The organism is Streptacidiphilus jeojiensis (assembly GCF_042510965.1).
In the GTDB taxonomy this organism is placed as follows: Bacteria; Actinomycetota; Actinomycetes; order Streptomycetales; family Streptomycetaceae; genus Streptacidiphilus; species Streptacidiphilus jeojiensis.
The window spans coordinates 166905-334143 of the sequence record NZ_JBEUKS010000004.1 but is presented as its reverse complement, the minus strand read 5'-3'; the positions used below and the strand labels follow the sequence as shown (position 1 = coordinate 334143).

Annotated in this window: 150 protein-coding genes, 4 tRNA genes and 2 pseudogenes (1 of these 156 running past the window's edge); 85 read left to right on the top strand and 71 right to left on the bottom strand. The window is 71.0% G+C overall.

Features of this window, described 5'->3' with window-relative positions:
• Positions 1-54: 54 nt before the first annotated feature.
• Positions 55-1914, bottom strand: coding sequence for a phosphomethylpyrimidine synthase ThiC (gene thiC, locus ABUW04_RS13865; protein ID WP_380564746.1), 1860 nt, complete (start codon positions 1912-1914; stop codon positions 55-57).
• 253 nt (positions 1915-2167) lie between these two features.
• Between thiC and ABUW04_RS13860 the strand changes: the two genes are divergently transcribed.
• On the top strand, positions 2168-3556 hold the full coding sequence (locus ABUW04_RS13860) for a YibE/F family protein (protein WP_380564745.1): 1389 nt from the start codon (positions 2168-2170) through the stop codon (positions 3554-3556).
• Positions 3557-3631: 75 nt separating this feature from the next.
• Here the strand turns inward: ABUW04_RS13860 and ABUW04_RS13855 are convergent, their stop codons facing one another.
• From ABUW04_RS13855 to ABUW04_RS13845, 3 genes are all read right to left on the bottom strand, one after another.
• The gene (locus ABUW04_RS13855; RefSeq protein ID WP_037595365.1) at positions 3632-3841 is read right to left on the bottom strand and encodes a hypothetical protein; all 210 of its coding nucleotides are present in this window, start codon (positions 3839-3841) and stop codon (positions 3632-3634) included.
• 188 nt (positions 3842-4029) lie between these two features.
• A complete protein-coding gene (gene tenA / locus ABUW04_RS13850; RefSeq protein WP_380564744.1) occupies positions 4030-4734 on the bottom strand; it encodes a thiaminase II in 705 nt (234 codons plus the stop codon).
• A 3-nt stretch (positions 4735-4737) separates the two neighbouring features.
• Positions 4738-5055, bottom strand: a complete 318-nt coding sequence (locus ABUW04_RS13845; protein WP_030254792.1) for a cupin domain-containing protein — start codon at positions 5053-5055, stop codon at positions 4738-4740.
• A gap of 145 nt (positions 5056-5200) precedes the next feature.
• Here ABUW04_RS13845 and ABUW04_RS13840 point away from each other — a divergent pair, with 145 nt between their 5' ends.
• A complete protein-coding gene (locus ABUW04_RS13840; protein ID WP_030254789.1) occupies positions 5201-5578 on the top strand; it encodes a phage holin family protein in 378 nt (125 codons plus the stop codon).
• Positions 5579-5605: 27 nt separating this feature from the next.
• Here the strand turns inward: ABUW04_RS13840 and ABUW04_RS13835 are convergent, their stop codons facing one another.
• Positions 5606-6016: an SsgA family sporulation/cell division regulator gene (locus tag ABUW04_RS13835; protein WP_030254787.1), complete on the bottom strand. Its 411-nt coding sequence runs from the start codon at positions 6014-6016 to the stop codon at positions 5606-5608.
• Between the two features lie 518 nt (positions 6017-6534).
• Here ABUW04_RS13835 and ABUW04_RS13830 point away from each other — a divergent pair.
• Entirely contained in the window at positions 6535-7092 is a 558-nt protein-coding gene (locus tag ABUW04_RS13830) for an NUDIX domain-containing protein (RefSeq protein ID WP_380564743.1), read from the top strand.
• Between the two features lie 27 nt (positions 7093-7119).
• Here the strand turns inward: ABUW04_RS13830 and ABUW04_RS13825 are convergent, their stop codons facing one another.
• The 4 genes from ABUW04_RS13825 to ABUW04_RS13810 form a co-directional block, all read right to left on the bottom strand.
• The gene (locus ABUW04_RS13825; protein WP_380564742.1) at positions 7120-8550 is read right to left on the bottom strand and encodes a globin domain-containing protein; all 1431 of its coding nucleotides are present in this window, start codon (positions 8548-8550) and stop codon (positions 7120-7122) included.
• Positions 8551-8988: 438 nt separating this feature from the next.
• Positions 8989-9327 (bottom strand): thioredoxin, encoded by a 339-nt coding sequence (trxA, locus tag ABUW04_RS13820; RefSeq protein WP_030254779.1) that lies wholly within the window; start codon positions 9325-9327, stop codon positions 8989-8991.
• A gap of 1 nt (position 9328) precedes the next feature.
• Positions 9329-9748, bottom strand: a complete 420-nt coding sequence (locus ABUW04_RS13815) for a MerR family transcriptional regulator (RefSeq protein ID WP_030254776.1) — start codon at positions 9746-9748, stop codon at positions 9329-9331.
• Positions 9749-9820: 72 nt separating this feature from the next.
• Positions 9821-10702: an MBL fold metallo-hydrolase gene (locus ABUW04_RS13810; protein ID WP_380564741.1), complete on the bottom strand. Its 882-nt coding sequence runs from the start codon at positions 10700-10702 to the stop codon at positions 9821-9823.
• A gap of 173 nt (positions 10703-10875) precedes the next feature.
• On the opposite strand from ABUW04_RS13810, the gene ABUW04_RS13805 reads away from it, so the two are divergent.
• The gene (locus ABUW04_RS13805; RefSeq protein ID WP_380564740.1) at positions 10876-11961 is read left to right on the top strand and encodes an NADH:flavin oxidoreductase/NADH oxidase; all 1086 of its coding nucleotides are present in this window, start codon (positions 10876-10878) and stop codon (positions 11959-11961) included.
• A 21-nt stretch (positions 11962-11982) separates the two neighbouring features.
• Here ABUW04_RS13805 and ABUW04_RS13800 read toward each other — a convergent pair whose 3' ends face one another.
• The gene (locus tag ABUW04_RS13800) at positions 11983-13380 is read right to left on the bottom strand and encodes a serine hydrolase domain-containing protein (RefSeq protein WP_380564739.1); all 1398 of its coding nucleotides are present in this window, start codon (positions 13378-13380) and stop codon (positions 11983-11985) included.
• 114 nt (positions 13381-13494) lie between these two features.
• On the opposite strand from ABUW04_RS13800, the gene ABUW04_RS13795 reads away from it, so the two are divergent.
• The gene (locus ABUW04_RS13795) at positions 13495-13890 is read left to right on the top strand and encodes a VOC family protein (protein ID WP_380564738.1); all 396 of its coding nucleotides are present in this window, start codon (positions 13495-13497) and stop codon (positions 13888-13890) included.
• A 24-nt stretch (positions 13891-13914) separates the two neighbouring features.
• Here ABUW04_RS13795 and ABUW04_RS13790 read toward each other — a convergent pair whose 3' ends face one another.
• The gene (locus tag ABUW04_RS13790; protein WP_380564737.1) at positions 13915-14631 is read right to left on the bottom strand and encodes a helix-turn-helix domain-containing protein; all 717 of its coding nucleotides are present in this window, start codon (positions 14629-14631) and stop codon (positions 13915-13917) included.
• 209 nt (positions 14632-14840) lie between these two features.
• Here ABUW04_RS13790 and ABUW04_RS13785 point away from each other — a divergent pair, with 209 nt between their 5' ends.
• Complete coding sequence (locus ABUW04_RS13785) at positions 14841-15785, top strand: NADP-dependent oxidoreductase (RefSeq protein ID WP_380564736.1); 945 nt, start codon at positions 14841-14843, stop codon at positions 15783-15785.
• A gap of 95 nt (positions 15786-15880) precedes the next feature.
• Here ABUW04_RS13785 and ABUW04_RS13780 read toward each other — a convergent pair whose 3' ends face one another.
• On the bottom strand, positions 15881-16510 hold the full coding sequence (locus ABUW04_RS13780; RefSeq protein ID WP_380564735.1) for an ArsR/SmtB family transcription factor: 630 nt from the start codon (positions 16508-16510) through the stop codon (positions 15881-15883).
• Positions 16511-16574: 64 nt separating this feature from the next.
• Between ABUW04_RS13780 and def the strand changes: the two genes are divergently transcribed.
• Complete coding sequence (def, locus tag ABUW04_RS13775) at positions 16575-17276, top strand: peptide deformylase (RefSeq protein ID WP_380564734.1); 702 nt, start codon at positions 16575-16577, stop codon at positions 17274-17276.
• Between the two features lie 22 nt (positions 17277-17298).
• On the opposite strand, the gene ABUW04_RS13770 is transcribed toward def, so the two are convergent.
• Positions 17299-18135: a helix-turn-helix transcriptional regulator gene (locus ABUW04_RS13770; RefSeq protein WP_380564733.1), complete on the bottom strand. Its 837-nt coding sequence runs from the start codon at positions 18133-18135 to the stop codon at positions 17299-17301.
• 101 nt (positions 18136-18236) lie between these two features.
• On the opposite strand from ABUW04_RS13770, the gene ABUW04_RS13765 reads away from it, so the two are divergent.
• Complete coding sequence (locus ABUW04_RS13765) at positions 18237-18944, top strand: SDR family oxidoreductase (RefSeq protein WP_380564732.1); 708 nt, start codon at positions 18237-18239, stop codon at positions 18942-18944.
• A gap of 9 nt (positions 18945-18953) precedes the next feature.
• On the opposite strand, the gene ABUW04_RS13760 is transcribed toward ABUW04_RS13765, so the two are convergent.
• Complete coding sequence (locus ABUW04_RS13760; protein WP_380564731.1) at positions 18954-22799, bottom strand: replicative DNA helicase; 3846 nt, start codon at positions 22797-22799, stop codon at positions 18954-18956.
• A 760-nt stretch (positions 22800-23559) separates the two neighbouring features.
• On the opposite strand from ABUW04_RS13760, the gene ABUW04_RS13755 reads away from it, so the two are divergent.
• On the top strand, positions 23560-24918 hold the full coding sequence (locus tag ABUW04_RS13755; protein WP_380564730.1) for an MATE family efflux transporter: 1359 nt from the start codon (positions 23560-23562) through the stop codon (positions 24916-24918).
• 62 nt (positions 24919-24980) lie between these two features.
• On the opposite strand, the gene ABUW04_RS13750 is transcribed toward ABUW04_RS13755, so the two are convergent.
• The 5 genes from ABUW04_RS13750 to rpsF all read right to left on the bottom strand — a co-directional run bounded on the left by ABUW04_RS13750 (position 24981) and on the right by rpsF (position 28261).
• Complete coding sequence (locus ABUW04_RS13750; protein ID WP_380564729.1) at positions 24981-26147, bottom strand: GNAT family N-acetyltransferase; 1167 nt, start codon at positions 26145-26147, stop codon at positions 24981-24983.
• A gap of 237 nt (positions 26148-26384) precedes the next feature.
• Positions 26385-26831, bottom strand: a complete 447-nt coding sequence (gene rplI, locus ABUW04_RS13745) for a 50S ribosomal protein L9 (RefSeq protein WP_030254748.1) — start codon at positions 26829-26831, stop codon at positions 26385-26387.
• Between the two features lie 19 nt (positions 26832-26850).
• Entirely contained in the window at positions 26851-27087 is a 237-nt protein-coding gene (gene rpsR, locus ABUW04_RS13740; RefSeq protein WP_030254746.1) for a 30S ribosomal protein S18, read from the bottom strand.
• Positions 27088-27226: 139 nt separating this feature from the next.
• Positions 27227-27835, bottom strand: a complete 609-nt coding sequence (locus ABUW04_RS13735) for a single-stranded DNA-binding protein (protein ID WP_030254744.1) — start codon at positions 27833-27835, stop codon at positions 27227-27229.
• A gap of 135 nt (positions 27836-27970) precedes the next feature.
• Entirely contained in the window at positions 27971-28261 is a 291-nt protein-coding gene (rpsF, locus tag ABUW04_RS13730; RefSeq protein WP_030254742.1) for a 30S ribosomal protein S6, read from the bottom strand.
• Between the two features lie 369 nt (positions 28262-28630).
• Here rpsF and ABUW04_RS13725 point away from each other — a divergent pair, with 369 nt between their 5' ends.
• From ABUW04_RS13725 to ABUW04_RS13715, 3 genes are all read left to right on the top strand, one after another.
• Complete coding sequence (locus ABUW04_RS13725) at positions 28631-28993, top strand: hypothetical protein (protein WP_380522860.1); 363 nt, start codon at positions 28631-28633, stop codon at positions 28991-28993.
• A 126-nt stretch (positions 28994-29119) separates the two neighbouring features.
• Positions 29120-30238, top strand: a complete 1119-nt coding sequence (locus ABUW04_RS13720; protein ID WP_030254738.1) for a lipid II:glycine glycyltransferase FemX — start codon at positions 29120-29122, stop codon at positions 30236-30238.
• Between the two features lie 52 nt (positions 30239-30290).
• The gene (locus tag ABUW04_RS13715; RefSeq protein WP_030254735.1) at positions 30291-31325 is read left to right on the top strand and encodes an alanine racemase; all 1035 of its coding nucleotides are present in this window, start codon (positions 30291-30293) and stop codon (positions 31323-31325) included.
• A 225-nt stretch (positions 31326-31550) separates the two neighbouring features.
• Here ABUW04_RS13715 and ABUW04_RS13710 read toward each other — a convergent pair whose 3' ends face one another.
• Entirely contained in the window at positions 31551-33005 is a 1455-nt protein-coding gene (locus ABUW04_RS13710) for a glycosyltransferase family 87 protein (RefSeq protein ID WP_051725388.1), read from the bottom strand.
• 280 nt (positions 33006-33285) lie between these two features.
• Entirely contained in the window at positions 33286-35937 is a 2652-nt protein-coding gene (locus ABUW04_RS13705; RefSeq protein ID WP_380564728.1) for a transglycosylase domain-containing protein, read from the bottom strand.
• A gap of 465 nt (positions 35938-36402) precedes the next feature.
• Between ABUW04_RS13705 and ABUW04_RS13700 the strand changes: the two genes are divergently transcribed.
• From ABUW04_RS13700 to ABUW04_RS13685, 4 genes are all read left to right on the top strand, one after another.
• Positions 36403-37062 (top strand): PadR family transcriptional regulator, encoded by a 660-nt coding sequence (locus ABUW04_RS13700; protein WP_030254727.1) that lies wholly within the window; start codon positions 36403-36405, stop codon positions 37060-37062.
• Positions 37063-37157: 95 nt separating this feature from the next.
• Positions 37158-38240 (top strand): inositol-3-phosphate synthase, encoded by a 1083-nt coding sequence (locus tag ABUW04_RS13695; RefSeq protein WP_030254724.1) that lies wholly within the window; start codon positions 37158-37160, stop codon positions 38238-38240.
• A 136-nt stretch (positions 38241-38376) separates the two neighbouring features.
• Entirely contained in the window at positions 38377-39729 is a 1353-nt protein-coding gene (locus ABUW04_RS13690; RefSeq protein ID WP_232242165.1) for an MFS transporter, read from the top strand.
• 115 nt (positions 39730-39844) lie between these two features.
• A complete protein-coding gene (locus ABUW04_RS13685) occupies positions 39845-40618 on the top strand; it encodes a hypothetical protein (protein WP_380564727.1) in 774 nt (257 codons plus the stop codon).
• Positions 40619-40637: 19 nt separating this feature from the next.
• Here the strand turns inward: ABUW04_RS13685 and ABUW04_RS13680 are convergent, their stop codons facing one another.
• The 3 genes from ABUW04_RS13680 to ABUW04_RS13670 form a co-directional block, all read right to left on the bottom strand.
• The gene (locus tag ABUW04_RS13680; RefSeq protein ID WP_380564726.1) at positions 40638-41003 is read right to left on the bottom strand and encodes a hypothetical protein; all 366 of its coding nucleotides are present in this window, start codon (positions 41001-41003) and stop codon (positions 40638-40640) included.
• 83 nt (positions 41004-41086) lie between these two features.
• A complete protein-coding gene (locus ABUW04_RS13675) occupies positions 41087-41329 on the bottom strand; it encodes a hypothetical protein (RefSeq protein ID WP_380564725.1) in 243 nt (80 codons plus the stop codon).
• A gap of 152 nt (positions 41330-41481) precedes the next feature.
• On the bottom strand, positions 41482-42894 hold the full coding sequence (locus ABUW04_RS13670) for a CCA tRNA nucleotidyltransferase (protein ID WP_380565037.1): 1413 nt from the start codon (positions 42892-42894) through the stop codon (positions 41482-41484).
• A 356-nt stretch (positions 42895-43250) separates the two neighbouring features.
• Between ABUW04_RS13670 and ABUW04_RS13665 the strand changes: the two genes are divergently transcribed.
• The 8 genes from ABUW04_RS13665 (at position 43251) to ABUW04_RS13630 (ending at position 55014) form a co-directional block, all read left to right on the top strand.
• Positions 43251-45713, top strand: a complete 2463-nt coding sequence (locus ABUW04_RS13665; RefSeq protein WP_380564724.1) for a DUF6049 family protein — start codon at positions 43251-43253, stop codon at positions 45711-45713.
• Between the two features lie 92 nt (positions 45714-45805).
• Positions 45806-48283, top strand: coding sequence for a murein biosynthesis integral membrane protein MurJ (gene murJ, locus ABUW04_RS13660; RefSeq protein ID WP_380564723.1), 2478 nt, complete (start codon positions 45806-45808; stop codon positions 48281-48283).
• Between the two features lie 349 nt (positions 48284-48632).
• Positions 48633-50375 (top strand): protein kinase family protein, encoded by a 1743-nt coding sequence (locus ABUW04_RS13655; RefSeq protein WP_380565035.1) that lies wholly within the window; start codon positions 48633-48635, stop codon positions 50373-50375.
• A gap of 72 nt (positions 50376-50447) precedes the next feature.
• Positions 50448-51200 (top strand): RNA polymerase sigma factor SigM, encoded by a 753-nt coding sequence (gene sigM / locus ABUW04_RS13650; RefSeq protein WP_380564722.1) that lies wholly within the window; start codon positions 50448-50450, stop codon positions 51198-51200.
• A complete protein-coding gene (locus ABUW04_RS13645; RefSeq protein WP_380564721.1) occupies positions 51197-52165 on the top strand; it encodes an anti-sigma factor family protein in 969 nt (322 codons plus the stop codon). The genes sigM and ABUW04_RS13645 overlap by 4 nt, the downstream gene beginning before the upstream one ends.
• Before the next feature lie 101 nt (positions 52166-52266).
• Entirely contained in the window at positions 52267-53229 is a 963-nt protein-coding gene (gene trxB, locus ABUW04_RS13640; protein WP_380564720.1) for a thioredoxin-disulfide reductase, read from the top strand.
• Between the two features lie 74 nt (positions 53230-53303).
• Positions 53304-53633, top strand: coding sequence for a thioredoxin (gene trxA / locus ABUW04_RS13635; protein ID WP_030254698.1), 330 nt, complete (start codon positions 53304-53306; stop codon positions 53631-53633).
• A 205-nt stretch (positions 53634-53838) separates the two neighbouring features.
• The gene (locus ABUW04_RS13630; RefSeq protein WP_380564719.1) at positions 53839-55014 is read left to right on the top strand and encodes an N-acetylmuramoyl-L-alanine amidase; all 1176 of its coding nucleotides are present in this window, start codon (positions 53839-53841) and stop codon (positions 55012-55014) included.
• A gap of 66 nt (positions 55015-55080) precedes the next feature.
• Here the strand turns inward: ABUW04_RS13630 and ABUW04_RS13625 are convergent, their stop codons facing one another.
• The 9 genes from ABUW04_RS13625 to rpmH form a co-directional block, all read right to left on the bottom strand.
• Positions 55081-55698: a GNAT family N-acetyltransferase gene (locus ABUW04_RS13625; protein ID WP_030254693.1), complete on the bottom strand. Its 618-nt coding sequence runs from the start codon at positions 55696-55698 to the stop codon at positions 55081-55083.
• Positions 55699-56018: 320 nt separating this feature from the next.
• On the bottom strand, positions 56019-57122 hold the full coding sequence (locus ABUW04_RS13620; protein ID WP_030254691.1) for a ParB/RepB/Spo0J family partition protein: 1104 nt from the start codon (positions 57120-57122) through the stop codon (positions 56019-56021).
• On the bottom strand, positions 57119-58117 hold the full coding sequence (locus ABUW04_RS13615; protein WP_037595447.1) for a ParA family protein: 999 nt from the start codon (positions 58115-58117) through the stop codon (positions 57119-57121). Before ABUW04_RS13615 ends, ABUW04_RS13620 begins: the two co-directional genes overlap by 4 nt.
• A 467-nt stretch (positions 58118-58584) precedes the next feature.
• Positions 58585-59370 carry a 16S rRNA (guanine(527)-N(7))-methyltransferase RsmG gene (gene rsmG / locus ABUW04_RS13610; protein WP_030254687.1) on the bottom strand — a complete coding sequence of 262 codons (786 nt, stop codon included), beginning with the start codon at positions 59368-59370 and terminating at the stop codon, positions 58585-58587.
• A 103-nt stretch (positions 59371-59473) separates the two neighbouring features.
• Positions 59474-60016: a Jag family protein gene (locus tag ABUW04_RS13605; protein ID WP_380522868.1), complete on the bottom strand. Its 543-nt coding sequence runs from the start codon at positions 60014-60016 to the stop codon at positions 59474-59476.
• A 75-nt stretch (positions 60017-60091) separates the two neighbouring features.
• A complete protein-coding gene (gene yidC, locus ABUW04_RS13600) occupies positions 60092-61387 on the bottom strand; it encodes a membrane protein insertase YidC (RefSeq protein WP_380564718.1) in 1296 nt (431 codons plus the stop codon).
• Positions 61384-61743, bottom strand: a complete 360-nt coding sequence (yidD, locus tag ABUW04_RS13595; RefSeq protein ID WP_030254680.1) for a membrane protein insertion efficiency factor YidD — start codon at positions 61741-61743, stop codon at positions 61384-61386. The genes yidC and yidD overlap by 4 nt, the downstream gene beginning before the upstream one ends.
• Positions 61744-61781: 38 nt before the next feature.
• Entirely contained in the window at positions 61782-62276 is a 495-nt protein-coding gene (gene rnpA, locus ABUW04_RS13590) for a ribonuclease P protein component (RefSeq protein WP_084714303.1), read from the bottom strand.
• A gap of 16 nt (positions 62277-62292) precedes the next feature.
• The gene (gene rpmH / locus ABUW04_RS13585) at positions 62293-62430 is read right to left on the bottom strand and encodes a 50S ribosomal protein L34 (RefSeq protein ID WP_034089364.1); all 138 of its coding nucleotides are present in this window, start codon (positions 62428-62430) and stop codon (positions 62293-62295) included.
• A gap of 451 nt (positions 62431-62881) precedes the next feature.
• Here rpmH and dnaA point away from each other — a divergent pair, with 451 nt between their 5' ends.
• The 12 genes from dnaA (at position 62882) to ABUW04_RS13525 (ending at position 76775) form a co-directional block, all read left to right on the top strand.
• Complete coding sequence (dnaA, locus tag ABUW04_RS13580) at positions 62882-64795, top strand: chromosomal replication initiator protein DnaA (RefSeq protein ID WP_380564717.1); 1914 nt, start codon at positions 62882-62884, stop codon at positions 64793-64795.
• Between the two features lie 952 nt (positions 64796-65747).
• A complete protein-coding gene (gene dnaN / locus ABUW04_RS13575) occupies positions 65748-66878 on the top strand; it encodes a DNA polymerase III subunit beta (protein WP_380564716.1) in 1131 nt (376 codons plus the stop codon).
• Between the two features lie 161 nt (positions 66879-67039).
• A complete protein-coding gene (gene gnd / locus ABUW04_RS13570; protein ID WP_380522870.1) occupies positions 67040-67915 on the top strand; it encodes a phosphogluconate dehydrogenase (NAD(+)-dependent, decarboxylating) in 876 nt (291 codons plus the stop codon).
• Between the two features lie 52 nt (positions 67916-67967).
• Positions 67968-69098 carry a DNA replication/repair protein RecF gene (gene recF, locus ABUW04_RS13565; RefSeq protein WP_380564715.1) on the top strand — a complete coding sequence of 377 codons (1131 nt, stop codon included), beginning with the start codon at positions 67968-67970 and terminating at the stop codon, positions 69096-69098.
• A gap of 64 nt (positions 69099-69162) precedes the next feature.
• Positions 69163-69702 carry a DUF721 domain-containing protein gene (locus tag ABUW04_RS13560; RefSeq protein ID WP_030254669.1) on the top strand — a complete coding sequence of 180 codons (540 nt, stop codon included), beginning with the start codon at positions 69163-69165 and terminating at the stop codon, positions 69700-69702.
• Positions 69703-69971: 269 nt separating this feature from the next.
• On the top strand, positions 69972-72056 hold the full coding sequence (gene gyrB, locus ABUW04_RS13555) for a DNA topoisomerase (ATP-hydrolyzing) subunit B (protein ID WP_380564714.1): 2085 nt from the start codon (positions 69972-69974) through the stop codon (positions 72054-72056).
• Between the two features lie 68 nt (positions 72057-72124).
• Positions 72125-74785, top strand: a complete 2661-nt coding sequence (gene gyrA, locus ABUW04_RS13550; protein WP_380564713.1) for a DNA gyrase subunit A — start codon at positions 72125-72127, stop codon at positions 74783-74785.
• 240 nt (positions 74786-75025) lie between these two features.
• Entirely contained in the window at positions 75026-75718 is a 693-nt protein-coding gene (locus ABUW04_RS13545; RefSeq protein ID WP_380564712.1) for a DUF3566 domain-containing protein, read from the top strand.
• Positions 75719-75822: 104 nt separating this feature from the next.
• Positions 75823-75896, top strand: a tRNA-Ile gene (locus ABUW04_RS13540).
• A 77-nt stretch (positions 75897-75973) separates the two neighbouring features.
• Positions 75974-76306: a DUF6191 domain-containing protein gene (locus ABUW04_RS13535; protein ID WP_030254659.1), complete on the top strand. Its 333-nt coding sequence runs from the start codon at positions 75974-75976 to the stop codon at positions 76304-76306.
• 142 nt (positions 76307-76448) lie between these two features.
• On the top strand, positions 76449-76580 hold the full coding sequence (locus tag ABUW04_RS13530; RefSeq protein ID WP_221201912.1) for a DLW-39 family protein: 132 nt from the start codon (positions 76449-76451) through the stop codon (positions 76578-76580).
• A 122-nt stretch (positions 76581-76702) separates the two neighbouring features.
• Positions 76703-76775 (top strand) — tRNA-Ala (locus tag ABUW04_RS13525).
• Positions 76776-76870: 95 nt separating this feature from the next.
• On the opposite strand, the gene ABUW04_RS13520 is transcribed toward ABUW04_RS13525, so the two are convergent.
• On the bottom strand, positions 76871-77728 hold the full coding sequence (locus ABUW04_RS13520; RefSeq protein ID WP_380564711.1) for a DUF5324 family protein: 858 nt from the start codon (positions 77726-77728) through the stop codon (positions 76871-76873).
• Between the two features lie 206 nt (positions 77729-77934).
• Here ABUW04_RS13520 and ABUW04_RS13515 point away from each other — a divergent pair, with 206 nt between their 5' ends.
• A complete protein-coding gene (locus tag ABUW04_RS13515; protein ID WP_030254392.1) occupies positions 77935-78462 on the top strand; it encodes a peptidylprolyl isomerase in 528 nt (175 codons plus the stop codon).
• A 109-nt stretch (positions 78463-78571) separates the two neighbouring features.
• Entirely contained in the window at positions 78572-79432 is an 861-nt protein-coding gene (locus ABUW04_RS13510) for a rhomboid family intramembrane serine protease (protein ID WP_030254389.1), read from the top strand.
• A gap of 248 nt (positions 79433-79680) precedes the next feature.
• On the opposite strand, the gene crgA is transcribed toward ABUW04_RS13510, so the two are convergent.
• The gene (crgA, locus tag ABUW04_RS13505; RefSeq protein ID WP_030254386.1) at positions 79681-79935 is read right to left on the bottom strand and encodes a cell division protein CrgA; all 255 of its coding nucleotides are present in this window, start codon (positions 79933-79935) and stop codon (positions 79681-79683) included.
• A gap of 255 nt (positions 79936-80190) precedes the next feature.
• Between crgA and ABUW04_RS13500 the strand changes: the two genes are divergently transcribed.
• From ABUW04_RS13500 to ABUW04_RS13480, 5 genes are all read left to right on the top strand, one after another.
• Complete coding sequence (locus tag ABUW04_RS13500; RefSeq protein ID WP_084714267.1) at positions 80191-80883, top strand: DUF881 domain-containing protein; 693 nt, start codon at positions 80191-80193, stop codon at positions 80881-80883.
• 156 nt (positions 80884-81039) lie between these two features.
• Positions 81040-81351, top strand: coding sequence for a hypothetical protein (locus tag ABUW04_RS13495; protein WP_380565047.1), 312 nt, complete (start codon positions 81040-81042; stop codon positions 81349-81351).
• Positions 81351-81992 (top strand): aminodeoxychorismate/anthranilate synthase component II, encoded by a 642-nt coding sequence (locus tag ABUW04_RS13490; protein WP_380564710.1) that lies wholly within the window; start codon positions 81351-81353, stop codon positions 81990-81992. The genes ABUW04_RS13495 and ABUW04_RS13490 overlap by 1 nt, the downstream gene beginning before the upstream one ends.
• Entirely contained in the window at positions 81989-83005 is a 1017-nt protein-coding gene (locus tag ABUW04_RS13485; protein ID WP_380564709.1) for a class E sortase, read from the top strand. Before ABUW04_RS13490 ends, ABUW04_RS13485 begins: the two co-directional genes overlap by 4 nt.
• Before the next feature lie 64 nt (positions 83006-83069).
• The gene (locus ABUW04_RS13480; protein WP_380564708.1) at positions 83070-83822 is read left to right on the top strand and encodes a class E sortase; all 753 of its coding nucleotides are present in this window, start codon (positions 83070-83072) and stop codon (positions 83820-83822) included.
• 3 nt (positions 83823-83825) lie between these two features.
• Here ABUW04_RS13480 and ABUW04_RS13475 read toward each other — a convergent pair whose 3' ends face one another.
• From ABUW04_RS13475 to ABUW04_RS13445, 7 genes are all read right to left on the bottom strand, one after another.
• A complete protein-coding gene (locus tag ABUW04_RS13475; RefSeq protein ID WP_380564707.1) occupies positions 83826-84254 on the bottom strand; it encodes a PPOX class F420-dependent oxidoreductase in 429 nt (142 codons plus the stop codon).
• 127 nt (positions 84255-84381) lie between these two features.
• A complete protein-coding gene (gene pknB / locus ABUW04_RS13470) occupies positions 84382-86337 on the bottom strand; it encodes a Stk1 family PASTA domain-containing Ser/Thr kinase (protein ID WP_380564706.1) in 1956 nt (651 codons plus the stop codon).
• A 216-nt stretch (positions 86338-86553) separates the two neighbouring features.
• Positions 86554-88008, bottom strand: coding sequence for a peptidoglycan D,D-transpeptidase FtsI family protein (locus ABUW04_RS13465; protein ID WP_380564705.1), 1455 nt, complete (start codon positions 88006-88008; stop codon positions 86554-86556).
• Positions 88009-88057: 49 nt separating this feature from the next.
• Positions 88058-89485, bottom strand: coding sequence for an FtsW/RodA/SpoVE family cell cycle protein (locus ABUW04_RS13460; RefSeq protein WP_051725343.1), 1428 nt, complete (start codon positions 89483-89485; stop codon positions 88058-88060).
• 52 nt (positions 89486-89537) lie between these two features.
• Positions 89538-91094, bottom strand: a complete 1557-nt coding sequence (locus ABUW04_RS13455; protein WP_030254359.1) for a PP2C family protein-serine/threonine phosphatase — start codon at positions 91092-91094, stop codon at positions 89538-89540.
• A 167-nt stretch (positions 91095-91261) separates the two neighbouring features.
• A complete protein-coding gene (locus ABUW04_RS13450) occupies positions 91262-91795 on the bottom strand; it encodes an FHA domain-containing protein FhaB/FipA (protein ID WP_030254357.1) in 534 nt (177 codons plus the stop codon).
• Positions 91796-91805: 10 nt separating this feature from the next.
• Positions 91806-92747: an FhaA domain-containing protein gene (locus tag ABUW04_RS13445; protein WP_030254355.1), complete on the bottom strand. Its 942-nt coding sequence runs from the start codon at positions 92745-92747 to the stop codon at positions 91806-91808.
• 418 nt (positions 92748-93165) lie between these two features.
• Here ABUW04_RS13445 and ABUW04_RS13440 point away from each other — a divergent pair.
• Positions 93166-93248 (top strand) — tRNA-Leu (locus ABUW04_RS13440).
• Between the two features lie 149 nt (positions 93249-93397).
• Here the strand turns inward: ABUW04_RS13440 and ABUW04_RS13435 are convergent.
• From ABUW04_RS13435 to ABUW04_RS13410, 6 genes and pseudogenes are all read right to left on the bottom strand, one after another.
• A complete protein-coding gene (locus ABUW04_RS13435) occupies positions 93398-94057 on the bottom strand; it encodes a double zinc ribbon domain-containing protein (protein ID WP_030254353.1) in 660 nt (219 codons plus the stop codon).
• Between the two features lie 177 nt (positions 94058-94234).
• A complete protein-coding gene (locus ABUW04_RS13430) occupies positions 94235-94420 on the bottom strand; it encodes a 2-hydroxymuconate tautomerase (RefSeq protein WP_030254350.1) in 186 nt (61 codons plus the stop codon).
• Between the two features lie 87 nt (positions 94421-94507).
• Positions 94508-95959, bottom strand: a pseudogene (locus tag ABUW04_RS13425) (MFS transporter); the annotation flags it as partial.
• Positions 95960-96128: 169 nt separating this feature from the next.
• Positions 96129-98261, bottom strand: coding sequence for an MMPL family transporter (locus ABUW04_RS13420; RefSeq protein WP_380564704.1), 2133 nt, complete (start codon positions 98259-98261; stop codon positions 96129-96131).
• A gap of 126 nt (positions 98262-98387) precedes the next feature.
• Entirely contained in the window at positions 98388-98837 is a 450-nt protein-coding gene (locus ABUW04_RS13415; protein WP_380564703.1) for a MarR family winged helix-turn-helix transcriptional regulator, read from the bottom strand.
• Positions 98838-98896: 59 nt separating this feature from the next.
• Entirely contained in the window at positions 98897-101683 is a 2787-nt protein-coding gene (locus ABUW04_RS13410) for an ATP-binding SpoIIE family protein phosphatase (RefSeq protein ID WP_380564702.1), read from the bottom strand.
• 224 nt (positions 101684-101907) lie between these two features.
• Here ABUW04_RS13410 and ABUW04_RS13405 point away from each other — a divergent pair, with 224 nt between their 5' ends.
• The 3 genes from ABUW04_RS13405 to ABUW04_RS13395 all read left to right on the top strand — a co-directional run bounded on the left by ABUW04_RS13405 (position 101908) and on the right by ABUW04_RS13395 (position 103818).
• Positions 101908-102741, top strand: coding sequence for a J domain-containing protein (locus ABUW04_RS13405; RefSeq protein ID WP_030254335.1), 834 nt, complete (start codon positions 101908-101910; stop codon positions 102739-102741).
• Positions 102742-102827: 86 nt separating this feature from the next.
• A complete protein-coding gene (locus ABUW04_RS13400) occupies positions 102828-103154 on the top strand; it encodes a rhodanese-like domain-containing protein (RefSeq protein WP_030254332.1) in 327 nt (108 codons plus the stop codon).
• Between the two features lie 91 nt (positions 103155-103245).
• Complete coding sequence (locus ABUW04_RS13395; protein ID WP_380564701.1) at positions 103246-103818, top strand: GNAT family N-acetyltransferase; 573 nt, start codon at positions 103246-103248, stop codon at positions 103816-103818.
• Here ABUW04_RS13395 and ABUW04_RS13390 read toward each other — a convergent pair.
• The 3 genes from ABUW04_RS13390 to pdhA (ABUW04_RS13380) are packed head-to-tail and all read right to left on the bottom strand — an operon-like array spanning position 103801 to position 107230.
• The gene (locus tag ABUW04_RS13390; protein WP_380565033.1) at positions 103801-105030 is read right to left on the bottom strand and encodes a dihydrolipoamide acetyltransferase family protein; all 1230 of its coding nucleotides are present in this window, start codon (positions 105028-105030) and stop codon (positions 103801-103803) included. The genes ABUW04_RS13395 and ABUW04_RS13390 overlap by 18 nt on opposite strands.
• Positions 105031-105065: 35 nt before the next feature.
• A complete protein-coding gene (locus tag ABUW04_RS13385; RefSeq protein ID WP_380564700.1) occupies positions 105066-106082 on the bottom strand; it encodes an alpha-ketoacid dehydrogenase subunit beta in 1017 nt (338 codons plus the stop codon).
• Complete coding sequence (gene pdhA / locus ABUW04_RS13380) at positions 106079-107230, bottom strand: pyruvate dehydrogenase (acetyl-transferring) E1 component subunit alpha (protein ID WP_380564699.1); 1152 nt, start codon at positions 107228-107230, stop codon at positions 106079-106081. The genes ABUW04_RS13385 and pdhA (ABUW04_RS13380) overlap by 4 nt, the downstream gene beginning before the upstream one ends.
• 317 nt (positions 107231-107547) lie before the next feature.
• Here pdhA (ABUW04_RS13380) and ABUW04_RS13375 point away from each other — a divergent pair, with 317 nt between their 5' ends.
• Positions 107548-108177, top strand: coding sequence for an Lrp/AsnC family transcriptional regulator (locus ABUW04_RS13375; RefSeq protein ID WP_380565031.1), 630 nt, complete (start codon positions 107548-107550; stop codon positions 108175-108177).
• A 42-nt stretch (positions 108178-108219) separates the two neighbouring features.
• Here ABUW04_RS13375 and ABUW04_RS13370 read toward each other — a convergent pair whose 3' ends face one another.
• The gene (locus ABUW04_RS13370; protein WP_030254314.1) at positions 108220-108819 is read right to left on the bottom strand and encodes a TetR/AcrR family transcriptional regulator; all 600 of its coding nucleotides are present in this window, start codon (positions 108817-108819) and stop codon (positions 108220-108222) included.
• A 98-nt stretch (positions 108820-108917) separates the two neighbouring features.
• Between ABUW04_RS13370 and ABUW04_RS13365 the strand changes: the two genes are divergently transcribed.
• The 7 genes from ABUW04_RS13365 to ABUW04_RS13335 all read left to right on the top strand — a co-directional run bounded on the left by ABUW04_RS13365 (position 108918) and on the right by ABUW04_RS13335 (position 117295).
• Positions 108918-110396, top strand: a complete 1479-nt coding sequence (locus ABUW04_RS13365; protein ID WP_380564698.1) for an MFS transporter — start codon at positions 108918-108920, stop codon at positions 110394-110396.
• Positions 110393-110848, top strand: coding sequence for a MarR family winged helix-turn-helix transcriptional regulator (locus tag ABUW04_RS13360; protein ID WP_051725339.1), 456 nt, complete (start codon positions 110393-110395; stop codon positions 110846-110848). Before ABUW04_RS13365 ends, ABUW04_RS13360 begins: the two co-directional genes overlap by 4 nt.
• Before the next feature lie 66 nt (positions 110849-110914).
• Positions 110915-112594 carry a phenylacetic acid degradation protein PaaN gene (paaN, locus tag ABUW04_RS13355; protein ID WP_030254306.1) on the top strand — a complete coding sequence of 560 codons (1680 nt, stop codon included), beginning with the start codon at positions 110915-110917 and terminating at the stop codon, positions 112592-112594.
• Between the two features lie 448 nt (positions 112595-113042).
• Positions 113043-114290 carry a polyamine ABC transporter substrate-binding protein gene (locus ABUW04_RS13350; protein WP_051725338.1) on the top strand — a complete coding sequence of 416 codons (1248 nt, stop codon included), beginning with the start codon at positions 113043-113045 and terminating at the stop codon, positions 114288-114290.
• 58 nt (positions 114291-114348) lie between these two features.
• Positions 114349-115500: an ABC transporter ATP-binding protein gene (locus ABUW04_RS13345; RefSeq protein WP_030254300.1), complete on the top strand. Its 1152-nt coding sequence runs from the start codon at positions 114349-114351 to the stop codon at positions 115498-115500.
• Positions 115497-116432, top strand: coding sequence for an ABC transporter permease (locus ABUW04_RS13340; RefSeq protein WP_051725337.1), 936 nt, complete (start codon positions 115497-115499; stop codon positions 116430-116432). The genes ABUW04_RS13345 and ABUW04_RS13340 overlap by 4 nt, the downstream gene beginning before the upstream one ends.
• On the top strand, positions 116432-117295 hold the full coding sequence (locus ABUW04_RS13335) for an ABC transporter permease (protein WP_037595355.1): 864 nt from the start codon (positions 116432-116434) through the stop codon (positions 117293-117295). The genes ABUW04_RS13340 and ABUW04_RS13335 overlap by 1 nt, the downstream gene beginning before the upstream one ends.
• 38 nt (positions 117296-117333) lie before the next feature.
• On the opposite strand, the gene ABUW04_RS13330 is transcribed toward ABUW04_RS13335, so the two are convergent.
• Entirely contained in the window at positions 117334-118392 is a 1059-nt protein-coding gene (locus ABUW04_RS13330) for an ArsR/SmtB family transcription factor (protein ID WP_380564697.1), read from the bottom strand.
• Between the two features lie 63 nt (positions 118393-118455).
• On the opposite strand from ABUW04_RS13330, the gene ABUW04_RS13325 reads away from it, so the two are divergent.
• Both ABUW04_RS13325 and ABUW04_RS13320 read left to right on the top strand, forming a co-directional pair.
• Positions 118456-119007, top strand: a complete 552-nt coding sequence (locus ABUW04_RS13325; protein ID WP_380564696.1) for a tetratricopeptide repeat protein — start codon at positions 118456-118458, stop codon at positions 119005-119007.
• A gap of 24 nt (positions 119008-119031) precedes the next feature.
• Positions 119032-119805 (top strand): TrmH family RNA methyltransferase, encoded by a 774-nt coding sequence (locus ABUW04_RS13320; protein ID WP_380564695.1) that lies wholly within the window; start codon positions 119032-119034, stop codon positions 119803-119805.
• Here the strand turns inward: ABUW04_RS13320 and ABUW04_RS13315 are convergent, their stop codons facing one another.
• From ABUW04_RS13315 to ABUW04_RS13305, 3 genes are read right to left on the bottom strand one after another with little or no spacing between them, the layout of a single operon-like run.
• On the bottom strand, positions 119806-120669 hold the full coding sequence (locus tag ABUW04_RS13315) for a BRO-N domain-containing protein (protein WP_380564694.1): 864 nt from the start codon (positions 120667-120669) through the stop codon (positions 119806-119808).
• A gap of 48 nt (positions 120670-120717) precedes the next feature.
• Positions 120718-121938 carry an HTTM domain-containing protein gene (locus tag ABUW04_RS13310; protein ID WP_380564693.1) on the bottom strand — a complete coding sequence of 407 codons (1221 nt, stop codon included), beginning with the start codon at positions 121936-121938 and terminating at the stop codon, positions 120718-120720.
• Positions 121935-122807 carry a DUF5819 family protein gene (locus tag ABUW04_RS13305; protein WP_380564692.1) on the bottom strand — a complete coding sequence of 291 codons (873 nt, stop codon included), beginning with the start codon at positions 122805-122807 and terminating at the stop codon, positions 121935-121937. Before ABUW04_RS13305 ends, ABUW04_RS13310 begins: the two co-directional genes overlap by 4 nt.
• 227 nt (positions 122808-123034) lie before the next feature.
• Here ABUW04_RS13305 and ABUW04_RS13300 point away from each other — a divergent pair, with 227 nt between their 5' ends.
• The 4 genes and pseudogenes from ABUW04_RS13300 to ABUW04_RS13285 all read left to right on the top strand — a co-directional run bounded on the left by ABUW04_RS13300 (position 123035) and on the right by ABUW04_RS13285 (position 127828).
• Positions 123035-124213 (top strand): acyl-CoA dehydrogenase family protein, encoded by a 1179-nt coding sequence (locus ABUW04_RS13300; protein WP_380564691.1) that lies wholly within the window; start codon positions 123035-123037, stop codon positions 124211-124213.
• A 33-nt stretch (positions 124214-124246) separates the two neighbouring features.
• Positions 124247-125238: pseudogene (locus ABUW04_RS13295) on the top strand (NTP transferase domain-containing protein).
• Positions 125238-126701, top strand: a complete 1464-nt coding sequence (locus tag ABUW04_RS13290; protein ID WP_380564690.1) for a molybdopterin molybdotransferase MoeA — start codon at positions 125238-125240, stop codon at positions 126699-126701. Before ABUW04_RS13295 ends, ABUW04_RS13290 begins: the two are co-directional and overlap by 1 nt.
• Positions 126698-127828 (top strand): potassium channel family protein, encoded by a 1131-nt coding sequence (locus tag ABUW04_RS13285; protein WP_380564689.1) that lies wholly within the window; start codon positions 126698-126700, stop codon positions 127826-127828. Before ABUW04_RS13290 ends, ABUW04_RS13285 begins: the two co-directional genes overlap by 4 nt.
• A 16-nt stretch (positions 127829-127844) precedes the next feature.
• Here ABUW04_RS13285 and ABUW04_RS13280 read toward each other — a convergent pair whose 3' ends face one another.
• Complete coding sequence (locus tag ABUW04_RS13280) at positions 127845-128219, bottom strand: hypothetical protein (RefSeq protein ID WP_030254266.1); 375 nt, start codon at positions 128217-128219, stop codon at positions 127845-127847.
• A 176-nt stretch (positions 128220-128395) separates the two neighbouring features.
• Here ABUW04_RS13280 and ABUW04_RS13275 point away from each other — a divergent pair, with 176 nt between their 5' ends.
• The 6 genes from ABUW04_RS13275 to ABUW04_RS13250 all read left to right on the top strand — a co-directional run bounded on the left by ABUW04_RS13275 (position 128396) and on the right by ABUW04_RS13250 (position 137357).
• The gene (locus ABUW04_RS13275; RefSeq protein ID WP_380564688.1) at positions 128396-129361 is read left to right on the top strand and encodes an NAD(P)H-quinone oxidoreductase; all 966 of its coding nucleotides are present in this window, start codon (positions 128396-128398) and stop codon (positions 129359-129361) included.
• A 265-nt stretch (positions 129362-129626) separates the two neighbouring features.
• Positions 129627-132104: a right-handed parallel beta-helix repeat-containing protein gene (locus ABUW04_RS13270; protein ID WP_380564687.1), complete on the top strand. Its 2478-nt coding sequence runs from the start codon at positions 129627-129629 to the stop codon at positions 132102-132104.
• A 167-nt stretch (positions 132105-132271) separates the two neighbouring features.
• Positions 132272-133096: a hypothetical protein gene (locus ABUW04_RS13265; protein WP_380564686.1), complete on the top strand. Its 825-nt coding sequence runs from the start codon at positions 132272-132274 to the stop codon at positions 133094-133096.
• A gap of 102 nt (positions 133097-133198) precedes the next feature.
• Complete coding sequence (locus tag ABUW04_RS13260; RefSeq protein ID WP_030254256.1) at positions 133199-133783, top strand: bacterial proteasome activator family protein; 585 nt, start codon at positions 133199-133201, stop codon at positions 133781-133783.
• A 139-nt stretch (positions 133784-133922) separates the two neighbouring features.
• A complete protein-coding gene (locus tag ABUW04_RS13255) occupies positions 133923-135437 on the top strand; it encodes a protein kinase domain-containing protein (RefSeq protein ID WP_063757508.1) in 1515 nt (504 codons plus the stop codon).
• Positions 135438-135632: 195 nt separating this feature from the next.
• A complete protein-coding gene (locus ABUW04_RS13250; protein WP_232242150.1) occupies positions 135633-137357 on the top strand; it encodes a protein kinase domain-containing protein in 1725 nt (574 codons plus the stop codon).
• A 10-nt stretch (positions 137358-137367) separates the two neighbouring features.
• On the opposite strand, the gene ABUW04_RS13245 is transcribed toward ABUW04_RS13250, so the two are convergent.
• Complete coding sequence (locus ABUW04_RS13245) at positions 137368-138423, bottom strand: phosphotransferase enzyme family protein (RefSeq protein ID WP_084714254.1); 1056 nt, start codon at positions 138421-138423, stop codon at positions 137368-137370.
• Between the two features lie 100 nt (positions 138424-138523).
• A complete protein-coding gene (locus ABUW04_RS13240; RefSeq protein WP_030254249.1) occupies positions 138524-139177 on the bottom strand; it encodes a response regulator in 654 nt (217 codons plus the stop codon).
• A 284-nt stretch (positions 139178-139461) separates the two neighbouring features.
• Here ABUW04_RS13240 and pdhA (ABUW04_RS13235) point away from each other — a divergent pair, with 284 nt between their 5' ends.
• The 5 genes from pdhA (ABUW04_RS13235) (at position 139462) to ABUW04_RS13215 (ending at position 145772) form a co-directional block, all read left to right on the top strand.
• A complete protein-coding gene (gene pdhA / locus ABUW04_RS13235) occupies positions 139462-140625 on the top strand; it encodes a pyruvate dehydrogenase (acetyl-transferring) E1 component subunit alpha (protein WP_030254247.1) in 1164 nt (387 codons plus the stop codon).
• 35 nt (positions 140626-140660) lie between these two features.
• Positions 140661-141623, top strand: a complete 963-nt coding sequence (locus ABUW04_RS13230) for an alpha-ketoacid dehydrogenase subunit beta (RefSeq protein WP_380565029.1) — start codon at positions 140661-140663, stop codon at positions 141621-141623.
• Between the two features lie 17 nt (positions 141624-141640).
• On the top strand, positions 141641-143032 hold the full coding sequence (locus ABUW04_RS13225) for a dihydrolipoamide acetyltransferase family protein (protein WP_380564685.1): 1392 nt from the start codon (positions 141641-141643) through the stop codon (positions 143030-143032).
• Positions 143033-143139: 107 nt separating this feature from the next.
• Entirely contained in the window at positions 143140-144249 is a 1110-nt protein-coding gene (locus ABUW04_RS13220; protein ID WP_380564684.1) for a M64 family metallopeptidase, read from the top strand.
• A gap of 92 nt (positions 144250-144341) precedes the next feature.
• Positions 144342-145772: an MFS transporter gene (locus ABUW04_RS13215; protein ID WP_380564683.1), complete on the top strand. Its 1431-nt coding sequence runs from the start codon at positions 144342-144344 to the stop codon at positions 145770-145772.
• 16 nt (positions 145773-145788) lie between these two features.
• Here ABUW04_RS13215 and ABUW04_RS13210 read toward each other — a convergent pair whose 3' ends face one another.
• Positions 145789-146634: a maleylpyruvate isomerase family mycothiol-dependent enzyme gene (locus ABUW04_RS13210; RefSeq protein ID WP_030254238.1), complete on the bottom strand. Its 846-nt coding sequence runs from the start codon at positions 146632-146634 to the stop codon at positions 145789-145791.
• 233 nt (positions 146635-146867) lie between these two features.
• Between ABUW04_RS13210 and ABUW04_RS13205 the strand changes: the two genes are divergently transcribed.
• The gene (locus ABUW04_RS13205) at positions 146868-147668 is read left to right on the top strand and encodes a carbon-nitrogen family hydrolase (RefSeq protein ID WP_380564682.1); all 801 of its coding nucleotides are present in this window, start codon (positions 146868-146870) and stop codon (positions 147666-147668) included.
• 108 nt (positions 147669-147776) lie between these two features.
• Here the strand turns inward: ABUW04_RS13205 and dhaL are convergent, their stop codons facing one another.
• On the bottom strand, positions 147777-148421 hold the full coding sequence (dhaL, locus tag ABUW04_RS13200) for a dihydroxyacetone kinase subunit DhaL (RefSeq protein ID WP_380564681.1): 645 nt from the start codon (positions 148419-148421) through the stop codon (positions 147777-147779).
• Positions 148422-148425: 4 nt separating this feature from the next.
• Positions 148426-149424, bottom strand: a complete 999-nt coding sequence (dhaK, locus tag ABUW04_RS13195; protein WP_380564680.1) for a dihydroxyacetone kinase subunit DhaK — start codon at positions 149422-149424, stop codon at positions 148426-148428.
• A gap of 44 nt (positions 149425-149468) precedes the next feature.
• Here dhaK and dhaM point away from each other — a divergent pair, with 44 nt between their 5' ends.
• Positions 149469-149891 (top strand): dihydroxyacetone kinase phosphoryl donor subunit DhaM, encoded by a 423-nt coding sequence (gene dhaM / locus ABUW04_RS13190; protein WP_051725330.1) that lies wholly within the window; start codon positions 149469-149471, stop codon positions 149889-149891.
• 12 nt (positions 149892-149903) lie between these two features.
• On the opposite strand, the gene ABUW04_RS13185 is transcribed toward dhaM, so the two are convergent.
• The gene (locus ABUW04_RS13185; RefSeq protein ID WP_030254229.1) at positions 149904-150833 is read right to left on the bottom strand and encodes a LysR family transcriptional regulator; all 930 of its coding nucleotides are present in this window, start codon (positions 150831-150833) and stop codon (positions 149904-149906) included.
• Positions 150834-150927: 94 nt separating this feature from the next.
• Here ABUW04_RS13185 and ABUW04_RS13180 point away from each other — a divergent pair, with 94 nt between their 5' ends.
• Positions 150928-152016 carry an SLAC1 family transporter gene (locus ABUW04_RS13180; protein ID WP_380564679.1) on the top strand — a complete coding sequence of 363 codons (1089 nt, stop codon included), beginning with the start codon at positions 150928-150930 and terminating at the stop codon, positions 152014-152016.
• Positions 152017-152088: 72 nt separating this feature from the next.
• On the opposite strand, the gene ABUW04_RS13175 is transcribed toward ABUW04_RS13180, so the two are convergent.
• From ABUW04_RS13175 to dnaK, 4 genes are all read right to left on the bottom strand, one after another.
• Positions 152089-152619 (bottom strand): heat shock protein transcriptional repressor HspR, encoded by a 531-nt coding sequence (locus ABUW04_RS13175; RefSeq protein WP_084714337.1) that lies wholly within the window; start codon positions 152617-152619, stop codon positions 152089-152091.
• A gap of 4 nt (positions 152620-152623) precedes the next feature.
• Positions 152624-153802 (bottom strand): molecular chaperone DnaJ, encoded by a 1179-nt coding sequence (gene dnaJ, locus ABUW04_RS13170; protein ID WP_380564678.1) that lies wholly within the window; start codon positions 153800-153802, stop codon positions 152624-152626.
• A 120-nt stretch (positions 153803-153922) separates the two neighbouring features.
• On the bottom strand, positions 153923-154549 hold the full coding sequence (gene grpE / locus ABUW04_RS13165) for a nucleotide exchange factor GrpE (RefSeq protein ID WP_030254222.1): 627 nt from the start codon (positions 154547-154549) through the stop codon (positions 153923-153925).
• A complete protein-coding gene (gene dnaK, locus ABUW04_RS13160; RefSeq protein ID WP_030254221.1) occupies positions 154546-156399 on the bottom strand; it encodes a molecular chaperone DnaK in 1854 nt (617 codons plus the stop codon). The genes grpE and dnaK overlap by 4 nt, the downstream gene beginning before the upstream one ends.
• Before the next feature lie 305 nt (positions 156400-156704).
• Here dnaK and ABUW04_RS13155 point away from each other — a divergent pair, with 305 nt between their 5' ends.
• The 3 genes from ABUW04_RS13155 to ABUW04_RS13145 all read left to right on the top strand — a co-directional run bounded on the left by ABUW04_RS13155 (position 156705) and on the right by ABUW04_RS13145 (position 160947).
• Positions 156705-158945, top strand: coding sequence for a (Fe-S)-binding protein (locus ABUW04_RS13155; RefSeq protein WP_380564677.1), 2241 nt, complete (start codon positions 156705-156707; stop codon positions 158943-158945).
• Between the two features lie 192 nt (positions 158946-159137).
• Complete coding sequence (locus ABUW04_RS13150; RefSeq protein WP_380564676.1) at positions 159138-159977, top strand: Yip1 family protein; 840 nt, start codon at positions 159138-159140, stop codon at positions 159975-159977.
• Between the two features lie 109 nt (positions 159978-160086).
• Complete coding sequence (locus ABUW04_RS13145; RefSeq protein ID WP_380564675.1) at positions 160087-160947, top strand: metal-dependent hydrolase; 861 nt, start codon at positions 160087-160089, stop codon at positions 160945-160947.
• A 24-nt stretch (positions 160948-160971) separates the two neighbouring features.
• On the opposite strand, the gene dcd is transcribed toward ABUW04_RS13145, so the two are convergent.
• Positions 160972-161547: a dCTP deaminase gene (gene dcd, locus ABUW04_RS13140; protein WP_030254213.1), complete on the bottom strand. Its 576-nt coding sequence runs from the start codon at positions 161545-161547 to the stop codon at positions 160972-160974.
• Between the two features lie 80 nt (positions 161548-161627).
• Positions 161628-161846 carry a hypothetical protein gene (locus tag ABUW04_RS13135; RefSeq protein WP_037595346.1) on the bottom strand — a complete coding sequence of 73 codons (219 nt, stop codon included), beginning with the start codon at positions 161844-161846 and terminating at the stop codon, positions 161628-161630.
• 425 nt (positions 161847-162271) lie between these two features.
• Here ABUW04_RS13135 and ABUW04_RS13130 point away from each other — a divergent pair.
• Positions 162272-162345 (top strand) — tRNA-Gly (locus ABUW04_RS13130).
• A gap of 60 nt (positions 162346-162405) precedes the next feature.
• Here ABUW04_RS13130 and ABUW04_RS13125 read toward each other — a convergent pair.
• On the bottom strand, positions 162406-163194 hold the full coding sequence (locus ABUW04_RS13125) for a GntR family transcriptional regulator (RefSeq protein WP_380564674.1): 789 nt from the start codon (positions 163192-163194) through the stop codon (positions 162406-162408).
• A gap of 114 nt (positions 163195-163308) precedes the next feature.
• Here ABUW04_RS13125 and ABUW04_RS13120 point away from each other — a divergent pair, with 114 nt between their 5' ends.
• The 5 genes from ABUW04_RS13120 (at position 163309) to ABUW04_RS13100 (ending at position 165413) form a co-directional block, all read left to right on the top strand.
• A complete protein-coding gene (locus ABUW04_RS13120) occupies positions 163309-163716 on the top strand; it encodes an NUDIX hydrolase (protein ID WP_380565027.1) in 408 nt (135 codons plus the stop codon).
• A 46-nt stretch (positions 163717-163762) separates the two neighbouring features.
• A complete protein-coding gene (locus ABUW04_RS13115) occupies positions 163763-164068 on the top strand; it encodes an ATP-binding protein (protein WP_380564673.1) in 306 nt (101 codons plus the stop codon).
• A gap of 119 nt (positions 164069-164187) precedes the next feature.
• Positions 164188-164538: a hypothetical protein gene (locus ABUW04_RS13110; protein ID WP_380564672.1), complete on the top strand. Its 351-nt coding sequence runs from the start codon at positions 164188-164190 to the stop codon at positions 164536-164538.
• Positions 164535-164888, top strand: coding sequence for a hypothetical protein (locus ABUW04_RS13105; RefSeq protein WP_380564671.1), 354 nt, complete (start codon positions 164535-164537; stop codon positions 164886-164888). The genes ABUW04_RS13110 and ABUW04_RS13105 overlap by 4 nt, the downstream gene beginning before the upstream one ends.
• 102 nt (positions 164889-164990) lie before the next feature.
• Positions 164991-165413, top strand: coding sequence for a hypothetical protein (locus ABUW04_RS13100; RefSeq protein WP_380564670.1), 423 nt, complete (start codon positions 164991-164993; stop codon positions 165411-165413).
• Between the two features lie 99 nt (positions 165414-165512).
• On the opposite strand, the gene ABUW04_RS13095 is transcribed toward ABUW04_RS13100, so the two are convergent.
• Positions 165513-166037 (bottom strand): DUF1877 family protein, encoded by a 525-nt coding sequence (locus ABUW04_RS13095; protein ID WP_380564669.1) that lies wholly within the window; start codon positions 166035-166037, stop codon positions 165513-165515.
• Between the two features lie 793 nt (positions 166038-166830).
• Between ABUW04_RS13095 and ABUW04_RS13090 the strand changes: the two genes are divergently transcribed.
• Positions 166831-167239 carry the 5' portion of a GmrSD restriction endonuclease domain-containing protein gene (locus ABUW04_RS13090; RefSeq protein WP_380564668.1) on the top strand. It continues 1157 nt past the right edge of the window, so only the first 409 of its 1566 coding nucleotides appear in the window; its start codon is at positions 166831-166833; the stop codon falls past the right edge of the window.

Genomic DNA, 167239 nt, shown 5'->3' with positions numbered 1-167239 from the left:
GAGGGGAGCCGCCCGGCAGCGGTGGGTGCGGGGCGGCTCCCGTCCGTCCCGGCCTCAGTCGGCCAGCGGAAGGTAGATCCGGCCCCCCGAGGACCTGAACTCCTCAGCCTTGGCCCGCATCCCCACCTCCAGCTCCACCTCTGCCTCCACCGCACCGTCGCCACCGGCGGGCGCCGTCCCGTCGCCGAAGCTCTCCCTGATGCCGTGCGAGATCTTCATCGAGCAGAACCTCGGACCGCACATCGAGCAGAAGTGCGCCGTCTTGGCGGGTTCCGCCGGGAGGGTCTCGTCGTGGAAGGCGCGGGCCGTCTCGGGGTCCAGGGCCAGGTTGAACTGGTCCTCCCAGCGGAACTCGAAGCGGGCGTCGGAGAGGGCGTCGTCCCAGGCCTGGGCACCGGGGTGGCCCTTGGCGAGGTCGGCGGCGTGGGCGGCGATCTTGTAGGTGATCACGCCGGTCTTGACGTCGTCGCGGTCCGGCAGACCGAGGTGCTCCTTGGGGGTGACGTAGCAGAGCATCGCGGTGCCCCAGGAGGCGATCATCGCGGCGCCGATGCCCGAGGTGATGTGGTCGTAGCCGGGCGCGACGTCCGTGGTCAGCGGGCCGAGGGTGTAGAAGGGCGCCTCGTCGCAGAGGTCCTTCTGCAGGTCCATGTTCTCCCGGATCCGGTGCATCGGGACGTGCCCCGGCCCCTCGATCATCACCTGGACGTCCCGGGACCGCGCGATCCGTCCCAGCTCGCCGAGGGTCGTCAGCTCCGCGAACTGGGCCTCGTCGTTGGCGTCGGAGATCGAGCCCGGGCGCAGCCCGTCCCCCAGCGAGAAGGTCACGTCGTAGGCCCGGAGGATGTCGCAGAGCTCCTCGAAGTGCGTGTGGAGGAAGTTCTCCTGATGGTGCGCCAGGCACCAGGCCGCCATGATCGAGCCGCCCCGGGAGACGATCCCGGTCCTGCGCCCGGCCGTCAGCGGGACGTAGCGCAGCAGTACGCCGGCGTGCACGGTCATGTAGTCGACGCCCTGCTCGCACTGCTCGACGACGGTGTCCCGGTAGACCTCCCAACTCAGCTCCTCGGCCCGGCCGTCCACCTTCTCCAGTGCCTGGTAGAGCGGCACCGTGCCGATCGGCACCGGGGAGTTGCGCAGGATCCACTCCCTGGTGGTGTGGATGTTGCGCCCGGTGGAGAGGTCCATGACGGTGTCGGCGCCCCAGCGGGTGGCCCAGGACATCTTCTCCACCTCCTCCTCGATCGAGGAGGTGACGGCCGAGTTGCCGATATTGGCGTTGATCTTCACCAGGAAGCGGCTGCCGATCAGCATCGGCTCGACCTCGGGGTGGTTGACGTTGGCCGGCAGGACGGCCCGGCCGGCCGCGATCTCCGCGCGGACCAGTTCCGGGTCCATCCCCTCCCGCAGCGCCGCGAACTCCATCTCGGCGGTCACCTCGCCCCGCCGGGCGTAGCCGAGCTGGGTCACCGCCGCGCCCGCGCAGGCCCGTCGGGGCCGGCGCGGCCTGCCGGGGAACACCGCGTCCAGGTTGGCCAGACCCAGGCCGCCACGCGGCGCGGTGTGCTTGAGGCCGTCGTCCTCCGGACGCGGCTCGCGGCCGTGGTAGTCCTCGGTGTCGCCGCGCTGGCCGATCCAGCAGTCCCGCAGCGGCGGCAGCCCGCGCCGGACGTCGGGCTCGAACGCCGGGTCGGTGTACGGCCCCGAGGTGTCGTACAGCGGGACGGTACGGCCGTTGCCCAGCCGCACCTCCCGGTAGGGAACGCGCAGGTCGGGGCGCGATCCCTGGTGGTACGCCTTGGTCCAGGCGGGGGTGGGGTAGCCGGTCCCGGTGCTGGACGGGCTCTGGACGGCATGCTGCTGGGCGTCGTGCTGCTGGGCAGCATGCTGCTGTGCGTCGTGCGTGCTGGTCATCAGACCCACTTCTCCCTACGCCGGCATTACCCGGTCAGGTTCCTGCGGTCGGCGCAAGCAGCTGCCGTACGAACTCCGCGTACGGCGGTCAGCGCCCTCTCAGCCCGGTGCTCCGAGCTCCCGCGTCTGCAATCTAGACGCGCTCACCGTAGCGACCGCGACTCGCTGTGCGCCAGGGGGCCTCCGTCCTGCCGGCTCTCACCTGCTTCCGGTACGGTGCACTGCCGCAGCGCATCCGGAAGGGACTGTTCCCGTGGCCGACCACCCGCACGAGCACGAGCACAGCCCCTCCGTGAAGGGGTCCTCGGTGAACGGGCCCTCCTCCCAGGGGCACGGCCACAGTCACGACCACGGTCCGGCCACCCCCGCCTCCCGCCGGCTGCGGGCGGTCATCGCCGCCGTGCTGATCCCCTTCGCGGTGGCCGTGGTGGCCGGGATGGTGCTGATGTGGCCGGGCAGGCTGCCCGCGCACGCGTCCACCGGGCTGGGGTTCGACCAGCCCACGGTGAGCGGCAGGGTCACCGCGACCAAGGCGGCGCCCTGCGACGCGGGAGCCGCGTCCACCGCATCGGCGACGTCCGCGACCGCGGACGCCTGCTCGCTGGTCAGCGTGGCCATCACCAGCGGCAAGGACTCCGGCAGGACCGTCCAGCTGACGCTCACCCCGGACCAGACCGCCGTCTACAGCGCGGGGGAGAAGGTGGTCCTGGACTACTCCCCGACCGCCCCGGCGGCACTGCAGTACACCATCGGCGACGCCGACCGCTCGATGCCGATGGCGATCCTGGCCGGGATCTTCGCCCTGGCCGTGGTCCTGGTCGGACGGCTGCGCGGACTCGCCGCCCTGGTCGCGCTGGGGATCAGCTTCGCCGTGCTCTCGCAGTTCGTGCTGCCGGCCATCCTCAAGGGCGAGGACCCGCTGCGGGTCGCCGTCGTCGGCGGCGGCGCGATCATGCTGATGGCGCTCTACCTGTGCCACGGCCTGTCCGCGCGCACCTCCGTCGCGGTCATCGGGACGATGGTGTCGCTGGCCCTGATCGGCGTGCTGGGCGAGGTCTTCATCGGACTGACCCATCTCACCGGCAACACCTCGGACGAGACGGCCCTGGTCCACTCCCTCTTCACCGGGATCAAGCTCCCCGGGCTGCTGCTGGCCGGGGTCATCATCGGATCCCTGGGTGTGCTCAACGATGTGACGGTCACTCAGGCCTCCTCGGTCTGGGAGCTGCGCGCGGCCGACCCGACCATGGGCGCCCGGGCGCTGTACCGGTCCGGTATCCGGATCGGCCGCGACCACATCGCCTCCACGGTGAACACCCTGGTGATGGCCTACGCCGGGGCCGCACTGCCGCTGATGCTGCTGTTCACCATCGCCAACCGGGGTGTCTGGACCGTCGCCACCAGCGAGATCGTCGCCGAGGAGGTGGTCAGGACGCTGGTCGGCAGCATCGGTCTGATCGCCTCGGTGCCGCTGACCACCTTCCTCGCCGCGCTGGTGGCCAGCCACAACGGCCGCCCGGCGACGGCGGCAGCGGCGATGGCCTCGATCCCGGCCCAGGCCCGGACAACGGCCGCAGCCATGGCCACGACCGCGATTGCGACCGAGGCGGGCACGGCCGGCCGGCACCGCCACCGCCGCTAGCACCACCGCCGTCAGCGCCAGGGCCCCGTACCGGATTCCGGTGCGGGGCCCTGGTGAACAGAGGTCAGGTCGGCGTCAGCGCGACGCCCGCTTCACCAGGATGACGACCACGGCTCCCAGCGCGACCACGAACAGCACCTTGATGATCCAGCCGAAGAGGAAGCCGATCACCCCGAAGATCGCGCCCACCACCGCGGAAGCCACCCACAGCGCCACGATCAGTACGATCACCGGAACCACGATGTTGCGCATCCAGCCAGGGAGCGTCTTCCAGATCTCGTTCATGTTGTCCGTCCTCCCCCGCGGGGTCTGTCGTCCCGGGGCCTCGGGGCCACCGGCCCGACTGCTTCTTCCTGTTGACTCGATCGTAAGGCCGCAGCGGGCGCCGGTGGACGTTTCGCACCCCTGAGAGAACCCGGATAAGCCCCCTACCGCCGACCCCCGGGACAGTCGTCCGCAGGTCGGGGTCGCTTTCAGACCGGCCAGCCCTCACCGCGCCAGGCGGCGTCCCAGAACATCCACTCGTAGCGCGCGGTCGTCGCGAAGTGCCCGACGGCGCGCCGCCGTTCGAGCGGGGAGAGCTCGGCGCCGACCCGGTCGGTCAGTTCCAGCACCCGGCGGACCACGGCCTGGAACGAATCGTCGCCGTAGCTCTCGATCCAGCGGGCGTACAGCGGGTCGGGCGAGGAGGTGCGCAGCAGCGCCTCGCCCACCCTGGCGTAGATCCAGTAGCAGGGGAGCACCGCCGCCAGGCCCTCGGCGAAGGAGCCGCCGTAGACGGTGGCGAGCAGGTAGCTGGTGTAGGCGCGGGTGGTCGGCAGCACCTCGGCGTCGTCCACCGGGGCGCCGGGACCGTCCAGACCCAGGTCCTTCAAGAAGGCGGCGTGCATCTCCTGCTCGGCCGCGAGCGCGCCGACCGCGTCGTCGGCGAAGGCCCGCACGTCCGCCTCGGTCGGGGCCTTGGCGGCGCAGACCGCGAGCGCCCTGGCGTAGTCGCGCAGATAGTGCGAGTCCTGGACCACGAAGTGCCGGAAGGCCGCCCGGGGGAGGGTGCCGTCGGCGAGTCCGAGCAGGAAGGGGTGGTCCAGGACCGCCCGGTAGGTGGACTCGGCGGAGTGCCACAGCTCGTCGCTGAAGCGGTCGGATCGGTCGAAGCGGTCGGAGCGCACGGGTTCCACGGCTCAGCTCTCCGGGGGCGAGAAGACGACGAGCACCCGCAGGTCCTCGCTGATGTGGTGGAAGCGGTGCGGCATGCCCGCGGGCACATAGGCGACACTGCCCCGACCCACGGTCGTGGTCTCGTCACCGACGGTGAGGTAGGCCCTGCCGCTGACCACCACGTAGACCTCGTCCTGCTTGTGCGGCTGCTGCGGGTCCTGCCCGCCCTGGTCCAGCGCGTACAGGCCGACGGACATCGTGCGCTCATTGAGAAAGCGCAGGTAGGCGCCCTGATTGGCGGCGCGTTCGGCGTCCAGGTCGTCCATCCGGAATACCTGCATCGGATTCCCCACTCCCAGCGGTCGGTTAGCCGTATTCAACCAGTCGGGGCGGTCACGTCCGCACTGCGTACCAGGTAGGTATCAGCCCGCAACACACGACCGCCAGGGCTTCCGCCGCGGCCCGGACTCCTGCGACGATCACCCCATGTTGCGCTTCGTAGTCAAGACTCTGATCAACGCGGCGGCCATCTGGGTCGCGACGGCGGTTGTCTCCGGCATCACCCTCACCTCGGGCGACTGGCAGCACAAGACGCTCACCGTCATTCTGGTGGCGCTGCTCTTCGGCGTGGTCAATTTCGTGATCAAGCCGATCGTGAAGCTGTTCTCGCTGCCGCTGTTCTTCCTCACGCTGGGGCTGATCACATTCGTGATCAACGCCCTGATGCTCTGGCTGACCTCCTGGGCCTCCGGCAAGCTGAGCCTGGACTTCCACGTGGACGGCTTCGTGGCCGCCCTGCTCGGGTCGCTGATCATCAGCATCGTGGCCTGGGCCCTGCACATGGTCTTCCGCGACGAGGACTGACCGCCCGCCGGGACGCTCCCGCCGGGGTCAGCCCGCGCGGCGGGAGTGCCCGTGTCCGTTGAGGATGAGTTCCAGCGCCGCGTCCAGGTCGCTCACCGTCTGCTCGCCGCCCATCGGCAGCAGCCGGTCGGTGCGCCCGAGGAAGGCGATCAGCGGCAGCGCCGGCGAGTAGAGCACGGCCTCACCGGCAGGGGAGCGCAGCCGGATCCTGACGTCCTGGAAGTCGGGGTCGGGGCCCGGCACCGGCTCGACCACGATGTCGCCCTCACCGGTGCTGCGGCTGATCCCGTCCAGCAGCAGTTCGCGGGCGAAGACCCAGCGGACCGGCGGATCGCCGGGCAGGTGGAAGGTGAGCTCGACCGCATAGGGGTCGGCGGCGTCGTAGCGCAGGCGGACGTCGACGTCGAAGGCGAGCTCGCTGGTGACCTGGAGGCTCATCACCAGCCGCCCGGTGCAGTGACTCCCCGAGTCCTGGCTCCGGGCGCTCTCGTCGTCCGCTGCGTGCATCGCTCAGCACCTCTCGTTCCCGGGGTCGCACGGACCCGCGCCTGGATGTGTCGTCGTCGTGCCGGATCCGCGCCGGGGCGCGGATCTCACACGGTGAGGGAGAACCGCTCCATCACCTGCCCCATCCGCACACTCAAACGCTCCGCGACGCCGGAAAGTCTCGGCCTTTCGGCGGTCTCCATCTCCGGGTCCCCCCTGTCTCGCGGCATACCCGGACATACATATGCAATGGCAGTGCTCAACTACCGCATTGGTCCGGCTTCTTCACATCATGCACGCTTTCCTCCGCTTCTGCCTCGACCAAACGGCTGGTTCGTGCCCCCGCCGACCGGAGGGGGTCGACCCCGGGTTGTGCGGCTGTAATCGCGCGCGCCCTGTTTCACCAGCCGCCCCGCGCGGCACACTGCTGGGAACGGAACGCCGCACTGCCGCAATACCCGGAGGACTCCATGCCACGTCCGGTGGTCAAGCGAACCGCTCGCGCGATCCTGCTCGACGGTGACCTGCAGAGCCCCGAACTCGTCCTGATCAAGCGCACCAAGCCGGGTCGGCCGCCGTACTGGATCACCCCCGGCGGCTGTGTGGAACCCACCGACCCCACCGTCGTGGACGCCCTGCACCGGGAGCTCTCCGAGGAGCTCGGCGGCAAGGCCGGGAACGTGGTGCCGGCCTTCGTCGACACGGTGAGCACCGCCCTGCACGACACCGTGACCGACAGCGGCGCGGGAGCAGGCGGCCCGGGAGTCGGCGGCGTGGGTGACGGCGTCATGAACGACGAGGTCAAGGTCCAGCATTTCTTCGCCTGCCGGGTCGAGTCGATCGACCTCTCGCAGCGCCACGGCCCCGAGGTCGACGAGCCCAACGGCGAGTACGAGGTGGTCCGTCTCCCCTTCACCCGCGAGGGGGTGACCTCGGTGAACGTGGTGCCGCCGTCGCTGCGGGCGTACCTGGCGGCGAACATCGAGGGCATCACCGCACTGCTCGCGGACGACCTCGGCCCGCGGTAGCGGCGCCGGTCGCACCGGTCCGCCGGGTCATGCCGGGTCCGCCAGGTCGTGGTGGATCCGGGCGCCCTGCACCCCCTCCTCCCGCAGCACCGCGACGGTGCGCCGGATCATCGCCGGCGGCCCGCTCACGAACGCCTCGTACTCGTCCCACGGCCCGTAGCGGTCGACCACCGCCGGGAGCGATCCGGAGAAGCCCGCCCCCTCCGGCCGCCCCTCGGACACCGCGGTGCGCACCGCGAGCCAGGGGTGGCGCCGCGCCAGTGCCTCCAACTCCTCCCTGGCGTACAGCTCCTGCTCCCGCCGGGCGCCGTAGAACACCTCCACGGTGCGGGCCCGGCCGTGCTCGGCCACCGCCTCGACCATGGCGATCAGCGGGGCGATCCCGGTACCGCCGCCGATCAGCAGCAGCGGCGCGTCGCCGTCCAGGTCCACGTGCATGGTGCCGGACGCGGGCCCGAGCCTGAGCACGTCCCCCGGATTGGTCCGGTGCACCAGGGCGTTGCTCACCCACCCCGCGGGCACCGCCTTGACGTGCAGCGTCACCAGCCCGTCGGCGCGCGGGGCGGTGGCCGGCGAGTAGTGCCGCCAGACCCGCGGCCACAGCGGCACCTCCAGGGTGGTGTACTGCCCGGCCAGGTACGGGTAGCGCTGGTCGGTGCGCAGGGTGACCACCGCGACCTCGCCGGCCCGGCGGTCGACGGCGACCACCTCGGCCTGCCAGGAGGCGGGCGCGACCCGGGCGTCGGCCTCGGCCGAGGCCATCATCACCTCGGAGACGGCCCGGTAGATCCGGCGCCAGGCCAGCTCGGTCTCCGGGTCCCAGTACCGCCCGCAGTAACGTTCCAGCGCTGTCAGCAGCGCCTCGCCGACCGGCCCGTAGTGCTCGTTGAGGACTCCGTACTTGCGGTGCCCCCTGGCCAGCCGGTCCAGGTACTCGGTCAGCGCGGCCGGGTTGTCGGCCGCCTGGCCCGCCGCCAGCAGCGCCCGGAACAGCCGGTCCCGCTGCAGGTCCATGGCGGCCGGGAAGAGCGCGCGCAGTTCCGGGTGGCGCAGGAACAGCACCGCGTAGAAGTGCGCGGTGGCCCGGTCGGCGACGGACTCCAGCACCCCGAGACTGCGCCGCACCAGGGCGATGTCCGCGGCCGTCGGCCCGGCCTGGGCGGCGGCCGCCTGGGCCCGTCCGGCCAGCGGGAGCACCGCCACGGCTGCCTGGGGGACCAGCGGTGGCGGCGTCGAGGGCATCGGCGGGACCCCGGACCCGCCGGCCGGGCCGAACGTCCCCGCCGCCGAGAGGGCGGGGGCGGGCAGCACCGGCGCGGGCAGCACCGGGGAGGTGTAGGGCTGTTGCGCCGTGACACCCCAGGCCCGGGTCCAGGCGTCGCCCGGACCCACCCAGTTGAGGCCGGGCGCGTCGGTGATGATCGGGGCGTAGGTGGGGCGCGCGGGCAGGTTGTCCACCACGCCCGTGGGCGGCGCGAGCGGCGCGACCGGATCCGGCCCGGGTATCGCCTCCTCCGCGGTCGGCTCCTCCTGGCTCTCGGACGGCGGAGGGGGCGGCGGCGGGGGAGGGGCGGACAGTGGGGGCTGTGACTGTCCGGACGACGGCTTCGACTGCTTCGGCTGCCGAATACGCGGCAGGCCGTTTCGATTGAGAGCGCTTCCGATCGACACCTTTCGGTTTCTTCTCCCGTCGTATCAGCGCAGTCCGACAGCGACGATTCGTGCGGCGGCGGCGGGCAGACCTCCTGCCAACCGCAGCGTGGCATGAGCAAACAGCTCATCCCATAAATAGTGAGAAGAATGGGGCGCGCGGGACGCAAACGCGCTACCGTCCGCAGTTCCCACACGCCCCCCGAGGCGCCGCCCAGGTCCGAACCCGCGCCGGCCGACCCGCCGTCAGTCCGCGCACCACTCCTCGAGCTCCTGCAGCAGCCGCCGCTTGGGACGGGCCCCCACCAGTGACTTCACCGGCTCACCCGCCTGGAAGACGATCAGCGTCGGCATCGAGAGCACCCCGTAGGCGGCCTGCGTCACCGGGTTGGCGTCGACGTCGAGGGTGACCACCTTCAGCCGGCCCCGCTGCTCCTCCGCGACATCCGCCAGAACCGGTGCCAGCATCCGGCACGGCGGGCACCAGTCCGCGGTGAAGTCCACCAGAACCGGAAATTCGGATTCCAGGACTTCGGACGCGAACGTCTCGTCCGTCACTTTCACCACATCGGTACTCGTGGTCATCTCAGTTCCCCTCCACCCATTCACTCGGCTTCACTTCGCACAACGGTTCGCCCGGGTGCTCCGCCGACGCCTCCACCTGCGCCCGCAGCAGCTGCCCCTGCACCTGTTCCCGCACCGCCTGCAACCGCTCCAGGCACTCGTCGATCTCCGCGAGCTTGCGCCGGTACACCTCCAGCGAGGCCGGGCAGGAATCCCCGGACGGATGCCCGGCGCGCAGGCAGTCGACGAACGGCCGGGTCTCCTCCAGCTCGAATCCGAAGTCCTGCAGCAGCCGGATCTGCCGCAGCAGCCGCAGGTCCTCCTCGCCGTACGCGCGGTAGCCGTTCACCGCCCGCCGGGCCGGGAGCAGTCCGCGCGACTCGTAGTACCGCAGGGTGCGCGTCGTCGTCCCCGCGCGCTGCGCCAGCTCACCGATCCGCATGCCCTGCCCCGCCTTCCGCCGTGCCTCTGCACACGACGGTAGACCTTGACGCCGACGTCAAGGCCAGCACGGCTACTCGGCGGGATCCCCGTCGGCGGCGTCGGCCTCGGCGGTGTTGGCCTCCGCGGTGTTGGCCTCCGCGCTCAGCTCCAGCAGCACCGGCAGGGTCAGCTCGGCGTAGGTCTCGTTCATCGCCGACACCAGCGCCGCCGCGTCACGCGGGTGCTCCGCCAGGCGCTCGTCGAACGCGCGCAGATAGTCCGCGGTGAAGTCCAGCACCCGTTGCGCGTCGTCGTCCTGCCCCGGGGCCCGGTGCCCGGCCACCACCCGGGCTGTGCCCAGGCCGCGCAGCACCTCCAGATTGGCCATCCAGTCGGCCCGCTGCCCGGGAGTCGTCTCCGCGGTCCAGAGGTGCGTCCCGTTGTAGACCAGGTCGCCGGCGATCAGCGCGTCGGCGCCCGGCACATGGACCACGCTGCTCGCCGAGCAGTCGCCCTGGCCCAGCGCCAGCACGTCCACCGCGGCCCCGTCCACCCGCAGCCGGTGGCCCGGCAGCGGCCCCGGCACCACCGGGAAGGAGGTGACGTCGTCGCCGAAGACCGGCTGCCACTGCGCCACCTTGGCCAGCCCGGTGGCGATGATGCCCTCGATCACCTCGGGCACCGCGTACACCGGGGTCCCCGGGAAGAGGCGGAGCACCTCGGCGGTGCCGAAGTAGTGGTCCGGATGCGGATGGCTGATCAGCACCGCCGTCAGCCGGCCGGTCCGCCCGGCGACCCACTCGGCCAGCTCCCGCCCGGCGCTCAGGGTCAGCTGGGTGTCGACGAGCAGCGCCTCGGTCGGACCGTGGACCAGCGCGGACGTGCTGAAGAACGCCGACTCGGGGCCGGTGAAGACCTCCACCTCGATCCCGGCCGCCCCGGCGCCGGCGTCCCCGGCTTCGCTGTCCGTCATCGCGCTACTCCTCCGCTGCGGGCGATCGTCCCCCCAGCCTGCGCGCATCGGGTGGACCCCGCCGCCTCCCCCGTGCGAACGGGTGAGCATATTCATGCACTTGCAAATATTGTCTACGCTTTCTATCGTTGGACGCGGCACTGTTGAGCACCAGCAACCGAGGACGACGACCGATGAGCAAGCTGTTCGAGCCGCTGACCCTGCGCGGAGTCACTCTTCCCAACCGGGCCTGGATGGCTCCCATGTGCCAGTACTCGGCCGCCTCCGAGGGCCCGGACACCGCCACCCCCAACGACTGGCACTTCCAGCACCTCGCCTCCCGCGCGGTCGGCGGCGCCGGGCTGATCCTCACCGAGGCCACCGCGGTCAGCCCCGAGGGCCGGATCAGCTCCGCCGACCTGGGCATCTGGAACGAGCACCAGCAGCAGGCCTTCCGGCGGATCACCGCCTTCGTCGAGGCGGCCGGCGCCGTCCCCGGCATCCAGCTGGCCCACGCCGGACGCAAGGCCTCGGTCAACGCCCCCTGGGTGGACCGGGGCAGCGCCGTCCCCGCCGACCGGGGCGGCTGGCAGACCCTCGGCCCCAGCCCCCTCCCCTTCGACTCCCACCCGGCACCGGCGGAACTGACGACCGACCAGATCGCGGTCGTGGTCCGGCAGTTCGCCGAGGCGGCCGAACGCGCCCTGGCCGCCGGGTTCAAGGTCGCCGAGGTGCACGGCGCCCACGGCTACCTGGTGCACGAGTTCCTCTCGCCCTACTCCAACACCCGCACCGACGGCTACGGCGGCTCGCTGGAGAACCGGATGCGCTTCGCACTGGAGGTGGTCGACGCCGTCCGCGCCGTCTGGCCCGAGGAACTGCCGCTGTTCTTCCGCAGCTCCGCCACCGACTGGCTGGAGGACACCGGCACCCCCGGCTGGACCGGCCAGGACACCGTCCGGCTGGCCAAGGAGCTGCAGGCGCACGGCGTGGACCTGCTCGACGCCTCGACCGGCGGCAACGTCCCGGACGCCGACATCCCGGTCGCACCCGGCTACCAGGTCCCCTTCGCCACCGCCGTCCGCGAGCAGACCGGACTGCCGGTCGCCGCCGTCGGCCTGATCACCGACCCGCACCAGGCCGAGTCCGTCATCGCCTCCGGCCGGGCCGACGCCGTCCTGCTCGGCCGGCAACTGCTGCGCGATCCCTACTGGCCCCGGCACGCCGCCCGCGCCCTGGATCACGAGCTGCCGAGCACCCCGCAGTACGCCCGCGCCTGACGCCCCGGCCGACCCCGCCCCTCACAGCCCCCGCCAGCCCGCCGGGTCGACACCGCCAGGGGTCGGCCCGGCGATCGGGTAGGGCTCGCGGGTGAGCACCGTGGTGCCGAGGTCCAGATGGCTGACCGAGCCGTCCGGGCCGCGGACGATCCGCAGGCTCTCGCCGTTCCAGTAGCCCTCCGTCGCGGTCCAGCTGCCGTCGGCCTCGGCGCGCAGCGGGATGCCGCGCAGCTGGCCGGTGACCGACGTCAGCTCCAGACCCCGCTCGGCCCGCAACCGCAGCACATAGCCGGTCGGCCCCCAGTACCAGGGACCGGTGAGCGCGAGCAGTTCCGGATCGACGGAGGGCAGCGGACGCCAGGGGTCGGGGATCCGGGGTTCGTGTTCGACGGTGATCCGCAGCAGGTCCGCGGCGAGGGTGCCGACGCCGCCGATCCCGGTGGTGGTGTTGGTCAGCACCACGGCCGCCAGCCGCTGCTCGGGCACGATCCACAGCGCCGCCAGGAACCCTGGCATGGAACCGGTGTGGCCCGCGTGGGCGAGTCCGTTCGCCTGCAGCAGCTGCATGCCGAGGCCGTACCCCTCACCGGCGTGGACCGCGCCGGTCGGCTGCCGCATCTCGCCGAGGGTCGCGGCATCGAGCACCTTCCCGTCGCCCTCGGCGAGGAACCCGGCCCAGCGGCACAGGTCCCCCACCGTCGACCAGAGCTGGCCGGCCGGGGCCATCCGGCCGGTGTCCTCCAGCGGCTCCGGCAGCAGCACGTCCGCCCACGGATGCACCGCCCAGCCGCCGGCGTGCGGCGCCTCCGGCAGCACCGTGGTCCGCCCCATCCCCAGCGGCTCCAGCACCTCGCGCCGCAGCACCGCGCCCCAGGAATCGCCGCGCAGCCGCTCCACCAAGGCGCCCAGCAGCGCGTATCCGACGTTGGAGTAGTGGAACTCGCGCCCCGCGGGGTGCCGCGTCGACGGCTGCTGCACCACGTCCACCAGCCCGGGCCGCAGCGCACCCGGTGTCCGCTCCCACCACGGCCCGGCCGACTCCGTGGTCAACCCGGCGCTGTGCGACAGCAGTTGTCCGATCGTCGCCCGCCCGGCCGTGCCGAACTCCGCCTCGGACGCGGTCTCCGGCAGGTGCTCCACCAGCCGGTCGTCCAGCTCCAGCAAGCCCTCGTCACGCAGCCGCAGCACCAGCACGGCGGTGAACGACTTGGTGATCGACCCGATCCTGAACTGCACATCGGGATCGGGCTCGTGCCCCTCCACGCAGCTCCGCGCCCCGTCCCACACCCGCCGCCCCTCGCGCACCACCGCCGCGACCAACGACGGCGCCCGCCCCTCGCTCTGGGCCACCGCGATGCGGTGCAGCAGGGCACGTCGGGTGGCGGGCAGCAGGTCGGCGAAGCTCTCCGGAGAATCCATGCGGCGACGGTAACCCCGGGTTCCACGGACAGGCCAACCCATATCGCGGCGCACCGTCCAGGCCCGTCCGATTCGTTCAAGACCGCTGGGGTTCCCGGCGCCTAGCGTGGACGCATGACTCCTCGACCCGACCTCATCAGCATCGTCACCGCCGACATGGCGGCCGCGCTCGCCTTCTACCGGCGCCTGGGCCTCGACATCCCGCTCGGGGTCGAGGACGAACCGCATGTGGAGACCACCCTGCCCGGCGGGTTCCGGGTCGCCTGGGACACCGTCGCGACCGTGCGCAGCCTCGACCCCGGGTGGACCCCGCCGCAGGGCGGTCACCCCAGTGCGCTGGCCTTCCGGTGCGAGGACCCCGCCGAGGTCGACAAGGTGTACGCGGAGCTCACCGCTGCCGGCTACCGCTCGCACCGGGAACCCTGGGACGCCTTCTGGGGCCAGCGCTACGCGGTCGTCCTCGATCCGGACGGCAACCCCACCGACCTCTTCGCCCCACTGCCCTCCTGACCGACGCCGGGCCGGCTGCCGCGCTCACCCGTCCGCCGCCGGCCTCCCCAGCAGTTCCCGCAGCGGCACGCCGGCCAGCGCCCGCACCTCCCGGGCCAGGTGCGGCTGGTCGGCGTAGCCCGCGTCCGCCGCGACCAGCGCGAACGGCGCGCCGCCGCGCGCCGCCGCCAGGGCCCGGTCCAACCGCAGCACCCGGTCCAGCACCTTGGGCCCGTACCCGAAGACCTCCAGGCAGCGCCGGCGCAACTGACGCTCGCTCAGGCCCAGTTCGTCCGCAAGCAGGGCCACCCGCACCCCGCGCCGCAGGCCGTCCAGCACCCCGGAGCGGACCCGGTCCCGGTCCGGATCCGGTTCGACCCCGGACCGCCGCGCCGCAGCGACGGCCTCCAGCTCCGCTCCAGGATCCGCTGCGGCCCCCACCCGCTCGGTCAGCTCCCGGACCATCCGGTCCGGCCACAGGCCGTCCAGCGCGACCCTGAGGTCCCGCAGCTCCCAGGCCGGCACCCCGAGCACCGAAGCCGCCGTCCCCGGCGCGAAGCGCAGGCCGGTGATGCTGTCCCCGGCCCTGCTCTCCCCCACCTGCGCCACCGTGTCCGGACCCGCGACGACCAGCGCCCCGTCCATCCAGATCAGGTCCATGCAGCCGTCCGGCAGCACCCGGAACCGCTCGGCGGCCGGCCCGGTGCGGCGCGTCCACAGCACCGCGCCCGGCACCGCCACCGCCGCCCGCTCCTGGTACATGCCACCAGTATCGCGTCGGGGCGGTACCGACGCCCGGAGTCCATCGGGCCGTCCCGAACTCCGTCCCGAACTCCGTCACGAGCCCAGGATTCCCGGTCCTAGGTAAAGCGCTCCGCTCGTCGCCGCGGCGGTCCCGTGGAAGTGTCTTCCTGAGGGCGGAACCGCCGCCCGCACGCACTCTCCACCGCTCCAGGACGAAGGCGATCACGATGTCCGACCTCACCCTCCCCACCACCGCCAAGGCCGTCACCTTCTCCGCGTACGGCGAGCCCGACGAACTGCGGCTCACCGACACCGCCGTCCCTCAGCCCGGCCCCGGACAGGTCCTGCTCCGGGTCTCCGCCGCGGCCGTGAACGCCCTCGACTGGAAGCTCCGACGCGGTTTCATGCAAGGGATCTTCCCGGTCACCTTCCCGCACGTACCCGGCCTGGAGGCGGCCGGAACGGTGGTGGCCCTCGGCCCCGGCGTCGACTCCTGGCAGCTCGGCGACGAGGTGCTCGGCCTGGCACTCGCGGCCTACGCCGAGTACGCCGTCGCCGACGCCGCCACCCTGGCCGCCCGACCGGCCGACCTCCCGGTGGAGACGGCGGCAGGACTGCCGGTCGTCGCCGACACCGCCGTGCGGGGCCTGCGGCTGCTGAACCTGAAGCCGGGGGAGACCCTGCTGATCCACGGCGCCGCCGGTGCGGTCGGCACCCTGGCCGTCCAGTTCGCGGTCGAGGACGGCGTCCGGGTGATCGGCACGGCGGGGGAGCGGGACCAGCAGGCGCTGCGCGACCTCGGCGCCACCCCGGTGCTCTACGGGGACGGCGTCATCGACCGGGTCCGCGCGGCCGCGGCCGGCGAACCCGTGGTCGCGGTGCTGCACACCAGCGGCGACGGCGTCCTGGCCGACTCGGTGGCGCTGGTGGGCGGCCCGGACCGGGTGGTCACCATCGCCGCCGCCCAGGAGGCGGGCCCGCTCGGGGTCACCTTCACCAGCGGCGGCACCGCCGAAACCGCCGTCGAGGGCCTGAGCCGGGCACTCTCCCTGCACGCGGCGGGCACCCTGTCGGCCCCGGTCCGCACCACCCTCCCGCTGGCGGACGCGGCCGCCGCCCAGCGGCTCAGCGAGCAGGGCGGCGGTCGCGGCAAGATCGTGCTGCTGCCCTGACCCCGATCCGGCCCTGACCCCGGTTCACCAGTGCGTCGCCGCAGGCGGTGCAGTCGGTGCAGTCACTGCAGTCGGTGCAGTCGGTGCAGTCGGGGTCAGCGACCGTCGCCACCGGCCTCCCCGTTGCCGTCCGGTCCACCGGGCAGCAACGGGAACAGCCGGGTGATCAGGGCCACCGGCAGGGCCCGCTCCGGGCGGGACTCGGGCTGCTGTTCGCGCCGCCGGTAGCCGGCCAGCACCTCCCGCACCGCCTCAGCCACCCCGCCCAGCTCCTCCGGGGTGAGGTAGACGACGGCGCTGAACGCCTCGTCCCGGCCGCGCCACTGCTCCGGGGCCCGGTCCCGCAGGTCCAGCCAGCGCTGGTAGCTCTCGTCCTCCAGCCCGCGCGCCAGCTCGCCGAAGCCCTCGGCCGGAAGCGGCTCCGGCGGCCCCTCCGGCAGTGCCTCCGGCTCGGGCTCCGTCCGGCGCAGCCGCCAGGGCCGCGCCCGGCCCCCGCTGTGCGGCGCCTCCTCGATCAGCCCGTAGCGCGCCAGCTGCCGCAGGTGGAACGAGCACAGCCCGGAGCTGTACCCCAGCCGCGCGGCCGCCTCGGTGGAGGTCAGCGTGCCCCCCTCGGCGAGCAGGTCCAGCAGCCCGTCGCGCACCGCATGGCGCGGCAGCGCTCCGGTACCCGCCGCTGTCCCCGCCCCGGCATCGGCGTCATTCCGCATTTCTTCCTCGGTCACTTTGCAAAGCCTGCTACTTTGCAAAGCAGTCCACAAGCGTCCCCACGCCCCGAGTGAGGAATCGATGTCCGAGACGCCCCTGATCCACAGCCGGCACACGCCCCGCAGCACGGTGGACCGCCGGGTCCGGGTCCAGGGCGAGCCGGTCGACAGCTACCCCGCGCTGCCGCCCGAGGCGCAGCGCGGCTCGATGCTGCGGATCACCGAGGTCGGCGAGGAGATCCTGGGGCGGCGCTGCCGCGAGGTGACCGGCTCGGAGTTCGGCAGCCCCGAACTCTCCCGCCTGGTCGACGACATGTTCCGCACCATGCACGTCGCCGAGGGGGCAGGCCTTGCCGCCAACCAGGTCGACGTCGACCTGCGGCTGTTCGTCTTCGACTGCCTGGACGAGGACGGCGTCCGCCACGTCGGCCACATCGCCAACCCGGTCCTGGACCAGCCCGACCCGACCCACCGGCGCCTGATCGACGACGCCGAGGGCTGCCTCTCGGTGCCCGGCGCCGACATGGTCGTCCCCCGGACCGAGCGCACCACCGCCCGGGGCTTCGACAAGGACGGCAACCCGCTGGTCATCGAGGGCCGGGGCTACTTCGCCCGCTGCCTCCAGCACGAGACCGACCACCTGGAGGGCCGGCTCTACCTGGACCGGCTCTCCAAGCGCGACCGCAAGGACGCACTGCGGCAGACCGCCGAACGCCGCGAGGCGGTCTTCGCCGGCCGGACCCGCCGCGCCGCAGAACTCGACAGCCGCTTCGGCACCACCTGACGCTGCGCCGGTCGACGCTCCGTCAGCTCTGCTCCGCCAGTGCCTGGGTGCCGACCACGGCCAGCAGCGCCAGCCGTTCGGCGTCCTCGGTGCCGGGCTCGGCCGTGTAGACCATGATCCGCAGATCGCTGCCGGCCACGCTGAGCACATCGCAGTCCAGCGTCAACGGGCCCACCTCGGGGTGGTCGATGGTCTTGCGCGACGCCTCCTGGTGCCCCACCGCACCGGAGTCCCAGAGTTCGGCGAAGCGCTCGCTGCCGGCCCGCAGGTCCGCGATCAGCCGCCGCAGCCGCAGGTCCGCCGGATAGCGGAGCGCCGTCGCGCGCAGGTCGGAGACGACCGCGGTCTCCAGCGCCCGCCGGGACTCCGGCGTGTGCCGGACCCTGGTGCCCGCCCCCAGGAAGTTCCGCCACGCCCCGTTGCGCTCCCTGCCGTGCCGCTCGCCCATCAGCGCGGTGTACAGCGGGTTGGCCAGCAGCAGCGTCCAGGCCGCGTCGGAGACCGCGACCGGCGTCCCGGTCAGCCGGTCCAGCATCCGCTGGACGCTGGGCGTGATGTAGCCGGGCACCGTGCCCCGCCCCGGCGCGACCAGCCCGGCGACCCGGAACAGGTGCTCGCGCTCGTCCCCGGACACCCGCAGCGCCCGGCCCAGCGCCTCGATCACCTGCTCGGACGGGTTGGCCGCCCGGCCCTGTTCCAGCCGGGTGACGTAGTCGACCGAGATCCCGGCCAGCAGGGCCAGCTCCTCCCGGCGCAGCCCGGCCGCGCGCCGGTGGCCGCCGACCGGCAGCCCGGCCGCCTCCGGCGGGACCCGGTCGCGCCAGCGCCGCACCGTCCGCCCGAACTCCGTGGTAGCCATGCCCCCACTCTGCACCGCCGGGCGCGCGGGTGCCTGGTACTGGCAGTCCCAGGAAGCAGGGACGTCTGGCTGGGCGCCGGTCCGGACCGCATCGTGGAGGCATGACTACAACACTGATCACCGGAGCCAACAAGGGCCTCGGCTTCGAGGCCGCCCGTCAACTCGTCGCCGCGGGCCACACCGTGTACATCGGCAGCCGGGACCCGGAGCGCGGCCGCCGGGCCGCCGAGGAACTGGGCGCGCGCCTGGTCGTCATCGACATCACCGACGACGCCTCCGTCGCCGCCGCGGCGAAGACCATCGAGGCCGAGGGCGGTCTGGACGTGCTGGTGAACAACGCCGGCATCGAGGAGCGGGCGCAGGACAACGGCGTCATCGGCGCCGCGGACCTCACCGCCGAGCTGATGCGGCGGACCTTTGAGACCAATGTCTTCGGCACGGTGCGGGTCACCCACGCCTTCCTGCCGCTGCTGCAGCGTTCGCCCGCCCCCGTCATCGTCAACCTCAGCAGCGGCCTGGCCTCGCTCACCCGGGTCAGCACCGCCGGCACCCCGACCTACGCCTACCCCGGCATCGCCTACCCGGCGTCCAAGACGGCCGTCAACATGATCACCGTCCAGTACGCCAAGGCGTTCCCCGCCATGCGCATCAACGCGGTGGAGCCCGGCTTCACCAAGACCGACCTCAACGGCAACACCGGCATCCAGACCGTCGAACAGGGCGCCGAGATCATCGTCCGAATGGCCCGCCTCACCCCGGACGGCCCCACCGGCACCTACGTCGACGCCGAGGGCCCACTGCCCTGGTAGCCGGCTCGCTCAGCTCTGGGCCATGTCCACGAAGCGGGAGTAGTGGCCCTGGAAGGCCACCGTGATCGTCGCCGTGGGCCCGTTGCGGTGCTTGGCCACGATCAGGTCGGCTTCACCGGCACGCGGTGACTCCTTCTCGTAGGCGTCCTCACGGTGCAACAGGATGACCATGTCGGCGTCCTGCTCAATGCTGTTGTGCAGGACCGTGCCATTGGCGATGAAGTTGTGCGTTCCGAGCACCGTGGCGTCGAACACCGGCCGGTCGCCGATACTCTCCACTTCGACAATCGAATCCCACAACACGTCACTCGTTGCGAGCAGATCGAGTTCCGCATCCTGGAGAATCTCCGCCACCTGGTGAAGCCGACTGCGGCTCGGTGCGGCACGGTAGATCGTGGAGCCGCAGTAGGCCGTACCCAGTTGCTCCTGGAACGCACGGGTGGTGACAACCCGCTCCTTCATCGCTGCCCTGACCCGGTCCCATACCTGCACGGGGACGGTGTCGAGATTCGTGTTGGCGACAACCGCCGCCAGGCGGTGCAGTGCCTTGTTGACCTGCACCGCGCGTGCGCCGTGCACACCGATGTCGTGCAGGAACCGCCGCTGATCGGTTACTCCGCTGACATCCACGGTCCATCCTGGGCGGCCCTTGGTGTTTCCGACCCTTCTCAACCGCGACTGGATCTCGCACCGCAGCAGGAGCTGCTGAAGGTCCCGTGCCAGCCGCTCTGACGTCGTCGCGTAGTAGACCCTGACTGCTCCTGCGTTGGAGACAGTCACCGAGCCGTCCGTGGCCCACAGGTGACGCAGGAACAACCGCACCTGGTCATCTGGAAGGCCGAAAACCGCACCCGGCAGGAACTTCTCGTACGACCGCTTCCCGTACAGGCCGAACCGGTCCAACCAGGCAGCGATGGGATTGCGTCGTCCGCGGGCGAGGCTGTACGGAGCAGGCAGGTAGGTGTGCCACCAGTTCTCCTGCGCCTCACGGCGGGGGGTGACGCCGAAGTGCGCCGCTGCCAGCTCCACCGCGTCCAGGTTGGCCTCGTCGTTGCTGGTGTAGTGGATGGGCTGGCGGGGAGCCATGCATCCGTCGCCGATCAGGTGCGCCAGCATGACCACCTCGGCCTCAGGCCATGCGGTGGTGTTCTCCGGGGTTCCGATCCTCCGGGGGACCGCCACTCGGTCGCCCATCAGCAGGTCGCCGAGCGGCTTCCAGCCGTCATACGTGAGGAACGGGTGGTTCGCCGTCGCCTCCACCTCCCTGCCCGATGCGAGCCGCACCCGGAACACTTCCTTCGTCCCACTCGGGAAGGCATGCGTGAGCGTCCGGCTGACCAGCTTCATCCGCTCGTCCACCGACCACACCGGGACGTCTCGCGCCCCGGACTCCATCAGCTCGCCGATCGTCACCTCCGCACCGGTGTCGGCCCGCAGCAACCGCGTCCCCGCCGTCACGCATCCCGACTCACGGAGGTCGGAGACCATCGGCCTCTTGTCCGTCCGCTGTTCAGGACCACGGTTCAGCTGCGACAGCGCGATGACCGGGAGTTCCAGCTCCTTGGCGAGCAGCTTGAGGTTTCGCGACATCTCGGAGACCTCCTGCTGCCGGCTCTCGGGCCGTCGCGAGCCGCCGTTCTGCATCAGCTGGAGGTAGTCGATCACCACCAGCCGCAGGTCGTTGCGCTGCTTGAGGCGGCGGCACTTGGCCCGGATCTCCATCATCGACAGATTGGGGGAGTCGTCGATGTAGAGCGGAGAATCGTTCAACTCCGGCATCCGCCGCGCCAGTCGGGTCCAGTCCTCGTCGGTCATGTTCCCGGACCGCATGTGGTGCAGCGCGACCCGGGCCTCCGCCGAGAGCAGACGCATGGCGATCTCGTTGCGCCCCATTTCCAGGGAGAAGAAAACGCTCGGAATCTTGTGCTTCACCGAACAGGATCGGGCGAAGTCCAGGGCCAGCGTGGAGTTGTGAACGACGATGTCGTTGGCGACGAAGTTGTGCGTACCGTCCACAGTGAGGTCGTAGACCTCGGCTTCTCCGTCCGGGAGCACGGATTCGACCCGGTCCCACTGGACATCGGAGGTGGCGATGTCCGCCAGCATCTGGGAGTCCAGCGCCTTCGCAAGCTCCAGCAGCCGGTGGCGACTGACCTGCTGTCCGACATGCCAGTTGTGCGTCCGGGACCGCCCTGTGCGGGCGCTGATCTCGGCCCAGCTGCGGTCACCCTTCTCGGCCTTGATCAGGTCCCAGACCTCGGCGGGGATCAGGTCCAGATTGGGCTGCCCCACACGCTCGCCGCAGGCCGCCAGAACTTCTGCGACCTGACGCTCCTTCGAGAAGATGCCGACCCGCGCCGCGAACGTGCGGATCTGGTCGATGTCATGGATGAGGACCTGGAACGCAACCCGCCGCTCGCCCTGGTAGGCGACGGTACGGCGGACCACCTTGGCCACGATGCCGAGGCGGAGAAGGAGGTGGGCGACATCGTCGGCCAGCTGCTTGCTGACGGAGCAGTAGCCGATCTGCGGCTGGTTGCCCGGCCTGGACACCGAGGCCCAGCCGTCAGTGGCGTAGAGGCGGGACAGAAAGAGCGCGATCTGGTGCTCAGGGAGCCGGAAGAAGACCTCGGGAACGAACTTGGTGTGGCTGCTCGCCCCCATCAGGCCCCATTCCGACAGCCGGGCCGTCAGCGGATTCTGCCCCAGCGTCGCGGCGGAGAAGCCCAGCCGGGAGGGGTGCTCGTGCTCGTCGACACCGAGGAGGGAGCAGTCTGCGTCACGGCATCCCTTGGGCACAGCCTGATGTACCCGAAGCAGGGAGTCCTTCGCCCATCGCGCGGCATCCGCGCGGATCGCTTCGGAGTAGGCGGTCAACTGCGGTGTGGCGCTCGTCAGGGAGCCGTCTCCCAGAAGGTAGCCCGTCAGCGCCACCAGCGAACTGGGCAACTCGACCGAAGGCAGACACGGCAGGGACCGAGGCACCGCGATCCGATCCCCTGGACGCAGTTCCTCCAGGGGAACCCAACCGCGCAGTGAGCGGAAGGGATGGTTCGCCGTGGCCGCGATGGACCGGCCGAGCTGGGTCGTCAGTTTGAAGGTCGCCCGGCGACCGTTCGGGATGAAGTCGGACGGCCTGATCGGGGCCAACTTCCAGTCATCCCGAAGGGTGTGCACGGTCAGCCGCTCACCGGCCTGCCCTCGCCGTACGAAATCCTCGACCGTAATGCGCTCGCCGCTGTCAGCCTCAACAAGGATTGTCGTGGATGCGACACACTTTCCCATCGCGGGCCTCGCCGCGACGACGATCATCTGGCCCGGGTGCAGGCCGTTGGTGAGTGAGTCCAGGTCGGCGAAGCCGGTGGGGACGCCGGACATCTGGCCGCTGCGGGAGCCGATGGACTCGATCTCGTCGAGGGCGCCCTCCATGATGTCGCCGAGCGGGGCGTAGTCCTCGTTGGTGCGCTGCTCGGTGACGGCGTAGATCTCGGCCTGGGCGGCGTTGACGATCTCGTCGACGTCGCCCTCGGCGGCGTAGCCCATCTGCGCGATGCGGGTGCCCGCCTCGACCAGCCGGCGCAGCACCGCGCGCTCGTGGACGATCTCGGCGTAGTACTCGGCGTTGGCGGCCGTGGGGACCGAGTTGACCAGGGTGTGCAGGTAGGAGGGGCCGCCGACGCGGGTGATCTCGCCGCGCTTGACCAGCTCGCTGGCGACGGTGATCGGGTCGGCCGGTTCGCCGCGTGCGTAGAGGTCGAGGATGGCGCTGTGGATCAGCTCGTGCGCGGGTCGGTAGTAGTCGACCGGCTTCAGCACCTCGACGACGTCGGCGATCGCGTCCTTGGACAGCAGCATGCCGCCCAGCACCGACTGCTCGGCGGCCAGGTCCTGCGGGGGCACCCGCTCGTAGCCGGCCGAGTCGCCGCGCGAGTCGCCCTTGCCGCCGCCGGCGTTGTCGTAGGAAGAACGGTCCGCCTGGTTGCCGCCGCTGGCCCTTCCGCCACCGCCGCCACCGGGGCCGCTGCCGCCGGAGCCGCCCTTCCCCTTGAACGGCAGCCGGTCGCCCGGACCCTCGCTCGGGGGCGGCGGCCACTCCTCGTCCGGGGGCGGCACCTCGTCGTGGTCGTCGTACGGCACGTCGCTCACCGGGCACCTCCGCCGGAGGCCCCTTCGCGTCCCTGCTCCATGCCGCGCCTCCTGGTCGTTCCGCCCCGTACCCGTCCGCCCCGCCGTCACTCTCTTCTATACGGCACCCCACTGACACCGGAGCACCTGCACCCCCTGCGGCGCGTCGGCGGAACGCTCACGCTAAGGGGGGATCAGCCCATCGGCCAAGATGGTTATCCACAGGCCATGTGGATGACGGGCCCCGGACTGTGGAGAACCGACCCCAAGCTGTGCACGGCTCGGGGGACAACCTGTGGATAACCCGAAGATCTTTCCACCGTCAACTCGCTGACCTGGAATAACACCCATCACCTCCTGTGCAGGAGAAAAATTTCACACGGAGCATGAAGATCACGACCAGGGGTGCCCGAACCGCTACGCGGAGCACGCGCGTGTAATACTCAAAATACGCGTGCACACATTACCTGTGGATGACTACGGTAGGACCATGCGACCGACCTCCCCCGCCCTCCCCCAGCCGCCGGTCCGCCGGACCAGGCACGACCGGGAGATCCTGGCCCTGGCGGTGCCGGCCTTCGGCGCCCTCATCGCCGAACCGCTGTTCCTGATGGCGGACTCCGCCATCGTCGGCCACCTCGGCACCGCCCAGCTGGCCGGCCTCGGGGTGGCCGCCTCGCTGCTCTCCACCCTGGTGGGGGTCTTCGTCTTCCTCGCCTACGCCACCACGGCGGCCGTCGCCCGCCGGATCGGCTCCGGCGACCGCCCCGCCGCGGTGCGGCAGGGCATCGACGGCATCTGGCTCGCGGTCTTCCTGTCCGTCCCGGTCGTCGCCCTGGCCGTGGGCCTGGCCCCGGCGGTGATCCGGCTCTTCGGCGCCTCCGCCACCGCCACCCCCTACGCCGTCGACTACCTGCGGATCAGCGCCCTCGGCATCCCGGCCATGCTGATCGTCATGGCCGCCACCGGCGTGCTGCGCGGCCTCCAGGACACCCGTACCCCGCTGGCCGTGGCGGTGGCCGGCTTCACCGTCAACCTGCTGCTCAACCTGGGCCTGGTCTACGGCGCCGGGCTGGGCATCGCCGGCTCCGCCCTGGGCACGGTGATCGCCCAGTGGGGCATGGCCGCCACCTATCTCGCCGTCGTGGTCCGCGGCGCACGCCGGCTGGGACTGCTCAGCACCCGCGCCGACCTGCGGCCCGACCTGCCAGGCATCCGGGCCTGCGCCACCGCGGGGGCGCCGCTGCTGGTCCGCACCCTCAGCCTGCGGGCCATCCTGCTGATCGCCACCGCGGTCGCGGCCAGGCTCGGCAACACCGCGATGGCCTCCCAGCAGATCGCCATGTCGCTGTGGAACTTCCTGGCCTTCGCGCTGGACGCGATCGCCATCGCCGGACAGGCCATCATCGGCCGCTACCTGGGCGCCGACGACACCGGCGGCGCCCGTGCGGCGACCCGGCGGATGGTGGAGTGGGGGATCGGCACCGGCGTCCTGCTGGGGGCGCTGCTGCTGCTCGCGCGCCCCCTCTATCTGCCGCTGTTCACCGACGATCCCGCGGTCAAGCAGCAGTTGGGCACCGTCCTGCTGATCGCCGCGGCCACCCAGCCGCTGTGCGGTGTGGTCTTCGTGCTGGACGGCGTGCTGATGGGCGCGGGCGACGGGCCCTACCTGGCCTGGGCCATGCTGGGCACGCTGGCGGCGTACGCCCCGGTCGCGCTGACCCTCGGCAGCAGCAGCCTGGTGGCGCTCTGGGGCGCCATCGCCCTGTGCATGGCCGTCCGACTGCTGTTCCTGGCCCTGCGCGCCCGCACCGGCGCCTGGCTGGTCACCGGAGCGGTACGAGCCTGAGCGGTACGAGCCTGAGCAGTGCGGGGCCCCTGGGCCCCGGACCGGCAAGGGCCCGAGCGGCCTCAGCGCAGCCGCCGCTCGTAGAAGGCCGTCCCGTGCAGCGGCCGCCCGCCCATCCCCCGGTACGGCGCCTCCGCGGCCCGGTCCCCCTCCGGGACCCGGTAGCCGCGCAGGGTCCGGTAGCCCGCCTCCCCCAGCGCCCGGTACAGCTCCCGCGCCAACAGGGTGAGGTAGCCGCGCCCCTGCCACTGCGGCAGGGTGCCCGAGGCGACCAGCGCGGCCTGGTCCGGGTGGTCGCCCCGCCAGGCCGCCGCGCGCAGCGCCAGCCGCTGCCGCTGCGAGGGCCGGCCCCGGGTGGCCACCAGGAACGGCGACACGTCCGGGACGGCCAGCAGGAAGGCCACCGGCTCGCCGGCCCTGGTGAGGTACAGCGGCAGCCGCTCGTCCAGCACCCGGCTCAGCCCGGCGGCCCGCTCGGCGAAGTCCGCCGCGGAGACCTCGGTCCGCTGCTCGACCTGCTCCGCCGAGGCGTTGAGGATGTGCCGCAGCGCCGGCAGCACCCGTCGCAGCGAGCGCCGGCTCCCCCGGTGCACCCGCAGCTCCTCGTCCTGCATCCGCTGCTCGTCGACCACGAAGGCCTTCTCCGGGCGGAGCCGCCCGGGGTCGTCCAGCCCCTCGCAGATCCAGGTCCGCCCGGGCCAGCGCCGGGTGAAGCCCAACCGCTCGTAGGCGGTCGGGTAGTAGGGCGGGCTCCAGCCGCCCCCGCTGAAGCCGCGCTCGTCGAAGCCGGATACCAGCACCCCGGGGGACTGGTCCGGCAGCAGTTCCACCGGGCCGAGCAGCAGGTCGCAGCCGCTGACGGTGCCCGCCTGCTCGGCCAGGTCCAGCAGTTCCTTGGCCGGGTCGGCGCCGTCCACCACCAGCGCCGGATCGCTGCGCGCGTCGGCGAACTCGGTCAGCCCGAACAGCTGGACCTGCCGGCCGACCCGGGCGTCCAGCGCGCTGTTGCGGTGCAGGCAGGTGCGGCCCACCACCCGGCCGCGGCAGTCGCGGGCCAGGTAGAGGTCGACCGGACCGTAGCGGCGCTGCGGTCCGGTCCCCTCGTACCAGGCCCTGATCCGGCGTTCCGGGACGGGCACGTAGTGGGACCGCGGATGGAGGCGCAGCGGCAGTTCGCAGAACTCCCGCAGTGACGCCTGGTCGGTCACCTTGGTGACCTCGATGGCCATGACCTCTCCCTGATAAGTTACCGGTCAGTACCACTTCATCGTGCGCGCCGCCGGGGAGCCTGGAATCCGTGCGGTTACTCAGGCCGCTACTCAAAACCGGTACTCAGAACCCCGCCGTCCGCTTCTGAGTACGCACCTTCTCAGTACGCGCCGGAACGCCGGAAAGGCCGGTCCCCCGTGAGGGGGACCGGCCTTTCCGAGGGCCCGGCCGAACGGCAGGGCCCGGCACCGCTTGCGTCAGGCAGCGACCACGTTGACGTTGATCTTGGCGACCACGTCGGAGTGCAGCTTGACGGTGACCTGGTGGGCACCGGTGGTCTTGATCGGCGAGCCGATCTCGACGCGGCGCTTGTCGACCAGCGGGCCGTCGACGGCCTTGATGGCCTCGACGACGTCGCCCGGGGTCACCGAGCCGAAGAGCCGGCCCGCGTCGCCCGCACGCACGGCGAGCTTCACGGAGACGGCCTCGAGCTTGGCCTTGACCTCGTTGGCCTGCTCCAGGGTCTGGATCTCGTGGATCTTGCGGGCGCGACGGATCGCGTCCACGTCCTTCTGGCCGCCCTTGGTCCAGCGGATGGCGAAGCCACGCGGGACCAGGTAGTTGCGGGCGTATCCGTCCTTGACCTCGACGATGTCGCCGGCGGTACCGAGGCCGGAGACCTCGTTCGTGAGGATGATCTTCATTGTTCGGTCACCCTCCTATTCAGCGAGCGGTCGAGGTGTAGGGCAGCAGAGCGACCTCGCGGCTGTTCTTCACAGCCGTGGCCACGTCGCGCTGGTGCTGGGTGCAGTTGCCGGTGACCCGGCGGGCGCGGATCTTCCCACGGTCGGAGATGAACTTGCGAAGCAGGTTCGTGTCCTTGTAGTCGACGTAGGTGATCTTGTCCTTGCAGAAAACGCAAACCTTCTTCTTCGGCTTGCGTACAGGCGGCTTCGCCATCATGTACTCCAACTGGTGTTCACGATCCGGTCGTTGCCCTCGCGATTGCGAGGACGACGCCCGGGTCGCACGGGATCAAGTCTGAGCGGGCCCCGCCCCGGAGGGAGCGGCCCAGCACACTGCTGTCGTCCGATGAGGACTAGAACGGGGGCTCGTCCGAGAAGCCGCCGCCGGCCGGGGCACCCCAGCCGCCGCCGTTGCCGCCGGACTGCTGTCCGCCGCCCGCCGGGGCGCTGGACGCCCAGGGGTCGTCGGACGGAGCGGACTGGCCGCCGCCGGAGTTCTGCGAACCCCAGCCACCGCCGTTGCCGCCCTGCTGGCCGCCGAAGCCACCGCCGCCGCCGTTGCCGCCGCCGAAGCCACCGCCGCCCTGACCGCCGGTCCGCTGGGCCTTGGTGACCTTCGCGGTGGCGGAGCGCAGCGACGGGCCGACCTCGTCGACCTCGACCTCGTAGACGGTGCGCTTCTCACCCTCCTTGGTGTCGTACGTACGCTGACGCAGACGACCCTGGACGATGACGCGCATGCCGCGCTGAAGCGACTCCGCGCAGTTCTCCGCCGGCTGACGCCAGACGTTGCACGTGAGGAAGAGGCTCTCGCCGTCCTTCCACTCGTTCGTCTGACGGTCGAAGGTGCGGGGGGTTGACGCGAGGCGGAACTTCGCGACGGCCGCACCCGACGGCGTGAAACGCAGCTCGGGGTCGTCGACGAGGTTGCCGACGAGGGTGATGACGGTCTCGCCTGCCATGGTGGTTTACGACCTCTCGGTGGGAGCGGTTCCGTTCAGTGCAGTGCTCACCGCGCCGGCCGTACGGACGGCCGTGCGGTGCAGTGCCTCATTGCTCCGGGGACTGCTCCCCGGAACGGGGCACTTGGAGAAACCTCAGTGGGTGTCCGGGCGGAGCACCTTGGTGCGGAGGACCTGCTCGCTCAGGTTGAGCTGCCGGTCGAGCTCCTTGACGACCGCAGGCTCAGCCTTGAGGTCGATCACCGAGTAGATGCCCTCGGACTTCTTGTTGATCTCGTACGACAGGCGACGACGGCCCCAGGTGTCGACCTTCTCCACGTTGCCGCCGCCGGTGCGGACGACATTGAGGAAGTTCTCGATCAGGGGGGAGACAGCGCGCTCCTCGACATCGGGGTCGAGGATCACCATGACCTCGTAATGACGCATGTGGAACCCACCTCCTCTGGACTCAGCGGCCACGGTCTTTCCGTGGCAGGAGGGTTTTTGAACGCGTCGCAACAGTAGTGGTCGGCACTGACAACGAGGCGGAGAACCGCAACGACACTGGGGAGAGGGCGTCGGAGACCGACGGAATCCCACCAGGATCAGCGCACGGGTCGCGGCTGAAAGCCGCGCCACACCGGTGCAGACGGTCCAGCCTACAGGCACCCGAATGGGGTCTTGAAATCCACCCCCGAATCGCCGCAATCTGTATACATCGGGTAGGGGGCGCGCTACAGTGCGCCATCCTCATCCGTGGCCGTACGGCCGCTCCAGGCCGACGGCTCCGGCAACCTCCCCAAGGAGGCGGGTCCCATGGCACATTCGATCGGTCCCTCACAGCCGCAGCAGAGCCAACCGTCCTCTTCGCTGCCCTCGCTCGCGCCGATGTCCCCGTACGGGCCCGGCTCACGGCTGCACGCCGGCGACGGCAAGGCGCATCCGTTGGCGGACACCCTGGCCGGGGTCACCCTGATCCTGGCCGCCATCGCCATCGCCACCTGCATGTTCCGCAGCCTGCACCTGGTCGCCTCGTGGACCGGCCTGGCCGGCATCGTCACCGCGGCCTGGGGCCAGTACATCTCCGTCACCACCAAGGAGCGCTTCGTGCTGGTCTGCGCCGGGGTCGCCGCCGCGGCGGGCTTCGGCATCGGCCTGGCGCACGGCGGGCTCTACTGACCGCACCGGCACGCCGCCTTCGGCCGGAACCGGCCGAAGGCTCTCAGCAGCGTCCCTATGGGGGTGCCCCACCTGGGCAGTAGGCTTCGCGATTGACGCGAACTGAAGCCCGAGGAGCACCCCCATATGAGCCTGCGCCTGAGGACCATCAGCCGGGAGGAGCACCTGGCCTTCATCAGGAGCCTGCCTTCCGCGAGCCATATGCAGGTCCCCTCCTGGGGTGATGTGAAGGCCGAGTGGCGCTCGGAGAGCATCGGCTGGTTCGACGACCGCGGCGCGGTGGTCGGCGCCGGCCTGGTGCTGTACCGGCAGATCCCGAAGGTCAAGCGCTACCTGGCCTACCTGCCCGAGGGCCCGGTCATCGACTGGTTCGACCCGAACCTGGACCGCTGGCTCCAGCCGATGCTGGACCACCTCAAGTCGCAGGGCGCCTTCACCGTGAAGATGGGCCCGCCGGTGATAATCCGCCGCTGGCAGGCCGAGACGATCAAGAGCGCCATCGCCGGCAAGGAGGCCAAGCGGCTCCGCGACGTCGAGGCCGACTGGTACGAGCCGCGGGCCATCGACACCGCCGACCGGCTGCGCCGGATGGGCTGGCAGCAGGGCGAGGACGGCGGCGCCGGGTTCGGCGACGTCCAGCCCCGCTACGTCTACCAGGTGCCGCTGGCCAACCGCTCGCTGGACGACGTCCTCAAGGGCTTCAACCAGCTGTGGCGCCGCAACATCAAGAAGGCCGAGAAGGCCGGCGTCGAGATCGTCCAGGGCGGCTACGACGACCTGCCGGTGTTCCACCAGCTCTATCTGGAGACCGCCGAGCGCGACCAGTTCATCCCGCGCCCGCTCTCCTACTTCCAGCGCCAGTGGAAGGCGCTGACCGCCGAGGACCCCAACCGGATGCGGCTGTACCTGGCCTACCACGAGGGTGACGCGCTGGCCGGGACCACCATGATCACCGTCGGCGAGCACGTCTGGTACTCCTACGGCGCCTCCACCGTGCACAAGCGCGAGGTCCAGCCCAACAACGCGATCCAGTGGCGGATGATGCGCGACGCCTACGCGCTCGGCGCCACCGTCTACGACCTGCGTGGCATCAGCGACACCCTGGACGAGAGCGACCACCTGTTCGGGCTGATCCGGTTCAAGGTCGGCACCGGCGGCCAGGCCGCGGAGTACCTGGGCGAGTGGGACTTCCCGCTCAACAAGCTGCTGCACAAGGCGCTCGACATGTACATGAACCGTCGCTGACGGTCCGTTCCCCGCTCGAATCCCTGTCTCCCCGGAAGGTACCCTCCACCCCATGGCGCTCTCTCTGTACGTGGACACCCCCCGCTGGCGTGCCCACCAGCGCTCCGTCGTGGACGCCTTCCCCGGGCTGGTCCCGGTCGCCAAGGGCAACGGCTACGGCTTCCGCAACGTCCGGCTGGCCGAGGAGGCCGCCCGGATGGGCGCCGACGTGCTGGCGGTCGGCACCGCCTACGAGGCATCCGAGCTCAAGGACTGGTTCGGCAAGGACCTGATCGTGCTGACCCCGTACCGGATCCGCGAGGACACGGTGCCGCTGCCGCAGCGGGTGATCCGCACCGTGGGCACCATCGAGGGCGTGCGCGGGCTGGTCGGCGGTCGGGTGATCATCGAGTGCATGACCAGCATGCGGCGGCACGGGGTCACCCCCGAGGACCTGCCCAAGCTGCGCGCGGCCGTCGACGACGTCCGGGTCGAGGGCTTCGCCGTCCACCTGCCGATGGACCGGCCCGAGGGGGTCGACCCGCTGGCCGAGACCGCGCAGTGGGTGGACCGGCTGCGGGCGGCCGGGCTGCCGCTGCGGCGGATGTTCGTCAGCCACCTCCGCAAGGAGGAGGTCGCCGAACTGGCGCGCCGCTACCCGGACGTGCACTTCCGGCCCAGGATCGGCACCCAGCTGTGGCTGGGCGACCACGGCGCGATGGACAGCCGCGGCACCGTCATGGATGTGCACCCGCTGGTCAAGGGCGACCGCTTCGGCTACCGCCAGCACCGGGCGGCCGGCGACGGCCATCTGCTGGTGGTCGCCGGCGGCACCGCCCACGGGGTGGGCCTGGAGGCCCCGAAGAACCTCTCCGGCCTCACCCCGCGCGCCAAGAGCCTGGCCCGGGCCGGCCTGGCCACCCTGAACCGCACGGCCTCCCCGTTCAGCTGGAACGGCACCAAGGTCGCCTTCGCCGAGCCGCCGCACATGCAGGTCTCGCTGCTGTGGCTGCCGGGCGAGGTCCAGCCCCCGCAGGTGGGCGACGAGTTGAAGGCGACCCTGCGGCACACCACGACGCTCTTCGACCGGATCGTCGACCAGGCCTGAACGCCCCCGCCTGAACGCCCCCGCCGGGACCCCTACCGGGTGAGACCGGTGCGGACTCAGCGGGTTCATCCGATCGGGTCGCTGCCCGAATTGTTCCCGACCGATCGTACGGCCGTACGCCTCAACTGGTGCTTTCTCACGCCGGGTTGACGTAACACGAACCGCCCCTGTGGACAACTTGTTGTCCACAGGGGCGGGGTGAGTTATCCACAGGAGTGCCTGTGCTCAATCCGGCACGGTGTCCGGGTACTTGACCGCCCCGCCGTGCTTCGCCGACTTCGACGTCTTGGCGAAGATGTCAACTGCCCTGTCCAGAACGCCACCTGACGGATCGTCACTGCCGTCCCAGCGCACCGAGTCGTACTCCGGCATGAGGATGTCGCGGATGACCATGACGCACAGGTAGAGCGTCCCCAGGATGTGGACAACGATCGCCCCGTGGTACCAGTCCGTGGGCAGCCCCTTCTGGGCGGAGCTGGAGGTGTAGGCGAAGTTGTACCAAATAGCAAGGAAGTACAGGACCTCGCAGACCTGCCAGACCAGGAAGTCGCGCCAGCGCGGCCGGGCCAGCGCCGCCAGCGGCAGCAGCCAGAGCACGTACTGCGGCGAGTAGACCTTGTTGGTGAGCGTGAACGCCGCGATGATCAGGAACGCCAGCTGGGCGAAGCGCGGCCGGCGCGGGGCCGCCAGTGCCAGCCAGGCGATACCGAGGCAGCACAGCGCCAGCAGCATCGTGATCACCGTGTTGACGGTGTTGACGGACCAGTTGATGACCCCGTTCTGGCTGAGGATCAGCCAGAACGAGCCGTAGTCGATGGTCCTGGTCTGGCTGAAGACGTAGAAGGTGGCCCAGCCCTTGAAGTTGAGCAGCATGAACGGCAGGTCCACGACCAGCCAGGCGGCCGTGGCGGCGGCCAGCGTCTGGCCGAAGGCACGCATCCGCCCGGCCCGCCAGCACAGCACCAGCAGCGGGCCGAGCAGGAACACCGGGTAGAGCTTGGCGGCGGTGGCCAGGCCGATGAAGACGCCGGCCCACACCGTGCGGCGGCCGGCCCACAGGGCCATGCCGACGGCGGTGAGCGCGACCGCGAGCAGGTCCCAGTTGATCGTCGAGTCCAGCGCCAGCACCGGCGCCAGGGCGAACAGCAGCGCGTCCCAGGGGCGGCGGCGGTGGGTGCGCATCACCGCGATCACCGCGATCACCGCGCAGACCATCAGCATCCCGGCGTTCAGCAGCCAGAAGACCTGCTCGCGGTGGACGTCCCCGCCGCCCGAGGGGGTCAGCCAGGCGGCCAGCCACATGAACAGGCCGGTGAGGACCGGGTACTCCAGGTACTGCATGTCGGGACTGGGGTTGGGGATCTTGTCCAGGTAGGGGATGTTCCCGATGGAGAAGCCGCGCAGCGTGAACAGGTGCGGGATGTCGCTGTAGCAGGCGTGGTCGTACTGGGCGGTCGCCCCGTAGAACCAGCCGGTGTTGTAGCAGGGGATCTTCTGCACCATCCCGAGGGCGAAGACCACGATGGTGCAGATCGCCAGCACCCGGGCCGCCGTCCACCAGCCGACGCCCAGCAGGGCGCGCCGCCCCGGTGCCCCGCCGAACAGCTCGCTCCCGGCGGCCGCGACCGGGTCCTCGTCGGCGGGCACCACGACGGTGTCCTCGGGCGGCGGTGCGGGCATCGTCAGGGTGCCCCGCTCGGCCGCGCGCACGGGGGCGCTGTCGGGGGTGCTGTCCGGCTCGGGCGCCGCTGCCTCGTCACGCTCGCTCGACGTCATGCCGGACATCCTGCCGCACGTTCCTGTCCCCGCACCGGGCACCCGGCAGTTGGGCCCCGGCCGGGGCCCGGAACGGGCTAACTGTCCACTTTTCCGGGACAGGTCCGCCGGAAAACGCCGCCGGCCCCGGTCCGGACCACCGGGGGGGTGCCGACCGGGGCCGGGAGGAGGGCCGCAGGACCGGTCAGCCGCCGAAGATCGACGAGTTCGACGAGCTGGCTGATGCCGAGTGGCTCGCCTTGGTGCGCGTCGCACTGGCCGAGGCCGAAGCCGAGGCCGAGGTCGACCCGCCGCCGGTGCAGCCGAAGTCGAACGCACCGCAGGTGTCCGTCGCGGTCGCGCTGGCCGAGAGCGAGGCCGTCGGCGACAGCGAGACCCTCGGCGTCGGGCTCGGCGACAGCGCCGACGGCTGGCTGGCCGAGGCACTGGCGGAGGCGCTCGCGGAGGCGGACGGGGAGGGTGCCCCCGACTCGTTGGCGCCCTTGCCCAGCTTGGGAGCGGCCGGGAAGTCGACCGTCGGGGTGCCGTTCAGGGCCGCCTCCATGAAGTTCAGCCAGGCGGTGGCGGGCAGCGCCCCACCGAAGAACTTGCCGGTGCCGGAGTCGCCGGTGCCCTCCATGCTCTCCAGGGTCGGGTTCTTGGGGTTCTCACGGAACATGGTGACCGCCGTGGCCAGCTGCGGGGTGTAGCCGATGAACCAGGCCGACTTGAACTCGTCGGTGGTACCGGTCTTGCCGGCCACCGGGCGGCCCAGCGCCTTCACGCTGGTGGCGGTGCCCTTCTGGACGACCTCCTGCAGCATGCTGTTGATGGTGTTGGCGGTGTCGGCCGACATCACCGACGCCGACTTGGGCTTGGACATCACCGGCTGGTCGGCGGTGGCCGCCCCGTTCATGGTGACCTTGGTGACCGAGTAGGGGTCGTGGTAGACCCCGCCGTCGGCGAAGGTCGCGTAGACGTTGGCCATCCGGATGGCGCTCGGGGTGGAGGTGCCGATGTAGAAACCGGGGGTGTCGGGGGCGAAGATGCTGCTGGACAGCCCCAGGCTGCTGGCCATCGAGGTGACGTTGCTGTAGCCGACGTACTCGCCGAGCTGGACGAACGGGGTGTTGATCGAGTTGTCCATCGCGGTCCGCAGGGTGACGTACCCCGGCATGTCGGTGTTGTCGTTCTGCTGGTGCAGCAGGCCGTCCGGCGACTTGTCCTTGGGATCGGTGTCGGTGATCAGCGTGCCCTGCTGGTTCCTGATGGTGATGCCGTTGTCACCGTTGAACTTGCTGTCCGGGGTGATCGCCGAGTAGGTGGTCCCGGGTGTCAGCATCGCGCCCTTCTCCAGGGCGGTCGCCATCACGATCGGCTTGAAGGTCGAGCCCACCGGGACACCGGAGGAGTTGGCGTTGTTGACGAAGTGGCCCTTGTCCATGCCCGGACCGCCGTAGAGCGCCACCACCGCGCCGGTGGCCGGATCGACCGCGGCCGAACCGGTCTGCACGTCGGTGTCGTACTTGGGCCGCTTCTTCGGGTCGATGTGGTCCTTCGTCATCTTGTCGACGGCGGCGGACATCTCCTGCACCTTCTTCTTGTCGAAGGTGGTGTAGACCCGGTAGCCGCCGGAGGCGAAGTTGGCGTCGGTCAGCTTGGGAGTGGTGTGCTCCTCGACGTAGTTCTGCGCCGTCTGCACCAGGTAGCCGACCTGGCCGGTCAGCGTGGCGTTCTGGGCCCAGGCCTTCGGCGTGGGGAACTGGGCCGGGGTGTAGGTGGCCCGCTCGGCCGCGGTGATCCAGCCGTTCTTGGCCATCCGGTCCAGCACGTAGCTCCAGCGCTGCACCGCGGCGGCCTTGACCTTGGGGTCGCTGGTGACGTCCTGGTAGTAGCTGGGCTGGTTGACCGTGGCGGCGATGAAGGCGCCCTGGGAGACGTTCAGCTGCGAGGCGTGGATGCCGTAGTAGGCCTCGGCCGCGGCCTCGATGCCGTTGGCGCCCCGGCCGTAGTAGTTGCTGTTGAGGTAGCCCTCCAGCACTTCACTCTTGGTGTAGTGGCCGTTCCCGATCTTGATCGAGATCATGATCTCGCTGAACTTGCGGGAGACGGTCTGCTGGGAGTTGGACAGGATGCTGGTCTTCACCCACTGCTGGGTGATGGTCGACCCGGACTGGATCTGGCCACCGGTCACCATGTTCTTGACCGCGCGCAGGATGCTGGTGGCGTCGATGCCCGAGTTGGTCATGAAGGTCTCGTCCTCGGCCGCCATGAAGTCGTCCTGGACCTTCACCGGGACGTCCTGCAGCGAGACGTTCTGGCGGTTGACCGTGCCGGTGGTCGCCATCACCGAGCCGTCGGCCCAGTAGAAGATGTTGTTCTGCTGCTGGGTGGTGGGGTTGATCGGGGGGACCGTGGTGTTGGCGTAGGCGTAGCCCACCACGCCCACGGAGACCGCGAAGAACAGCAGGGCGCCGCTGAGCAGTTGCTTGAACGAGGGCACCCAGTGCATGACCCCGGTCTTGCCCCAGCGCGGGTAGTCGATGAAACGCTTCGGCCGGGGCCCGGTGGGGGCTGCCGCGGCCTTGCGGCCCCCCTTGCCCTGGGCTGCCTTGCGCATCTCGGCGCGGGTCAGCCTGGGCTGCTGGCCGGTCATGCCGTTGCGCGCGGTCTGGCCCTGCGGGCGAGCGGTCCGGCGCGGCGCGGTCGGAGCCGGCCCCGAGCCGTTGCCGCTCTGCGTCCGGCCCTGCGGCTGCCCCTGCGGCTGGCCGCCTCTGGCGGGCGGCGGCGGCTGCGGGCCGCGCCGCCCGGAAGGGGCACCGTCCGGATTCGACTGTTTGCGCCGATGTTCGCTCATGCTTCCAGCTGCTCCTCGAACAGGCCGCGCGGCCTGAAGGCGGTGGTCCACTTCCGATTCGTCGCGGCCCGGCCGGCCTGCGCGCGAGTCCCCCGGGGCACCGACCGGGTCGGCCGTACGGCACCGGGGGCGGCGGCGCCCCAGCTGTCACTTCGGTTCCCGGCTTCCTGCATAGCCGACAGAGTACGCAGGCGTTCAAGGCGGTTAAACGGGCAGTCCCCACGATTCGGGGCAAACTGCCCGCAGATACTTACGAAAGCCTCAGCGCTTCCCCACCCGGAACGCACCGTGGAGCGATAGCCAGGAGCCCCGGAGGACCCGCCCGAGGACCCGCCGGAACACCCGCTGTGATCACCTTCACCGAGTCGCCTCTTGCTCGAACGGCAGTTGCGGCCTATCGTCTCGATGTATCGACTCGATACATCGGGACGGCATAGCAGCAGCGACGGAGAGGTGAGGGACAGCGTGAGCAGGCGCTCCGGCATCCTTGAGTTCGCCGTCCTCGGGCTGCTGCACGACGCCCCGATGCACGGCTACGAACTGCGCAAACGCCTGAACGTGCTGCTTGGTTCCTTCCGTGCCTTCTCCTACGGCACGCTCTACCCGTGCCTGAAGGGGCTCGTCGCCCAGGGCTTCCTGGTCGAGGACAACCCCGGTACCGAGTACATCCCGGCCACCGCGCTCAACGGCAAGCGGTCGAAGATCGTCTATCGGCTCACCCCGGAGGGCAAGCAGCGCTTCGAGGAGCTGCTCGCCGACTCCGGTCCCGACGCCTGGGAGGACGAGCACTTCGGCGTCCACTTCGCCTTCTTCGGTCAGACCGACCGGGCCGTGCGGATGCGGGTCCTGGAGGGCCGCCGCAGCCGCCTGGAGGAGCGGATGGAGCGGATGCGCACCTCGCTGGCGCGCACCCGGGAGCGGCTCGACGGCTACACCCTCGAACTCCAGCGCCACGGCCTGGAGTCGGTGGAGCGCGAGGTCCGCTGGCTCAACGAGCTCATCGAGACCGAACGCGCCAACCGCAACGGCGGGACGGCCCCACAGATTTCGGACGGCAGGGAACGGCCGGCAGGCAATGCCGCACCGCCCCCCGACCGCCCGGTGCGTTCCCCAGAGGAGCGCTGACCCCGGAGCGGACCGGGTTGACGGGTGGCACTGCATGTACCGCCGAAGTACCGCACTGAAGTTTTCCAAATCGATCACAACAGGGAGCAGCCGAAATGAGTTCGGTTCGCGTAGCCATCGTAGGTGTGGGCAACTGCGCCGCCTCGCTTGTCCAGGGCGTCGAGTACTACAAGGACGCCGACCCGAACAGCCGCGTGCCGGGCCTGATGCACGTGCAGTTCGGTGACTACCACGTCCGCGACGTCGAGTTCGTCGCCGCGTTCGACGTGGACGCCAAGAAGGTCGGCCTCGACCTCGCCGACGCCATCGGCGCCAGTGAGAACAACACCATCAAGATCTGTGATGTGCCGACCACCGGTGTCCAGGTCCTGCGCGGCCCGACCAACGACGGCCTCGGCAAGTACTACCGCGAGACCATCGAGGAGTCCTCCGAGGAGCCCGTCGACGTCGTTCAGGTCCTGAAGGACCGCCAGGTCGACGTGCTGGTCTGCTACCTCCCGGTCGGTTCGGAGATCGCGGCCAAGCACTACGCCCAGTGCGCCATCGACGCCAAGGTCGCCTTCGTCAACGCCCTCCCGGTCTTCATCGCCGGCACCAAGGAGTGGGCCGACAAGTTCACCGAGGCGGGCGTCCCGATCGTCGGCGACGACATCAAGTCCCAGGTCGGTGCCACCATCACGCACCGCGTGATGGCGAAGCTCTTCGAGGACCGCGGTGTCCTGCTGGAGCGCACCATGCAGCTGAACGTCGGCGGCAACATGGACTTCAAGAACATGCTGGAGCGCGACCGGCTGGAGTCCAAGAAGATCTCCAAGACGCAGGCCGTCACCTCGCAGATCGTGGACCGCGACCTGGGCGCCAAGAACGTCCACATCGGCCCGTCCGACTACGTGGCCTGGCTGGACGACCGCAAGTGGGCGTACGTCCGCCTCGAGGGCCGTGCCTTCGGCGACGTGCCGCTGAACCTGGAGTACAAGCTCGAGGTCTGGGACTCCCCGAACTCGGCCGGTGTCATCATCGACGCCGTGCGTGCGGCGAAGATCGCCAAGGACCGCGGCATCGGCGGCCCGATCCTCTCCGCGTCCAGCTACCTGATGAAGAGCCCGCCGGTCCAGTACTTCGACGACGAGGCCCGCGACAACGTCGAGAAGTTCATCCGCGGCGAGGTCGAGCGCTGAGCGCTCGCCGCTGAGTGCCAGCACTGAACCCGGCACCACGCCCTGCGGGCGGTCCTCTCGTTTCACGTGAAACGAGAGGACCGCCCGCAGGCGTTTGGGCATGCACATCTCCGCTGCGACGTGGCACGCTGTGCAGGTGTCGATCACCCGCGGTGCGCCCGCCCCCCAGGGCCGCGCCGCGGCCCTGCTGCGACTGCCCGACTTCCGCCGACTGCTGCGCACCCGGCTGCTCTCCCAGCTCACCGACGGCGTCTTCCAGGTGTCGCTGGCGTCCTATGTCGTCTTCTCCCCGGAACGCCAGCCCACCCCGGGCGCCATCGCCTCCGCCTTCGCGGTGATGCTGCTGCCGTTCTGCGTCGTCGGCCCCTTCGCCGGGCCGCTGCTGGACCGCTGGCGGCGGCGTCAGATCCTGCTCTACGGAAACCTGGTCCGGCTGCTGCTCTGCCTGGGCACCGCCCTGCTGGTGCTGCTGCGGGTCCCCACCCCGGTCTTCTTCGCCGCCGCCCTGCTGGTCACCGGTGCCAACCGGTTCGTCCTGGCCGGCCTCTCGGCCGCACTGCCCCAGGTCGTCCCGGCCGCGCTGCTCATCGGGGCCAATGCGATCGCACCCACCCTGGGCACGGTGGCCACCACCATCGGCGGCGGATCCGGATTCCTGGTGCGGCTGGTCCTGCCCGGCGGCCCCGAGGCCAACGCCGCCCTGCTGGTACTGGCGGCACTGGGCTACGGCAGCGCCGCCCTGGCCGCCGCCACCATGGCACCGGACCTGCTCGGCCCGCAGCAGCCGGACCCGGACCGGGCCCGGGAGCCGCTGGCGACGGTGGTGGCCGCCACCGGGCGCGGACTGCTCGCCGGGCTGCGCCACCTGGTGCGCGACTGCCGCCCGGCCGCCTGGGCCCTGGCCGCCGTCACGGTCTGCCGCTTCTGCTACGGACTGCTGCTGGTCCTGCTGCTGATGCTGTGCCGCAACACCTTCGCCTCCCCCGACGACCAGGCGGCCGGCATCCGCTGGCTGGGCCTGGCCCTGGCCGCCTCCGCCGTCGGGTTCTTCGCCGCCGCGGTGCTGACGCCCTGGGCGACCCGGCGGATCGGGGTGTCCCAGTGGCTGGTCGGCTGCGCGGCGGCGGCCGCGGTGCTCACCCCGGTGCTGGGGCTGTCCTTCGCCCCGGCCCCGATCATGACCGCCGCCTTCCTGCTGGGGCTGGTCTCCCAGGGCATCAAGATCAGTACCGACACCGTGGTGCAGACCGTGGTGGAGGACGACTACCGCGGCCGGGTCTTCGCCGTGTACGACGTGCTGTTCAACGCCTCGCTGGTGGCCGCCGCCACCGCGGCCGCCCTCGTGATGCCATCGAGCGGCCGCTCAGTGGCGGTGGTGCTGGGCTCCGCCGCGCTCTACGCCGCCACCGCCGTGGGGTACGGACTGACGCTGCGCCACAAACCGCCCGTTTCGCCATGTCTGGGGACACCGGTGGCTTCTGACAGATGACCAGGGCCCCGACGGCGCTGTGGATTCGCACGCTCGTGTCCCATGGACCGCGCCGTACGGATAGCGTGCCAACGTTCCCTCCCGTACCTGTCAGCCCCCTCCTCAGAGGATCCCTATGTCCACCCCGCCTCCGCCCATGCCGGGCAACCCCTACGCCCCGCAGCCGCCACAGGCGCCCCAGCAGCCCAACCCCTACGGCGGCGGCCCCGGCGTCGTCCCCCCGCAGCAGGGCTACGCACCGCCGCCCCAGGGCTACGCACCGCCGCAGGGGTACGCGCCGCCCCAGGGTTATGCGCCGCCCCAGGGCCAGGGCTACGCGCCGCCCCAGGGCTACGCGCCACCCGCGCAAGGCTACGCCGCACCGCCCCAGCAGGGCTACCCGGCCGCGCCGCCGCAGGGCTACCCGCAACCGCAGCAGGGCTACGCGCCGCCCCAGCAGTCCCCCTACGGCGGTCCGGGCCCGGGTCAGGTCCCGCAGCAGTACGACCCCAACGCGCCGACCTGCCGCTTCTGCGGCGGCTTCCCCGCCGCCGCGGTCACCTTCCACGGCCACCGGGGCATGATCATCTACATGCAGTTCCTGAAGAGCCGGGGTCCGTTCTGCCGCACCTGCGGCACCGCGGTGATGCGGGACATGTCCGCCAGGACCCTGGTCCGCGGCTGGTGGGGCTACAGCTCCTGGCTCTTCAGCTGCATCGTGCTGATCCGCAACGCCATCGGCTTCAACAAGATCAAGGCGCTGCCGGAGGCGGCCCCCGCGCCCGGCGCCCAGCAACTGGACCCGGGGCTGCCGCTGTTGAAGCGCCCGCAGGCGCTGGGTCTGCTGGTGCCGGCCGCCCTGGTGCTGCTGATCCTGGTGGTCCTGATCGGGAGCGCCGCCGGCGGCTGACGGCCGGCCGCGGACCGGGTCACGGCTGGTCCCCGTCGCCGGGATCCGCCGGTTCCACCCCGTGCACCAGGTGGAACCGGCGCGGCAGCAGTGCCGAGCCGTCCTCGTCCACGATCATCAGCTCCAACTGCTCCAGCCGGCAGCGGACCTCACCCAGCGTCACCTCCTGCGTCCCGGCCTGCTCCAGCAGCGCGTTCAGCAGCGGCACCACGGTGCTGCCGATCACCGCCCGCAGCGCCGTCGAGGCGACCTCGACCGGGTCGGGATCAACGCCGCCCGGCTGCGGCCGCAGCGGGTTGTCGACCGGGAGGAAGCGCGCCCCGGCCTCCAGGTCCAGCAGCCGCGAGCGCACCTGCCGGGCGATGTCGCTCTCCCTGAGCAGCATCGCGGCGCAGAGCACCGTGCGCCGGTTGAACAGCGCCAGTTGCCGGGCCCTGGACTGGATTCCGCTGGCATTCTTGAACGCGGTCAGCGGGGCCCGGTCAGCACCTGATATCCGTACGCCTCCAATTCCTCGCGATGGTCCAGCACCAGCGAGTGGACGGCCCTGATCGGCACCGCGAAATAGTCGGCGACGGCCTCGGTGAGCAGGTGCAGGCCATTGGGCAGGGTGAGCCCGCTCAGCGGTTTGACCCGCTCCAGGGCTTCGATCCGTCCGGCGAGCGCGGCGCGCATGGTCCGTGATTCCAACAGGACGTCATCGCCCGTCATCGCATTCCCTCCGTTTCCGGGAGGTTCCGCGCCTCCCCGAAACGGAGTAACGAGAATGAGGCATGACAGTTACATCGCCCATGAATCCTGGATTATCGGCGACGCATTTGTTGTTGGTATCAATTCTGTTTTCCGGCGGGAAAGAAAAACCGCTACCTCTCCCGGTCCGCCCACCATGCGCGCAGCGCCGCCTCCGCCGCCTCCGGCCCCATCGGGCCGTTCTCCAGCCGCAGTTCCAGCAGGAAGTCGTAGGCAGCGCCGACGTCCCGGCCCTGCACGCCCAAGATCGCCATGATCTCGTGGCCGTTGAGGTCCGGTCGGATCGCGCCCAGCTCCTCCTTCTCCTGGAGCTCGGCGATGCGCTGCTCCAGTCCGTCGTAGGAGCGCGAGAGCGCCGCCGCCTTCTTCCTGTTGCGGGTGGTGCAGTCGGAGCGGGTCAGCTTGTGCAGCCGGGAGAGCAGCGGCCCGGCGTCCCGGACGTAGCGGCGCACCGCCGAGTCGGTCCACTCGCCGCTGCCGTAGCCGTGGAACCGCAGGTGCAGCTCCACCAGCCGGGAGACGTCGGCGATCAGCTCGTTGGAGTACTTGAGCTCGCGCAGCCGCTTCTTGGTCATCTTCGCGCCGACCAGCTCGTGGTGGTGGAAGGAGACCCCGCCGCCGTCCTCGAAGCGCCGGGTCCGCGGCTTGCCGATGTCGTGCAGCAGCGCGGCCAGACGCAGCGTCAGGTCCGGCCCCTCGTCCTCCAGCGCGATGGCCTGCTCCAGCACCGTCAGCGAGTGGTCGTAGACGTCCTTGTGGCGGTGGTGCTCGTCGCGTTCCAGCCGCAGCGCCGGCAGTTCCGGCAGCACCCGCTCGGCGAGTCCGGTGTCGACCAGCAGCAGCAGGCCCTTGCGCGGGTGCGCCGACAGCAGCAGCTTGTTGAGCTCGGCCTGGACCCGCTCCGCGGAGACGATGTCGATCCGCTCCGCCATCTCCGTCATCGCCGTGACCACCTCGGGGGCGACCTCGAAGTCCAGCTGCGCGGCGAAGCGGGCGGCTCGCAGCATCCGCAGCGGGTCGTCGGAGAACGACGCCTCGGGGGTGCCCGGGGTGCGCAGCAGCTTCGCCGCCAGGTCGTCCAGGCCGTGGTGCGGATCGATGAAGGCGAGCTCCGGCAGTGCCACCGCCATGGCGTTCACCGTGAAGTCCCGGCGGACCAGGTCCTCCTCGATGGTGTCGCCGTAGGAGACCTCGGGCTTGCGCGAGTCCCGGTCGTAGGCCTCGGAGCGGTAGGTGGTGATCTCGATCTGGAAGTCGAACAGCTCCCCGTGCTCCGGGTCGGCGGTCGGCCGGGCCTTCTTGCGGGCGCCCACGGTGCCGAAGGCGATGCCGACGTCCCAGATCGCGTCCGCCCACGGCTTCAGCAGCGCCAGGATCTGCTCCGGGCGGGCGTCGGTGGTGAAGTCCAGGTCGTTGCCGAGCCTGCCCAGCAGCGCGTCCCGCACCGATCCGCCGACCAGTGCCAGCCGGAAGCCGGCCCGCTGGAAACGGCGCCCCAGCTCCTCGGCCACCGGGTAGGCGCCCAGGACCTCGCTGACGGCGGAGAGCTGGACGGAGCTGAGCTGAACGGAGCTGAGCTCCGCGGCGGGAGCGCTCTGGGCAACACCGCCCTGAAGCTCGGCATCCGGGGGAGAATCGCTGGGATCATTGTCGTACGGCACGACAGACAAGGGTACGTGCCGTGACGCACCGGCCGCGCCTCGTTATAGCTCGTAGGACTCGTAGCAGGCGTCGGCCGTCCGGGCGCGCCCGGACGATCCTGCTGCACCCGTTGCCAGGCAACGTCGTTACGATGCCGGGGGCTGGATGGCGTCCCCGGAGCGGGCACCGGCGGCAGCGGCCGAGACACCGTAAGCGACGAGAACGGCGAGGGCGCGTGGACGTGGCGGCACGGCAGGCGGAGCGCGGCTACGGTCGGCGCAGGGGCACTGGCCACGGCGGGGCACGTCTGCGTCGGGCACGCCGGGCGGGCGCGGTGGCACTGGCCTCGGGGCTGGTGCTCGGCACCGGCACCACCCTGGCACCCGCCGCCGCCTTCGCGGTGCAGACCGGGTACACCGTCAGCGACGTCCACACCATCGGGTCCGGAGCGGTCCGTACCGCAGCCACCAGCAGCGCCCCCGAGGCGACCGGAGGCAGCGCGGCCCAGGTCACGCTCGACTCGATCAACCCCCAGGTGCCCCAGGCCAACGGCTCGGTCACGCTGACCGGCACGGTCACCAACCGGGGCAGCACCACGATCAGCTCCCTGCATGTCGGGGTGTGGGCGGACACCCAGGCGCTGCTGAACCGCTCGGCGATCGCCGCGGTGGCCGCGCTCACCGGCCCCAGCGACCAGGACCCGGCGGAGCTGGACCAGAGCGGTCTGCAGCCCAAGCTGGGCACGCTGGCGCCGGGCGCCACCAGCGCCCCGTTCACCCTGACCGTGAAGATCAGCGACCTCGGGATCAGCCCCGGAGCCGTGTACGAGCTGGCGGTGGACGCTCAGGGCAGCACCTCGGGCTCCTCGGTGCACCCGCTCGGCGTCGCCCGTACCTACCTGCCGCTCTACGACTCGACCACCGCCGCCCAGCCCACGAAGATCGCCACGCTGTGGCCGATCGTGGCGACGCCCCGGGTGCAGCCGCAGACCTACAGCGACTCCAAGGCATCGGACCAGGCGGTGCTCAGCGACGACACCCTGGCCGACGACCTGGGCGCGGACGGGCGGCTGGGCCAGCTCCAGTCCCGCGGTGCCAGCATCTCCGCCCTCAAGCCGACCTGGGTGATCGACCCGGACCTGATCACCAGCGTGCTGGACATGGAGTCGGACTACCAGGTCGCCGGCTCGGACGGCGACGCCAAGGGCGCCACCGCGTCCTGCCACTGCACCACGGCCGGTACCGGCCAGGCCGCCGCCAAGAGCTGGCTCACCGCCCTGCAGGGGGACCTGTCCGGTCTCAGCAGCCAGCAGGTGCTCTCGCTGCCCGCCGCCGACCCCGACCTGGCCTCCATCGCGCACAACGGCGGCAACTCCCAGTCGCTCAAGGACACCCTGAAGGTCGCCACCAGCGACCTCGGCCAGGTCGGTCTGAACCCGCTCCAGGTGAGCGCCTCCCACACGGTGGCCTGGCCCTACCAGGGCTACATCGACACCTCGGTGGTCTCGCTGGCCCGCAGCATCGGCAGCACCCAGATCATCGCGGACAGCAGCAGCCTGCCCGACTCCCGGAGCCTGACCTACACCCCCAACGCCGCGCGCTCGCTGGGCAACGGCACCACGGCCGTGGTCGCCGACTCCACCATCGACAGCATCTTCGCCGGCGACCTGTCCACGCAGAGCGCCCAGGCGCTCGCCGAACAGCGCTTCCTGGCCGAGACCCTGGCGATCACCCTGGAACAGCCGAACAACCAGCGCAGCATCCTGGTCATGCCGCCGCGCGACATGACGGCGAGCACCGCGCAGACCCTGGCGAACTCGCTGTCCGCGGCGGTGAGCGCCAAGTGGGCCAAGGCGGCCAGCTACGGCGAGGTCGCCTCGGCGACGCCGACCCCGCACGCGGGCAGCACCGTGCGTCCGGTCTCCGACTACCCGTCCGCCGCCAGGAAGAACGAGCTCAGCAATGACGAGCTGAACGCGGTGACGAACACTCAGGACCGGCTGACCGACCTCGGCAAGATCATGTCGAACCCGGCGCCGATCCGCACCGCCTTCAGCTCCGCGGTGCTGCGGTCGGTCTCCACCCAGTGGCGCGACCAGGCGGACAAGGGCACGGCCTACCGGCAGAACGCGACCGACTACCTGAACAACCTGTACGGCGCGGTCTCGATCCTGCCGAAGCCCAACAACTCGATCACCCTGTCCGGCAGCGGCTCGGCCACCATCCCCATCACGGTCCAGAACGACCTGCCGCAACCGGTCCTCAATCTGGAGGTCGAGCTCACCTCCTCCAGTCCGACCCGGCTGAGCCTGGACAAGACGACGCCCGGCTTCAAGCTGATGGCCGTGCGCGCCAACGGCGACACCGTGGAGACCCTCAGGTTCTCGGTGAAGGCCACCGCCAACGGACCGGTCGAGATGACCGCCCAGCTCTTCACCACGGCCGACCAGAAGGCGTACGGCAGCCCGGTCGCGTTCACCGTCAACATCAAACAGCTCCGCAACGGCGTCATCGCCGTCGTGGCGGGCGGGGTGCTGCTGGTGCTGCTGGCGGGGGTCCGGCTGTACTCCAAGCGTAAGCACGCCCAGGTCGGGGCAGACACCGACGAGGACAGCGGTGCCGGGGACGAGGAGGCCGGCGCCGACCGGGACGGCGACGGCGCGCCCGAGAAAGGCGCACGTCAGGATCAGAAAAACACAACCTGAAACACTGGCTGTGAGCCACCGGATGAGAGGGTGGACCCCGTGGACGGCCGAGTGACCCCCGGCCGCCGTGTCCAAGGATCCGGAGAGGTGGCATGAGCGCGCCGCGTGACGGCAGAACCCAGCAGGGACGCGGTGGACGCGGCCCCAACCGAGGTACGCCCCCCGCCGCCCCCGGCCAGGACCCCCGGAGCCAGGGGGCCGCCGACCCGTACCTGGACGAGACCTACGCACGCGACCCCTATGCCCAGGATCCTTACGCCCAGGACCCCTACGGGCAGGATCCTTACGCCCAGGACCCGTACGGACAGGACCCCTACCCGCAGAACCAGCAGGCCTATCCGCAGCAGCAGGCGTACCAGCAGGCCCCGCAGGGCCAGCAGCCCCAGCAGGCCGGATACGACCAGCAGCAGTACGCCCAGCCCCCGTATCCGCAGCAGCCCTACCCCGAGCAGCCCCAGCAGGGACAGGGCTACCCGGTCCAGGCCCCGCCCGGCTACCAGCAGCAGGGATACGGCGCGCCGCAGTACGAGCAGCCGTACCAGCAGGAACAGCAGCCCCACCCGCAGCAACAGCCGTACGGCGGCCCCGCCGCCCCCGACGGGGTGACCGTCCCGGGCTTCGGGCCGCCCCAGGGCTTCTCCCAGGCTTACGGCCAGTCCGTGCCGCAGCCCGCCCAGCCGCCCTCGGCCGAGGTCGGCGTCGACGAGCTGCTCACCCACGCCACCCGCAGCAAGCAGGACAGCAGCAATCAAGACGCCGACCCCTACGCCTATCTCTTCCGCGAGAGCGACCAGGCCTCCTACGCCCCCGGCTGGTACGGCGAGGCCGGCGGCGGCGACGCCGAGGCGACCGGCACCATTCCGCTGCTGCGCTTCAACCCCATGGCCCCGCCGCCGCCCAGCGCCGTCGCCGGCATGCCCGAAACCCCGCCCGACGGGAAGCAGGGCAAGAGCGGCGGCATCCTCGGCTCCAGCGCCATCATGGCGGCCGGCACCCTGGTCTCCCGCGGCACCGGCTTCGTCCGCACCATGATCATCACCTTCGCCATCGGCGTCGGTGCCATGGGCGACTCCTACAACGTCGCCAACACCCTCCCCACCCTGCTGTACATCCTGGTCGGCGGCGGCGCGCTGAACGCCGTGTTCGTCCCGCAGCTGGTCCGCAGCATGAAGAACGACGAGGACGGCGGCGAGGCCTACGCCAACCGGCTGCTCACCCTGATCGTGGTCGGACTCGGCGGGGTGGTCTTCGTCACCGTGCTGGCCGCACCGCTGCTGGTGCGGCTGGTCTCCGCGTCGATCATGAGGGATCCGCAGAGCGCCGAGGTGACGGTCGCCCTCGCCCGCTACTGCCTGCCCACCATCTTCTTCATGGGCGTCCATGTGGTGATGGGTCAGATCCTGAACGCCCGGGGCCGGTTCGGCGCGATGATGTGGACCCCGGTCCTCAACAACGTCGTGGTCATCTTCACCTTCGGCATGTACGCCTGGGTGTACGGCTCGTTCAACAAGACCGGCGTCACCCCGCACAGCATCTCGCCCGAGGGCGTACGGCTGCTGGGCATCGGCACCCTGCTCGGCCTCGTGGTCCAGTCCCTGTCGATGATCCCCTACCTGCGGGCCGCGGGCTTCAAGTTCCGGCCCCGCTTCGACTGGCGCGGCCACGGACTGGGTCACGCCGCGAAGCTGGCCAAGTGGACCTTCCTGTTCGTGCTGGCCAACCAGGCGGGCTACCTGGTGGTCACCCAGCTGGCGACCGCGGCCGGCAACGCCTCGGGCCGCAACGGTGCGGGTCTGTCCGCCTACTCCAACGCCCTGCTGATCTGGCAGCTGCCGCAGGCCGTGATCACGGTCTCGGTGATGAGCGCGGTGCTGCCCAGGATCTCCCGGGCCGCCGCCGACGGCCAGGCAGCCTCCGTCCGTGACGACCTCTCCTACGGGCTGCGCACCTCGGCGGTGGCCATCGTGCCGGCCGCCTTCCTGTTCCTCGCCCTGGGCCCGGTCATCGGTTCGGTGCTCTACGGCTTCGGCAACTCCTCCCAGGGCACCTCCGTCGGCTGGATGCTCTCCGCCTTCGCACTCGGGCTGATCCCCTACTCGGCCCAGTACGTCCTGCTGCGCGGCTTCTACGCCTACGAGGACACCAGGACGCCCTTCTACAACACCGTCTGGGTCGCCGCGAGCAACGCCCTGCTCTCCGGCTTCTGCTACCTGGTGCTGCCCTCGGACTGGGCGGTGACCGGCATGGCCTTCGCCTACGGCTTCTCCTACCTGGTCGGGCTGCTGGTCGCACTGCCCCGGCTGAAGCGCCGCATCGGCGACCTGGACGGCCCCCGGTGCAAGCGCACCTACGGACGGCTGATCGGCGCCAGCATCATCCCGGCCGCGATCGGCTTCACCGTCTCCACGCTGATCGTCGACTCGCTCGGCGGGGGCCTGCTGCCGGACATCGCCGCCCTGGTGGTCGGCGCAGGCCTGCAGATCGGACTGTTCGTCGTGATCGCCCAGCGGATGCGCATCGAGGAACTGACCGCCCTCGTCGGCATGGTGCGCTCGAAACTGGGCCGCTGACACCGACTCGCCTTCTTTTGGCGAAGAGGGCACCTCCCCGGGGCAACCTCCGAGGGGGATCGTGGGTCGTAGTCGGGTAGCGGGCATTGGCACAATTGACCGCGGCCCGGGATGATCGAGGCCACAGCACAGGGGAGGCAGGACGACGGTGGCGGATCGCAGCAAGGCTCCGGTCGAGACGATCGCGGAGAGCAGCGCGGACGCCTGTCCCGCAGAGCCCGCCGCGGAACTGACGGCCGAACTCACCGCGGAGGAGATCGCCGGCGAACTCCGCGCTGACGAGGAGTCACCCGCGCGGGAGCAGCAGGAGGCTGTCCCCGACACCCCGGTCGACGACGCCACCGTCGCGATCGCCCCGAAAGCCCCGCAGAGCCCGGAACGGCCGGCAGTCCCGGAGGACGGCGACAGCCCCACCGAGCCGGTCGAAACCACAGAATCCGCCAAACCTGCCGATGCCGTTGAACCGGTCGAGCCGGACGAACCCGCCGAGCCGGTCGAGCCCGCCGCGGCCCCGCTGCTGCCGGCCCCGGTCCGCCACAGCGGCGACCGCATCGCCGACCGCTACCGGCTGGAGGAATGCCTCACCCAGGCCGGGGTCTTCACCAGTTGGCGCGCCGTCGACGAGAAGCTGCGCCGCGCCGTGGGCATCCATCTGCTCGCCTCGGGCCACCAGCGCTCCAAGGACGCCGTCGCCGCCGCCCGGCAAGCCGCCCTGCTCGGCGACCCGCGATTCGTCCAGGTCCTCGACGCGGTCGAGGAGGGCGAACTGGTCTACATCATCCGCGAATGGCTCCCGGACGCCACCGACCTCGGCACCCTGCTCGCCGACGGCCCGCTGGAGGCCTACGAGGCCTACCAGATGGTCCGTCAGGTCACCGACGCGCTCGCAGCCGCGCACCGCAAGGGCCTGTCGCACCTCCGGCTCACCCCGTCCTGCGTGCTGCGCAGCGACAGCGGCCAGTACCGGATCAACGGTCTGGCCATGGACGCCGCACTGCACGGGCTCGCATCCGAGGACCGTGCGGCGGCCGAACTCGACGACACCAGGGCCATCGGCGCACTGCTCTTCGCCTCACTCACGCACCGCTGGCCCTACCCGGAGGACCGCCACGGTCTGCAGGGCATTCCCAAGGCCGTCGGCGTCGTCCCGCCGGAACAGGTCAAGGCCGGCGTCCACCGGGGCCTCTCCGACCTGTGCTCCCGGATCCTGTGCGAGACCCCGGTCCGTCACCTGGAGCCGCTGACCTCGCCTCAGGAGCTCGCCAGGGCGATCGGCCAGCTCCCCAGGATCAAGCAGCCCGAGCCGGAACCGCTGGTGCTGCCCGAGTACCCGACCACCACCTATCCGCGTCGGGACCAGGGCACCACCGTGCCCCTGCCGCCGAGGCGTGCCCCGGCACCGCTGCCGCCCACCCCGCCGCCGGCGCTGCCCGGACGCACCGGGAAGGCGCTGAAGTGGGGCATCTCCCTGGTCCTGCTGGCCGCCGTCGGCCTCGGCAGCTGGGGGACGGCCCAGGCCCTGATGGACAAGCCCGACTCCGGCAGCAGCCAGCTCCCGGTCACCGCCGGGGTCGGCGGGGCCACCTCCGCCTCGCCGCAGACGTCTGCCTCGGCACAGCACCTGCTGAAGATCAGCGGTGCGTCCGAGTTCTCCCCGCTCGGCCCGCCGATACAGGCCGACCAGGTGCCACTGGCCATAGACGGCAAGACCAACACGGCCTGGATCACCTCGGAGTACCAGAACTACGCGAACTTCGGGAACCTCAGCAGCCGCGCCGACGGCAGTGGCATCGTCGTGGACCTCGGCAGCGTCCAGAGCGTCTCCGGCGTCAAGCTCACCCTGCCCGTGGCGGGGCAGAACCTGGAGGTCCTGGCCGCGCCCGCGGACGCCACCAGTGCGCCCACCTCCGCCGGCGCCTTCAGCCAGCGGATCGCCAACCCGAAGGTCGTCGGCACCACCTTCGACAGCCCCCTGCTCGCCACCCCGGTCCGCACCCGCTATGTCCTCATCCACATCACCAGCCTCCCGGCCGAGACCAACAACCCCTCCGCCTACCGTGGCGGGATCTCGGAGATCCAGATCGTCGGATGACAGGACTCGGGCTGACACGATCGGTCCAGGCTGACACTCTGGTGCCCGGTGTCCGAGGGGAGAAGCACACACGTGGCCGGAACGCCGGAGCAGGACAGCGATGCCGAACTGCTGGCACGCCATGTCGAAGGTGATCGCGACGCCTTCGGCGAGCTGGTGCAGCGCCATCGCGACCGGCTCTGGGCGGTCGCGCTGCGCACGCTGGGCGACCGGGAGGAGGCCGCTGACGCCCTCCAGGACGCCCTGGTCTCCGCGTTCCGGTCGGCCCACACCTTCCAGGGGCGGTCGGCGGTCACCACCTGGCTGCACCGGATCGTGGTCAACGCCTGCCTGGACCGGGTGCGCCGCAACGCCAGCCGCCCCACCCGCCCGCTCGACGAGCAGTCCACCCTCGACGACCTGCTGAACCACGGCGAGGGCGCCGACATAGCGGCGGAGCGCAGCGAGCTCCGCCGCGAACTGGGCAGCGCCCTCGCCTCACTCCCGGCCGAGCAGCGTGCGGCCCTGGTCCTGGTCGACGTCCAGGGCTACCCGGTCGCCGAGGCCGCCGCGATCCTCGACGTCCCCGTCGGTACGGTGAAGAGCCGCTGCGCCCGGGGCCGGGCCCGTCTCCTCCCACAGATCGCCCACCTCCGTAGCGGCAATCCGCCCGATGTTTCACGTGAAACAGAGGTCTCCAAGGAGACCGGCGGCACAGTGCTTCGGTACGCCCCTGACGACGGGGGTACCGCGCCACCGCCCCGGGAAGGGAACCCGAACCAGGGACCGGGCGTCCCACTACTGGCCGACCGACGACCCGACGCAGGAGGGGAGCAGCCGACATGAGCCAGACCACACCACCCTTCGGCCTCGACTCCTCCGGTCATCCTCCGGTGGAGGCCATCTCCGACTACCTGGAGGACCTGCTCCCCGCAGAGGCCGCAGCCGAGCTGGGGGAGCACCTCGCGGGCTGCCCCGAGTGCCTGGACACCCACGCGGCCATCGAGGAGATCCGGTCGCTGCTCGGACAGGCCGAACCGGTCCAGCTCCCCGCGGACATCGCCGTCCGCATCGACGCGGCCCTCGCCGCCGAGGCCCTGCTCAGCTCAACCGAGCCGGGCACAGCGGCCGCCGAGACGGCTGCAGCGCCCGTGGCGGCCCCGGCGGCTCCCCTCGGCAACCTCGGCAAGGAGAGCCGCTCCAACGGCTCCCATGGCCCGTCCGGGCCCTCCGGCAGCCGGGGTCCCGGCCGACAGCGGCAACGCGTCCTGACCCCGACCCTGCGCCGGGCGGCGCTGGGTCTGGCGGCGCTCGCCGTCGTCGGCGGTGTCACCGCCTCACTGCTGCAGCTGCACCCCGAGAGCACCTCCAAGGGCTCCGCCTCCTCCGCCGCAGTCCCCGGGGCCGAAGGGGGCAACGCGGTAGCGGGCGCCTCGGGCCCGGTGGCCTTCTCCGACACGGCCTTGACCGAGCAGGTGCAGCAGTTGCTGCTCGACTTCGGAACTACCGAAGCCGGCAACGGATCAGAGCCCGCCAACGGATCAAATGCCAAGACACCGAATAGCTCTACCAGCCGCTACGTGCCGGCCTGCGTCGCCCAGGCAGCTCACCGCAGTGGGGAGCAGCCTCTGGTCGTCACCCAGGGCAGTTACCGGAACACTCCTGTCTTCGCCCTCGTCTACGCCGACGCTCAGGACCCCCAGCAGACCGTGGACGTCTACCTGATCGCATCGTCCTGCACCGCTACCGTCCCGCAGAGTTCTGCTCAGACCGGCCAGGTCCTGCTGCAGCGCACCGTGCCGCGCACCTGAACCCTCGGGAATGCGAGACACTGGGGAACCGTTGAGCGAGGTGGACAGCGACCCGTCCACTCGTCAGCCCAAGGCTTGCGAAGCGATTCAGGAGATGTGCAGTGAGCGACGTCCGCAACGTGATCATCATCGGCTCCGGCCCGGCCGGCTACACAGCCGCGCTCTACACGGCACGTGCCTCGCTGAAGCCCCTGGTGTTCGAGGGTGCGGTGTCCGCGGGCGGCGCACTGATGAACACCACCGAGGTGGAGAACTTCCCCGGTTTCCAGGACGGCATCATGGGCCCGGAGCTGATGGACAACATGCGCGGCCAGGCCGAGCGCTTCGGCGCCGAGCTGATCCCGGACGACATCATCGCGGTCGACCTCAGCGGTGAGATCAAGACCGTCACCGACTCCGAGGGCACGGTGCACCGGGCCAAGGCCGTCATCGTCACCACCGGGTCCCAGCACCGCAAGCTGGGCCTGCCCCGCGAGGACCAGCTGTCCGGTCGCGGCGTCTCCTGGTGCGCCACCTGTGACGGCTTCTTCTTCCGGGACCAGGACATCGTCGTGGTCGGCGGCGGGGACACCGCCATGGAGGAGGCGACCTTCCTGTCGCGCTTCGCCAAGTCGGTCACCGTGGTGCACCGTCGCAGCGAGCTGCGCGCCAGCAAGACCATGCAGGAGCGCGCCTTCGCGGACCCGAAGATCAGCTTCGCCTGGAACAGCGAGGTCGCCGAGATCCACGGCGACGCCAAGCTGAGTGGACTCACCCTGCGGGACACCGTCACCGGCGAACTGCGCGAGCTGCCCGTCACCGGACTGTTCATCGCCGTCGGCCACGACCCGCGCACCGAGCTCTTCAAGGGCCAGCTGGACCTGGACGACGAGGGCTACCTGCGGGTCCAGGCCCCTTCCACGCGCACCAACCTGGAGGGTGTCTTCGGCGCCGGTGACGTCGTCGACCACACCTACCGTCAGGCCATCACCGCGGCCGGTACCGGCTGTGCCGCCGCCCTGGACGCAGAGCGCTACCTGGCCGCCCTCGCCCACGCCGAGAGCAACGCCGCCGTCGCGGTCTGAGCCACCCCCGGGCCAGTCAGCCAAGCCAGTCAGCCAAGCCAATCAGTCATCCCCAGCACACCCAAGGAGCACCCGTGGCCGGCGCCACCATCACCGTGACCGACGAGACCTTCGAGACCGAGGTCCTCAAGAGCGACAAGCCCGTGCTCGTCGACTTCTGGGCCACCTGGTGCGGCCCGTGCCGCCAGGTCGCCCCCGCGCTCGAGGAGATCGCGGCCGAGTACGCGGACAAGATCACCATCGCCAAGCTGGACATCGACGCCAACCCCAATGTCCCCGCGACCTACGGCGTCCTCTCCATCCCGACCATGAACGTGTACCAGGGCGGCGAGGTCGTGAAGACCATCGTCGGCGCCAAGCCCAAGAGCGCCCTGGTTCGCGACCTCGCCGAGTTCCTCGCCTAGGCAGAGCTCCCGCAGATCTGGCAGCAGGTCCGCGAGCATCCGACGCCGGGACCGCCACCACCCCGTGGCAGTCCCGGCGTTCGCATGTTTCACGTGAAACAGTGCGGGTTTTGCAAGGGCCCGAAGGGACTCCCCCGGTAGGCGTGGAAGTACCCCGGACGGCGCGTACGATCATGGGAGCCGATGGGGAGGGGACCCTCACGTCATGACCCAGCAGCAACCAGCGCACACCTTCCAGTGGCGGCTCGGCGACACCGGGCCGGCAGTGGCGGAGATCCGGTTCAAGCTCGGCCTCTTGGGCCTGCTGCCGGCGGTGGACAGCACCGTGGGCGCCCAGCTCGCCTCCGCGGGCTCGCTGTTCGACCCCCTGGTCGACGCAGCCGTGCGCTACTTCCAGCAGCAGCGCGGACTCACCGCGGACGGCATCGTCGGACCTGAGACCTACCGGCACCTCAATGAGGCGCGCTGGCAGCTCGGTGACCGCGTCCTCAGCCATGTCGTCGGCAATCTGCAGGTCGGTGACGACGTCGCCCAGCTCCAGCAGCGACTGCTGGACATGGGCTTCACCCCGGGGCAGGTCGACGGCATCTTCGGCCCCACCACCGCGCAGGCTCTCAGTGAGTTCCAGCGCAATATGGGTCTCTTTGCCGACGGCACGCTGGGCCCGGCCACCTTCACCGTGCTGGCCCGGCTGGCCCGGACCGTGGTCGGCGGCGCCCCCCATGTGATGCGGGAGACCGAGATGCTGCTGCGGTCCGGCGCCTCCCTGCCGGGCAAGGTCATCGTCATCGACCCCGGCCACGGCGGCGAGGACCCCGGGGTCCTCGCGCACGGCCACAGCGAGGCCGCCATCGTCTGGGACATCGCCACCCGGCTGGAGGGCAGGCTCACCGCGCTGGGGGTCCGCACCTATCTCACCCGCAATGCCGAGCACGGCGGCGACGAGGTGCAGCGCGCCCAGTTCGCCAATGCCACCGACGCCAACCTGATGCTCTCGCTCCACCTGGACGGCCACCACAACCCTCAGGCCTCCGGCGCCTCCAGCTACTACTACGGGGACGAGAGCCGCGGCCGCTGGTCCCACACCGGCAAGCAGTTCGCCGGTCTGCTCCAACGCGAGCTGGTCGCCCGCTGCGGTGTCGGCGACAACCGCAGCCACGCCCGCACCTGGACCCTGCTGCGATCCACCCGGATGGCTGCGGTACGCCTGGAGCTCGGCTATCTGACCAACCCCGAGGACGCCATGCGCCTGCTCTCCCCGCAGATGCGCGCACAGGCCGTGGAGGCCATCGCGGTGGCCGTCCAGCGCCTGTACCTCCCCCCGGAGGAGGACGCCCCCACCGGCGTCCTGCACCTGCCGGCCGACATCCGCAGCAGCTGAGCCCCAGCGCCCGTTTCACGTGAAACAACGACGGGGGACCCGGATCGCAGTCCCCCGTCGCAGGGGTCAGAGCGGGCGCAGTGAGGGTTCCTTCTGGACCGCCCCCAGCAACCGCTCCAGCGCCACCTCCATCTCCCCCTTCCAGGAGATGGCCGAGCGCAGCTCCAGCCGCAGCCGGGGATACCGCGGATGCGGACGCACCGTCTTGAAGCCGACCGCCAGCAGATGATCCGCCGGCAGGACGCAGCCCGGGCCGCTCCACCGGGCGTCACCGAACGCCTCTATCGCCTTGAAGCCACGCCGCACCAGATCCTTGGCGACGGCCTGGACCAGCGTCCGTCCGATCCCCTGGCCCTGGTAGTCCGGCAGGATCCGAGCCGTCATCAACTGCACCGCATCGGCCGCCACCGGACTGGTCGGAAAGGCCAGCGAGCGCGGGACATAGGCCGCCGGAGCGTAGAGCACAAAGCCCACCGGAGCGTCATCCACATAGGCGATCCGGCCGCAGGAGCCCCACTCCAGCAGCACCGCCGAGATCCAGGACTCCTTCTCCAGCTCCGCCTGGCCCGCCTTGATCGCGGCCTCCCCGTTCACCGGGTCCAACTCCCAGAAGACGCAGGACCGACAGCTGAGCGGGAGTTCAGCGAGAGAGTCGAGAGTCAGCGGTACCAGCCTGCGTCCCATGCACCACACCTTCGGGCTCGGCGGCTGTCAGCCGCGCCGCATCCTGCTTCCACGATAGGTCCGCCGCGCGCCCCGCAGCACCCCGTCGGGAACGGTCCAGGATCATCCCGGAGACAAAGCCGCAGAGTGCACCGACCACCAGTTCCACCGTCAGGAACGTCGCTCGTCTGTGCTCACGCATGACCCCTCCACGGGCGCGACAGCGGTGCCGAGAGCCTTCGTCGCCATCGTAGTCACCGGTCCGGGCAACAAGAAGGGCCCTTGTTTCACGTGAAACAAGGGCCCTTCCGAACTCCGAACTCCGAACCGCGCTGCCCCGATCAGCCCTCGGACCCGGCTGCCGCCTCGCCGTCCATCCCCTGCTTCAGCAGCTGCCCCTCCCCAGGGGCGAAGGAACCGAGGATCCGGTCGAGGTCCTCCACCGAGGCGAACTCGACCACGATCTTCCCGCGCTTCTGGCCCAGCTCGACCTTCACCCGGGTGTCGAAGCGGTCGGAGAGCCGGCTCGCCAGACTGGCCAGTGCGGGGGAGACCAGCTTCCCGGCCCGAGGACCCCGCGACCGCCGCTCGGGGTGCTGCTCCTCCGACATCAGCTTGACGATCTGCTCCACCGCACGCACCGAGAGCTCCTCGGCGTTGATGCGATGCGCCAGCTTCTCCTGCTCGGCAGGATCGTCAAGAGCCAGCAGGGCCCGGGCATGCCCGGCGGACAGCACCCCCGCAGCGACCCTGCGCTGGACCTTGGGCGAGAGCTTCAGCAGCCGCAGGGTGTTGGACACCTGCGGACGGGAGCGCCCGATCCGATCGGCCAACTCCTCATGGCTGCAGGAGAAGTCACGCAGCAGCTGATCGTAGGCCGCCGCCTCTTCCAGCGGATTGAGCTGGGAGCGGTGCAGGTTCTCCAACAGGGCGTCAAGGAGGAGCTTCTCGTCCTCGGTGGCCCTGACGATCGCCGGAATGGCCTCCAGCCCGGCCTTTCGGGATGCCCGCCAACGGCGCTCACCCATGATCAGCTCATAGCGGTCCGGAGAGGTCTGCCGGACCACCACCGGCTGCAGCAGGCCCACCTCCTGGATCGAGTGGACCAGTTCGTCGAGGGCTTCCTCGTCGAAGACGTCACGCGGCTGACGCGGGTTGGGGGTGATCGCATCCAGCGGGATCTCGGCGAAGTACGCCCCGTCCACCGCCTGCAGTTCAGGCCCGGCCACCGCTGTTTCACGTGAAACGACACTCTCGGCGGTGCGCTCCAGAGTGCCGACCCCGCCACCACCCGATGCCGACTCCGTTCCGCCGTTCAGCGAGGGGACCTCGCCCGGCGACCGGGTGCCCCCGATCGCGGCCGGGGCCGGCCTGCTCTCCGGACCGGTGGCCGCCGGGATCAGTGCCCCGAGGCCACGCCCCAGACCTCTACGACGCTCACTCACCGCTGCCCCTCCATCGTGCCGTGCTCTACTGCGGCGTGCTGTCCTGTGCTGTCCTGCTCCGCCATCCGACGGGGCTGCTGCTGATAGACGCCCGGGTTCCCGGGCGACGCAGCGAAGCGCTCGTCCGCGGCCCGCTGGTCCTTCTCCGCCCCGCGCAGCGCGATCTCCTTCGCGGCCTCCAGATAGGAGAGCGCCCCCGTCGATCCGGGGTCGTAGGTGAGGACGGTCTGACCGTAGCTCGGCGCCTCGGAGACGCGCACCGAGCGGGGGATGCTGGTCCGCAGCACCTCGTCCTGGAAGTGGCTGCGGACCTCGTCCGCGACCTGTGATGCCAGTCGGGTACGGGCGTCGTACATGGTCAGCAGGATCGTCGACACATGCAGATGGGGATTGAGGTGCGCGCGCACCAGGTCCACATTCCGCAGCAGCTGTCCCAGCCCCTCCAGCGCGTAGTACTCGCACTGGATCGGGATCAGCACCTCGCGTCCGGCCACCATCGCATTGACCGTCAGCAGGCCCAGCGAGGGCGGGCAGTCGATCAGTACGTAGTCCAGGGGCTGCTCATACGCCTCGATGGCGCGCTGCAGCCGGCTCTCCCTGGCCACCAGCGAGACCAACTCGATCTCTGCTCCGGCCAGGTCGATGGTGGCCGGGCAGCAGAAGAGCCCCTCCACATCCACCACCGGCTGGACCACATCGGCGAGCGGCTTGCCCTCGACCAGGACGTCGTAGATCGAAGGGACCTCGGCATGATGGTCGATGCCCAGGGCGGTGGAGGCGTTCCCCTGGGGATCCAGGTCGATCACCAGCACCCGGGCCCCGTGCAGCGCCAGTGAGGCCGCGAGATTGACCGTCGTCGTGGTCTTGCCCACCCCGCCCTTCTGGTTGGCGACCACCATGACCCGGGTGGCCGCGGGGCGCGGTAGCGCCTCCCCGACCCGCCCCATCGCGTCGACAGCGGCCTGGGCTGCCCGTCCGATGGGTGTGTCGTCAATCAGCGGAACGGCTTCCGACTCCTGCATGGGATGCATGGGCGCCAGTGTTTCATGCGTCGCTGTTTCACGTGAAACAGCGGTCCCCATTCGTCCACTTCGGACCCGCGGCCCCGGCAGTGGCCCCTCTACGGTGTGAGTCTCGCTGGGCAAGGGATCGCCCCCCTCTCCGTCACGGCTGTCGATGAAATCATCGCGCAGGCCGGTGACACCCGGGGACGGTTGTGGTCCTTCTGGACCCGTTGATGGCCGATCTTCACCCAAACGACGACTGAACTGAGCGGCTCCACGACTGCGGCTCAGGATCCCGGGAAGCAGCGAGCGACGTTTCACGTGAAACACGATGCCCGTTATGGGGGATATATGACGGAACGACACTCCGGAGACCGGAAGGGCCCCTGTTTCACGTGAAACGTGAAACAGGGGCCCTTCCGGTCTGTCGAATGACGACCAACAACGACCAACGACGGCTAGCGACGCCGCCTGGAGCTGCCGCGGCTGGCGCCGCCGGCCGACTGCCCAGGAGCGCGGCCGCCCTTGCGGGCCGCTCGGGCCCGGCGGGTCGCCGCCCGGACGCCACCCGGACTCTCCCCCACCTTGACCCGCACCACATGCGTCGGGGTCTCCACCACACCTTCGCCGGCCACCGCCACCGACCACTCGGTGGCGCCCAGTTTCACCAGCGCGCCCTTGTGGTCCACCAGCTCCTGGGCGGCCGAGTCGCCCTTGAGTGCCAGCATCTCCCCGAAGGGGCGCAGCAGCGGCAGTCCCCATCCGGCGAGCCGGTCCAACGGAGCGACCGCCCGCGCGGTCACCACATCGACCGCCAGCTTGCCGACCATCTCCTCGGCCCGGCCCCGGAGCACCGTCACATTCTCCAGCCCCAGCTCCTTCACCACCTCCTCCAGGAAGGTGGTGCGTCGCAGCAGCGGCTCCAGCAGGGTGATCCGCACATCGGGGCGGGCCAGCGCCACCGGGATACCCGGCAGCCCGGCCCCCGAGCCCACATCGCACAGCGAGGCGTCCGGCGGCAGCAGCTCGCCCAGCACCGCGCAGTTCAGCACATGCCGCTCCCACAACCGCGGCACCTCGCGCGGACCGATGAGTCCGCGCCGCACCCCCGCGTCGGCCAGCAACTCGGCGTAGCGCACCGCCAGCCCGAAGCGGTCCCCGAACACCGCCCGTGCCGCCGCAGGGGCCTCCGGGAGCTCCTTCGAGAACTCCTCGGCCACCAACCGACCGTCCGCCTCCGACATGTGCCGAACCTTTCCCTCACCGCGGCAGTACGGCCCCGTCTGCACATCGCAGACGGGGCCGTCCATCGTTCACATCACCCTGTCCCAGTGTGGAACAGTCCGCCTACGCCGGCAGCACCACGACGCGCCGCTGCGGCTCCTCGCCCTCCGACTCGCTCCGCAGCCCGGCCGCAGCGACGGCGTCATGGACCACCTTGCGCTCGAACGGCGTCATCGCCTTGAGCTTCACCGGCTCACCGCTCTCCTTGGCCTCCTTGGCCGCCTGGGCACCCAGCTCGGCCAGCTCGGCACGCTTGCGCGCCCGGAACCCGGCGATGTCCAGCATCAGCCTGCTGCGCTCCCCGGTCTCCCGGTGCACGGCGAGCCGGGTCAGCTCCTGCAGGGCCTCCAGCACCTCACCGTCCTGGCCGACCAGACGCAGCAGGCTCCGATCCGCCCCGGGCCCCTCGCCGATGATCGACACGGAGGCGCGGTCGCCCTCCACGTCCATGTCGATGTCGCCGTCGAGGTCCGCGATGTCGAGAAGGGCCTCCAGGTAGTCCGCGGCGATCTCACCCTCCTGCTCGAGGTGGCCGAGCACGTCGGTGCCCGTCGCGGCACTCTTCGACTCGTCGCTGGGGACGGGTGCCACGGTTCCTTCCGTCACGGGTGGACTCCTTTGGATTCTGTGATGCTGACAGGGGAAATCGGTGCGGAAGTCGTCGCCAGGACGTGCCCGGGACTAGGACTTCTTCTTCGGCCGACCGGCCGGCTGCGGGTTGCGCTTGCCGGGCTGGTTGGTGCGCTTCTGGCCGCCGCTCTGTGCGGACCCGGCACCGCTGCCGGTGCCACCGCCCGCGGCGCTGCCACCGCCACCGGTCTTGGCCCGCCCGCGGGTCTGGTTCGGCGTCTGCTTGGGCGCAGCGGCCTTGCCGGCGGCCGTGCCCGCACCCTTCGGGGTGCCGTTCCGCGGCGTGCCGCCGCTCTTCGCCGTACCGCTCTTCGCCGTGTTCTCGGCCGCCTCGACCACGGCGTCCGCCGGAGCCGTCCCGGCGGAGCCCGCCGCACCGGCCGAGCCGCCGCTCTGGCGCTGGGCCTTGGTCTGCCGCTTGGGCTGCTGGCGGCGCACCGGCCCGGTGTCCTCCGGAGCGGCCTCCTCGGGGGCGCTGCCGCCCTTCACCAGCGAGGCCAGACCGGCCTTGACCGGGGTGCCGTCGGCGTTCAGCTTGCCCGCGGCCTTCAGCCGGTCCTGGCGCTGCTTGAAGGCCACCGAGCCGGGGGTCGGGTTCTGCCGGATGATCACCAGCTGCTGGCCCAGGGTCCACAGGTTGGAGGTGACCATGTAGATCAGCACACCGACCGGCATGTTGATGCCGAAGAAGATGTAGATGACCGGGAAGACGTACATCATCATCTTCTGCTGCTGCATGTACGGCGTCTTGACCGTGAGGTCGACGTTCTTCGTCATGAGCTGGCGCGTGGTCAGGAACTGCGTGAAGCACATCGTCAGGATCATGACCGCGGTGACGATCTTGACGCTGGTGAGCGTGGAGTGCACGAACGAGGCCGACAGCGGAGCGCCGAAGATGTGCGCCTTGGTGGCGCTGTTCAGCAGCGTCTGGTTGATCACACCGACGGTCTTGCCGTGGGCGACGTTGCTCAGCACGCCGTACAGCGACATGAAGAACGGCGACTGGATCAGCAGCGGAAGGCAGCTGGAGGCCGGGTTGGCGCCCGCCTCCTTGTACAGCTTCATCTGCTCTTCGGCGAGCTTCTGCCGGTCGCCCTTGTAGCGGTCCTGGATGACCTTCAGCCGGGGCTGCAGCGCCTGCATCGCCCGCATCGACTTGGTCTGCTTGATCGTCAGCGGGATCATGCAGGCGCGGACCAGGATCACCAGCGAGACGATCGCCAGACCCCAGGCCCAGCCGCCGTCAGGGTTGAAGACCTGGCTGTACAGCGAATGGAACTGGACGATGATCCACGAGACGGCTGTGTACAGCGGGCCGAGGATCGGGTCGAGAAACCCCACGGTCATGCTCCTTGGGCGTTGGTCGAGGGAGCCGGCACATCGGCCCGGCTAGAGGTGTGGGGTCCCAAGTCGTCGGTCTTAGGGGAGACGGGGAGGTCTCGGGACAGAACGTTGAGCATCCGCCGATGCCAGACAGGGTGCTTGCGCGCTGGAACATGGTCGACGCCGCCGGCACTCCACGGATTGCACCGCAGGATGCGCCAGGCGGTCAGGGCCGTGCCCTTGACGGCGCCGTGGACCCTGATCGCCTCGAACCCGTAGCGCGAGCACGAGGGGTGGTAGCGGCAGACCGGCCCCAGCAGCGGGCTGATCGTCCACTGGTAGAGCCTGATCAGGGCCAGCAGGAGGTACCGGCCGAACAGCAGCCCGGCCAGGCAGACAACCGCCACCAGCAGGTACGTCACTGCCCTGCTCCCATCGGCGAGGATGCATCAGGAGGTGCGGTACCGGTCCCACGGGGCCGCCCGCCCCGGGGGGCCGACAGTTTCCGCAGTGCGGAATCCAGATCACGTTCCAGGTCCGCGAATTCCGCCGTCCCGGCAGGGGGCAGCGCGCGTACCACTATCAGGCTACCTGCGGGCAGCCCGGTGATACGCGCGGCCATCAGGTGACGCAGGCGACGCTTCACGCGGTTGCGGACCACAGCCGGTCCCACGGCCTTGCTGACGACAAAACCCGCACGCGCCGGAGAGGGTCTCTCCCCGGCGCTGTGCGGGTCCGTTGACGACAAGTCCGTGGTGGCCACGGGATCGCCCTCGCCGTACGGCGCTCCGGTCGTGACATCCCTGCTCTCGCTGAGATGCACGACCAGGAGCGGTCGTCCGGCGCGACGGCCCCGCCGCACCGCGGTCGCGAAGTCCTGGCGCCGCCTCAACCGATGTTCGGAAGGCAGCACGACATGACCTGGTGGATCAGGCGGACAGGCGAGCGCGGCCCTTTTCGCGGCGAGCCGCGAGGATCGCACGGCCGGCACGGGTGCGCATCCGCAGGCGGAAGCCATGGGTCTTCGCACGACGACGGTTGTTCGGCTGGAAAGTGCGCTTGCTCACGGGGGGACTCCAGGATGAATCGAAGGGTGGCGGGGCGTCGGTAGCCGTCACCGTGCGTCCGCGCGATCCCCATAACCGTTATGTACGGTGATCCACGACGCCCGTAGCTGCGCGCCGTGGTGTGCGGATATTCCGCGGGCATGCGGCAGCGGCCATCGACAACTCGACCTCGTTACGGTACGCGGAAGCCGGTCCACGGGTCAAACCAGCCCGTTCCGGAGACGGCGCCGCACGTGCCCACCCGCCACCCGCCACCACCCTGATGACGAAGCCCGTCGGGCGCCCGGACATTCGGCTGCCCGCCCCCGGTCTGCGACACTGCTGTACACAGCCTGTGGACAAGAACTTGAATGCGGGCCCCACGCTGACTACCGTTGGCAAACTCCGTCTGCCCGTCCTCCCCACCCCGGCCCCCACCACCTGCCCCGGTGGAACGAGAAAGCGTGCACCAGTGGCTGATAACAGCAGCGACCTTGCGACCGTGTGGGCGCGGGTCGTCGAGCGACTGGGCAACGACCAGGACGTCAAGACGATGGACGCCCAGTGGCTGCGGAGCACCCAGCCGATGGGCCTGATGCAGGACACCGCGCTGCTGGCCACCCCCAATGACTACGCCAAGGGGGTGCTTGAGGGCAGGCTGCTGCCGGCCATCACCGAGCAGCTGAGCCGCGAGTACGGGCGCCCGATGCGGATCGCCGTGATCGTGGACGCCAACGCCGCCCCGCTGGCCCCCGCGCCGCAGGCCCCGCCGCCGCGCGAGCCCGAGCAGCAGAACCCGCAGCCGGACGAGTACTCCTCCTACCCGCAGCAGCGCGACTTCGGCGCCGACTACGGCTACGACCGCCGCGGCGACCGGCCCGCCCCTCCCTACCAGGAGCGCGGCGGCTACTACGGCGTCCCGGCCGGCGGTCCCGGCGGCGGCTACCCGGGCGCCTTCCCCGGCCGGGCACCGCACGACCCCGAGGACGAGTGGCCGCCGGCCGCCCTCCAGCCGCCGCAGCAGCGCCCTTGGGAGCAGCACCGCCCCGCTGAGGAGCCCTTCCGCCCGCTGCCCGGCCACCAGAGCGAGGCCCAGGGCGGACGGGACGGACGCGACAGCCGGGACGAGCGCGACGGGCGCGACGGACGCGACCCCCGGCACGGCTCGCCCCGCCACGCCGACCCGCACCAGCTGGACCCCCGCCAGGGCGACCACCGCCAGGGCGAGCAGGGCCGCGAGGACGGCGGCGACCACCTGCCCTCGCTGCGCCCCGAGCCGACCCCGCCGGAGCACCCCAGGAACCGTCCCGGCGGCGGCTCCAGCGGCGCCCCCGCGCTCCCGCGCAAGGACGAGCCGGCGGCACGGCTCAACCCCAAGTACCTCTTCGAGACCTTCGTCATCGGCTCCAGCAACCGCTTCGCCCACGCGGCCGCGGTCGCCGTGGCCGAGGCCCCCGCGAAGGCCTACAACCCGCTGTTCATCTACGGGGAGTCGGGCCTGGGCAAGACCCATCTGCTGCACGCCATCGGGCACTACGCCCGGAGCCTCTACCCCGGCACCCGGGTGCGCTACGTGAGCTCGGAGGAGTTCACCAACGAGTTCATCAACTCGATCCGGGACGACAAGGGCGACGGGTTCCGGCAGCGCTACCGCGACATGGACATCCTGCTGGTCGACGACATCCAGTTCCTGCAGAGCAAGGAGTCGACCCAGGAGGAGTTCTTCCACACCTTCAACACCCTGCACAACGCCAACAAGCAGATCGTGATCTCCTCGGACCGGCCGCCCAAGCAGCTGGTCACCCTGGAGGACCGGCTCCGCAACCGCTTCGAGTGGGGGCTGACCACCGACGTCCAGCCGCCCGAGCTGGAGACCCGGATCGCGATCCTCCGCAAGAAGGCGATCCAGGAGCAACTCAACGCCCCGCCGGAGGTGCTGGAGTTCATCGCCTCCCGGATCTCGCGCAACATCCGGGAGTTGGAGGGCGCGCTGATCCGGGTGACGGCCTTCGCCAGCCTCAACCGGGCGCCGGTGGACCTGCAGTTGGCCGAGATCGTGCTCAAGGACCTGGTCCCCGGCGGCGAGGAGGCCGGCCCGGAGATCACCGCGCAGGTCATCATGCAGCAGACCGCCGCCTACTTCGGCCTGAGCGTGGACGACCTCTGCGGTTCCTCCCGGAGCCGGGTCCTGGTCACCGCCCGGCAGATCGCCATGTACCTGTGCCGGGAGCTCACCGACCTGTCCCTGCCCAAGATCGGGGCACAGTTCGGCGGCCGGGACCACACCACGGTGATGCACGCCGACCGGAAGATCCGCACGATGATGGCCGAGCGGCGCTCCATCTACAACCAGGTCACCGAGCTGACCAACCGCATCAAGAGCTGACACCGCGTCGACAGACCCCCAGCACGTCGCAGAAGGGCCCCGGAGCACGCCTCCGGGGCCCTTCTGCCGTCCCCGGTGCCTTCACCGCCTCCAGCAGGGCCCGCACGGACGTGCTGCTGGTTCGAACAGGAACAGTCGGGGCGGCGCGGGTCCACAGGACGGAGGGGTTTTCCCCGTCCACACCCTGGGGAGAGCGGAGTTATCCAGAATCCCTCCACAGGCTGGGCCATCATGGAGCTGTCCGTGCAGCTCACCTGCCTGTGGACTTGTGGGAAGAGACCGTCCACAGGGTGTGGACAACTGAAGGGCCGTCAACACGGCGCCAGGGTTATCCACCCGCCGTCCCCAGGACCAGGCCGGTTGTCCCCAGTTTTCGCCGGGTTCTCCACAGCAATGTCCACAGTTCGGCAACATCAATCCACATTTCACTTCTCCGAGTGAAAGACGACACACGATGTTGTCAGTGGGGCTGGGGAGAACCGGGCACAATCCTGGGGACGCAGCTGGGGAAAACCTGGGGACAACTCAACTGCCCTGTGGGGGAAGGGTGCTACGTCCACAGCCCGGGTAGTTTTTCCACCGGTTCCCCACAGGTCCAATGTGGACAGAAAAGCGGGTCTGAGCTGGGTGGAACAGGGTTATCCACGGTTTCCACAAGGCCTACTACTACTACCCCACGTATAGAGCTCGGGGATGATCGAAAAGCAGGTGGGCGCTTGATCTGTGGATGACGGCGACCCGACACGGGTTCGAGCCGTCTTCCCCCCATCTGCCTCCGCTGTCGGTGGAGTGCGTCAGACTGTCTCCAGCAACAGGGAGCGGCCGGGGCCACTCGCACCGGACTCCGCACCCACAGGGATGGTCCCCACCCTGGGGACGGGCTCAAACCGAGAGCCACCCGCAACACATGACGAAGAAGCGATGAACAGCAGCACACAGGAGGCGGTTACCGGTGAAGTTCCGGGTCGAGCGTGACGTCCTCGCGGAGGCCGTGGCCTGGGCCGCGCGCAGCCTCCCGGCACGGCCTCCGGTGCCTGTGCTCGCCGGGCTGCTGCTGGCGGCCGACGAGGGCAAGCTGAGCCTGTCCGGCTTCGACTACGAGGTCTCGGCGCGGGTCGAGACCGAGGCCGACGTCGAGGAGCCGGGCACGGTCCTGGTGTCCGGCCGGCTGCTGGCCGACATCTCGCGCTCACTTCCCAACAGGCCTGTGGAGATCTCCACCGACGGCGTGCGGGTGATCGTGGTCTGCGGCAGCTCGCGATTCACACTCCCCACCCTGCCTGTGGACGAGTACCCCGCGCTGCCGCAGATGCCCACCGTCTCCGGCACCGTGCCCGGCGACGCCTTCGCCGCCGCGGTCGCCCAGGTGGCCACCGCGGCCGGCCGCGACGACACCCTGCCGGTGCTGACCGGTGTCCGGGTGGAGATCGAGGGCGACCGGGTCACCCTGGCCGCCACCGACCGCTACCGCTTCGCCGTCCGCGACCTGATGTGGAAGCCGGAGCAGGAGGGCCTCTCCGCGGTCGCCCTGGTGCCCGCCAAGACGCTGCTGGACACCGCCAAGTCGCTGAGCGCCGGTGACGTCGTCAGCATCGCCCTGGCGGGCAGCGGCAAGGGCGAGGGGCTGATCGGCTTCGAGGGGGCCGGCCGGCGCACCACCACCCGGCTGCTGGAGGGCGAGTTCCCCAAGTTCCGGGCGCTGTTCCCGACCGAGTTCAACTCGGTGGCCACCGTGCCCACCCCGGCGTTCGTGGAGGCGGTCAAGCGCGTCTCGCTGGTCGCCGAGCGGAACACCCCGGTGCGCCTGAGCTTCGAGCAGGGCGTGCTCACCCTGGAGGCCGGCTCCGGCGACGACGCCCAGGCCACCGAGCGGGTCGAGGCGGACCTGGAGGGCGACGACATCTCGATCGCCTTCAACCCGGCCTACCTGCTGGACGGCCTGGCGGCCATCGACGCCGCCGTGGCCCAGCTGAGCTTCACCACCTCGACCAAGCCGGCCCTGCTCAGCGGGAAGCACGCACCGGACGCCGAGGCGGACGAGGCGTACAAGTACCTCATCATGCCGGTGCGGTTGTCCGGCTGAGAGAGCTGGAGTATGCCGGTGCGGTTGTCGGGCTGAGGTCAGAGCCGGCTCACGCGTATGGGTCCCTGCGCCCGGTGCCGTCAAGGCATCGGGCGTAGGCTCACGTCTGGCGGCAAGGGCGCCGCGCGCTGTGCAGTCACCTCAAGACGAAGGACTTCCCAATGGAGCTCGGACTCATCGGTCTCGGCAAGATGGGCGGCAACATGCGCGAGCGCATCCGCCGCGCGGGCCACACCGTGGTCGGTTACGACCGCAACCCCGACCTTGCCGACGTCTCCAGCCTCAAGGACCTGGTCGCGGCCCTGCCCGCGCCGCGTGTCGTGTGGGTGATGGTCCCGGCCGGCGGCCCGACCCAGGACACCGTGGACGAACTGGGCGAGCTGCTGGAGCCCGGCGACATCGTCGTGGACGGCGGCAACTCCCGCTGGACCGACGACGAGAAGCACGGCGCCGAACTGGCCGCCAAGGGCATCGGCTTCGTCGACTGCGGCGTCTCCGGCGGCGTCTGGGGCCTGCAGAACGGCTACGCCCTGATGTACGGCGGCAAGGACGAGGACATCGCCCGGGTCCAGCCGATCTTCGACGCCCTCAAGCCCGAGGGCGAGTTCGGGGCGGTGCACGCCGGGAAGATCGGCGCCGGGCACTTCGCCAAGATGGTCCACAACGGCATCGAGTACGCCATGATGCAGGCCTACGCCGAGGGCTGGGAGCTGCTGGAGGCCGTGGACAGCGTCACCGACGTCCGCGAGGTCTTCCGGTCCTGGCAGGAGGGCACGGTCATCCGCTCCTGGCTGCTGGACCTGGCCGTCAACGCCCTGGACGCCGACGAGCACCTGGACAAGCTCAAGGGCTACGCCGCCGACTCCGGCGAGGGCCGCTGGACCGTCGAGGCCGCCATCGACAACGCCGTCCCGCTGCCCGCGATCACGGCCAGCCTGTTCGCCCGCTTCGCCTCGCGCCAGGACGACTCCCCGCAGATGAAGATGATCGCCGCACTGCGCAACCAGTTCGGCGGCCACGCGGTCGAGAACAAGTAACACCCTTCACTGCCGGCAGAGTTGACGAGAAGAAGGCTGACGAGTCCAGAGCATGCACGTCGCGCATCTGTCGTTGGCCGACTTCCGTTCCTACGCCCGGGTCGAGGTTCCCCTCGATCCGGGCGTCACCGCGTTCACCGGGCCCAACGGCCAGGGGAAGACCAATCTGGTGGAGGCGGTCGGCTATGTCGCCACCCTGGCCAGCCACCGGGTCGCCGGTGACGCCCCGCTGGTGCGGCTGGGCGCCGAACGGGCGGTGATCCGGGCCAGCGTGGTCCGCGAGCAGCGGCCGACCCTGGTCGAGCTGGAGCTGAACCCGGGCCGGGCCAACCGGGCCAGGATCAACCGCTCCGACAACGTCCGCCCCCGGGACGTCCTCGGCCTGCTGCGGACCGTGCTGTTCGCCCCCGAGGACCTGAGCCTGGTGAAGGGCGACCCGGGGGAGCGCAGGCGCTTCCTGGACGAGTTGCTGGTCGCCCGTGCGCCCCGGCTCGCGGGCGTGCGCCAGGACTACGAGCGGGTGCTGAAGCAGCGCAACGCGCTGCTGAAGAGCGCCGCGATGGCGCGCCGGGCGGGCGCCAAGGCGCAGCTGTCCACCCTGGACGTCTGGGACGAGCACCTGGCCAGGGCCGGCGCCGAGCTGCTGGCGCAGCGGCTGGACCTGGTCACCGCGCTGCAGCCGCTGGTCCGCGGCGCCTACGAGGAACTGGCGCCGGGCGGCGGTCCGACCCGGCTGGAGTACCGCAGCTCGATGGGGGAGGGCGTGCCGCTGGGCGGCGGCCGGGACCCCCTGTACGCGGCGATGCTGGGGGCACTGGGAGTGGCCCGCAAGCAGGAGCTGGAGCGCGGGGTGACCCTGGTCGGCCCGCACCGCGACGAGCTGGGGCTGCAGCTGGGCGAGCTGCCCGCGAAGGGCTACGCCAGCCACGGCGAGTCCTGGTCGTACGCGCTGGCGCTGCGGCTGGCCTCGTACGAGCTGCTCCGGGCCGACGGCGGCGAACCGGTGCTGATCCTGGACGACGTCTTCGCCGAGCTGGACACCCGGCGCCGGGAGCGGTTGGCGGAGCTGGTGGCCGGCGGTGAGCAGGTGCTGGTCACCGCGGCGGTGCCGGAGGACGTGCCGCAGGCGCTGGCCGGGAGCCGCTACTCGGTGGCGAGCGGTGAGGTCAACCGGATCCCCTGATGTCTGCTGATGTCCGTGGGGCCTCGTAGGCTTGCTTCCCCAAGCTGGGGAGAGTGAGTCCGCTGTGAGCGATTCGACCGGAGAAGGCAGTGGGGCGGGCGAGCCGCAGCTGTCCGGCGTGGATCTGGCCCGGGTGGCGCTGCGCAACGCCAAGGAGCAGGCGCGGCTGCGCGGCGACCATGTGCGGCAGAAGAAGGAGGCCCGGCGCACCGGCCTGCGCTCCGGCGCGCGTGCGGACGGCCGCGACCCGCAGCCGCTGGGCGCCGCGATCAGCCGGCTGGTGGCCGAGCGCGGCTGGGAGGCCCCGGCGGCGGTGGGCGGGGTGATGGGCCGCTGGCCGCAGATCGTCGGACGGGACCTGGCGGCGCACTGCGAGCCGGAGCACTACTCCGAGGACGACCGGGTGCTGTCGGTGCGCTGCAGCTCCACCGCCTGGGCCACCCAGATCCGGTTGCTGGCACCCCAGTTGGTGCGCAAGCTGAACGAGGAGCTGGGCCACGGCACGGTGAAGCTGATCAAAGTCCAGGGGCCCGCGGGACCCACGCGTTCCTACGGTCGGCTGAGGGCCCCGGGGAGCAAGGGTCCGGGTGACACCTGGGGGTGACCGGCGGGTGACCGGCCGGACCGGCTGAGTGCCCATGTGAGCGCATCTCGCCCCCCGGGCGTGTGGTGGAGACAATCCGCCCGGATTTCGTGCGGCACGGGGGAAGCCAGGGGCCGCCAAAGGCCCATGAGTGTCGGTCGCACCGGTACACTGGAGGAAGAATTCGCCGCTTGCGGTGACGTAGCAGTGACTGAGTCGAGTGCCGAGGCCGCTCCGGTCCCACCCACGGGGTACGGAGACGGCCCGAGCTGTGCCAGAAAGGGCGCTTCGTGGCCGATTCCGGCGACCCCAGCCAGACCCCCGAAAACCTGTCCGCCGAGGCCGCCGCTGCCGCAGCGCCCGTGACCGAAGAGGTCGCGGAGGTGTTGGAAGCCCTCGCACCCTCCTCCGGCTCGCTCTCGGAGAACAACTCGTCCTACGACGCCAGCGCGATCACCGTGCTGGAGGGTCTGGACGCGGTCCGCAAGCGCCCCGGCATGTACATCGGCTCCACCGGCGAGCGCGGCCTGCACCACCTGGTCTACGAGGTCGTGGACAACGCGGTGGACGAGGCCCTCGCCGGGCACGCCGACACCATCGGGGTGACCATCCTCTCCGACGGTGCGGTCCGGGTCACCGACAACGGCCGCGGCATCCCGGTGGGCATCGTCCCCGGCCAGGGGAAGCCCGCCGTCGAGGTGGTGCTGACCGTGCTGCACGCGGGCGGCAAGTTCGGCGGCGGCGGCTACTCCGTCTCCGGCGGTCTGCACGGCGTCGGCGTGTCCGTGGTGAACGCGCTGTCGCAGCGCCTCGCGGTGGAGATCAGGACCGACGGCTACCGCTGGACCCAGGACTACAAGCTGGGTGCCCCCACGGCCGAGCTGGAGCGCCACGAGGAGACCGACGAGACCGGCACCACGGTCACCTTCTGGGCCGACGGCGACATCTTCGAGACCACCGAGTACTCCTTCGACACCCTGTCGCGGCGCTTCCAGGAGATGGCCTTCCTCAACAAGGGCCTCACCATCTCGCTGACCGACGAGCGTCCGGACCACGTCGACGACGACGGCAAGCCGTTCTCGGTGACGTACCACTACGAGGGCGGCATCTCCGACTTCGTCACCTACCTCAACTCCCGCAAGGGAGACGTGATCCACCCCACCGTCATCGCCTTCGAGGCGGAGGACAAGGGCCGCACCATCTCGGCCGAGATCGCGATGCAGTGGAACACGGCGTACAGCGAGGGCGTGTACTCCTTCGCCAACACCATCCACACCCATGAGGGCGGTACCCACGAGGAGGGCTTCCGGGCCGCGCTGACCGGTCTGATCAACCGCTACGCGCGCGACAAGAAGCTGCTCCGGGAGAAGGACGAGAACCTCACCGGCGAGGACATCCGCGAGGGCCTGACCGCGATCATCAGCGTCAAGCTGGGCGAGCCGCAGTTCGAGGGCCAGACCAAGACCAAGCTGGGCAACACCGAGGCCAAGACCTTCGTGCAGAAGGTGGTCCACGAGCACCTCAACGACTGGCTGGACCGCAACCCGGTGGAGGCCGCGGACATCATCCGCAAGTCCATCACCGCGGCCACGGCCCGCGTCGCCGCCCGCAAGGTGCGCGACCTGACCCGTCGCAAGGGCCTGCTGGAGACCGCCTCGCTGCCCGGCAAGCTCTCGGACTGCCAGTCCAAGGACCCCTCCGAGTGCGAGATCTTCATCGTCGAGGGCGACTCGGCCGGAGGCTCCGCCAAGCAGGGCCGCGACCCGCGGGTGCAGGCGATCCTGCCGATCCGCGGCAAGATCCTCAACGTGGAGAAGGCCAGGATCGACAAGGTCCTGCAGAACGCCGAGGTGCAGGCGCTGATCTCGGCCTTCGGCACCGGCGTCCACGACGACTTCGACGTCTCCAAGCTGCGCTATCACAAGATCGTGCTGATGGCCGACGCCGACGTCGACGGCCACCACATCAACACCCTGCTGCTGACCCTGCTGTTCCGGTTCATGCGGCCGCTGATCGAGGGCGGCTACGTCTTCCTGGCCCGGCCGCCGCTGTACAAGATCAAGTGGGGCAAGGACGACGTCCAGTACGTCTACTCGGACCCCGAGCGCGACGCGGTGATCGCCGCCGGCCGCGCGGCCGGCCGCAAGCTGCCCAAGGACGACGCGATCCAGCGCTTCAAGGGCCTCGGCGAGATGAACGCCGAGGAGCTCCGGGTCACCACCATGGACCGGGACCACCGGCTGCTCGGCCAGGTCACCCTGGAGGACGCGGCCCGCGCGGACGACCTGTTCTCCATCCTGATGGGCGAGGACGTCGAGGCCCGCCGCTCCTTCATCCAGCGCAACGCCAAGGACGTCCGCTTCCTGGACGTGTGACGGCCGCTCGGCAGTACGAGCACGTCAGACGGTCCCTGGCAGCACGCACGAGAGGAAACTGACCAGCAGTGGTCGACGACGACAACCCCACCACGCCCGAGGGCCCCGAGGGCGACGCAGCCGAGGGGCAGACCGCCCCGGTCGAGGGCAACCTGCGGATCGAGCAGGTCGAGCTCGAGAGCGAGATGCAGCGCTCCTACCTCGACTACGCCATGAGCGTCATCGTGAGCCGCGCCCTGCCCGAGGTCCGGGACGGCCTCAAGCCGGTCCACCGCCGGGTGCTCTACGCGATGTACGACGGCGGCTACCGCCCGGAGAAGGGCTACTACAAGTGCGCCCGCGTCGTCGGCGACGTCATGGGCAACTACCACCCGCACGGCGACACGTCGATCTACGACACCGTGGTGCGCCTGGCGCAGCCCTGGTCGCTGCGGATGCCGCTGGTGGACGGCAACGGCAACTTCGGTTCTCCGGGCAACGACCCGGCGGCGGCCATGCGCTACACCGAGTGCAAGATGATGCCGCTGGCCATGGAGATGATGCGGGACATCGACGAGGAGACCGTCGACTTCTCCGCCAACTACGACGGCCGCTCGCAGGAGCCGGACGTCCTGCCGGCCCGCTTCCCCAACCTGCTGGTCAACGGCGCCACCGGGATCGCGGTCGGCATGGCCACCAACATCCCGCCGCACAACCTGCGCGAGGTCGCCTCCGGCGCGCTGTGGTACCTGAACAACCCCACCGCCTCCAGCGAGGAACTGCTGGAGGCGCTGATCGAGCGGATCAAGGGCCCGGACTTCCCCACCGGCGCGCTGATCGTCGGCCGCCGCGGCATCGAGGACGCCTACCGCACCGGTCGCGGCTCGATCACCATGCGCGCGGTGGTCGAGGTCGAGGAGATCCAGGGCCGCCAGTGCCTGGTGATCACCGAGCTGCCCTACCAGGTCAACCCGGACAACCTGGCGCTGAAGATCGCCGACCTGGTGAAGGACGGCCGGGTCGGCGGCATCGCCGACGTCCGCGACGAGTCCTCGTCCCGGACCGGGCAGCGCCTGGTGATCGTGCTCAAGCGCGACGCGGTCGCCAAGGTGGTGCTGAACAACCTCTACAAGCACACCGACCTGCAGACCAACTTCGGCGCCAACATGCTGGCCCTGGTCGACGGGGTGCCGCGGACGCTGGCGATCGACGCCTTCATCCGGCACTGGGTCAACCACCAGGTCGAGGTCATCGTCCGGCGCACCACCTTCCGGCTGCGCAAGGCCGAGGAGCGGGCCCACATCCTGCGCGGGCTGCTCAAGGCGCTGGACGCGATCGACGAGGTCATCGCCACCATCCGGCGCTCGCAGACGGTCGAGGAGTCCCGCCGGGGCCTGATGGCGCTGCTGTCGATCGACGAGATCCAGGCCAACGCGATCCTGGAGATGCAGCTGCGCCGGCTGGCCGCGCTGGAGCACCAGAAGATCACGGCCGAGTACGACGAGCTGATGGCCAAGATCAACGAGTACAACGCGATCCTGGCCTCCCCGGACCGGCAGCGCGCGATCATCGCCGAGGAGCTGGCGGTCATCGTGGAGAAGTACGGGGACGACCGTCGCTCCACGCTGATCCCCTACGAGGGGGACATGTCGGTCGAGGACCTCATCGCCGAAGAGGACATCGTCGTCACCATCACCCGCGGCGGGTACGTCAAGCGCACCCGCAGCGACCTCTACCGCTCGCAGAAGCGCGGCGGCAAGGGCGTGCGCGGCGCCCAGCTGAAGCAGGACGACATCGTCGACCACTTCTTCGTGACCACCACGCACAACTGGATCCTGTTCTTCACCAACAAGGGCCGGGTCTACCGGGCCAAGGGCTACGAGCTGCCGGACGCCGGCCGCGACGCCCGCGGCCAGCACGTGGCCAACCTGCTGGCGTTCCAGCCGGGCGAGCACATCGCCCAGGTGATGGCGGTGCGCACCTACGAGGCCGCCCCGTACCTGATCCTGGCCACCCGCGAGGGCCTGGTGAAGAAGACTCCGCTGAAGGACTACGACTCGCCGCGCTCCGGCGGTCTGATCGCGATCAACCTGCGCACCGACGAGGAGGGCCGCGACGACGAGCTGATCGGCGCGGTGCTGGTGTCCGCCGAGGACGACCTGCTGCTGGTCAGCAAGAAGGCCCAGGCGATCCGGTTCACCCCGACCGACGAGGCGCTGCGGCCGATGAGCCGGGCCACCTCGGGTGTGAAGGGTATGAGTTTCCGTGAGGGCGACGAACTGCTCTCGCTGAACGTCATCCGTCCCGGTACCTATGTGTTCACCGCGACCGACGGCGGTTACGCCAAACGGACCAAGGTGGACGAGTACCGTGTTCAGGGACGTGGTGGGCTGGGGATCAAGGCAGCCAAGATCGTCGAGGACCGGGGCACCCTGGTCGGAGCGCTGGTTGTGGAGGAAACGGACGAAATCCTGGCAATCACCCTGGGCGGCGGAGTGATTCGCACCCGGGTTGCCGAAGTTCGTGAAACCAGTCGTGACACCATGGGCGTCCAACTGATCAACCTGGGTAAGCGGGACGCCGTCGTCGGCATCGCCCGCAACGCCGAGGGAGCCGGTGAGGACGACCTGGACGAGAACGGCGAGGACGGCACCGAGGACACCGCGGCAGCGGAGTCGGGTGGTGCCGGCGCAGGGTCCGGGGCAGTCGACAACGGGGACGGCGAAGAGGCGGACGCTTCGTCCGACTAGTCGCCGCACCGGCTGCGAGTCGACTGACACAAGGACACGGACCAGCACCGACCGGTGCCGGCGGGGAATTGCGGGAGGACCAGGGTGAGTGGAGCCAACGGCGCGGCAGGTGGTGCCGGCGGCGCCGCCGCGGGGCGGCAGGGACCGGGTGCGCCCCCGGGCGGTGCGGCAGGCAGTCCTGCCGACCGCACTCCGGGATTTGGACAGGCCGGCCCGAACGCTGCCGGGACGACGTCGATGATGCCGACGGTCACGGGGGGCACGCCGCCGCGCGCGCCCGCCGTGGGCGGCGGCAGCGGCGGTGGCGGTGGCGGCGGCAACCCGCGCCGCCGCCAGGGCGGGGCGCAGGGCCAGCAGGCCACCGCGACCCCGGCCGCGGCTCCGGCGGCCCCGGAGCGGTCCGGCTACTCGACGCCGACGACGTACCAGAAGGGCCAGGCGACGCCCGCGGCCGGTACCCGGGTGCCGCCGGCCGTGGCGTCCCCCGCCGCCGCTGCCGCGCCCGCGGCCACCAGGCGTTCCGGAGGGCCCGCCGCCGGGCCCGCGGCGCCGCCGTCCGGCCGGACCCGCAGGGCGCGGCTGCGGGTCTCCCGCACCGACCCCTGGTCGGTGATGAAGGTCAGCTTCCTGCTGTCCATCGCGATGGGCATCGTCACGGTGGTGGGCGTCTCGCTGCTGTGGATGGTGCTGGACACCGCCGGCGTGTTCAGCTCGATCGGCGGCACCCTGAAGCAGGCCACCGGGTCCGACACCACCGGCGGGTTCGACCTCCAGTCGTACCTGTCCTTCGGCAATGTGCTCACCTTCACCGCCCTGGTCGCGGTGATCGACGTGGTGCTGATGACGGCCCTGGCGACGCTGGGCTCCTTCATCTACAACACCGCCGCCGGCATCACCGGCGGTGTCGAGCTGACCCTCGCGGAGGAGGAGTAGCCCCTCCGCGGACCGTTCGCAGCCCGCCGCTACGGGGGGCTGCGAACGGATTTGGGCAGATCGGCATAGGTGCGCTAATCTTTCAACGCAACGCAACGCAGCGCGGACCTATAGCTCAGACGGTTAGAGCGCTTCCCTGATAAGGAAGAGGCCGGAGGTTCAAGTCCTCCTAGGTCCACCGCACTCGGAGGCGGACATCGGAAACGGTGTCCGCCTCTGCTGCTTTCACCCGTCAGCTCACTGTCGGAGGATGCGATGCCCGCCCTGTTCGCGATGACGATCCCCGGTCTGGTCTGCCTGCTGGCGCTGCTCGCGCTGGTCGACCAGTTGGCGCTGCGGGCCGGGCGGGCCCGGTGGATCCCCTGGCGCGGGACGGGGCGGGAGGGGCAGATCTCCGCCACCGGCTTCGAGCAGCTGCACGCCACCTTCGCGGCCGGCAAGCAGCGCGAGCTGGACGAGCGGAAGAGCTCGCTGATGCTGCGGGACGACCAGGGCGACGGCGCCCCGCCGCGCACCCGGGTGGACCTGGACGGCGGCAGGGCGGTCGTCCGGCTGCCGGAGGACCGCCCGGCCCCCCGGAACAGCTGATACCACGTCAACCCGGTGCGGTGGGGCCCCGAGTGCAGCCCGTCCTGCCCCGCCTACCAGGTGTGTATCATCGGCCGGAAGGACGGCAGCCCCTCCCGGCTGCCGCCGTTCCAGTACCGGCACAGAAGGACGAGGTCGCGCGGTGAAGAAGCTTCTCCTGGTAGTCCTGGCTGCTCTTGGTGGGTACTTCGTGTACCGCCAGGTCCAGGCGGACCGCGCCGAGCAGGACCTGTGGACCGAGGCGACGGACGCGGTCCCGGTCGGCGCCCGCTGACGGTCCGGTCCGCTGACGGCCCGGCCGGTTCCGGGCCGGGGCTGGACCCGGAACAATCGAGGTCAGGATTGTCTCCGGGAACCGGTACCCTAGTGCGCGGCGGTTCCGACAGGTCCCGCTGAGGGGCCTTAGCTCAGTTGGTAGAGCGCCGTCTTTGCATGGCGGATGTCAGGGGTTCGACTCCCCTAGGCTCCACAGAGACCACACGAGATCACAGCAGGCAGCAGCACCGGAGCCCCCACCCGCAGCGCGGGTGGGGGCTCCGTCGTTCCCCGGCGTCGTTCCCCGGCTCAGGACTTCTTCCTGCGTCCCGGCTTGTCGGCGTCGGCCGGGTCGTCCGTCACGGCGGCGTCCACCGGATCGGCGAAACCCTCGGCGTCGGCCTCGGCGGCCGCCTTGGCCTCGACGTCGGGGGACAGCGGCATCGCGTCGGCGGCGGACGCGGTGGCACCGGTGCCGGTGCCGGCCGTGGCCGGGGTCGAGCGCAGCGGCAGCGGGCTGGCCGGGGGCTCCACCAGCCAGTCGGGGTTGCTCTGCTTCTGCCACCACTTCCAGGCCATCAGGCCGCCGCCGGCCACCGCGCCCAGGCCGACCAGGACCAGGAATCGCCGGGCCCGGCGGGTGCGCCGGCGGCTGTGCCGGGCGGCCAGCGCCTCGACCTCGGCCAGGGACACCTGGCCGCGCAGCACCGGCAGCGCCGCCGCCCCGCGGTCGTGGGCCACCTGGGCGGCCTGGGCCGCGGCCTGCGCGGCCTCGTCCCAGGCGTGCGAGACGGCCGGCAGGGCCGTCTCCCGGGCCTGGAGCGCGGCCACGGCGGCCGACCTGCGCGCCGACCCGGCGGCCCGGCGGGTGCGCCGGGCGGCCTTGCCCACCGCGTCCTCGACCGTCGGCGGGACGTGCTCCCGCGCCTGCTCCAGCAGCGGGGTCACCCGGGGCGCCACCTTGCCGTCCACGGTGCTCTGGGCGGCCTGCTGCGCCGCGGAGGCCGCCGCCCGGGCCTGCTCCACGGCGGCCTCGATGCGCGGGGCCAGCCGCTGCCATGCCTCGTCGGTGTAGTGCGCTGCCGCGTCCCGTGCGCTCACGGCATAGGGGGCGAGCTGCTCCCGGGTCTTCCCGGCAGCCTCACGCGCTGCGTCGATGCGGGTCACCAGTACCTCCTCCTCGATGGCGTCCGATTTCTCACCTGTCCACCCAGTTAAGGTTCATGCGCCCGGGAACGATCCAAGGCGCGCCGGTGCGGCCTCGGGGCGGACCGGCGGTACCGGACGTCTCCTCGCATCCTGCTCCTCTGCGCCGGTTTGTGCAGGGCATGGGAGGATTCCGGTGTCAGCGCAGGACTGCAGGAAGGCACATCGTGGCCGAGGAACTGTTCGCCACTCTCAGGACCAACCACGGGGACATCGAGGTCAAGCTCTTCCCGAACCACACCCCCAAGACGGTCGCCAACTTCGTGGAGCTCGCCGAGGGCACCCGGGAGTGGACCGACCCGCGTACCGGCGCCAAGTCGCAGTCGCCGCTCTACGACGGCACGGTCTTCCACCGGGTGATCGCCGACTTCATGATCCAGGGCGGTGACCCGCTGGGTACCGGCACCGGCGGCCCGGGCTACCAGTTCGCCGACGAGTTCCACCCCGACCTGGCCTTCGACCGCCCCTACCTGCTGGCGATGGCCAACGCGGGCCCGGGCACCAACGGCTCCCAGTTCTTCATCACGGTCGCGCCGACCACCTGGCTGAACCGCAAGCACACCATCTTCGGCGAGGTCAGCGGAGAGGCCGGCCGCAAGGTCGTGGACTCGATCGTGGGCACCAAGGTGACGCCGTTCAACGACCGCCCGGTCGAGGACGTGGTGATCGAGTCGGTGCGGATCTCCCGGCGGTAGCAGCGCTGTCCCCGGCCCGGTCGCCCGTAGGCTTGTTCTGCGGGGGGCCGGGCCGGGAGCATGTGGTGAGAAGCTGCTGCCTGCGAAGGCACCGAGAAGGCAGGATGAGATGCTCTCCGACCAGCCCGCACCCTCCGACCGGCCGCAGGCGCACACCCTGCCCGACTGCTACCGCCATCCGGGGCGGGAGACCGGGGTGTCCTGCACCCGGTGCGGGCGTCCGGTGTGCCCGGAGTGCCGGGTCGAGGCCGCGGTGGGCTTCCAGTGCCGGGAGTGCGTGCACGGCGGCAACACGGCGGTGCGGGAGGCGCGCACCGAGTTCGGCGGGCGGCTGGTCGGCGACCGGGCGCTGGTCACCAAGATCCTGATCGGGATCAACGTGGTGGTGTGGGTGCTGGGCTGGAAGGTGCTGGACGCCAACCAGCTGGACCACCTGTACATGTGGGGCAACGGGGTGGCCGACGGCCAGTGGTACCGGATGATCACCTCGGTGTTCTTCCACACCGCGATCCTGCACATCGCCATGAACATGTGGTCGCTGTGGGTGCTGGGGCCGCCGCTGGAGCAGCTGCTGGGCCGCTGGCGCTTCCTGGCGCTGTACCTGGTGTCGGGGCTGGCCGGTTCGGCGCTGCAGCTGATCGCGGCGCCGGACACGGCGGCGCTGGGGGCCTCCGGGGCGATCTTCGGGCTGCTGGGCGCGCTGCTGGTGATCCAGCGCCGGCGCGGCTTCTCGCTGGGGCCGATCGTGGCGATCGTGGTGGTGAACCTGGTGGCGACGTTCTCGATCCCGGGCATCAGCTGGGAGGCGCATGTCGGCGGCCTGGTCGGCGGTCTGCTGATCGGGTTCGGCCTGGCGCACGCCCCGGCCTCCCCGCCCCGCAGGAGGGCGCTGGTCCAGGCCGGATCGGTGCTGGTGGTCTTCGTCCTGGTGCTGGTGGCGACCCTGGTCGGGGTGGCCGCGATCAGCTGAGCCCCGACGGTCCCGCTGGTTGTCCACAGGAGGCCCGCACGGATGTGCGGGCCTCCTGTGTGCATCCGGGTCTACCCGCGTTCACCAGCCGATTCGTACGCCCGTCTGACTCTGCGCCGGTGGATTTATGCGGCGGGGGAATCAAGTTATCCACAGATAGTCATGGTTTTCCCCACTGTGGATAACCATGTGGACAACGCTGCCGGACCGGCTCGGACCGCCTGGGCGCCCGGACCTCCTGGTCCGCGCTACTTCCACTGCGTGGATACGCCGAACCCGCCCGCGATGAATGCGAAGCCGATGACGATGTTCCAGTTGCCGATGGCCGAGATCGGCCAGGCCGCACTGGACACGTAGTAGATGACGATCCACACGAGTCCGAGCAGGAACAGCCCCAGCATCAGTGGCGCGATCCAACTGCGTCCCGAACTCAGCCGCACCGCGGTGGCCGTGGCCGGCGGCGGGGTGTAGTCCGACTTCTTGCGGATCCGGGACTTCGGCACGAGGAGCACTCCTGTCGATGCGCTGCACTGCATGGCCCCTAGGGCGCCTGCTGAGCTGTGGGGTTGTGTGGGCAGGCGATGGCGCGGGGCCCGGGGGCACCGCATACCTCTCCAGCGTCCGTTAGCGTAGTGGCTTGCGGAGTCAGAAGGAGATAAGGGTACGTGGCAGATTCGCAAGAAGTTCCGCCCGTGACCGAAGCCGGGACCGAACCGTCACCCAGGAGCACCCGAATTGTCGGGCGTATCGCGACATGTATGGTCTTCGCACTCGCAGGATTTCTGTTCTATGTGAGTTCTCAGACCGCGCACGGAACGTCGCTCCGCAATGACGACACCCTGCTCCGGCTCTCCGATCTGATACAGCAGCGGAGCCAGGAGAACGCCCAGGCGGAGAAGGCCGTCGCCGGGCTGCGGGCGCAGATCGACGCGCTCGCCGCGCAGCACGCCCAGAACCCGGCGGACGCCGGGCGGCTGGCCGCGCTCGAACAGCAGGCCGGGCTCGACCCGCTGAAGGGGGCCGGGGTGACGGTCACCCTGGACGACGCGCCCAGCGGGGCCACCGCCAAGATCCCCGGGGTGCCCCAGCCCCAGCCGGACGACCTGGTGGTGCACCAGCAGGACCTGCAGGCCGTGGTCAACGCGCTGTGGCAGGGCGGCGCCACCGGGGTCCAGGTCCAGGACCAGCGGCTGATCTCCACCAGCGCGGTCCGCTGCGTCGGCAACCAGCTGATCCTGCAGGGGCGGGTCTACTCCCCTCCCTATGTGATCCGGGCCGTCGGCGACCAGCAGCGGCTGCTCGCGGCCATCGACGCCAACAGCTACATCCAGAACTACCTGCAGTACGTGGCCGCCTACGGCCTGGGCTGGAAACTCGACCGGTCCGGGGCGATGACCCTGCCCGCCTACTCGGGCACGGTGGACCTGCAGTACGCCCAGGCCGGGCAGTAGCCCGGGAGTACTCAGCGGGCACACAGGAAAAACGGACAAAACCGGTCGGTCCCGGTAGGAACGGTAAAGGCTGGCCGGGTGGCGCACCCTGTTCCGCGATCGCCCCGTACGCTGGTGCGGCAGTGACAGTCGGAGAAGGACAGCGGAGGGAGCGCGGTGTACGCCTGGATCTGGAACCGGCTGCCCGGCAACGCCCTGGTGCGCGCCTTCCTCTCGCTGGTCCTGTTCGTGGCCGTGGTGGCGGTGCTCTTCAAATGGATCTTCCCCTGGGCGGAACCGCTGCTCCCCTTCGGTGACGTCACAGTGGACAACGGCGGCACCAGCAGCGTGCAGCCGGTCGCGCCCGGGTCCACCCCGTCAGCGGGCGCATCCGCCAAGTCGTCCGCCAAGCCGTCCACCGCGCCCTCGCTCAACGGGGCCGCCCTGCCCACCTATGTGCCCCTCGTACCGACCGGAGTCGCTGCCTGATGGGTTCCCGCATCCTCGTCGTGGACAACTACGACAGCTTCGTCTTCAACCTGGTCCAGTACCTCTACCAGCTCGGCGCGGTCTGCGAGGTGGTGCGCAACGACGAGGTGACGGTGGACTCCGTCACCGCCGCGACCTACGACGGCGTGCTGCTGTCGCCGGGCCCGGGCACGCCGGAGGACGCCGGGGTGTGCGTGGAGATGGTGCACCACTGCGCCGCGGCGGGCATCCCGCTGTTCGGCGTCTGCCTGGGGCTGCAGTCCATCGCGGTCGCCCACGGCGCCGTGGTCGGGCGGGCCCCTGAACTGCTGCACGGCAAGACCTCGGCGGTCACCCACGAGGACGGCGGCGTCTTCGCCGGACTGCACTCGCCGCTCACCGCCACCCGCTACCACTCGCTGGCGGTGGAGCGCGACACCGTGCCGCCGGAGCTGGCGGTCACCGCGTGGACCGACTCCGGCATCGTGATGGGCCTGCGCCACCGGGACCTGCCCGTCGAGGGCGTGCAGTTCCACCCCGAGTCGGTACTCACCGAGGGCGGCCACCGGATGCTGGCGAACTGGCTCGCCGAGTGCGGCGACCCGGACGCCGTGGCCCGCTCGGCCGGCCTGGCTCCGGTGATCGGGCGGGCGGTCGCATGACCGCGCTGCGCCCGGAGCGCGGCGACAGTGCCGACGCCGATCCGGAGCCCTGGCAGGAGCCGAGCGTCTACTGGCCCGAGCAGGACGGCTACGACGGCTCCGAGACGCTGAAGCTGCGGGTCCCCGACGGAGTGCTGCCGCCGGAGCCGGGCGCGGCAGCGGACCTGGCCGCGGACCCGGCCGGGGCCTCCCCGGCCGGCGGGCGGGCCGAACGCCGCCGGGCCCAGCAGCGGTCCAGGCGGCGCGGCGGCTGGGCCGGGGCGGTGCTGTCGGCGCAGCCCCAGCGGCCGCCGCGGCCCAAGGTCAAGGAGAGCGTCGGCATCATCGTGGTGCGGCTGATGGGCGAGCTGTTCATCACCCTGGGCGTGGTGATGTTCCTGTTCGTCGCCTACCAGCTGTGGTGGACCAACGTCGCCGCCGACAACTACGCGCACGGCTCCGCCAAGACGCTGGAGCAGCAGTGGCAGCCGAACGGCTCGGCCGGCAGCGCGTCCAAGAGCCACCCCGCCTATCCGACCTCCATAGCCGCCGGCACCAAGTTCGCCATCATCTACATCCCCAAGCTGGATGTGATGACGCCGATCGCCGAGGGCGTGGACAAGGAGTCCATCCTCGACAACGGCCTGGTCGGGCACTACACGGGTGACCTGGAGACGGCCTTCCCGTGGGCCAAGACCGGCAACTTCGCGCTGGCCGGGCACCGCAACACGCACGGCGAGCCGTTCCGCTACATCAACAAGCTGGTCCCCGGCGACAAGATCGTCGTGGAGACCGCCTACGACTACTACACCTACACGGTGACCAGCACGCTCGGGCAGACCTCGCCGACCAACGTCAGCGTGATCCAGCCGGTGCCGCCGCAGTCCGGCTTCACCAAGCCGGGCCGCTACATCACCCTGACGACCTGTACGCCGGAGTTCACCTCCAAGTACCGGATGGCCGTCTGGGGCACGATGACCGAGGACCTGCCGAAGAGTTCCGGGAAGAAGCCCGCGGCGCTGCAGCAGGGATGACGGGACGTCGGGCGGGGCGTGCGGTCACCGACCGCAGGCCCCGCGCCCGAGGAGAACCGTTCCCATGCCGCTGTCGCCGTCCTCCCCCGGCCCCCGTCGTCCCCGCCCGCTGCTCGCCGCGGCCGGGGTGCTGGGCGAGCTGCTGATCACCCTGGGGGTGCTGCTGGGCCTCTTCGTCGTCTACTCGCTCTGGTGGACCGACGTGGTCGCCGACCGGAGCGCGGACGGCGACGCGGCCAGGGTCCGGCAGTCCTGGGCCGCTCCCCCGGCCGAGGCGGCCGGCCCGGGCGCCGCGGCGGACGCCCGTCCGCCGGCGCCGCGGGTGTACCGGGCCGGGGACGGGGTGGGCTTCCTGCACATCCCCAGGCTGGGGAAGGACTACGAGGTCCTGATCAAGATGGGCACCCGCACCGACGTCCTGAACGAGGGCGTGGCCGGGGTCTACCAGCAGCCCTACGCCGCCGCGATGCCCTGGGCGGGCTCCGGCAACTTCGCCATGGCGGCGCACCGGGACGGCCACGGCGCCAAGTTCCACGACCTGCCGGAACTGCGGCCCGGCGACAAGGTCGTCGTGGAGACCCGCTACACCTGGTACGTCTACACGGTCGACCGCACCCTCCAGCAGACCAGCAAGTACGACGTCGACGTCACCGCACCGGTCCCCGCGGAGTCCGGCTACCGCAGACCCGGCCGCTACCTCACCCTGACCACCTGCACCCCGGCCTACACCTCCCGCTACCGCATGGCCGTCTGGGCCTCGCTCACCCGCACCCAACGCGTCGACAAGGCTCGCGACCTCCCTGCGGAGCTGCGCTGACGGTCAGTCGGCGATGCCGGCGAAGGCGACGATCTTCTCGATGCGGACCCGTACCAGCAGTTCGCCCGGTACGCCGTTGCGCTCGCCGTAGGCCTCGGCCCGGTCCTCGCCCATGTAGCGGGCGGCGATCCTGGTCGCCCAGTGCCTGACCTCTGCGAGGTCCTCGCTGAGCACCGCGCGGCCCTCGGCGACGGCGAAGGAGAACGGCGGTCGGTCGTCGTCCACGCACAGCGCGACCCGGCCGTCCCGGGCCAGCGTGCGGCCCTTGACGGTGGCCTTGTTGGTGTTGAAGACCAGGTCGTCCCCGTCCAGCAGGAACCAGATCGGCGCGAGGTGCGGCCTGCCGTCGGCGCGGGTGGTGGCGAGCTTGCCGGTGCGGGTGCCCTCACTGAGGAAGGCCCGCCACTGCGGTTCGGTCATCGGGGTAGCCATGCGCCCATGATCGGACAGCCGGACGGATCACGCAGGAGGAAGGCCGAACACGCCTGAGGGGCCGTGGACGCCTGGTGCGGCGGCCACAGCCCCTCAGGGGGTTCTGCGAGGTACTCGGGGCCCGGGGCTAGTTGCCGTTGCCCCCGTTGTTGCCCCCGTTGTTTCCTCCGTTGACTCCTCCTAGGAACCCCGTGCCCGAGCTCTGGCTTGACGACGCCGAGGCACTGTCGCTGGGGCTGGAAGAGCTCGGCTGGGCCGGGTTGATCACCAGGTTCACGTTGGCGCCCTTGTCGACCTGGGCTCCCGACTGGGGCACGTCCTGGCCGTTGACCTGCTCGGAGATCACCGCACCGGCTTCGTAGTTGGTGTTGAAAGTGGGGCTCACCGTGGTCAGCGGGTTGAGCCCGGCGTTGGTCAGGGTCGTCTGCGCCGAAGTCCCCTGGCTGCCGACCAGGTACTGCACCGTCACCTGCGCCTTGCCGGTGGAGACGATCAGGTTGATCGTCGAGCCGAGCGGCTGCTGCGAGTTGGCGGCGGGGTTGGTGCCGATGACCTTGTTGTTGTCGATCGTGTCGCTGGACTGCGAGGTCTGGGTGCCCAGCTGGAAGCCGGCGGCCTCCAGCGCCGAGGTGGCGTCCTGGACCGACTTGTTGGAGACGTCCGGGACGGCCTTGGCGGCTGCGCCGGTGCTCAGGTGGACGGTGATGGTGGCGCCCGACTTCAGTTGGGTGCCGGCCACCGGGTCCTGGGTGCAGATCTTGCCCTTGTCGGCGGTGTTGGGGTCGCAGGAGATGGAGTTGCCCTGGACCACCGTGATGTTGCCGCCGGCGTTGGTCACCGACGTCTTCGCGGAGGCCAGGTCCTGGCCGACCAGCTGGGGCGCCGCCACGGTGCTGCTGCCGCTGCCCTTGAACATGGACGTGGCCACGAAGTAGGCACCGACCAGGACCAGCACCGCGGCGACCGCGAGGATGATCCACGAGGTGTTGCGGTTCCCGCCGCCGCTGCCGCCGGCCTTACGGCGGTCGCTGCGACCGCCGTAGCCGTCGTCGTAGCCCGAGCCGCTGTCGTAGCCGTCGCCGCCCACGTCGTAGCCCTGGCCGACGCCGGGCAGCAGGCTGGTCTGCCCGGCTACGCCCGCCGTCTGCGGCATGGCCGTGGTGCGGCCGTACGGGTCGGCCTGCTGGCCGTAGCCGGCCATCTGGCCGGCGCCGTAGGCGACGGTCTGGGCGGCGGCGACCGGGAGGCCGTCGAGGGCGCGCTCGATGTCCGCGCGCATCTCGTCGGCGCTCTGGTAGCGGTAGTCGCGGTCCTTGGCGAGCGCCTTCATCACGATGGCGTCGTACTCGGGCCGGATCTCCGGGTCGTAGACCGAGGGCGGCTGGGCCTCCTCGCGGACGTGCTGGTAGGCGACGGCCACCGGGGACTCGCCGACGAACGGCGGGCGCATGGTGAACAGCTCGTAGAGCAGGCAGCCGGTGGAGTACAGGTCGGAGCGCGCGTCGACCTGCTCGCCCTTGGCCTGCTCGGGGGAGAGGTACTGCGCGGTGCCGATGACCGCCGCGGTCTGCGTCATGGTCATCCCGGCGTCGCCCATGGCGCGGGCGATGCCGAAGTCCATCACCTTGACGGTGCCGTTGCGCGTCAGCATGACGTTCGCGGGCTTGATGTCGCGGTGGACGATGCCGTTGCGGTGCGAGTACTCCAGCGCCTGCAGCACGCCGGTGGTCATCTCCAGGGCGCGCTCGGGCAGCAGCCGCCGCCCGGAGTGCAGGAGCTCGCGCAGCGTGGACCCGTCGACGTACTCCATCACGATGTACGGGATGGAGATCCCGTCGATGTAGTCCTCGCCGGTGTCGTACACGGCGACGATCGAGGGGTGGTTCAGCGACGCGGCCGACTGTGCCTCGCGGCGGAAACGGGCCTGGTACGACGGATCGCGGGCCATGTCGGCCCGCAGCGTCTTCACAGCGACGGCGCGTCCGAGCCGGATGTCGTGGCCGAGGTAGACCTCTGCCATGCCGCCGCGTCCCAGGACGCCGCCCAGCTCGTACCGGCCGCCGAGGCGACGCGGTTCTTCCATGGTTCCAACCCTCTCCCTCGCCAGTGCCGAGGTTGATCTGTCGGTCCTGCTGCGGTCTGCGGTCATGGCACCGGTAGGGCACACCGCTGCTTGCGGATACGCTACCGGGCCCGGAGCCGGTTCCGACGCGGGAGGGGCAGCTTGATATGAGACCGGTATCGAGTGTCGGCGGTTCCCGGAGGGGCTGAACCGGGCCGGCGGCAGCCGGGCGACCGGTCACTTGCCGAGCGCTGCCTCCATCATCTTCTTGGCGATCGGCGCGGCCAGGCCGGAGCCGGAGATCTCGTCACGCTGGGCGTTGCTGTCCTCGACGACCACGGCGACCGCGACCTGCTTGTCGCCCATCTTGGCGTAGGAGACGAACCAGGCGTACGGGTTGTCGGAGTTGTTCTCGCCGTGCTGGGCGGTGCCGGTCTTGCCGCCGACGGTGGCGCCGGAGATCTGCGCCGGGGTGCCGGTGCCGTTCTGCACCACGTTGACCATCATGGTCTGGATCTCCTGGGCGACCTGCGGCGTGGTCGCCTGGGAGAGCACCGTCGGCTTGGTGGTGTCGATCACATCCAGGTTGGCCGAGCGCTCCTGGGCCACCAGGTAGGGCTTCATCAGGGTGCCGTTGTTGGCGATCGCGGCGGCGACCATGGCCATCTGCAGCGGGGTGGCCCGGGTGTCGAACTGGCCGATCGCGGACAGCGCGTTGGACGGCCGGTTGATCGCGGTGTCGTAGTTGCTCTTGGTGACGCCCACCGGGATGGTCAGCGAGGAGCTGTTGAAGCCGAACCTCGCCGCCTCGGCGGCCATCTTGTCGTTGCCGACCTCGTCGCCGATCTTGGCGAAGACTGTGTTGCAGGACACCTTCAGCGCGTCGTTCATGGACACGTTGAGACAGTTGTCACCGGCCTCGTTGACCAGCTTGGTGGAGGTCTGCGGCAGGGTGTAGGGGTCGGGCGAGTCGGTCTTGGCGTTGATGTCGGTGATCACGCCGTTCTCCAGCGCCGCCGCCGAGGTGACCAGCTTGAAGGTCGAGCCCGGCGGGTAGGTCTGCCGCAGCGCCCGGTTCAGCATCGGCTGCGACTTGTCCGCGTTGAGGCTGGTCCAGGCGGCCTGGTTGTCGCTGCCGGCGATGGACGACGGGTCGTAGGACGGCACGCTGACCAGGCCGAGGATCGCGCCGGTGGTCGGGTCCAGGGCGACCGCCGCGCCCTTCTTGCCGGCGCTGGTGAAGGCGTTGTACGCGGCCGTCTGCACCTTGGGGTCGATGGTGGTCACCACGTCGCCGCCCTGCTTGGGCTTGCCGGTGATCAGGTCCAGGGTGTTGCGGATGAACAGCCGCGAGTCGTTGCCGCTGAGGATCGGGTTCTCGACGTTCTCCAGCAGATTGCTGCCGTAGACCTGCGAGGAGAAGCCGGTCACCGGGGCGTAGACGGGCCCGTCGGTGTAGCCGCGCTTGTACTTGTAGGTGTTGCCGTCGACCTCGATGTCCTTGGTGACCGGCTTGCCCCCGACGATGATCTGGCCGCGGGGGTAGCTGTACGCCTCGATCAGGCCGCGCTTGTTGTTGGTGTTCTTGTCGAGCGAGCTCGCCTGGACGCCCTGGACGTAGTTCACCCTGATCATCAACGCGAGCACCAGGACCAGGCAGAACACCGAAACCCGGCGGATGGGTTTGTTCACTTGCCTGCTCCTCCTGGTACCGGTCAGTCAACTACTGTCTACACGCCCATCATGACGGTCCCAGCACCTGGGTCGGTTCTGTCGCGGTCTCCGGCGCCGGGGCCGGGCGCCGGGCCACGTCGCTGATCTTCAGCAGGATGGCGATCAGCGCCCAGTTGGTGATGACCGAGGACCCCCCCTGGGCCATGAACGGCAGAGTCATACCGGTCAGTGGGATGGTACCGGTCACGCCTCCGGCGACGATGAAGACCTGCAGTGCGAAGGCCCCGGACAGGCCGACCGCCAGCAGTTTGCCGAAGGGGTCGCGGGCGGCCAGGGCGGTCCGCAGTCCTCGTTCGAACAGCAGTGCGTAGAGCAGGAAGAGGGCCATCAGCCCGGCCAGGCCCAGCTCCTCGCCGATGGTGCCGAGGATGAAGTCGCTCTTGGCGGCGAAGCCGATCAGCCAGGAGTGGCCCTGCCCGAGTCCGGTGCCGAGGACGCCGCCGGCGCCCAGCGCGAACAGCGACTGACCGATCTGGCCCACCCCGCCGCCGTTCGGGGCCGCGGTCAGCGGGTGCAGCCAGTCGGTGATCCTGGACTGCACATGGGACTCGGTGGTGGCCACCGCCCAGAAGCCGAGACCGGCCATCAGCAGGCCGAAGAGGATCCAGCTGGTGCGCTCGGTGGCCACGTAGAGCATGATCACGAACACCCCGAAGAACAGCAGCGAGGTGCCCAGGTCGGTCTCGAAGACCAGGATCAGCAGGCTGAGCAGCCACACCGCGATGATCGGCCCCAGGTCGCGTCCGCGCGGCAGGTAGAGGCCCAGGAAGCGGCGGCTGGCCAGCGCCAGCGCGTCCCGCTTGGCCATCAGGTAGCCGGCGAAGAACACCGGCAGCACGATCTTGACGAACTCGCCGGGCTGGATCGAGAAGCTGCCCACGTGGATCCAGATCTTCGCGCCGAAGTCCGAGGCGCGGGCCGGCATGAAGGCCGGGATCGCCAGCAGCACCAGCGCGACCAGACCGGCGATGTAGGTGTAGCGCTGCAGTAAGCGGTGGTCCTTGAGCAGCACCATCACCCCGATGAACAGGGCGATGCCGAGGCCGGTCCAGATCAGCTGGTTCTGCGCGGCCGGGTAGTTGCGGGCGAGCTGGCGGGCCTTGTCCAGGCGCCAGATGAAGACCAGGCCCAGGCCGTTCAGCAGGGCGGCGATCGGCAGCATCAGCGGGTCGGCGTAGGGGGCGAAGCGGCGTACCGCGAGATGCGCCAGCAGCGCGAACAGGCCCATGCCCAGGCCGTACTCCAGCGTTCCGGCCGGGATCCTGCCGTCCATGGCCAGGCCGGTGTCGGCGTAGGCGAACAGCGGGATCAGCACCGCGAAGACCAGCAGTACCAGCTCGGTGTTGCGGCGGTTGGGGGCGCCCTGCGGCATGATCGTCGCGGTGCCGGTACCGGTACCGCGCGGGACGCGGCCCCGGGCGGCGGGGGCGGTCATGTTCCGACCGCCCGGGGCGTCGCCGCCCCGGGCCCGGAGATCCTGCGGTTGCTCAGGCGGCGACGCACTGGGCAGCCAGCTGTTGCTGCTGTTGGGTGCTCAGGGAGGAGGAGGCCGACGGGGAGGGGGTGGTGGCCGCGGCGGTCGCGGAGGCCGAGGCGGAGGGCTTGGCGGAGGCGCCGGCGCTCGGGCTCGCACTGGCGGTGCTGCCCGGCAGGGTGCCGGCCTTGACGGACTTGCAGACGTCCGCCTGGGTCTGCAGCGCTGCCAACTGGGTCTGCGCGTCCTTGAGGTTGGCGGTGGTGATGGTGTTCTTCACATGGGTCTGGTCGATCTGCGGCAGATCGGTCAGCTGGACCGTGGAGGGCTGGTAGACCTTGGACAGCTTGAGGCCGGCCAGGTTCTGGTTGACGCCCTTGTAGATCGCCACGGTACTGCCGTCGGCGCCGATGAAGTACTGGGTCTGGGTCCAGCGGTAGCCCAGGTACCCGGCGCTGCCGATCAGCGCCAGCACCACCAGCAGCACCACGGTCGGTACGGCCCAGCGCCTGCGGCCGGTGCGCTCCCGGCGGCGGCTGCGCCGGCCGCCCTCCTCGGGGAGGTAGTCCTCCTCGTCCTGGGCGTAGCCGTCGGTCTGCTCGCCGTACCCGGCGTCCTGGTAGCCGGCTTCCTGGTATCCGCCGTCCTGGTGGGCGCCGTCGGTGGAGCTGTCGTAGCCGGCCTCGGCCACGGCCACGCCGCCGGGCTGCTGCCGGCGTCCGAGCGAGGCGGCGCGGGCCGCCGGGGTGTTCGCCATGGTGTGGTGGCTGATCGTGGGCGGCCCGTCGGCGACCGCGCCCACCACCACCGGGGTGTCGGTGAAGTGGCCGGCCATGGTGTCGCCGTCGGTGACGTCCAGGACGTCCGCGACCACGCAGGTGATGTTGTCCGGGCCGCCGCCGCGCAGCGCCAGCTGGATCAGCTCGGCGACGGTCTGCTCGGGGGCGTAGTAGCTGCCGAGGGTCTCTTCCAGGGTCTGGTGGCTCACCACGCCGGAGAGGCCGTCGGAACAGATCAGATAGCGGTCCCCGGCCCGCACCTCACGGATCGACAGGTCGGACTCGACCTCGCCGGTGCCCATCAGCGCGCGCATGATCAGCGAACGCTGCGGGTGGGTGCTGGCCTCCTCCTCGGTGATCCGTCCCTCGTCGACCAGCCGCTGCACCCAGGTGTGGTCCTGGGTGATCTGCGACAGCGAGCCGTCGCGGAGCAGGTAGGCGCGGGAGTCGCCGATGTGGATCAGCCCGGCGCGCTGGCCGTCCCAGAGCAGCGCGGTGAGCGTGGTGCCCATGCCCTCCAGTGCGGGATCGCCCTCGACGAGCAGCCGCAGCCGCTCGTTGGCGCGGTCGGCCGCCTGGCTCAGTGCGGTCAGCGGGTCGGTGCCCGGCACGTCCTCGTCCAGCTCGACCATGGTGGAGAGGACCTCGGAGGAGGCCACCTCGCCGGCCGCCTGGCCGCCCATGCCGTCGGCCACGGCGAGCAGCCGCGGACCGGCGTAGCCGGAGTCCTCGTTGCCCTCCCGGATCATGCCCTTGTGCGACCCGGCGGCGAAGCGCAGCACGAGGCTCATGTGCCGTCCGCCCCCTTCCCTCGGTCCCCTGCGCGATGCCCCGGTGCAGCGTGCGTTGATGCATCGTACGGTGCCCGGCGCCGGCTGTCCGGGCGCGGGTGCGCGGAACCGCTGCCGTCGCCGTGCGGGTCGGGGACGGGGGGCTGCTGCCCATGCCTCATGCGTGACTACTTCCGCAGCTCGATGACGGTCCTGCCGATGCGGATGGCCGCGCCCGGCTGGAGCGGGGTGGGGCTGGTCAGCCGGGTCCGGTCCAGGTAGGTGCCGTTGGTGGACTGCAGGTCCTCGACGATCCACTGGCCGGTCTGGTCGGGGTAGATCCGGGCGTGCCGCGAGGACGCGTAGTCGTCGTCCAGGACGATGGTCGAGTCGTGGGCCCGGCCGAGGGTGATGGTCTGGCCCTGGAGCGCGACGGTGGTGCCGGCCAGCGACCCCTGGACCACCACGAGCTGGGTGGGGGCGCCGCGCCGCGGCCGGCCGCCGCCCTGGGTCTGCTGCCCGCGGGCCTCGCGCTGCGGCGGGGGCTGCTGACGGCCCGTCGGCGCGGCGGCGGCGCCGTTGCGGCGGCCGGCCGCCGCGGTGCGCTGCACGACCTTGGTGCCGAACAGGTCGCTGCGGATGACCTGCACCGCGACGATGACGAACAGCCACAGGACTGCGAGGAATCCCAGTCTCATGACGGTGAGGGTCAGTTCTGACATGTGCCCCGCGTCACCCTTCGGCTTGCCGGTAGACGATGGTGGTGCTGCCCATGACGATCCGTGAGCCGTCGCGCAGCGTAGCGCGCTGGGTGTGCTGTCCGTCGACCACGATGCCGTTGGTGGAGCCGAGGTCCAGGACCATCGAGGGCGAACCGATCCGGATCTCGGCGTGCTTGCGGGAGACCCCGGGGTCGTCCACCCGGATGTCGGCCTCGGTGCTGCGGCCCAGGACCACCACCGGCGTGCTCACCTGGTGGCGGTCGCCGTTGATCTCCAGCCAGCGCCGGGTCGTGGTGCCGGCGCCGTAGCCGCTGCCGGGCAGCGGCCTGACGTTGTTGTGGTCGGCCCCGGCGGCGTCGGGGCGGACGGCCGGCGGGGGCGGGGAGCCCGGCTGCACCGCGGGGAAGGCCGGCGCGGTCGGCGGCAGCGGGGGCACCTGCGGCTGCCAGGCCTCGGCCTGCCGGCCGCCGTAGGGCTGGCCGGCGCCGGGCTGGCCGCCGTAGGCGGGCTGCGCGGGCCGGGCCGGGGGCTGCTGGTACTGCTGCGCGTAGGGGTCGGCGGCCGGGGGCTGGGCCTCGGGGGCCGACTCGATCCGGCTGCGGACCCGGTACAGGCCGGTGTCCAGGTCCGCGGCCTGCTCCAGGGCGACCTTGAGCGGGCCCATGAAGGAGTAGCGCTGCGCCTGGGCGTATTCGCGGACCATCCCGGCCAGTTCCCCGCCGAGCTGAGCGGCGTAGGGGCTGAGCCGCTCGTAGTCGTGGGTGCTGAGCTCCACGATGAAGTCGTTGGGGACAACGGTGCGGTCGCGGTTCCAGATGCTGGCGTTGTTGTCGCACTCGCGCTGCAGCGCTCCGGCGATCTCCACGGGCTGCACTTCGGACTTGAACACCTTGGCGAAGGCGCCGTTGACGAATCCCTCGAGTCGCTGCTCGAACTTCTTCAGGGCTCCCACGGGGCACCCCCTTCCATCGGGCGTTCTGTCTCCGCCGCGCGGGCGCGCGGCGGCAGCATGCTTGTCGTCCTACTGATCGTATCTACGCCCGGGACCGACGTGCGGTTCCTCCGGGTAAGGAGGCGGCCACGTGGGGTCGGTCACGGCAGGACGGCGGTCTTGCAGCGGGTCACTGTATGAAGAATGCCATTGCGAGGGGCCCGACCGGTACGAGTCGGGGCGTGCAGGCTGAGACGTACCCGCAGTCGGGGGTGGTCATCCGTTGATCACCCGTTCGGCTTGGGCCCGACCGCCCCGGGGGCCGTCCCCGGCACGGTAATGGGTGGGCAGGAGCACCCCTCCGACGTGCTAATGTTCTTCTTGTCGAAAGGCGCTGCCGCAGAAAGCAGAGGCGGTGGAGCCGACGACAACACTCACTGCGCGAGTGGCGGAATGGCAGACGCGCTGGCTTCAGGTGCCAGTGTCCGAAAGGGCGTGGGGGTTCAAATCCCCCCTCGCGCACAACGGTCCCGCAGACCTCAGGGTCTGCGGGACTTCTTGTTTCCCGCACTGCCTGTTTCCCGGCACTGTGCTCCTCGACACCGCGGGAACGGACGACGGCCCCCGGCGGTGCGCCGGGGGCCGTCGTTCCTGTCCGGTTCGGACGGATGTCAGCGGCGGGTGCCGCAGTCGGGGCAGAAGGCGGCGCCCTGGGGGACCTCGGCGTTGCAGGAGCTGCAGTGGTCGGCCTGGGCCAGGCGGTGGCCGCAGCCGGGGCAGAAGCGGGCGCCGTGGGTCTCGGTGCTGCACTGGGGGCAGACCAGTTGGCGGCGCTGGCCGGTGTCGAAGGAGGCGGCCTGGGCGCTGCCGGTCTCGTAGGCGCGCTGCGAGACCGCGTCGTTGAGACCGCGCTGCTGGGCGGCGAGGGCCTCGGCGGCGGTGTCCGGGGCGCAGTTGAGGCACAGGCCCTGGGCGGCGTTCCAGCAGCGGCCGCAGACGTAGTTGGTGCAGCGGCCGCAGCGGTTGAAGTGGACCTTGGCGTCCTCGATGGACTTCTGGAAGGCGGCGTCCTTGGCCGGGCCCCAGTTGGCGCCGACCAGCCCGCCCAGCGCGCTGGTGGCCTCGCTGCCGGTGCGGCCGAACGCCCCCCAGGCGCTGCCCACCACGCGGTCGGCCCAGCCCGCCACCCGCCCGCTGGTGTAGGGCTCGAACGCGGAGCGCCAGGTGTCGTGGCAGCGCCAGCAGGAGAACTCGAACTGGAACCCGGCCCCGGTGCCGTGCTGTTCGCACAGGTCACGGTAGTTGTTTGCGAAGTAGATCTCGTTGCTCATGGCGCTGCTTCCCCCACACCCTGCTGTACCCGGTCGGATCCCCGCAGGCACAGATTGGCACAACGGCACGGCGGAGGGCACGGGTCGACGGATGTTCCGTTCCGAACCGTTATGTCCGCCGTGCCGTTGTGGGGTTGACGCTGTGCCAGGTGGTGCCGCCGGTGCTCGGAACCGCGGCTAGCGGTCGGAGAGCAGGGTGCCGCCGGTGGCCCAGTTCTCGGCGGGCAGTTCGTCGATGGTGACCCAGACCGACTCCGGCTTGTTCCCCATCACCCGCACGTAGGCGTCGGTGAGTTCGCGCACCAGGGCGCGCTTCTGCTCGTCGGTGCGGCCGGTGAGCTGCTTGACCTGGATGAGCGGCACGGTGCTGGCTCCTGGGGGAGAGGGGGGAACGGGACGGGTCGGTCAGCGGGCCGCTTCACCGGCGAGCGCCTGGAGGTCGTCGGCCCGGGCGCCATCCTCGCCGATGGAGCGGGCCACCGGGGCGGCGGGTGCGCTGTCGCGCCGTCCGGGCAGGAAGGCGGCGAGCAGCAGGCCGATCAGCACCGCGCCGACGGCGATGGCGAAGGAGAGCCGGAAGCCCGCCATGTCGGGCACCGCGCGGCCGGCGAAGGGGGTGGTCAGATGGGCCAGCACCATGCCGATGACGGCACTGGAGACGGAGGTGCCGATGGAGCGCATCAGGGTGTTGAGGCCGTTGGCGGCGCCGGTCTCGGACGGGTCGACCGCGCCGATGATCAGGGCGGGCAGCGCGGAGTAGGCGAAGCCGATGCCGGCCCCGATGACGGTGGTGATGATCAGCACCTGCCAGACCGCGCCCATCAGGCCGAGCCCGGCCGCGTACCCGGCGGCGATCACGGCCATGCCGAGCAGCAGCGAGACCTTGGGGCCGCGGGCGGCGGTGATCCGGGCCGAGAGCGGCGAGACCAGCATCATCGCCACGCCCATCGGGGCCATGCACAGGCCGGCGACGACCATGGACTGGCCGAGTCCGCAGCCGCTGGCGGTGGGCAGTTCCAGCAGCTGGGGCAGGACCAGCGACATCGCGTAGAAGGAGACGCCGATGGTGATGGAGGCGAGGTTGGTCAGCAGCACCTGGCGGCGCGCGGTGGTGCGCAGGTCGACCAGCGGGTCGGCGATGCGCAGTTCCATCACGCCCCAGAGCAGCAGGATGGCGACGGCCGCGGCGAACAGGCCGAGGGTGGTGCCGCTGCTCCAGCCCCAGTCGCTGCCCTTGGTGATCGGGAGCAGCAGGGCGACCAGGCCGGCCGAGAGGCCGACGGCGCCGACGGTGTCGAAGCCGCCGGGGGTGCGCAGCTTGGACTCGGGGACTGTGGCCAGCACCAGGCCCATGGCGACGATGCCGAGTCCGGCGGCGGCGAAGAACAGCACATGCCAGTCGAAGTGCTCGGCGACCAGTGCGGCGCCCGGCAGGCCGAGTGCGCCGCCGATGCCGATGGAGGAGCTCATCAGGCCCATCGCGGAGCCGAGGCGCTCGCGGGGGAGTTCGTCGCGCATGATGCTGATGCCCAGCGGGATCGCGCCCATGGCGAAGCCCTGCAGGGCGCGGCCGACCACCATCGGGATCAGGCTGGAGGTGAATCCGGCGATCAGCGAGCCGAGCACCATCAGGGCCAGGCTGACCAGCAGCATCTTCCGCTTGCCGTAGAGGTCGCCGAGGCGGCCCATGATCGGGGTGGCCACGGCTCCGGCGAGCAGGGTGGCGGTCATCACCCAGGTCGCGTTGGAGGTGCTGGTGTGCAGCAGCGCCGGGAGCTGGGCGATGACCGGGACCAGCAGGGTCTGCATGACGGCGACCACGATGCCCGCGAAGGCGAGGACGGCGACGATGCGGCCGGTGGGGGCCGCCGTGGCGGGCTGTTCGGGTATCGCGGGCGTCATGCAGGGGCCTCCGGGGGGCGCGGGGATCAGGGATACATGCATGGTGAATGCAACTTGCACTCTGCATATTCCCGAACCATGCAACCCGAAAGGGGCGCGGGGAACTGCGCTGCCAACCATGCACCTCCGTAGAGGGCTGGCAGTGCAGTTCCCCGCGCCCCCAAAAAACTCAGACGGTGCGCTCCGATGTCGGGTCGAGCGCCGCGGCCCCGCCCCGTGCGGCCGGGACCGAGCCCGGGGCCGTGACACGGCCCAGCGCGCTGGGCCACCACAGGCGCCGGTCCAGGTCCATGGTCAGTGCGGTGACCAGGATCGAGCGGACCACCAGGGTGTCCAGCAGCACGCCCAGGCAGACCGCGAAGCCGATCTCGGCGAAGCCGACCACGGGCAGCGTCCCCAGCACCCCGAAGGTGCTGGCCAGGATCAGTCCGGCCGAGGTGATCACACCGCCGGTCGCGGCCAGCCCGGCGAGCGCGCCGCCGCGGGTGCCCCGGTTGAAGGACTCCTCCCTGACCCGGGTCATCAGGAAGATGTTGTAGTCGATGCCCAGCGCCACCAGGAAGACGAACACGAACAGCGGGAAGGAGCTGTCCTCGCCCTGGAAGTGGAACAGGTGGGCGAAGGTGAAGGAGCTGACGCCCAGGGCCGTGGCGAAGGAGAGCACCACCGTCGCGATCAGCAGCAGCGGAGCCACCACCGCGCGCAGCAGCAGCGCCAGGATCAGCAGCACCACCACCAGCACGATCGGGATGATCAGGTAGTCGTCGTGCCGCGAGGCCCGCTTGGTGTCCAGCTGCACCGCGGTGTTCCCGCCCACCTGGGCCTGCGCCCCCGGGACGGCGTGCTCGGCGGCCCTGACCCGGTCCACGGTGTCCTGGGCGGCCTTGCTGTCGGGTGCGGAGGACAAGGTGCCGGTCAGGTAGGCGAGATCGCCCTTGACCATCGGCGGGTTGGTCGAGGCGATGCCCTGGACCCCGCCCAGCACCGACTGGGCCTGGGCCGCTCCGCCGGCGGTGGTGATCACGATCACCGGCGAACCCGAACCGGCCGGGAAGTGCTCGGCCAGGACGGTCTGGCCGACCACCGAGTCCGGCTTGCCGGTGAAGGAGCCGGCCGTGGACAGGCCGTCGGCCTTCAGACTGAACAGGCCGAGCGCCAGTGCCCCCAGCGCCAGCGTGGTCCCGATCCAGACCAGCCGCGGGCGGCGGGAGATGCCGCCGCCGACCCTGGCCCAGACGCCGCTCTCGGTGGGCTCGGCAGTGCCGAAGGCCGGCTTGACCGGCCAGAAGATCCAGCGTCCGCAGATCACCAGCAGGGCCGGCAGCAGGGTCACCATGGCGGCCAGCGCGACCGCGATGCCGATGGCGCAGACCGGGCCCAGGCCGCTGGTGGAGTTCATCCGGGCGAACAGCAGGCAGAGCATGCTGACCGCGACGGTCGCGGCACTGGCGATGATCGCGGGCCCGGCCCGGTGCATGGCCTCGGCCATGGCCTCGTGCCGGTCCTCGTGCCGGCGCAGCTCCTCGCGGTAGCGGGCGACCAGCAGCAGGGCGTAGTCGGTGCCCGCGCCGATGACCAGGACCACCAGGATCCCGCCGCTCTGCGCGTTGACGGTCAGTCCGGCGTGCTTGACCAGCAGGTAGATGACGGCCTCGGCGGCGGTCAGGGCCAGCCCGGAGGACAGCAGCGGCAGCAGCCACAGGGTCGGGCTGCGGTAGGTGAGCAGCAGCAGCACGACCACCACGCCGAGGGTGGCGTAGAGCAGGGTGCCGTCGATCCCGGCGAAGGCCTTGCTCTGGTCGGCGCCGACCCCGCCGGGCCCGGTGACGTGCACGGTCAGGCCGGGGTCGCCCTGGGACGCGGTGGCCCGGAGCTTGTCGACCGCCGGGGTGAGGTTGTTCCAGCCGCCGCTGGCCATGTCGATGGGCACCACGGTCTGCAGGGCCTTGCCGTCCTGGGACACCAGCGGCCCGGTGATCTGCCCCTGGACGTGCGGTGCCGAGGCGAACGAGGCGGCGTCGGCGGTGGCCTTGGCCTTGTCGGCGGCGGTGATCCCGGAGTCGCGGACGTAGAGCACGACGGCCGGGGCGCTCTGGGTGCTGGTGAACCGCCCCTCCAGGTTCAGCACCTTGGTCGACTCGGCGCTACCGGGCAGCCAGCTCGACGCCTGGTTGTCCTCGGCGTTGGTGAGCTTGCCGGCCAGCGGCGCGAGCACGAGCAGCAGGACGATCCAGGCGGCGAGGACGACCCACTTGCTCCGTCTTCCGCAGGGCAGGGCGGCGAGCCGCCGGGCGAGGTTCATTTGTGTGTATCCCCCAATTAAACGCGATACATCGCGAGTCGTGGCTCAACGATGTGGCGTCGGCGCGGACGGTGTCAAGCACCGCAGGTCCGCGCGGTGGGATCGCACGATGCGTCACCCGGCGCTTCAGGTACGGGCGTTGTAGAGCGCGAGATAGGACGCGAAGCGCTCCAGGTCGTCGTCCGGCCAGTCGACGAGGCGGTCCAGGAAGGCCTGGTGCCGCCGCTCGCGGACGTCGGCGAGCAGCAGCTCGCCGGCCGCCGAGGGGCGGATGATCTGGCCGCGCAGGTCCTCCGGGTCGGCGGTGCGCTCGACCAGGCCGAGCTTCTCCCGAGCGGCGATCTGCCGGCTGACGGGGGACTTGTCCAGCAGGAAGTGGGCCGCCAGGTCGGTGCCCCGGCAGCCGCCGCGCTCGTGCAGGTGGTCCAGCAGGGTGTAGGTGACCAGGGTCAGCCCGGGGTGGATCTGCGCGGTCACCGAGCGCGCGCGGCGGGCCACGGCGGTGAGCTCGCGCTGGATCGAGTCGATCGACTCGGAGCGGGCGGAGGCGGTGCGGGCGGGGGTGGGCGTCGGCATCAGGACTCCTTCTTTGGTTGCATAGTACAACCAAAGAAGGAGTTGTGCAGTCCGACCCGTCAGCCGCGGTGCGGCAGCGGCAACTCGAACCAGACCACCTTGCCGACCGCCTTGCGGCTGGTCCCCCAGCGCGCCGACAGGTGGCTGACCAGGCTCAGTCCCCGGCCGTCCTCGTCCAGCGCCTCGGAGGGCTCCAGCGACGGCAGGTTGTGGTCGTCGTCGCTGACCTCGACCAGCAGTTTGCCGACCCGCATCAGCTGCAGTTCGACCCGGTCCTTGGCGACCCGGAGCGCATTGGTCACCAGCTCGCTGACCAGCAGCTCGGTCGTCTCGCTCAGCTCCTGCAGGCCCCACAGCGCCAGCTGCTCACGCACCATCAGCCGGGCCCGGCGCACCTCGGTGGAGTCGAGCTGCAGCGACCAGGAGATCACGTCCTGCGGCGGGATGCCGTCGAAGCGGGCGATCAGCAGGGCCAGGTCGTCGCTGCGATCGTCGGTGTGCAGCCGCTCCAGCACGGTGTCGCAGACCTCGTCCGGGCTGCGCCGCGGATCGACGATGTCGCCGCAGAGCGCGGCCAGCCCATCGCCTATGTCGCCGCCGCGCATCTCCACCAGGCCGTCGGTGCACAGCACCAGCATGCTGCCGTCGGCGACCTTGATCTCGCGGGAGGCGAACGGCACCCCGCCGACGCCGATCGGCGCGCCCGAGGGGATCTCCAGCAGCTCACCGCGCCCGTCCGGATGGACCAGCACCGGCGGGACGTGTCCGGCACTGGCCAGGGTGCAGGTCCGGGCGATCGGGTCGTAGACCGCGTAGAGGCAGGTCGCCAGGTGGTCGTCGCCGAGCCGCTGGGAGAGGTTGTCCAGGTGCCGCAGGATCTGGCCCGGGGGCAGGTCCAGCGCGGCCAGGGTCTGCATCGCGGTGCGGAAGCGGCCCATCGCCACCGCCGAGTGCAGGCCGTGGCCCATCACGTCGCCGACCACCAGCGCCACCCGGCTGCCCGGCAGTTGCACCGCGTCGAACCAGTCCCCGCCGACCTCGGCCCGGCGGTCGCCCGGGATGTAGCGGTGTGCGATCAGCACGCCGGGGATCTTCGGCGGACGGCTCGGCAGCATGCTGCGCTGCAGCGTCAGCGCCGTCTTGGCCTCCATCCGGTGCAGCCGGGCGTTGTCGATGGACAGCGCGGCGCGGGCGGCCAGCTCGCGCAGGTACGCGGCGTCGGTCTCGTCGAACGGCGGCTGGTCGGCGTTGCGCAGCAGCGTCAGGATGCCCAGCACGGTGCCGCGGGCCGCCAGCGGCAGCACCAGCATCGAGCGGCCCTCGAACAGCGGCGCCAGCAGGCCCGAGCCGCGACCGGCGGCGCACTCCTCGGCGACGGCGGCCTCGACCACCGGCACCAGCACCGGCTGGTTGCTCTGCAGGGCAAGCCCCGAGGGGGTGGTCCTGGACAGCGAGAACAGGGTGCCCTCGTGGACCTGGTGCTCCCAGCCCGCCAGCGACTCGCTGAAGGCGCGGGCCACCCGGCGCAGCTGGGTCTCGTCGTCGGGGCGGTCGCGCGGCAGCTCGGTGTCGACGATCAGCCGGTCGCGCAGGTCCACGCAGGCGAAGTCGGCGATACCGGGGACGACGACCTGGCACAGCTCATGGACCGTCACATCCAGGTCCAGGGTGGTGCCGATCCGGGCGCCGGCGTGGCTCAGCAGCCGCAGCTGCTCATTGGCGGGGTCGGCGGCGGGCAGCGGCACCGGGGTGCTGCCGTCGGCGAGGCCCGGCGGGAGCAGCAGCGTGGGGACGGTCGGAGGGCCGCTGAAGGGCCCCTCCTCGGTGCCGGGCCGGCGCAGCCGGACGCCGACCGGACGCTCGGCGCGGGCCGGCTCGCTGTAGCCCGGCTCGGCACGGCCCTGGTCGCCGTAGTCCTGCCGGCTGTGGCCCTGGTCGCTGCGGGGCTGCGGGAACTCCTTGAGCCGTCCGGTGCGCGGGTCCTCGCTCTGCCAGCCGAGCGGGGCGTAGGTCGACGAGGGGTGGTCGTCCGGGAACTCCTGCGGCAGCACCGGCAGGCGCAGGGTGCCGTCGATCAGCAGCGCGGGCGCGCCCCCGGCGACGATCTGCCCGATCAGCCGCAGCCGGCGGTCCTCCGAGGTCCGGGGCAGCACCGTGGTCAGCCGCTCGGCGCTGCGGGACGAGTCGGCGGAGCCGGTGGAGGTGCAGCGGGCCGGCGCCACCTGGATACCGCCCGCCCCACTGGCGGCCGTGGCCGCGTAGGGCAGCAGCTGGTCGCCGAGGGCGATCCGCGGCCCGGAGGCCCGCAGCGGTCGGGCGTCCGCGGCCAGCACCAGCAGGCTGCGTCCGACCGGCTCGATCAACCGGTAGGCCCAGCACAGGATGTCGACGGCCCGGCCGTCGCGGTCGGTCACCAGCAGGTCGCCGGACCAGGCCGGGGTGTAGGAGGTGAGGTCGTCCAGCCGGTCCAGGGCGTTGCCGAGGCGGCCGCTGGAGGAGGCGCCGGAGGAGCCGCTGGAGCCGGTGGCTGCCGCCGCGGCGGTCCTGGCCAGCGGGAGCAGCCCCGAGGCGGGGCGGTCGAAGACGTCGTCGCGGCGGTGGCCGAAGACCTCCTCCGCGGCGCGGTTCCAGTGGCACACCCGTCCGTCGGGATCGATCATCAGTGCGGCCAGCCGCACCACGGCGACCACGCCGGGCGGCGCGGGGCGTGCCGGGTCGGCCGGCGGCGGGGTGACCGGATTCGCCGGATGCTTGGCCCCGTACGGGGCAGGAGAGCCAAGGGCGGAGTCGTTCAGGGCAGCCTTGCGCCGCCCTCGCTCAGGAGCCGCGAAGGTCTCTTCCGCCATACTCACCCTCTCTCGCGCACCTGCCGCTCCGAGCGCCGGCACCTACTGGAATACCCCAGGCAAGCATGAAACCTGCCTCCGCTGCCTGACATCGGGGAACATTTGGCTCGGCCAGTGGTGCACGCGGGCTCGCACGCCCTAGTGTGCGCCCTCAAGCACAACCCGGGGACAGTAGGGTGACGGGGCTGGCACGCGGGACAAACAACAAGCAGTGAGGTTGCGAGATGGCTGCCGACAGTCCGGTCCGCTGGATCGATCCGGAGGAGCAGCGGCTCGAGGAGCAGATCGCGCAGACGGAGGCCCGCTGGGTCGACGCCGAGGTCGAGGTCGAGACCCTGCGGGTGGAGCTGGACAACTTCGCGCTGGTGCACCACCAGCGCCTGGGCCCGATGTACGTGCGGCTGGACGAGCTGGACGCGTTGATCGCCGAGGCCACGGCGGCCCGGACCGGCGACCCCGAGGACATCAGGCGGGCCTTCGAGGCCCGCAACGTGGTCGAGCCGATGCCGGACCTGGAGGCGTTCTTCGCCGAGGCGGACGCGGCGGCCAGGGGCGAGTCCGACGGCGGTGCCGAGGGGGGCGGGACCGAACAGCCCGTCATCCCGCAGGCGCCGCAGCGGATCCGGCCGGACAAGGAGGCCCAGCGGCTCTACCGGGACCTGGCCCGCAGGGCCCACCCGGACCTGGCCCAGGACCCGGCCGAGCAGGAACTCCGCGGAGCCTTCATCGCCAGGGTCAACGAGGCCTATGCGCGCGGCGACGTGCTGGCCCTGGCCGCGCTCGCCGAGGAGTGGGCCGGCGAGACCGGCGACAACGGCGCCCCGGCCGAGGGCACCCCGGAGCGGCTGGCCTGGCTGCGGCAGCGGCTGGACTGGCTGACCGCTCGGCTGCGCCGGATCGAGGAGACCCGCGCGGAGCTGGTGGACAGCCCGATGGGGCAGCTGCTGATGCTGCTGCCGGACGACCCCGACGCGCTGCTGGAGGTGCTGGCCGAGCAGCTGCTGGAGTCGGTCTCGACCCGGCAGGCCGAGCTGGACCGGCTGGTCGGCACGGTGTGACCGCCGTCGGCGACAATCGACGTACACCACTACCTAACCGAACCACCGACGTGCGCGACCGCGACACCCGATCTCTGGAGAGTCAGATGTTCCACGCCTCCGTCCCCACTGTGGACGCCGCTTCCGTGCCCGCCGAGGGCGCGCTGCTCGACGTCCGGGAGCAGGACGAGTGGGAGGCGGGCCATGTCGACGGGGCGCTGCACATCCCCATGGGCCAGCTGATGGCGCGGATCGAGGAGCTCCCGGAGCAGAAGCTCTACGTGCTGTGCCGGGTCGGCGGCCGCTCCGCCCAGGTGGTGCAGTACCTGGTGGCCCAGGGCCGGGACGCGGTCAACGTCGACGGCGGGATGTACGCCTGGGAGGCGGCCGGGCGGCCGATGACGAGCGCGGACGGCAACCCCTTCGTGCTGTAGTCCCGGTCGGCCTCTTGCAGGGAATCGCCTGTGCGGGACATGTCCGGTCCGTCATGCTGGCCTGAGTGGACAACCAGCGCAAAGGGGCCAGATGAACTACGCACGACCGGTACTCCGCACCGACCGGATCGAGCTGCGCGCGATCGGTCCCGACGCCGCCGAGGAACTGGCGAGCGGCGGGGGCGGCGGGTTCAGCTGGGTCCCCGACGGCCCGTTCCAGGGCACCAGGGACGCCTGCAGCAGTGTGGTGCGCGCCGCCGAGGGCGGCGTGTTCGAGCCGGAGTGGGGCGTCTTCGCGATCGTCCGGCTGGAGGACGGCGCGGCCGTCGGCGGGGTCGGCTTCCACGGCCCGCCCAGCAGGGGCAGCGTCGAGATCGGCTACGACCTCGCCGCCTCGGCGCGCGGCAACGGCTACGTCACCGAGGCGGTACGGCTGCTGACGGCCTATGCGCTGGCCGGTGCCGGGGTCGGCCGGGTGGTCGCGCACACCGAGCCGGACAACAAGGCCTCGCAGGCCGTGCTGCTCCGGTCCGGCTTCCAGCGGGACGGGGTCGCCGACGACGGGCTGCCCCGCTTCGTGCTGTTCCCGGAGGGGCAGCCGACGACCCGTCACATCGGCAAGCAGGCGGAGCGGCCGGTCAACCGGTCAGAGGTTCCGCAGTAGCGTCACCGGGGACTCCACCGCGTCGGCGACGAAGCGCAGGAAGGCTCCGGCGACCGCTCCGTCGCAGACCCGGTGGTCGAAGCTGAAGGACAGCTGCACCACCTGGCGGACGGCCAGTTCGCCCTGGTGCACCCAGGGTTTGGCGGCGATCCGGCCCACTCCGAGCATGGCCGCCTCGGGGTGGTTGATGATCGGTGTCGAGCCGTCGACGCCGAAGACGCCGTAGTTGTTCAGGGTGAAGGTGCCGCCGGTGAGCTCGGCCGGGCCGAGCCGGCCCTCGCGGGCGGACGCGGTGAGCCGGGCCAGTTCGGCGGCCAGCTGGTCGGTGCTGAGCAGGTGCGCGTCCCTGACCACGGGGACGGCCAGCCCGCGCGGGGTCTGCGCGGCGAAGCCCAGATGGACCGCGGAGTGGCGGCGGACACCGGTGGCGGCCCCGTCCGGACCGGTCACCACGCTGGAGTTGAGCTCCGGGTACCTGGCCAGGGCCGCGGTGCAGATCCGGCCGAGCAGGGCGAGCAGTCCGAGGTCCAGGGTCCGCCGGGCGGCCAGGAGTTCGGTGGCGTCGGCGTCCACCCAGCAGGTGGCGTCCGGGATCTCGCGCCGGCTGCGGGAGAAGGTCTCGGCGGCGATCCGGGCCACGCCGCGCAGCGGGACGACCTCATCGGTCGGAGCACCGGTCGGAGCGGGGGCCGCTGCGGGGGCGGCCTGAGGGAGCGTCACGTCGGCGCGCATGATCAGGCCGTCCGGGCCGCTGCCGGTGACGGTGGCGAGATCGATGCCGTTCTCCCGGGCCAGTCGGCGCACCAGGGGGGAGATGACGGCGGGGACGCGGGCCGGAACGGGGGCGGCTGTGCTGACAGCGGTGGTGACCCGGCGGCGCCGGCTGCCGGACGACTCGGTGGTGCCGTAGCCGACCAGGACGTTGCCGGAGCCCTCGGCCGGGGCGTCCGTCGGCTCGTCCGGTGCCGCCGCGACCGCGACGGTGACCAGCGGTGCGCCCACCGGCACCTCGGCGCCGGCCTCGCCGAAGCGGGAGGTGACCACGCCCGCGTAGGGGCACGGCACCTCGACCACGGCCTTGGCCGTCTCCACCTCGGCGACCGGCTGGTCGACCTGGATCACGTCGCCGACCTCGACCAGCCAGCGGACGATCTCCGCCGAGGTCAGGCCCTCGCCGAGGTCGGGCAGCGGGAACTCGCGCACGGAAGGCATCGGGGCGATCACTGCTCCCACTTGAGTCTCGTTCATCATTGCTCCCACTGGAGCCGGCCTACGGCGTCGAGGATGCGGTCCACCCCGGGCAGGTGGTGCTGTTCGAGCATCGGCGGCGGGTAGGGGATGTCGAAGCCGGTGACCCGCAGGACCGGGGCGGCCAGATGGTGGAAGCAGCGTTCGGAGACCCGGGCCGCGATCTCCGCGCCCACCCCGGCGAAGCCCGAGGACTCGTGCACCACCACCGCGCGGCCGGTGGCCCGTACCGCCGCGGCGACGGTCTCGTCGTCGAACGGTGCCAGGCTGCGCAGGTCCACCACGGCCAGGTCCCAGCCCTCGGCCTTGGCGGCCTCGGCGGCCTCCAGGCAGACCGGAAGTGACGGACCGTAGGTGATCAGGGTGGCCGAGGTGCCCCGGCGGCGGACCACCGCGCGCCCGATCGGCTCGACCGGGGCCGGGGCCTCGGCCGACCAGTCCTCCTTGGACCAGTAGAGCCGCTTGGGCTCCAGGAACACCACCGGGTCGTCGGAGGCGATGGCGGCCCGCAGCAGGCCGTAGCCGTCGGCGACGGTGGCCGGGGTGACCACGTGCAGTCCGGGGGTGTGCGCGTAGTAGGCCTCGGAGGAGTCGCTGTGGTGCTCCACGCCGCCGATCCCACCCCCGTAGGGGATCCGCACCGTGATCGGCAGCGGCATCCGGCCGGCGGTGCGGTTGCGCATCCGGGCGACGTGCGAGACCAGCTGCTCGAAGGCCGGGTAGGCGAAGGCGTCGAACTGCATCTCCACCACCGGGCGCAGCCCGTACATGGCCATGCCGACGGCGGTGCCGAGGATGCCGGCCTCGGCCAGCGGGGTGTCCAGGCAGCGGTCGGCGCCGAACTCGGCGGCCAGGCCGTCGGTGATCCGGAAGACCCCGCCCAGGGTGCCGACGTCCTCGCCGAGGATGTGCACGGCCGGGTCCTCGCGCAGCGAGTCGCGCAGGGCGCGGTTGAGGGCCGAGGCCAGGGTGGTGGCGCCGGCCGCCCGGGTGCGGGACGGGGTGGCGGTGGTCATCGCTGGTCCCCCGTCGCGGCCTCGGCGGCCAGTTCGGCGGCGAGCTGGGCCGCCTGCTCCCGCAGCTGCGGGGTGGGCTCGGCGTAGACGTGTTCGAACAGCGACATCGGGTCCAGATCAGGTTTCACGTGAAACAACGTCCGCATACGATCGGCCAGCTGTTCGGCCTCGTCGGTGGCCGCGGCCACCTCGGCGTCGCCGATCACCCCGGCCTCGCGCAGATGGCGCTCCATCAGCGTCAGCGGGTCGCGTGCCTGCCAGTCGGCGACCTCCTCGGCGCTGCGGTAGCGCCCGGCGTCGTCGGCGTTGGTGTGCGCCTCCAGGCGGTAGGTGACCGCCTCGACCAGCACCGGGCCCTCCCCTGAGCGGGCGTGCCGTACCGCCTCGCTGAGCACGGTGTGCACGGCGACCGCGTCGTTGCCGTCCACCAGTCGGCCCTGGATGCCGTAGCCGACCGCCTTGTGGGCCAGGGTGGGCGCCGCGGACTGCTTGGCGAGCGGGACCGAGATGGCGTAGCCGTTGTTCTGGACCAGGAAGACCACCGGGGCGTTGAGCACCCCGGCGAAGTTCAGCGCCTCGTGGAAGTCGCCCTCACTGGTGCCGCCGTCGCCGACCAGGGCCAGCGCCACCGTGGAGTCCCCGCGCATCCGGGCGGCGTGGGCCAGGCCCACCGCGTGCGGCGCCTGGGTGGCCAGCGGGGTGGACAGCGGTGCGACCTGGTGCTGGTAGGGGTCGTAGCCGCAGTGGGCGTTGCCGCGCAGCAGCGTCAGCGTCTCCAGCGGGTCCACGCCCCGGGAGACCACCGCGAGGGTGTCGCGGTAGCTGGGGAACAGCCAGTCGCCCGGGCGCAGCGCGCCGGCCACGGCGATCTGGCAGGCCTCCTGGCCGGTCGAGGCGGGGTAGACGGCCAGCCGGCCCTGCTTGGTGAGGGTGGTCGCCTGCTGGTTGAAGCGCCGTCCGACGACCAGGCGCCGGTGCAGGTCGCGCAGCAGTTCGCGGCCGCCGGGGGAGTCCACCGTACGGCGCAGGGCGGGTGTGCCCAGGACGCGTACCGGCTCGCGGTCGGGGAGCAGCGGTGCGGGGTCACGGCGCGGGCCGTGCGCATCCGGCGTCCAGGCAGCCGCCAGGTCATGATCGAGAACGGTCATCGGGCTCCTCCGGTACGGGCCACTGCTCCCTACCGATTGTTCGGTCGATTGATCGAATCGGCTACTGTCACGAGCAAGTGGTGGACAAACGGCTGCTCCCGCGCTGTGCTGGAATCAGGGTGTCCACCTGGGGAGGCGAAAGAACCGTGCCCGCTGAACAGATGGCCGGATCGGGTGAGCCCCGCCGGACCCGGCATGCGCCGCTGCCCCCGATCCGGTCGGGCTCGGCGGCCGAATGGATAGCCGAACGGGCGCGCCAGCGCTCCGCGTCCCCCGCCGTGCCCGGATCGGTCGGCGGCCGGGCGGCGCATCCACCGGTGCCCACCGCGCGGCCCTCGGCGGGCCGGGCGGACTCCGACCGGCGCGGCAGGAAGCCGGCCGCTCCGCCGCAGCCCGCCGCTCCCGCTCCGGGCGACGGACGGGGCGCCGGCGCGGGCTCGGGCTCGGGTTCGGGGGAGGCGGCCGGAGGTTCGGGCGCCGGCGGCGGCTCCGACCAGCGCCAGCTGGACCGGATCGACCGGGCCATCCTGCGGCTGCTGCAGCAGGACGGGCGGGCCTCGATCCGCTCGGTCGCCGAGCGGGTCCATGTGTCCAGGGCCAATGCCTACGCGCGGATCGCGCGGATGGTGGAGTCCGGCGTGATCAGGGGGTTCACTGCGCGGGTGGACCACGAGCGGGCCGGGCAGGGGGCCTCGGCGTACATCACCCTGAAGATCGTGCAGAACTCCTGGCGCACCGTCAGGGGGCAGCTGCTGGAGCTGCCCGGGGTCGAGCACATGGCCCTGGTCAGCGGGGAGTTCGACGTGCTGATGCTGGTGCACACGGTGGACAACCGGGCCCTGCGGGAGCTGGTGCTGAACCGGATCCAGGCGATTCCCGAGGTGCTGGGCACCCACACCCTGCTGGTCTTCGACGAGACCGACCGGACGCCGGTGCTGCCGGACTGACCGTCCGGTGCCCGGTGCCGTCCGCAGCTCGCCGCCTGCCGCTCAGGGCGCGCGCAGGCCGCCGAAGGCGAGCAGGGTGACCGCGTCGGCGATGTGCTGGACGGACTTCTCGTCCGGACCCGGGCGGTACCACTCGATCAGTGAGTTGATCATGCCGTAGAGCAGCCGGGTGGCCAGCCTGGGCTCGATGTCGGAACGCAGGTCGCCGTCGCGCACGGCCTCGGCCAGCAGCTCCGCGACCCGGTGGTCGTAGGCGCGGCGCTGCTGCAGCGCCCACTGCTCGGTGGCGGTGTTGCCGCGCACCCGCAGCAGCAGGGTGACGTACGGCAGTTCGGCGGCCAGCACCTCGGTGGTGCGGCGCACCACGTGCTCCAGCCGGTCGACCGCGCGGCCGGTGGTGGCGGCGGGCTCGTCCAGGATGCCGAAGAGCCCGTCCAGGGCCCGGCCCACGGCCAGCCGCAGCAGTTCCTCCTTGCCACGGACGTGGTGGTAGATCGACGACTTGCTGATCCCGGCGGCCCGGGAGAGGTCCTCCATGGAGGTGCCGTCGTAGCCGCGCTCGTTGAAGACCCGGACCGTCACCGCGAGCAGCGTTTCCACGGTGTACGCGTCACGGCGCTGCACGCGCGAGTTGTCGACCATGGTGCGCAGCCTAGCGGCAGCCGTCGGAGTGGCACCCCGGGAGAGATAGTTGTACAGTCATAACGGTTATAGAAGTCAAACTGATGAAGTGGGTCGCCATGCCGGAAGCCGACACCTCGGTGGACACCGGATCACCGCTGAGCGCCCGAAGGCGCTTCCTGGTCCTCGCCATCTGTTGCATGAGCCTGTTCATCGTCGGGCTCGACAACACCATCGTGAACGTGGCGCTGCCCTCCATCCAGCGCGATCTGCACGCCTCGGTCTCCGGGCTGCAGTGGACCATCGACGCCTACACCCTGGTGCTGGCCAGCCTGCTGATGCTGTCCGGCTCCACCGGCGACCGGATCGGCCGGCGCCGGACCTTCCAGGCCGGTCTCGCCCTGTTCACCCTGGGCTCGCTGCTCTGCAGCCTCTCCCCCAGCCTGGGCTGGCTGATCGCGGCGCGCATGATCCAGGCCGTCGGCGGCTCGATGCTCAACCCGGTGGCGATGTCGATCATCACCAACACCTTCACCGACCCGCGCGAGCGCGCCCGCGCCATCGGCGTCTGGGGCGGCACCGTCGGGGTCAGCATGGCGCTCGGCCCGGTCCTCGGCGGGCTCCTGGTCGGTTCGGTCGGCTGGCAGTCGATCTTCTGGATCAACATCCCGGTCGGCATCGCCGCGCTGGTCCTGGCCGGCCGCTTCGTGCCCGAGTCCAAGGCCGCCAAGGCGCGCCGGGTGGACCCGGTCGGCCAGCTGCTGGTGATCACCCTGCTGGCCTCGATCACCTACGGCATCATCGAGGCCCCCACCGCCGGCTGGACCTCCGCACAGACCATCGGCTGCTTCGCCCTGGGCGTGGCCGCCCTGGCCGGACTGCTGGCCTACGAGCCGCGCCGCGACGAGCCCCTGATCGACCTGCGCTTCTTCCGCAGTGTCCCGTTCTCCGGGGCCACCGTGATAGCGGTCTGCGGCTTCGCCGCGCTGGCCGGCTTCCTCTTCCTGAACACCCTGTACCTGCAGAACGCGCTCGGCTACAGCGCGCTCAGGGCCGGTCTCTACACCCTGCCGATGGCGGCGATGACAGTGGTCTTCGCACCGCTGTCCGGACGGATCGTCGGTGCCCGCGGTCCGCGGATCCCGCTGATCGTCGCCGGGATCACCATGTCCGCGAGCGGGCTGATGCTGACCGGGCTCAGCCTGACCACCCCGGTGGCCCAGCTGATGGCCGCGTACCTGCTGTTCGGCCTCGGCTTCGGCATGATCAACGCGCCGATCACCAACACCGCGGTCTCCGGGATGCCGCGCAGCCAGGCCGGGGTGGCGGCGGCCGTCGCCTCCACCAGCCGTCAGGTCGGGCAGTCGCTGGGGGTCGCGGTCATCGTCTCGGTGGTCACCTCCTCGGTGCACGGCTCCGCGGGCGCGGCCGCCTTCACCTCGGCCAGCCACATCGGCTGGTGGATCACCGTGGGCTGCGGGCTCGCGGTGCTGGTCCTGGGCGTGCTCACCACCGGGGCCTGGGCCCGGGGGACCGCCGCCCGCAATGCCGCCAGGCTCAGCGAGCCGGCGGCCGTCAGGACGGAGGTCGCCGCATGACCACTGCCGCAGAGGACGGGCAGCAGGGGGTCGACGCCGCCACCCGGGCCTACCGGGTGATGCGCGAACTCGTGTTGGAGGAGGACGAGCGGATGGTGCAGCTGGCCGAGGTGACCGGCATGAGCTTCATCCGCAGCAAGGTGCTGCGGCGGCTGGCCGCCGGGCCGATGCGGATGAGCGAGCTGACCGCGCGGCTGCGCACCGACAAGCCGTACACCACGCTGGTGGTGGACGACCTGGAGCGGCGCGGTCTGGTCGTCCGCAGCGTCCACCCCGACGACCGCCGCTGCAAGATCGTGACGAACACGCCGGCCGGGCAGGAGATGGCGGAGCTGGCCGAGTCGATCCTGGCCCGACCGCCGCAGCGGCTGCTGGCGCTGGACCAGGAGGAGCTGGCGCTGCTGGAACGGGTGCTGGGGAAAGTCGTGGGGGCGTCCTCGTCCACCCCTTGAACCGACCGATCATTCGGTTAGTCTGAGTTCCGGCAGTGCAGCCAGGACTCACTGAGGAGTGCCCCCATGTCCCAAGAGATTCCCCACGAGCTGATCGACCGGCACCAGGCCACCCTGGACGCCGCGCTCGCCGCGCTCGCCGCCCGCGACTACTGGTCGGCCTACCCCGAGTCGCCCCGGGCGTACGGGGAGCCGGTCGGGCTCGACACCCTGCAGGGGCGGGAGCTGCTGCTGGACCAGCCCGGGACGGACGGGCTGGTCGGGCCGGGCCCGGAGCAGGGCGGCGAGCAGTCGCCGTTCGGCCCCGCGCTGGGGGTGAGCTATCCGCACGCCGGCGATCCGGAGGCGCTGTTCGCGGCCGCCCGGGCCGCGCGCCCCGGCTGGGCCGCGGCCGGACCGCTGCTGCGGGCCGCGGTCTGCATCGAGATCCTGGCCCGGATCAACGCCCGCTCCCCCGAGTTCGGCACCGCCGTGATGCACACCACCGGGCAGGCGGCCGGAATGGCCTTCCAGGCCGGCGGCCCGCACGCCCAGGACCGCGGCCTCGAAGCGGTGGTCTGCGCCTACGCCGAGCAGACCCGGCTGCCGGCCCGCGCCGAGTGGACCAAGCCGCAGGGCAAGCGCGACCCGCTGCGGCTGGTGAAGGAGTTCACCGCGGTGCCGCGCGGCACCGCGCTGCTGATCGGCTGCAACACCTTCCCGACCTGGAACGGCTACCCGGGCCTGTTCGCCTCACTGGCCGCGGGCAACCCGGTGCTGGTGAAGCCGCACCCGCGGGCCGTGCTGCCGCTGGCGCTGACCGTCGCGGTGGCCCGCGAGGTGCTCGCCGAGGCCGGCTTCAGCCCCGACGTGGTGCTGCTGGCCGCCGAGCAGCCCGGGGAGGGCCTGGCGAAGACCCTGGCCCTGCACCCGGACGTGCGGATCGTCGACTACACCGGGTCCAGCGAGTTCGGGAACTGGCTGGAGGACAACGCCCGCCAGGCGCTGGTCTACACCGAGAAGGCCGGCGTCAACACGATCGTGGTCGACTCCACCGCGGACTACGCCGGGATGCTCGGCAACCTGGCCTTCTCGCTGGCGCTGTACAGCGGGCAGATGTGCACCACCCCGCAGAACCTGCTGCTGCCCAGGGCCGGTCTGGAGACCGACCAGGGGCACAAGACCTTCGCCGAGGTCGTCGCCGACCTCGGCCGCTCGCTGGACCGGCTGCTCGGCGACGACGCCCGCGCGGCCGGGCTGCTCGGCGCGATCGTCAACCCGGGCGTGCTGCAGCGGCTGGAGCAGGCGGAGAAGGGCGAGTACGGCGAGCTGCTGCTGGCCCCGCGCGCCGTCGCGGTGCCAGACTTCCCGGACGCGGTGGTCCGCACCCCGGCGCTGGTCGGCCTGGACATCGCCAGGGACGCGCTGCCCGGGGAGTGCTTCGGGCCGATCTCCTTCGTGGTCGCGGTGGACTCCACCGCCCAGGCCGTGGAGCAGCTGCGGGACACCGTGCGCGAGCGCGGGGCGATGACCGCCGCCGCGTACACCACCTCCGCGGAGGTGGAGGCCGCCGTGGTGGACGCCTGCCTGGACGCGGGGGTGTCGCTGTCGCTGAACCTCACCGGCCAGGTCTACGTCAACCAGACCGCCGCCTTCTCCGACCTGCACGGCACCGGCGCCAACCCGGCCGCCAACTCCGCCTACTGCGACGCCGCCTTCGTGGCCTCCCGCTTCCGGGTCGTCGAGGTCCGGCGCGAGCTGCGGTAGTCCGGCTTGGGAAGCAGCAACCTGTCAAGGACGCGTACGGACGACTGACGCAGTGCCTGCTGATGTACGGCGACACCAGGGCTCAGACTCTAGGGAAACTGGTGAACGCCCCTCCGCTTCCGAGTTCGGGCGACCGACTCCGGAGCAGGGATACCGACCATGACGCTCACGCCGCAGGGGCCGCACGGGGGATTCTCCCGTGCGGCCCCTGCCGTCTGCGGCTGTCAGATGTGCAGGGCTTCTGTTGCGCCTTTTACATCCTGTATCTGGATTTCGGGACGCCGCGTGACTCAGGGTGAGCGGTGATGCGGATCACGTTGCCAAATGACGTGAACGATAACGATTCCGCTGTCGAAGCCGCCTAGAAGCCTGGAAACCGCAGCTTTTCGTCCTAGCCTCTGTCCCCATCCCCCTTCCGTGCCGCCTGAAGAAAGGCCACATCACTCCCATGAAGGGCCTCAGCCTCGAAGACCTGGCGCGGTTCACCAACCGCACCCGCGCCCGTTCCACCGCCGCCGCGATGAGCCGCCGCTCCCTGCTCCGGGGCGCCGCCGCGGGCGGCCTCGCCGTGGCGGGCGCCGGAGCGCTGTCGGCCTGCGGCGTCCAGGGGCATGTCGTCCCCGCCGGCGCCAAGGCGACCGGACAGGCGGGGAAGGACTACTCGGCCACCGAGAAGAAGGTCGTCTGGGCGACCTGGCCGGCGTACATCGACATCCAGGACGACAAGCACCCCAGCGTCCACCCGACGCTGAACGCGTTCACCAAGCAGACCGGCATCCAGGTCGACTACCTGGAGATCATCAACGACAACAACGACTTCTACACCAAGGTCGACCCGTACCTGGTCAAGGGCATCGACACCGGGTACGACGTGATGGTCGTCAGCGACTACATGGTGGCCAAGTACATGACGTACGACTACCTGCAGGAACTGGACCTGGCCAACATCCCCAACCACGCCAACCTGCTGCCGAGCGTGCTCAAGGACCCGGTCGACCCGGGCCGCCGCTTCTCCATCCCCTGGGCCTACGGCTTCACCACCATCGCGTACAACACCAAGCTGGTGAAGACGCCGATCACCTCCATCGCCGAGGTCTTCACCCGGGCCGACCTGCACGGGAAGGTCTCGCTGTTCAGCGAGATGGAGGACACCGTGGCGATGGCGCTGCTCGCCCTCGGGCACAACCCGGAGCAGTTCACCGACCAGCAGTTCAACGAGGCGCTGGAGTACGTGCGCAAGGCGCTGAGCTCGGGCCAGGTGCGGGCCTTCACCGGCAACGACTACCTGAGCGACTTCCAGAACGGCAACACCGCGGTGACCATGGCCTACTCCGGCGACGTGGCCCAGCTCGGGGTGGACTACCTGGTCACCCTGAACCTCCCCAAGGAGGGCCTGCTGTCCTGGTCGGACAACTGCGTGATCCCCAACTTCGCCCGGCACAAGACCAACGCCGAGAAGATGCTCAACTACTACCTCCAGCCGGAGGTGGCCGCCGAGCTGGACGACTACATCGACTACGTCCCCTCGGTCGAGGGCGCGGTGGCGGCGCTGCAGAAGCTGGACCCGGAGACCGCCTCCTCGCCGCTGATCGTCCCCACCAAGCAGATGGAAGCCAACGCGCACGGCTTCATGAAGCTCACCATCGCCCAGCTCGACGACTACACCAGCCGTTTCCAGCAGGCCATCGGCCAGTAGGCCGCCCGCCCCCGTTCGACGGACACCTCACCGACGCCGACGCGAAAGAAGAATCTCGATGGGCTCCACTGACGTACTGGGCCGGACCGAGGGCGGCGACCTCCGCCTGGTCGGCCTCACCAAGCGCTTCGGCGCTTTCACGGCGGTCGACAATCTCGACCTGACCATTCCTCAGGGCTCCTTCTTCGCCCTGCTCGGCGCGTCCGGCTGCGGCAAGACGACGACACTGCGGATGGTCTCCGGCCTGGAGGACCCGACGGCGGGTCAGATCTTCCTGGGCGACCAGGACGTCACCGACGCCAAGCCCTACCGGCGGCCGGTCAACACCGTGTTCCAGAACTACGCGCTCTTCCCGCACCTGGACATCTTCGAGAACGTCGCCTTCGGCCTCCGCCGCCGCGGCTTCAAGAGCGTCAAGCCGCAGGTCGAGGCGATGCTGGAGCTGGTCGAGCTGGGCCACCTGGCCAAGCGCAAGCCCACCCAGCTCTCCGGCGGCCAGCAGCAGCGCATCGCGCTGGCCCGGGCGCTGATCAACGAGCCCCAGGTGCTGCTGCTGGACGAGCCGCTGGGCGCGCTGGACCTCAAGCTGCGCCGGCAGATGCAGATCGAGCTCAAGCGGATCCAGACCGAGGTCGGCCTCACCTTCGTGCATGTCACCCACGACCAGGAGGAGGCCATGACCATGGCCGACACCATCGCGGTGATGAACCACGGCCGGATCGAGCAGTTGGGCTCCCCCGCCGAGCTCTACGAGAACCCGGCGACGACCTTCGTCGCCAACTTCCTCGGCCAGTCCAACCTGATCCCCGGGACGGTCGAGACCTCCACCGACGACGTGGTGACCGTCTCCGCGCACGGCCGCAAGCTCACTCTGGACGCCAAGCGCTGTCGCTCGGTGTCGGGCAAGGTGATCCTGGGTGTCCGTCCGGAGAAGGTTCAGCTCGCGGTGAGCGAGGCGGACGTCCCCAGCGGGTTCAACGCACTCGGCGGCACCGTGTCCGACGCCTCCTTCATCGGCGTCTCCACCCAGTACCTGGTCAAGCTGCCCTCGGGCCAGGAGATCTCGGTGTTCGAGCAGAACACCGGCCGCGCGATCCAGCGCCCCGGCACCGAGGTCTTCGTCTACTGGGATCCCAGCCAGGGCTTCGGCCTCGACGGCAGCCAGGACATCGGGGCGGGCGCGGCCCTGGACGAGGAGGGCGCCGCGTGAGCAGCACCGCACTGCTGGACAAGTCCGACCCCCCGGCGGCCGGGGCGCCGCCGGAGGACCGCAAGCCGCGGCGCAACTTCACCCCCTGGGTGCTGCTGCTGCCGGGTCTGCTGTGGCTGATCCTGTTCTTCCTGGTCCCGATCCTCACCTCGGTGTCGGCCTCGGTGCAGACCGGCAACTTCGACGACGGCTTCAAGCTGACCTGGCACTGGGCCAACTACGTCGACGCGGTCAAGCCGTACTGGCGGCAGTACCTGCACTCCGGGATCTTCTCGGTGGCGACCACGGTGCTCTGCCTGGCGCTGGGCTACCCGGTGGCGTACTTCATCGCCTTCAAGGGCGGCAAGTGGAAGTCGCTGCTGATGGCCCTGGTGATCGTGCCCTCCTTCACCAGCTTCCTGATCCGCACCATCGCCTGGAAGACCATCCTGGCCGACAACGGCTTCGTGGTCCGGATCCTGAACGACCTGTACATCCTCAAGATCACCAGCAAGCTCGGGATCACCGTCGGCACGCATGTCCTGGCCAGCCCCGGTGCGGTGGTCTGCGGCATGGTCTACAACTTCCTGCCGTTCATGATCCTCCCGCTGTACACCTCGCTGGAGAAGATCGACCCGCGGCTGCTGGAGGCCGGCAACGACCTCTACTGCGGCACCTTCCAGACCTGGCGCCGGATCACCCTTCCGCTGTCCATGCCCGGCGTGATCGGCGGCACCCTGCTGACCTTCATCCCGGCGATCGGCGACTACATCAACGCCCAGCTGCTCGGCAACGCCAACACCGGCGTGGTCGGCCAGAGCATCGAGAACCTGTTCCTGCGCAAGACCGACGGCTATCCGGTCGGTTCGGCCATGTCGGTCATCATGATGGTCGGCACGCTGGTGCTGGTCATGATGTACATCCGCAAGGCCGGTACGGAGGACCTGATCTGATGGCGACTCAAACCGCAGTCCCGGCCCCGATCGCGCCGGCCCCGCTGAAGATCCGCCGCCGCAGCCCGCTCGCCTGGATCGGCGACCACGTGCTGCTCGCCGCCACCGTGGTGATCTTCATCTTCATGCTGCTGCCGAACGCGGTCATCCTGGTGATGTCGTTCAACCAGCCGATCGGCAAGTACGACTACACCTGGAACCAGTTCTCCACCGAGGCCTGGGCCCACCCCTGCGCCAACCAGGCGCTGTGCAGCAGCATGGGCCTGTCCCTGGAGATCGGCCTGATCGCCACCGTGGTCTCCACCGCGCTGGGCACGATGATCGCCTTCGCGATGGTCCGGCACCGCTTCAAGGCCCGCTCCGGCATCAACGCCCTGCTGTTCCTGCCGATGGCCGCCCCCGAGGTGGTCATGGGCGCCACCCTGACGGCGCTGTTCTTCAACACCATCGGCCCCGGCTCGCTGGGCTTCTGGACCATCACCATCGCGCATGTGATGTTCTGTCTCAGCTATGTGGTGGTGACGGTCAAGTCCCGGCTCGCGGGCATGGACCCGACCCTGGAGCGGGCGGCGCAGGACCTCTACGCCACCCCGACCCAGACCTTCATGAAGGTGACCCTGCCGCTGGTCGCCCCCGGCATCGCCGCCGCCGCGCTGCTGGCGTTCGCGCTGTCGATCGACGACTACATCATCACCGCGTTCACGGCCGGCCAGCGCACCACCTTCCCGATGTACATCTTCGGCTCGGTGCAGCGGTCGTACCCGGCGCAGATCAATGTGATCGGCTCGATCATGCTGATCGGGACCATGGCGATCATCGCCGTGTCCACGATCCTGGGACGGATGCGGGCGACGCGTCGGTAGTTCCGCAGGTCGACAACGTGCCCTGTCCCGCCGGATGTTCAGCGGGACGGGGCACGTCGTGCGTTGGCCGCCGCGGTGCCGAGTTCGGTGCGGCGGTAGCGGATCTCGTGGCGGTGGCGTTCGCCGACCACGAAGCCGGCGTCGCGGAGGACGGTCAGGTGCTCGGAGACGGTGCCGGGGGCCAGCGCGTAGCGGTGCGCCAGGAGTTGGGTGCTGGCCGGGGTGTCCAGGCCGGTGAGCAGAGCGGCGCGGGTGCGGCCGATGAGGCGGGCCAGGGCGGCGGTGCCGTCGGGACTGCCGTCCGGGGTACCGTCCTTGGACGCGGACGGGCGGGACGGCCAGAGGGTGCCCAGGCCCCGGACCGGATAGACCACGGTGGGCTGCCAGGGCGGGTCCACGATGACCACCACCTCCTGCCACTTGAAGGCGCTGGGCATCAGCACCAGCCCCTCGCCGTCCAGGTCGCGGTGGTCGTCGTCGCCGCGGACCCGGGTGAGCACGTTGTCCTGCCAGCGCAGCATCGGGTGCAGTTCGGCGAACAGCCGGTCCAGGCCGCCCTCGGCCAGGCGTCGGGTCTGGAACGCCACATCGGCGTCCAGCAGCGCCCGCACCCGCGGCCACACCGGTTCGACCAGGGTCGTCCAGGCGGTCCGGATCAGCCCGGTGAGCATCGGCAGGACCTGTTCGGGATCGCCGAGCAACAGCCGCCCGGTGGCGGTTCCGGATGCGCCGGGGGTCTCCCGGAGCGAGCGCGCGATCTCGGCGTGGACCTGCCCGGGCGGGGTCGCGGCGATCCGGGTGAGCTCGTCCTCGAACCTGGCCTGCGGACCGGTGGGCGGCGGGGAGAGGAAGTCGGGGGTGTAGCCGCGGCGCGGCTGCAGCAGGGTGAGCGGGCGCAGGTCCAGGCCGTCGGGGCCGTCCAGGCGCGGGCGGACCGAGTCCAGCCAGGGCCGGTGGTGGTCCGGTGGCTGCTGGCCGGTGGTGACCCGCACGGCGGACAGCGTCTCGAAGGCGGGGGAGACGGCGAACCGGCACCGCCGCAGGTCAGCCGGGCTGAAGCGGAGGGTGACGGCGATGGCGGGCTCCGGGGTCGGCACTGAGTGATTCGGTCTGAACCTAATCACTGGCGCGCGGACCGGCAAGGTCGCCAAGCTCTCCCCATGACCACGGAGACAGGTACTACGACCATCCCCACCACCGCCATCACCACCGAATGGGACCGGCGCAGCATCGCGCTCTGGCTGGAGTTCCCGGATCTACCGGAGGAGGAGTTCCGGGTCCGGCACGAGAAACTGATCGGCGAGCTTCCGGAGGGCCACCCGGTGCTGCTGTTCGAGCGCGGCGCCTTCCAGGACTCCACCGGCCACTCCGACCTGGCCGTGCCGCTCTACCAGCAGGCGCTGGCGGCCGGACTCGACGGCGAGCGGCGGCGCCGGGTGGTGATCCAGATGTCCAGCTCGCTGCGGAACATGGGGCGCCCGGAGGAGGGCGTGGCGCTGCTCAGGGCCGAGCGCGAGCGCGGCTCGGACCACCTGGACGACGCCATCAGCGCGACCCTGGCGCTCTGCCTGGTCGACACCGGGCACGAGCGCGAGGCCGTCGCGGAGGCGGTGGCGGCGCTCGCTCCGCACCTGCCCCGCTACCAGCGGTCGATGGCGAACTACGCCCGACTGCTGATGGAGCCGGAGGAGGAGCAGCCGCAGGGGGAGTAGCCGGACGGACGTAGTGTTGGCCGGGTGACGGACGAGACGCAGGTGACCCGGGCAGCGGCGCGGTGGCGCACCGAGGAGGCCGGGGGCGGTGTGCTGCTGGACGGCTTCCACGCGGTCAAGCACGCACTGCGGTTCGGCGCCGAGGTGACGTCGGTGCTCACCAGCGACCGGGCCGGGGTGGCCCGGCTGGCCGCGGAGCTGGCCCCGGACGTGGCGGCCCGGGTCGATGCCCTGGCGGTGGAGGTTCCGGGGGCGGTACTGCGTGATCTCGTCCCCCGGCTCCACCCGACCGGCATCGCCGCCCTGGCAGTACGGCCGGCACGCGCCGCCAACCTGGCCGCACTCGCCCGGCGCCCGCGCCAGGCGCCCGTCGTCGTCCTCGACAACCCCCGCAACCTCGGCAACATCGGCGCCGTGGTCCGCCTCGCGGCGGGTTTCGGCGCGACCGGCGTGGTGACGACGGGCGACGTCGACCCCTGGCACCCGACCGTGGTCCGGGCCGGCGCCGGGCTCCACTTCGCCACCGCGGTCGAGCAGATGACCCTGGATCAGCTACCGCCCGGCCCCCTCTACGCCCTCGACCCGGAGGGCGAGGACATCCGTACCGTCCCCTTCCCGGACGACGCCCTGATCGCCTTCGGCTCGGAACGGCACGGCATCTCCGACGAGTTGCGAGCCATGGCCACCCGCGTGGTGTCGGTACCGATGCGCCCGCAGGTCTCCAGCTTCAACCTGGCGACGAGCGTGGGGATGGGACTGTTCCACTGGATGTCGGGCGGGGGCGGCGGGGCGGTGTAGCTAGCCGGCTTCCACTCCCATCTCCTTGAGCAGGGCGGCGATCTCCTTCGCCGTTCCCAGGACCCGGGCCTGACCGATCTTCAGGGAGAGCAGCCCAGCCGACACCGGGGCCTGCGGCGGGGTCGGGGGCTGGGGCGGGGCGGCCGGGGTCTCCGGCTCGCGGGGTGCGGCGAGGCGGCGGACCACGTCGACGAAGCGGATGGTGCCGCAGCTGCGCACGCTCCTGCTGCCCCTGATGCCGACCCGCTTCACCTCCGGGCAGCGGAAGTACGGGCCGTAGGGCGGCCCGCTGTCCTCGCTGCGCTTGGGCACGCAGACTTCCGTACGCCCGTGCGGGCAGTGAACGGAGCCGTCGGTGAGGACGCGGAAGTCACTGTCCTGGATTCCGTCGATCCGGGCCACCAGGTCCACCGGCTGATGCCCGATGGCCTCGGCGAGGGTCTCGGCCATGCGTCGGCGTTCAGCGGTGAGATCGGTGTCCCCGCGGCGGAGGGAGGGGAGGAGCTGGGTGGTGACCCACGTTTGGAAGGGCTGGGCGGAGGGTTTGCGAGAGCGCATGATCAGCGTGTACAGCCCGCTCTCGCTGACCACGCCGAGCAGCGGATTTCCGCGTTCGTAGCTTTTCCGACCTGCGCTTTTGTCCTTACCCTCACTTGAAGTGAGGGTTACCTCGCGCAGATCCACGGTCTGGGTCTCGTGCTGCTGGACGATCTGGTTGGCCCAGCTCGGATTGGACCGGCCCAGGATCCGGCACACGTCCGCCGTGACGAACCAGGGCTCGCCGTCGATCATGATGACGCGGATCGGCTGCCCGGTGGCCGGGAAGGCGGAGTGCTGCAGGGTCGGCTGTTCGGTGTATTGCATGACGTCCCTCTCAGGTGAGTGGTGCTGACGTCATGAGCAACGCGATTGTCAGACCGTGGTCACTCCTTCGGCGGAGTGCGGTCGTTCGGTACCGCGCGTGAACATGTGTTTCACGAGGGTGGCGAGGGGGGTGGCGAAGCGGGAGATCCAGTTGCCGGTCCGGACCAGGAACCAGGTGGGCAGGAAGACCGCGTCCGCGCTGATCATCGCCAGCGAGAAGAAGGGCAGCCCCAGGGTCACCGCGATGGCGGCGTGCTCGGTCATCATCAGCACCAGCAGGACGTTCTTGATCCGCCGGTTGAAGACCAGGAACGGGAAGGCGACCTGCACGATGACGGTGCCGTAGCTGATCAGGAAGACCGGGATCGGGTGCGCCGCGAGCTGCTGCGACAGTCCCGGCCAGGGGTTGAAGTAGTCCAGGTGCAGTGGGAAGTAGAGCGCGGTGCCGCCCTGCCAGAGCGACCCCTGGATCTTGTACCAGCCGGCGGTGGCGTAGATGAAGCAGACCTCCACCATCACCACCAGCATCGCGCAGTTGTGCAGCATGGTCGCCATCGCGTCCAGTACGGCCCGCGGTTCGCCGTCCGGCGCACGCCGGTCCAGCAACCACCATGCTCCGCTGAGCAGCCAGAACGCCCAGAGGACGGTGCTCCAGGTGTACAGCCCCGGGCTCAGTGTCCCCATCCCGCCGGGGTCGGTGAGCTGGGTGAACAGCAGGGCGAGGCCGAGTACCGACCAGAGCGCCACCCCGGTGCGGTCCATCCGGTCCGGGTGCAGTCGCCGGCGTCGGGCGTCCAGGGACCAGACCGTGCCGCAGCGGGTGAAGGCCAGGTAGATGGCCATCAGGTGGATCACGTTGTCGCCGCCGTCGCCGATCAGGACGCTGCGGTTCTGGATCGACAGCACGCACACCAGGAACAGCACCGACATGGCGCGGGTGCGCCAGCCGAGCATCAGCAGCAGGCTCACCACGATCGCGGCCGCGTAGACGGTCTCGAACCACCAGCGGTCGCCGGACCAGGCCAGCACCGTGAAGGCGTGGTTGCCGGCGAGCATCTGCCGGGCCAGGTCGAGGCTCCAGGCCGAGCGGTCGCCGTACAGGACCCGGCGGTGCGGCCACTCGCGGAGCAGGAAACCGCCGAAGCACAGGGCGAAGCCGATCCGGACGACGGCGGCCTGGTAGGGCGCGAGGACCCGTCCGGTGAAGGCCGTCCAGCCGGTGAGGCTGCTGCTGCGCACGGTGGCGAGCGCGCCGGTCGATGCGTTCATCCGTGGATCCCGAGGCCGGTGTAGTCGTCGTCGGAGACCGCCCACCACTGCAGGGTGACGTAGCTGGTCTGCTTCTTCTGCGCGGCGGCGGTCCAGGACGGGCCGGTGACCGGGGTGGTCGCCGAGCGGAACTCGATCTGGATGATCTGGTTCCCCTGCCAGTCGCGGCTGCCGATCCGCTGCAGGGCGATGCGCTTCAGGTACTCCTTGGACAGCGGGCCGCCGGTGCCGAGGGAGGTCTCGCCCGGGAGGTTGTGCCAGGAGGTGTAGTAGTCCCAGGCCCGGCGCAGCTGGTTCTGGTTCAGGTGGCTGGGTGCCGGGTTGCCCCTGACGGCTGAGATGTCCTGGGCGGTGAGGTCGTACCAGCCGGACTCGGCCCGGCTGCCGTCGGGCGCGAGGGTCTGCACCCTGGCCTCGACGGCGATGTTGTTCTGCAGCGGGTTGGGGGCGAAGAGCTGCCAGTTCTGCTCGAACTCCGGCAGCACGTGGGAGTTGATCGCCGACTGGTAGCGCTGCGAGGCCGGGTTGGAGGGGGCTATGGAGAGGAAGACGGTGCCCAGGTGCCAGGCGGTGGCGACGATCAGGGCGGTGGCGGTGAGGGCGAGGGTGATCAGGGCGGGCAGGGACCAGAGGCGGGGGGTGCTGCCGTCTGCGGCGGGTGCAGGCGCAGGCGTGGACGCGGTTGCCGGTACGGGCTCCGGCGTCCGGTCGGCGGCTTCTTCCGGGGTCCGGTCCGGGGCCGGCCGTTGCGGAGGCACTCGGGGGCCTGGCGGGGCGAGGCCGGGTATGGGGTTCCGGTCCTGCGGCGTCGCCGCCGCCTCGTCCGGCGCGGCACCGTCCCGCGCGGCCTGGTTCGGATGGTCTGGCACGCTTGTCCGCTCGCTCGCTGAGGCTCTGTCCGTCCCGAACGGTACTGACCTTGTGGTGCCTGTGACAGGGAGAGTGGACCATTGACCGGTTTAGTGGGTATGCCGGAATCGGCAGGTTGCCGCCGCGGCGCCGTGGCCCTTCCCATCCACTAGAACCCGTTCTAATCTGACGGTCCGTCATGGGGTCGGGCAGCAGGGGCTGCAAAGGCAGCAAAGGGGAGAGAGCCGTGGACTTCACCTTCACCGAGGAGCAGCAGGCCGCAGTCGAAGCCGCCCGCGCGGCCTTCGCCGATGTCGCTCCGGACGGTGTGCCCAGCCCCGCTGTCAATGCCGATCCCGTGGCCGCGGACATCGACCGGGAGCTGTGGCAGCGCCTGGCCAAGTCCGACCTGCTGGGCATCGCACTCGCCGAGGAGTACGGCGGTTCGGGCCTGGACCCGGTGGCCTGGTGCCTGGTGCTGCGCGAGTCCGCGCGGGTGCTGGCCCGGGTCCCGCTGCTGGAGACCGGCGCCGCCGCGCTCGCCGTGCAGCGCTACGGCAGCGAGGCCCAGCGCCGGCAACTGCTGCCGGAGGTCGCCGCGGGACGGCTGCTGCTCGGCGTCGCCCCGCACGGCCGTACCGGGCACGAGCCGGCTGACCAGGGCGTACACGCCGTGGCGGCGGACGGGCCGGCGGGGTCCCCGGGCGGCTGGATCCTGGACGGGGTGCAGACCGGGGTGAGCGCCGCCCAGGTGCTGGACCGGATCGTGGTGCCGGCCCGCTCCGACCGGGGCACGCTGCTGCTGCTGGTGGATCCGCACGCCCCGGGGGTGGAGCTGCGCCGCCAGGTCACCGCGCACGGGGAGCTCGCCGCGGAGATGGTCTTCGACGGTGCCAGGGTCGACGCCTCGGCGCAGCTGGGGGAGCCGGCGCCGGACGCCGCCAACTGGCTCCACCTGCGCGGACTGCTGATCGTCGGCACGGCGGCGCTGTGCCTGGGCCTGGGGGAGCAGATCCTGCGGATGACCGCCGACTACACCGGCAAGCGCCAGCAGTTCGGGCACCCCATCGCCACCTTCCAGGCGGTGTCGATGCAGGTCGCCGACCGCTACATCGACCTGCGGGCGATGGAGGTCACGCTCTGGCAGGCGGCCTGGCGGATCGGCCTGGTCGCCGCGGCGGACGGCACGGACGACCCGGAGCGCATCCCGCTGGCCGCCGATCTGGCCACCGCCAAGGTCTGGTCGGCCGAGGGCGTCCGCTCGGTCGCGGCCTCCGCCCAGCACCTGCACGGCGGGATGGGGGCGGACCTCGACTACCCGTTGCACCGCTACCACGCCTGGGCCAAGCACTTCGAGCTGTTCCTCGGCCCGGCGGCCGCCTTCGAGGACGAGGTCGCCACGGTGCTGGCGGAGCACCGGCTCTGATCCGGCGCCCCGGCGTGGATCCATACTGGTCGGATGGACGACGGGCTCGGTGGGTACGACGCGGTGGTGCTCGCCGGTGGTGCGGCCCGGCGGTTCGGCGGGGCCACGGACAAGGTGGCGCTGGAGGTCGACGGCACCGCGCTGCTGGACCGGGTGCTGGCCGGCTGCGCCGGTGCCCGGAGCACGGTCGTGGTGGGTCCCCGGCGGCCGACCGGCCGGCCCGTCGGCTGGGTGCGCGAGCAGCCGCCGGGCGGCGGACCGGTGGCGGCGGTGGCGGCGGCGCTGCCGTCGGTGACCGCGGACCGGATCCTGCTGCTCGCCGCGGACCTGCCGTTCTTCGAGCCGGCGACCGCCGCGGTGCTGCTCCGCGGGCTGGACGGATCCACGGACGGATCGGCTGACGGAGCGGTGGACGCCGCGGTCCTGGTCGACGCCGGCGGTCGCGACCAGCCGCTCGCCGCCGCCTACCGCACCGCCCCGCTGCTGGCGGCCCTGACGGCCCTGGGCGAGCCGGCCGGCCTTCCGCTGCGGCGTCTCGTCGGTGGCCTGACCACCCGTCGGATCGCCGATCCGGACGGCGCTTCGCTGGACTGCGACACCTGGGACGACCTCGCCCGGGCCCGTGCTCACGCCCGTACTCGGGCACCGAGAGGGAAGTGACACGACAGCGAAACGTTACCTTGCACGCTCCTGACCCTGGGATCGGCGACGATGGGACGGTGCTGAATGACTGGATCGCCGAAGCCAAGACCGCACTGGGGATCGACCTGGAGGTCGACGTACCCGGTCTGCTGGACATGACCAAGGACGTGGCCCATGGCGTGGCCCGCCCCGCCGCCCCGCTGACGGCGTTCCTGGTCGGCTATGCGGCGGCGCAGGCCGGCGGCGGCGCCGGGGCGGTGGCGGAGGCCAACAGCAAGGTCGTGGCGCTGGTCGGGCGCTGGGTCGCCGAGCAGTCGAGCGCCGAGCAGTCGAGCGCCGAACAGTCGAACGGCGGGGCGTCGAACGGCGGGGAGTCGGGCTGATGGGTGGTGAGGAGAGCACCGATGGGGACCTGCTCGACGCCTATCCGTTCCTGGTCCGTACGGCCGTGGTGAGCGGCGCGGGTGCTGCGGAGGGTGCGCCGTTCGACTACACCGCGCCCATTCCGGAGCCGGGCCGACCGTCAGGGACCGGCCGGCACCCTACGGCCGGACCGGCGACCCCCGCGCCCTACGACTACGCCGCCGACGAGGGCGCCGGTGCCGGGGCCAAGGGCAGTCCTTCCGGGCCGCTCGGCTGGGCCCAGGCGCGCGGACGGGCTCTGCGCGCCGTGGTCCGGCCGCTCCCGCCGGTGCGACTGCCCTTCGCCGACGCGCTCGGCGCGGCCCTGGCCGCCCCCCTGGAAGCCCTCACCGACCTGCCCGCCTTCGACACCTCCGCCATGGACGGCTGGGCGGTCTCCGGCCCCGGCCCGTGGCGGATCGGTCCTGCCCGGCCCGACAACAGCGACCAGTTGCTCGCCGGTCGCGGCAGCACCGTGCCGCTGCCTGACGGCACCGCCGTGCGCATCGCCACCGGGGCGCAGCTGCCGCCGGGCGCCACCGCCGTGCTCCGGCGCGAGGACGGCGGTGTGCGCCGCGACCGCAACGGCGCCGAGCTGCTGCACGACCGCGGCGGCAACCCGCTGGAGCAGGGCCGGGACATCCGGCCGCGCGGCCAGGAGTGCCGTACCGGCGAGCCGCTGCTGCCGCAGGGCACCACGGTCACTCCCGCCGTCCTCGGCCTGGCCGCGGCGGCCGGCTGCGACCTGCTCACCGTGCACCGCCGTCCCACCGTCGAACTGCTGGTGCTGGGCGACGAACTGCTGGACTCGGGGCTGCCCGGCGCGGGGCGCACCAGGGACGCGCTCAGCCCGCTGCTGCCGCCCTGGCTGCGCGCCCACGGCGCGCGGATCAGCGCCGTGCGCAGGGTCGGCGACGACCTCGGCCTGCTCCGTGACGCGCTGCGGCGCAGCCCCGCCGACGTGGTGGTCACCACCGGGGGCACGGCGGCCGGACCGGTGGACTACCTGCACCGCGCTCTCGCCGAGGTCGGTGCGGAACTGCTGGTCGACGGCGTGCGGGTGCGCCCGGGCCACCCCATGCTGCTGGCTGTGCTGCCGCCGGTGGAGGGCCGGGACGGGCCCCGCCACCTGGTCGGGCTGCCGGGCAATCCGCTGGCGGCGGTGGCCGGGGTGGTCACCCTCGCCGAACCGCTGCTGCGCGCCCTGGCCGGCTTCCCCCGTACCGCGACCTATCTGGTCGAGGCCGCGGTCCCGCTGCCGGGGCATCCCACCGACACCCGGCTGCTGCCGGTCGTCCTCCCCGAGCGGGGCGCGGTGCCGCTGGCCTTCGACGGTCCGGCGATGCTGCGCGGACTGGCCCTGGCCGAGGGCCTGGCGGTGGTGCCGCCCGGCGGGGTCGCCGCGGGCACCCGGGTGGAGGTACTGGAGGTCCCCGCGGGATGAGCCCTGTGAGCCGGACCGGGCGCGCGGGCGGTGACCGGCGCAGGGGCCGCGGCCGGGGTGCGGGCCGGACCGGCCGGGACCCCGGCGAACTGCAGCTCCGTCAGATCCTGCTGCCGGAACCGGCGGCGTCGCCCTCGCAGCAGGTACGCCGCCGCTTCGTGCTCGCGCTGCTGGTCATGGTGGTCACCATCGTCGTCGTCTGGGTCGGTCGGGACGGCTACCACGACAACGCCCACGGCCACCTGGACCTGCTCGGCGCCGCCTACTACGCCACGGTCACCCTCTCCACCACCGGGTACGGCGACATCACCCCGGTCAGCGACAGCGCCCGGCTGGTCAACATCCTGGTGATCACCCCGCTGCGGGTGGTCTTCCTGATCATCTTGGTCGGCACCACGCTGGAGGTCCTGACCACCCGCACCCGCCAGCTCTGGCGGATCAAGCGCTGGAAGGCCGCCATGAGCCAGATGAGCCAAGGGACCTCCGAGGGACACGTGGTGGTCGTCGGGTACGGCACCAAGGGCAGCAACGCCGTGGAGACGCTGCTGCTCCAGGGCGTCGCCAAAGAGCGGATCGTGGTCGTCGACCCCCAGCACAAGGCGGTCGAGGCCGCCAACGAGGACGGCCTGGTCGGCATCCTCGGCGACGCCACCCGCACCGAGGTGCTGCGCCGAGCGCAGGTCGAGCGGGCCGACCGGATCATCGTGGGGACCCAGCGCGACGACACCGCGGTCCTGGTCACCCTGACGATCCGGCAGCTCAACAAGCACGCCACGGTCGTGGTCGCGGTACGGGAGGACGAGAACGCGCCGCTGCTGCGGCAGAGCGGCGCGACCGTGGTGGTCACCAGCTCCAGCTCGGCCGGTCGCCTGCTCGGGGTCTCCACCCTCAGCCCCAACGCCGGCGCCGTGCTGCACGACCTGCTGACGGTCGGCAACGGACTGGACGTCATCGACCGCCCGGTCGGTCCCACCGAGGTCGGCGGCCATCCCCACGACTGCGGGGACCTGGTCATCTGCGTGGTCCGCGGCAACCGCAGGCTGCCCTACGACGACCCGGAGGCCGCCACGCTCCGCTCGACCGACCGGATCATCGCCGTCAGGCGGGCCGAACCCCAGCCGGTCTGACCCGGCGCGGCCGGCCCTACTTCCCCGACTCGGGGTCGACGATGTCCTGGGCGAACACCATCCCCAGCGGCTCCGGTCCGATGTACTGCTGGCAGTTGCAGGGCCGGGCCTCGTACTGCAGCGGTTTGCGCTTGGCGTCCCAGGCGGTCGGCGCCTCGACCGTCTCGTGGCACTTGCCGCTCCGGTCGTGCTTGGCCAGGTGGTGGGTGCAGCCGCAGATCGGCTCCGGCGGGCGGTTGGCCGCGTCGATGGCGAGCTGGCGCTGCTCGCTCGCCTTCAGCAGCTCCAGCTTGCGCTCGTGCCGGGTGCGCAGGCTGCTCTGCATCAGCTCGCCGAGCCGCCCGCCACCGACGATCACGGCGGGGATCAACAACCACAGCCAACCGCCCATGCCGGACCTCCCGATGAGAGCGCTCCTGGCATCCCAGCTTATCCAGCGTCAGCTTCCGTCCGGCAGTGCTGTGTGACGCCTGCGTCAGGGGGCGTCCAGAGTGCTGTCGCCCGAACCGTCGAGTCGGGTGCCCGGGGAAGTATTTCTGCGGGGCCGCATCGGGTAGCGTCCGAAGCATGCGAGCGATCACGATTTCAGAGCCGGGCGGTCCCGAGGCGCTGGTCCTGGCGGAGGTGCCGGATCCGGAGCCCGCCGCGGGCGAGGTGCTGGTCGAGGTGGCCGCCTCGGCGGTGAACCGGGCCGATGTGCTGCAGCGCCAGGGCTTCTACGATCCGCCGCCGGGGGCCTCGCGCTACCCCGGCCTGGAGTGCTCGGGACGCATTGCCGCGCTGGGCGCGGGGGTGTCCGGCTGGGCGGTCGGCGACGAGGTGTGCGCGCTGCTGTCGGGCGGCGGCTACGCGGAGAAGGTCGCGGTACCGGTCGGCCAGCTGCTGCCGCTCCCCAAGGGCGTCGACCCGGTCAGCGCGGCCGCCCTCCCCGAGGTGGTCTGCACGGTCTGGTCCAACGTCTTCCAGGTGGCGCACCTGCGGCCGGCCGAGACGCTGCTGGTGCATGGCGGGAGCAGCGGGATCGGGACGATGGCGATCCAGCTGGGCAAGGCGATCGGCGCCAGGGTCGCGGTCACCGCGGGCAGTGCGGAGAAGCTGGAGGCGTGCCGCGCGCTGGGCGCGGACGTGCTGGTCAACTACCGCGAGCAGGACTTCGTCGAGGCCGTGGGCCCCGACGGTGCGGACGTGATCCTGGATGTCATCGGCGCCAAGTACCTGGACCGCAATCTGGACGCCCTGGCGGTCAACGGCCGTCTGGTCGTGATCGGCATGCAGGGCGGCGTCAAGGCCGAGCTGAACCTGGGCAAGCTGATGGCCAAGCGCGCCGCCGTCGCCGCCACCGGACTGCGCGCCCGGCCGCTGGCGGAGAAGGCCGCGATCGTCGCCTCGGTCCGCGAGCACGTCTGGCCACTGCTCGAGTCCGGCACCGTCCGCCCGGTCATCGACCGCGTCCTGCCCCTGGCCGATGCGCCCGAGGCCCACCGCCTGATGGAGAGCAGCACCCACATCGGCAAGATCCTGCTGGAAGTGTGAGCTCGGAGCGCCGGCACCGCTGTCCCTGAATTCACAGGAAGTCACAGGACCCCCCTGATCATCCGCGTGCGGACTGCGGTGTAGCGTCCCCCCGGGCCGCCCGCTGCGGCCTGCGTGGAAAGAAAAAGGGGGGCCGATGCGCGGCCTGAAGTCTGCCGGTGCGCTGTTCGTGTCACTGGCTGTGGTGGGTGCCGGAGTTTCCGTGCTCGGGGGGTCGGCGGCCGGGGCTACGACCGCGTCTTCCACGGCCTCCGGCATCCTGTTCGTGTCCCAGGCCAAGAGCTGCTCGGACAGTGCCGGGCTGGGTTCCGCCACGGTGCCCTTCTGCACCATCTCGGCTGCGGCCGCCGTGGTCGAGCCGGGGCAGACGGTGATGGTGGAGCCGGGGCAGTACAACGAGTCCGTGACCATCACCCGCTCGGGCACGGCGGACGCGCCGATCACCTTCCAGGGGGTCCCGAACGAGGCCGGCAGGCCCGTCTACGTCATGGCGAGGGCCACTGACACCAGTGCTCTCGCACTCGACGGTGTGCAGCATGTGGTGATCAAGGGCTTCTCCGCCGGTACGGGCAGTGCGGACGCGATCGGCGTCAACTCCTCGTCGGATGTCATCCTCGACAGCGACTTTGCGGCCACGCTTTCAGCGGTACCGGCAGTTCATGTGTCCGGAGGCTCCAGCGACGTCGCGGTTACCCGGAGTGCGCTGGAGGGCGACCGCGGCCCGGCTGTCGAGGTGGACGGCGGGAGCACCGGTACGGTGTTGGCCTCGGATCAGATGACGGACTACAACGCCGGCGGTGTCGGCATCTCGCTGCAGGGTGCCACCGGCACGGATGTCGTGGGCAACACCGTGGTGACCGACTGCGGGAGCGGAATCGACCTGGAGTCGGGGGCGACCGGGACGACGCTGGAGAACAACATCGTCGAGACCGGCTCCTACGCGAGCCTCAGTACGTCCCCCATCGCCTTCTCCGCCTGCAAGACGCCCGCCGCGGCGACCGGACTCACCGTCTCCGCCGACTCCGTCGACGGGACCAGTGCGCAGTACAACCTGATCGACCCGGTCAGCGGTGGGACTCCCTACACCTGGAGCGGTACGACCTACGCCGATCCGGCCGTGTTCCAGGCGGCGACCGGAGAGGGAGCGCATGACCTCGCGGTCGACCCCGACCTGGGAGAGAGGGACCCGGCCTATCTCCTGGGCTTCGGACCGACCGCCGGCTCCCCGGCCATCGACGCGGCGGACGCCGCCGCACCGGGCGAGACCTCGACCGACTCCTTCGGCATGCCGCGCACCGACGACCCCGCTGTCAGCAACTCCGGCACCGGTGCGGGCTACTACGACCTGGGTGCGGACGAGTACCAGGGTCCGCTGCCCAGCCCGGTCGCGGCGACCATCACCACCGGCATCCTGAGCGCGACCGTGACGCACACGGCGCCGAAGTTCACCTGGACGACCAACGGCTCGGACACCCGGCCCATCGTCTACGACTTCGGCGACAGCTCACCCGAAGTGGCGAGCGCGGCCTCCAGTGTCACCCACTCCTACCTCCGTGCGAGCACCTTCCGGATCAGCTACCTGGGCTTCGACATCGATTCGAACTCCGAGCACACCGTCGGTGCGGGCTACGTCCCGGTCGCTCCCGACCGGGTGCTGGACACCCGTCATGCGGTCGGGGTCAGTACGACGACCCCGGTGGCGGCGAAGTCCGACGCGGTGGTGACGCTGCCGACCCTCGACGGGATCACCGGCAAGGAGATGACCGCGGTCGTCGCCAATGTGACGGTCACCCAGCCGACGGCCGCCGGGGTGCTGACGGTCTATCCGGACGGAATCGACCTGCCGACCGCATCGAACCTCAACTTCACCAAGGGTGAGACCGTCGCCAACCTGGTGACGACCTTCGTGAAGGACGGTGTGATCCGTCTTCACAACGGCAGCGCCGGCGCCGTGCACATGGTCGTCGACCTGGAGGGCTTCTACGGGCCCGGCGGCAACGGCTACAAGACGATCACACCGGTACGGGTCCTCGACACCCGCTCGGGCAAGGGTGCTTCCGCAGCAGGCGCGCTGTCGGCACACGGCACGCTGAAGCTGAACCTGTCCGGTGAACTGCCGACCGGCGCGACCGCCGCTGTGGTGAACCTGACCGCGACCCAGCCGACCAGGGCCGGATTCCTGACGGCGTTCCCGGCCGGAGAGTCCGTGCCCACCTCGTCCAGTCTCAACTTCTCCGCCGGCCAGACCGTGCCCAACCTGGTCGTGGTCCCGGTCGTCAACGGTGTCGCGGACATCTACAACGGCAGCACCGGGCCGGTGCAGGTCGTGGCGGATCTGGACGGCTACTACGGCACGGCGGCCTCCGGGGCGACGTTGGCCTTCGTGCCGACCGCGCCGGAGCGCATTGAGGACACCCGCATCAACGGTGCCGCGAACTACGGCGGGATCAAGGCCCATGGGACGGGGGGGTTCCTTCCGATCGGGAGCCTTTATGCGACGCTCGCGGCAGCCGTCGTGAACGTGACGGTTACCCAGCCGACGGCTGCCGGGGTGCTGACGGTCTATCCAGGCGGGGCCGCGCTTCCGACCGCGTCCAACCTCAACTTCAGCAAGGGCGAGACCGTACCCAACCTGGTGTCCGTGGGCGGCAGCAGCGCCAAGGGCATCAACGTCTACAACGGCTCCAGCGGCACCGTTCAACTCGTAGCGGACGAGGAGGGCTACTTCGTCGTGACGCAGTAGATCGCAGCGTCCGAACCCCGGGTCCTCCGGTCGGCCGCAACCACCGCTGTCCAACATGCCGGATATGTCGGCATATGTAATGGTCACAGTGACAGCGGTGGTCGGGTGCGGGTCGGCTGGGCTCCTTTGCGAGGGGCGGGTCGGCGGCGGTCTGGAGGGTGCGGCGTATGGGTGTGTCCTCGCCCTCCGCTGTCGTTCGGACCACCGCGCTGGTGCTGGGGGTGGGCGTGGCGTTGGCCGTCGGTCCTGCTCCTGCGGCCGTCGCCGCCGGGGTCGCGACGCGGGACCGTGCGCCGGCGCCGTACTGGCCCGACTCTGTGGTGGTGCGGTTGCCGGGCGGCGGGGAGATCCGGCTGGTGTGGCCGGGGGAGATGGTCTGGACGGAGCCGGCGCCGTCGGGCAGCGGTGACCCGGTCGCGACGCCCTCCGCCGGCCCGACGCCGACCGCCACGGCTTCTGCCGCCGCTTCCCCGACGGCGTCCGCCACGCCCTCGGCGAAGCCCTCCGCAACGCCGTCCGCCAAGCCGTCCGTAAAGCCGTCCGTAAAGCCGTCGGCCAAGCCTTCCCCGTCCCCCTCCCCCGCGAAGCCCGCTGCGCACCCCAGCGCTGCGGCGCGTCCTTCGGCGAGCCCGTCGATCCTCCCGGAGCCGGTGCTCAGCGCGCTGTTCCCGGTGGTCGTCCCCGGGCCGTACCAGGCTCCGGTCGCTGCCGCCGCGGACGCCCCGGGCGCCGTCCGCGCGCCGGCCGGGGCCTGGTCGCGCCACTCCCGGCCGTCCGACGACCAGAACCCGGGCCGGACGGCTCCGAGCCCGGGCCCGCCGCCGCTCGGGCCCGGCGCGCTGGCGGCGAAGCCGCTCCCCGGCGGGCCGGTCGCGGCGCGCCCCTCGCCGACACGGGACCTGCTGAACCGCAGGCTGCTGCCGCTCGGGGTGGGTCTGTCGCTGATCGGCTGCGGGGCCGCGCTGTTCGGCTGGAGGCTGCGCCGGATGTAGGTCCGGACGCAGTGGCGGTTCCGCTGCCCCCGCATCCCGACCCGCACAGGTGTTCTTGGCGCTGCCGCACCAAAGTCGGCTCGTTGGGGCAGAATGACGGCTATGAACAGCCCGAACCCGCGGCCCGAAGACGGCCCCCATGGCCCCCAGGTCCTGATCGTCGGCCCCGACGGGATGCCCGTCGGGGCGCTCCCGGGCGGAGCCCGCCGCCCGGCATCGGAGGAGGGGGCGGCCGAGGGCGAGTCCCGCGAGCTGCCGATCACCGAGATGGTCGAGCAGCCGGCGAAGGTCATGCGCATCGGCAGCATGATCAAGCAGCTGCTGGAGGAGGTCCGCCAGGCGCCGCTGGACGAGGCCAGCCGGGTCAGGCTCAAGGAGATCCACGCCAGTTCGGTCAAGGAGCTGGAGGCGGGCCTCGCGCCGGAGCTGGTGGAGGAGCTGGAGCGGCTGTCGCTGCCCTTCACCGAGGAGGCCATCCCCAGCGAGGCCGAGTTGAGGATCGCCCAGGCGCAGCTGGTGGGCTGGCTGGAGGGCCTGTTCCACGGCATCCAGACCGCGCTCTTCGCCCAACAGATGGCCGCCAGGGCGCAGTTGGAGCAGATGCGGCGGGCGCTGCCGCCCGGCCAGGGCGGCCTGGAGGACGGCGACGACGGCCAGGGCCACCTCCGCTCCGGTCCCTACCTCTAGCCGGACCGCAAGCCGGGCCTCCGGCCGGGCCCGCGCCCGGACCGGTCACGGACCGGATTCGGTCCGATGGCGCTGCGCCGCATGTCCGTACGGCCCGCTAGCCTGATCCCCTGACGCCGTGGGGGAGAAGAGAAGACAGATGAGCGAGCAGGGCACCACCGGGCAGAGCGGCGCAGCGGGACGAACGGTCGGTCACGGCCGCTATCTGCTGCGGGAGTTGCTCGGGCAGGGCGGGATGGCGACGGTCCACCTCGCGGACGACACGGTTCTGGACCGCCCGGTGGCGGTGAAGAGCATGCTCGGCAACATGAGCGCCGAGCCCTCGTTCCGCGAGCGCTTTCGGCGTGAGGCGCAGGCCGTCGCCCGGCTCAACCACCCCAATATCGTCTCGGTGTTCGACAGTGGCGAGGACGTCAACGAGGACGGGGTGCATGCCCCCTTCATCGTCATGGAGTACATCGAGGGCGGTTCGCTCAGCTCGGTGCTCAGGGACGACATCGCCACGCACGGCGCCATGCCCACCGACAAGGCGCTGAAGATCACCGGCGATGTGCTGGCGGCCCTCGGGGCCTCGCACGAGCAGGGGTTGGTGCACCGCGACATCAAGCCCGCCAACGTCATGCTGACCAGGCGCAACACGGTCAAGGTGATGGACTTCGGCATCGCCAGGGCGATGCAGTCCGGGGTGACCTCGATGACGCAGACCGGCATGGTCGTCGGCACCCCGCAGTACCTCTCGCCGGAGCAGGCCCTCGGCAAGGCCGTGGACGCCCGCTCCGACCTCTACTCGGTCGGCTGCCTGCTCTTCGAACTGCTCACCGGGCGGCTGCCGTTCGAGTCGGACACCGCGCTGGGCATGGCCTACCAGCACGTCCAGGACACTCCCCCGGCGCCGTCGTCCTTCAACGCGGCGGTCACCCCGGCGGTGGACGCGCTGGTGGCGCGGGCGCTGCGGAAGGACCCCGGGCACCGCTTCCAGTCCGCCGACGAGATGCGCGGGGAGTGCGAGCGGCTGGCCGGGGCCGGCGGCGCCAACACCCCGCTGATCATCGGCGAGGGACCGCGGGTCACCAACATCGGCGGCTCCGGCGCCAACGCGGTCTTCCCGCCCGCGCAGGGCCAGCTGGGCACCATGCCCCCGCAGCAGCAGCCGTACCAGCAGCAGCCGATGCCGTCGATGCCGATGCCGCAGCCCTCGATGCCGGGCACCCCGCCGCCGCAGAACTACGTCCCGGGCCCGACCCCGCCGCCGTACGCCCGTCCCGGTGTACCGACGCCGCCGCCCACCCCGTATCCACAGGTAGGTATGCATCAGGGCGCACAGACACCGCCGCCCTACCGGCCGACGCCCGCGCCCACTCCGCGGCCGACCCCGATGCCGCAGCCGCCGCGCCCGGGGACGCCGATCCCGCGTCCGACGGGTCGTCCGATCAACCCGGGCCAGCAGGCGAACACCCCCATCCCCAAGGGCGGTCGGGGCTGCGGCGCCGCTGCGGCGGTGGTGGGCGTGATCGTGGGCGTGCTGGTGCTGCTGGTCCTGATCCTGGTGCTGGCCCTGCAGAACAACGGGTCCAACTCGAGCACCAACGGCTCGGGTCGGCCGGGACCGGTCGCTGTGGCCCAGGCGGGGGACGGTTCACCCGTACTGGGCTGAACCGGGCCCGGGCCGGGGCCACACGATGATCGGTGGACACGTGAGCGGCGAAAAACCAGTAGCGTGCACCTGATGGGTCCTACCGGTCGGCGCATCGTGTGCGGAGTGTGAGCGGCCGGCCGGGCACGGGTGATCCTCCGGCCCCGAGCGGAATGCGGGAGCGGTGCACAGGCGAACGACCGACGGCGGAGAGTAATGGCAGACAACGAGCAGGCCGACGGCGGGGCAGGCACCGGACCCGGTGACCCCGAGAGCGGCGGCCCGGGCGAGACCCCCACGGTCGGCCATCCGATGATCGGCGGCGCCGGCACCCCCGGCGGCTACGGTGCCCCCGGCTACGGCGGCGGCTACGGCGACCCCGCGCAGACCCCGGTCCAGGGCAGCCCGTTCCCCGGTGCCCCCGGCCAGGGTCCCGGTGCCGAGGAGCCCTCGGTCAGTTCCACCAGCGGTCTGTCCGTCTTCGGCGAGGGCCGCTACCGGCTGACGCACCGTCTGGGCCGGGGCGGCATGGCCGAGGTGTTCGCGGCCAGGGACGTGCGGCTGGGCCGTACCGTCGCCATCAAGGTGCTCCGCCCGGAGCTCGCCGAGGACACCACGGCGCGGATCCGCTTCACCCGGGAGGCGCACTCGGTCGCCTCGCTCAACCACCACGCCGTCGTCGCGGTCTACGACACCGGCGAGGAGGCGCAGCGCGGGGAGACCGTCCCCTACATCGTGATGGAGCTGGTCGAGGGCCACACGGTCCGCGAGCTGCTGCAGGGCGACGAGCCGCCGCCGGTCAGCCAGGCCCTGATCATCACCGCCGGGATCCTGGAGGCGCTGGCCTACAGCCACCGCCACGGCATCGTGCACCGGGACATCAAGCCGGCCAACGTCATCATCACCAACACCGGTGCGGTCAAGGTGATGGACTTCGGCATCGCCCGTGCGCTGACCGGTGCCACCAGCACCATGACCCAGACCGGCATGGTCATGGGCACCCCGCAGTACCTGTCCCCGGAGCAGGCCCTCGGCAAGTCCGTGGACCACCGCTCCGACCTCTACGCGACCGGCTGCATGCTCTACGAGCTGCTGACGCTGCGTCCGCCGTTCACCGGCGACACCCCGCTGTCGGTGGTGTACCAGCACGTCCAGGACCCGCCGGTGCCGCCGTCGCAGGCCAACTCCCGGGTGCCGGCCTCGCTGGACGCACTGGTGCTGCGCTCGCTGGCCAAGGAGCCGGACGACCGCTTCCAGAGCGCCGACGAGTTCCGGGCCCATGTGCAGCACGCCCTGCGCACCCTGGGCTCGGCCACCGGTCCGACCGAACTGCTGCCCAGCGCCGCGGCCGCCGCGATGGCGCCGACCGTGGTCGGCCGCACCGTCGGCACCCCGCCGATGGGCACCCGGGCCATGCCGGCCGACCCCGGCAGCCCGGTCCCGCCCCGCTACCAGGACCCCAACGACGGGGCCGACGAGGGGGACGGCAACCGCCGGGCCCTGTTCGCGGTGGTCGCGGTGCTGGTCGCGATCGCGGCGATCACCATCGGGGTGGTGCTGGCGATGCAGAACGGCAGCAACAACTCCCCCGGGGCCTCAACCAGTTCGTCGGCCCCGGCGACGCCCTCGGACACCGTGTCCTCGCAGGCGCCGACCGAGTCGACGAGCCCCTCGGACAGTCCCACCCCGAGCACCGAGCCGCCGAGCACCTCGTCGTTCACCGGCAACCCCACCCCGACCGGCAGCAGTTCGGCGTCGGCGTCGAGTTCCGCCAGTGCGAGCGCCAGTGCCTCGGCGAGCGCCTCGGCCTCCGCTTCCAGCAGCCCGAGCGCGCCGGCCAGCCAGACGCCCACCGGCGGTGCCAGCAGCACGCCGACCGGGAGCACCACCCACCAGGCCGGCGGCGACCCGTCCGGCTCCAACACCCCGCCGACCTCCTGAGCGGCCGGCGTCAGTTCACGCAGGCGTCGAGCACCTGCTCGTACTCCTGGCACCACCACACCAGCTGCGCCGCCGCCGCCGGGAACAGCGGGTCCGCCCGCTCGTCCCGGCGCTGGTAGCGCCAGCGCAGTATCCAGAAGTCGTTCAGCCGCTCCCACCAGACCCGGTGCACCGCCGCGGCCAGGTGCTCCGGGCTGCTGCCGGAGGCCTCGCGGTAGCCGCGGGCGTAGTGCCGCACCCGGGACAGGTCCAGCACCCCGGTCTCGGGGTGGTTGAAGAACAGCGTCGAGGCCCGGACCGCCTCCTCGGCGCAGGGCTTGATGCCGAGCCGGTCCCAGTCCAGCACGGCCACCGGGGCGGCGTCCCGGTAGAGCAGGTTCAGATGGTGGAAGTCGCCGTGCACCCAGCCGGAGGGCGGCGCCGCGTCCGGCTGCGGCCTGCGGTGCCGGTAGCCGGCCAGCAGCTCGCGGCGTTCCCGCAGCCGCTCCCTGGCGAGGGCGTCGAAGGGCTCCTGCGGGGTCCGCAGCTGGGAGCGTTCCAGCAGGTCGGCGATGGTGCGCTCGGTCTGGGCCGGGTCCGCGCACGGCAGCGAGCGGGGCTGCGGCACCGGCGGGTGCAGCTCGGCGAGGGTGGCGTGGATCCGGCCGAGCAGGGTGCCCAGGGCGGTGCACTCCTCCCGGTCCAGCGAGCGGCCGGTGCGGTGGCCCCCCTCGACCCAGGGGAACAGGGCGTAGCGGCGCCCCCGCAGCAGCACGCTGCTGCGGCCGTCCCTGGCGGTGAGCGGGGGAGCGGTCGGCAGCCCGCGGTCGCGCAGCGCCGCTATGGCCCGGTGCTGGGCGGCGATCGCGGCGCCCGAGGCGTGCCCGGCGTCGTCCAGGTACTGCTTGAGGAAGTAGCCGCCGTGCGGCCCGCTGATCCTCACCCCTCGGTTGAGCAGGCCCTGGCTGACCCGCTCCACCGTCAGCTCCGGGTAGGCGTCGGGGAGGTCGTAGCGCTGCAGCACCCCGGCGACCGGGATCCCGTGCACCCGGTCCAGCAGCCCCGCCCGTGTCTGAGCCTGCGTCACGGTGCTGATGGTACTGCTGATGCGGCTGGGAACTGTGGCCGCTTGACAGCAGCGGCCCCGGGCTGATCCGGCGTCGCGTGACGCGGCGTCCCGGGTGCGGTCAGCGCTCCTCGGCGTGCATCTTCGCCACGTACGCCGCGGCCTGGGTGCGGCGCTCCATGCCGAGCTTGGCGAGCAGGCTGGAGACGTAGTTCTTCACGGTCTTCTCGGCGAGGTGCAGCTCGTTGCCGATCTGCCGGTTGGTCATCCCCTCGCCGATCAGGTCGAGGATCCTGCGCTCCTGCTTGGTGAGCCCGCTCAGCCGCTCGTCCTCCTGGGAGCCCTCGCGCAGCCGGGCCAGCACCTGGCCGGTGGCGACCGGGTCCAGCAGCGACTTGCCGGCGGCGACGTCGCGGACCGCCGAGAGCAGGTCGGTGCCGCGGATCGCCTTGAGGACGTAGCCCGAGGCCCCGGCCATGATCGCGTCGAACAGCGCCTCGTCGTCGGAGAACGAGGTGAGCATCAGGCACTTGATCTCCGGCTGCTGCGAGCGGACCTCGCGGCAGACCTCCACCCCGCTGCCGTCCGGCAGCCGCACGTCCAGCACGGCCACGTCGGGACGGGTCGCCGGGATGCGGACCAGCGCCTCGGCGGCGGTACCGGCCTCGCCGACGATCTCGATGTCGTCCTCCAGCGAGAGCAGCTCATGGACGCCACGGCGGACGACCTCATGGTCATCGAGGAGAAAAACCCTGATATGCCCGGATTGTGTCATGGCACAAGATTCGCACAGCGCCCCTCGGCCCACGCGGGAGGAATGCCGGAAAATAGCCTGATTTGCCATGGGCCGGGGTACCTGGAGGTTACGAGGACGTCCTACCAGCGGAGCAGTGGGCTCTTCCGCTGGGTAACGTTCTCCTGCAGGATCAGGGCACACCTACCGCCGATCCGCACCCAGCGCACACCCCGCGCGAGTACGGAGACGGCGACCGGACCGGTGGCCGGTACTGGCCCTAACCCAGGGACACAGGCGGAGACCGGAGAGACCGAGGAGTGAACGTGACCGTCGACAGCACGGCCGGGGCGCCCACCACCGCCCCCGCCGCAAACGATGGCCCCGCCGACGCGGGCCCACCGGAGCTGGTGCAGCTGCTCACCCCCGAGGGGGAACGGGTCGAACACCCTGACTACTCCCTGGAGACCACTCCGGAGGAGCTGCGCTCCATCTACCGGGACCTGGTCCTGGTCCGCCGCTTCGACGCGGAGGCGACCTCGCTGCAGCGCCAGGGCGAGCTGGGCCTGTGGGCCTCGCTGCTGGGCCAGGAGGCCGCCCAGGTCGGCTCGGGACGGGCGATGCGTCCCACCGACTACGCCTTCCCGACCTACCGCGAGCACGGTGTGGCCTGGTGCAAGGGCGTGGACCCGCTGAACCTGCTGGGCATGTTCCGGGGGGTGAACCACGGAGGCTGGGACCCGGACGAGAAGAACTTCCACCTCTACACCATCGTCATCGGCTCGCAGACGCTGCACGCCACCGGTTACGCGATGGGCATCACCAAGGACGGCGCGGACGACGCGGTGATCGCCTACTTCGGCGACGGCGCCTCCAGCCAGGGCGACGTCTCCGAGGCCTTCACCTTCGCCTCGGTGTACCAGGCCCCGGTGGTGTTCTTCTGCCAGAACAACCAGTGGGCCATCTCCGAGCCCACCGAGAAGCAGACCCGGGTGCCGCTCTACCAGCGCGCCTCCGGCTTCGGCTTCCCCGGCGTGCGGGTGGACGGCAACGACGTGCTGGCCTGCCTGGCGGTCACCCGCTGGGCGCTGGACCACGCCAGGACCGGGCAGGGCCCGGTGCTGATCGAGGCCTTCACCTACCGGATGGGCGCCCACACCACCTCGGACGACCCGACCCGCTACCGGATCGCCGAGGAGCTGGAGTCCTGGAAGCTCAAGGACCCCATCGAGCGGCTGAAGGCCCACCTGGTCCGTGAGGGCTGGGCGGACAGCGCCTTCCTGGAGTCGGTGGAGGCCGAGAGCGAGCAGCTGGCCCGCCGGGTCCGCGAGGGCGTGCGCACCATGCCGGACCCCGACCCGTCCTCGATCTTCGAGCATGTGTACGCGGAGGGGCACGCCCTGGTCGACGAGGAGCGCGAGGGCTACCTCGCCTACGCGTCCTCGTTCGCGAGCGCGGCGGCTGAACTGACGGACGGGGAGGACGACTGATGGCGGTCGAGACCGGCACGAAGAAGTCCTGGACCATGGTGCAGGCGCTCAACGAGGCGCTGCGCCGCTCCCTGGACGAGAACCCGAAGACGCTGGTCATGGGTGAGGACGTGGGCCGCCTCGGGGGCGTGTTCCGGGTCACCGACGGGCTGCACAAGGACTTCGGCGAGGAGCGGGTGATCGACACCCCGCTGGCCGAGTCCGGCATCGTCGGCACCGCGATCGGCCTGGCCCTGCGCGGCTACCGCCCGGTGGTGGAGATCCAGTTCGACGGGTTCGTGTACCCGGCGTTCGACCAGATCGTCACCCAGCTGGCCAAGATGCACGCACGCGCGCTGGGCCACATCAAGCTCCCGGTGACCATCCGGATCCCGTTCGCCGGCGGCATCGGCGCGGTGGAGCACCACAGCGAGTCCCACGAGGCGTACTTCGCCCACACCGCGGGCCTCAAGGTGGTCGCCCCGTCCAACCCGGCGGACGCGCACTGGATGCTGCGCCAGGCCATCGCCTCGGACGACCCGGTGATCTTCCTGGAGCCCAAGCGGCGCTACTGGGACAAGGGCCAGCTGGACCCGAACGGTGCCCCGGAGCTGGACCTGCACCGGGCCAGGGTCGCCCGTACCGGCACCGACCTGACCCTGATCGCCTACGGGCCGATGGTCAAGGTCTGCCTGGAGGCGGCCGAGGCCGCCGCCGAGGACGGGCTGAAGCTGGAGGTCGTGGACCTGCGCTCGCTGTCTCCGGTCGACTTCGACACCCTGGAGCAGTCGGTCAGGCGGACCGGCCGCGCCGTGGTGGTGCACGAGGCCCCGGTGTTCCTGGGGATGGGTGCCGAGCTGGCGGCGCGGATCACCGAGCGCTGCTTCTACTCGCTGGAGGCCCCGGTGCTGCGCGTCGGCGGCTACTTCGCCCCCTACCCGCCGTCGCGGGTCGAGGACGCCTTCCTGCCGGACCTGGACCGGGTGCTCGACGCCGTCGACCGCGCCATGGCCTTCTGAGGGGTTGAGGAGACGTCATGACGACAGCAGTCGAGTCGGTACGTCAGTTCAAGATGCCCGACGTGGGCGAGGGACTGACCGAGGCCGAGATCCTGAAGTGGTACGTCCAGCCCGGTGACACCGTCACCGACGGACAGGTGGTCTGCGAGGTCGAGACCGCCAAGGCGGCCGTGGAGCTGCCGATCCCCTTCGACGGGGTGGTCCGTGAGCTGTTCTTCGACGAGGGCACCACGGTCGACGTCGGCCAGGTGATCATCACCGTGGCCGTCGAGGGCGGCGCCGCCGGACCTGTCCCCGAAACGGGGACAACCGCGGCAGCGCCCGCCGAGGCCGAGCCGGAGCCCGAGCGCCGCGAGGTACTGGTCGGCTACGGACCGCGCTCCGGCGCCTCCCGCCGCCGCCCCCGCAAGGTGGCGCTGACCCCGCCGGCCTCCGTCCCCGCGACGGCGCCCGTCGCGGCTCCGGCCCCGGTGGCCGCCCCGGCGCCCGCCCCGGTCGCCGAGGACCGTCCGCTGGCGAAGCCGCCGGTGCGCAAGCTGGCCAAGGACCTGGGCATCGACCTGCGCACGGTCACCCCCACCGGCCCGCACGGCACCATCACCCGCGAGGACGTCCACGCCGTCGCGGCCCCGGCAGCAGCCCCTGCACCGGCCGTCGCCGCCGTGCCCGTCCCGGCCCCGCCGGTCCTGGCCGTGACCAGCGGAGACGGCGACCTGCGGGTCCCGATCAAGGGCGTCCGCAAGGCCACCGCGCAGGCCATGGTGGCCTCGGCGTTCACCGCGCCGCACGTCACCGAGTGGGTGCAGGTCGACGTCACCCGCACCATGAAGCTGGTGCGCAGCCTCAAGGCCAGCGGCGAGCTGGGCCCGAACGTCAGGGTCAGCCCGCTGCTCCTGGTGGCCAGGGCCCTGCTGACCGCGATCCGCAGGCACCCGGAGGTCAACTCCGCCTGGGACGAGGCCAACCAGGAGATCGTGGTGAAGCGCCGGATCAACCTCGGCATCGCCGCGGCCACCCCGCGCGGGCTGATCGTCCCCAACATCAAGGACGCGGGCTCGCAGAGCCTGGCCGAGCTGGCGCAGTCGCTGACCGCGCTGATCGAGACGGCCCGCGAGGGCCGGACCTCCCCGGCGGACATGCAGGGCGGCACGGTCACCATCACCAACGTCGGCGTCTTCGGCGTCGACTCGGGCACCCCGATCCTCAACCCGGGCGAGGCCGCCATCCTGGCCTTCGGCCAGGTCAGGGAGCTGCCCTGGGTGCACAAGGGCCGGGTGGTGCCGCGCCTGGTGACCACCCTGGCGCTCTCCTTCGACCACCGCATGGTCGACGGCGAGCTCGGCTCCCGGGTACTCGCCGACACGGCGGCCATCCTGGAGCAGCCCAAACGCCTCATCAGCTGGGGTTGACCGGCCGAGCCACGTACGAGTGAAGGCCTAACGGGTGACGCGTGGTCGCCCGGGGCCGCTGGGTACTCCTTCGCGGACTGCGTTGTCCACAGGCGGAGGAGTACCCCATGCGACCCAGGGCCCGTGCCTTGGTCCTGTCCGTTTCGGTGCTGCTGATGGTGCTCGCACTGCTGGCCCGGGGGCCGGTGCGGGCCGAGGCGGCCGGCAGCGGATCACTGGTGGTGAACAACGGGGATCCGGCGAAGCGGATCACCCTGGTCCTGTTGGGCGACGGCTACACGGCTGCTGACCTGCCCCGCTACCGGGCGCAGGCGGCGGCCGTGTGGCAGGCGCTGACCGCGGTGGAGCCGTTCCGCACCTACCAGCACTTCTTCGACGTCCGCCGGGTCGATGTGGTCTCCCAGCAGTCGGGGCTGCGCCAGGGCTCGCCGCTGGGCATGCACTTCGGCTGTGACGGCATCACCCGGCTGCTGTGCGCCGACGACGCCGCGGTGGCGTCCAGGGCCGGCGAACCGGCCGGACCGCAGTACCTGCTGGCGCTCGCCGACTCGGACCGGTACGGCGGCGAGGGCGGCGGTGCGACCACCACCCTGGCGGCCGGGTCCCCGGACGCCTCGAAGATCATCCAGCATGAGATGGGCCACACCGTCGGCGGCCTGGGCGACGAGTACGACTCCGCGCCCGCCGACAGCTCCTACCCCAACCTCTCCGCCGCGGACGCCGGGGCGATGCGTGCCGACCGGGTCAAGTGGTGGCGCTGGCTGGGCGCGGCCGACCCCAGCGGCGGCACGGTGGGGGCCTACCGCAGCGGCAACGGCCTGTACCGGCCGACCAGGGACTCGATCATGCGCACCCTCGGCGGGGTCTACAACCTGCCGTCCCGGGAGGCGGTGATCGAGTCGATCTACCGTCAGGTGTCGCCGATCGACGGGGCCACACCGGCCGCGGGCGCGGTGGCGGGGCTGCCGAAGCTCCAGGTCTTCCCGCTGCCGCTGGCCGGCGGGCGCCGGCTCCAGGTGACCTGGCGGCTGGACGGCCGTCCGGCGCCGGCCGCCGCCGTGGCCGGCGACACCCTGGACGCGGGCCGGCTCGGGCTGGCCCCGGGACAGAGCGCCGTGGTCACCGTGACGGTCCGGGACACCACCCCCTGGGTTCGGGACGAGGCGTTCCGGGCGACCGGGATGACCAGGACGGTCACCTGGAACCTGCACGGCTGAGGGCCCCGGCGCTCGGGGAGAATTCATCCCACCATAGGATGGCAGCACTAACAGGGCTCAGTCTCGGGCGGTCGCCCCCGGAAAGTTGGAGCATGTCTGCCGACCCAGCCGTCGCCGCCAACGAGCCCGCCACAGCCACCGCATCCGCGTCCGCGTCCGTCCAGGCGCTCCGGACCACCGTCCCGGTCCCCGGCGCCTGGGCGGCCTGGGGCATCGGCGTCGCCGTCTACGTCCTCGCCGTGGTGCACCGCACCAGCCTGGGCGTGGCCGGGCTGGACGCGGCGGCCCGCTTCGGCATCGGCGCCTCCGCGCTGTCGACCTTCTCCATCCTCCAGGTGCTGGTCTACGCCGGGATGCAGATACCCGTCGGCCTGCTGGTGGACCGGCTGGGGCCGCGCCGGGTCCTGAGCACCGGACTGCTGCTGCTCACCGCCGGGCAGCTGGGCTTCGCCTTCTCCACCGCCTTCACCCCGGCGCTGGTGTCCCGGGCGGTCCTCGGCTGCGGGGACGCGATGACCTTCGTCAGCGTGCTGCGACTCGGCTCGCGCTGGTTCCCGCCCCGCCGCAACCCCTTCATCGCCCAGCTCACCGGGCTGGTCGGGACCCTGGGCAACCTGGTCAGCACGCTGCTGCTGTCCCAGGTCCTGCACAGCGCGGGCTGGACGCCGACCTTCGCCACCACCGCGCTGCTGGGCCTCGCCGTCCTCGCGCTGGTGCTGCTCTTCCTCCGGGACACCCCCGAGAGCGCACGCCGGGCCCCGCTGTTCCGGTCACCGGTGGTGGCCTCACCGGACGGGCTGACCGAGGCGGCCCCGGCCGTCGCGGCGGTCCGGCTGCCGCTGCGCGAGCAGATCGCGGCGGCCTGGCGCGAGCCCGGGACCCGGCTCGGCCTGTGGGTCCACTTCACCACCGCCTTCCCCGCCTCGGCCTTCCTGCTGCTCTGGGGCATGCCGTTCCTGATGTCGGGTCAGGGGCTGTCCAGGGCGATGGCGGGATCGCTGCTCAGCCTGGTCATCGTCAGCGGTATCGGCTTCGCGCTGCTGTTCGGCCAACTGGTGTCGCGGCGGCCCGGGGTGCGCACCCCGCTGGTGTTCACGGTCGTGCTCGGCACCGGCGCGCTCTGGGGCGTGGTGCTCGGCTGGCCCGGCGACCACATCCCGATGGGGCTGCTGGTGCTGCTCACCGTGGTGATGGGCAGCAACGGCCCGGCCTCCCTGGTCGGCCTCGACTACGCGCGCCCGGTGAACCCGCCGGAACGGATCGGGACGGCCTCCGGGATCGTCAACATGGGCGGCTTCATCGCCGCCGTGCTGGCGCTGTTCGGCATCGGCCTGGTGCTGGACCTGCTCACCCCCGGCGGCGGCGACGGCTACACCCCGCACGCCTTCCGGATGGCCTTCTGCATGCTCTACCTGCCGATGGTGCTGGGCCTGACCCAGATCCTGCGGCTGCGCCCGCAGGCGGCCCGCCGCGAGGCCGAGCTCAGGGCGGAGCGGTTCGAGGCTGAGCGGCTCAGGGCCTGAGCCGCTGCCGGCGGGTTCAGGGGGTGACCGCGAAGTTGTCCAGGATCCGCCGCCCGAGCGCCTCGTCCCCCTCGACCTTGACGTTGGCCGACTCCCAGGCCACCCGACCATTGCCCAGCCGCCCGCAGGCCAGCCGGGCGAAGGTCTCCCAGTCGGTGGTCAGCTGCACCGCGGGGGCCAGCGGCACGGTGGTGTCCACGCTGCCGAGCCCGTTCTCGTCCACCCGCACCGTCCGCATGAACTCCAGCGGGCCGTGCACGTCGAAGACCACGGCGGTGCCGGCCGGGGCGCCGGCCAGCTTGGCGACGGCCTTCGGCAGCATCTCGATCAGGTTGTCCCGGCTCACCACGGCGGCCGGGGAGTCCAGGTTGCCGGGCTTGCGCAGGGCGCGGCGCAGGTCCTGCTCATGGGTCCAGACGTCGAAGGCCCGGTTGCGGAGCAGGTGGTAGTAGGGGATCTCCCGGCTGTAGGGGCCCATCGGCCAGCGGACCTCGTCGGTGGGCTGGTAGCGGGTGTTGTCGCGGAGCGCACGCGAGCGCCGGATGATCGTGTACTCCAGCTCCGCCGTCATCTCCGGAGCGGTGTGGCAGCGCCGCTTGTCGACCGGGACCTCGCAGTAGCGGGTGAACTCGTCGACGACGTGCCGCAGGTCGCGCGGCAGGGTGTGGATCGGACGCGGGTCGCCCAGCAGCTCCGTCTCCATGGCGATGACGTGCGAGACCACGTCCCGCACCGACCAGCCAGGGCATTCCGTCGGACGGTTCCACTCACCCTCGGTGAGGGGCGCCACCAGCTCGGAGACGGCCTCGATGGACTGGGTCCAGGCATCGGCGTAGGCCTGGACTATCTGCGTGTCGGTCACGTCTCTTCTCCGGTTCGCCGAGGGCGGCGGTGTGGATTGGTGTGCGGCGTTGACGATCTGACGCGGCCCGCTCCCCGTGCTCCGGTCGCTGAGCGGTGGTGCCGTGCAGTGACCAGGGCCGATCGGACCGACGAAAGCGCTAGTGGCACGTTACGCTCACCAGTGTTACCGGGTCAGCGCTTTCACATGTTGATCGCACCGATCGTAGTCCGCTCACCTGGGAGGGTGACAACGTGCGCGCCTCGCTCATCCAGCTCGACATCGATCCCGCGGAGTCCCCCGAGGACCGGCGGACCCGTACCGCGGCCCTGGTCCGCGGGCTGCACGACTCCGATCTGGTCCTGCTCCCGGAGCTGTGGCCGCTCGGCGGCTTCGCCTATGACACCTGGTCAGCGGGGGCGGAGACGCTGGACGGGCCGACCGCCGAGGCCATGTCGGCGGCCGCGGCGGACGCCGGGGTGTGGCTGCACGCCGGTTCGATCGTGGAACGCGACCCCGACGGGCCCATCTTCAACACCTCGCTGCTGTTCTCGCCCAGCGGAGAACTGGTGCACACCTACCGCAAGATCCACCGCTTCGGCTTCGACAGCGGGGAGGCCGTCGCCATGGGCGCCGGCACCGAGATCGTCACCGCGGCCACCCCCTTCGGCACGCTCGGCCTCGCCACCTGCTACGACCTCCGCTTCCCGGAACTCTTCCGGGCCCTGCTGGACGCCGGCACCGAGATCCTCACTGTCCCCGCGGCCTGGCCCGCCCGCAGGGTCGAGCACTGGACCCTGCTGGCCCGCGCCCGCGCGGTCGAGGAGCAGGCCTACGTCCTCGCCTGCAACAACACCGGCACCCACGGGGGTGTGCCGCAGGGCGGCCACAGCCTGGTGGTCGACCCCTGGGGCAAGGTCCTCGCCGAGGCCGGCGAGGCCGAGGAGATCCTCACCGTCGACCTGGACCCCGGCCTCGTCGCCAAGTCCCGCGCGGACTTCCCGGTCCTGCGGGACCGCCTGATGGGGATCCCGGCACCGGTGGAGCGGGGCTGAACAAAGGTGCGGGCCGCGCCCCTAGGGGTCTGCAACTGGCTCAGTTGCACATGCTTTTAGGGGCGCGGGGAACTGCGCGAACACCAACCAGGCACCTCCCGCACCTTGTCAGCCGACCGCATCCGCCAACGCACGGAACAACAACACCGTCGACGCCGCCCCCGGATCCAGATGCCCCACACTCCGAGGCCCGAGATACGACGCCCTCCCCTTCCGCGCCTCCATCCCCACGGTCTCGTCCGCTCCGCCCTCCGCCGCCCCCGCGGCGAACTGCGCCGCGGCATCCAGCGACCCGCCTCCCGCGACGGCGAACTCGAACCCCGCCACGGCAGGGATCCACGCGTCCAGCATGGTCTTGTCACCGCCCCGCGCCCCGCCGAGCGCCGCGATCGCATCGCGCCCGGCGCCCAGCGCAGCGCCCACCTGCTTGCCGTCCGCGCCCCCCGCATCACCCAGCGCCTTGCCCACGGCCCGCAACGCACTGCCGTACAGCGGACCTGACGCCCCGCCCACGCTGGACACCAGCGTCCTCCCGGCCAGCAGCAGCACCGCCCCCGGCAGCGACAGCTCTCCCGCGGCCGCCAGCGCAGCGCTCACCGCGGTGAAGCCCCGCACCATGCTCACCCCGTGGTCGCCGTCGCCGATGGCCGCGTCCAGCTCGGTCAGCCGGTCGCGCTCGTCGAGCACCGCCGCCGCCGTCCGCGCCATCCAGTCCCGCGCGGCGTCCGCGTCCAGGAGTTCCAGCCCGACCATCGCCTCACACCCCCCAGCGCAGCGCCGGGGTGTTCACCGGGGCGTCCCAGAGCGTCAGCAGCTCCTCGTCGGCCCGGCACAGGGTGATCGACACCCCGGCCATGTCCAGGCTGGTGACGTAGTTGCCGACCAGGCTCCGGGCGATCCGCACGCCCCTTGCGGCCAGCACCGAGGCCACCTCGCCGAAGACGATGTACAGCTCCAGCAGCGGTGTCCCGCCCAGGCCGTTGACCAGCGCGATCACCTCCTCGCCGGGGTCCAGCGGCTGGTCGTCGAGGATCGCCGCCATCGCGTCGGCGACGATCTGCCGGGCCGGACGGATCTTCTCCCGGCTGCGGCCGGGTTCGCCGTGGATGCCGACGCCGACCTCGATCTCGTCCTCCGGCAGGTCGAAGCCGGGGCGGCCGGCGGCCGGGGTGGTGCAGGAGGTGAGCGCCACCGCGAAGGACCGCGAGGCGGCGTTGACGCGCCGTCCGGTCGCGGCGACCTCGGCCAGGCTGCCGCCGAACTCCGCGGCGGCGCCGGCCATCTTCTCCACCAGCAGGGTGGCCCCGGTGCCGCGCCGGCCCGCCGTCCAGGTGGAGTCCTGGACCGCGACGTCGTCGTCCACCAGGACGGTCTGCACCGAGATGCCCTCCTCCTCGGCGAACTCGGCCGCCATCCGGAAGTTGAGCACGTCGCCGGTGTAGTTCTTCACGATGAACACCACTCCGGCGCCGCCGTCCACGGCCTTCGCCGCGGCGAGCATCTGGTCCGGCACCGGCGAGGTGAAGACCTCGCCGGGGCAGGCGGCGTCGAGCATCCCGGTGCCCACGAAACCCCCGTGCAGCGGTTCGTGTCCCGACCCGCCGCCGGACACCAGGGCGACCTTGCCGATCCTGGTCTGCGCCGCCCGGGTGATCACCCGGGCCTTGGTGTCCACGCTCAGCCCGGGATGCGCGGCGGCGATCCCGGCCAGCGCATCGGTCACGACCTCGTCCGGCGAGTTGATCAGCTTCTTCACGGCGGCGGCTCCTCAAAAAGCGGCAGGGCCTAGCATCAGCGCACATGAGCGCAATTGATGGTGGTTCAGGTGGTTCAATCACGCCGGTCGGCATCGTACTCGTGTCGCACAGCCCTGAGCTGGCATCCGGTCTGCGTGATCTGTTGGCGCAGCTCTGTGCCGGCCTGGTTCCGGTCGCCGTGGCGGGCGGCACCGACGACGGCCGCCTGGGTACCAGCTATGCGCTGATCGCCGGGGCCGTCGCCGAGGCGGACCGGGGCGCCGGCGTGCTGGTCCTGCCCGACCTGGGCAGTTCGGTGCTGACGGCGCGTATGGTCCTGGAGGACCTGGAGCGGCAGGACGTGGTGCTGGCGGACGCCCCGTTCGTGGAGGGCGCGGTGGCCGCCGCGGTGCTGGCCTCGACCGGTGCGGCCCTGGCGGAGGTGCTGGCCACGGCGCTGGACGCCCGGCTGATGCCCAAGTTCTGAGCCGACGGACCGTCACTTCCCCCGGGTCAGCGACAGCAGTTCCCTGGCCGGTCCCGCCGGGCGTGTCCCGGTGGGCCAGACGGCCCGGAGCGGGCGGCTCAGGTCCAGGCCGGTCAGCGGGACCGGGACCAGGCGGCCCCGGGCCACCTCGTCCGCCACCGCCAGCTCGCTGAGGACGGCCGGCCCCGCGCCGCTCACCGCCGCGGCCTTCAGCGCCGTGGTGGAGGCCAGCACCAGCAGCGGTGCGGCCGTCCCCCCGTACGGCGCGAGGGCCCGGTCCAGCACCTCCCTGGTGCCGGACCCCTCCTCGCGCAGGACCAGCGGCGTCGCCGCCAGCTCCGCCCCGTCGACCGGTCGGCGCCGGCGCGCCCAGGGATGGCTCGGTCCGACCACCAGGTGCAGCCGGTCGGCGGCGATCCTGACCTCGTCCAGCCCGGCCGGGGTGCGCAGCCCCTCCACGAATCCCAGGTCCGCCTCCCCCGCCAGGACCTGCGCGGCGACATCGGCGGAGTTGGCGGCGCGCAGCGTCACCGCGGTGTCCGGGAGGGCGGTGTGCAGGGCCATCAGCCAACCGGGCATCAGGTACTCGGCCACGGTCATGCTGGCGGAGACCCGCAGCCGGGTGTCGCGGCGCTCGCGCAGCGCGCCGATGCCGGCGTCCAGCGCCTGCGCGGCGGCCAGCACCGGGGCGGCCCACTCGGCGACCAGCGAGCCGGCCTCGGTGGGGCGCGAACCGCGGGGCGAGCGCTCCAGCAGCGCCACCCCGATCTGCCGCTCCATCCCGGCGATCCGCGCGGACGCCGCCGGCTGGGTGACCCCCAGCTCGGCCGCGGCCCGGCCCAGGCTGCCCAGGCGGATGACGGCGAGCAGCAGCTCCAGCGCGCCCAGGTCGGGGACGCGGTGCGAGAGGTGCGTGTGGGGCAGGGGAGGGGAGCCGCTCATGGGTCCAGGGTAGGCCCCGCTCATAGAGGGCGCTTATGGGCTCATAGCGACGGAGCCGCTACCGCGCGGCCGCCCGCGGCGCGACGGTGGAACCATGTCCACCACCGCCACAGCCCACGCCTTCCCCACCCCCGCCTCCGGGACCCTGCTCACCCTGCCGGGACGCTTCGGGCCGAACTGGTACGCGGCGGTGATGGGCACGGCGATCGTCGCCAACGGCGCCCATGCACTGCCCGGGACGGTCCGCAGCGGCGCGCTCGCCGACGCGGCCGCCGGGGTGTGGCTGCTGTCGCTGCTGCTGCTCGTCGCACTCGCGACCGTCCGGCTCGCCGCGCGCCGGCTGCCGCGGCGGATCCGGGCGCTGGACGACCCGGCCACCGCGGTGTTCCTGGGCTGCCCGCCGATGGCGATGCTGGCCGTCGGCGCCGGAGCGCTGGGCGCGGGTGCGCCGCTGCTCGGTGCAGGCACCGCGGTCGCGCTGGACGCGGCGCTGTGGACCGGAGGAACGCTGTACGGACTCGGGGTCGCGGCCCGGGTGATGTACCTGCTGCTGGACCGCTACCGGGTGGAGCGGGCGGCGGCCGCGCCGACCTGGCTGCTGCCGGTGGTCGCCCCGATGGTCTCGGCCGCGCTCGGCCCCGCGCTGATCCCGCACCTGCCCGCGGGCCAGGCCAGGGACACCCTGCTGGCCGTCTGCGTCGCCCTCTTCGGCGCCAGCCTGCTGGCCGTGCTGACGCTGCTGCCCGGGATCTGGAGCCGACTGGTCCACGACGGACCGCTGCCGATCGCCCTGGTACCGACCCTGTTCCTGGTCCTCGGCCCGCTGGGCCAGTCGGTCACGGCCGTCACCCAGTTCGCCGCGGCCGACCCCGCGATGCGCGGGTTCGCGCTGGTCTACGGCACGGCGGTGATCGGCTTCGCGCTGCTGTGGCTCACCGTCGCCGGAGCGGTCACCCTGCGGGCGCTGCGGTCCGGCATGCCCTTCGCCATGACCTGGTGGGCCTACACCTTCCCGGTCGGCACCTGCGTCACCGGCACGGCCGGCCTCTGGCACCTCACCGGTCTCGACCTCTTCGCCGCACTCTCGCTGGCCCTGTACGCCCTACTCCTCACGGCCTGGACCGTGGTGGCCTTCCGCACAGTCCGGGGCCTCACCGCGGGCGTCCTGCTGCCGGCCGTCTGACGCGCAGTTACCCGCCCCCCGATATGGGCGCGGGGAACAGCGCGAACAGCAACCACCCACCGACGTGCACGGTTACCGCTTGGGCCGCCAGACGACGAGCGCACTGCTCTGCTGCACCTGCTGATAAGGCACCAGATCCCGCCGATACGAAGCATGCACAGCCGCCTCGCGCTGCGAAGCCGCCACGCCGGCCGAGGCGACCTCGCCCTGGAGCTCGGCGACCCGCGCCTGCAGCGCGGCCACCTGGTTCTCCAGCTCGATGATCCGCTTGATCCCGGCCAGGTTGATGCCCTCCTCCTGGGACAGCCGCTGCACCTCGCGCAGCTGCTCGATGTCCCGTGCGGAGTACCGCCGGCCGCGCCCGGCCGTACGGTCGGGGCTGACCAGGCCGAGCCGGTCGTACTGCCGCAGCGTCTGCGGATGCAGCCCGCTGAGCTGCGCGGCGACGGAGATGACGTACACCGGCGTGAGTTCGGTCAGCTGGTAGGCGACACCGCCGCCCCGCGGGGCCCCGCGCCCCCGGCCGGAGCCCGGCAGGCCGCCGCCCAGCCCCACACCGATCGACTGGGACTGCCCGGCCGAGCCGGTTCTCTTGCCGTCCATCACCTCAGGCCTCCTCTGCCGCCTTGAACAGTGCTGCTCTCGGGTCGTCCTCGGCCGTGGCCTCGCGGTACTTCTCCAGGGCCGACAGGGCCTCGCCCTCGGTCTCCGGCGGAACCGCGACCTCCACGGTCACCAGCAGGTCGCCGCGGGTGCCGTCCTTGCGGACCGCGCCCTTGCCGCGGGCCCGCATCGTACGGCCGTTGCCGGTACCCGCGGGGATCTTGAGGCTGACCGCAGGACCGCCCAGGGTCGGTACCCGGATGGTCCCGCCCAGCGCCGCCTCGGGGAAGCTCACCGGGACGGTGACGGTCAGGTTGTCGCCCTTGCGGCCGAACACCGGGTGGTCCTGGACGTGCACGGTGACGTACAGGTCGCCCGGCTGGCCGCCGCGCTCGCCCTGGGCGCCCTTGGCCTTGAGCCGGATCCGCTGGTTGTCGGCGACGCCGGCCGGGATCCGCACCTGCATGGTGCGGGCCGAGGTGGCGCGGCCGCTGCCGTGGCAGACCTCGCAGGGATCGTCGACGATCAGCCCGCGGCCCTTGCAGTCCCGGCACGGGTCGGACAGCGCGAAGCTGCCCTGGCCGCGCTGGACGTGGCCGGTGCCGACGCAGGTCGGGCAGACCCGGGGGGTGGTGCCGGCCTTGGCGCCGGTCCCCGCGCAGGTCTTGCAGGCGGCCTGACTGGTCATCCGGAGCGGGACCGTGGTCCCCTCGACGGCCTCCATGAAGCTCAGCGTGACCTCGGACTCCACGTCCGCGCCGCGCCGCGGCTGGGCCGTACGGGTGCTGCCGCGGTTGAAGATGCCGCCGAAGACGTCACCCAGCCCGCCGCCGCCCCCGGAGCCGCCGAAGGTGCCGGACTGGCCGCCCTGGCCACCGTTGAAGAGGTCGCCGAAGTCGAAGCCGAAGCCGCCGGTCCCGCCGCCGCCGGTACGGAAGCCGCCGTTCGCGAACAGCGCCCGGGCCTCGTCGTACTCCTTGCGCCGCTTGGGGTCCGACAGCACGTCATTGGCCTCGGAGATCTCCTTGAAGCGCTCCTCGGCACTGCGGTCGCCCTTGTTGGCGTCGGGGTGGAACTCCCGCGCCAGCTTGCGGTAGGCCTTCTTGATCTCCGCGAGGGTGGCGTCCTTGGGCACGCCGAGGACCTTGTAGTAGTCCTTCTCCACGAAGTCCTTGCTGCTCAACGGAATCGCCTCCTTCCCTCACAGATTGCACTCTTGGAAAAACCGCTGTCGGGGATGGTGCCGTGGGACCGCACCCCGGAGCAGGAAGCTCCGGCATACGGTCCCACGGGCGCCACCGGTTCAGTCCTCGTCGCCACCGTCGCCCTTGGCGCCGGCCGACTCGGCCTCCGTGCTGCCGCCCTCGGCCTCGCCCGAGCCGCCCGGCTCGGGCTCCGCCACGGCGACGCGCGCCGGCCGGATGATCCGTTCACCGATCTTGTACCCGGGCTGCAGGATCTGCACGCACGTGGTCTCGGTGACGTCGGACGAGTAACTGTGCATCAGGGCCTCGTGCAGCTGCGGGTCGAAGGGCTCGCCCTGCTTCCCGAACTGCTGCAGCCCGAGCTTGGAGACCACGGTCTCCAGCGACTCGCCCACGGACTTGAAGCCGCCCGTCAACTCCTCGTGCTCGCGCGCCCGGCCGATGTCGTCCAGCACCGGGAGCAGGTTCTCCAGGAGCGCGGCGACGGCGATCTCACGCACCGTCACCCGGTCCCGCTCGACCCGCTTGCGGTAGTTCTGGTACTCGGCCTGGAGCCGCTGCAGGTCCGCGGTGCGCTCGGCGAGCGCCTTGCGTGCCTCGGCCAGCTCCTCAGCGCCCGACGCTGCGGCCTCGGGGGCTCCGTCGTTCCCGGAGCCCTCCTCGGCCTTGGCGGCGGAGTCGGCGCCGGGCTCCTTCTCGTCGCCCTGCGTCTTCTCCTCGGTCACTGCGCACCGCCCTCGCGCTTCTCGTCGTCGACGATCTCGGCGTCCACGACGTCGTCGTCACCGGCGGCGGCGTCCTGCGGGGCGTCGGTCGGGCCGCCGGCGGCGGCCGCACCCTCGCCGGCCTGGGCGTAGAGGGCCTGGCCGAGCTTCTGCGAGGTGGCCGAGAGCTTCTCGGTGGCCTCGCGGATCACGGCGCTGTCCTCGCCCTTGAGGGCTTCCTTCAGCTCGGCGACCGCGGCCGCGACCTCGTCCTTGACCTCGCCGGGGACCTTGTCCTCGTTGTCCTTGACGAACTTCTCGGTCGTGTAGACGAGCTGCTCGGCGGTGTTGCGGGTCTCGGCGGCCTCGCGGCGCTTGTGGTCGTCCTCGGCGAACTCCTCGGCCTCGCGCATCATCCGCGCGATGTCCTCCTTGGGGAGGGCCGAGCCGCCGGTGACGGCCATGCGCTGCTCCTTGCCGGTACCGAGGTCCTTGGCGGAGACGTGCATGATGCCGTTGGCGTCGATGTCGAAGGTGACCTCGATCTGCGGCAGGCCGCGGGGGGCCGGCGGCAGGCCGGTCAGCTCGAACATGCCGAGCTTCTTGTTGTACGCCGCGATCTCGCGCTCGCCCTGGTAGACCTGGATCTGCACGGACGGCTGGTTGTCCTCGGCCGTGGTGAAGATCTCGGAGCGCTTGGTCGGGATCGTGGTGTTGCGCTCGATCAGCTTGGTCATGATGCCGCCCTTGGTCTCGATGCCGAGGGACAGCGGGGTGACGTCGAGCAGCAGGACGTCCTTGACCTCGCCCTTGAGCACGCCGGCCTGGAGGGTCGCGCCGATGGCGACGACCTCGTCCGGGTTGACGCCCTTGTTGGGCTCCTTGCCGCCGGTCAGGTCGCGGACCAGCTCGGCGACGGCGGGCATCCGGGTGGAACCGCCGACCAGGACCACGTGGTCGATCTCGGACAGCTGGATGCCGGCGTCCTTGATGACGTTGTGGAACGGGGTCTTGCAGCGGTCCAGCAGGTCCGAGGTCAGCTGCTGGAACTGGGAGCGCGAGAGCTTCTCGTCCAGGTGCAGCGGGCCCTCGGCGGAGGCGGTGATGTAGGGCAGGTTGATCGTGGTCTCGGTCGAGGACGAGAGCTCGATCTTGGCCTTCTCGGCAGCCTCACGCAGACGCTGCAGGGCCATCTTGTCCTTGGACAGGTCGACGCCGTGGCCGTTCTGGAACTGCTTGACCAGGTGGTCCATCACCCGCTGGTCCCAGTCGTCACCACCGAGGTGGTTGTCGCCGTTGGTGGCCTTGACCTCGACGACGCCGTCGCCGATCTCCAGCAGCGACACGTCGAAGGTGCCACCACCGAGGTCGAACACCAGGATCGTCTGGTCGTCCTTGTCCAGGCCGTAGGCCAGGGCGGCGGCGGTCGGCTCGTTGACGATGCGCAGGACGTTCAGGCCCGCGATCTCACCGGCCTCCTTGGTCGCCTGCCGCTCCGAGTCGTTGAAGTAGGCCGGGACGGTGATGACCGCGTCCGCGACCTTCTCGCCCAGGTACGCCTCGGCGTCGCGCTTGAGCTTCTGCAGGATGAAGGCGGACATCTGCTGCGGCGTGAAGTCCTTGCCGTCGATGTTCACCTTCCAGTCGGTGCCCATGTGACGCTTCACGGACCTGATGGTCCGGTCGACGTTGGTCACCGCCTGGCGCTTGGCCACCTCGCCTACGAGGACCTCGCCGTTCTTGGCGAAGGCGACGACGGACGGTGTGGTCCGGGCGCCCTCGGCGTTGGTGATGACGGTGGGCTCACCGCCTTCGAGGACGCTGACGACAGAGTTCGTCGTTCCGAGGTCGATTCCGACCGCACGAGCCATCGTGGAACCCTCCAGAGGGGAAGTTGAGCTTGACGGACTCAAGCATGCCTTGCGGATCTCGCTTCGTCAACAGAGCTGAGTGGAGCGGACTCAACTTTATATAGCCCATACACCGAATGGCCTCATGTGACCGGCGGCATATGAACGGGGACTCGCCGTGCGGGGTAGGGTCCCGCTGACCGTGCCCGCCGGTCCCCGCCGGTTCCCGGCTAAGTTACCGACCGGTACACTCAGTGGAACTGTCATGGCCGCCAGGCCGACCCACCGGCCCACGCAGCCTCACGCCAGCCCTAGGAGACGGAGCGATGCAGCTCGCCGCGATCGTGATCTCACTGGTCACGACACTGGTCGGTACCGCGCTGGCCGCGCGAGCCGCCCTTTACATCTACACCTTCGTCAGGCTCGGCGCAGATGTGCCGGCCGGGATGCGCACCGGCAACCCGGCGCAGCGCGTGAAGACGGTGGCCAAGGAGTTCCTCGGCCACACCCGGATGACCACCTGGGGCGTGGTCGGGGTGGCCCACTGGTTCGTGGCCACCGGCTTCTTCTGCCTGGTGCTCACCCTGGTGACCGCGTTCGGCCAGCTGTTCAAGGCCGACTTCGCGCTGCCGGTCATCGGCAACTGGTGGCCGTACGAGCTCTTCGAGGAGGTCGTCGGGCTGTTCACCACGCTCGGCATCCTCACCCTGATCGTGATCCGGCTGCTGTCGCTGCCGGGCCGGGCCGGCCGCAAGAGCCGCTTCGCCGGGTCGATCGCCTGGCAGGCGTTCTTCGTCGAGTACGTGATCCTCGGCATCGGCATCTGCATCCTGATGCTGCGCGGCCTGGAGGGCGCGCTCGGCGGCGTCGGCCACTACGAGGCGGCCTACGCGGTCAGCTACCCGATCGTGCTGGCGTTCAAGGGGCTCAGCGCCGGGACGCTGCAGAACCTGATCTACCTCTTCGCGATGCTGAAGATCACGATCTCCTTCACCTGGGCGATCACCATCGGCCTCAACCCCTCGATGGGCGTGGCCTGGCACCGCTTCCTGGCCTTCTTCAACATCTACTTCAAGCGCGAGGAGAGCGGCGAGGTCGCCCTCGGCGAGCTGCTGCCGATGACCTCCGGCGGCACCCCGATCGACTTCGAGGACCCGGCCGACGACGCCGTCTTCGGCGTCTCCCAGGTCGAGCAGTTCTCCTGGAAGGGCCTGTTGGACTTCTCCACCTGTACCGAGTGCGGCCGCTGCCAGTCGCAGTGCCCGGCCTGGAACACCGGCAAGCCGCTGTCTCCCAAGCTGCTGATCATGAACCTGCGGGAGCACGCCTACGCCAAGGCCCCGTACCTGCTGGCGGGCGGCGGCAAGGACGCCGAGGGCAACGAGACCGCCACGGCGGAGCAGCTGGCGAACGTCCCGGCGGCGGCGCTGGCCGAGGCCGAGCGCCCGCTGATCGGCACCGCCGAGGAGAACGGGGTCATCGACCCGGACGTGCTGTGGTCCTGCACCACCTGCGGCGCCTGCGTGGAGCAGTGCCCGGTGGACATCGAGCACATCGACCACATCGTCGACATGCGCCGCTACCAGGTGATGATCGAGAGCTCCTTCCCGACCGAGGCCGGGACCATGCTCAAGAACCTGGAGAACAAGGGCAACCCGTGGGGCATGGCCACCAAGGCCCGGCTGGACTGGGTGAAGGAGCTGAAGAAGGAGACCGGCATCGAGGTCCCGGTCATCGGCGAGGACATCGATCCGGCCGAGGTCGAGTACCTCTACTGGGTCGGCTGCGCTGGCGCCCTGGAGGACCGGGCCAAGAAGACCACCAAGGCCTTCGCCGAGCTGCTGCACACCGCGGGCGTGAAGTTCGCCATCCTCGGTAAGGAGGAGTCCTGCACCGGTGACTCGGCCCGCCGCCTGGGCAACGAGTTCCTGTTCCAGATGCTCGGCGCGCAGAACGTGGAGACGCTGAACACGGTGCTGGAGGACGCGCCGGTCAAGCGCATCGTGGCCACCTGCCCGCACTGCTTCAACACCATCGCCAACGAGTACCCGCAACTGGGCGGCCACTTCGAGGTCATCCACCACACCCAGCTGCTGCAGCACCTGATCGACGAAGGCAAGCTGGTCCCGGTCAACCCGGTCGAGGGTCTGATCACCTATCACGACCCCTGCTACCTGGGCCGGCACAACAAGGTCTACACCCCGCCGCGCGAGATCATCGCGGCCGTCCCCGGACTGCGCAACGAGGAGATGCACCGTCACAAGGAGCGCGGCTTCTGCTGCGGCGCCGGCGGCGCGCGGATGTGGATGGAGGAGCGGATCGGCAAGCGCATCAACACCGAGCGGGTGGACGAGGCGCTGTCGCTCAACCCCGACATCATCTCCACCGCCTGCCCGTTCTGCCTGGTGATGCTGTCCGACAGCGCCAACGGCAAGAAGAGCGAGGGCCAGGCCAAGGAGAACCTGCGGGTGGTGGACGTGGCCCAGCTGCTGCTGGACTCGGTCAAGGCCGTCCCGGAGGCCCCCGCGGCCCCGGCGGACGACCAGGAGCCGGTGCCGTCCGCCTGACCGGTGGCCGGGTGCCGGGCGGTCCGTCTGCCGGGCCGCCCGGGTCTGCCGGGCCGCGTGACCCGTACCCGGGTGCGTGCCTGTGCGCCGGTGCGTGTCACCCGGGTGTGACGGTGTCACAACTGCGCTGCAAGCGGCCGCTGTCGATCACTGCGATGGGGACAGCGGCCGTTGTGCGGGTACCGTCCATACGTGCGCAGCAACAGATTCAGCTTCGGCAGGGGCGGCGGCCGGCAGATGCCGGCGGCGCCGCCCCCCACTCCTGAGCCGGACCGCTACGACGACCAGCCGGGGCACACCAGGGCGTTCACCGTCCAGGTCCCGGACGGGGGGCCGGGGCAGCCGTCCTACTACGGTGCCGGCGACGCTTCCGGGGCCGGTGCCGGTGCCGGTGCCGGCAACGGCATGGCCGACACGAACGGGTCCGGCGGCGGCACCACCCATGTCACCACCTACCGGGCCGGTACCGCGCATCCGCAGGTCAGCGCCGCGCGGCTGGCCTGGCGCCCGCTGCTGGCCGGCATCTTCCGGCATCCGCACCGCACCTTCGCGCAGATGCGCGGGCACCAGGTGTGGACGGTGGCGCTGATCGTCTCGGCCGTCTACGGGGCGCTCGCGGTCTTCGGCTTCGGGGACACCCGGGACTCGGTGCTGAACTCGACCTTCTCGCTGGCGCTGACCTATGTGCTGTCCAGCGCGGTCGGCATGATCATCGCCGGGCTGATGTTCGGCGGGGTCACCCATGTGCTCGGCCGCAGGCTGGGCGGGGACGGCGCCTGGGCGCCCACCATCGGCTTCGCCATGATCATCTCCTTTGCCACCGACGCGCCCAGGCTGCTGTTCTCGCTGTTCCTGCCGTCGGACAACGGATTCGTCCAGCTGCTGGGCTGGTTGACCTGGCTGTACTGCGTCTGGCTGCTGACGGCGATGGTGCGGCAGCTGCACGACCTGCCGTGGGCGAAGGCGGCGGGGGCGGCGTCGATCCAGCTGATCCTGCTGCTGGTCGTGATCAAGCTGCCGACACTGAGCTGACCGGCGCCGGGATCAGGCAGGATGGGGCGGGTACGCCCCATCGACCTGTGCCTCATTAACCTCTGCGCTGTTGACCCGCGCCTCGTTACCCTGTCCCAGGAGAACCGCGATGTCCCACCCCGTCACCACGTCCACCCAGGTGAGCTTTCCGGCCGGGGCGGTCGAAGGCCGCTCGACCGTCCTCTCCGTCGAGCCGCTGCCCGCCGGCGGCTACGCCGTGGTCACCGCGGAGACCCCGTTCCACCCGCTGGACCACAGCTGGCCCGACCAGCCGGCCGACAGCGGCACCCTCCGCGGGGTCGCCGTCCGCGACTGCGTGACCGGTGCGGTGGGCCCGGAGGGGACCCTGCTGCTGGGCACGGACATCCCGGTGCGGCGCGGCGAGGAGGGCTGGGCCTGGCTGGTCGTGCACATCACGGACGAGCCGGTGGCCGTCGGCGCCGAGGTCGAGCTGCGGGTCGACGCCGAGCGCCGGGCCGCGCTCAGCGCCGCGCACACCGGCTGCCACCTGCTGGCGCTGGCCCTCAACGAGGCCCTCGCCCCGCGCTGGCGCAAGGACCCGGGCCGCACCGACGCCCTGGGCCACCCCGACTTCGACAGCCTGGCGATGGACAGCTCGCGGATGGACGTGGACGCCAGCACCGACACCTACCGCATCGGCAAGTCACTGCGGAAGAAGGGCTTCACCGCGGACGACCTCGCCGCCGAGCTCCCGGCGCTCACCGAGGCCGTGAACGCCCGGCTGGCCGCCTGGGTCGCCGCCGACGCCCCGGTCCGCGTCGAGGCCCCGGGCCCCGAGCTCACCGCCCGCCGCCGCTGGGCCTGCGACCTGCCCGAGGGCAACGCCTCGATCTTCTGCGGCGGCACCCATCTGCACCACCTGGGCGAGCTGGCCGCGCTCAGCACCGAGCTGCGCCTGAGCGAGGACGGCAGCGAACTGGTAGCCGTCACCACGCCGAAGCGCCGCTGAGGCCTGGCCCTGGGGGCTGCTCGCTCAGATCTTCGACTGGTGAAAGTTCAGGTACGAGCGTGACGGCGTCGGCCCGCGCTGCCCCTGGTAGCGCGAGCCGTACTTCTCCGAGCCGTACGGGTGCTCGGCGGGGGAGCTGAGCCGGAACAGGCACAGCTGCCCGATCTTCATCCCGGGGTAGAGCTTGATCGGCAACGTGGCGACATTGGAGAGCTCCAGGGTCACGTGCCCGCTGAAGCCGGGGTCGATGAAGCCGGCGGTCGAGTGCGTGAGCAGCCCCAGCCGTCCCAGCGAGCTCTTGCCCTCCAGCCGCGAGGCGACGTCGTCGGGCAGCGTGATCACCTCGTAGGTCGAGGCCAGCACGAACTCACCCGGGTGCAGGATGAAGGCGTCGTCGCCGTCCGGCTCCACCAGCCTGGTGAGGTCCGGCTGTTCGACCGAGGGGTCGATGTGCGGGTACTTGTGGTTCTCGAACACCCGGAAGAACCGGTCGAGCCGTACGTCGATACTGGACGGCTGGATCATGGCCGGGTCGTACGGGTCGATGACCACGCGACCGGACTCGATCTCGTTCCGGATGTCCTTGTCTGAGAGCAGCACGCCACGAGGTTACGTGCACCGACGGGCCCCCGCCCAATCCGGCGGGGGCCCGCTTGACGTATCGCGCTCCCTCGGGGCGCTCAGGCCAGGAACTCGGCGGCCTCCCGCCGCAGCGCCTGCTGGATCTGCTCACCCGTGAGGGTGCCGAGATCGGCCGGTACGGAGCTGCGCAGTCTGGCGCAGAGGGGACACCGGATGAGCCGGCCTGGGCCGAGTCTCCCGGGCCCGAGATTCTGCAGCGGGAACGTGGCGGTGCTGAACAGGTGCCCCTCGGCACAACGGACGACTGTGCGCTCCATTGCTTCCTTTCCCCATCGGACGACGTGCCGTGCCCAACCGCGCGGGCGGTGGCCGACCAGGGCCAACTCGCTCTGCTGCGCTGGTGGTCCGGGGTGTTCGACCGACTGCGTCGCCCGGGGACGGCGTTGTCACATTAGGGGATGTTCCGGACATCCAAGCCCATGGCACGCCGACCGGAAACCACCTCGATACCCACCCCGGAACCCGCCCGCCACAGTACGCCGCAGCGCCCCTCCCCCACCACCCGCCGCACCCACGCCGCGGCCGCGAAAACATCACCCGTCCGAGGGCTTGCGGGAGACCCTGTCCGGACACCCCGCAGGAGACCGTCTCCGAGAGATCCCACCCCGCCCACACGGTCGGTGCGACCGACCGGGGCCATGGGGTAGAGTAAAGCCGTCGGCCCTACCTGACGGCCGATCACGCGGGTGTAGTTTAATGGTAGAACATGAGCTTCCCAAGCTCAGAGCGCGAGTTCGATTCTCGTCACCCGCTCCACACAAACCCCCTGGCCAGCGGCCCGGGGGTTCTTTGTTGTCCGTGTTCGGCGCCTGGCTGTCAGGTGGCGGGCAGTTGGTAGGCCAGGACGTAGGCGTCCGCTGCCATGAGGGTGTCGCAGACCTCCACCGGGCGACCCTCGGTGTCGTAGGCGGTGCGGATCAGGTGGATCACGGGCACTCCGGCGGCCAGGCGCAGCGTCTTCGCCTCGTCGGGGGTGGGCATCCGGGCCCGGATCTCCTCGTCGAAGTGGTCCAGTTGGTGCCCGAGTTCTTCGAGGCGGGCGTAGATGCCGCCCGGGCCCGGGTTGGCCTCGGCGATCGGTGTGTTCCGCGCCAGGTCGAGCGGGAGGTAGGAGATGGCGAACTCGACCGGCCGCCCGTCCAGCAGGTATCGACGCCGGCGGGTCAGGACTTTCCGCACACCGCCCAGGCGTGTGGCGATGTCCGGTGAGGGCTTCTCCTCGCGCACGACCAGGCCGTCGACCTCCGGACGACTCCCTGCGGCTTCCGCTTCTGCGGTGAAGGCCGCCTTGCCCTGCTCGCGGTGCCGGCGCGCGAAGCGGTCCGAGGCAAGCCGCCGGACCGGGGGACGCGGACGCACGAACACGCCCTTCCCGTGCTCGGAGACGACCAGCCCCTCTCCCTGCAGGATGGAGATCGCGTTGCGGACGGTCATCCGCGATGCGCCGTAGTGCCCGACCAACTCGGTCTCCGAGGGGAGCTTGTCACTCTCGGCAAAGCGCCCTTTGTCGATTGCCTCACGGAGCTGGTCGGCGATCTGCCGGAACACAGCGCGGTCACTGGTCGGGTCCAGGGCACCGAGCAGGCCGGAGGAGAGCGGCGGCATGGAGTCTCCTGCAGATATCTAGACGAGTGGCTGAGCATAGTTGCTACGGTGGGGGAGCCCAGTTATTCGAGGGGACCAAGCAACGTGACCGCTGCAGCTGATCGCCCGCACTCCGTGAGTGTCGCCGGGGTCATCGTCGACCGCCAGGGCCGCGCGCTTCTGGTCCAGCGACGGGACAACGGTCACTGGGAGCCGCCGGGCGGTGTGTTGGAGCCGGGCGAGACCATCCCCGATGCCCTGCAGCGCGAGGTGCTCGAAGAGACCGGCATCAAGATCGCACTCCCGGCGACCCTCACCGGTGTGTACAAGAACATGACCCGCTTGATCATTGCCATGGTCTTCCGCTGCGAAGCGATCGACGGCGATCTGACCACCGGCGACGAGACCCGAGCCCTCCGCTGGGCCACCCGCGACGAGGTCGCCGATCTCGTCGATGAGGCATACGCAATCCGCGTCCTGGACGCCCTGGACGCAGTATCGCCGCCCGCAGTCCGAGCGCACGACGGCGTCAAACTCATCTAGCCCGAACCCACTACCCATGGTGGCCTACCAGCATAAAGGAACTTGTATGGACGAGTATATGAGTTGTCTGCGGGTCTGGGGGCTCAGTTGCCCAGGATTTCCGGAGGAAATCGCTCGGGCCCGCCGCTGGGTACGCGAAATCCTGGGCGATCAGCCGTACGTCGACGAGGCTGTACTGATCGTCAGCGAGCTCGGCACCAACGCCCTCCGCCACACCGCCAGCGGGGAGCCCAGCGGCGCCTTCCACGTGGTTCTCGCCCTGTCGAAGCACGCACTCGCGATCTCGGTGACTGACGACGGGAAGTCCGACACCAGCCCGGAGATCAAGCACCCCGGTTCCGAGGCGACGTAGGGCCGAGGGCTGGACATGGTCTCCCTCCTGGCCACGCACCTCGACGTCCGCCCAAGTTCGCATGGCCAGACCGTCACAGCAGAGCTTGTTATGCCGCGATCCGCCCCGGGGAGTCTGCCGTGCTCCTGACGCTGGACCGACTCCACTGGTTACGCGAATCGCCCCTCAGCACCGGCTATTGGTGCGAAGCACTCGCCTACTCGCTCCACGACAGCCGAAGCTTCTGGCTCGGCTCGACCAGCACGCCGACTCCTCGCTTGGCCCTGCGCTGGCTCCGCCACCGCACACAGCACGTCCTTGACCAGCTCGACGCCGCAGCGACCCGGCCGGCGCATGAATGGCTCCGCGACAGTGCCGAGCACGAGCAAGCGCTATTCGCCCTGGCTCGCGGCGAGATGTACACCCTCTCGATCTGCGAGGACACCACCCGCTACATCCTGTCGGCCCGCCCCACCAGGAGTACCCAGTGAACTCAACCGACGCACTGCCCCTCCACCCTGGCTACTGGTGCGAGTGCTGGACGCAAAGCCCAGCCACCGGAGGGCGCCCCGCCGTTGTCGCCGGGTTCCCGTTCAGAGCGGCCACCGCCAGTGAGGCCATCCGCTGGATTCGGGGAGTGGCCAGGACGGTAGCCCTATCGCTTGACCCCGATGCAGTCGAAGGCGCATTGAGCTGGATCCGCTCGGGTTACGTCGACGACATCGAAGCGCTGAGCCGCAACCAGCCATGTGCCGTAGACATCAGCTATGCAGATACCCGCATCAGATGGACAGTGCAGCCCGCAGTCTTCCTGCCGATGGTGGAGCAGGTGATCGCGTAGGTTCGCCAGATTGGTGATCGAGCCCCAGGTACGGTGACTTCCGACCTCAGAGATCCGCCCCATGGGATCATCAGCCGGAGACACAGATGCTGAAGGATGACGATGAAGACACCGCGGATACGCCTTGGCAACGATGACGCGTGGGTGGAGCTGGTTCAGACCGGCGGGGACAATCAGACCGACGAGGAGAACTGGCGGGTCACTGCCGATTGGTGCTCCTGGATGACGGCCGACTTCCCCGCGTACCTCAGCGTCGAAGAGGCCACGGACTTCGCCGCTCGGATGTTGTCCCACCTGCGTCATCCATCGGGCCTCCGCTTCTCGACGGCCGTTACCTCCGGCCGTAACAACCCGCTGACGCTGACCGCTGAGCCCGTCGAGGACGGATATGCCTTCCTCGTGTATCTGACGCCCCACGGCGACGACAACGCGTGTCACTTGCAGATGGAAATCAATCCGATCGACACCACTGAACTTTGCAACATGTTCGATGCGTTGCAGGCTTCATTGATGGTCACCTCGTAGACGTGCAGTCCAAACCGTGACTTTGATGGAATATCAGTTGTGGCTGTCGGCGTGCAGGTGAAGGTGTTCAGCCACGTACGAGCGAACGTACCCAGTAGGTCACGCCGACTCGAACTTGACCATTGCGTCGCCTGCGGCTGCGGCGGCGGTGAAGAAGCTCCTCAGCTCGCTTAGGTCCACCGCCAGCTCCTCGGCCCACTCCGGGCTCCACGGCGTGGAGAAGCCCAGGGACTCGACCTCTCGCGCCAGCAAAGCGTCCAAGCCTCTGATCAGGTCGTCGACCGTGACGTGGTTCAAGAAGTCCGAAGCCTCTCGCACGTCGCTGGGGCGCAGCACCCACAGTTCCGTCCCCACCCATCCGTATTCGGGGTCCTCCTTGCCCTCCGCCCGTTGTTCGCCTCCGAAGACCGGCAGTTGAGCGACGCGGCCTGAGGCTGCCTCGCCGGCGGTCAGTGCGAAGTGCATCAGGTAGCCATTGCGTTCGACACCCATGACCATGGTGGTTTCACGAAGACGCTTGAACTCCGCATCGAACCAGTGCGGCACCAGCGCGCCCAGCTCCTTCGGCGACAGTTCATCCAGAGCTCTGCCCGGCACACGTCGCCAGAAGAAGTCCACACTCATCCCGACACTCCTCCAATGCTGCTTGCCCGGCGCCCCTTGGTGCCGTGTGCGCGAAAGAGTAAGTGATCCCTCCGACACCCGGGCGATTGGTCAGACATGCACGTTGAGGCTCGTGAGTAACAACCTTCTCTACGGGTTCAAGGCACCCGGCTCGCTCGCGCTCACCGGGCGCGCGGCGCGTCCGACGCGCCGCCGCTCCTGTCTCCGCCCCGCTCCGGCGCGCCGGCCGCACCGCGCGCCGGGTTGCTAGACCAGGGTTGCCCGGGGGCCGGAGTAGAGGGCAACCGGTCGGGTCAGGATGCTGCCTCCGGCGGGGGCGCTCCGACTCCGGGATGGCCACGGTCCAGTCGGCGAGTACAGGTCCGATCTTGGCTGAGGTGGGAGGCTGTCATCCCGTCTGCCGTCGTCCCAGGCAGAGCCGAGCAGCCTTGCCTCCTGGTGTCCAGGTCGTTCGTCCAGTTGGGCGCTCCACCTGGACACCAGGAGGCAAGCCCGCTCCACGTACGTGTGGGACGACGGCAGACGGGATGACAGCAAGGCCGTAGTGGGTCCTGCGGAGCCGACAGCGCAAGCTAGGGCAGTTGTACAGCCCATGCCGGACACCGTCCCGACGTGACGCTCGCCAAATCCTCTCCACCGACCGCGGGGATCAGAGCGTCGAAGTAGTTCTCTACGGTTGATGCGGCAGTATTTCTTCATCGGGCGTACGCACGAAGACCGTAGGCCCTATGCTGGTCTGTACTGTAGGTGGCATTGCGGGTATTTGGATAGCTTCATAGCGGAGGACATTGTTATGGATTCTCTTAGCATCGAAAATGCCATGAATGGCCTGGTTAATGGCAGGATTAGAATCCCAGCTTTTCAGCGTGGATTTGTTTGGGATGCCGACCGCGTAGCTTTTCTGATGGATTCCCTATATAAAGGATACCCCTACGGGAGTCTCCTCTTCTGGCGTACCAAGAAGCCACTTAGAACCGAAGGGAAGATCGGACCCTACGAACTTCCTGCCAAAGACCCACAATATCCGATTGATTACGTACTGGATGGACAGCAGCGATTGACGTCAATCTTCGGAGTGTTTCAGACAACACTTCCTCCGATGGAGGTAGAGGGATGGCTGCCGATCTACTTTGATCTCAGTGCGCCGGAGGACGCTCAGGAGTCTCAGTTTTTGGCATTGAAAGACGAAGAGGTCGACAGTA

Excerpts from the sequence above, each read along its gene's own strand:
- thiC (WP_380564746.1), bottom strand. The coding sequence starts at position 1,914 with ATGACCAGCACGCACGACGCACAGCAGCATGCTGCCCAGCAGCACGAC.
- ABUW04_RS13855 (WP_037595365.1), bottom strand. The coding sequence starts at position 3,841 with ATGAACGAGATCTGGAAGACGCTCCCTGGCTGGATGCGCAACATCGTG.
- ABUW04_RS13845 (WP_030254792.1), bottom strand. The coding sequence starts at position 5,055 with ATGCAGGTATTCCGGATGGACGACCTGGACGCCGAACGCGCCGCCAAT.
- ABUW04_RS13840 (WP_030254789.1), top strand. The coding sequence starts at position 5,201 with ATGTTGCGCTTCGTAGTCAAGACTCTGATCAACGCGGCGGCCATCTGG.
- ABUW04_RS13835 (WP_030254787.1), bottom strand. The coding sequence starts at position 6,016 with ATGAGCCTCCAGGTCACCAGCGAGCTCGCCTTCGACGTCGACGTCCGC.
- ABUW04_RS13830 (WP_380564743.1), top strand. The coding sequence starts at position 6,535 with ATGCCACGTCCGGTGGTCAAGCGAACCGCTCGCGCGATCCTGCTCGAC.
- trxA (WP_030254779.1), bottom strand. The coding sequence starts at position 9,327 with ATGACCACGAGTACCGATGTGGTGAAAGTGACGGACGAGACGTTCGCG.
- ABUW04_RS13815 (WP_030254776.1), bottom strand. The coding sequence starts at position 9,748 with ATGCGGATCGGTGAGCTGGCGCAGCGCGCGGGGACGACGACGCGCACC.
- ABUW04_RS13810 (WP_380564741.1), bottom strand. The coding sequence starts at position 10,702 with ATGACGGACAGCGAAGCCGGGGACGCCGGCGCCGGGGCGGCCGGGATC.
- ABUW04_RS13805 (WP_380564740.1), top strand. The coding sequence starts at position 10,876 with ATGAGCAAGCTGTTCGAGCCGCTGACCCTGCGCGGAGTCACTCTTCCC.
- ABUW04_RS13800 (WP_380564739.1), bottom strand. The coding sequence starts at position 13,380 with ATGGATTCTCCGGAGAGCTTCGCCGACCTGCTGCCCGCCACCCGACGT.
- ABUW04_RS13795 (WP_380564738.1), top strand. The coding sequence starts at position 13,495 with ATGACTCCTCGACCCGACCTCATCAGCATCGTCACCGCCGACATGGCG.
- ABUW04_RS13790 (WP_380564737.1), bottom strand. The coding sequence starts at position 14,631 with ATGTACCAGGAGCGGGCGGCGGTGGCGGTGCCGGGCGCGGTGCTGTGG.
- ABUW04_RS13785 (WP_380564736.1), top strand. The coding sequence starts at position 14,841 with ATGTCCGACCTCACCCTCCCCACCACCGCCAAGGCCGTCACCTTCTCC.
- def (WP_380564734.1), top strand. The coding sequence starts at position 16,575 with ATGTCCGAGACGCCCCTGATCCACAGCCGGCACACGCCCCGCAGCACG.
- ABUW04_RS13770 (WP_380564733.1), bottom strand. The coding sequence starts at position 18,135 with ATGGCTACCACGGAGTTCGGGCGGACGGTGCGGCGCTGGCGCGACCGG.
- ABUW04_RS13765 (WP_380564732.1), top strand. The coding sequence starts at position 18,237 with ATGACTACAACACTGATCACCGGAGCCAACAAGGGCCTCGGCTTCGAG.
- ABUW04_RS13760 (WP_380564731.1), bottom strand. The coding sequence starts at position 22,799 with ATGCTGCTGTCCAAGGACGCGATCGCCGACGTCGTCGAGGTGCTGAAG.
- ABUW04_RS13755 (WP_380564730.1), top strand. The coding sequence starts at position 23,560 with ATGCGACCGACCTCCCCCGCCCTCCCCCAGCCGCCGGTCCGCCGGACC.
- ABUW04_RS13750 (WP_380564729.1), bottom strand. The coding sequence starts at position 26,147 with ATGGCCATCGAGGTCACCAAGGTGACCGACCAGGCGTCACTGCGGGAG.
- rplI (WP_030254748.1), bottom strand. The coding sequence starts at position 26,831 with ATGAAGATCATCCTCACGAACGAGGTCTCCGGCCTCGGTACCGCCGGC.
- rpsR (WP_030254746.1), bottom strand. The coding sequence starts at position 27,087 with ATGGCGAAGCCGCCTGTACGCAAGCCGAAGAAGAAGGTTTGCGTTTTC.
- ABUW04_RS13735 (WP_030254744.1), bottom strand. The coding sequence starts at position 27,835 with ATGGCAGGCGAGACCGTCATCACCCTCGTCGGCAACCTCGTCGACGAC.
- rpsF (WP_030254742.1), bottom strand. The coding sequence starts at position 28,261 with ATGCGTCATTACGAGGTCATGGTGATCCTCGACCCCGATGTCGAGGAG.
- ABUW04_RS13725 (WP_380522860.1), top strand. The coding sequence starts at position 28,631 with ATGGCACATTCGATCGGTCCCTCACAGCCGCAGCAGAGCCAACCGTCC.
- ABUW04_RS13720 (WP_030254738.1), top strand. The coding sequence starts at position 29,120 with ATGAGCCTGCGCCTGAGGACCATCAGCCGGGAGGAGCACCTGGCCTTC.
- ABUW04_RS13715 (WP_030254735.1), top strand. The coding sequence starts at position 30,291 with ATGGCGCTCTCTCTGTACGTGGACACCCCCCGCTGGCGTGCCCACCAG.
- ABUW04_RS13710 (WP_051725388.1), bottom strand. The coding sequence starts at position 33,005 with ATGCCCGCACCGCCGCCCGAGGACACCGTCGTGGTGCCCGCCGACGAG.
- ABUW04_RS13705 (WP_380564728.1), bottom strand. The coding sequence starts at position 35,937 with ATGAGCGAACATCGGCGCAAACAGTCGAATCCGGACGGTGCCCCTTCC.
- ABUW04_RS13695 (WP_030254724.1), top strand. The coding sequence starts at position 37,158 with ATGAGTTCGGTTCGCGTAGCCATCGTAGGTGTGGGCAACTGCGCCGCC.
- ABUW04_RS13685 (WP_380564727.1), top strand. The coding sequence starts at position 39,845 with ATGTCCACCCCGCCTCCGCCCATGCCGGGCAACCCCTACGCCCCGCAG.
- ABUW04_RS13680 (WP_380564726.1), bottom strand. The coding sequence starts at position 41,003 with ATGCTGCTCAGGGAGAGCGACATCGCCCGGCAGGTGCGCTCGCGGCTG.
- ABUW04_RS13675 (WP_380564725.1), bottom strand. The coding sequence starts at position 41,329 with ATGACGGGCGATGACGTCCTGTTGGAATCACGGACCATGCGCGCCGCG.
- murJ (WP_380564723.1), top strand. The coding sequence starts at position 45,806 with ATGAGCGCGCCGCGTGACGGCAGAACCCAGCAGGGACGCGGTGGACGC.
- ABUW04_RS13645 (WP_380564721.1), top strand. The coding sequence starts at position 51,197 with ATGAGCCAGACCACACCACCCTTCGGCCTCGACTCCTCCGGTCATCCT.
- ABUW04_RS13630 (WP_380564719.1), top strand. The coding sequence starts at position 53,839 with ATGACCCAGCAGCAACCAGCGCACACCTTCCAGTGGCGGCTCGGCGAC.
- ABUW04_RS13625 (WP_030254693.1), bottom strand. The coding sequence starts at position 55,698 with ATGGGACGCAGGCTGGTACCGCTGACTCTCGACTCTCTCGCTGAACTC.
- rsmG (WP_030254687.1), bottom strand. The coding sequence starts at position 59,370 with ATGTCGGAGGCGGACGGTCGGTTGGTGGCCGAGGAGTTCTCGAAGGAG.
- yidC (WP_380564718.1), bottom strand. The coding sequence starts at position 61,387 with ATGACCGTGGGGTTTCTCGACCCGATCCTCGGCCCGCTGTACACAGCC.
- gnd (WP_380522870.1), top strand. The coding sequence starts at position 67,040 with ATGGAGCTCGGACTCATCGGTCTCGGCAAGATGGGCGGCAACATGCGC.
- recF (WP_380564715.1), top strand. The coding sequence starts at position 67,968 with ATGCACGTCGCGCATCTGTCGTTGGCCGACTTCCGTTCCTACGCCCGG.
- ABUW04_RS13545 (WP_380564712.1), top strand. The coding sequence starts at position 75,026 with ATGCCGACGGTCACGGGGGGCACGCCGCCGCGCGCGCCCGCCGTGGGC.
- ABUW04_RS13535 (WP_030254659.1), top strand. The coding sequence starts at position 75,974 with ATGCCCGCCCTGTTCGCGATGACGATCCCCGGTCTGGTCTGCCTGCTG.
- ABUW04_RS13510 (WP_030254389.1), top strand. The coding sequence starts at position 78,572 with ATGCTCTCCGACCAGCCCGCACCCTCCGACCGGCCGCAGGCGCACACC.
- ABUW04_RS13500 (WP_084714267.1), top strand. The coding sequence starts at position 80,191 with ATGGTCTTCGCACTCGCAGGATTTCTGTTCTATGTGAGTTCTCAGACC.
- ABUW04_RS13490 (WP_380564710.1), top strand. The coding sequence starts at position 81,351 with ATGGGTTCCCGCATCCTCGTCGTGGACAACTACGACAGCTTCGTCTTC.
- ABUW04_RS13485 (WP_380564709.1), top strand. The coding sequence starts at position 81,989 with ATGACCGCGCTGCGCCCGGAGCGCGGCGACAGTGCCGACGCCGATCCG.
- ABUW04_RS13480 (WP_380564708.1), top strand. The coding sequence starts at position 83,070 with ATGCCGCTGTCGCCGTCCTCCCCCGGCCCCCGTCGTCCCCGCCCGCTG.
- ABUW04_RS13475 (WP_380564707.1), bottom strand. The coding sequence starts at position 84,254 with ATGGCTACCCCGATGACCGAACCGCAGTGGCGGGCCTTCCTCAGTGAG.
- pknB (WP_380564706.1), bottom strand. The coding sequence starts at position 86,337 with ATGGAAGAACCGCGTCGCCTCGGCGGCCGGTACGAGCTGGGCGGCGTC.
- ABUW04_RS13460 (WP_051725343.1), bottom strand. The coding sequence starts at position 89,485 with ATGACCGCCCCCGCCGCCCGGGGCCGCGTCCCGCGCGGTACCGGTACC.
- ABUW04_RS13455 (WP_030254359.1), bottom strand. The coding sequence starts at position 91,094 with ATGAGCCTCGTGCTGCGCTTCGCCGCCGGGTCGCACAAGGGCATGATC.
- ABUW04_RS13450 (WP_030254357.1), bottom strand. The coding sequence starts at position 91,795 with ATGTCAGAACTGACCCTCACCGTCATGAGACTGGGATTCCTCGCAGTC.
- ABUW04_RS13435 (WP_030254353.1), bottom strand. The coding sequence starts at position 94,057 with ATGAGCAACGAGATCTACTTCGCAAACAACTACCGTGACCTGTGCGAA.
- ABUW04_RS13420 (WP_380564704.1), bottom strand. The coding sequence starts at position 98,261 with ATGAACCTCGCCCGGCGGCTCGCCGCCCTGCCCTGCGGAAGACGGAGC.
- ABUW04_RS13415 (WP_380564703.1), bottom strand. The coding sequence starts at position 98,837 with ATGCCGACGCCCACCCCCGCCCGCACCGCCTCCGCCCGCTCCGAGTCG.
- ABUW04_RS13410 (WP_380564702.1), bottom strand. The coding sequence starts at position 101,683 with ATGGCGGAAGAGACCTTCGCGGCTCCTGAGCGAGGGCGGCGCAAGGCT.
- ABUW04_RS13405 (WP_030254335.1), top strand. The coding sequence starts at position 101,908 with ATGGCTGCCGACAGTCCGGTCCGCTGGATCGATCCGGAGGAGCAGCGG.
- ABUW04_RS13400 (WP_030254332.1), top strand. The coding sequence starts at position 102,828 with ATGTTCCACGCCTCCGTCCCCACTGTGGACGCCGCTTCCGTGCCCGCC.
- ABUW04_RS13395 (WP_380564701.1), top strand. The coding sequence starts at position 103,246 with ATGAACTACGCACGACCGGTACTCCGCACCGACCGGATCGAGCTGCGC.
- ABUW04_RS13390 (WP_380565033.1), bottom strand. The coding sequence starts at position 105,030 with ATGCCTTCCGTGCGCGAGTTCCCGCTGCCCGACCTCGGCGAGGGCCTG.
- ABUW04_RS13385 (WP_380564700.1), bottom strand. The coding sequence starts at position 106,082 with ATGACCACCGCCACCCCGTCCCGCACCCGGGCGGCCGGCGCCACCACC.
- pdhA (WP_380564699.1), bottom strand. The coding sequence starts at position 107,230 with ATGACCGTTCTCGATCATGACCTGGCGGCTGCCTGGACGCCGGATGCG.
- ABUW04_RS13370 (WP_030254314.1), bottom strand. The coding sequence starts at position 108,819 with ATGGTCGACAACTCGCGCGTGCAGCGCCGTGACGCGTACACCGTGGAA.
- ABUW04_RS13365 (WP_380564698.1), top strand. The coding sequence starts at position 108,918 with ATGCCGGAAGCCGACACCTCGGTGGACACCGGATCACCGCTGAGCGCC.
- ABUW04_RS13360 (WP_051725339.1), top strand. The coding sequence starts at position 110,393 with ATGACCACTGCCGCAGAGGACGGGCAGCAGGGGGTCGACGCCGCCACC.
- paaN (WP_030254306.1), top strand. The coding sequence starts at position 110,915 with ATGTCCCAAGAGATTCCCCACGAGCTGATCGACCGGCACCAGGCCACC.
- ABUW04_RS13350 (WP_051725338.1), top strand. The coding sequence starts at position 113,043 with ATGAAGGGCCTCAGCCTCGAAGACCTGGCGCGGTTCACCAACCGCACC.
- ABUW04_RS13345 (WP_030254300.1), top strand. The coding sequence starts at position 114,349 with ATGGGCTCCACTGACGTACTGGGCCGGACCGAGGGCGGCGACCTCCGC.
- ABUW04_RS13335 (WP_037595355.1), top strand. The coding sequence starts at position 116,432 with ATGGCGACTCAAACCGCAGTCCCGGCCCCGATCGCGCCGGCCCCGCTG.
- ABUW04_RS13325 (WP_380564696.1), top strand. The coding sequence starts at position 118,456 with ATGACCACGGAGACAGGTACTACGACCATCCCCACCACCGCCATCACC.
- ABUW04_RS13315 (WP_380564694.1), bottom strand. The coding sequence starts at position 120,669 with ATGCAATACACCGAACAGCCGACCCTGCAGCACTCCGCCTTCCCGGCC.
- ABUW04_RS13310 (WP_380564693.1), bottom strand. The coding sequence starts at position 121,938 with ATGAACGCATCGACCGGCGCGCTCGCCACCGTGCGCAGCAGCAGCCTC.
- ABUW04_RS13290 (WP_380564690.1), top strand. The coding sequence starts at position 125,238 with ATGGGTGGTGAGGAGAGCACCGATGGGGACCTGCTCGACGCCTATCCG.
- ABUW04_RS13285 (WP_380564689.1), top strand. The coding sequence starts at position 126,698 with ATGAGCCCTGTGAGCCGGACCGGGCGCGCGGGCGGTGACCGGCGCAGG.
- ABUW04_RS13280 (WP_030254266.1), bottom strand. The coding sequence starts at position 128,219 with ATGGGCGGTTGGCTGTGGTTGTTGATCCCCGCCGTGATCGTCGGTGGC.
- ABUW04_RS13275 (WP_380564688.1), top strand. The coding sequence starts at position 128,396 with ATGCGAGCGATCACGATTTCAGAGCCGGGCGGTCCCGAGGCGCTGGTC.
- ABUW04_RS13265 (WP_380564686.1), top strand. The coding sequence starts at position 132,272 with ATGGGTGTGTCCTCGCCCTCCGCTGTCGTTCGGACCACCGCGCTGGTG.
- ABUW04_RS13260 (WP_030254256.1), top strand. The coding sequence starts at position 133,199 with ATGAACAGCCCGAACCCGCGGCCCGAAGACGGCCCCCATGGCCCCCAG.
- ABUW04_RS13255 (WP_063757508.1), top strand. The coding sequence starts at position 133,923 with ATGAGCGAGCAGGGCACCACCGGGCAGAGCGGCGCAGCGGGACGAACG.
- ABUW04_RS13250 (WP_232242150.1), top strand. The coding sequence starts at position 135,633 with ATGGCAGACAACGAGCAGGCCGACGGCGGGGCAGGCACCGGACCCGGT.
- ABUW04_RS13240 (WP_030254249.1), bottom strand. The coding sequence starts at position 139,177 with ATGACACAATCCGGGCATATCAGGGTTTTTCTCCTCGATGACCATGAG.
- ABUW04_RS13230 (WP_380565029.1), top strand. The coding sequence starts at position 140,661 with ATGGTGCAGGCGCTCAACGAGGCGCTGCGCCGCTCCCTGGACGAGAAC.
- ABUW04_RS13225 (WP_380564685.1), top strand. The coding sequence starts at position 141,641 with ATGACGACAGCAGTCGAGTCGGTACGTCAGTTCAAGATGCCCGACGTG.
- ABUW04_RS13220 (WP_380564684.1), top strand. The coding sequence starts at position 143,140 with ATGCGACCCAGGGCCCGTGCCTTGGTCCTGTCCGTTTCGGTGCTGCTG.
- ABUW04_RS13215 (WP_380564683.1), top strand. The coding sequence starts at position 144,342 with ATGTCTGCCGACCCAGCCGTCGCCGCCAACGAGCCCGCCACAGCCACC.
- dhaL (WP_380564681.1), bottom strand. The coding sequence starts at position 148,421 with ATGGTCGGGCTGGAACTCCTGGACGCGGACGCCGCGCGGGACTGGATG.
- dhaM (WP_051725330.1), top strand. The coding sequence starts at position 149,469 with ATGAGCGCAATTGATGGTGGTTCAGGTGGTTCAATCACGCCGGTCGGC.
- ABUW04_RS13185 (WP_030254229.1), bottom strand. The coding sequence starts at position 150,833 with ATGAGCGGCTCCCCTCCCCTGCCCCACACGCACCTCTCGCACCGCGTC.
- ABUW04_RS13180 (WP_380564679.1), top strand. The coding sequence starts at position 150,928 with ATGTCCACCACCGCCACAGCCCACGCCTTCCCCACCCCCGCCTCCGGG.
- ABUW04_RS13175 (WP_084714337.1), bottom strand. The coding sequence starts at position 152,619 with ATGGACGGCAAGAGAACCGGCTCGGCCGGGCAGTCCCAGTCGATCGGT.
- dnaK (WP_030254221.1), bottom strand. The coding sequence starts at position 156,399 with ATGGCTCGTGCGGTCGGAATCGACCTCGGAACGACGAACTCTGTCGTC.
- ABUW04_RS13155 (WP_380564677.1), top strand. The coding sequence starts at position 156,705 with ATGCAGCTCGCCGCGATCGTGATCTCACTGGTCACGACACTGGTCGGT.
- ABUW04_RS13145 (WP_380564675.1), top strand. The coding sequence starts at position 160,087 with ATGTCCCACCCCGTCACCACGTCCACCCAGGTGAGCTTTCCGGCCGGG.
- ABUW04_RS13135 (WP_037595346.1), bottom strand. The coding sequence starts at position 161,846 with ATGGAGCGCACAGTCGTCCGTTGTGCCGAGGGGCACCTGTTCAGCACC.
- ABUW04_RS13125 (WP_380564674.1), bottom strand. The coding sequence starts at position 163,194 with ATGCCGCCGCTCTCCTCCGGCCTGCTCGGTGCCCTGGACCCGACCAGT.
- ABUW04_RS13115 (WP_380564673.1), top strand. The coding sequence starts at position 163,763 with ATGGACGAGTATATGAGTTGTCTGCGGGTCTGGGGGCTCAGTTGCCCA.
- ABUW04_RS13100 (WP_380564670.1), top strand. The coding sequence starts at position 164,991 with ATGAAGACACCGCGGATACGCCTTGGCAACGATGACGCGTGGGTGGAG.
- ABUW04_RS13095 (WP_380564669.1), bottom strand. The coding sequence starts at position 166,037 with ATGAGTGTGGACTTCTTCTGGCGACGTGTGCCGGGCAGAGCTCTGGAT.